Source organism: Pseudomonas serbiensis, from assembly GCF_030580745.1.
GTDB classification, from domain to species: Bacteria; Pseudomonadota; Gammaproteobacteria; order Pseudomonadales; family Pseudomonadaceae; genus Aquipseudomonas; species Aquipseudomonas serbiensis.
The window spans coordinates 56540-287225 of the sequence record NZ_JAUQOO010000001.1 but is presented as its reverse complement, the minus strand read 5'-3'; the positions used below and the strand labels follow the sequence as shown (position 1 = coordinate 287225).

The window sequence follows — 230686 nt, the reverse complement described above, 5'->3', positions numbered from 1 at the left end:
GAAACCCGCTCCGGGCTGCTGCTGATCGACACTGCCCTGTCCGGCGACTGGGAGGCCTTTCGCAGCGCGCTGCGCCACATCCTGCTGCCAGCGGTGATCCTGAGTTTCAACTCGGTGGCTTACATCAGCCGCATGACCCGCAGCTTCATGCTCGAGCAACTGTCGCAGGAGTACATCATCACGGCGCGGGTCAAGGGCCTGTCGCAGCGGCGAATCGTCTGGGGCCATGCCTTCCGCAACATTCGCGTGCAGTTGCTGACCATCGTCGCCCTGGCCTACGGCGGCCTGCTTGAAGGTGCAGTACTGATCGAAACGGTCTTTGCCTGGCCGGGTTTCGGCCAGTACCTGACCAGCAGCCTGTTGCTGGGCGACATGAATGCGGTGATGGCCTGCGTGCTGCTGATCGGTCTGATCTTCGTGATCCTGAACCAGATCAGCGATGCCCTCTATAAAGTCTTCGATCCGAGAACCCGCTGATGAATACGTCCATTGCAAGCAGCGCCAAACCCATGATCCAGGCACCCGCCTCAAGCTTCGCGGCCTTCACCGGCAGTTGCTCACGCCTGTTGCGCTTTCTGCTGCGCAACCCGATGACGCTGGCGGGCCTGATCGTGATCAGCACGTTGATGGTGGTCGCCCTCTTCGCGCCATGGATTGCCACTCACGACCCACTCGCCCAGGACCTGTCAGCCGCCCTGCGCACGCCAGGCGCACAGAACTGGTTCGGTACCGATGAATATGGCCGGGACGTGTTCAGCCGCCTGGTGTATGGCTCACGCATCACCCTGTACATCGTGATGCTGGTGACCGTGATCGTCGGCCCGATCGGGCTGCTGATCGGCACCGTATCCGGCTACTTTGGCGGCTGGGTCGACAGCCTGTTCATGCGTATCACCGATATCTTCATCTCGTTTCCCAGCCTGGTTCTGGCACTGGCGTTCATCGCCGCTCTCGGCCCAGGCCTGGAACATGCGGTGATTGCCATTGCACTGACCGCATGGCCGCCCATTGCACGCCTGGCGCGGGCTGAAACCCTGTCGCTGCGCAACGCCGACTTCGTGGTGGCGGTCAAGCTGCAGGGCGCATCGGCACTGCGCATCATTGGTCGTCACATCATCCCCATGTGCCTGTCCTCGGTGATCATCCGCCTGACCATGAACATGGCCAGCATCATCCTCACCGCCGCGGCACTGGGCTTCCTCGGTCTGGGCGCACAGGCGCCACTGCCGGAATGGGGCGCGATGATCTCCAGCGGCCGACGCTACATGCTGGAAAGCTGGTGGCTGGTGGCAGCACCCGGCGCAACGATCATGCTGGTCAGCCTGGCGTTCAACCTGCTGGGTGATGGCCTGCGCGATGTTCTGGACCCACGCAGCGAATAACAAAAACAAGGTAAAAGCCATGTCACAGATAAAGCTTGCGGTAGAAGACTTGCGCGTCGAATTCACCAATGCTGGCAAGACAACGGCGGCGGTACGCGATGTTTCGTTCAATCTGGGTCGGGAAAAACTGGCCATCGTCGGCGAGTCCGGCTCCGGAAAATCCACGGTGGGGCGCAGCCTGTTGCGTCTGCACCCGTCGAGCGCCCGCATCACCGCCAAGACCCTGCGCTTCGGCGATATCGACCTGCTCAGTTGCAGCGAGAAACAGATCCAGGGCATTCGCGGTCGGCGCATGTCGATGATCATGCAAGACCCTAAATACTCGCTGAACCCGGTGATCAAGGTCGGCGAACAGATTGCCGAGGCCTATCTGGCTCATCACAAGGTTTCGGCACGGGAAGCCCGCGAACGCACCCTGGACATGCTGGCCAAGGTGCATATCCGCGACCCGGCACGGGTTTACGATCTCTACCCCCACGAGGTTTCCGGCGGTATGGGACAGCGAATCATGATTGCCATGATGGTGATCACCGACCCGCAAGTGATCATCGCCGACGAACCCACCTCGGCACTGGATGTCTCGGTGCGTCGTCAGGTGCTCAATGTGCTGGAAGAACTGGTCAGCGAACGTGATCTGGGGCTGATCTTCATCAGCCATGACCTGAATCTGGTGCGGCACTTCTGCGACCGGGTGCTGGTGATGTACGCCGGGCGAGTCGTTGAATCCCTGGCGGCCAGCGAACTGGACCACGCCCGACACCCGTACACCCAGGGCCTGCTCGCCGCCCTGCCCAGCCTGGATCGTCCGCGCGCCAGCCTGCCGGTCCTGCAACGCGATCCCCTTTGGCTCACCCACTGAGAATGATCCCATGGCAATGATCAGAGTCGATTCACTGAACCTGAGTTTTGGTACTGGTCCAGGACTGAATCAGGTGCTGCGTGACGTTAACCTGCAAGTCGCAGAGGGCCAGTCGTTCGGGCTGGTTGGCGAGTCGGGTTCGGGCAAGACTACGGTCCTGCGCTGCCTGGCCGGGCAATACCAGCACTGGACCGGCAGCCTGAGCGTGGCCGGCCGGGCGGTAAGCCGTCATCTGGACGCCAGTCATTACCGGACCGTGCAGATGGTCTTTCAGGACCCCTATGCTTCGCTGCACCCGCGCCACACCATCGATGCAGCGCTCAAGGAGCCCCTGAGCATCCATCGCATCGGCGAGCGCGACAGAAGAGTCTGCGAAGTGCTGTCACGGGTTGGTCTCAATGAAAGCTTCCGCTTTCGCTATCCGCATCAACTGTCCGGTGGTCAGCGCCAGCGTGTCGCCATCGCCCGGGCATTGATCCTGGAACCCCGCGTCCTGCTGCTGGATGAACCCACCTCGGCGCTGGACGTTTCCGTTCAGGCCGAAATCCTCAATCTGCTGGCCGACCTGCGACAGCAACAAGGCCTCACCTACCTGATGGTGACGCACGACCTGGGCGTCGTGGCGCACCTGTGCGACCGGGTTGCCGTGATGCAGCAAGGCCAGGTGCTGGAAACCCTCGACAGCAGCCAGTTGGTCAACAATCAGGCGCAGCACGAGTACTCCCGATTATTGATCCAGGCCAGCCGCGACATGGACGTGCGCCTCACCGGCTGAGCGGTCGTCGCCTGACGGCCTGAAAAACCGAACCCCGCTGACAGCGTGACCCCAGGCCATGACGGCTACGGGATTCGGCTGCCTGCGATTTGCTCCAACACACCCAGAACTTCAATCAAACAAGAATAAAAAAATGAAAAAATCAATCGCTCTGCTCTCCCTGTCCGCCCTGTTGCCATCTGCCTGGAGCTATGCCGACAGCGGCTATATCAACTATCGACATCAATACGCGGAAAGCACCCGCATGCACTCCGACCGGGTCAAGTTCGGCACACGCCTGGACAGTGGCTGGGGGTTTGAAGGTGAGCTGAAGTACAAGACCGCGGGTGACCGTCAGGATGTGGCCTTCGACAATACCGTCGGCAACGGCCATGAACTGACGATCAGCTATCAGCACAAACTCAACGACAGATGGACCGTGACGCCTTCCCTGGCACTGGAAAGCATCGAGAAGTCCACGTCTTACAAGACGGGCATCAAGGTCGGTTACAAGGTGAACGATGCGCTGAGCATTTCAGGCCGTTACCGCTATGACTCGATCAAGCTGGACCGGGACAGGATCAACGAATCCATGCCCGACAACTCGATGGACAACCAGTCGATCAACCGCTATGACATCTGGATCAACTACTCGACCAAGGGACCATGGACTTACGAGTACCAGCTCACCTATTTCGATGCCGACTATATCCGTTACGACAACGGCACCAGCGATTACGAACAGAATGCGGCGTTCAAGTATCGCTGGAGCAAACAATGGGTGCCGTTCTTCGAGATCGGCGATATCAAGGTCGATTCCGAGGATGACAAACGCCAGCTGAGGTTGCGAGTGGGGATTCAGTACAACTTTATGTGATCCTTTCGCGAATAAATTCGCTCCTACCGCGGTGTAGGAGCGAATTCATTCGCGAACAAACCCTACTCGCTATGAGTACGCCGCAACCTGATGCGGCTGCCGTTGAGGTGCAGGTACATGGCTGAACGGGCCGCATCCACATTGCCTTCGGCAATCGCGTTGTAGATCTGTCGATGCTCGGCGTTGATCCCGGCCAGGTAGGCACTGCGATCACTTTGCCCGGTGTAGGCGGAATTCATGCGGGTACGCGGGATCAGTTTGGTGCCCAGGTGTTTCATGATGTCGATCAGGTAGGCATTACCCGAAGCCTTGGCGATCTTGAGGTGAAACTGGAAGTCGGCATTGATCGTGGTCCCGGACTTTTCAGGGCCTTCAAGCAACGCATCGAAGGCACGCTTGAGCTCCAGCAAGGCTTCAGGACTGCGACGTTGCGCCGCCAGCCCGGCCGCTTCGACTTCAAGGCTGATACGAAACTCCAGCAGATTAAGCACATCGGACACAGTCGCAATGGTCGCCGGCCCGACCGAAAAACCTTCAGGTGGCGGCATGTCCAGCACAAAGGTGCCGACCCCGTGGCGCGTCTCGACAAGCCCTGCCGCCTGCATCCGCGACAACGCATCGCGCACCACCGTGCGGCTGACCCCTTCGGCCTCCATGATATTGATCTCGGAAGGCAGCTTCTCGCCACGCTGCAGCACGCCATCGCGCATGCGCTGGGCAAAGCGGTCGACCAGTGTTTCAGCCAGACGGCGATGGTTTTTCTGCGAGGAAACGACGTTGTCCGACATTGCAGCCTCAATTCGATCGAATGCCGCAGTATAGGCTGCGATACCGACACAAAACACACCATTACTGCGGTTATACTCAGCAACCCGACCCGGACCCGATCAGCCCGCCCATGGAACACCCGTCATCCCCTACAGGACGCCGCTCCAGCCTGACCCAGCAACTGGTCGCCGAGTTCTCGCGCAAGATCCGCGAAGGCGAGATCAAGAGCGGTGAAAAGCTGCCGACCGAGCAGGTCATCATCCGGGAAACCGGTGTCAGCCGCACAGTGGTTCGCGAGGCGATGTCGCGCTTGCAGGCCGAAGGGCTGGTGGAAACCCGCCATGGCATCGGAACCTTCGTGGTCGATGCTTCGCGCCCCCGGGACTTCCAGATTCCGGAAGCCATCTCCGGCAGCCCTCCCGATGCAGCAGCCATCATAGAGCTGCGCCTGAGCCTTGAGCCCGAGTCCGCCGCCCTCGCCGCCCAACGGCGTACACCGGAGCAGCTTGAAGCCATACGCAAGGCGCTGGACGAGCTGCATCGCTGCGACCAGAACGAAACCGATACGACCCAGGCCGATTTCGAGTTTCATCGCAGTATCGTGCAATGTACTGCCAACAGCTTCTTTACCGATGTCATGACCCAACTGGGCAACAGCATCCTGCCTCGCGCACGGGTCGGTTTCGGCAATGTGCCGTCATTTCAACTCATGGATGACCCGGATATCCAGCAGCGCGAACAGGAGCAGATCTACTCGGCCATCGCCCATCAGGATCGCGATGCGGCCAGGGCGGCGATGCGCCTGCACCTGATCAACTGCCTCCAGCGCTTTCGCGCAAAGGATTAGCCACTAAAAGGCTTATCGTTTACCATCGCGCCCCGTCGGTTTCCGAGAGGAACTAACAGGGAATTCGAGAGCCTCGCACCTGCGCGGCTCAAACGAAACTGCCCCCGCAACTGTAGGCATCGAGCCAACTCCATGACAGCCACTGGTGATTTCCGGGAAGGCTGGAGCAAAGCAATGACGTGCCAGTCAGGAGACCTACCGACCTGCAACTTTACTGACCGGCGGGGTGTCCGGGAAGGACATCCGCGCGCCGGTTCATGGCTGCCTTGCCCTGCCTTCCGTGCAGTGCCGGGGATGTGTTTCCTGTCTGTACATTGCGCCCTGCACGTACGAAACGGAGATCGCATTACATGTCACTGCCTCGCCTTGCCACACTCATCGCCGGTCTGAGCCTGTCCACCCTGAGCCTTGCCGCTCCCACTCAATACCCGCTCACTGTCGAAAACTGTGGCATGAAGCTGACGTTCGAGCATGCGCCGCGCAAGGCAGTGACCATCGGCCAGTCCGGGACCGAAATGCTCTACGAACTGGGGCTGGGCGACAAGCTGGTGGGTACTTCGCTGTGGTTCAACGATGTGCTGCCGCGCTTCAAGGCGCAGAACGACAAGGTCGAGCGCCTGGCGGACAACGACCCGAGTTTCGAGGCCGTCATCGGCAAGCGCCCGGAGCTGGTGGCCGTCCAGCTTGAATGGATGGTGGGCGCTCAGGGCGTGGTCGGCACCCGCCAGCAGTTTCATGACTTGAAGATCCCGACCTACATCATGCCGTCCGACTGCGAAGGCAAGGACAATCTGGTAGGTGCCGACGGCACGCGCCTGGAGCCCTTCCGCATCGACACCATCTACAAGAGCATCGAACAACTGGCCCGGATATTCGACGTACAGGATCGCGGTCAGCAACTGGTTGCAGAACTGCGCAGTCGTCTGGCCCATGCGGTCGCCAACGTCAAACAGAACAAGGAGCGGGATGTGTCCGCAGTGTTCTGGTTCTCCAGCGCAGATATCAACATCGACCCTTATGTGGCAGGCCGCAAAGGCATTCCGGACTTCATGCTCAATAACCTGGGCATGCGCAATATCGTCGAATCCGACGAAGAATGGCCGACCGTGGGCTGGGAAACCATCGCCAAGGCCAACCCGGACATTCTGGTGATCGCGCGCATGGATCGCCGTCGCTTTCCGGCCGACGATTACCGCAAGAAACTCGAATTCCTTAAATCCGACCCGGTGACCCGCAACATGGAGGCGGTCAAGCATGACCGTATCGTGATCATCGATGCCGATGCCATGCAGGCCAGCATCCGGCTGTTCACTGGCATAGAAGAACTGGCCGAAGCCGCCAATCGCTACAACGCCGGCCAATGAAACTGGTCACCGCGCTCGGCCACACGCTCTGGGTTACAGCGGTTCTACTGCTGGCCATTGTTGCGGGCGCTGCCATCGGTGAAACCAGCATCAGCCTGCCTGTGGTCTTCCAGGTGCTGGCGAACAAACTGTGGGCTGCCGGCTATGTGCTCGACCCCATCGATGAAGGGATTGTCTGGAACTACCGGCTGACCCGCTCCATCGTGGCGGCGGCCTGTGGCGCGGGGCTGGCGATTTCCGGTGTGGTGCTGCAATCGTTGCTGCGTAATCCGCTGGCCGATCCCTATCTGCTGGGCATCTCCGCCGGCGCCTCGACGGGCGCTGTGCTGGTGGCGATTCTGGGCCTGGGCGCCGGAGCCATTTCCATGTCGGCGGGAGCCTTCGCCGGAGCGGTGGCGGCCTTCTCGCTGGTCGCCCTGCTCGCCCGTTCTTCCCATGGCCCGACCGCAGCCGGGCATATCATTCTGGCCGGGATCGCCGGGTCGCAGCTTTTCAATGCCCTGACCTCGTTTCTCATCACCAAATCCGCCAGCGCCGAGCAGGCACGAGGCATCATGTTCTGGCTGTTGGGTAACCTCAGTGGCGTGCGCTGGCATTCGGTATGGCTGGCGGTGCCGGTGGTGCTGATCGGCTTGCTGGTCTGCCTTTGGCATCGGCGCGCACTGGATGCATTCACCTTCGGCAGCGATTCGGCAGCGTCCCTCGGCATCCCGGTACGGCGCGTGCAAATCGTGCTGATCGCTTCGGCAGCGCTGGTTACGGCCGTGATGGTATCCATTGTCGGCTCCATCGGTTTTGTCGGGCTGGTGATTCCCCATGCCGTGCGCATGGTCGCCGGCGTCCGCCATGCCCGGCTGGTGCCGCTCAGCGCCTTGTGCGGCGCACTGTTTCTGATTGCCGCCGACATCCTGTCCCGCACCCTGATCAAGGGCCAGGTCTTGCCGATTGGTGTCATCACCGCACTGATCGGCGCACCCGTTTTCGCGATGATTCTTATCCGGGGGAAAACCACACGATGAATGCCTTTTCGCCCATCCTCGGCACGCCGGTACTGCATTGCTCAGGGCTTGGCTACTCGCTCAAGGACAAGGCCTTGCTCAAGGACGTGAATCTGAGCATTGCGCCGGGTGAAACCCTTGGCATTGTCGGTCCCAACGGTTCGGGGAAGTCGACACTGCTCAAGCTGCTGTCAGGCCTTCAATCGCCGTCCAGCGGTCAGGTGCAGCTCAATGGGCAGGCACTGGCCAGTATGAAGCGCCGCGATATCGCCCAACTGTTGGCGGTAGTCGAACAACAGGCCGAAACCAGCGACGCAATCACCGTACTGGACGCCGTCGAACTGGGCCGCACGCCCTGGCTGTCGGCGCTGGAACCCTGGAGCGACAGCGACGACGCCATCGTCCGTCAGGCCTTGCAGGATGTCGGGATGCTGCACCTGATCAAGCGCGCCTGGCATACCCTGTCCGGCGGCGAACGCCAGCGCACCCATATCGCCCGGGCACTGGCGCAACGGCCGCAGATCCTGTTACTGGACGAGCCGACCAACCATCTGGATATCCAGCATCAACTGTCGATTCTGGGGCTGATCAGGTCTTTGCCTGTCACCACCGTCATTGCCTTGCACGACCTCAATCAGGCGCTGGATTGCGACCGTGTGGCAGTGATGGAAAACGGTCAGATGGTTGCACTGGGCAAGCCTGTGGATGTGCTGACACCCGAGCGTTTGCATAGCACTTTCGGCGTCAGGGCCCACTGGCTGACCGATCCTTTCGATGGTGCACGGATACTGCGTCTGCGGCCTTGCTGACCACGAACACCGCTTCGCGAATGAATTCGCTCCTACGCGGGTAAACCGCGCCTTGGCTGAATCCTTACTGAGGCCATTGCTCCAGCAGCATCGCCACGAACTTTTCGGCAGCAGGTGACAGTGACGCGCCACGCCGGGAAACCAGGCCCAGAGTCCGGTCAACCACCGGATCTACCAGCGGAACGCTGACCAGGGTCGGATGCCCTTCAGCCGGCATCGCCAGGCTGGGCATGGCGGATATTCCAAGCCCCGCTTCGACCATGCCCAGCGATGTCGACAGGTGCTGCACTTCATAGAACCACTTTGGCCGCCAGCTCAACCCGGCCAGCGCATGGTCGAGAATCATCCGGTTGCCGCTCAGGCGGCCAACACCGATCAGGCGATATTCACTGAGTTCGATCCAGGCAACCGACTCCCGCTTTGCCAGTTCATGATCGCGCCGACAGGCGAGCACGAAAGGCTCTTTGACCAGCGGCACGAACTCGATATCCGGGTGTTGCCCGCTCATCATGTTGATGCCGAAATCAGCCTCCCCTCGCAACACGGCTTCCAGACCTTCATTGGCACTGAGGTCCAGCAGGCGGATGCGAATCTTGGGGTAACGCTCGTTGTACAGGCGGATCACGGAAGGCAGAAAGTAGAAAGCAGCCGTGGGAATACAGGCAAGAGTCACCTGGCCAATCTGGCGCTCTGCCAGCTCCCTGATATTGAGAATCGAGTCCTCGAAATCATCCAGAAGCCGTCGCGCCTTGGGGAAAAAATCGCGGCCGACACTGGTCAGGCTGACCCGGCGAGTGGTGCGATCCAGCAATGAGGTGCCCAGACCCTGCTCCAGCTTCTTGATTCGCCGGGTGAGCGCTGGCTGGGAAATATGCAGCACTTCAGCGGCTTCATGGAAGCTGCCAAGTTCAGCGATTTTCACGAACGATCGAATATCTTGCAGCTCATATTCCACATTATTTTCCTTTTGGTGGATTGCGATGGGCCTTCAAGACCAGCGAGTTATTATTTACCAAAGTGGAATAATAGCTACGATCTTTGCATTGGATACGCTTAAAAATCCATGGGACTCTTGCTTTCAACACATCAATTACCCCAATTGATCAACAAGAGTCCGAAATCATGCAACCGATTCCCTGCGTCCTGATGCGCGGCGGCACCTCCAAAGGGCCGGTTTTTCTCGCCAGTGATTTACCTTCATCGACCGCTGAGCGTGATGAGTTGCTGCTGGCCCTCATGGGCTCGGGCCATGAGCTGGAAATCGACGGCATCGGTGGCGGCAGCCCGCAGACCAGCAAAGTGGCAATCGTCAGCCCGTCGACCCATGAAGATGCCGATGTGGATTACCTGTTCGTACAGGTCATGGTTTCCCAGCGCCGCGTCGATACTGCGCCCAATTGCGGCAACATGCTCTGCGCCGTAGGGCCGTTTGCGGTGGAGCAGGGTCTGGTCGAGGCGAGCGGCGACGTCACTCAGGTGCGGATTCGCAACCTCAACACCGGCACCTTCGTCTGCGCCGATGTTTACACACCCGGCGGTCAGGTCAGCTACGAAGGCCAGACCCGCATCGACGGTGTACCCGGTACGGCAGCGCCTGTGCAACTGACTTTTCTGGACGCGGCCGGCAGCAAGACCGGCAAGCTGTTCCCCACCGGCCAACAGACTGACATCTTCGACGGCGTGCCGGTGACCTGTATCGACATGGCCATGCCCATGGTCATCATCGAAGCGTCCCTGCTGGGCAAGCGTGGCGATGAAACGCCCGCCGAACTGGATGCCGACAAGGATTTCCTGCGCAGGCTCGAAGCTTTACGCTTGCGCGCGGGAATGGCCATGGGGCTGGGAGATGTGAGCGACAAAGTGATCCCCAAACCCGTACTGGTTTCGCTGCCCGACGCCGGTGGCACCCTCAAGGTTCGCTACTTCATGCCGCATAACTGTCATAAGGCCCTGGCGATTACCGGCTCTATCGGCCTGGCCACCGCCTGCGTCAGCGAAGACACCGTTGTTGCCCGCTTGCTGGGTAATACCGGGGCCACGCGCCTGCAAGAAGTACGAATCGAGCACCCAAGCGGTTCGATCCAGGTCGCACTGGCCTATGTCGGAGAAAACGGGCAAACCATCCGCGCTTCGGTGGTTCGCACGGCACGTCGCCTGTTCTCCGGCGAGGTCTATGCCCCGGCCGCGCAACTGCTGGCGGGCTGACGTTTTACAGCTGCATCGTGCTCTGCCTGACATCGAGTACCGCATCAGAACAACTCCAATAATGGGTGATGCAACATGAAAATCGCTAAATCGCTCTACTTTCAGATTATCTGCGCCGTGATCCTCGGGGTTCTGGTCGGTCACTTCTGGGCTCAACAAGCCATCGCCCTGAAACCTCTGGGCGATGCGTTCATCAAGCTGATCAAAATGATGATCGCGCCGGTGGTGTTCTGCACCATCGTCACCGGCATTGCCGGCATGAGCGACAAGCGCTCTCTCGGGCGCCTGATGAGCAAGACCATGCTGCTGTTCCTCGCCCTGACGGTGGTCAGCCTGCTCATCGGCCTGATCGCGGTCTATGTGATCAAGCCAGGCGTCGGCATGAACATTGACCCGGCAAAACTCAGCACTGCCGGACTGAGCCAGTACACCGACTCCGCCGCGAAACTGGGTGTCGTGGACTTTTTCATGCACATCATCCCGGACACCTTCATCGGCGCGTTCAACAAGGGTGAAGTATTGCCGGTGCTGTTTATCGCCGTGTTGTCCGGGTTCGCCCTGTCGTCGCTGGGCGAGCGTGGCAAGCCGGTGCTCAATGTGCTGGAATCGGCATCGCACATGGTCTTCAAGATCTTCTCGTACCTGATGCGCTTCGCTCCGATCGGTGCCTTTGGTGCCCTGGCATTTACCGTGGGCCAGTACGGCATTACGTCTCTGGGCTCGCTGGCCAAGCTCATCATGACCTTGTACATCGCCTGCGGCTTCTTCGTGTTCGTAGTACTGGGCGGAATCTGCCGCGCTCACGGCTTCAGCCTCTGGAAACTGCTGCGTTACTTTCGCGAAGAGTTTCTGGTGGTGCTTGGCACATCCTCAACCGAGCCTGTCATGCCGCGCATGCTGGAGAAACTTCAAGCCCTGGGCTGCAAGAAAGGCGTCGTCGGCCTGGTACTGCCAACGGGTTACTCCTTCAACCTGGACGGCACAGCGATCTATCTTTCCCTGGCCGCCATTTTCATTGCCCAGGCGTGCAATATCGAACTGAGCATGACGCAGACCCTGACCATGCTGGCAATCATGCTGCTGTCATCCAAGGGCGCGGCGGGTGTGACCGGCAGCGGCTTTGTCGCCCTGGCATCGACCCTTACCGTCATCCACGATATTCCGCTGGCAGGCCTGGCATTGCTGATCGGTATCGACCGCTTCATGTCCGAAGCCCGGGCGCTGACCAGTCTGGCCAGTAACGCCGTCGCGACGGTGGTGATCTCCCTGTCGGAAAACGCATGTGACCGCCAGGCACTCATGCAACGCCTCGACGGGAAAGCCATCGCCGCCACGCCTGACACCCCGCAATGGGACAGCACTGCGCAGGCTGCCGAGCGCACCTGACACACACATACACAAATCAATCGATATCCATTCGAGCAGGCAAGGCATCGTTCACGCGATGCCCTGCAGGCCCGGCGGCATTCGCTTGCCCATGAATAACAACAAGAGAATATCCATATGCTTGCCTTTCTTGGCCTGGCCATGGTCGTGGTGTTCACCTACCTGATCATGTCCAAACGCTTGTCTCCGATTGTCGCGCTGACTCTGGTACCCATCGTTTTCGCAATCATTGGCGGCTTTGGCGGCACCACCGGCAAAATGATGCTCGACGGCCTGAAAATGGTCGCACCCTCCGCGGCCCTCCTGTTGTTCGCCATCCTGTTCTTTGGCCTGATGATCGATTCGGGCCTGTTCGACCCGCTGATTCGCAAGATCCTCAAGCGGGTCAATGGCGACCCGATGAAGATCGCGGTGGGCACCGCGCTCTTGTCACTGACTGTCGCCCTCGACGGTGATGGCACGACCACTTACATGATTACCTGCGCAGCCATGCTGCCGCTGTACAAGCGCATTGGCATGAACCCGATGATCCTCGGCATCATATCGATGCTTTCCCTGAGCATCATGAGCGGCATGACGCCATGGGGCGGCCCTGCAACCCGAGCCATTGCCGCGCTGGGCCTGGATGCCGGCGAGTATTTCATTCCGTTGCTGCCCACCATGATCGGCGGTGCTGCCTGGGTGGTGTTCACGGCCTTTCTGCTGGGCCGCGCCGAGCGCAAACGCATAGGCAACGTGCAGTTGCAGAGCGGCGGCGGTGATTGCTACATCGACGAAATACTGGGCAATACGCCGCACAAACGCCCCAAACTGGCCTACGTCAATCTGGCGCTGGTCATTGCCGTGATGATTGCGCTGGTAACGGGCCTGATGCACTCGGCCGTGCTGTTCCTGATCGGTTTCGTCGTCGCGCTGATGATCAACTACCCGCAACTGGATATTCAGAAAGAACGCATCCTGGCCCACTCCGGCAATGCCATGACCGTGGTGCTGCTGGTCTTCGCCGCCGGGGTTTTCGCCGGGATCTTCTCCGGCACCAAGATGGTCGACGCCCTGGCGCAGACCCTGGTGGACTGGATTCCACCGCAATGGGGGCATCTGTTCCCGCTGGTCGTCGCCCTGACCAGCATGCCGCTGACCTTTGTGCTGTCCAACGACGCTTATTACTTCGGCGTGGTACCGATCCTTGCCAATGCCGCAGCCGCCTATGGCATCAGCCCGCTGGAAATTGCCAGGGCTTCGATTCTGGGCCAGCCGGTACATCTGATGAGCCCGCTGGTGGCCTCGACCCTCTTGCTGGTCGGCATGATCGACCGCGACATCGGTGAGTTCCAGAAAGCCACCTTGAAATGGGCGGTGCTGACCTCCCTTGTGGTCACGGCCCTGGCTCTGCTGACCGGAGCCCTGACGCTGTTCGTCTGACCTCACCCACCCCGTAACACGACTACTCACGGGTCCTGAAAAGGACCTGCGGATCACTGCACCTCCAATAACAACAACGAGTATTGAGCATGAGTATGTTTTTCAAGCGTGGAGCCATTTTTTCCGTGTTGGGAGCCCTGCCCTGCGCCAGTGTCGGCGCTGCGGGTTTCATTGAAGACAGCAAGCTGAAGCTGCAACTGCGCAACGTCTACTTCAATGAAAACTTCCGGGACGAGAACGGCATGAGCGTCCGTGCGGCGAGTACAGCCAAAAGCGAGCGTACCGAGTGGGCACAAGGCTTCCTGCTCGACTATCAGTCCGGCTTTACTCAGGGGACTCTGGGTTTTGGCCTCGATGCACTCGGGCTGATGGGCGTAAAGCTCGACTCGGGCAAGGGCCGTAGCGGCACCGGATTGCTGCCGGTGCATGGCGACGGACGTGCGGCGGATGAGTTTGCCAGCCTGGGCGCAGCCGCAAAAATGCGTCTGGCCAAGACCACCGTCAAATACGGCTCGTTGCTGCCCAAAAACCCGGTGCTGATTTACAACGACGCTCGCCTGCTGCCACAGACTTATCAGGGCACCCAGTTCACCAGCAACGACATCGACAACCTGACCCTCACCGGCGGCCATCTGGATCAATTCAAGTTGCGCGACTCTTCGGACAGCCGCTCGATCGTTCCCGACGGTTTTACTGGCAAAGGCTCGGACTTCTCTTATATCGGCGGGGACTACAAGCTCGGCAAGAACATTCGCCTCAGCTATTTCCATGGCGAGCTTGAGGATTTCTACCGCCAGAACTTCGCCTCGATCCAGCACGACCTGCCGATTGGCAAAGGCGTGCTGACCAGCGATCTGCGTTATTTCCATAGCGTGGATGCCGGCGCGGCGCGAGATGGCAAGATCGATAACGACATGCTCAGCGGGCAACTGACCTACGCTCTGGCCGGGCACAGCTTCAGCGGCGGTTACCAGACACTGAGCGGGGATGCAGGCCTGCCTTATATAAGCGGCGCAACCGTGTACTCATTCACCAATGTCGGGATCGGCAAATTCATCGAAGAGGATGAAAAGACCTGGATGCTCGGTTATGGCTATGACTTTTCACGGGTTGGCATACCGGGCCTGTCGTTTACGACCAAATATCTGAGTGGCGACAATGGCAAGTCCGGCTCGGCAAGGCTGCACGAGTGGGAGCGCGATGCCGAACTGGCCTATGTGCTGCAAGGCGGGACCTTCAAAGGGCTGGGCATGAAGCTGCGCAACTATGTTTACCGCTCGGATTACGCACGGGGGCGTGACAGCAACCGGATTTACATTACCTATGAGATTGCACTCTGGTGACCGGATACCGGTCGGCGAGTGAGGTTTTGTAGCTGACCATCACTCGCCTGCTCTTTATATAAAGTCTCGTAAAGGGCTCATGCCAACTCTTCAAGCTCGGCCAGCAGATCCGGCTCGATCACCAGCTCACTGGCAGAGAGGTTTTCGCGCAGGTGCGCAACCGAAGAGGTCCCCGGAATCAGCAGGATATTGGGCGAGCGTTGCAGCAGCCAGGCCAGCGCCACGTTCAGAGGCGAGGCACCCAGGCGAGTCGCGACGCAAGACAGGGTTGTCGATTGCAACGGGCTGAAGCCACCGAGGGGAAAGAACGGCACGTAGGCAATGCCTTGCTGGCTCAGCTCTTGGATAAGCTGTTCATCTGCCCGGTGAGACAGGTTGTAATGGTTCTGCACACAGACAACCCTGGCGATTCCTTGAGCCTGTTTGATCTGCGACGCCGTGACATTGCTTAGGCCCAGATGACGAATCAACCCTTGTTGCTGCAATTCGGCCAGAGTCGTGAACGCCTCCTCGATCGGCCCCTCTTCGGGAGCCTGCTGGCTGCCCCAGGCCCGCAGGTTCACAACATCCAGCACATCGCGCCCCAGGTTGCGCAAGTTGTCATGCACCGCGCGGGTCAGTTCGGCAGGGCTCGGTGCCGGGTTCCATGAACCATCTGCACCGCGCAGGGCGCCGACCTTGGTCACGATCACCAGATTGTCCGGGTATGGCTGCAAGGCTTCGCGGATCAACTGGTTGGTCACATGCGGGCCGTAGAAGTCCGCGGTATCGATATGGTTGACACCCGATGCCAGTGCTTCCTGCAAAACAGCCACTGCCGCTTTCGGGTCTTTGGGTGGGCCGAAGACATTGGGACCGGCCAATTGCATCGCGCCATAGCCCATGCGATTGACCGTACGGTCGCCCAACAAGAAAGAACCTGCCTTGCGTGCATTGCTCATGTCGTCCACCTCGGGAAATGTGTTCAGGCCACTATAGGCATTGACGACTCCACTGATAATACAGTGCAATCCGCACAGGTTGTACGCCGGAGAGAACAGTGCCCGCAGATATCCAGGACTTGCTGTCCTATGTGATTGTCGTAAAAGCCGGAGGCTTTCGTGAGGGAGCCAGGGCCAGCGGCAAATCCGCCTCCAGCCTCAGCGATGCCGTGCGGCGCATCGAAGCAAGGCTCGGCGTGCGTCTGCTCAATCGCACTACGCGCAGCGTAATGCCCACCGAGGCGGGTGCGCGCTTGATGGAGCGGATCGTTCCAGCCCTTGCCGAGGTCGAGACATCCCTGGATGTGGTGAATGACTTCCGCGACGGCCCTTCCGGCACCCTGAAGCTGAACGTACCTGCCAGCGCGGCCAGACTGGTACTGCCCGCAATCATCACGCCCTTTCTGCAAGCCTGCCCCGACATCCGCCTGGAAGTGGTCATCGAAGAAAGCTTTGTCGACATGCTCAAGGAAGGTTGTGACGCCGGGATTCGTTACGATGAACGTCTTGAAAAAGACATGATTGCCATCCCCATCGGCCCGAGACTCCAGCGCATGGCGACAGCAGCGTCACCCGCCTATCTCAAGGCCCATGGTCGCCCAGAGCATCCGCAAGACCTTCTGCAACACTCATGCATACGGGGTAAATTCGCCAGTGGCGCCATGCCGCTCTGGGAGTACGAACGTGATGGCGAAACCGTTTGCGTAGACCCCACTGGCCCTTTGCTGGTCAGGGCTGGAGGGGCTTACGACCTGGCGGTCCAGGCGGCAATCGATGGCCTGGGCATCATTTATCTTTTCGAGGAGTGGATTCAACCGCATCTGCAAAGTGGAGCACTGGAACCGGTGATGGAAACCTGGTGGCAGGAGTTTTCCGGGCCTTATCTCTACTATCCCGGTCGCCGCTACCTGCCTTCCCCGCTCAGGGCATTTGTGGACTTTGTCAAAGAGCAGAACCTCACCCGGCCTGACAGCAGAAAATCTGGCCTATTTTCTCCTTGACCAACTCCATGAACGCCGACACCGCAACGGGAAGATGTTTGCGACTCGGGTAAAGTGCATTCAGGCTGAGGCCTGCGCGCTGGTATTGCGGGAGTACCGATACAAGCCGGCCAGCCTGCAGATCCGCGTGGGTAAGCGTGGCGGGAAGCAAGGTTATGCCAAGCCCGGCCATTGAGGCCTTGCGCAGTGATTGCGCAGTATTGCCGATGAACCGGCAGGTCACCTGAACCTCTTCTTCAACACCGTCAGGCCCGTCGAGGCGCCATGTGGCAAAACCGCTGGGATGGGAAAAGCCTACGCAGTCAAACCCAGCCACATCCTGCAAGGTTTCGGGTTGCCCATGCTCGGCGATATAAGCAGGGCTGGCCACGAGTCCACTGCTGCTGGTGCCTAGAATCTGCCGACTGACATAACCCAGATCGTTAAGCGGCCCACCCCGAAACGCAACATCGATCTGATCGGCAATCAGGTCAGCCTTGTCATCACTGAGTACGAATTCGAGCCGCATCTTGGGGTACAACGCCATGAATTCGGCGACCCACTCCATCTGAAAGACATCGAAGAAGTCGGCAGGCACTGCCACACGCATCAGCCCGCTGGACTCCTGACTGCCCATCATCAATGCCTGACCGGCATCGGCCAGATCATCCACGGCACCGGCACAGCGCTCGTGAAAGGTCTTCCCGGCATCGGTCAGGGTGAGCTTGCGCGTCGAGCGCTGCAACAGCCTGGAACCCAATTGCGCCTCAAGCTGCTGTACGCGACGGCTCACCGTATTGGACGGAATCCCCATGCGCCTCGCGGCCTCGGCAAAGCTGCCGTAACGCACGACCTGAACGAAGAGCGCGACATCATTGAGATCAAGCATCTGGCCAATTCCATTGAAATATGGACGAGTTAAATACAATTAGTCCATCTAGTAAACAGACAGGCGGCCTTTTATCTTCTTCGCACCTGCAATCACTTTCAGGCCGACCCTAGGCCCTACCTGTCAGAGAAATATCCATGAGCAATCACGAAACCTTGCTATCGCCTTTCCAACTCGGATCCCTGCCCTTGAAGAACCGTCTGGTGGTGGCACCCATGACCCGCAGCCGTGCAGGTGAAGGAGATGCTGCTACGCCTCTCGTCGCTGAATATTACCGTCAGCGGGCAAATGCCGGCCTGATCATCACTGAAGGTTCACAGGTGTCGGCTCAGGCCAAAGGCTATCCGCGAACGGCTGGCATTTTCACGCAGGCACAAATTGCGGGCTGGAAGCAGGTTACCGACGCAGTACACACGGCAGGAGGACGTATATTCCTGCAACTGTGGCATGTCGGGCGACTCTCTCACCCGCTGGTTCAAGCCAACGGCGAGCTACCCGTAGCGCCCTCAGCCATCAAGGCCGAAGGTGAGCTGTATACCCCGCAAGGGCTCAAGCCCTATGAAACACCCAGGGCTCTTGCGCTGGATGAAATCCCGGGAGTTGTCGCGCAGTTTCGCCAGGGTGCCGAGAATGCAAAGCTTGCCGGCTTTGACGGTGTGGAAATCCATGGCGCCAATGGCTACCTGATCGACCAGTTCCTGCGCGATGGCGCCAATCTGCGCACCGATGAATATGGCGGTTCTGCCGAAAATCGCGTTCGCTTCCTCAAGGAAGTGGTCGAAGCGGTGATCCCGGTTTTTGGTGCAGATCGCACCGGTGTACGTCTCTCCCCCAACCTCAATATTTTCTCGGTCAGCGACAGCACTCCACAGTCGACCTTCGAGCACGCCGTAAAAACCCTGAGCGGTTACGGTCTGGCTTACCTGCATGTTGTGCAGTTTGGCGAAGGCCACTTCGACTTCGTGAAGCTGAAACAGCAATTTGGCGGAACCTATATAGCCAATGGCGGCTTTGATGCGGATCGGGCAGAGGCGACCATTCAGGCAGGCGACGCTGAACTGGTCTCGTTCGGCACACCTTTTCTGGCCAACCCGGATCTGGTTGAACGCATCCGGCAGGGAGCCGCGCTCAATACTCCAGATCAGGCGACGTTCTACCAGGGTGAAGAACGTGGCTATACCGATTACCCCGTCCTGAACGCCTGACTGTCCCTCAGCGCAGACAATGCATATGCGTTGTCTGCCAGACCGGATCGTCCTCTACATCGACCGTCACAAAGCCCTGCTTTTCCCAGAAGCGGATCGCGCCCGGCAGAAACGGGTGGGTGTGCAGATACAACACCTCGACGCCACTGGCATCGGCCTGCGCCTTGAGCGCTTCGTACAACCGCCCTGCCAGCCCGGCACCTCTGAATTCGTGGCTGACGAACAGACGTACAATCTCCACCGTTCTGTGGCCTGCGTAGTCCAGTTGAGCAAAGCGATGGTCGTAAGGCAGATACCCGATGGCTGCGATGATCCGGCCTTCGCAGCAGGCGATCAGGAACTTGCCGTCCTTCGCGTCCAGATAGACCTGTTCAAAGTCGGCCAGATCAGCCGGAACGGTGCTGGCATCGAGCATGGGAAATATTTCGGCGCGGGCCGCCATGACAAAGTCGATGGCGCGGGGAATGTCGGCAGGCTGGACTTCAGTGATGGTGATGTTCATTACAACTGACCTGGCTGGGGTAACGCAGGGTAATACAACACAAAACCGGGTAGGAGCGAATTCATTCGCGAGAGGCCGGTACATCCAATTCATCTCTATATGTCTGGAATAATCTTCGCGAATAAATTCGCTCCTACCGGGTATTCATGCACAGATTTACAGCATTGCCGCCCCATGACGCACCAATGCAAAGCGGGCCTGCGCCGCTCTATCCAGTCATAACCCCTTGAAAACAGGCCTTCGGGCAAGCTGGCACACCCCCTGCATAGTCTCCGATAACCCCACCATGAATGTGGTCGGGCGGTGCATCCGGCAACGTCGCCCGATGACACCCAAAACACTTGATGAATAACAGGCAAAGGCGCCTGGAACCGAAAGGTTCCGGGCGCCTTTTTTTTGGCTTTGAAAAACCTGATTGGCCTCGGCCGGGACTTGCTATGAACACCACAGTCTTACCCTTCAGCGATGTACAGACCCTTATCGTCGTCGGCAATGGCATGGTCGGTCATCATTGCGTCGAGCAGTTGATCGCAGGCGGCGCCCTTGATCGCTATCGCATTCATGTCTTCGGCGAAGAACGCCAGCGTGCCTACGACCGCGTGCATCTTTCCGAATACTTCACCGGCCGCGATGCCGAATCCCTGGCCATGAGCGATGCGGCCCTCTATCAGCAAGCCGGGCTGACCCTGCATCTGGGTGTTCCAGTGCTGGAGATCGACCGGGATCGTCGCGAGATCATCACCGCTGAAGGCTGCTTCACTTATGACAAGCTGATCATGGCCACGGGCTCGTTCCCGTTCGTGCCGCCAATCGAAGGTGCGCAAGGCGACTCACGTCTGGTCTACCGCACCCTCGAAGACCTGGACACCATTCGTTACGCCGCCAGCAAGGCGCGTCGCGGTGTAGTCGTGGGTGGCGGCCTGTTGGGGCTGGAAGCGGCAAACGCCCTGAAATCCCTGGGGCTTGAAGCCCATGTGGTGGAGTTCGCGCCACGCCTGATGCCGGTGCAACTGGACGATCTTGGCGGCGCGGCCCTCAAGGCCCGGATCGAGGCTCTGGGCGTTGGCGTGCATCTGTCCCGCGCCACGCAGTCGATCAGCGACGGCAAGCAGTATCGCTATCGCATGAACTTCGCCAACGACGAATTCCTGGAAACCGATCTGATCGTGTTCTCTGCCGGTATCCGCCCGCAGGATGCGCTGGCTCGCCAGTGTGAACTGGAACTCGGCCCTCGTGGCGGTATTGCCATCGATGAACACTGCCGCACCAGCGATGCGGATATTTATGCAATTGGCGAGTGCGCCGCCTGGAATGGCAGCGTCTTCGGTCTGGTTGCACCGGGCTATCAGATGGCCCGTAGCGTTGCAGCACAGCTTTGCGACAAGGAAGCCGATCCTTTCTTCGGTGCCGACATGTCCACCAAACTCAAACTGCTGGGCGTGGACGTCGGTTCGATTGGCGATGCCCATGGCGCACTGGCGGGTGCAGTCAGCTACCGCTTTATCGATGAAGCCACTTCCAGCTATCGCCGCCTGGTGGTTTCAGCCGATGGCAAGCAAGTGCTAGGCGCGGTGCTGGTGGGCGACAACAGTTATTACGACACCCTGCTGCAATACGCGCAGAACGGCATTCCCCTGCCCGCCGACCCGTCCAGCCTGATCCTGCCCCGTGGCGAAGGCGCGCCGACCCTGGGGGCCGATGCCCTGCCCGCCACGGCAACCATCTGCTCCTGCCATAACGTCAGCAAGGGCTCGATCTGCTCGGCCATCGATGCAGGCTGTACCGATCTGGCCGGCATCAAGACTCAGACCAAGGCCTGCACCGGTTGTGGTGGCTGCGCAGCCTTGCTCAAGCAGGTTTTCGAGCATGAACTGATCGCCCGTGGCGTCAGCGTCGACAAGAGCCTGTGCGAACACTTCGCCTACACCCGTCAGGAGCTGTATTCGATGGTCCGCGTCGAAGGCATCGAAACCTTCGAGGAACTGCTGACCCGCCACGGCAAGGGCGCCCATGGCTGCGACATCTGCAAACCTGCCGTCGGCTCGATTCTCGCGTCCTGCTGGAACCGGCAGATTACCGAGCCTTCGCTGGTGCCACTGCAAGACACCAACGACACCTTCATGGCCAACATGCAGAAAAACGGCACTTACTCGGTGGTGCCGCGCATTCCCGGTGGCGAGATCACACCGGACGGCCTGATTGCCATCGGTGCCGTGGCCAAGAAATACGACCTGTACACCAAGATCACCGGCGGTCAGCGTATCGACCTGTTCGGCGCACAACTCCACGAACTGCCGGATATCTGGAGCGAATTGATCGAAGCCGGTTTCGAGACTGGCCATGCCTACGGCAAATCGACGCGGACCGTGAAATCCTGCGTGGGCAGTACCTGGTGCCGCTATGGCGTACAGGACAGCGTGGCCATGGCCTTGCGTATCGAAGACCGCTACAAGGGCCTGCGCTCGCCACACAAACTCAAGTTCGCCGTTTCTGGCTGTACCCGCGAATGCGCGGAAGCACAAAGCAAGGATGTGGGTGTCATCGCCACCGAAAACGGCTGGAACCTCTATGTAAGCGGCAACGGCGGCATGCGCCCACGCCATGCGGAACTGTTCGCCACTGACCTGGATGACGAAACCCTGATCCGTTACATCGACCGCTTCCTGATGCTCTACATCCGCACCGCCGACAAGCTGCAACGCACCTCGGTCTGGCGCGAGTCGCTGGAAGGCGGCCTGGATTACCTCAAGGCCGTGATCATCGACGACAGCCTGGGGCTGGCCGAAGAGCTGGAAGCGCAGATGCAACTGGTGGTCGACCGCTATGAATGCGAATGGGCCAACGCCCTCAAGGACCCGGAAAAGCTCAAGCGCTTCCGCACCTTCGTCAACGACAAGCGCAGCGACCCGGATGTCCACTTCGTCAAGGAACGTGAGCAACGCCGCCCTGCAAAACCTGAAGAAATCGCCCTTATCCCGTTCAAGGAGGTGGTCTGATGAGCCAGTCCAATGTGGCCTATGCCGAAAAAACATCCGCCACGCACACTCAATGGCAGACCCTGTGCTCGCGCCGGGATCTGGTGGCCAACTCCGGCGTAGTCGCCTGGCTCGATGGCGCACAGGTCGCGCTGTTCTACCTGCCTGAAACCAGCGAAGGCGAAAAGCTTTACGCCATAGAGAATCGCGACCCCAAATCCGGTGCCAACGTCATCGGCCGCGGCCTCATAGGGCAGATTGGCGGGGAACTGGTCATCGCATCGCCGCTGTACAAGCAGCACTTTCGTCTGCACAACGGCACGTGCGTGGAATACCCGGAGCAACAACTTGAAGTCTGGCAGGTACGGCTGAATGGCGAACAGGTGGAAATCGCGGTTTAGGCCATCTCAGGGCAAGTCTTGGCGTGTTATTTCACAAGAAGGGTATGGCTGATTCTTCTGTGGTCGCTGTGAAATACCACACCAGGCTTCAAACGAAAACTCATGCAGTATTACGGGCGTTCAGCGTAGGCCACCACTGGCCGTAATTTCTTCGCCCGTTACAAAGCGCGCATCATCGGACGCTAGAAATGCCACAACACGAGCAATATCTTCTGGTGTACCAGAACGACCGAGTGGAGTCTGAGATATGATGCCCGCAGCCATCTCAGAGCCAACGATGCCAGCGGCTGTAGTACCTTCGGTCACCACGAAGCCTGGGCTGACGACGTTAACCCGCACGTTTCGTGGCGCAAGCTCCTTGGCAAGCACGCCAGATATTGCATTGACAGCGGCCTTGCTCGCTGTATAGATCGAGGTACCAGGCGTACGCAGGCTGGTAATTGATGACGAAATGTTGATAACGCTTGCACCCTCCCCAAGATGCTTGATGGCAGCTTGAGTGGTAAGTACTACCCCAAGCACGTTGATGTCAAAGAGGCGACGATACTGCTCCTCGGTTACGTGTTCGACCGGAGCAACATCAAAGACGCCCGAGTTGTTGACCAGAATATCCAGCCGGCCGAAATTCGTTATAGCGGCCTCGATCAATGCTTGAGCCTCTGCCGCTATGGAAACATCAGCCTTCAACGCGATAGCGTGGCCGCCAGATGATTTGATGGCGTCGACAACCGCATCTGCGCCTTCGCGACTCGATGCGTAATTGACCACTACTGCTGCGCCGTCCTGCGCTAAAGCCTTGGCTATACCGGCACCAATCCCCTTTGAGGCCCCCGTCACAACGGCTACTTTACCTGCCAGTTTCTTCATGATTCATACCTTTTCATGCTAAATTTCGACATTAAATTAATTGAGACTGAGACCGGAACCGATGCTTTTCCTGAGTCAGAGAGCAATTGGTTCCTTAGTTCCGATATTAGGAACTATAGGATTACAGGTCAAGCAAGAAGTGAAGCGACCATGAGACCCATATTTCATCCTGCGATTGAGGACGTTCAACCCCAAGCCATCCTCCATGCGCTGTCTGATCCGAACCGGGCAGCGATTCTGGCCAGGATCCTGACTTCGGGTAGTGTCAAAGCCTGCTCGGTTGTAGCCAGACTGGGTGATCGGGTCATCCCGAAATCATCTCTGTCCACCCATTTCAGAGTGTTACGTGAAGCAGGATTGATCCGTAGTGAGCGCCATGGGGTGGAGATGAGAAACCACTCGCGTTTTGCCGAAGTTGATGCGCGATTCCCGGGCCTGGTTGCAGCGATTATCAACGCTTACGCCTCGGTTATCGTTAACGACCCTTCCGGGGCGGACGAATAGCACCGACCTGTTTTTCAACGCAGCATCACCGATGCGTAGATACATTTCGTCTAGAGCCTACAAGGTTTATCTGTATATCCATACAGATAAACCTTGCTCACAACGCTTTCAGTGTTCATCCTTACCGCATTCAAAACCCGTCAATGCAAGCGGTGGTTATGCGGCTGTTTCTCTGCGAAAAACCCTCACAGGCCAAAGATATCGCCGCCGTCCTCGGCGCGACCCGGCGTGGAGACGGTTGCTGGACAGGCCCCAACGCCACCGTGACCTGGTGCATCGGTCACCTGCTGGAAACCGCGCCACCGGATGCCTACGATGCCCGTTACAAACGCTGGGTGCTGGAAGACCTGCCGATTGTCCCGGACAAATGGAAAATGCTGGTCAAACCCCGTACCGCCAGCCAGTTCAAGGCCGTAAAACGCCTGCTGGGTGAAGCCCGAGAACTGATCATCGCCACCGACGCCGACCGGGAAGGCGAGATGATTGCCCGCGAACTGGTAGAACATTGCCGCTATCGTGGCCCGATCCAGCGCTTGTGGCTGTCGGCACTGGACGACGCTTCGATCCGCAAGGCGCTGGCGTCCCTCAAGCCCGGTGCCGATACCTTCAGCCTTTATCATTCGGCACTTGGCCGCTCCCGCGCCGACTGGCTGATCGGCATGAACATGAGCCGTCTGTTCACCCTGCTCGGTCGCCAGTCCGGGTATCAGGGCGTGCTGCCGGTGGGTCGCGTGCAGACGCCAACCCTGCGGCTGGTCGTGGATCGCGACCGCAGTATCGCCGACTTCGTGCCCGTGCCTTACTGGGCCATCGACGTCAGACTGCTGCATGACGGCCAGGCATTCATTGCCCAGTGGCGAGCGCCTTCGGATGCCTGTGACGATCAGGACCGCTGCCTGAACCAGCCACTGGCGCAACAGGCCTCAGAGGCGATTCGCAATGCCGCCAGCGCCAGGGTCGTAAAACTGCGTACCGAACGGATTCGCGAGGCTGCGCCCTTGCCTTTCGACCTGGGCACCTTGCAGGAAATCTGCTCGAAAAAACTCGGCCTTGGCGCTCAGGAAACCCTGGATATCGCCCAGGCCCTGTATGAAACCCACAAGGTCATCACCTACCCGCGCAGCGATTGCGGTTATCTGCCCATGAGCCAGCATGGCGAAGCGGCGGGCATCATCGCCGCGCTGGGCAAATCCGATCCTGCGCTGAGCGAACTGCTCAGGCATCTGGACCCGCAACGCCGCTCACGGGCCTGGAACGACGCCAAGGTCAGCGCCCACCACGGCATCATCCCCACCGCTGCCGCCCGAGGCATCGAGCGCCTGACAGGCAAGCCGCGAGCGGTCTACACCCTGATCCGCGCGCGCTATCTGGCGCAGTTCCTGCCCAACCACGAATACGACCGGACCCAGGCCGACTTCGACTGCGCCGGGCAGGCCTTGCGCGCCATCGGCAAGCAGATCATCGAACCGGGCTGGAAACGCGCCATGCCCGAAGCGCTGGCCCCGGCCAAAGGTCGCGAAGCCCCTGCCCCGCAAAACCTTCCCGCGCTGTTTCAGGGCTGCGACTGCCCGGTGAGCGATGTCATCCTCAAGGACCTGTGGACCCAGCCGCCCAAGCCCTTCACCGAAGGCGACCTGATCAAGGCCATGAAGAATGTCGCCAGGCTGGTGGAAGATCCGCTGCTCAAGCAGAAGCTCAAGGACACCACCGGGATCGGTACCGAAGCCACCCGCGCCGGTATCATCCAGGGGCTGCTCGACCGGGGTTATCTGATCAAGCAAGGCAAGGCCTTGTCTGCCACTGCCGCAGCGTTCAGCCTGATCGATGCCGTCCCTCGCGCCATCGCCGACCCCGGCACCACCGCCATCTGGGAGCAGGCGCTGGATATGGTGCAAAGCGGTGAAATGAGTCTTGAAGAGTTCGTTGCCAAACAGGCCGCCTGGATGAGCAAGCAGGTCACCCGTTGCGTCGGCCTGCGCCTGACCATCAGCGGCCCCGCCAGCCCGGCCGGTGGCGCAGCGCCCTGGAAGAAAAAACGCAAGACCGGCACGCGCAAAGCGGCCGGAACCACTGCAAGCAAAGGCAAACGCCCGCCAAGAGCAACAAAGAAAGCCTGACCCCATTTGTATCTCGCCGCTTACAACTTGCAGCTTATCGCTTGCAGCTTGCCCCTGCTTTTCACTTTCCCCCCCTATACATCAATGCCGTATTGATAGCACAATAATGATAATGATTAGCATTTACTAACATTAATGAATCTTAATTGTTACAATCTGGCTTTCCGTTTGAAGATGACTGCCACCAGAAGAAGGGAGCGGCACCACCATGCGTGTATTAGTGGTAGAAGACGACATATCGGTCAGCCACTGGCTTGGCAGCAAACTCCATGCGTTCGGCCATAACTGCAAGTTGACCCATGACGGTGAGGGCGCGCTGGAAATCCTCACCCAGGAAGCGTTCGACGTTGTGGTACTGGACCGCATGCTGCCCAGGATGGATGGCATCGAACTGCTCAACAGGCTCCATGGTCGCTCCCGCCCTCCCGTGCTGATCCTGTCGGCAAACGACCAGACCAGTGACCGTGTCGAAGGTTTGCGTGCCGGTGCGGACGACTATCTGGGCAAGCCTTTCGACTTCACCGAACTGCTTTTGCGCCTGGAGGTGCTGGCTCGCCGGCACAATCAAACCGCTATGGAAGAAGTGATCTACATCGAAGACTTGCGCATCGACCTGGGCCAGCGCAGTGCATGTCGGGCCGGGCGCAATATCGACCTGACCGACAAGGAGTTCCGCCTGCTGCAAGTGCTGGCCGAGCACCCGGGCCAGACGGTCACCCGCACCATGCTGCTGGAAAAGGTCTGGGGCTATCACTTCGACCCGCAGACCAACCTGATCGATGTCCATATCTCAAAGCTGCGTACCAAGATCGACAAGGGTTTTGAACGCAGTCTGCTGAGGACCATTCGTGCAATCGGCTATGAACTCGGCTAGTCGTTTCGAGCTGCGCCACATCCTTGAAACCAGCAATTTTCAACAAGCCGCCACCATGGCATTTGCCTGTCTGCTGGTGGCCTTGCTGTCGGTCATCGGCAGTGGTTGCGTGCTTGAAAGCGTCATGCGCAGCCACGTGCGGGAAATGATCCTCGCCGACGTGCGCACCATGCATGAACTGACCCAGAGCCGCAGCAGCCATCAGGTTGCCGAACTGCTCAGGCAGCGGGACCTCTATGACCGGCGCAGCGAGCGTCATTCGCTGCTGCTGGACCCACAGGGCAAGGTCCTGACCGGCGATGCGACGATGCACGAAGTCATGGACTGCATCGCGGCACGCTGCCCGGATAACTGGCGAAACATTCGTAACAAAGAGCGGCAGATCATGGGGCTGGTGATCGAGCTTCGCGACGGCGGCCGCTATTTCAGCGCCTACGACCTGCAACCGATGCTGGAGCGCACCCAGATCATTCCGCTGATGGCCGGTGCCGGCCTGTTTCTGGTGCTATTGGGCAGCCTGATCTTCAGCCTGCGTTACAGCCTGCGCAAGCTGTACCGCATAGAACGTATTCATGACGCGCTGAAACGCTTTGCCAGTGGCGATCATCAGGCCTTTCCGCCCCATGACCGCAGCGGCGACGAGCTGGACCGGCTGGCCACCGAGATCTATCGCAATCTGGAGCGGATCAACAAGCTGATGGCCGAGGTCAAGGGCGTGACCAGCCATATCGCCCACGAACTGCGCACGCCGCTGACGCGATTGCAGAATCGTCTGGTCAGCGCAGCCGAAATCGCCACTGGCGATGTGCGCGAAGCCCTGTGGTTGGCCGCTGATGAAAGCGAACGTATCCAGAGCCTGTTTCGCGCAGTGATGCGGGTCGGGGAAGTGGAAACCGGGCGTTGCGCCCATCTTTTCGAGGAGTTTCCGGCTCAGGATCTGCTCAACGATCTGCGCGAGTACTACTTGCCCCTGGCCGATGAGCGCAACTCGCCACTGGTGCTGAACATAGACCCCGGCTGCCGGATCTGGGGCGACCGCGCCCTGCTGTTCCAGGCCATGGCCAATCTGGTGGACAACGCACTGAAATATGCGCCGCGCAACTCCACGATCACGCTCTTTGCCCGGCATCGCCCTCTCTTCGCCACCCTTGGCGTGGCGGATCACGGCGAAGGCATTCCGGCTTCTGCAACGGAACAGGTGGTGGAACGCTTCCATCGCCTGCATACCTCCGGCGACATTCCCGGCAACGGGCTCGGCCTGACACTCGTCAAGGCCATCAGTGAACTGCATGGCGGCTCCCTGCGGCTGAGCGACAACCAGCCCGGCCTGCGTGTCGAATTGCAGTTGAGCCGGGCGATTCCTTAAGGCTTCTTAATGATCCCCGCCTTGCCGCTTAATGAGAATAAATCTTAGTATCGTTTCACCTTATTGAACCGTCCTCGACCGCTGTTCACTGCGGTCGGGATTCCCTTTTCCGACATCTCACACAGGCTTGCGCCATGCTCAACTCCTTCAAGAAATTCCTTCGCGACGAAAGCGGCGTGACCGCCATTGAATACGGCATTCTGGCGGCTTCCATGGCCGCAGCCATCGGCTACATCTTCGGCTCCGACGGCCAGTTCATCGGCGCGCTCAAGGAACGTTTCGGTGGCATCGCCGACCAGATCAGGTCCACCAACAACAGCACCGGCAGCAACTGACGTTACCCCGCAGGATTCCCGTCCATGACCAGCCTTGTCGTCGTTCTGCTGTTACCCGCCTTGTGCTGGGTCGTGGTCACGGACCTGCTGTATCGCAAGATCCATAACCGACTGGTGCTGGCATTGCTGGCGGGATGGCTGGCATTGCCGCTGCTGGCGCCCCTGAATGTCGGCCCTTTTGCAGGTCTGGGCGTCTGGCAGGTCATTTCTGCCATGGGCTGGTCTACGGCAGGCGCGGCGCTGGTCCTGCTGGTCGGTTACGGCCTCTACATGATCGAACGGGTCGGCGGCGGCGACGTCAAGCTGATGACCGTGCTGAGCCTGTGGATCGGCAGCGAAGACCTGATCACCTTCCTGATCATCACCTCGCTGGCTGGCGGCATCCTGGCGCTGGTACTGCCCACGCTGGAAATGCTCGAAGCCGCTCTTGCAAGGGGCGTGATGTGGCTGATCCGGCGCATGCCGCAAGACGCTATCGCGGTACCGATCATCTATGACGCTCAACGCCCCGCAGGTATTCCCTACGGCCTGGCCATCGCAGCAGGTGCGCTGTTCACCTTGCTGTTTCCCATCCACACCTGAACCCACAGTAGCCGTACTCGATGAAAAAGAATTCGCTCATTCTGCTGACTGGGGCCATTGTCCTCGCCAGTGGCTCCGCTCTGCTCGCACGGGCTTTGCTGGCACCGCCAAAGCCACCTGAAGTCAAGGCACAGGTTCAACCTGCCGCCCCCAAGGAAGCCACTCGCCAGGTGCTGGTCGCTTCACGCAACCTGCAACCGGGCGACTTCATCGATGCAGGCAGCCTGGACTGGCAACCGGCAACCGCACAAATGACGCGCTCCCTGTATTTCATCGAAGGCCAGGACAAGCAGGACTCCTTGCTGGGCGCCACTGTGCGTCAACCGGTCGAAGCCGGCCAGCCACTGACCAGCAGCGTGGTCGTGCGCCCCGGCGAACCAGGCTTTCTGGCCTCGGTCATCAAGCCCGGCATGCGCGCCGTATCCGTGCCGACCAGCGCAGTGGAGAGCAACTTCGGCCTGGTGGCCGCCGGTGATCGCGTGGATGTGATCCTGAGCCTCAAGCGCGAACAGGAAACCCAGGCGCCAGACGCCACCGCCAATGCCGCGCCGTTTCTGGCCGCCCAGACCATCCTTCACGATATCCGCGTGCTGGCAATGAATAACAGCACCCGCAGCGACCTGAATGTACGCCGGGATCTGGAAACCACGCCCAACGCCAAGAACACCAGCAGCCGCCAGAGCTTTGAAACCGTGACTCTGGAAGTCGCGCCGTCGGCGGCCGAGCAACTGGCAGTCGCCAAGGAGATCGGCAACCTGCAACTGGCCATCCGCTCATCGGTCGAGCAGACCGAAGACGAGCTGCTGACCAGCGGTGAAGTCACCACCCTGAACAAGACCACCAGCATTTATCCCTCGCAGAAAAGCGCGGGTAAATCCGGGCCGGCCACCACTGTGCAGCTCTTCAGGGGCAAGGCCACCGAAGTTCTGGACCTGGCGAAACACTGATCAGTTGCGTCTGCCGGCCGGTGTAGCGCCGACAGACGCCCTTACGGAAAAAACAGCATGAAACGCACAGCGCAACCTCTGGCTTCGGGCCGGAACGGACTCTCCTTGCTGCTCGCCGGCCTCGGCTTGAGCGCCACACTGGTCAGCCCGTCAGTTGTCATAGCCGAACAGGCGACCGTGGACAACTACGACATGCCTGCCAAAACCCCGGTCACGCCGGTTATCACAGCCCAGCAACGTGCCCAGTTGCAACAGATCAGTGAAACCCAGACAGTCAACCTGACCGTGCGCCAGGGACGCCTGCTGCAACTGCCTCGCGCCGCGGCAAAAGTGCTGTTGGCCGACCCGGAAGTGGCCAGTTTCCAGATGCCGTCGCCGAGCAGTGTCTTCGTATTCGCCCAGCGGTCAGGCGCCACGACCCTGTATGCACTGGACGCCAACGACAATGTGATCGCAGCCATGCGGCTGGTCGCAGGCTTCGATCTGGAAGGCCTGCGCCAACAGATCGAAAACGAAGTGGTGGGCTCGCAGGTCAGTTTCGTACCGGCGGCAGGCGATGGCCTGATCGTTCGTGGACATGTTCGTACGCCCCTCGAAGCCCGTCAGGTCATGGCCAGCGTCAAGGCAGCCGTCGGCGCCAGTGACAGCGCCGCAGGTGGACCGGGTGGCGGCGCTCCAGCCGGTGCGCCCGGAGGCGGCGGCCCTGCTGCACCGCGAGTGATCAACCAACTCAAGGTCGAGTTGTCGGCACAGGTCAATATCCGGGTCCGGGTCGTCGAAGTGTCCCGCAACCTCAGCCACACTCTGGGCCTGAACTGGGACTCGGTCATGAACAGCGGCAAGTTCCGTCTGGCGACCGGTTCTTCGACCAGCCTGTTCAACGCCGCCGACGCGGCCTCATCGGCAGGCACCATCGCTGGCGCGACCCAGGCCGGTCAGTTGATCCGCACGGCCAACACCATCGGCTTCACCGACGGCAACCTGACCGGGCTGATCAACGCCCTGTCGGTGGAAGGCATGGCTTCGGTCCTGGCCGAGCCCAACCTGACGGCCATGTCCGGCGAAACCGCAGGCTTTGCGGCGGGCGGTGAAGTGCCAATCGTGGTCATCACCAACAACAACGTCAGCATCACCTACAAATCCTACGGCGTGATCCTGCGCATGACACCCACCCTGCTCTCGCCCAACCGCATCAGCCTGCATATCGCACCGGAAGTCAGCGACCTGTCCGATGACGGCGCAGTGACCCTGCCCGATGGCGGCTCGACCATTCCGGCCTTCAAGGTTCGGCGCGCCGACACCACGGTGGAACTGGCCAGCGGCCAGAGCTTCGCCCTCGCGGGCATGCTGCGCAGCAACGTTGCCCAGCAAGTCAGCGGCCTGCCGGGCCTCAAGGGCGTGCCGTTGCTCGGTCGCCTGTTCGAGGGTGAAACCAGCACACAAGAGGACACCGAACTGGTGATTCTGGCGACCGCTTATGTCGTAGACCCCGTCACCGAAGGTGAACTGCAAACCCCGGGCCGCGGCCTGCCAGGCATGGATGCGCAGATGCCGCGCCAAGCCAGCGCAGGGTACCTGTACTGATGGAGACCTTGAAAATGAAGCCTGTCACTTTCCGCCTCGCGCTGCTGGCCTGCCTGCCTTTGCTCATGGTGGGCTGTACCGCGCAGTACAACGAACTGCGCGCCAAGCGCTTTGCCAACACACCGATGCCGGTCACTCAGGTGAACCCCAGCGCCCTGAGCGTTTCCCTCAACACGGTCAATCAGGGCAAGGGGCTGACCGCCGAATCCCTGGAAAACCTCAACACGATGCTGAGTAATCAGGGCCGTCTGAAAAACCAGAGCCTGACCCTGCAGCCCTTCACCCCTGCGGGTGAGCAGATGGCCAAACGTCTGGTACGGGTGCTGAGCGAACGCGGTGCGGATGCCAGCCGCATCATTCTGGCGCCGGTCCAGCTCAAGGCTGCCGAGCAATCCGGCGGCTGGGATCTGCAGGTCATTTCCGAGGCCATGGTTGCGCAGATCCCCGATTGCCGGATCGCCAACCCCGATGCCTGGACCATGACCCCTTATCAGGCAGTCGGCACTCTTGGCTGTGCCAACCGGGCCAACATTGCGCGGATGGTCAGCGACCCTCGCGACCTGGTCCGCCCGCGCACTCTGGACAGCGCCGATGGCAATCAGGCCAACAATGCCGTGCAGCGTTATCAGGAAAGCAAGACCACCGAACTGATGAACATCGACTTCTCCCAGGACGACTGAGGACGCCGCCATGAACGACAAGACCAACACTGTACTGCCCAGCGGCGACAAAACCTTTCTGGCACCGGTCCTGTTCGCCGCCAGTACGGCTGACCAGCGCAGCTTCGCCGAACAGTTGCAGCGCCTGGGCCAGCCCGAGGCGCTGGTCCTGAGCGGCGGAATCGAAGCGGCCAAGGCCTGGTGTGCCGAACAGCGGGCCAGCCTGCTGCTGGTGGACCTGGATGGCGAGCAATTTCCCTTGCAGGCCATTTCTGAACTGTCGAGCCTGTGCGATCCGGGTTGTGCGATTCTGGCCCTCGGCAGCCAGCAGAATGTCGACCTGTACCGCGCCCTGACCCACAGCGGCGTGGTGGATTACCTGTGCAAACCCGTGCCACTGGACTTGCTGGCCAGCAGCCTGGAGCGTGCGCGCAATATCCATCAGCAACCCCAGACCAGCCAGGTGCGCACCGGTCGCAGCATTGCCGTGACGGCTTGCTCCGGCGGGCTGGGTACCAGCACGGTCAGCGCCGGGCTGAGCCTGTTGCTGTCACACGAACGGCATATTCCTGTAGCCGCCGTGGATTACGACCGGCACAACGCAGACCTGTCCCTGCTGCTGGGGGCTCAGGGCGATTGTGGGCTGGCCGCTGCCTTGAGCAGCAGCGAGATCGACGCCCGTTTTCTGCAACGGGCCATGACTCGTCTGGATGACCGCCTGCATCTGCTGGCCCAGGAACCTTCGGCCGACCATTTCGCCCCTATCGATACCGATCACCTGCTTGAGCTGGGCGCCAACCTGTGTCGCTTGTTCAATCAGGTGGTGTGGGACCTGCCATCCGGCCACCCGCAAGGTGCGCTGGAGGTGTTGCGCCACGTCGAAACCCGCATCCTGCTCAGCAAATTCACCATTCAAGGCGCCCGCAATACCCAGCGCCTGCTTGAAGAGATCGGTGACGAAAGCGAGGGCCAGCAACTGCTGCTGGTGGTCAACCAGAACCATGGCACTCATCAGACAGTCGCCCGCGAACAGTTCGAGGCCTTCGTCGGCAGACGTGTGGACCTGATCCTGCCTTACGCCGGACATGCGCTGAACGACAGCCTGTTGAGCGGCCCCCTGCGTCTGGAAGCTGCACCGGCCTTTCGTCAGGCCCTGCTGAATCTGGCGGACCTGGCTTGTGGCCGCAAACCGGGAAATGCCCTCGCAGCACCGTCGGTGCTGGCCCGCCTCAAAGGCGCCCTGACCCGTCGTAACGCGGCCTGACACAAGGAGCCGGATCATGCTGATACGCAAGCCCAGAACCCCTGCCCCCGCGCCGACACCATTGCCCGTGCAGGAAAGCAGCGAGTCGGTCATCGAGATGCAGAAGGTCAACACGACCAAGGCAAACCCTGCCAGCAAGAATGCCGACAGCGGCGCCAACCTTAACCGGCGCCTGATCCGCGGTTTCCTCTATGACCAGATCGATCCTCTCAAGGCTGCGGCCATGGGACGCGACAAGCTGCGTCAGCAGATTGAAAGCCAGATACGGCGCATCTGCGATGAAAACCGTCTGCAACTGTCTCGCCCCGAAGAAGAGCAGATCGCCAGTGAAATGCTGGACGAGATGCTGGGTATCGGGCCGATCCAGCCATTGCTGGCCGACGACACGGTCAACGATATTCTGGTCAATGGCGCGGGTCAGGTGTTCGTCGAGCGCTTCGGCAAGCTGGAACTGTCGAACATCACGTTTCTTGACGAAGAGCATGTGTTCAACACGGCCCAGCGTATCGCGGCCGGTGTAGGACGACGCATCGATGAAGCCAACCCCATGGTCGATGCACGGCTGGCAGACGGCAGCCGGGTCAACGTCATTACTTACCCGCTGGCCATCGACGGCACCACCATCTCCATCCGTAAATTCATGCGCCGCAACCTGACGCTGGAATCCCTGGCTGCACGCAACGCCATGTCAATGGAAATGGTCCAGGTACTCAACCGCGCCATGATTGCCAAGCTCAATATCGTGGTGTCCGGCGGTACGGGTGCGGGCAAGACCACACTGCTCAATGCCCTGTCGCAAAAGATCAGTGAAGACGACCGCATCCTGACCATCGAAGACGCCGCCGAGCTGCAACTGCAACAGATCCATGTGGTGCGCCTGGAAACCCGTCCGGTCAGTGCCGAAGGCACCGGCAAGGTCGATCAACGCGACCTGGTGCGCAACGCCCTGCGGATGCGGCCGGACCGAATCATCCTCGGTGAAGTGCGCGGCGGTGAAGCCTTCGACATGTTGCAGGCCATGAATACCGGGCATGACGGCTCGCTCTGTACCGTCCACGCCAACACCCCTCGCGACGCCATCATGCGCCTGGAAAACATGGTGATGATGGCAAGCATGCAACTGCCGATGGAAGCCATTCGACGCCAGATCGCCAGTGCCGTGAACCTGGTGGTTCAGGTCGAACGCCAGCGTGACGGCGGACGACGTGTTGTCTCGATCACTGAAGTCTGCGGCATGGAAAACGACGTGATCCAGACCCAGGAACTGTTCGGCTTCAAGGTCCGCTCCACCGACAGCCAAGGCAAGATCCTGGGCGATTACGTGAGCAGCGGTCAGCGACCCGAGTTCTACAACCAGCATGCCCACCTGTTTGGCGAACTCTGAGAGGACACCTCATGCAAGCTGTCCTCGATTTGCTCACCCTGCTGGTTTTCGCCTGCGTCATGTTCGCGTTCTATGGGCTGCTGAGCCTGAGCAAGCGACGCCAGCGAGCCGCTGAAAGTGCTGCTCGACTGGAGCAACTGCTGCGCGAAAAGGTGAAGGTGAATGCACCGAACACCCAGGTCGAGAGCATCATGCGTGACATGCAGAGCGCACCACTGGGCAGCATGCCCGTGCTTGGCACTCACATTACCCATCTGTGGATCAACCTGAACCTGCTGGGCTGGCGCAAGACGCTCAAGGCGCGGGCCATTGCATTCAGCCTGGGCGGCTTTTTCGCCGGTGTACTGATTGGTCGCGACACGCCCATGCCGTTGCTGTTCGGCAGCCTGATTGCGGTATTCACCGCCATTGCCCTGTTCACGCTGTTCTATCGCCAGGCACTGGCCAAGTACCACAAGCAACTGCGCCAGTCCCTGCCTGAAGCCATCGACTCCATCACCCGCACCTGCCGTGCAGGCGTACCGATCAGCAATGCTTTCGCACTGGTTGCCGATCATCTGAGCGGGCCATTGAGCGTGGAGTTCGCGATCATCGACCACTGGCTGCGTCTGGGGGTGCCGCTGCGGCGGGTCATGCAGGACTCCACCCTGCGCGTGCCACTGGCCGAGTACCGATTCTTCGCGGTGATCCTGATCATCAATCAGGAAGCCGGTGGCCGTCTGGGCGAGACCCTGGACCGGCTCTCGACCACCCTGCGCGACCGTCACGAGCTGCAACTGAAGATTCTGTCCAAGACCTCCGAAGCACGGGCCTCCTCCAAGATCGTGTCATCGCTGGTGCCCGCCATGCTGGGCTACATGTACATCAATGCCCCACAGGATTTCCGCTTTCTGCTCAACGACCCCACCGGCAACATGGTGCTGTTCTACGCCCTTGCCAGCGTCACGCTGGGGCTGGTCATCAACCACCTGATGGTGAGCCGAGTCGGATGAACGCTCGCTTTTGCGGAGAACAACAGTCATGACCAACGAAACGCTCATTCTGCTCGCCCTGGGGGTGATGTTGACCGGCACCGGCCTGGGCCTGCTCGGCTGGTACCTGGGTCTTTCGGAGAAAAGCCTGGACCTGCGCCTGGGCCGCAGCGAGGACAATCGCCAGCAACAGGTCCAGGCCAACATCCTGCGCACCGATCAACTGGCCCTGTCCGCCAATGCCCGGCGCCTGCTGTTGCCACTGGCTTCGGCCGGCGAACATCTGGCCGGCACGGCACAGGATCGCCAGCACCTCAACCGTCTGCTGAGCATGGCGGGCTTTCGTGCTCAGGCCAGCCTGGGTCTGTTGATGGTCGCCAAATATGCCAACGGCCTGCTGTTTCTGGGCATCGTTCTGTTTGGTGTTCTGGATGCCCAGAGCCGCTTCGGCCTCAAGGGTCTGGCCATGGGCCTGATCGCCCTGTTCGTCGGCACCACCCTGCCCGAAGCCTGGCTGAAATGGCGGGCGGCGCGGCGCGGCGGGCGCATGGCCCGTTCGGTGCCCGATGGCCTGGACCTGATGGTGATCTGCGCCGAAGCCGGCTTGCCGCTGGGCCGCATCATGCAAGTGGTGGCCAGGGAACTGGCGCTGTCGGCTCCCGAACTGGCAGATGAATTGCGCTACACCTTCGCCGAACTGCAAATCGTCAGTGACCGCTCACGGGCATTGCTCAACCTCGCCGAGCGCACGGGCGTCCGGGAAATCGAAAGCATGGTGGGAACCCTGATCCAGGCCGAGCGCTACGGCACTCCCCTGTCACAGGCACTGCGCACCATCGCCGATGAAAGTCGCAAGACCCTGGTGCTGGGCCTTGAAGAAAAAGCCGGAAAGCTGCCCGCGCAAATGAGCGTGCCACTGATGGTCCTGATCCTGCCACCGATCATCGCGGTCATGGGCGCCCCGGCGATGATCCGTCTGGTCCGCGCTCTGGCGCAAAACTGATGCCTGCCTTTTCTCTGGAGAATACCGTGTCCTCACCTCTGTCCCTTTCACGCCTCGCCCTGCTTTCGCTGCTGATCATCGGCGCAAGCGGCTGCTCCAGCCTGCCCGGCCTCGACCGTGACAATGCCCAGCCACAGACCAACGCGCCCCTGAGCAAAAAGGAAAGCGCCGAAGCGCTGAGGCTGGCCCGCGTGCTGCGCGATAACGGGCGTATCGAAGCAGCCACCGAGGTCTACGCCAAGATGGACCAGCGCCAGCAACTCAGCCCCCGGGAACTGCTGGAATACGCCAGTGTTGCGGCGTTGGTGCGCAAGCCGCAGCAATCGCTGGAACTCTACGGCCGTGCCCGACACGCCCTTGGCGGTGCCGACAATCTCAGCCCGTCCGAAAGCCTGATTACCTGCCTGGGCATGGGCCGTGCGCGTCTGGCACTGAATCAGCTTCAGGCTTCGGTGAAGGATTTCAATTGCGCGCTCAAGGCCCAGCCGGACAGCACCGAAGGCCTCAATGGTCTGGGCGTGGCCAGCAACAGCCTTGGCCAGACCGAGCAGGCTCAGAAGCTGTTTCAACAAGTACTGGAGATCGACCCGTCCAACCAGCCAGCGCTGAACAATCTGGCCATGACCTACCTGAGCAGCAACCAGCCTCAGCAGGCCATCACGCTTCTGCAAGGCGCCAGCCTCAATGCCACACCCAGCCTGGTGCTGAACCTGGCCTTGGCGCATCTGCTCAAGGGCGATAACGATCAGGCGCGTCAGACCCTGAGTCGCAACCTGCCCGATGCCAATACCGAAGACTTGCTGCAAGCCTTGCAGGCCAGCATCGCCCGCATCCATGCAGGCTCCCCTGCCGCGACCGAACTGCTCGCCGCCAGTCAGCGTCCGCTGGCCCTCGGCACACCACAGTGAAGCCGGTCATGCATCTATTGCGAGGCCCACGACAACAGCGCGGCGTGACGGCGGTGGAAACCGCGCTGATCATGCCGGTGATCCTGATCGGCCTGATGATGTTCTTCGAGCTGGCACGCATTGCGCTGGTGGTGATCATCGGCAATCTGGCGCTGGACTCGGCACTGGGCGGCCTGCGTCACGAGAAAGTCGACCTGATGGCAACCGAGCAGCTTCAGCCTCTGATCACCGAGCGGATTCTGCTGGCGTCCTACGGCTACCTCAAGGCCAATGAAATCCAGATCGATGCGACTTCCTACAGCGCCCTGCAAGTCATGGGCGGGGAAGACGCCAGCGACGATGAGTCCAGCACGGAACTGCCCGACGGCAGCCAGCCGGTGATTGTCGTCAAGGTGACCCTGCAACAGACCTACATCACCGCACTGCCCAAACTGCTCGCCCTGCCCGACCGCTTTACCTATGAGTACCGTCAGGTGCTGGGCAACCTCTATAACACTGCCCTCATTGGTAACGATCAATGATCAAGCGTACGCGGCAACGCGGCAGCGCCCTGCTGGAAACTGCACTGGCCCTGCCGATCATCCTTGGCACAGGTTTTGTCTGCGCCGACCTTTACAACCTCAGCCGCGCCAAGACCGACATGGAGCGCAGCACCTCGACGCTGTCCTCGATCCTGGCGATTCAGGATCGGCTGACCAGTGGCGGCCTCGAACAGTTGATCGAGAACATACGTGGCCCGCGCAAGGACAACTATCAGATTTTCATCGCTCAGGTCCGGCGCAGCGGTGAGGTGGTCTGGCATCTGCAACGGGGCAATGCCACCGGGCTGTGCGATGACCCTTTCGCCAGCAGCCAGTACAGCGGCGAGCTGCCCGAAAGCAGCCCAACGCCATCTTCCTCCGAAGAGCCACAGCAAGACACGGTCTCGATGCTGATCGTGCAGACCTGCCAGGCCAGTACCGAACTGGCCATGAGCAGCGAGCTGTTTGGCGGCAGAATCCTGCAAAGCGTCGCTCTGGACCGCATGCAGAACAGCGACCTGCAACTGGCTGAAGATCTGGCGCAGGAGGCCGGTCTGGACACGGACCAGAGTTGATTAAGCCTTCTTAATGGAGCCAGCCTTGCTGCTAGTTGGGAAAGATTCTTATTCTTGTATAAACCTCAAGGCTGCTGTCATAGCGGCCTGTTGATCCCCTCAGGAATGACCGCTTCATGCTCAATCGCAAGCTTCAGCGCGGTAACGTCGCGCCCTTCATGATTCTTGCCACTGGCGGCCTGTTACTGGCCAGTGCCTACGCGATAGACCTGACGCGCATGACCGGCAACGCCTCGCAACTCAAGCGCGCGACCGACGCCGCCGCCCTGGCCGTCGGCCGGGCCAATGCCGACGGCGATGAAAACGTCAGCAAGGACCCCACCGGTTTTGCCACCGCGTATGTGCGCCAGAACCTGGGCATGGATGCGCAGCTTCTGGACAACCTGGGCGAAGTCACCGTCGAAGAAGGACGCAGCGCCGACAGCAATCCCACCTACCGGGTAACCGCAACGTCCCGTCACGACCCGCAAGTCAGCGGTAATGCCAGTCAGGACCTGACCGTGCATTCCACGGCGGAGTTGATCAGCAAGCCGCTGGAGGTGGCGTTGGCGATTGATTCGTCTGTGAATTTTGCCTCGATATTCTCCGGCATCAGCCCGGACGCGCAGTTGCATATCGAAGCCACGGAGCATTTTCTGGGCGAACTGTTCGACAAGGACAGCAGTGGCAACACCCGTGAAGAGAAAGAGAACCTGCGGGTAGCCATTATTCCATTCAGCAACGAGGTCAATCTGTACGACCCCGACTACGGTCGCAATAACCAGCCGCGACTCAAGGAGTGGACAACTCCAGATGCACTGACCACTGAAGATCCGATCCCGTCCTTGCGCACACGTGGTTTCTACCGGCAATACGGCGACTTGAGCAATGTCATGTTTCCGGATCGCAGAGCCAGGCGACAGAGCTTCTACAGGGGAGACAACTACCGGGACAAGACCTATGACTGGATTGCCTCTCCTGCCCAGTCGAAGATGCGTCTTACCGCGAACATGCTTTACCTGAACCCGGAGGACAATCGCCCTGTCGTTTCCGAGCGCCGCATGTTTTCACTCAGCACAGTGGATGCCAACGGTGCGGACCAAACGATCATGACCGATCAAGGCACCCCCAACGCTCCATTGCTGCCTCTGGAAGCCAGCAGAAGCAAGATCGAAGAGCGAGTGCGCGAGATCAGAGGCGATTGGCAGATTCATCCGTTACCGGGACTCGTTTGGGCGGGTAGTGCCTTGTCACCCAACTGGCGTGGGGGCAACGGCTGGGGCGACAGTCAATACCCGCTGGATTTCAATGCCGATGGCAGCGGCCCCAACCGCAAGGCCATTGTGCTACTGATGAACTGGAATTCAGGCTCTGCCTGGAGTTCAGAAAAAGAAACCCTGCGCCATTATCTCGATACCTGCCAATCCTTCAGCGACAACGGGATCGTTTTCTACGCCGTGGTCCGCAACACCACAAATATTAATACCCCCGGCGGCCACTACGTGACGCCTGCCGACTGGCTGAACCCCTGCACCGATGGCGGCAAACGCCTGCATGTCATCGAAGGCAATTCATCGGATACCTCCGGCGATCTGAAGGCCGCGTTCGACAGCATTGCCAATGAACTCAAGAGCCAGGCCAATCGCGTGCTGCTGGTTGAATGATGCGCCTCCCTATTTCCGTCTACGCCCCAAAGGACTGTCCCAATGACTGAGCGTTCTCCTGCCCGTCCCCGCCTCCAGCGACTGTATCTGGCGCTCGAACCCCGGATGATGTTCGATGCGGCGGCGGTCGCCACTGCGACAGAAGTCGCTGCTGCCAGCGAAACCCAGAGCGCCAGTCCGGCAGCAGATAAAACGGCGGACAACTCCGCAACCAGCGTTGCTCATGAGAACAGCAGCACTTCGGACAACGATCAGGCAAGCGCCACCACAAGCCAGCGCACCACAGCGCTGGCGACCGATAACGGTGCCCACCTGAGTCTGGACGCTCTGACAAGCCTGGAAACCCTGAGCACAATCAGCGGCCTGAGCAACATTGCACATACCGAACTGTCCAGTGATGGCACGACCCTGTATGCAGCCAGCAGAACAGGTGAGCTGGCCATCTTCACACGTGATACCGAGACTGGCGCGTTGACGCTAAGCAACACCCTGACGGCCAGCGACACTCAGCTGACTTTAATCATTGATCTGAAGATCAGCCCGGATGGCGAAACGCTCCTTATGAGCGGTGCAAACGGCAGGTCCTATTCGGACACGCTTGCCGTATTCAACCGCGATCCGGCCACGGGAAGCCTTGTCTTCCTGGAAAGCCATTACATCCTCACGATAGAAACACTGGAAATCTCGGACGACGGCAAATCGGTATATGCCGTCGATAGCGGCAACGAAGGGATCTATGTCTTCAGCCGTGATACCACCAGCGGCAGTCTGACGCGACTGAATCTGGTCGAGAACACGTCATGGAACCCACCTTACATGTTTGCCATATCGGCCATGGAGAGCCGAGGAGATTACGTATTCGTAACAACCCAGACCTTCTCCCCCCCACATACCCTGATCGCTTATCAGCGTGACGCCGACGGCAACCTGGGTTCGCCGTTTTATATCCGCGATGGCCAGCGAGACAGCGCTGGCAATACGGTTTCGCTCAAGTCTCCCAGCCAGATCAATGCATCGCCCGATGGCCAGACGCTTTATGTCACCACCTCCGAAGGCATCGTCACGTTCCGGGTCGAAAACCAGTCCTTTGTGGTCCAGAACTCCATAAGCCAGGCCAATATCACCTCGACAGCCCTGAGCAGTAACGGCAGTACGCTTTATGCCACCCTCAGCGACGGCACCATCAATCGCTACAGCGCCACGACCTCAGGCCTGATGCTGCTCAATAGCACAGCCGGTGGCCAGAGCGACGCCAGCGCGATTCAGGTAAGTGCCGATGGCGGCGTGATTGTCACGGGCTCTGGCATCAGCGTTCTGCAGGAAGCCAGCACCCGCTACCTGGAAGGCACGGCCCCACAAAAGCTGAGCGATGCGCTGGTCAGCGACTCGACCCTGGACGCGCTCGACAACGGTAATGGTGACTATAACGGCGCAAGCTTCAGCGTCACGCCGCAACGCGGTGACAACGCCGAAGACACCTTGAGCTTTATCCCCACCAGCAGCCTGACCTTGAGCAGTGACGGTTCGCAAATCCTGAACAACGGCACGGCCATCGCCAACCTGACAGTCAATGGCTCCAGCCTGAGCATCACCTTTACCGGTCAGGTCAGCACCGCGCTGGCCAATCAGGTGCTCCAGCAGATCGGCTACAGCAACATCAGTTCGGACGCTGGAAGCCTGGCGGTCATGGTGCTGGCGTTCGACAACGGCCAGGGCGCGAGCACCTCGCTGAATGTGGAAGTGCGTCTGGTGGACGTCAACAACGCCCCCACTCTGACCACCACCGCCACCGATCCCAGATACTCCGCCCAAGGCAACCCGGTTGCCGTGTTTCAGGACACTGTCATCAATACCGGCGAAAGAGCCCAGTCGGTCAGCGGCCTGGCCCTGAGCGTGACCGGCATCCAGGACGGTGCCAACGAAGTGCTGGTCGTTGACGGCACGCGCATCGCCCTCACCCAAGGCAATACCGGCATCACACGCAGCGGCCTGAGTTATGAAGTCAGCGTCAGCGGCACAACCGCCAGTGTCAGCCTGAGTGGCGGCAACCTCAACGTGGCCAATGCGCAGACGCTGGTAAACGGCATCGGCTATTACAACGACAGCACCACCATCACCGGCGTTGATCGGGTGGTCGGCCTGACGCTGATTCGCGACAACGGCACAACAGCCAATGGCGGCATCGACAGCACAGCGCTGAACCTGACCTCCACCGTGACCATGCGCGATAACAGCGCACCGCTGCTCAGTGACGTACCGACAAACCAGGCCTACACCGAAAAAGCGGCAGCGATTTCACTGCTCGCAGACACAGGCTTCAACGATGTCGAACTGGACAGCGATGGCGATTACCGCGACGCCAGCATCCGTATCGTGCGCAGCGAAGGTGCCAATGCGGCCGATATCTTCGGTTTTCAGGACGGCAACGGCTTCACGCTTTCCGCCGATGGCAAGCAGGTGCTCAAGGACGGCGACGTCATTGCCAGTTTCAGCCTGGTAGACGGCGCACTGGTGCTGACCTTCACCTCCAGCCAGCCAGTCAGCGCCGCCGATGCCAATCTGGTTATCAAGCAGATTACCTATGCAAATGAAAACAGCGATCCGGGCAGCCAGATCAGCCTGAACCTGTCGATCAACGATGGTGATGGCCTGACGTCCAGCGTGCATACCATCCTGATTGCCGTCACCGAAATCAACGATGCGCCTGAGCTGTCAGCCACCGCGCTGGATCCGACCCTGAGCTTTGGCAACAACACGGCGCTGTTCAGCGACACGCAGATTTCAACGGTGGAACAGGGTCAATCCATCATTGATTTGCGTCTGGAAATCAGCGGCCTGAGCGATGGCAGCCAGGAGCGCCTGAACATCAACGGCACCCTTGTGGAACTGGTGAACGGTACGCAAACCGTCGGCGATTACACCTACACCGTCAGCCTGTCGGCAGGCACCGCCACATTGATCATCACCCCGGCCAACGGCATCGATACCGAGGCGGCACAAACGCTGATCGACGGTATCCGTTACAGCAATGCCAGCCTGGCACCGACCCTCGGCAGCCGCACCGTAACGCTGGTCAGCATTCAGGACAGCGGCGGCACACTGGATGGCGGAACCGACGTCAGCGACCTGAACATTGCCTCCACAGTCGATGTGACCGCCAATACCGCTCCCGGCATCAGCAACCCGAACCCGGGAACGGTGCTGACGTCTCCCAATATCACCGACCCGACTCAGCCCACTCACCTGACACCGGGAAGCGTGGACTCGTCCCCTTCGGCCATGGCCACCTCCAGCGACGGCAAGTTCGTCTATATCGTGACCGGCAAGACCCTGACGATCCATGCCAGAACCTCAGACGGCCTGGTCGAGCAAGGCAGTTTCAGCGACGACCAGTATTTCAGCGACCGGGACGTCTTCCTTGAAGGTATGGACCGGGTATTCTCGGTCACGCTGTCGGCGGATGGAAGGTTTCTGTATGTGGCCGGTTTCGAGGCTACTTCCGAGACAGGCGAGCTTTCGACCATCACCTTGTACCAGCGCGATATCACTACCGGGGCACTCAGCTATGTGGGCATTGCTGCCAGCAACGACACAAGCAGTAGCTACTTCGGGCAAATGGTGGTGTCCGCAGATGGCAGATCCCTGTATGCGGTCAGCAACGACAGTGCAAACAGCGGAATCACCACGTTCACGATCAATGCCCAGGGCGGTCTGAGCCAGTCGGGGCACCTGTCGGACGGCATTGGCCAAAGCTCGGACGTGGTGATTTCCAGCGATGGCCGCTCGGTGTATGTCAGCAATAGCTGGGACAACGCCATCGCCATCTTCAACCGCGACACAACCACCGGCGCACTCAGCTATGCGGGTTCGCTGACGGCACTGGGCAATGGTCAAAACCTCAGTTCGATCGGCGGGCTTGCCCTGTCCAGCGCAGGCGACTTCCTGTATGTCTCGGACAAGAACAGCAACTCGATCCGGATTTTCAGCCGCAGCGTCGATGGCAGCCTGACGCTGAGCGGCACCGTCAGGGACGGGTTGAGAAGTGTCTATTCGCTGGCGGACATAACTCTCAGTGCCGATGGCAGCGCTCTGTACCTTGCCCATGAAGGCAATGACCCCAGCTTGTTGGTGTACAGCAGAGATGCCACCACCGGTGCCTTGACCTTTACTCGTGCGTACACTTCAAGCATGGGTTTCAACAGCCTCGTCAGCGCTACAGACGGCAGCCTGTATGCCCTGGGCAGCGAATGGTCCGGCGCGGATGTGGTGATTCTGAGCAGCCCGACCATCGCCCCGCACTTCACCCAGGGCGGCGATGCCGTACTGCTGGCACCTAATGGGCTTGTCAGCGATGCCGAGCTGGATGCGCTGAACGATGGCGCAGGCAATTACAACGGTGCCACCCTCACCCTGGCGCGCCAGGAAGGTGCCAGCACCGAAGACCGGTTTGGCCTGCAACCTTCCGCAACGCTTGGTCTGTCGAGCGATGGCAGCCAGATACTGCTCAACGGAACAGCCATCGCCACGTTCAGCCAGACCGAAGGTCGCCTGACCATCGCTTTCATTGAAGATGTCAGCCAGGCGCAGGCCCAGTCGGTGCTGCAACACCTGACCTACCTCAACAGCGCCGCTACACCACCTGCGCAGGTGGAACTGGTGGCCAGTATCAACGATGGCTTGCTGACCTCGAACAGCGCGAGCTTTACCGTCGCAATCACGGCAACCAGCACGCCCGTCATCACGCCGCCAGTGGTGACGCCTCCTGTCGTGGAACCGCCTGTAGTGACACCGCCAGTCGTGGTTCCTCCTGTAGTAACGCCGCCAGATGCAGGCGGCGGTACCGTCATTACACCGCCACCAACAGACGTGGATACCGGCAGCAGCACCCCGACAACCAACGTCACCGAGCCGGTTATCGTTGCAGCTCAGTCCGCGCCGCTGATGGGGCTGCGCCCAAGCGGGTTCAATGAAGTCCGGCAAACAGAAACGTCCTTGCCACCAGGCATCAGCCCGCTCGGCTTGCCAGCAGAGATAAACAGCACGCTGAACACTATCCTGCCCGACGCCACGGGCCTGGAATCGAGTCAGCGCAGCGTCACCGAGCAACTGCTCGGCAGTAGCAACATCCTCAGCGACACCCTGGCCTCCAGCCAGTCGGCACGTCCGGGCGAAACCTGGCAGATGCAGGTCGCAGCCAACGGCAATGCAAACAGCGAAATGCAACTGCCGCCATCGTTGCTCGCCAGCACCCAGAGTAGCCCGCAACTGCGCATGAGCAATGGCCTGCCTTTGCCAAGCTGGGCCCGTTTCGACCCGCGCAGCGGCAAGCTAATTGTCGATAACCGCCAGTTGGCTGCCGCACAACGCCTGAATCTGGTGCTGATCACCCGCGACCGTTCAGGTCAGGAACAACGCACGCCAGTCCAGATCGAGACCGGTGAACGCCCCCAAGGCGCAGCCACACAACAGGCACCGGCAAACACACCACCTGCGCCCGCAGCGGAACAGGCCTTGCGCGCCCAGCTGCAAGACAGCGCGCCGAGCCTGAACCTGGCTCATCAGGCCCAAAGCCTGTTGGAAAACCTGCTGTCGATAGTGGGCAACGAATCGAACGAAACCGTCGCCAACGCAGCGACCCAAGACGACCAGCGCGTCGCATGATCTTTTTCAGGGGAAACGCAACAATGTCCAGACTCACCCAAGAACAGCGACTGCCCGGCCTTGCGCTGCGCAAGACCGTCCTGTGCCTGACCATCGGCTGCATCGTTGCCGGCCTGAGCGCCTGCGCGGTCAAACCCGAACCTGTCAGCCTGGATCAGCAACTGGCCCAGGCCAGTGCCGACCGCAGCAAGATGTTCGATCAGCAAGAGCACCTGAACCGACCGGTCAGCCTCAACGAAGCCATGGCGCGAGCGGTGAAGTACAACCTGCAACAACGTGTGGGCCTGATGGAACAAGCCATGGAAGAAGGTCTGCTCGATACCCAGAATCTGTCGATGCTGCCGCAACTGGCCGCTCGCGCAGGCTGGCGTGGCCGGGACAATGTCGCGGGCTCGTCCAGCGAATCGGTTCGTACCCGCACCCAGTCGCTGGAACCTTCCACCAGTTCTGATCGTTCAGGCCATACGGCTGACTTGCAGTTGTCGTGGAACGTGCTGGATTTCGGCATCAGCTACTTCGGCGCCAAGGTCCAGGCCAACAAGACCCTGGCGGCTGAAGAACGTCGTCGCAGGGTGATTGCCGACATCATCCAGCAAGTACGCACCGCTTACTGGGACGCCGCCACCGCACAACGCCTCAAGCCGCAGGTTCAATCGACACTGGTGCAGGCCCGCGCCGCACTGGATCAGGCCCGCGTTACCGAGCGCGAGCGCTTGCTGACGCCTATCGACTCGTTGCGCTACCAGAAAAGCCTGGTGGAAATGATTCGCCAACTGGAAGTGCTGGACGGTGAACTGGCGCTGGCCAAGGCACGCCTTGCAGGCTTGATGAACATTCCGCCTGCCAGCCAGTACACCCTGGCCGTCCCGGACGATGCCAGCATGACTGCGCCCGCCGTGGCCTACAGCCTGGACGATCTGGAAACCCTGGCCATGACCCAGCGCCCGGAAATCCGTGAAGAAACCTATCAGGCCCGCAATGCGGTACTGGAAACCCGTATGGCGATGCTCAAGCTGTTGCCCGGCGTCAATCTGTTCGCAGGCCTGAACCGTGACAGCAACAGCTATCTGGTCAATGAGCAATGGGCCGATGCAGGCATGCAGATCAGTTGGAACCTGATGAGCGTGCTGTCCTATTCGTCGATCAAGAAGACTGGTGAAACCCGCGAAGCCGTGGCTGAACTGCGTCGCCAGGCCGTGCGTATGGCAGTGCTGACCCAGGTCAACGTGGCCTGGCAGCAATACCAGCGCGCCAACAAGCTATTCGAGCGCTCCAACGAGCTGCAACGTTTGCAGGACGGCATCCTGGCGCAAAGTGAAAGTGCCTACAGCAGCCAGGCCCAGAGCCTGCTGGAAAAGGTACGGATCGAAACCGAAACCGTACTGGCGAAACGCACTCGCGACCGCAGCTTCGCAGAGTTGCAAGCCACCTACGGCGCCATTCAGCAGGCTGCCGGGCTCGATCCCCTGCCCCAGCGTCTGGCAGGCGAAAGCATTGCCGAACTGACCCAGGCCATTGCCCGCAATGCGGTCGACCTGGCAAGCGGTCAGGTGCAGATCCCACGCTTTGAAACGCCTCTGAATACCGCAGCCCAAAGCCGGCCGGCCTCCACCAGACCCGTCGCCATTGCCCCGATTGCCAGAGTCGATATGTTCGACAGCCTGGGGTCGTTGCAAGGCGTGGAACTCAAAGAGCAAGGAAGCACGGCAAATGCACGCTGAACCTGCCTCCATCAGACAGCATTCACGAGTCTGGCTGGCGATTCTGATCAGCGTTGCCGCCAACATGGCGCATGCTGCTGATACCCAGCCAGTGTTGCGCGTGCAACTGAGCGCCATTGCCCAGACCACGCTGTCCAGCGAGGTCGCCGGGAAGATCACCGAACTGTCCATCAAGGAAGGTGAGCGATTCAAGAAAGGCGACCGGCTGGTAGCGTTCGATTGCAGTGTCTATCAGGCGCAGTTGAATCGCACCGCCGCCGTGCAGGAAGGCGCACGCAAGAAGCTTGAAGTCGCCAATCGCCTCGACAAGCTCAACTCCATCAGCGTCGCCGATGTCACCCAGGCCCAGGCAGCCATGGCGGTTGCCAGGGCCGAAAGCGGTATCAACCAGGCGATTCTGGGACGCTGCGCAATCACTGCGCCCTTCTCGGGGCGAGTCGCGGCACGCAAGGCGCAACGCTGGGAGTACGTCGCGGAAGGCAAGGAGTTGCTGAGCATCTACGATGACAGCGCCTATGAGCTGGAACTGATCGTGCCGTCCAACTGGTTGCGCTGGCTCAAACCGGGCCAGAACTTCAGCGTGCATCTGGACGAAAGCGGCAAGGACTATCCGGCGCAGATCAGCCGGATCGGCGCGATCATCGACCCGGTCAGCCAGTCGGTGAAAGTATTCGGGCGCATCACCCAGAGCGATGAAAGCCTGCTGCCCGGCATGAGCGGCGTGGCGAAACTGACGGCTCCGGGTGAGTCATGATTCAGGCGCAAAGCCGTTCCATGGAACACCTGACCTTGCTGGTCCAGTTGGAGCAGCAAGTCCGCGCCGCCGAGAGCCTGCAAACGTTGAGTTTCATTCTGCTCAACGACAGCCACTCGCTGCTCGAATACCGGCAAGCCATCCTCTGGCGCTGCGACACCCAGACCATACAAGGTTTCTCGGGGCTGGCCGTCGTGGAGCAGCAGGCCCCCATGGTGACCTGGCTTAACCGCCAGTGCCGCCGCTGGGAACAGACCGACAATGCCAGGCATATTCATGAACTGACCGCTTCGACAGTACCTGCCGAAGACCAGCCGCAATGGAGCGAGTATTGCGCACATCGCCTGATCTGGCTGCCGTTGCAAAAGGCAGGCGGCCCGCTTCTGGGAGCGTTGCTCTTGAGTCGCGATGCCCCGCTGCGCGACACAGAACGGCTGTTGGCTCCACTGCTGCTGGATTGCTACGGCCACGCCTGGAGCAGCCTGCTGGGGCATCGTCCACAACGACAACCACTGCGCAGACGCAAGCGCCTGTGGTGGGCTGCCGGATTGGCAATGGCGGCAGTGTTGATGCTACCGGTACGCCAGTCGGTATTGGCTCCGGCGGAAATCGTTGCACGGGACCCGGCTGTGCTGCGGGCGCCGCTGGCTGCGGTGGTGGACCGCATTCTGGTTCAGCCGAACCAGCGAGTCACCGCTGGCCAACCGCTGGTACAACTCGATACCCGCGAGCAAAGCAATCATCTGGAGTCGGCTCGTCAGGCCTACGCCGTGGCCGATGCCGAACTGCGTCAGGCTCAGCAACAGGCGCTGTTCGACGAACGCAGCAAAGCCACGCTGGCCACCCTGCAAGGACGGCGCGAGCAGGCCAGAAACGATGTCGAGTTCTATACCGCCAATCTCAAGCGCCTGAGTATTGAAGCGCCCCGTGACGGCATCGCGATTTTCGATGACCCCAGTGACTGGATCGGTCGTCCCGTCAATCTGGGTGAACGCATCATGCTGATCGCCGAGCCCCAGGATGCCGATCTGGAAATCCAGTTGCCCGTCGCCGATGCCATTGCCCTGCAAGCGCAGACACCGGTGAAACTGTTCCTGAACACCGACCCGACGTCACCCCTGGATGCAACCCTGCAACGCATCGGCTACCGCGCCAGCGTCAACCCCGATGGCGTCATGGCCTATCGACTGAAAAGCACTTTCGACACCCAGGACCCACGCATTCGCATCGGCCTCAAAGGCAGCGCCAAACTGTATGCCGAACCCACGGTGTTGTTCTACTACCTGTTGCGCCGACCTCTGGCAGCATTGCGTATCCATGTGGGGCTGTAAGTGATGCACAGCCCTTCAAGCATGGACCTGCCACAACTGCGCCAGGAACTGAAACTGCATCGCGGTCCAAGGCTGCGCGACGGCTCGCCAAGCTGGACACTGGAAGATCCTGCTCGCGGGCAGTTCTTCCGGCTTGGCTGGGCCGAAGTGGAAATGCTGGCCCGCTGGGAAACCGGCAACAGCCAAAGGGTGCTGGATGCGGTCAACACCCAGACATCCCTGACGCTGGACATTCAGGACGTCAAAGGTTTTGCGGCGTTTCTCGGCAACCTGCAACTGGTCCAGACCCAAGGGCAGGAAGGTAACGAAAGACTGCTCAAAATCAGCCAGCAGAACAAACATGGCTGGGCCGGCTGGCTGATGCACAACTACCTGTTCGTGCGTATTCCGCTGGTCAATCCCGATGCGTTTCTGGAGCGTTCATTGCCGTGGGTGCGACCGTTGATGAGTCGCGGCTTTGCCCTTCTGACATTGATAGCAGCCTTGACCGGCCTGATTCTGGTCGCCCGTCAGTGGGACGTCTTCGTGCATACCTTACTGCACTTCTTCAGCCTTGAAGGCGCGCTGCTGGCGGCCATGACCCTGGGTTGTACCAAGGTGCTTCACGAACTGGGGCATGCCTACACCTGTAAACGCTTCGGTTGCCGGGTAGCCAGTATGGGCGTGGCCTTGCTGGTGATGTGGCCGGTGCTGTACACCGACACCACCGGAGCCTGGCGCCTGACCGCACGTCGCCAGCGTCTGGCGATTGGCGCGGCAGGCATGCTGGTGGAGCTGTCACTGGCGGCCTGGGCGACCCTGCTCTGGAGTTTCTTGCCTGACGGCCCCTTGCGCAGTGCGGCCTTCATGCTGGCGACCACCACCTGGATTCTGACCCTGGCGATCAACCTCAGCCCCCTGATGCGTTTCGATGGCTACTTTCTGCTCTCCGATGCGCTGGACGTTCCCAATCTGCAAAGCCGTGGTTTTGCGCTGGCCCGCTGGCGTCTGCGCGAATGGCTGTTCGGCCTGGGCGATCCACGGCCTGAAGTGTTCGAGCCGTGGCTGGAGCGTACGCTGCTGATCTACGCCTTCGGCACCTGGATCTACCGCTTTTTCCTGTTTCTGGGCATTGCCCTGCTGGTCTATCACTTCGCGTTCAAGTTGCTGGGGCTGCTGCTGTTCGCCGTCGAGATCGGCGTTTTTATCCTGATGCCGATCTTTCGCGAGTTGCAACACTGGGCCGGACGCCGCAAGGACTACCGCATGAACCGCAATACCCTGATCACCACCGCTGTGCTCGCCGCTCTGCTACTTGGCGCCTGCCTGCCATGGCGCAGCAGCGTTCAGGCTCCGGCGTTATTGCGCGCCAGCCAGCAGGCAACCTTGCTGGTGCCCAACGGTGCCCGGCTGCAAAGCATCGATGTGCGGCCCGGCCAGATTATCCAGCGCGATCAACCGATGTTCCGCCTTGAGGCCCCCACACTGACTCATGAGCTGAGCAACCTTGAGCTCCAGATCAAGACCCTGAGCTGGCAACTGAGCTTCCAGCGCATGGACAGAGACGCCTCCGCCCGCTTACCGGTGGTGCAACGCGAACTCGATACCGCTCAGGAACGCTACAACGCACTGCGCAGCCAGATCGATCAGTTGCAGATTCGTGCGCCCTTCGACGGTATCCTCGTCGATATCGCCGAGCCCCTGGCCGTCGGCCAATGGCTACCGCCGGGAGAGTGGCTGGCGACCCTCGCCGCACCGGGCAGCGCATTGATCGAAGCCTTCGTCGGTGAGCAGGACATGCATCGCATCACGGCAGACAATCGTGCCTGGTTCTACCCCGAGGACCTGTCTCGCCCGCGCATCGAACTGCTCGTCAGCAGCGTCGAGCAAACCGCAGTCCGCAAACTGGCCTCGGCTCCCGAACTGGCCTCGGACTATCAGGGCGCTATCGCAACCCGTCTGAACAAGGAACATGAGCCAATCCCGGAACAAGCGATGTATCGGGTTCTGCTGCGCCCGAGTGGACCTGCGCAGAACATTCAACAGGCCCTCAGAGGCAGCGTCAGCATCGACGCCGAGACGCGCAGCCCGCTGCTGTACGCCTGGCAGAATGTGGTCGCCGTATTGATTCGCGAAGCCGCATTCTGACCTTAACAACTCTTAATGGACCCGCGATTGTTGGCACCTGACGCGGACTCTATCGTGCAGTTCTACTTTCACGCTGGAGTCCGACATGTCCACCGCCACCCTTGCAGAACCACTATCACGCGCCAAACGACTGAAAGCCGGGACTCATACCGAACACGACAACATCAACGATCTGGTCATGCGCAACGAGCCCTTCCAGAGCATTGCAAACTACGGCAACTTCCTGCGCCTGCAACATGGTTTTCATGGTGCGCTGCAACCGGTCTACCTCAATGAAAACCTGAACGAATTGCTGCCAGGCCTGAGCCAGCTCGACCGCTTCCCGGCCGTCGAAGCGGACCTGAACGATCTGCAGATTCCCACACCGCACACCCCGGCACCGGCTGCCATCGGCTCGGTCTATCAGGCACTGGGCTGGCTGTATTGCAGCGAAGGCTCGAACCTGGGTGCTGCAATCCTGTTCAAACACACCCGCCAGCTCGACCTGAACGAAACCCACGGCGCACGCCACCTTGCCGCCCACGAAGACGGTCGCGCCCTGCACTGGCGCGCCTTCGTCCAGCAACTGGATGCACTGGAACTGACTGAAGAACAGGACAAGGAAGTGATTGCCGGGGCACGGGCGGCGTTTGATTTCTATCGTGACCGGTTGCAGCAGGTGTATGGCGTGGTTTGATGGATTGGCTTCGCGAATGAATTCGCTCCTACAGCGTGTAGGAGCGAATTCATTCGCGAAGGAGCACTCATGAAAGACTAAATTTCACTATCGGCTTTTGATCGACTCGATAACCGCCTCGGTAATATCCAGCACGACCTTTTTCTCGTTGAACACGATGCTGGAGTCGCTACCCACTACCAGTTCGTACTTTTGCGAGCGGGCATAGTTTTCTATCGCATCGTCAGCCGCCTGCTCGATTTTCTTCCGGATATTGATATCGAATTGCCGTCTTTTTTCTTCTACTGCTTCCATGCCCGCAAGCCGAACACGCAAGTCCGAAACCAGTTGATCGCCTTCCGCAACCCGTGAGCAACGTTGGGCAGCAGTTGGGGAGCTTCCATTAGCAATCATGATTTGCTCATAAGACGACAACCCTTGAATCGCTCCCGTAGAGGGCTTGGACGTGCCTGCTGGCGTCTGGCTTGCAATACAACGTGAAAGAGCAGACTGCCTCAAATCGCTGATCTGCCTGCGTAGTTGCTCCTGATCAGTGCGCTGCTGCAAGGGATCACCCAACTCGGACGGGTAAGGATTAGCCTGACGAATACGCTCGGACAATGCAGAAACGATAACGGATTTCTTCACCTGCGCCCAAGGCAGTGGAGGTTGAGAACCAAACTCGAATCTACAGGCCGATAACGGCAGACAGAGGAGCAATACGGCAAGAGTCTTGTAGTGCATGAGTATTCCCTTAGGTGAAAAAATTGCAGCTCTTATGCCCGTGCAGCACAGCAAAGTACAGCGTTTACTGACTTAGCCGCGAAGCCCCTTCCAGCGTTTTCCAGAGTTTGCGCATGGTGGGGTTTTGATTGGCTATCGCGCAGTAAGAGCGGATTTCCAGTCGGGTGCTCCACTCTTCGCCACCGGCTCTTACCAGTAACCCTCGTTCAAGCTCGTCGACAACCGCGCTTTGTGGCAACCAGGCCACGCCGTAGCCTTCTATGGCCATGCGCATCAGGAGCATGGCCATATCGGCTTCGTAGCAGCGTTCCAGCTTGACGGGCGTCGGGCCGTTCTTGATGACGATATCGGCGACGCGCCCCAGAAAAGTCGTTGCGGTGTAGGCAAGGTGCGGGACGGGTTTTGCGGCGCTGCCCGGCAAGCGGTACAGGGGCTGGCCTTTCTTGTCCGGGGCGCACAAGGGGATGAAAGCGTCATGCCCCAAGGCCAGGCTGCCGAAGCGTTCGGCGTTCAGCAGGATGGGCGCAAGGGGATGGTGGTAGACGATCATCAGGTCGCAACTGCCCTCCTCCAGGGCAATCACGGCGTCATGGATGTTGGCAGCCACGACCCGTGCGTTGAATTGCTCGTTGTGTTGCTGAAACTGCGAAAGCCATTTGGGCAGAAACGTCATCGACAGGCTGTGCCCGGCCGTGACCTGAATGGAACGCCCAGGCATGCGTTCAACTTCACGCAAGGTTGAGCGCAGTCTCAGCAAGCCTGCCAGCACTTCGCGGCTTTCTTCACAGAACGCGCTTCCGGCAGCCGTAAGCCGCACGGGATAGGTGCCACGGTCTACCAGTTCAACGCCCACCCATTCTTCAAGTGACCGAATCCGTCGCGACAGGGCCGATTGGGTCACGCAGCGAACTTCTGCCGCACGGGAGAAGTTCTTCCACTCGGCGATAGCCAGAAGGTCGTCCAGCCATTTGATTTGCATACAGGCATCTCCCGCTGTGAGAAGTGCATTTTACGTCGGCTTCGCGGCCCTATCGCTGCCATTTCAACAACTATTCCAAAAGCGCATGGGTTTAGCATGATTACTCATCATCGCCGCCAAGCGCTTCCCTAGAATCGCCGCTAGCACCAGGGCCACGAGAGCCATTGGGCGAATCTGATTTGTCTCCTGCCGGATAAAAAAATCAAAAACCACTTGAGGACAGCTTCGTGAAGAAAAACAGACTTCCACGGCAAATCGCGATGGGCATTGCACTGGGCGTGCTGGTGGGTTGGGCGTGTCACCATTTCGCAGGGAACGAGCAGAATGCCAGGCAGATTGCTTCGTACTTTTCGATGATCACCGATATTTTCCTGCGCATGATCAAGATGATCATCGCACCGCTTGTATTCGCCACACTGGTTGGCGGCATTGCCAGCCTGGGGAACTCACGATCGGTCGGGCGCATCGGCATGCGTGCCATGGCCTGGTTCGTGACGGCCTCGGTGATCTCGCTGACAATCGGCATGGGGCTGGTCAACCTGTTTCAGCCGGGAGCCGGGCTGAATATGGAAGTCGTTCAGCATGCGACAGCGGCTGTGCCAGTCAATACTGGCGACTTCAGCCTCAAGGTATTCATCAGCCATGTGTTCCCCCGCAGCATTGCCGAGGCCATGGCCAATAACGAGATCCTGCAGATCGTGGTGTTCTCGCTGTTCTTCGGCTTTGCGCTGGCTGGCGTCAAGCGCGCCGGTTACACACGGATCACCGACACCATCGATGAGCTGGCCAAGGTGATGTTCAAGATCACCGATTACGTCATGGCCCTGGCACCGATTGGTGTGTTTGCAGCCATCGCTTCGGCGATCACCACTCAGGGGCTTGGTCTGCTGGTCGATTACGGCAAGCTGATCGCCGAGTTCTATCTGGGGATTGCCGTCCTTTGGGCTGTGCTCTTTGGTGCTGGCTATCTGTTCCTTGGCCGCTCCGTTTTCACACTGGGCAAGCTGATTCGCGAGCCCATCCTGTTGGCGTTCTCGACGGCCAGCAGCGAATCCGCTTATCCAAAAACCATGGAAGCCCTGGAGAAGTTCGGTGCGCCCAAGCGGGTTTCCAGTTTCGTATTGCCGCTGGGTTATTCGTTCAACCTCGATGGTTCGATGATGTACCAGGCCTTCGCCATCATGTTCATCGCCCAGGCCTACAACATTGACCTGAGCTTTACCCAGCAACTGTTGATCCTGTTGACGCTGATGGTCACCAGCAAAGGCATGGCAGGCGTGGCTCGTGCTTCGGTGGTCGTGGTCGCCGCGACCCTGCCGATGTTCAACCTGCCGGAAGCCGGGCTGCTGCTGATCATCGGTATCGATCAGTTCCTGGACATGGCGCGCACCGCCACCAACGTCGTGGGCAACAGCATCGCCACTGCCGTGGTCGCGAAATCCGAGCCACACGAAGATCCCGATGAAACAGCAGATAACACAGATGTACGCGCCCAATCCGGACACCCGGTTTCGGTCGCCTGAGGAGCAGGGTCATGAAGAGAAAATCCAGGTCGGCCAGCAAGGGAGCCTTTGTCCGCAAGCTGGGTATCGTCGGTGGGCTGGGCTCGCTGGCTGGTGGTGACCTCTTCTACAAGCTGGTCAAATCCAGAGCGGTGCTTGAGGATCAGGGCCGCTACCACTTCCTGTTCGAGCAGCACCCGTTCAAGGACGTGCTGCTGCCTCTGGACAAGGAGGCCAACATGACGTCACGCAAGTTCTATGTGTTCCAGGTGTGCAAGTCGTTCGAGGAAAGCGGCGTCGATGCGGTGATGCTGCCCTGCTTTGCCAGCCATACGTTCCGCGCCGAAATCCAGGAGGAGTTGGGCATTCCGGTGCTGGACATGATGCAGGCGCTGGTGCGACACATTCGACTCATGATCAAACCCGGAACGACCCTGGGTGTAATTGCTTCGGACTTCGTCGCTCATTCAGGACTGTTCGAGCGGTATCTGGGCCAGGATTTCAGGATCGTTTATCCCGATCCCGAAGCGCAGTCTGCACTGATGGAAGCGATGTACGGCCTCAACGGCATCAAGGACGGCCACCTTGAAGGCGCGCCTCTGGAAACGGTCTATCAGGCGTGTCTCTCCTTGCAGGCGCAAGGGGCTGCGGTGGTGATCCCCGGCATGACGGAGCTATCGCTGGTTTGCCCAGAGCTTCAGCGCCGCGGGGTATCGGTTCTGGATATCAACGAGATCTACGCAAGCTTTGCGACCCTGGAAAAAGGCCAGCCTGCACGCCTGGCGTTCAAACTGGGTATTGTGGGCGGTGTAGGCCCCGCCGCCACGGTGGACTTCATGGGCAAAGTGGTTGCCAATACGCCAGCGGGAAAGGATCAGGAACACATCAAGATGGTGGTCGAGCAGAATCCGCAGATCCCTGATCGCACCGCCAGTTTGCTGCACGACGAAACCGACCCGACCATGGCGATGTACGCAACCTGCAAACGCCTGGAAAGCGCTGGCGCAAACGCCATCGCAATCCCCTGTAACACCGCTCACGCTTTTGTCGAACGCATCCAGCCTCATTTGCGGGTGCCCATCGTCAACATGCTGACCGAGACGGTGGAGTGGATCGTGCAGCAATACGGTTCGGGCAAGACCGTCGGCCTGCTGGCCACATCCGGTACGGTGCAAAGTCAGGTCTACCACGAAGCGGCAAGCCGCGCAGGGCTACAGATCATCACGCCGGGGCTCGATTATCAGCACATGGTCATGGAAGCCATCTACGGCGAGCGCGGCATCAAGGCCGGATTCACGGAAGGTCTTTGCAAGGAGCAATTGCTGCTGGCGGCGGAGCACCTTTGTGAACTGGGCGCTGACGTGTTGATTCTCGGCTGCACGGAATTGCCATTGGTGCTGGCCCACAGCGAGGCGTTTCAGATAATGGACCACAATGTCGCACTGGTCGACCCGACCACGATTCTTGCGCTGAAATGCATTGAGTTGGCGGGTGAAAAGCCAGTCAGGGTAAAGATCGATGCGGCTTGAAAAGTGAAACGTAAAGGGCGCCTCACAAGCGCCCTCTGGATGAATTGACACGATGTTTGTCACCATGGCATTGACAGCTTTCTTCCCCCCGCTCCCCACGCCCGGAGATATTTTTTCCATCAGTGGCTCGACGGTGTTTTTTATCGTATCGCCTTCGATCCTTGTCACTGCAAATACCCTGGAGTCTGTTTCCAGAATGCTTTCAATGGGGACTTGAGCATTGTCCGTGGTTCCCGACACACGCAAGTCAGAAGCCGTTTTGATCTTGAAATAATCGGCCTTTGCTTCACTGAGTTGCACCAGAAGCTCCAAGTGCTCTCTGACAACGGGCTCGGCGTCAGAACCCTCTGTTTTCACGAACGAGCGCAGCGAATACAACGTACTCATAAAATCACCCCAATAAAGTTTCTGCAGGTACACACGGCCAGGAGTCAGCCCTCTTCTGCTCTCAAAACAGCTTGGCCAATATAAGTACAAGTGGATCAACTGAACATCCTTACCACTGCACGATGCACTCCCGACCACCAGCGCAGATCAGGATTTCCTCATTGCAGACATCGGTGGGACCTGCGTGATCGGTCATCGCTGCCGGCAAGCCATGGCGACGGGCATCGGCAGAGCAAAAAATTTACATCCAGTTACATTCACACTCAGTAATAATTCTCAAAAGAGATGTTATATTGTATCTATAACTATCAGGAAATCCTCCATGTCGTCTCGTAAAATCGCGTCTCTGACCAGCCTGGCAATCGGAGTGCTGGGCAATGTCAGTTTCGCTGAAGAATTGCCGCAAACCCTCGAACTGGACAACGTCAACATCTCCTCCGATTACCACTATGAGACGGCCACCAGCCCGGTTCAGGGTTATCGGGCCACGCGCTCGGCAACGGCGACCAAGACCGACACCGCCATCAAGGATATTCCGCAATCCATCAGCGTGGTTCCGGCCTCGGTACTCAAGGATCTGGGCAGCAACAATGTCGAACGCGCCCTGGACTATGCTGGCGGCGTGTCGAAGCAGAATAACTTCGGCGGCCTGACCCTTTACGAGTACAGCATTCGCGGCTTTACCACTTCGGAGTTCTACAAGGATGGCTTCAGCGCCAACCGTGGTTACCCGACGACTCCGGACACCGCCAATATCGAGCGTATCGAAGTCTTGAAAGGCCCTGCCGCCAGCCTGTATGGCCGTGGCGATCCGGGCGGTACGGTCAATATCGTGACCAAAAAGCCGCAGCGCGAAGCCTTCACCACGCTGCAAACCAGTGCCGGCAGTTGGGATCGTTATCGCACGGCGCTGGACGTCAACACACCTCTGGATGAAGAAGGCAATGTCCTGTCGCGGGTCAATCTGGCGGTCGAGGACAACAACAGTTTCCGCGATCACGTCGAGAGCAATCGCGTGTTCGTGGCCCCGTCTTTCAGTTGGCAGCTGAATCCCGACACCAGCCTGTTGGTGGAAACCGAGTTCGTACGCCACAAGTCGACCTTCGACCGTGGCATCGTCGCGCCGAACAACAAGTGGAGCGGCATGTCCCGTTCGACCTTTCTGGGCGAGCCGGACGACGATATCGATAACGACAACAACATGATTCAGGTCGCGCTGGATCATCATCTCAATGATGCCTGGTCGCTGCGTCTGGCCAGCCATTACAAGGAAGGCGAACTGTCGGGCTACGCCAGTGAATCCCGGCCGTTGAGCGCCAACTCGCAAACCGTCAACCGCCGCTATCGCGAACGCGACATGAACTGGCATGACAGCATCACCCAACTGGAACTGCGCGGCCGTTTCGACGCCGTGGGGCTGGAGCATGAGGTGCTGATCGGCACCGAATACGAGAACTACCGCAAGAACGAGCGGGTTACCAATATTGGCGGCAGCAACTATGCCATCAATATCTACAACCCGGTTTATGGCCAGGCCAAACCCAATGGTGCCCGCACCGGTACGGACTTCTTCGAGCACGTCGAAAGCCGCGCCCTGAACCTGCAGGATCAGATCGTTTTCACCGACAAGTTGCGCGGCATGATCGGTGCTCGCTACGAGCATTTCGATCAGCAGATCGATGACTACACCCCTACCGCAACCAACCCGACCTCAAGACAGCGCCATGACGCCTTCACCCAGCGCGCCGGCCTGCTGTATCAACTGACGCCACAAGTCGGCCTGTTCGCCAACGCCTCGACCTCGTTCAAACCCAATAACGGTCTGGATGCCTCAGGTAAAACCTTCGATCCGGAAGAAGGTGTCGGTTACGAGATCGGGATCAAGAGCGAGCTGTTCGACGATCGCTTGAGCACCACCCTCGCCGCCTTCCATATCGAGAAGGAAAACGTGCTGGCCCTCGATCCTTCCACCGACAGTAACCGTGCCATCGGTGAGGCTCGCAGCCAGGGCCTGGATCTGCAACTGACTGGTCAGGTGACCGACGCCATTCGTGTGATCGGGGCCTTTGCCTACATCGATGCCGAAGTGACCAAGGGTGACCGGACCATTCCGACCGGCAGCCGGATCCTCGGTGTCGCCAAGCGCAGTGGCAGCCTGCTGGGCGTTTATGAATTCCAGGAGGGCATGCTGCGAGGTTCGGATGTAGGCGCTGCGTTCACGTATGTCGGGGATCGCTCCGGTGAAGCCGGGACCAGTTTCGAGCTGCCGGCCTACCATACCGTGGATCTGCTCGCCCATTACAAGGCCACTGAGAACGTGACCGTTGGCCTGAACCTCAACAACCTGTTTGACGAGAAATACTTCGAGCGCTCCTACAGCAATTACTGGGTCGCACCCGGCGAGCCACGCAACTTCACTGTCAGCCTGACCCTCAACCTCTGACCGGAAAACAAGGACGCATCATGATTTGCAAACCATCAGTTCTGGCCTTGAGCCTGCTGGGCGCCCTTTTCGCGGGCCATGCGAGCGCTCACGGTCTGTGGACCGAACAGCGTCGCGGCAATATTGAAGTGGTCTATGGCCATGGCGCAGAAGACAACGCCTTCAAGGCGCAAAAGGTCAGCGGAGCCTGGGCCTATGATCTTGCTGGCCGGATGGTTCCGGTTACCGTGCAGCGTCTGGACGACCATGCACGCCTGCAACCCCTGAAGCCGGTGGCTGTCATGTCCGTGGCGCTGGACAACGGCATGTGGACCAAAAGCAAAGACAAGAAATGGATCAACGAAGGCCGCAGCAAGGTACCGGGCGGCACCGAGTCGATCCATACCTTCAAGTACAGCCTGGCGATTTATGAGGAAGGCGCTCGCTTGCCGTCATTCGACAAACTGAAGTTCGTGATCGTGCCTCAGGTCGACCCGCTGACGGTCGGGCCGGGCAAACCGTTGCCGGTTCGCGTGCTGGTGGATGGCAAACCTGCGGCGGGTATCAAGCTGTTCGGGGATTATCGCAGCGCCCCGGACGTGGTGAGTGCCGAAACCGATGCTGAAGGTCGCGCCAATGTGGTCGTGCGTAACGAGGGGTTGAATGTGATCGCGGCCGAAGTGACGCTGCCGGTCAAGGACAATGCCGATATCGAAGAGCGAGGCCTGTTTACCTCGCTGACCTTCGTGGGTGAAGCACATCACGATTGATGCAAATCCGTAGGAGATCACCCGCCGCCTCGGCTCCGCGCTGTCAGCAGGTGTTTCCAAATTAATGGTTCGGCTTGAGGCCGCCTTGCGCCTTTACGGCGCGTCACTTTGGTTTCGGCCAAAGTAACCAAAGCCACTGCTCCGGGTTCGGCCCCGCCTTGAGGCGGGGTTCCTTCGCTCCGGCAGTGATCCGGCGGTCGCCGCAATGGGCCATCCATGGCCCTGTGCGGCTAACTCTGCATCCCTGCAGAGTTCCCACCGGATCACTACCTCCTCTCAGCCTTCACCCACGTCGCGTTCTGCGGTGCTCTCACCATCGTGCGTAGGAGCGAATTTATTCGCGAAACAGCAGACGATGTGTTTTGGGGATGTGATCAGAAATATTCCAGACACCGCCGATTGCGACGTGGGTGAAGGCCGAGTGGAGGTATTGTGCAGTGGGGTGCGAGGCAGGACGCCGAGCAAGCGCCGCAGGGCCATGGAAGGCCCGTCGGCGCGTACCCACGGAGCAATGCCAGAGCGAGGGAACCCCGCCCCAAGGCGGGGCCGAACCGGAGCGAATGGTTTCCCCCCTTTGCCGAAACAAAGGGGGCCGCCGTAAAGGCGGAACCGGTAGGAGCAGCACATACCAATAATGGATATGTACGCCGGGTAAAGTTTTACCCTACGTAAAATACTTTCTAATTCATGCTCTTGCGTCTTGTTTGATGGGAGCAAATTTATTCGCGAAGGCATTTCAAACGACGTATCTCTCTCGGATGTAATACCGCCTTCGCGGACAAGTCCGCTCCTACAAGTATTTCAGCCAGGTAATATCACGCCGCCGCGCTTTCAGCCCGGCAAACCAGCGCACCGCCGGAAACAGCGCCACCGCCAGCAGCACTGAACTCAGCCATACGCCCCACATCGCATCGAAGCCGAAGTAATCGCCCTGATTCTTGCCCCAGATCGCCACGGCAATCAGGTACAGGAACTTCAGCACATACAGGTGCAGCAAGTAGAAGAACATCGGTGCTGCGCCCAGGGTCACCAGCGGTTTCAGCCAGCCCTTCTCCTGAATACGCTCGAACCAGATCAACACCAGCAGACCAATGCCCAGTGTCAGGCTGATGAACAGCAATGACGGCGGGTATTTGGTGATATTGAAAAAGCTCATCAGCGTCTGTACGCCGGTTTCGCCAACGCTCCAGGGCTTTTCGCCATAGCCGTTGATCACGCGCAGGACCATGAAGCCAATCAGCGCGCCCAATCCCCAGACCCACAACCGGCTGCGACGTGCAGCAGCATCCATACTCGATGTGAACCATGGTCCGGCGGCATAACCCAGTGCGATAACGCCGATCCAGGGCAGCAGCGGATAAGAGGTGCGTAAACGCAGGGTGTCACTGACTTCGATCCAGCCACGATCATGCAGAATCGCCCATGGTATATGCATGGCCGACTCGACACCGAAATGCAGCGAGTCCAGCAGGTTGTGCCCGGCGACGATCACCAGACCGATCACCACCAGCGCCCAGCGCGGCAGAAACACCATCGCAGACAAGGCCACCATGCTCAGGCCGATGGCCCAGATGACTTGCAGGTAAATGATGGTCGGCGGGAATTTGAAGGTCCAGGCGAAGCTGACCAGGGTGAATTCCAGGGCAATCAGGAACAGGCCGCGCTTGAGCAGAAAGGCGGAAACGTCAGTCCGGCCACTGTACTTTTCGCCGTACAGGTAGGCCGAAAGCCCGGTCAGCAGCACGAACAATGGCGCACATACATGGGCCAGCAAGCGGCTGAAGAACACTTCCGGAGCTGTGGTGGCGACATCCATGGGATCGCTGACCTGACGATGCAGGAAGAAGGTTTCCCGCACATGGTCCAGCAACATGAAAAGAATGATCAGCCCGCGCAGGGCGTCGATCGATCGCAATCGCGAAGACGGCGCAGGTGTCGAGGGAACAACTGTTGTCATGGGAAGCTCTTGTCCGTGGGAAGCTGTAACAGGTGCATGATGTTTCAAGAGTGCGGGCAAGCCTCGCGCACACAAAACGCCGCGCGCATTGTGCCGCAGACGGGCTTGCCCATGACAGCGCTATGTTATTCAGAACTCGTTCTGCAAGGCCTTATAGCCGCGAACCAGATCGATATTGGTATGTGCCACGTCCTCCGAGAATTCAGAAGCCGAAATACTTACCGGCGGGAATTGCGAAAGATCGGTGTTCGGGCCGATACGTGTGGTGGATGGCACATAGAAGCTTTCTGGCAGATCGCGGCCATCGACCACCGAGTTATGGCGCACGACGCTGCCATTACCCACCTGACAGTTGAACAACACGCTGTTGAAGCCGACGAAAACCCGGTCGCCCACCGTGCAGGGGCCGTGGACGATGGAACGGTGGGCAATGGAGGTGTATTCGCCGATGGTCACCGCCGCGCCGGACTTGGAGTGGATGACCACGCCGTCCTGGATATTGGAATTGGCACCGATGATGATCGGGTCCATATCGCCATTGGCGTTGACCTCGTCGGCGCGGATCACGGCATAGGGACCTACAAAGACGTTGTCCTTGATGATCACCTTGCCGCAAATGATCGCGGTTTTATCGATATAAGCCGACTCGGCAATGACCGGCAGATGGCCGGAAGGATTCTTGCGGATCACGGTGGTAGTCCTCAGGACATATAGTTGGAAGTGTATGCCACAGCATCGTGGGGGTGCAGGCTTTCAAGGTGACGCACGCTGACACTGGACGCGGCGAACAGCCCTTCCAGTGCCTGCTGGATCTTGCGTGCAGCGTCTTCGACGTACATCAGGTTCTTGCCGTTGAGGCGGGCAAAGGCCTGTTCGTCAGCACGTTTGACGGCGGTCTGAACCGGGGTGCCCAAGGCGCTTTCGGTGGCATCGATCAACGCCATCAGGCCAAGCACGGTTGCCTGCTCCGGGATGCGCACCTGGACCGTTGCGACGCTGCGCTGACTATGGGGTGTCGCGAAGGAGGCATTCTCTCGCAGCCAGGCCGCCGCATGAGCGGGGCTCAATGCTTCCTGACCGGCAAAGCGCGCCAGAAACGCCTCTTCCACAAGCTGGCGCGACAAGGCTGCCGAACACGGGCAGGTCGAGGAATACGTGACATCCACCGCAGCATCGAGCAACAGACTGCCTCCAGTCCAGACCGCGTTCAACGTTACCGGATAGGATTTCCAGCCACTCAAGCCTTGAGTCTTCAATGCCGGTCGGCGGCACAGCAGATTGAAACTCACCTTGAGCCGGGAGCGACTGGAGTGGCAGTCGGCATGGCTGGTAACCATGGCTTCGAGCAGCGCCGCCATGGCGCCAGGGGTGAATGGCTGATGTACGGCGAAGCTGTCGAGCAAGGTATAGAGGCGCGACATATGGATGCCCTTGACGCTGGGATCGGCCAGGTCGACCTGCAGATCAACATAGGCATGTATCGGATGCACCACACCGGGTTCGCTCAGCAGAATCGGGACTTCGACACCTTGCATGCCGACCCAGTCAAGGGCGATCAGGGCTGCGGAAACTTCCGTCAGGGCAACGTCAGGGAGGGGGTTATTCATGTCAGTCGGTCATCTCGTTGGCCTGCTTCGCCACAACGGACGAAGCATGATGTAAGCGATATGAGCGGCGTGCTATGCCAGCTCATATTGATACACTATAACATTAACAACGATAGAACCAGACATGCCCGCTCAGGTATTGCGACTCATGTTTTGGCCAGTTCTTCGATCAGGAAGTCCCGAAACGCACTGACCGCCGCAGGCAGGTTGCGGCCCGCCATGCTTTGCAACTCGATACGCCGGGCTTTCATGCCTTCGTCACTGATCGGCAGGGATCGAAGCTCCTTGCCGAGCAGACGCCTGTCCAGGGTCATCTCACTGGACAGGCTGATACCCCCCTCCTCCCGGACAAAACGCAACAAGGAGCCAATGTAATTGCTGGTCAGCACCGGATCGAACAACAGGCCCTGCACACCACAACAGATATCGAACAACTGGCGCAGTGTCGTATCGGTATTGGTCAGGGCGATGGCATAAGGCTGAAGCTCTGCCAGCGAAACCTCCGAGCGGTCTGCCAGAGGATGGTTGTTGCTGACCACCGCGCAGATGGCTCCGGTATGGATGTATTCGACCTTGATCTCCTTTTGCGGCGTCAGGCTGAACGTCAGGCCAAGGTCGGCATCGCCGGAGCGTACCTTTTCCGTGGCCTGGGCCGGTGCGCAGACTTCCAGTGAAAAATGGATGCCTTGATAGGTCCGGCGAAACAGCGCGATGGCCTTGGGCAGAAACTCCAGGGCGAAGCCTTCGGAACAGGCAATGCGCACATGACCGCGTTGCAGGCCGTGCAACTCGGTGATTTCCAGTACCACCTGCTCGGCTTCGAGCTGGGATTTGCGTGCATAGGCCGCCAGGCGTATCCCCGCCTCGCTCAGCACCATGCCTCGGGCGCGCCGCTCGAACAGCACCGCATCCAGATCCCGCTCCAGTTTGGCGATCTGCCGGCTGACTGCCGAAGCCGCGACATTCAGTCGCAAGGACGCTTCACTGATAGACCCGCAACGCGCCACTTCCAGAAAGTAGCGCAAAGCCGTGGATTGCACACCGTAGAGCTGCATGACCACCTCCAGCATTGCCTTTTCGGCAAAGCAAGTATCGAAAGATTGTGCTTGTGGCATTGATACGCTTTGCCTAGAGTCGTGTCGAGGCCTAATAAAACCATTGCCTGCTTGTACCCCTTTCTCCTTTCGCATTTGCGATCCACTGCCCTTTGATACAACCACTTCGCCTTTTGGAGATGACGGCATGGGCATCAAGGGTTTCGCTCGCAGCATTGCGCTGCTGGGCTTGTTCAGCAGCTTTTCCGCCTTCGCAGGCAAAGCCGATGACACGCTGGTTTACGCATCCGACAGTGAACCTGAAAACATCAGTCCTTATCACAACGACTTGCGCGAAGGCGTCATTCTGGGTCGACTCATCTGGGATAACCTGGTCTATCGCAATCCCGACAGCGGTCAGTTGGAACCCATGCTGGCCACCAGCTGGAAACAGGTCGACGACAGCACCATCGATTTCAAATTGCGCCAGGGCGTGAAATTCCACAACGGCGATGCCTTCACGGCCGACGATGTGGTGTTCACCCTCAACTATGTGGTTTCGCCGGACTCCAAGGTCGTCACCATACAGAACGTCGACTGGATCAAGAGCGCAGAAAAACTGGGGGATTACAGCGTTCGCCTGCACCTGAAAAAGCCCTTCCCGGCCGCCCTCGAATACCTGTCCAACGCAGTGCCGATGTTCCCGAAAAACTACTTCGAGAAAGTCGGCCTGGCTGAATTCAGCCGCAAACCGGTGGGCACCGGTCCTTACAAGGTTGCGTCCATCACCAGCGGCGTAGGCGTGAACATGGACAAGAACCCGGACTACTTTCAGGGCAGCCCTCAAGGCCAGCCGAAAATCGGTCATATCCAGTTCAAGGTGATTGCCGACTCCGAAACACGTCTTGCCGAGCTGATGACCGGTGGCGTTGACTGGGTCTGGCGCGTGGCACCGGATCAGGCGCAAAGCCTCAAGGGCATGCAAAGCCTGGTGGTAACCAGCGGCGGGACCATGCGTATCGGCTTTTTGATCCTCGATGCACGGGGCACCTCCAGCGCCGATTCGCCCATGAAACACCTCAAGGTGCGTCAGGCGATCAACCACGCCATCAACCGTGAGGGTCTGGCTTCACAACTGGTGGGCGGCGAAAGCAAGCCGCTGCAAGTGGCCTGCTACCCTGGCCAGTTCGGTTGCGACACCACGGCTGCCACGGTCTATAACTACGACCCGGCCAAGGCCAAGGCGCTGCTCGCGGAAGCGGGCTACCCCAATGGTTTCGAGACTGAAATCTTCGCCTACCGTGACCGCGACTATGTAGAAGCGATTATCGGCAACCTGCGCGCCGTAGGCATCAACGCCAAGCTTCGTTACTTGAAATACGCAGCACTGCGTGACCAGCAACGCGGCGGCAAGGTGCCGATGTCGTTCCAGGCCTGGGGCTCGTTCTCGATCCTCGACACCTCGGCCTCGGCCGGTACCTGGTTCAAAGGCAACCCGGACGACAACATCAAGGACCCGCAAGTCCAGAGCTGGCTGCAAACAGCAGACAACGCGCTGGACCCTCAGGTGCGCAAGGACAATTACCGCCTGGCCTTGCAGCGCATCAGCGAACAGGCCTACTGGGCACCGCTGTTCAACTACTCGATGAACTATGCGTATGTCTCGGACCTGAACTTCAAGCCGTACCCGGACGAACTGCCGCGTTTCGTTCTGTCGAGCTGGAAGTAAGCGCCACCTGAAGTAAATCGGTGAGTGCGGCACCACTGCGCACTCATCAATGTCATCCCATGGATACAAGGTCACTTGCCATGTTTGGATTCCTTCTGCGCCGTCTGGGTATCGCCTTGTGCGTGGCGATTACCGTGTCGGTCATCAGTTTCTCCCTCTTGCACCTTTCAGGTGACCTGGCTACCGCCATTGGCGGACCGGAAGCCACCAGCGAACAGATCGAGCAGATCCGTGTGCAGTACGGCCTCGACAAGCCGCTGGTCACTCAATACTTCAACTGGCTGAGCGACCTGCTGCGTCTGGATCTGGGTGATTCGTTCTTCTTTCAGGAGTCGGTCTACAACCTGATCGCCTCGCGTCTGTCGATCACCCTCGGGCTGGGAGCCATGGCTTTAGGCATCGCTCTGCTGATTGCCATTCCGCTGGGCGTACTGGCGGCGGTCAAGCGCGACACCTGGATCGATCGTCTGGCCTTGAGCATCGCGGTGCTGGGTCAAGCAATGCCCAGCTTCTGGTTTGCCCTGATGCTGATCGTGGTGTTCTCGGTCACGCTGAAATGGCTGCCGGTTTCCGGCAATGCCACCTGGGCACATTTTGTAATGCCCGCCATTGCCCTGGGCTACTACGCCACGCCGGCCATCATGCGCCTGACCCGCGCCGGGATGCTCGATGTGCTCAACTCCGACTACATCCGCACCGCTCGCGCCAAAGGGCTGCGTCCTTCTACCGTGCTGTTCAAGCACGCGCTGCGCAATGCCTTGATCCCCGTGGTCGCACTGGCGGCCGTGGAATTCGGCTTCATGCTCGGCGGCTCGGTGGTCATCGAGACGGTGTTCTCCCTGCAAGGCATCGGTCAACTGGCCTGGGATGCCATCGCCCGTGACGACTTCCCGGTGGTTCAGGCCGTGGTGCTGCTGATTGCCGTGATCTACATCGTTCTCACCCTGCTGGCCGACGTGCTCAACGCACTGCTCGACCCGCGCATTCGCGTGAAATAGGAGGCCCCATGAGCACGACGACTTCATCCGCTCTGGTCATCAATGACTACCAGCCACCGGCGAAAAGCATCCTGCGAAGCCTGCGTAACAGCCTGCGTCATCGCGGCTTTGCGATTGGCATGTTGCTGCTGGCAATCATTCTGTTCGGCGCGTTGTTCGCGCCGTGGCTTGCGCCTTACGACCCTTACGCTCAGGACGTCATGCTGCGCATGAAACCGCCGGTATGGATGGCCAATGGAACCTGGGATTACATTCTGGGCACCGACAAGCTGGGCCGCGATTACCTGTCGCGCCTGCTCTATGGCGCACGCATCTCGCTGTTCATCGGTTTCTCGGCCGCGCTGATTTCCGGCCTGATCGGCACGATCATGGGCCTGTTGGCAGGCTATTTCGGTGGCAAGGTCGATGCCGTGATCAGCTACCTGATCACCACCCGCCTGGCCATGCCCGTGGTCATGGTCGCGCTGGCCTCTGCCTCGCTGATGGGAGGTTCGCTGAAAGTGGTGATCATTCTGCTTGGTTGCCTGCTATGGGACCGTTTCGCAGTGGTGGTCCGCGCGGCGGTGCAACAGATTCGCGATGCCGAATATGTCGCCTCGGCCCAAGCGTTGGGTTGCTCGACCTTTCGCATCCTGGCCAGTGAAATCCTGCCCAATCTGGTGGGCGCGCTGATCGTGGTTGCCACCCTGGAAATGGCCCACGCCATCCTGCTGGAGTCGGCGCTGTCGTTTCTGGGCGTGGGCGTACAACCGCCGATTCCGTCCTGGGGCCTGATGATCGCCGAGGGCAAGCCCTACATGTTCTTTTCCCCCTGGGTCATCGCCATCCCCGGTGTCGCACTGATGGTGCTGGTGCTGGGTATCAATCTGGTCGGTGACGGCCTGCGTGACTTGATCCTGCCCGATGGGCGCAACTGACAGAGGATATCCGGACATGGCTCTCTTGCATGTTGAAAACCTGCGCGTCGATATCCCTCTTGGCCAGGAAACCCTGCACGCCGTTCGCGGCCTGGATTTCCATGTCGAGCGCGGCGAAATGCTGTGCATCGTCGGCGAGTCGGGATGCGGCAAATCCCTGACGTCCCTGGCGCTGATGGACCTGCTGCCGCGCAAGGCAAAACGTACCGCAACGCAACTCAGCCTGGACGGCATCGATATGCTGACCCAGAGCGAACGCCAGATGTGCGACCTGCGCGGCAACCGCCTGGCAATGATCTTCCAGGAACCCATGACCTCGCTGAACCCGGCCTACAGCATTGGCGATCAGCTTTGCGAGGTCCTGCTGCGTCACCGCAAGGTGTCGCGCAAGGATGCCATGTTGCGTGCAGGGCAGATGCTGGAAAAGGTCGGCATCAGCAATGCGGGCGAACGCCTGCGTCAATACCCGCATCAATTGTCTGGCGGCCTGCGCCAGCGGGTCATCATCGCCATGGCGTTGATGTGCGAACCCGATGTGATCATCGCTGATGAACCGACTACAGCGCTGGACGTCACCATTCAGGCGCAGATTCTGCGGCTGATTCGCGACCTTCAGAAAGAATTCGGCATGGCCGTGATCTTCATTACTCACGATCTGGGGCTGGTGGCACGTATCGCGGACCGGGTTGCGGTGATGTACGCCGGGCAAATCGTCGAGACAGCACCCGCCGTGCAGTTGTTCGAGAACCCGCAGCATCCTTATACCCGTGGCCTGCTGGCCAGTATCCCGATTCCGGGACGCACGCAACCGGGTCAGCCGCTGGGGTCGATTCCCGGTCTGGTGCCAAGCCTGGTGGGCGAACAGCAAGGCTGCGCGTTCCGCAACCGTTGCTCACAAGCGATTGAAGCCTGCGCCAGTCACGTACCGCCCGTGGAAAGCGACGACCACATGGCCCGCTGCCTGTTTGCCACTCCCGCAGCAACACCCGTCTTCCACCGGGAAGGAGCACTGTCATGAAAAAAGATATCGCTCTGGAACTCTGTGATATCCGTCGGGAATTCAAGATCAATCGAGGCTTCTTCAAGCCATCGGCCACCCTGAAAGCCGTGGATGGTGTGTCCTTGCGCCTGATGCGCGGTGAAACCCTGGGGCTGGTGGGTGAGTCCGGCTGTGGCAAGAGCACTCTGGCAAAGATGCTGCTGGGCTTGCTGCCACCGAGCAGCGGTGACGTGCTGGTCAACGGCAAACACTTGGCCGCCACCGACCGCAAGGAAATGGCGCGACGCATCCAGCCGATTTTCCAGGACCCCTACTCTTCCCTGAACCCGCGCAAGACCCTGCGTGAAATCGTCACCCTGCCAATGATCGTGCACGACATCGGCACCACGGCCGAACGCCGCAAGCGCACCGAGGAAATGCTCGATGTGGTCGGCCTGCCCAAGCGCGTGATCGACAACTATCCCAGCCAGCTTTCCGGCGGCCAGCGCCAGCGTGTGGCCATCGCCCGTGCGCTGATCATGCGCCCGGATGTGTTGATCTGCGACGAACCCACTTCGGCGTTGGACGTTTCGGTACAGGCGCAGATTCTCAACCTGTTGCAGGACCTCAAGCGTGAGTTCGGCCTGACCTATCTGCTGATCAGCCACAACCTGGCAGTGATCGAACACCTGGCAGACCGAGTCGCCGTGATGTATCTGGGCCGCATCGTCGAAGAGCGCAGCCGCGAATCGCTGTTCTCCGAGCCTGGCCATCCTTATACCCAGGCGCTGCTGGACTCGGTGCTGACACCCGACCCGCATCTGGGCATTCCCGACCTTGGCCTGCATGGCAACTTCCCCAACCCGATGTCGCCCCCGACCGGCTGCGCGTTCCATCCGCGCTGCCCAAGCAGCGGCGACACCTGCAAGCAGCACTATCCGGCCAATGCTTCCGTCAAGGGCGGAACCGTGCGCTGCCATCTTCGCGCCACCCCTCAAACCCTGGAGCTCGTTGCCTCATGAGTAGTCGCTCGAACGCTATCGAAAACGTCTGCGAACAATTCGACAACGGCGCTTTCTTCACCCTGCTGCAAAGCAGTGTCGCCTACCCGACCCAGAGCCAGGAAGCCGCCAGCCTGCCGGAACTTTATCGCTATCTGAAGGAGTTCATCACGCCGCATGTGGAGCGCCTGGGTTTCAGCGTGCAGATCCATGAAAACCCGGTGACCGGACGCGGTCCGCTGATGATCGCCACCCGTATCGAAGACCCGCAACTACCAACCCTGCTCAGCTATGGGCACGGCGATGTAGTGCGCGGTTACGACGCGCAATGGTACGAAGGGCTATCGCCCTGGCAGGTGGTCGAACGTGGTGAGCGCTGGTACGGTCGCGGCACGGCGGATAACAAGGGCCAGCACCTGATCAATCTGACCGCACTGGAGCAAACCCTCAAGGCCCGCAACGGCAAGCTGGGTTTCAATGTGAAGCTGCTGCTGGAAATGGGCGAAGAAGACGGCTCACCCGGCCTGCGTGCATTTTGCGAAAAGCACAGCGAAGCACTGGCGGCCGATATTTTCATTGCTTCCGATGGTCCGCGTCTGGCGGCGTCACGACCGACGCTGTTTCTCGGCTCGCGGGGCGTCTTCAATTTCGAGCTGAACGTGGACTTGCGTGAAGGCGCGCATCACTCCGGCAACTGGGGCGGTCTGCTGGCCAATCCGGGCATCATCCTGGCCAACGCCATCGCCAGCATGGTGGATGAAAAAGGCCGGGTGAAAGTCGCCGGACTGATGCCCAAGGCCATTCCTGAAAAAGTGCGTGAGGCCCTGGCGGATATCGAAGTGGGTGGCGGCCCTGGCGACCCGGATATCGATCCGAACTGGGGCGAGCCAGGCCTGTCCCTGAGCGAAAAGGTGTTCGGCTGGAATACCCTGGACGTGCTGGCCTTCAAGACCGGCAACCCGGAAGCGCCGGTTCACGCTATTCCCGGCAAGGCCATTGCTCACTGCCATATGCGCTTTGTCGTGGACAGCGACTACAACACGTTCATACCGGCAGTACGCGCCCACCTGGACGCTCACGGTTTCAGCAAGGTCGAGGTGAAGCAAAGCCGGATCGATGTCATGCACGCCACCCGCCTGTCACCCGACAGCCCGTGGGTTGAATGGGCGCTCGATTCGCTGGCCACCACCACCGGCAAGAAACCCGCGTTGCTGCCCAACCTCGGTGGCTCGCTGCCCAATGACGTTTTTGCAGAAGTACTTGGCCTGCCCACGGTCTGGGTGCCACATTCATACCCGGCGTGTTCGCAGCATGCTCCCAACGAACACCTGCTGGCGCCGGTGGTCAAGGAAAGCCTGCAAATCATGACAGGTCTGTTCTGGGACCTGGGCAATGATGCTGCACGCCTGACCCGCGAACATCAGGCACTGGAGAACGCCTTATGAATGAAGCTCAAAAGCAGGCCACCCAATGGCTCGCCGGACAGCACGATGCCATGGAGTCACTGCTGCAACGGCTGGTGGATACCGACTCCAACAGCTACGACAAGGCCGGCGTCGACGCGGTGGGTGAACTGCTCGCCGCCGAACTGCAGGCCGACGGCATCGGCGTCGAACGTATCGCCATCGAGAACTTTGGCGATGTCCTGCTGGCCGAACTGCCCGGTGGTCCGGGCAAGCCGGTCCTGCTGCTGGGGCATCGCGACACGGTTTTCCCCAAAGGCACCACCGCCACTCGCGGCTATTCCAAGGATGACAAACTGGCCTACGGCCCGGGCGTGGCGGACATGAAAGGCGGGCTGGTGCTCAACTGCTTCGCCCTCAAGGCCCTGAAACGCCTGCCACCGTTGCCGTTTCCGGTACAGATTCTCTATACCGGCGATGAAGAGATCGGTTCGGGCAGTGCCCGTGTTCATATCGAACGTCATGCCCGTGCAGCCCAGGCCGTGCTCAACCCGGAACCGGGACGCGCCAGCGGCAACGTGGTCAGCGCACGCAAAGGGGGCGCCACGCTGATCATCGAAGTCAGCGGCCGCGCCGCACATTCGGGGGTCAATCATGCCGACGGCGCCAGCGCAATCCAGGCACTGGCGCACAAGATCATCAAACTGCATGCCTTGACCGACTATGCGGCAGGCATCACCACCAATGTCGGTTTGATTGCTGGCGGCACTTCCAGCAATACCGTCGCCCCCAGCGCCACGGCAAAGCTCGATGTGCGCTTTGTGGAACTCAGGCAATGGGATGAAATTCTCGCGGCCATCCAGGCCATTGTCGACGAAGAGGAACTGCCGGGCACCTCGGCGCGTCTGCTGGAAGCCACCACCTTTTTGCCCATGGAGGCCCGGCACAGCACCGACCTGCTGCGTCTTTATCAGCAACAGGCGACCGAACTGGGCTTCATCGTGGAAGGCGAATTCACCGGCGGCTGCGCCGACTCAGGGTTTACCGCCAGCCTGGGTATCCCGACCCTGTGTGGATTGGGGCCGGTCGGCGGCAAGGTGCATACCGATCGCGAATACCTGGAACTGGCGACCCTGGTTCCAAGAGGCCAGGCACTGGTCGCGACCATTCTGGCGCTGAATGAATCATCCGCCCCTACACCAACCCCGTAGGAGCGAATTCATTCGCGAAAAGCCCACCGCTTATTCCAAGGACTGCCCCTATGCCTCACTCCGACCTGCTCATCAAACCCGCCACCGAACTGCGCGCCCTGATCGGCAATAAACAGCTTTCCCCCGTCGAGCTGCTGGACGCCTGCATCCAGCGAATCGAAACCCTGAACCCGAAGATCAACGCCTTTTCCGCCACCTGTTTCGAGCGGGCCCGCAAGGAAGCGGTAGAGGCAGAACAGGCGGTGATGCAAGGCAAGCCGCTGGGGTTGCTGCATGGCCTGCCCATCGGCATCAAGGACCTGGAGGAAACCGCCGACGTCCTGACCACTTACGGCTCGTCACTGTTTCGCGACAACGTGCCCAGCCGTGACAACCTCTTCGTGACCCGTCTGCGCAGCGCCGGGGCAATCATGGTCGGCAAGACCAACGTCCCGGAAATGGGCGCAGGAGCCAACACCCGCAATGTGGTCTGGGGCGCCACCGGCAACCCCTTCGACCCGAACCTGAACGCGGGCGGTTCATCGGGCGGTTCGGCTGCTGCGCTGGCGGTGGATATGGTGCCGCTGTGCAGCGGCTCCGACACCGGCGGCTCATTGCGTATTCCCGCTGCACTGTGCGGCATCGTTGGCCTGCGGCCCTCACCGGGTCTGGTACCCAGCGAGCGCAAGAAGCTGGGCTGGACCCCGATTTCAGTGGTCGGCCCCATGGGCCGAACTGTGGCCGATACCTTGCTGCAACTGCGGGCATCGGCAGGTCTGGGCCAGTCCGACCCGTTGAGCTATACCGTCGACAACGACGAGTTTGCGCCCCGCTCCATCGACCTGAGCCAGTTGCGCGTCGGTTACAGCGAAGACTTTGGCAGTTGCGCCGTGGATAACGAAATCCGCGCTGTGTTCCGGGCAAAAATCAATGCCATCAAGCACCTGTTCAAGTCCTGCGAGGCCATCGACCTGAATCTGGAAAGCGCCCATCGCACCTTCGACGTGTTGCGCGCCGAAGCCTTCGTCGCTGGTCTTCAGGATGCCCATGACCGCGATCCGGACGCACTTGGCCCCAACACCCGCGCCAACTATGAAATGGGCGCGGCCATGTCGTTGCAGGATTGCGTCAAGGCCCATGGAGAACAGAGCCGCATCTTCCGCAGCTTCCAGCAACAGTTCGAGCGCTATGACCTGATCCTCGCCCCCACCACACCGGTTTCGCCCTTCCCGTGGACCGAGCTGTACCTGCGAGAAGTCAATGGCGTGCCGCTGGACAACTACTATCGCTGGCTGGCGCTGTGCTACACCATCACCCTGACCACCAACCCTGCTGTCTCGATCCCCTGTGGCCTGGACCACAAGGGCATGCCGTTCGGTCTGCAAGTGATTGGCGGTTTCCGGGGCGATGCCGTCTTGATGGCCTGCGCCCAGGCGCTCGAACAGGCCACCGCAGGCGACCCTCGCCTGTCACGTCCGCGCCCGGACCTGCAAAAGCTGATGGATTCGGCGGTGGATCTGACCCATATCGTCACTCATCCACCGATCTATGGTGGATCGAGCACGCTCAAGCCGGATATCGGGGCAATGTGATAGGCATGGCCGGGTCCAGAGCGCCATAATGCCCGGCCATCCCCCAAGGAGCTTGAATCTGTGGCCGTTTCCCAAGCCATCCTGCCGATATTTCTGTTGATCGTCCTGGGTTACGTGCTGGGACGCCGCAAAGCACTCACTCCCGATAGCACCAAGGCCTTGAGCAATCTGGCCTTCAAGCTGTTCATGCCCATGGTGCTGTTTACCGGCATGGCCAAGGCGCCACTGCACGATGGTCTGGATATCCGGATACTGGCAGCCTACTTCGTACCCGCATTGATGGTGTTTGCGCTGGTCAATCTGGTGAACCACCGCTTTGCCGGCAAACCGACGCCCTTCGGCCTGACGGCGAGCTTTTCCAATAACGTGCTGATCGGCATTCCGATGATCGCCGGTCTGTTCGGCAATCCCGGGCTGGTCCTGCTGTTTACCGTGATTGCCGTTCACAGCCTGTTGCTGTTCAGCTTCCAGAGCCTGTACGACAGTTTTGCGGGCAACGAACCGTTCAATTCGCGCTCTTTGATTGCGAGCCTGGCGAACCCGATGATCATTGGCCTGTTGCTGGGCGTGGCGCTGAACCTGTCGGGCCTTGTATTACCGGACTGGGCGGACCACCTCACCACATGGCTGGCCCAGGCTGCCCTGCCCTGCGCATTGATCGTGCTGGGTGCCAACCTTTCCAGCTACCGGCTGACACCCAGCGCCGAGGCCTTGGGTATCACTTTCGCCAAACTGGCGCTGATGCCGCTGCTGGTGTTGCTGGCCTGTATCGTGCTGGGCATAGAAGGCATGCCACGGGCGGTGCTGGTGCTGATGGCTGCCGGACCGTCCGGGGTCAATGTGCTGGGTTTTGCCCGGACCGTGTCGGACGTCCAGAAAACCAGCTCGGCGATTTGCCTGACCACCATTCTGTCGGCGGGGACATTGCCGTTGTGGATGTGGATCGGGACACTGTTTTAAACATCTGTGTAGGAGCGAATTCATTCGCGAATTGTCATTTTCGCGAATGAATTCGCTCCTACCGGGGATCAGACAGCCACCGCCTCCACCTTGCGATGCTTCTCGTACAGGAAGCTCAGCACTGCATGGCGATACTGGTTGTACAGCGGGTCATCGGCCATGGCGATGCGGTTGCGCGGGCGCGGCAGGTCGATCTTGAGGATTTCGCCAATGGTCGCCGACGGGCCATTGGTCATCATCACGATACGATCGGAAAGCAGCACCGCTTCGTCCACGTCATGGGTAATCATCAGCACCGTGTTCTGCAACTCGCTCTGGATTCGCATCACCTCATCCTGCAAGTGCGCACGAGTCAGTGCATCCAGTGCGCCGAAGGGTTCGTCCAGCAGCAGGACCTTGGGTTGCATGGCCAGTGCGCGAGCAATACCGACCCGTTGCTTCATACCGCCGGATACTTCACTCGGGCGCTTGTGCAGAGCATGACTCATGCTGACCATGTCCAGGTTATACAACACCCACTCATGACGCTCGGCCTTGCTTTTGCTGTGCTTGAACACCTTGTCGACCGCCAGCGCCACGTTCTCGTAGACCGTCAGCCAGGGCAGCAGCGAATGGTTCTGGAACACCAGACTGCGATCCGGGCCCGGTGCGCGAACCTCCTTGCCATCCAGGATCACCGCACCGCTGGTGGATTCGGTCAACCCGGCCACAATGTTCAACACCGTCGACTTGCCGCAGCCCGAGTGGCCGATGATCGAGATGTACTCGCCCCGTGCCACATCCAGATTGACGCCGGTCAGGACCTGGCTGGCAACCCCGTCGCGCTCGAAGGTCTTGCTGACTTTTTCGATGCTCAGATACTTGTCTTGCGCATTCATGTGCATGCTCCTTAACCGGCCGATGTGCCGCGAGTGACGAGATGACCGACAAAGGCCACCAACCGGTCGAGTAGAAACCCGACGACACCGACGTAGATCAGCGCCAGGATGATGTCGCTGATGCGCGAGGCGTTCCACGCATCCCAGATGAAGAAGCCGATACCCACGCCACCGATCAACATCTCGGCGGCAATGATCGCCAGCCATGACAGACCGACACCAATGCGCAGGCCGGAGAAGATATAAGGCGCCGCGGCAGGCAGCATGATCTTGCAGAAGTACTCCACGCCATTGAGACGCAGGACCTTGGCCACGTTGCGGTAGTCCTCGGGAATGTTGCGCACGCCCACCGAGGTATTGATGATGATCGGCCAGATCGCGGTGATGAAAATCACGAAGATCGCGGACGGATGGCTGTCCTTGAAACCGGCCAGCGACAGCGGCAGCCAGGCCAGTGGCGGAACCGTACGCAGGATCTGGAACAGTGGGTCCAGAGCACGCATGGCCCAGGCCGACTGACCGATCAATACCCCGAAACTGATCCCGGCGATGACTGCCAGCGTATAGCCGTAGGCAACACGTTGCAGGCTGGCGAGCAGTTGCCAGGCCATGCCCTTGTCATTGCCACCGTTGTCATAGAACGGATGAATGATCAGTTCCCAGGTTTCATGGATGACCTGAGTCGGCGGCGGCAAGGCCGCGCCCTTCCCGCTGCAGAGCATTTGCCACAGCAACAGAAACAGGGCACCCACCACCAGCGGCGGCAATACACTCTGCATCAGAAACTGACGCAGGTTCTTGAATCTGGCAGGCCAGCGACTGGCAGGCTTGCCGGTGACAGACACGGGCGTTCCCGCGGCCTTGAAGCTTTTACTTTCAGCGTTCATCGATTTCTCCCAAGCGAGTGGCCACGATCAAGACAGTGCCTTGATGGTCTGGCTGTCCAGATAGGCCTGCGGGTTTTGCGGATCAAAGGTCTTGCCATCGAAGAACGTCTCGATGCCACGCGAGGTGGAGGCCGGAATCTGTGCCGCTGGTACGTTCAACTCAGCCGCTGCCTTGCGCCAGATGTCTTCGCGGTTGACCTTGTCGACCAGCGCCTGGCTGTCGAAACCTTGCGGCAGGTAACCCCAGCGTTTGTTCTCGGTCAGGAACCACAGGTCATGGCTCTTGAACGGATAGGACGCGAACTCGTTCCAGTAGCGCATCAGGAACGGGCTGTTTTCCACAACCTTGCCGGTGCCGTAGTCGAAGTTGCCTTTCATGCGCTGCACGATGTCTTCGTAAGGCGCATTGATCCAGCGGCGCTTGGCGCAGATCTGAGCGACCTCTTCCTTGTTTTCCGGCTGGTCGCAGAACATCTGCGCTTCCATCACAGCCTTGAGCAAGGCCTTGGCCGAGTTGGGGTTGGCGTCTACATAATCGGCACGCAACGCCAGGGCCTTTTCCGGGTGGTTGTTCCAGATCTCGCCGGTGGTGTTGGCCGTGTAACCGATTTTCTGGTTGACCAGTTGTCCGTTCCACGGCTCGCCCACACAGAAACTGTCCATGCTGCCGACTTTCATGTTGGCGACCATTTGCGGTGGCGGCACGACGATGGTCGACAGGTCCTTGTTCGGGTCGATGCCACCTGCCGCCAGCCAGTAGCGCATCCACAGGTCATGGGTGCCGCCGGGGAAGGTCATCGCGGCGTTGAGGCTCTTGCCTGCCGCTTTCTTGGCAGCCAGGGCGGCCTTGAAAGGTGACGAGTCGAGGCCCAGCTTCAGGTCAGCGTATTCGCTACCCACGGAAATGCACTGACCGCCGACGTTCAGACGGGCCAGGATGTACATCGGAACCGGCCGGTTGTTGGGCGTGATCTTGCCTGCGGCGATCAGATAAGGCATCGGCGTCAGGATGTGCGCGCCGTCGATGCCGTTGCTGGCCGATCCCAGGACCAGGTTGTCGCGTGTCGTTCCCCAGGAGGACTGTTTCAGCACTTCGACGCCGGTCATGCCGTACTTGGCAAACAGCCCTTTCTCGTCGGCAACGAACAGTGGCGCGGCATCGGTCAGGGCGATGAAACCCAGCTTGGCGGTGGTGGTTTCCAGACCATCGGTGCCAGCGGCCCAGACCACGGACTGCAAGCCCGGCGGCAGAATACTCAGTGCCGCGCCGCCACCCAGCAAGCCCAGTGACTGTTTGAGGAAAGACCGCCGAGGCGCATTTTGCGGGCTGTCTTGCTCAAGGCTATCTGGCTTCTCGTCCATATCGTTCCCCCAAAAACACGCATAAAAAAACGGCGTACACACGCTCCAGGCCTTTGCCGATGAACGTGTGGACGCCGTTGTCCGGAATTCGCTTATGTGCCGCGGTCTTCGTCTGGAAGCACCCGGCTTGCATAACCTGCAAAGCAGTTTGCATGCCAGCTTTGCGGCAGCCATGAACCGCGTGGGTTGTAGCGAAGATGAAGCGTCTGGATCGCTGTCCACCGCCGGAGCGTTTCGCACAGTAGTGGGGCGCTGCCTGCGCCGATTGCCCGGCGCAAGTGCATAAGGCTCAATGTCGCTTGCGTGGTGCCGGACGAGCTGCGGCGAAGGCAAGCAGGGTCTGGGAGACATCAACCATACGCTGGCCGCGCTCCATTGCCGACTGGCGCAGACGCTCGTAGGCTTGGCCTTCGCTCAACTGATGTTCGTCCATCAACAAGCGCTTGGCACGCTCGATCAACTTGCGCTCATTAAGGGCTTGTCGTGCCTCTTCAAGCTCATCGTTGGCGCTCAGCAGGCGCTGGGTCTGGGACTGCAACAGATCCAGAACCGAACGCCCCAGATGCGGCCCAAGGCCATCAGCTGGCGGACTGTCCATATCGATAGCCTGGACACTGAACAGCCGCGCCTGATCGACACTGCCCTCAGCTTCCAGACTCACCAGACGGGTCAACAATTGTCGATGGTTGTCCAGATCGGCGCGAGCCTGCTTGATGCTCTCCTGACAACGGACCAGAAGTCCGTCAGCCAGATAGATCTCGATATCGCGCATGGCATCGATGCGCAGGGTATTGAGGTCGAACCACACCTCCGAAAGCATCGAATCGACTTTCTCGGCCTCGGAGGTCTTCAACGCTACCCCCCGCAGACGCCCGAGTTGCGCCACGCAATCGCTGCTTTCCTGATTGCGCCACAAACGCCGGGCATCGTCGTCGGCGAACTGGATGAAGGTCTGGAAACAGCGCTCCTGGCTCTGGACCAGATGTTCCAGGCGATCATGGGCAGCCGCATCGAAATAACCTGCCAGAAAGCCACCTACGCCACAGGCACGCTCCTGCCCTGCCAGTTCCTTGCCCTGCATGAAATTGAACATCGCCACCAGAACGCGGGTAACCACCGGGTCGATGGCAGTGTCAGCGGCCTCGAATACAACCGCCAGCAAGCCACCGATCAGACGGCTCAACACCATGGTGGCGTCCTGAGGCGTCAGCCGCTGCTCGCGAATGCGTCGCCGCAAACCCGGCAGTTCATCCAGCCCATGCATGACATAGGCAATGCGGTTAAACAGGCGGGCACGGTCGGATGCACTGGCCGCGTCCAGATCGATGCGCTCGAAACAGACCAGGACCCGAGCTTCTATAGTCTTGGCTTCGGCGGTCAGCACATCGAGTTGGGTCAGATGATGGGCCTTGCCGCTGCCCAGATACATATTGGAATAACCACGCTCACGTTGCAGGGCATGCACCAGTTGGCCGACCTGGGTCACCATCTGGCAGGTAGACGCCAATCCTTCCAGGCCTTCCAGTTCGCTGCGGCGCGCAGCCAACATGAAACGCAACGCTGCGGGCATGTTTTTATCAGTCATGGAATAGCTTCACGGGTGGAGTTAGGGGTCTCCATGCAAAAGCGGGTCCATGCCCGGGAACGGATCGCGGCCAAGGCCCCTCCCACAATCTGTGGGAGGGGCCTTGGCCGCGACAGCAATCATGACTGCTTGATGAAATCCAGCAGATAGCCGTTGATCTCATCGATCAATGTCGTACACATGCCATGGGAAGCACCGGGGATGATTTTCAGCACCGAACCTCGGACCAGCTCTGCGCTTTTGATGGCAGAAGCGGAAATGGGTACGATCTGGTCGTCATCGCCATGCAGGATCAAGGTAGGAACATCGAATTTCTTCAGGTCTTCGGTGAAATCGGTTTCAGAAAACGCCTTGATGCAATCCAGTTGGCCCTTGATCGAACCCAGCATGCCAATTGCCCAGAACGTATCGATGGTGCCCTGGGAAACGTCGGCACCTTCACGATTGAAACCATAGAACGGTGTCGCCAGATCCTTGAAGAATTGCGAGCGATTGGCCGTCACGCCCTCGCGGATACCATCGAACACATCAATGGGCAGGCCCTCGGGATTCTCCGGTGTCTTGAGCATGATCGGCGGCACAGCACCAATCAGCACAGCCTTGGCAACCCGCTCCGTACCGTGGCGGCCAATATAGCGGGCGACTTCGCCGCCGCCTGTGGAGTGGCCGACAAGAATAGCGTCCGTCAGGTCCAGCGCCTCGAACAGTTCGGCCAGATCGTCGGCGTAGGTGTCCATTTCATTACCGTCCCAAGGCTGGCTTGAACGGCCATGGCCACGCCGATCGTGGGCAATGACGCGATAGCCGAGGCGGCCCAGGAAGTTCATCTGGGCATCCCAGGCGTCGGCATCCAGCGGCCAGCCATGGGAAAACACTATCGGTTGCCCGGTGCCCCAATCCTTGTAATAGATCTCGGTGCCATCTTTGACTTTCAACAGGCTCATAAACATCAATCCTCATGTTATGCAGCAGTGACAGGAACAAGGACGACATTCGAGCGACGTAATACGCAATCGACGCATCGAAGGTGTGGGAATTGAGACTAGACCTGAATAAGGGCACAGCCTTGTATAGGTGTGCCCTACTGGACCGGTGGTTCGGTCAGGCGGGTTCGCGCTGGCTGTCGATGTAGCGGATGAGGTTGCTGACGGTCTGTTGCAGGTCGCCGGAGTTATCCAGCAGGAACACGGAAGGGTTACTGGCCAGTACATTCACGGCAAAGGCAGCATTGCGCTCCAGCCTTGCCTCGATTTCCGGGACTGACTCACGTCCTCGTAGCAGCAGACGCTGACGCAAGACCTGCTGATCAACGGTCAACAGCACCGCCAGCAGATTCGGGTAACGCACCAGCGCCTGTTGCAGATGAGCCCTTGAACCGTTGATAAGCACGTTATGCCCTTCAAGCAGCCACTGCTCTATCTCTTTGGGAATGCCGTAATGCAGACCATTGGCCTGCCAGCTCAAGGCGAAGGCGCCCTGCTCGCGCATGCTCTCGAACTGCTCGACGCTGACGGCCTGAGCCGCCTCGCCAACAGCTTCGGCAGAACGGGTGATGACCCGCCGCACGATCCGGCAACCGTTGCGGGTCAATGTTTCCCGTGCGGCATCCAGCAGGCTGTCCTTGCCTGAGCCGGACGGCCCGATGAGATAGATCAACCTGCCCACCATCAAAACACCCTCGCCAGACTTTGCGGGTAACGGCAGGCCGTGGTGAGCGATTCACACCACGGCCAGTAAAAGACTGGCCGGATGATAATCGTTCAAGGGGACTTTCAGTAGCTTCTTTTACCCGATCAGATGCGGAAGCTGCCGACCAGTTGCTGTAGGCGAGCCGCCTGCTCTTCCAGCAGGTTGCAGGCATCCAGGGTCAACCGGAGGTTATCGACGCCCTGCTGGTTGAGGGTGTTGATATGCGTGATATCGACGTTGATCGATTCCACAACGGCGGTCTGCTCTTCGGTTGCGGTCGCGACCGACTGGTTCATGCCGTTGATTTCATCGATACGTCGAGTAACGCTGCCCAGACGCTCGCCAGCACGGTTGGCAATGCTCACGCTGTCCTCGCTCTGACGCTGGCTTTCGGTCATGTTCGCCACCGCCTCGCGGGCACCGACCTGCAGCTCTTCGATCATGGTCTGCACTTGCTGGGCAGAATCCTGAGTCCTGTGCGCCAGGTTGCGGACTTCATCGGCTACCACCGCAAAGCCACGGCCCGCTTCACCTGCGCGAGCCGCTTCGATGGCAGCGTTGAGCGCCAGCAGGTTGGTCTGCTGGGAAATGCTGGTGATCACTTCGAGAATCTGCCCGATATTGGCGGTCTTGCCATTGAGGCTCTCGATGTTGACGCACGACTCGCTGATCTTGCCGGACAGTTCGTTCATCGCCGCAATGGTTTGCTGCACGACGCTCTGGCCTTCACCGGCCAGATCGCTGGCATCGCTGGACTGCTGCGAAGTACGGGCAGCGTTCTGGGCGATTTCATGGGCGGCTGCGCCCAGTTGGTTGATCGCGGCAGCAACACTTTCGGTACGGTTGGATTGCTGATCGGAGTTGGTCATGGATGAGTTGGAAGCCTTGACCACTCGCGTTGCCACTTCACCCAGTTGCCCGGCAGTGGAAGCCACTTCGCGAATCGATGTGTGGATACGCTCGACGAAGTGGTTGAAGGATTGCGCCAGCTCACCGAACTCATCCTGAGAGGTAATGGCCAGTCGCTTGGTCAGATCGCCTTCACCGTCCGCAATGTCACGCATGGCGCGGCCCATCTGATGCAGCGGCTGCATCAGCACACGAATCAGCAGGCCCAGCAGCAGGATGATCACCAGCACGACCACGCCCATGGCGGTGATCGCCGAAGTGCGGAACTCGCTCAGCATCGCGTAGGCCGCATCCTGGTCCAGCACCAGGGCAACATACCAGTTCGCTGTTGCGATGCCTTGAACCGGCGTGAAGGAAATGATCTCGGACTTGCCGCCGGACTCGATCTCGCTGGCCCCGGCCACGACCTTTGGCGTATTGGTCGGATAGGCTTCGCTGATGTTCTTGAGGACCAGCTTGCTGTCCGGATGAATCAGGATCTTGCCATCGGCGCTGACAATGAACGCATAGCCATGCCCGCCGAAATTGAGGGAGTTGATGGTCTTGCTGATGCTGTCCAGGGAAATGTCCGCCCCCGCAACACCTGCAAACTGGTTCTGGATCTTGACCGGAGTCGCCAGGGTGACTACCAGCTTGCCCGAGGAAGCGGCAATGTAGGGTTCGGTGACGATGACGCCAGGAGCATTCTGTGCGGCCTTGTACCAGCCACGGGCGCGCGGATCGTAATCGGCGGCGCGGTTGCCGGCAGGAATGGAAAACATGACGCCTTCGGTGCTGCCGAAATAGCTGAGCTGAAAGTTCTCGCTGTACGCCTGCAAACCGATTGCCCGCTGCAATTGAGGCAGCGTCTTGCCATCGGCGGAAATCTGCTGACCCATCGATTGCAGCAGATGCGAACGGCTCTCCAGCCAAGTCTGAATGTTTTGTGTCGTCAGGCTGCCTAACTGCTGCAATTCGGACAAGACATTGGATTTCAAAGTTTGGCGCTGTCGATAGTCGTTTATGACAATAAACGCACTAAACGCGACAACCACAATCAACGCGGCAGCCAGCAGAATTTTCTTGCTGAAACCTAAACTTTTCATCATGAGGGATACTTCCATGCAAAAACCAAAACGGAGATATAGCGATCACCAGAAAAGCCTGACAACTGTGTCGTTTTTTACGAACCAGGGGGATTGACAAAAACCGCTGTTAGTCAGTAGGCACGTACAATCTGGAAAGCTTTCAGCAACGGCTCGCCCCGAAAACAGAGCAATTTAATATCATACACACAAGCATTTTTCATGACAATTTGGGCGCTTTATTTAAATAAACCTGGCTGACAATATTTCGTATTTAAAAGCGTGTTGTATGACGTCAATAAAGTGTCGAACAATCCTGACTTCATGATCAGGCTTTCAGGTACACATATTTTTTAAACGGATATCCATTACTTGAGGCATAAACGCCCCATAAACTTTGCAATACTTTTTGCAAGGCCTGCCATCGCGTCGACAATACATCGGATGATTTGCTTCGGATGCCAGAGCTGAGATGCACCTCTCACAATGCGCCGGGAAACGTGCAGAGGGGAAAAAACTGACTATCGTTGAATCATCCGACGTACGAGGATGCCATCGATGACTCTTGAAAAACTGTTTGACGATTTGCACAGCCTGCCCAGCATTCCCAAAGTGGCCCAGGACCTGATGCTGCAGTTCGATAACCCCTCCTCCAACCTGGAAAGCATCGCCCGCAATATCGAAAAGGACCCGGTGATTGCCGCAAAGGTACTTCGTCTGGCCAACTCTGCACGGTTTCGCGGCTCCCGGGAGTCATCCAGTATCGAAGACGCGGCCATGCGTCTGGGCTTCAATACCCTGCGCACGCTGGTGATGGCCTCGGCAGTGACGGGAGCTTTCAAGGCCGGTCCGAGTTTTGACCTCAAGGCTTTCTGGCTCAAGAGCTTTCAGGTGGCGGGGATCTGCCGGATGCTGGCCAAGCAGACCGGTGCAGATCCTGAAATCGCCTTCACCTGCGGGGTCATGCATAACATTGGCGAACTGCTGATCCAGACTGGAGCGCCACAAGTGGCCGAGCGCATCAATAATGCCGCTCGCACAGGAGCACCGGGGCGTGCAGCCATCGAAACGCTGCAACTGGGTTTCGGTTATCCGGAAGTGGGCGCAGAGCTTGCCAACCGCTGGCATTTGCCCCACGTCATCAAACAGGCGATTGCCTATCAGGCCAACCCGGTCCAGGCACCGGACAACGCCCCGTTACCACGCATCGTGGCTCAGGCCATCGTGATTTCCGACGCACTGGAAACCGGTGGCGGCGCCACGCCTGAAGCCCAGAAGGCAGCAAGCGGCCCGCTGATGGAAGGCATCGACCTGGACGCCCTCTTCAACGGCCTGCCTCCTGTGCTGGAAGCAGACAAGGCGTTTTCACAATTGCTGTCTTGATTCCCATTATTCGCGAATAAATTCGCTCCTGCCTGGTTTGCGTAGGAGCGAATTCATTCGCGAAGACTATTTCAGGAGCAAACCTGAAACCAGTGCCTTGTTGAACATGACCGGATCTTCCATCTGCGGTGCATGCCCCAGGCCTTTGAACTCCACAAGTGTGGCGCCCGGAATCATCTCGGTAACCTGCTTGCCCAATACCTTGTAATTGCCGATCCGGGCCTTGACCTCCGGTGGCGCGATATCGCTGCCAATGGCGGTGGTGTCTGCATCGCCGATCATCAGCACGGTCGGCACCTTGAGTTTAGGGAATTCGTAGAACACTGGCTGAGTGAAAATCATGTCGTAGATCAGCGCCGAGTTCCAGGCAACCGCTTTCTGGCCCGGCCCCTTGTTCAGACCGGCCAGCATATCGACCCACTTGTCGTACTCAGGCTTCCAGCGCCCGTCGTAATACGTCTTCTGTTCGTAATTGCGAATCCCTTCGGCAGTCACCTTCAACTCACGCTCATACCATTGATCGATACTGCGATAGGGCACGCCCAGAGCTTTCCAGTCTTCCAGGCCAATCGGGTTGACCATCACCAGTTTTTCGGTCTGTTGCGGATACATCAGCGCAAAACGTGTAGCCAGCATGCCGCCAGTGGAATGGCCTATCACCGAAACCTTGTCGATCTTCAGGCTGGTCAGCAAGGCCTGGGTATTGGTTGCCAATTGCTGAAAACTGTATTGGTAGTAGCCAGGCTTGGTGGACGTGCAGAAGCCGATCTGATCAGGCACCACGACGCGATAACCTGCGGCGCTCAATGCCTTGATGCTGTCTTCCCAGGTGGCGGCGCAGAAGTTCTTGCCATGCATCAACACCGCCGTGCGGCCGTTGGCCTTGCCAGTGGGCGCGACATCCATATAGCCCATTTCCAGTGCTTGCCCTTGGGACTGGAAGTTGAATTTATGCAGGGTATGGGGATAGGTGAACCCTTCGAGTTGCTGGCCATAGCTGGGTGTTTCGGCAAACACGGCACCCGGCAACGCAAGTGTCATGAGAAAACCTGCGATCTTTACAGCGCGCATAAAGAACCTCCTGTAGGAAATGGAGCGTGAACATGCGGGAAGGCAGCATGCTGGCCTACAGATTTGCTCCTGTCACGCGGACAGACATTTCATAGTGTTAATGCCGAGTCATATAGACTGTCGCCATCCTTTATAAGTACAACCTGGCCTGGTGCAAAGGAATAACCATGAATCGCAATGAGCTGCGCAAGGCAGACATCAACCTGATGGTGGTTTTCGAGACATTGATGCAAGAGCGCAATGTGACCCGCGCTGCCGAAAAACTGTTTCTTGGTCAGCCGACCATCAGTGCAGCCCTCAACCGGTTGCGCAACCTGCTCAACGACCCGCTGTTCATCCGGGTCGGCCATCGCATGGAACCCACCGCTCGCGCCCATGAAATTCTCAGACACCTGACCCCGGCACTGGATGCCATGTCTGCGGCGCTGAGCCTGGCCAGTGAATTCAACCCAGCGGCCAGCACCATGACCTTCCGCATCGGCATGTCGGATGATGTGGAGTTTGGTCTGTTGCCAGCCTTGCTACAGGCAATCCGCAAGGAAGCACCTGGCGTGGTGCTGGTCGTCAAGCACGTCGACTACCTGAATATCTCGGAAGTGCTGATGTCCGGCGAGATTACCGTGGGCATCTGCCTGACCCGCGACCTGCCAGCCAATGCCAAGCGCAAGCCGTTGCGCAATGTGCAGCCTCGCGTGGTAAGGGCCGACAAGTCATCAACGCCCATGACGCTGGATGAATACTGCTCACGCCCGCATGTAGTGGTGTCGCATGCGGCGAACGTCAGCAGCTTTGCCGATGAATGGCTGACGGCTCTGGGTCGCAAACGCAAGGTGGTGCTGTCCGTGCCGCGCTTCACTACCCTGCCCGCGCTGATGGCCGGAACCGACCTGATTGCCGGTCTCTCCGACTTCACGGCCAGTGCCATGAGTGCGCTGGGGTTATTGTACGATGAACCCTTGCCGTTCAGTACACCGGGGCTGGATCTGTCGATGACATGGCTGAGCGTGATGGACAACGATCCGGCAGAACGCTGGTTGCGCAGCCGGATCGAGGAATTCATGGGCGAGCACCGGACGGCGCCCACCCTGGCGGGAATCAGCCAAAGCGACCCGTGATGTAGTCTTCGGTCTGGGTCTTGGAAGGCTTGGTGAAGATGGTGTCGGTATCGCCGTGTTCGATCAGCTCCCCCATGAACATGAACGCGGTGTAGTCCGAGCAACGGGCCGCTTGCTGCATGTTGTGAGTCACGATGATCACGGTGAACTGCTCTTTCAGCTCGGTGATCAACTGCTCGATACGCCCGGTGGAGATCGGGTCCAGTGCCGAGGTCGGCTCATCGAGCAGCAGGACCTGAGGACGCAGTGCGATGGTACGCGCGATACACAGACGCTGTTGCTGACCGCCGGACAGGCTGGTCGCGCTGTTCTTGAGCTTGTCCTTCACTTCATCCCACAACGCGGCGCCACGCAGGGCCTGCTCGACGCGATCTTCCATTTCACGACGCGACAGCTTTTCGTGGTGGCGAATAGCGTAGGCAATGTTCTCGAAGATCGACATCGGGAACGGCACCGGCTTCTGGAACACCATCCCCACCTGACTGCGCAGACGGTTCATCGAATAGCCCGGCGCCAGGATATTTTCGCCATTGAGCAGCACTTCGCCGCGCGCTTCCTGTTTCGGGTACATCGAGTAGATACGGTTGAACACGCGCAGCAGGGTGGACTTACCGCAGCCGGACGGGCCGATGATCGACGTGATGCGCTTTTCAGGAATCATCATGTCGATGGATTTCAGTGACTTCTGGTCGTTGTAGAAAAACTCCAGACCGCGCACTTGAATCTTGGTTTTTTCGTTGGCAAGGGAAAGGTTGTTCATCAGGACGCCCTATTGCGCAGAAGAATTAAGCGAGAAAGCAGACTCAGTATCAGAACGAAGAGCGTCATGACCAATGCACCGGCCCATGCCAGGGAGTGCCAGTCTTCAAACGGGCTCATGGCGTACTGGAAGACCACCACCGGAACGCTGGCAATTGGCTTGAGCAGATCGCTGCTCCAGAACTGGTTGCCGAAAGCAGTGAACAGCAGCGGCGCGGTTTCGCCCGTGATACGAGCCAGCGCCAGCAGAACGCCCGTTACCACGCCCGCCTTGGCGGCACGCAGGACGATTTGCAGGGTCAGCTTCCATTGCGGCACACCCAGGGCCAGCGCAGCTTCACGCATGGTCGAAGGTTGCAGTTGCATCATTTCATCGGTGGTACGCACCACAACCGGAATGACCAGCAGGGCCAGGGCCAGGGCACCGGCAATCGCCGAGAAACCTACCTGCTGACCCGTGAGCTGATTGAGCGGCAGCACGACCACGGTGTACACGAACAGGCCCAGCACAATCGACGGAGCCGACAGCAGAATGTCGTTGATGAAGCGTACGGCGTTACCCAGCTTCGAGTAGCGGGCGAACTCGGCCAGCCAGATACCGGCCATCAGGCCGATAGGCGTACCGATCAACAGACCGATGCCGGACATCAGCAAGCTGCCGTAGAAGGCGTTGGCCAGACCGCCTTCGACACCCGGCGGCGGGGTCATGCCGGAGAACAGTTGCAGGTTCAGGGCATCGATGCCCTTGATGATGGTGGTCAGCAGAATCCACACCAGCCACAGCAGACCAAATGCAGTGGCGCCACAACTGAGCACCATTGCGATCTTGTTCTTGATATCGCGAACCCTGTACAGGCTCTCGTTACCGGTTACGGCCTTACTCATAACCCCTCCTTACGCGAAAGACGCGACAACATCAGACGTGCAAGGGCAAGCACGATGAAAGTAACCACAAACAGCAGGAAGCCCAGAGCAATGAGCGCCGAACGGTGAAGGTCGGTGTAGGCTTCGTTGAACTCGTTGGCGATTACCGAAGCGATGGAGCTGCTTGGCATCATCAGGGACGCGGAGAACTGGTGGGCGTTACCCAGAACGAAGGTCACCGCCATGGTTTCACCCAATGCACGGCCAAGCCCCAGGAATACACCGCCAACCACCGCCGAACGGGTGTAAGGCAGAACGATGTCCCAGACCACTTCCCAGGTCGTGCCGCCCAGCGCATAGGCAGACTCTTTGAGGGTCGTCGGAACGGTGCGGAAAACTTCCTGCATCACCGAGGTAATGAACGGCGTGATCATGATCGCCAGCACGATACCGGCAGTCAGCATGCCGATACCCAGTGGCGGCCCCTGGAACAGGGTGCCGATAAATGGCAGGCCGCCCAGGTTTTCGTTGATCCACGGCGACAGGTGTTCAGCCATGAACGGGCCGAACACGAACAGCCCCCACATGCCATAAATGATCGAAGGGATGCCGGCCAACAACTCGATGGCCGAAGCAATCGGCATCCGCAACCAGGGCGGCGCGACTTCCGTCAGGAAGATAGCGATGCCGAAACTCACCGGAACGGCGATCAGCAAAGCCAGGAAAGAAGTAACCAACGTACCGTAGATCGGAACCAGGGCACCAAACTTGCCGTTGTTCACGTCCCACTCGGCACTGGTCAGAAAACCAAAACCAAAGGTCTCGAATGCCAGAGCACCGCCCCACAAGGTCGACAGGGCAATACAGCCCAGCAGCGCAAGCACCAGCATGCCCGCGCCTTGCAGCGAACGTCTGAACCATGCGTCATGTCGATGATCCCGCTTGGCGCGTCTCTCTCCTTCGGAGTCGATATCAGAGACGTTAGCGGACAGGTATTGGGTGTTTTCAGTCATGTTGAGTCCACTCGCAAGAAAAAGCCCCTGTCATCGAACCGATATCGCGGCCAATGACAGGGGTGAGCTACAGGCTTGAATCACTTACTTGGTGAATTCGGTTTTCCAGTAGCCTTCTACACGCTCAACCAACGATTTCGGCAGAGCGACGTAATCCAGTGCTTCTGCTTGTTTCTGGCCATTTTCCAGAGACCACTTGAAGAAGTCGAAAGTGGCTGCACTTTTCTCTTCGTTCTTGGCCTTCTTGTACATGATGATCCAGGTGGTTGCGGTGATCGGCCATGCTTCGTCGCCCGGAGCGTTGGTCATGATCAGACCGAAGTCCTTGGCGCTTGACCAGTCTGCGGTGTCAGCAGCAGCGGCGAAGGTCTTGGAAGTCGGAGTTACAAACTTGCCAGCAGCGTTTTTCAGCTGGGTGTAGGCCAGTTTGTTGGTAGCCGCGTAGGAATACTCTACGTAGCCGATAGAACCCTTGATCTGCTTGACGTAGGCAGAAACACCTTCGTTACCCTTGCCACCCACACCCACCGGCCACTTGACGGTGGAACCGAACTGCAGCTTCTCGTTCCACTCCGGGCTGACTTTGCTCAGGTAGTTGGTGAAGTTGTAGGAAGTGCCCGAGCCGTCGGAACGGTGAACAACAGTGATGTTGGTTTTAGGCAGGGTCACGCCTGGGTTCAGAGCCTTGATAGCCTCGTCGTCCCAGGTCTTTACAGCACCCATGAAGATCTTGGCCAGCGTCTCGCCGTCCAGTTTCAGCTCGCCGCTTTCAACACCTTCAACGTTGACGATTGGCACGATGCCACCGATCACGCTAGGGAACTGACCCAGGCCAGCGGCCTCCAGGTCTGCTGCCGACATAGGGGCATCGGATGCGCCGAAGTCAACGGTTGCTGCCTTGATCTGGGCGATACCGCCACCCGAACCGATCGACTGATAGTTGATGCGGTTTGGAGAATCCTTGCTGTAGTCCTGGGACCACTTTGAAATAACCGGGAAGACGAAACTCGAACCAGCGCCAGTGACATCAGTCGCATGTGCAGCACCACTCAGGCACAACGAAGCGATCAGAAGCGACAAGCGTTTTTTAGTCAGCAGTATCACGGTAATACCTCAGTCCAGGAGAAAATGTGGTGGTCCACTTAAGGAGGCCCGAGGCGGATTTAAAACCTGAAATGTTGCTGTTTAATGACAATCAGTCGACTCGTGTCAGAAATGAGCGTTTTTTGTAGTCGATCTCCTACGCCCACCCACAATAAAAAACCGGCAAAGCCCCGTATTTACAGGGGTATCCTCCTGAATCCCGAAAAGTATCAATCTGCCATCTCATCAGGATGGCGCAGAGCCATCTCTGTTTTTTAATTGTAAGAAAGCACGTCTTTTTAGAACCAATGTCAGGCAGGAGATGGTTTTTTATAGCGACAAGGTCTTGATCCGCCCATCGGTCGGAAGCGTCGCACCTATCTTTTCCCAGGCCAGACCAATGACAGGTAACGACCCAACATTGGAGACTCACATCATGATCGGCAACCGAATAGCGGCTTTGGGCCTTGCGGCCTTACTGGCAGGGATGAGCGCAGGTGCATGGGCAGGATCGACCGGCCCTACCCATCCAGAAGGCAATGACCCGGACAGCCCGGCCATGGAGCTGAAAAGCGATCAGGAAGACAACACCGACGGCAGCAGCCCCGAAGCAGACGGCAGGGTCCCTGACCCGGAGCAAACCAACGGGATGGGCAGCGACAGCACTCAGGGCTCGAACGGCGATAACGACAGCAGTACCGCCAATGATAAAAAACCCTCGGATCACTGAGATCAGTCCAGTTGATCGGGTGCCCACTGCACGTAACAGACTTCTACAGGCATGCCATGCTCGGCACAGAAATCCAGCCAGCGCAGTTGGTTGTCCTGTAGCCGGTCGCCAGGCCCCTTGACCTCGATCATGCGATAACGACGCTGTTCGGGGAAAAACTGAATCAGGTCCGGCATACCGGTGCGATTGGCCTTGATGTCTTGCAGCAGTCGACGAAACCAGTGGCCAAGATGCTCGGCAGGCAGACAATGCAGCGCCTGTTCCAGCAGTTCAGGGGTCAGAACGTTCCAGAACACGAAAGGCGATTGCAGGCCGGATTTGCTCTGGAAGTGCTCACGAATCGTCGCCTGATAGGCACCTGTTTCCAGTTGGGCCAGACACTCGTCAAACAGTGCGGCACGACGCTGGTAGAAATCCGGGCTGAGCAGATCACTGGGAGCACTGTGAAACGGATGGAAAAACGCCCCAGGCAACGGCTCGAATATCGCAGGCCAGCACAACAGGCCGAACAATGAGTTGATCAGCGCATTCTCGACGTAATGCACCTCGCTGCCCTCTTCTGCCAGATGCTCGCGGATCAGGAACTCGACACTCAGACCCGGCACCGGCACCACGCTCAGATCCAGACGTGACACGCTGCGAGCGGCTGCACGCTTCTCGACCGCCAGCCCCAGCTTGCGCTGCAAACGCGGCAGAATGCGTTGCAGATGCTGAAGCTCGGCATCGTTCTGCGGAACGGCCCTTGCCTGTTCAAGCAATTCCATGGCCCGGGCGTATTCGGCACTCAGTTCCAGGACCCGAATCTGTCGCGAACGCGCACCGGGGTAATCGCACTGGCGATAGACTTCCAGTGCCAGCGGCCACTCCTGTAAACGCTCGGCCTGCTGCCCGATATGGAACAACAGCCTGGCGCAGCGTCTTTGCAGCCACGGGTTGCGTGTCTCGATGGCTATCGCCTGTTCAGCCAGCAACGCCAGCTCCACGCCCTGCCCCAGCGCTTCCCGACAGGCATGCAACTGGAGGCAGACGTCTATGTCCACCCGTTCGCTGATGGCTCGTGAGTCCGGCGAAAACTCGACCTTTTCGTAGCGATAGATTCCCAGATCCGCCAGCACGAACTCCGACCATTCCTGATACAGGTTGCCGAAGTACAGCAGGCGCAAGCGATCACACAGCGGCATCACCGTCAGCCCGAATACCTGATCGTCCAGATCCGGGTGCCATTGATCCAGAGGCTGGGCGACGTCATACACAGCCTGCAGGCGCGCAAACCACTCTGCCTTGCGCTCCGGGCCTTTGACCGCATGGGCCTTGAAACACTGGCTCAGCTCGTCCTTGCGCAGCAGTTGAAACAACGCTTCCAGGTCCAGGGCCGGACGTGAGTCGACCCAACCCAGCGCCAGCAGTGGCAACGCGGCTTCGCGGGTGTCGCCAATCTCGTCATAGTTCAGTTTGCTGGCCCGGAACAGCGTCCCCTTGCGCATGACCATGCGCACCAGCAAACCCTGAGCGGGAGTCGGCAGCCCGGAAAAATCGCTGATGAACCGGCGCTCCTGCTCATCGAGCAAATCGTCGTAACGCTGAACGATCCAGCCAAGTACCTGACGAAAGTTTTCCAGGTAATAAAACGGATTGTCGAGAGGTGAAGTGCTCAAGGATACGGTCACATACGGCAGGGACAGGCGGCCAAGGATACTGGTTATCCGTACAGATTCCAGCCATGAATCCACCGGTTTTCCCCTTGGCCGATAAATGGTGCATTTCGGGAAAAGGCCTGCGGGCCGTAAGATCGACTTTTTTGACAAAGGAGCAGATATGCAAGCGCCGCTGGTTTACCTCGCAGGTTTCGATGTGTTCCGCCAGGACGCCATCGAACATGGCCGCTATCTGAAAGCCTTGTGTGCCAGCCACGGCCTTGAGGGCCTGTACCCGTTCGACAATGAAGTGCCGTCCGGCCTCTCCCCTCACGACACCGCGCAACTGATCTGCACAATGAACATCGCAATGATCCAGCGCTGCACGGCGGTACTCGCCAACCTCAATGTCTTTCGCGGCCTGGAACCCGACTCCGGCACCGCTTTCGAGGTCGGCATGGCGGTGGCGCTGAACAAGCCGGTCTGGGGATATTTCGAGCCTGTGGCATCCTTGCTCGAACTGGTGCCTCACGATGAAAACGGCTTCGACAGCCAGGGTTTTATCGTGGAAGACTTCAACCTGCCCCGCAACCTGATGCTCGCCTGCACCTGGGCGGGAAACAGCCCGAGTGCGGAGTCAGGCGTCGAAGCATTGGCCCGGTATCTGGCACAGTAGGCGTAATGCCGATCAGTCAAGGTAGGCATGTCACTTGTGGGAGGGGCCTTGGCCGCGACGGCCTGCTGACAGGCAACACATTTTCAGTATCTTCACACATGCTGTCGCGGCCACGGCCCCTCTCACGGATTGCGAATCAGAGTAGGTAAAATCAGGCTCACCCCAATGTCGCTGATCCGATATCGCCCGTGATCGTCGGGTCAAGCTTGTCGGCATCGACAAAATCATCAAGGCCCAGGATATCCAGGTCCAGATACCCTTCCGGGTCATTGTCTTCATCGGCATCGGCATCGTTCAAAGGCGACTGGTCACCGCCAAAATGCTGTGCCGGACGGGGAAACAGAGAGAGGTCCGGTGAATGTGAAAATGTCTGCATCGCTGTCGGGCTCCTGTTTTATCTCATGAAATCAGACACGTCCTACGCATCTGCATAACCACAGGCTAACGCAGCCGCGGATAAAAGCGCAAAACCTCAGGCCCAGCTCACAAAATCGCCTCCGTTATCACGCAACATCTGCAACATGCTCTGGGCCGCCGGAGACAGATACCCCCCTCTGCGCATCGTCACGCCGATGGTGCGTTTCATCGTGGTCTGTTCCAGGCGCACTTCGCGAAGATGCTGCATGTTCTTGCCAAACTCCAGCGATTCCCGGGCAATAAAACTCAGCAGGTTACTTTGAGCAATCAACCCCGGCAGCAGGGAAATCGAATTCGCCTCGATCTGCACTACAGGCAGCGGCAAACCCTGGGCAGCAAAGATTGCATCCAGCCATTTGCGCGAGGACACGCCTATGGGCGGCAACACCCAGCGATAGGCCGTCAAGTCGCTCATCTGCATGGGCGCCTTGAAAATCGGGTGATGCTCGCTGGCAATGACCACCGCCTCGTCCTTGAGAATCGGGAAACTGGTGACCTGTTCGTCATCAGGAATCAACGAGCAGATAATCATGTCCAGTTGCCCCGAACGCAGGGATTCACTGAGCAGGTCATCCTGTCCGACCACCAGCTTGAAGGTCACGTCCGGTGCCCGTTGCAGCAGGGCCGATGTCAGTTTGGGCATCAGGTATTCGGCCATGGTAGCGGCACACCCCACGCGGATGTTACCGACCATGCCACTGGCGAAATCCCGGACCTCGCGCTGGGTCTGGGCAATGCTCTGCTGCAACTCCTTGCCACGGGCCTGCAACAGTTCGCCGACTGGCGTCAGCTTGATGCGTCGCCCGTCACGCTGGAACAGCCGCGTACCAAAAGACTCCTCAAGGCGCTGGATGCTTTTGGTCAGTGCAGGCTGGCTGCGATTGAGCTTTTCGGCTGCACGACCCAGATGGCCCAGCTCGGCGATGGTGTCGAAATAAGTGAGGTCCCGCAGGTCCATATCTATCAACCAAAGTTATCAATTCATGATTATTAGAAAATAGACTTGATTGATTAGAGTGTCGATACTCTCCCTGTCCGATCAGTTCCTGACCGGCCAGCCAAAGTCTGGGAGAACCTCCTTGCCACGTGCTTCAAGCCTGTCGTTATCCACGCTGTCTCCTCTGGCCCAATGGGCAAGCCTGCTGCTGATTGCAGGCACCTTCGGGCAACTCCTCAAATTCCTGAATGTTCCCGCAGCACTGTTTCTGGGGCCGATGCTGGTAGCCATTGGCTTCGGCGTCTCGGGCGCAACCATTCGCATGAATAAAAAGCTCTTTCAACTGGGCCAGGGCGCGGTGGGTGTGTTGATCGCCCATGCCATGACCATGGGCGTGCTGATCACCGCCATGCAGTCCTGGCATGTGATGTTATTCGCCACGCTCCTGACCGTCATACTCAGCGCAGTAGTCGGGCTGGTGCTGGTGCGCTTTGCCGGCATCCCCAGCAACACGGCCGCCTGGGGAACCTCGCCGGGCGCGGCATCGGCGATGGTGGCCATGTCCGAGGACTATGGCGCCGACTCACGGGTGGTCGCCACCATGCAATATGTGCGCGTCGTGTGTGTCGTGGTGGTCGGGTCACTGGTCAGCCGCTTCATGGGCGCGCCTGACAGCGGCGCCGATCTGCACAGTAGCGAAGTGGTGCTGCAAGGCATGAACATGCTGGACCTTGGGCTGAGCCTCGGGGTCATCGTGATCGGTGTGCTGCTGGGTTCTAGAATGCCGGCCGGCGCCTTGCTGGTGCCGCTGGTGCTCGGCGGTGCCCTGCAATTGAGCGGCCTGCTGCAGATCACCATACCCACCTGGCTGCTGGCCATGGGGTATGGCGCCATTGGTTGCTACATCGGCTTGCGCTTTGACCGAGACACCATCAGCTACGTCTGGCGACGCCTGCCAATGATGATCTTCGCCTCGATGCTGCTGATCGTGCTGTGCGCCCTTTCAGCCTGGTTGATTGCAGCAATGCTGGGCAAGGACTACCTCTCGGTCTACCTGGCCACCAGCCCCGGCGGCCTGGATGCGATGGCGATCATTGCCATCGACACCCACGCCGACGTTGGCTTTGTACTGGCGATGCAGACCCTGCGCCTGTTCGGGGTGATCCTGACCGGCAGTTTCCTGGCCCGCCAGATCATCCGCCTGACCGACAAGCGTCTGCCGGCGCACTGACGCCGGTCAGCCTATGCCCGACAGCGCACTGGCCAGGCTTGGCGCCAGGGGCAATACCGGCAGCAGAGTGGCCTGATAGGCGTGATACAGGTCCGGCTTGCCCGGCCAGATGTCCGCGCTGGGCACATTCTGTTCGTTGAGTTCATGACGCCAGCTACCGTGTTCATGGTCGATGAACAGGGTTTCGTTGAACTCCCAGAAGCGGCGGTACCAATCCTCGTAGTGTTTTTCGCCGGTGCGTTGCAGCAACGCGGCAGCTGCGGCCGCCGCTTCGCAATGAGTCCAGTGCAGACGATGACGCACGACCGGGCGGTTTTCCCAGTCCAGGGTGTAGACAATGCCCGGCGCGCCATCGACATCCCAGCCATGTTGACAGGCATTGGCAAACAACTGGCGGGCATCGCTCAGCAGCCAGTCCGGTGTCGCACGGCCTGCGCGCTTGAGTGCGGCCTCCAGATGCAGGACCAGACGCGCCCACTCGAAGGCATGCCCCGGCGTGGTGCCGAAAGGCCGGAAACCGTCTGCGGGATTGTCGCGGTTGTAGTCGGGCAAAGGCTGCCAGGACTGGCTGAAATGCTCGACGACCGTGAAGCCATTGGTCGCTGCATGCTGGTGGATGATGCGCTCGACGATACTCAGCGCCCGATCGAGCCATTGCACGTCACCGGTGACGTCCGCCAGGGCCAGGAAAGCTTCGGTGCTGTGCATATTGCTGTTGGCGCCACGATAGGCTTCTTCGCTCTGCCAGTCCCGGGCAAAGGACTCGCGCATGGCACCTTCTTCGTCGCTCCAGAAACGGGTCTTGATAACCTGGATCGCATCGGACAGCAGCGCTTGTGCGCCTTCGCGCCCCGCCACCACTGCCGAGCTGGCAGCCAGGGCGACAAAGGCATGCAGGTACGCCTGTTTGTCCGTCTTGCCGCCCTCTTCCAGCGCAGCGCTGAACCAGCCACCGTGCTCGGCATCACGCAAGGGGCCGCTGAGGGCTGCGATGCCATGATCCACCAGCGCAGCGCAGCCGGGAATACCCTGAACGTGGGCCATGGCGAAACTGTGGGTCATGCGGGCGGTGTTCATGGTCTGGGCCGTGGCGCCGACCATGAGCCGACCATAGCCATCAAGGCTGCCGAAGCCGTTTTCCAGCTTCGAGGCCTTGGCGAAGGTCAGCAGGCGAGTACCTTCCTGCGCCAGCCATTGATGATGACGTTGCGAAAGCAGCCAACTGCTGAAGTTGTAGTTGTTATTGTCCATGACGCGATGCCGCCTCCAACGATAAGAAATTTACCGGTGGTCTTTCCGACCGTGGGCAATCATGCGCGCCACGGTCGGTCAGCGGCAAGCGGACCTGTAAAGGTTCTGCTTCAGACCTTGAAGTTGGACACGACCTGATTCAGGTCGGCAGCCAGGCGCGACAGCTCATGGCTGGAGGCGCTGATCTGGTTCGCGCCCTGAGTCGACTGCATGGACAGGTCGCGGATATTGACAATATTGCGGTCCACTTCACGGGCCACCTGGGCCTGTTCTTCAGCAGCGCTGGCGATCACCAGGTTGCGTTCGGAGATCTGATTGATCGACGAAGTGATTTCGCTCAGGGACTCACCCGCACCTTGAGCCAGCGACAGCGTGGAATCTGCACGGTCGCGGCTGGTCATCATCGACTCCAGGGCCTGTGCCGAACCATTACGCATGGCGCTGACCATGGTGTCAATTTCCAGGGTCGACTGCTGGGTACGATGAGCCAGTGCCCGCACCTCATCAGCCACCACCGCGAAACCACGACCGGACTCACCGGCCCGCGCAGCTTCGATGGCCGCGTTGAGCGCCAGCAGGTTGGTCTGCTCGGCGATGGAGCGGATCACATCCAGCACCTTGCCGATGTCTTGAGACTGATCGGCCAGGTTCTGGACCAGTGCCGAAGTGGCCTGCACGTTGGTGGTCAGGGTCTGGATCGACTGAACGGTCTCGATCACCCTCGCCTGGCCGGCCTTGGCCGAGGTACTGGAATGGTTGGAAGCATCGGAGGTGGACACCGCGTTGCGTGCCACTTCTTCGACAGCAGAGGTCATTTCGTTGATGGCCGTAGCCGCCTGATCGATCTCGGCGTTCTGTTGATTCAGGCCGCGATAGCTGTCTTCAGTGACCGAGTTGAGTTCGGTAGCAGCGGATGCCAACTGAGTGGCGGAGCTGCTGATATTGCGCATGGCCAGACGCAGGTTGGCTTGCATCTGCTCCAGCGCACGCAGCAGGCGAGTGACTTCATCGCTGCCATCAACCACGATGTCATGGGTCAGATCACCCTTGGCCACATGTTCGGCGGCAGACACTGCACTCTCCAGCGGCCTGACGATACTGCGGGTCAGCAACAGAGCCAGACCAATAGTGCCCAGAGCGGCAAGGATCACGAACGCAATCACGATATTGCGTGACTGGTCATATTGAATCTCGGCGGCCTTGCCTTCGGCATCGACCTTCTGGTTGTAGAACTCCCCCATGTCGCTCAGTTGTTTGCCCGAGCCATCGACAATGGTTTTCATATCGACCAGCAGCAGCTTGTTCAAGCCGGCGCTGTCATTCTGGCCAGCGAGCACAAATGAGCGCTCCAGAGCTTTCTGATATTCAGCCAGGCTGACGCGGAACTGGTCGGCGAGGGTCTTTTCTTCCGGGGTATCGACAAACTTGTCGAGGATATCGAGCTTCTTGGCCAGATCCTGATTACGCACGTCCATCTGACTGCGATAGGTAGGAATATTCTTCGGGTCCGGGTCCAGAGCCATACGCAGGGAAATCGTACGAATACGCAGCATGGTTTCACGAATGTCGTTGACTACGCGCATGCTAGGCAGCCAATTGGTCTCAACCGCGATCTCGCTTTGGCGAATCGCAGACATCTGCACCAGCGCGAACCAACCCAACAACGCAACCAGCAGGGAAATCAGGGTAAAACCCAGGCCCGCACGGCGAGCGATAGTCAATTTGCGTAAGTTCATGGCGAGGACTCTTATATTTTGAAAGGCAGTTTTGCAGCAGCGTTGTCAGACAACCACCTAACATATCGACGTGCCATGACGCTTCTTGAGAGCCGGGCGACATCATTTTTCAAACAGCCACAACACTCTTTACGTCAATGACATTGTTGCGACGGAGCCTGTCGCCCACAGACTCCGCCCCGGTTTTATACCTTCACTTGCTGGAAGCCCGCTCAGCAGCCAACTCGGCAAGCAGGTTTTGTCTTGCGGTCGTGATGATCGCTGCCGGGTCCTTTGGCAGATCATGTTCGACGATATAGAGAGGTCTATCGGTGCGCTCATAAGCGGGAATGATTTCTTTCCAGCTCAATAACCCTTCTCCCAAGGGTGCGAAATTCATTTCGTCGTCACGCACCCCGATGCCGGAGTTGTCCTTGGCATGGATGGCAAACAGTCGGCCGGCATATTGTCTGATAAAACGCGCCGGATCGTGGCCGCCGCGATAAATCCAGGCCACATCGACTTCAAGCAAAAGGTTCTCGGGCCTTGTAGAACTGACCAGCCACTCAAAGGCGGTTTTGCCCTGGTACTTTTTCATTTCAAAGTCGTGGTTATGGTATGCCAGCTTCATGCCGTACTCGCGCAGCCTGGCACCCAGACGATCCAGCTCCCCACCCAGCTTGCGCCAGCCAGCAGCATCGGTTGGCCGGTCGGCCGGATCAAGCCAGGGCAGTACCAGAACCTTATTGCCAATGGTCTGGTTGAAGGCAATGGTAGCGGGAAGATTGTTGCGCAAGGTCGCCAGCTGTTCGTGGGAAGAAACGACATTCAACTGATACTTGTCCAGCAGGAACTTGAGCTCATTGGCAGTAACGCCCTGATTGCCCACGACCTCGACCGAGCGAAACCCTGCACTTTTTGCCATCGCCAATTGCTGCTCAAGCGTACCGGCATTGCGCAGCGTATACATTTGCAGGGCAATCGGGCTGGTTGCACTTGAAGGCGGCGCAGCCATCGCTGCGTTTCCTCCAGATACGACCCCGATAAATAGTGCAGACAGTGCGGCAGACTTCATGAAACCCATGGCAACTTCCTTTATTGGTTATTGGTATATTCACGACTTGGAAAGCGCAATACCGGCAGGTCGCGAATCGCGGAACGCCAGCAGAAAGACCAGCACGACACCGAGTGAAAAGGTCGCAGGGAATAACCAGATGCTGCGCCATAGATGCCCCTCGGGGCCTGCGTAATAATCGGAGACATGCCCGGCAACCCAGAAGCCGATCAGCATTCCCACGCCGTAGGTGGCCAGGGTAATAAGCCCTTGGGCAGAACTTCTGAAGCGTTCCGAGGCTTTGGCGTCGGTATAGATCTGGCCCGAGACAAAGAAGAAGTCATAACAGATGCCATGCAAGGCGATGCCCGCGAAGAGCATGAAAGCCAGGTCGCCATTATTGCCGTAAGCGAAGAGCAGATAACGCAACGCCCAGGCCAGCATCCCCACCAACAAGGCAATCTTGATACCGAAGCGGTGAATGAAGAGCGGCAATAGCAGCATGAACACCACTTCGGAAACCTGACCCACAGCCATTTTCGCCGTGGGGTTGGCCACACCGATTTCCGCCAGAAACGTATTGGCGTTCTGGTAATAAAAAGCCAGCGGAATGCAGATCAGGATCGAAGCGATAAAGAACACCAGATAACTGCGGTCCTTCAACAGACCCAAGGCATCAAGCCCGAGCAACTGCCTGAAACCGTCACGGCGCGAGTCGGACTTCTGCGAGGGCGTACCTGGCAAGGTAAAGCTGTAGAGCCCCAGTACAAGAGACGCAATGGATGACATCAGGAAGGTGCTACGCAGAGCACCGGACGAAATGGCGGCCTGGGAGTCCCAGGCAAATACAAAGCTGATCACAACGCCAGCCACGATCCAGCCGATGGTTCCCCAGACGCGGATACGGGCAAATTCCAGTGCCGGGTCTTTCATCTGCCGGAACGCCACCGAGTTCACCAGGGCCAGGGTCGGCATGTAAATGATCATGTAGCCCAGCAGGTACGGATAGAACTGGCTGAAGTCAGGCGCACGATACAGTTGATACAACAACACCGCGCCCAGCAGGTGCAGCACGGCAAGGATACGTTCTGCGTTGAAATAGCGGTCGGCGATCAGGCCGATGACAAAGGGCGCGATAATCGCGCCCCATGATTGTGTAGAAAATGCCATCCCGACCTGGCTGCCGCTGGCATCCAGGCTGGTGGAGAGAAAAGTACCCAGAGTGACGAACCATCCTCCCCAGATAAAGAACTGCAGGAACATCATTGTGCTAAGACGCACAGTCATATTGGTCATAACAGTCACCGTTTTATTTTTATAGCGGTAAACAGCATTGAGTTCAGGTGTAGGTTCAGGCGTCGGGGGGCAACCCCAATAACCGCCGATTGGATCGCTCATCGGCGGCCACGCTGGCGAAATCGTCGAATGCCTTCTGTGTCTTGGTGATCATGTGCTGGCGAATGAATTCGGCACCTTCAGCGGCACCCTGTACGGAGTCCTTGAGGCAGCACTCCCACTCCAGCACGGCCCAGCCTGAAAAATCGTATTGCGTCAGTTTGCTGAAGATGGATTTGAAATCGATCTGTCCATCACCCAGAGAGCGAAAGCGGCCCGCACGCTCGACCCAGCCCTGATAGCCCCCGTAAACACCGGAGCGGGCGTCGGGACGAAACTCTGCATCCTTGACGTGGAACATGCGAATCCGGTCGTGATAGCGGTCGATGAAGCCCAGGTAGTCCATTTGCTGAAGCAGCAGATGGCTGGGGTCATACAGAATCGTCGCCCGTGGATGGTGATCGACGGCCTGGAGAAAACGCTCGAACGAAGCGCCATCGTGCAGGTCTTCGCCGGGATGAATCTCGTAGCAAAGGTCGACGCCCGCCTCCTCGAAACAATCGAGGATCGGCAACCAGCGTTTCGCCAGCTCGGCAAAGCCCTGCTCCACCAGACCGCTGGGGCGTTGCGGCCAGGGATAGACATAAGGCCACAACAACGCACCGGAAAAAGTCGCGTGCGCCGTCAGCCCAAGACGCTGACTGGCTCGTGCGGCCAGCTTCAATTGGTCGATTGCCCATTCGGTACGGGCTTGTGGCTTCCCGCGCAGGTGAGCCGGTGCAAAGTCATCGAACAGCGTGTCGAAGGCCGGATGCACGGCCACCAACTGGCCTTGCAAGTGCGTCGACAGTTCACTGATCTCGACCCCGGCCTCGGCGCAGACGGCTTTCAACTCATCGCAATAACTCTGGCTTTCGGCGGCGCGTGCCAGATCGATGTACTGCGTGCCGAGCGTCGGCAACTGAATCGCTTTGTAACCCTGGGACGCAGCCCAGCGGGCAATATTGGCCAGCGTGTCGAACGGTGCGTCCGAGGAGATGAACTGAGCGAGAAAAATGCCCGGCCCACGCAAGCGTGTGGATGCCTGACTCATGACTGTGCTCCTTGGGTGCAGACCAGTCCGGTCCACTTGGCGTCGCCGCGATGGCTGGCGATCACGGTTTCGATAAAGGCCATGCCGCGCAACCCGACGTCGATGCCAGGCACACCGGCGGCATCGTTGCCGGTGATATCGGCACGAATGGCAGTGGCGAAATCACCATAGAGGTTGGCCATGGCTTCTAGATAGCCTTCGGGATGTCCTGCGGGTAAACGCATGCGCTGACTGGCGGCGTCGCACAACCAGGGCTGGCCGAGGCCCGAACGCAAGATGCTTAAAGGCTGATCGAGAGAACGATGAATGAGGCTGGCGGGATCTTCCTGGCGCCATTCCAGACCACCCTTGCTGCCGTAGAGGCGGATCTTGAGCGGGTTCTCTTCACCGGCGCAGACCTGACTGGCAATCAGCACGCCGCTGGCGCCTTCGGCCATCTTGAACAGCATCGAGGCATCATCGTCCAGTTGTCGGCCTTCGATGTGTACACCCAGCATCGCGCACAACTGCACAATCGACTGACCCGCCACGAATTCCGCCAGGGAAAAGGCATGGGTGCCTATATCGCCAATGCAACCGCCTGCTCCGGACTGCTCGGGCCGGTCTCGCCAGTCGGCCTGCTTGTTGCCCTGCCCCGCGACATCCTGGCTGAGCCAGCCCTGGGGGTACTCGACAATGACCTTGCGCAGTTCGCCGATCACGCCGCTGCGCACCATCTCGCGGGCCTGCCAGACCATCGGATAACCCAGATAAGTGTGGGCCAGGCCATAAAGACGATTGCTGCGACCGACAACGTCTTTCAAGGCCAGCAACTCGGCCAGATTCAACGCTGCGGGCTTTTCGCTGAACACATGAAACCCCGCGCTCAGCGCCTGGCTGGCAATGGGTGCATGCAGATGATTGGGGGTGACGATCACCAGCAACTCCATGCGCTGGTCTACCGGTAGCGCACGCTCGGCTTCGAGCATGTGCTGCCAGTCGTCGTAGCAGCGTGACCCTGGCAAACCCAGCGCCGCGCCTGTGTTGCGATTGTTTTGTGCATCCCGGCTGAACGCGCCGCACACCAGCTCATAGCGCCCATCGAGCCCCGCGGCCTGACGGTGAGCCTTGGCAATGAACGCGCCCTCACCTCCGCCGACAAACCCCATTCTTATTTTTGGAATTGCTGCATTCATCGCGAACCTTCTCTGTTTGAAGCAAGGCCAAGCCCAGATTTTACAGAAATGTAACCGGTTACATCGTGGCGAGAAGTTATCCCCTCCCATGTCGGGTGTCAAACCCCGAATCGGGGTCCGGGAAGTTTTCTGAACACGACCAACCTGCGGTAAGCTCGCAGGCCACACAGCTTGAAACGAGGTGGTTTTGTCCAATATCCGTGAAGTGGCCCGCCTGGCAGGCGTCTCGGTAGCCACCGTGTCCCGAACGCTCAAGTCCCCCGAGCGCGTGCTCCCCGAGACTCGCGACAAGGTCAATGCTGCCGTGGAACAGGCCGGTTATCGCCCCAACCTCATGGCGGTACAGTTTCGCTCTCGCAAGACTGCCAATCTGGTCATTCTGGTGCCGACCATCGCCAACACCTTCTTTGCCCGAGTGATCAGCGGCGCTCAGCAGGCCGCCCAGGCTGCCGGTTATCGACTGCTCCTGTGCGACACCCAGGGACGCGAAGAAATCGAACGGACATTCGCCGAGCTGGTTTATGCCCATCAGGCAGATGGCGTGATTCAACTGCGCGCTTACGATCCTTATGACACGCCCTGCTCCAGCGCCGACTTGCCGCCTATCGTCAACGCCTGCGAAGTGATCAGGGATGGCCGCCATCCCACCATCAGCCTGGATAATCATGCGGCGGCCAAAGCCATGACCGAGCACCTGATAGCCTTGGGACATCGCCGAATCGGCCTGATCAAAGGCCCCAGAAGCAGCCCGCTGACCCGCGACCGCGTGGCCGGCTACCTCGATGCACTGGAACAGGCCGGCATCGACTTCGACCCCACGCTGATCTGCCACGGCAACTTCAGCCTCAAAGCCGGCTATGACGGTGCGAGCGCCATACTGGAGTTACCCGAACGGCCCACCGCGCTCTTCTGCGAAAACGATGAAATGGCCATCGGCGCACTGAAACGCATCAAGGAACAAGGCTTGCGCGTGCCTGAAGACCTTTCACTGGTAGGCTTCGACGACATTCCGCTGGCGGCCTATTGCGACCCGCCCCTGACCACCATCGCCCAGCCTGCCGAAGCGTTCGGTCAGACTGCCGTCGAGATGCTGATCGCACTGATTGAAAAGAAGCCCATTGAACAGCGCCATATCGTACTGCCGTTTGAATTGACGTTACGTAACAGCACGGCTGCGCCTGGTTTCAGAGGACGGTGATAAGAGGCCATGTCGCCAGCAAGCTGCCTCCCACAACTGACACAACGGCTGGGTTAATGCCCAACTGCCTGGGTGCAATCCACCACTGTGGGAGGGGCCTTGGCCGCGACAGCGATCTGAGTGTTACTTGTGCGGTCACAGGCCGACCATGCAGTTCAAGACCCCGCCAGACGCCAGACCCGCGCCAGATCACGCGCCCGGTCATGCAGCAGGCTTGCGGCATTGCGGCAGGCTTCGTCCAGGGTCATCGGGCCGCTGGCCAGGGCGAACGCGGCGCTGATACCGTGTTCGTACAAGCGCTCATAGCCCTCGCCCAGAGTACCGGCCAGCACGATTACCGGCACATGATGACGGGCGGCAACCCTGGCAACACCAAAGGGCGTCTTGCCGCGCAGGGTCTGGGCATCGAAGCGCCCTTCCCCGGTAATCACCAGATCAGCCCCCACCAGCGACTGTTCGAGGCCGGTGAGATCGGCGACCACTTCCACACCCGCCCGGAATGAAGCCTTGAGATAGGCCTTGGCAGCAAAGCCCATGCCCCCAGCGGCACCGCTGCCGGGGCTGTCACGCAGATCCTGGCCAACCGCCTGCACGGAAAGATCAGCGAAATGCCCCAGCGCAGCATCCAGCGCCAGCACTTGTTCGGGAGATGCGCCTTTCTGTGGGCCGAAGATGTGCGACGCACCGTTCGGGCCGCACAACGGGTTGTCCACATCGGCGGCGATTTCAAAGCGTACATCGGACAGACGCGGATCAAACCCGCTCAGATCGACGCGAGCCAGTTGCGCCAATGCCAGGCCACCCGCTGCCAGCGGCTGATCGTTGCCATCAAGAAAGCGAGCACCGAGCGCCGATAGCATGCCAGTGCCTGCATCGTTGGTCGCACTGCCGCCAATGGCCAGGATCACACGCTGCGCTCCGGCATCCAGCGCGGCGGCAATCAATTGGCCAGTGCCGTAAGTCGTGGTGATGCAGGCGTTGCGTTGTTCGAGGGTCAGTAATTGCAGGCCGCTGGCCATGGCCATTTCGATAATCGCGGTGCGGCTGTGCGGCAGCCAGCCCCAATGGGCCTGAACCGGGCTTTCCAGAGGCCCGCGGACTTCAGCACTCATCAATTGTCCGTTGCAGGCGGCCAATACGGCTTCGATGGTGCCTTCGCCACCGTCGGCCATCGGGCATTCGATCAGTTCGGCAGTCGGCCAGACTTCGGCGAGGCCGCTGGCAATGGCAGTAGCGACAGCCTGGGCACTGAGGCTGTCCTTGAAAGAGTCGGGTGCGATGACGATTTTCATTGTTGTTCTCCATATCCGATGCAGGGATGTTCTCACTCCGCCATGGATTTTCCGCCTGCCCTTCGCACAATGATTCTCAAAGGTTATCGGTCATTTGAACAAAACTTCGCGCTCAACCAGACCTTGGCGTCATTTGTACACCCAGGTACAAACGCAACAAATCATCCGTCTTGTATGGGTCGCACCCGGTAAGCTCGGCAATCTTCTCCAGCCTGTAGCGCAGGCTGTTGCGATGGATGCCCAAGGCTTCGGCGCACGCCTGACTCTCACCGCTGTACTCGAACCAGCTGCACAGGGTTTCCAGCAATTGGCCATGATTGTGCAAACGGCCAATCGGCTCGGCGACTTCCTGAGCCAGCCAGTCGTGCCGATGACGCCAGAACAGCACCGGCAGGCGATAAGCCCCCAGGCGTAGCAGACGTTGATCGGGGCGCGACTGACTGGCGTAATCCAGCAGATCCTGCGCAGCGACGCAGGCATGGCGCAAGGCAGGCAGATCGGCCGATGGCTCGGCAGTGGCCATGCGTAGCACCGGCCAGCCATGTTCGTCGAACTGCTTGAGCAACAAGGCATCATCCCGATCCTTGCCCTGCGCCCGACACCAGTACAAGAGCGTCGGCTCGCGCATCACACACCAACTGTCGGCGTAGCGACCATTGAGCCAGGCAACCAGTTGGCTCGCTGTGGAAGTCTGCTCGGCCAGACGGATCAACACCGCCTGGCGCGGCAAGTGAGGTTGCAGGCCCAGTTGTCGGGCTTCATCCACCAGGCTTTCCGGGCAATCCTGCAACAGTAACCGGGCCAGCAGGTCTTCACTGCGCTGCAAACGCCACTGACGATCAGCCTGCTGACGACGATGCTCCATCAGCATCTCGGCAGTCATGCGCACCAGCTCGCCGTAGACCCGAACCTCGTCCGGCTCCCCCGTAATGCCGAGCACGCCGACCAGTTTGTGGTCGAGCATCAGTGGCAGGTTCACGCCAGGTTTGACGCCACCCAGATGCAGTGCCGCCTGGGAATCGATCTCCACCAACCGACTGTTGGCCAGTACCAGTTGCGCCCCTTCATGCCGGGTACACAAACGCTCGGGATCGCCACTGCCGATGATGATGCCCAGATAGTCCATGACATTGACGTTGTACGGAAGAATCGCCATGGCCCGGTCGACAATGTCCTGAGCCAGCACTCGATCAAGGGCGAACATGGAGGGAAACCTGCTGTGGGAAAGGCTTTGACTGGATAGACATGGGATACATTTTTGGATTTATTGAGGTCTGGAGTGTGCCTGCAAGTTTGGTGCTTGTCTGTAGCTCAAGGCAGACGGCGCAGGAGCGAATTCATTCGCGAAATGCCCGTCTTCGCGAATGAGCGGAGCGCCGCCCGATTGCTCCTACAGCGGGACCAGGCGTTCGCGACTGTTGCTCAGGTGAGTCCACATTGCAGCCCTTGCTGCATCGGGGTCTTTGCGGCGAATGGCACTGAGCAGGGCTTCATGTTCGAGGTTGGCCAGATAGCCGTGAGGAGCCATGCTGGCACCGGCGCGTTCGCTTGAGGCGATGCGTGTGCGGGGAATGATCGCGCTGCCCAGGTGCTGCATGATTTCAATGAAGTACGGGTTGCCTGTCGCTTCGGCGATCAGCATGTGGAAACGCTTGTCGGCTTCTACACAACTGTCTTCGTTGGCCAGCAGATCCTGATAGTCATCCAGCGCCTGACGCATCGCCGCCAGTTGCTCATCGGTGCGCCGTAGCGCGGCCAGTGCCACTGCCTGGGTTTCCAGACCGATGCGCAACTCGATGATGTCCCGCACCCTGGAAACCGTTTCAACCTTGAGCCGCAGCCCGGTCTGGTCGCTGCGCTCCAGCACGAAAGTGCCGACGCCATGATGGGTCACGACCAGCCCGGACGCCTGCAACTTGGAAATCGCTTCACGCACCACGGTGCGACTGACGCCATGCTCACGAACGATCTCGTTCTCGGACGGCAGTTTTTGGCCGGGAGCAATCTTGCCCAGCAGAATCCGCTGGCTGAGTTCCGTGACCAGATCGGTGGCCAGGCTGTGTTGACGACGCTTTGAGGAAGCGATGCTGGGTTCTTGCATGGCGATCATGTCCTGAAACACCGGGTTTCTGACCTTCTCACTTGTCTGAAACAACAGATGCAAGGTCGGCGATAGGCCAGATCATAACACCGGATAGAACCCGAAGTGCCCATTCGCCAAGGGATCGGCACTTGTCTAACTTGTCAGACAAGTAATCATATCCTTGAAAATACCGTCTTTCGCGCCACCTGATTCTTTTGTGCGACCCACTCAACAAAACCGCTTCACCAACACCCGCCACGACACAATCAAAAATCCCGTAAAAACCATAAAACCCAACAAATAAAGGGTATAAATCGATAAAAACCCTGACACATTCCACTCTTCCCCCAGAACATCACTCATTCCATGAACGAAAAAAATGACTCAGACCAAGCGACGAGGGGGCTTGCGCAACACACTTTTACTTGTATGATGACCGACAATGCAAGGGACACATCTTGCAAAGACCCGCATAAAAACAACGAGTGGGAGATTCAACCTTGAGCACATCCAATCCCGGGATAGCTGACCACAAGGATCCGGTCCTGAGTTCGGCCATATCCAAAGTCAAGCGCCACGTCCTGCCGCTTTTCGTCATCATGTTTATCGTCAACTACATCGACCGAGTGAACATCGGCTTCGTGCGTTCGCACATGGAGCATGATCTGGGCATTGGTGCTGCGGCCTATGGCCTGGGTGCCGGCCTGTTCTTCATCGGTTATGCGTTGTTCGAGGTACCGTCCAACCTGCTGCTGCAAAAAGTCGGCGCCCGAATCTGGCTGACACGCATCATGTTCACCTGGGGCATCGTCGCCTCCTGCATGGCTTTCATTCAGAACGAAACCCACTTCTATATCCTGCGTTTCCTGCTGGGCGTGGCCGAAGCCGGCTTCTTCCCGGGCGTGATCTACTACTTCACGCGCTGGTTGCCGGGAGCCGAACGCGGCAAGGCCATTGCCATCTTCCTCAGCGGCTCGGCCATTGCTTCGCTGATTGCCGGTCCGCTCTCAGGCCTGCTGTTGCAGATCAGTGGCCTGGGCATGAAAGGCTGGCAGTGGATGTACTTCATCGAAGGCATGTTCTCGGTAGGGCTGTGCTTCTTTGTCTGGTTCTGGCTGGATTCCAAGCCTCACGACGCCAAGTGGCTGACCCGTGAAGAACAGGACGCCCTGGTCAAGGCCATCGACGACGAGCAACTGGCTCGCGAGGCGGCAACCCCCATCAAGCCGTCGCTGGGCAAGCTGCTCAAGGACAGCCAGATCATTCTGTTCTGCCTGATCTACTTCTTCATTCAGCTGACGATCTATGCAGCAACGTTCTGGCTGCCCAGCATCATCAAGAAAATGGGCGATCTGAGCGATATCCAGGTCGGCTTCTTCAACTCGATCCCATGGCTGCTGTCGATCATCGGCATGTACGCCTTCGCTTCGCTGTCGGCCAAATGGAAAAACCAGCAGGCCTGGGTTGCCGCCGCCCTGCTGATCGCAGCCGCCGGGATGTTCCTGTCCACCACCGGCAGCCCGATCTTTGCCTTTGTCGCCATCTGCTTCGCTGCACTGGGCTTCAAGTCGGCATCGTCACTGTTCTGGCCAATCCCGCAAGCCTATCTGGATGCACGGATCGCCGCGGCAGTCATCGCCCTGATCAACTCGGTGGGCAACCTGGGCGGCTTCGTGGCACCGACGACTTTCGGGCTCCTTGAGCAGAACACCGGCTCGATTCAGGGCGGGCTCTATGGCCTGACCGCAACTTCGATCATTGCCGCGATCATCGTCTTTGCCGCCCGCAACAAGCCCAAGCCTGGCGCCACACCGGTTGCCGCCGTCCAGACATCGACCAGCCATTGATCACTCGCCCGGACGAGCATTTTTACAGGATCAGACCATGAACACTCAGAACGTACATACCGCCAGCAAAACCCCGGTCATCACCAGCCTGCAGGTCGTGCCGGTGGCCGGTCACGACGACATGCTGCTCAACCTCAGCGGCGCGCATGGCCCGTACTTCACCCGCAATATCGTGATTCTCAAGGACAACGCCGGTAACACAGGCGTTGGCGAAGTACCCGGCGGCGAGCGCATTCGCCAGACACTGGAGGACGCCCGCTCTCTGGTGGTCGGCAGCAGCATCGGCACTTATCAGAAGATTCTCAACAATGTGCGCCAGGCATTTGCCGAACGCGATTCGGGAGGCCGCGGCCAGCAGACCTTCGACCTGCGCATTACCATTCACGCCGTCACGGCACTGGAAGCCGCCTTGCTGGACTTGCTCGGCCAGCATCTGGAAGTACCCGTGGCCGCCCTGCTGGGCGAAGGCCAGCAACGCGATGCCGTGGAAATGCTCGGTTACCTGTTTTATGTCGGCGACCAACACCAGACCAACCTGCCCTACCGCAGCGAAGCGGATGCCGATAACGACTGGTTCCGGGTCCGTCACGAGAAAGCACTGACTCCCGAAGCCGTGGTGCGCCTTGCAGAAGCCGCTCACAGCCGTTATGGCTTCCAGGATTTCAAGCTCAAGGGCGGCGTATTGCGCGGTGACGAGGAAATCGAAGCTGTGACCGCGCTGGCCGAACGTTTCCCCGATGCGCGCATCACCCTGGACCCGAACGGGGCCTGGTCATTGAAAGAAGCGATTCGTCTGTGCCGCGACCAGCATCATGTGCTGGCCTATGCCGAAGACCCGTGCGGTGCTGAAAACGGCTTCTCCGGTCGTGAAGTCATGGCCGAGTTCCGCCGCGCCACGGGCCTGAAGACCGCCACCAACATGATCGCCACCGACTGGCGTGAAATGGGCCATGCGATCCAGTTGCAGTCCGTCGACATTCCGCTGGCCGACCCGCACTTCTGGACCATGCAAGGTTCGGTGCGCGTGGCCCAGATGTGCAACGAGTGGGGCCTGACCTGGGGCTCGCACTCCAACAACCACTTTGATATTTCACTGGCGATGTTCACCCATGTGGCTGCCGCTGCACCGGGCGATATCACCGCCATCGACACCCACTGGATCTGGCAGGACGGCCAGCGCTTGACCAAAGAGCCATTGCAGATCATCGGTGGCCATGTGCAGGTTCCGAAAAAACCGGGGCTGGGTATCGAGCTGGATGTGGACCAGCTCAACAAGGCTCACGAACTCTACAAAGGCATGGGCCTGGGCGCACGCAACGACGCAGTTGCCATGCAGTTCCTGATTCCGAACTGGGAGTTCAACAACAAGCAGCCTTGCCTGGTGCGCTGACCCCGTTATACCTGATCAACAGTCTTGCCCTCTCTACTCATGGCAACCGGCGCGTAACCCCCTTACGCGCCGTTTTTTTGCCCGGATCATGACGTGCTATGGTGTGTGCAACATTTTGTCGCGACTGACCGTCATGTTGCATATCGCTCGTACTCACCCACGCCTGAGCCTGGCTACGCTACTGGGCCTGACTGGCGGCATCGCTTCAGTCTTCCTCTATCCTCACGCCACCTTTACCAGCAATTGCCTGACCGGCTGGAACCTCGGCGTGTGGCTTTACCTGATCCTGATCTTCACTCACACCCTGCGCAGCAACGCCGAAGACGTCCAAAGAATCGCCATGATCGAGGACGAGAATGCCGGCGTGATCCTGATGACCGTGAGCATTGCAGCCCTGGCCAGTCTGGCGGCCATTTTCCTCGAACTGGCTGGCAGCAAGGACATGACCAGCAACCAGCGCCTGCTGCATTACGCCTTTACCGGCATGACCATCGTGAGTTCCTGGCTGATGATCGGGGTGGTCTTCAGCCTGCATTACGCCCGCCTGTTCTATACATGGAAAGGCAAGGAGCCAGCCCTGCGCTTTGCCGATGGCGAAACCAGGCCCGATTACTGGGACTTCCTGTATTTTTCCTTCACCCTGAGCGTCGCCGTGCAAACCTCGGATGTAGGCGTAGCCAGCCGGAACATGCGCAGGATCGTCCTGGCCCAGAGCCTGATCGGCTTTGTGTTCAATACCGCGATCCTTGGGTTTTCCATCAACATCGCTGCCAGCCTGTTTGGCTGACAAACTGAAAAACCAGGCCACTGGAGCCCCCGAATGACAAAAACAACCATTGCAGTGCTCGATGACTGGCAAGACGTTGCTCGCGACGTTGTGGACTGGTCAGTGCTGGCGCCCATCGGCGAAGTGAGTTTTCTTCATGACTTCCCGGCCGACACCGCAACCATGGTGCAGCGCCTGCAGGGTTTCGAGATCATTTGCGTAATGCGCGAACGCACCTTGTTCGATGAAGCCCTGCTCAGCCAGTTGCCACGCCTCAAGCTGCTGGTGACCGGCGGCATGCGCAACGCCGCCATTGATATCAAGGCTGCGAAACGGCTGGGGATCGAAGTCTGCGGCACCGAAAGCTACAAGCATGCCGCACCGGAGCTGACCTGGGCGCTGATCATGGGCATCACCCGCAATCTGGTCGCGGAAGCCAATTCATTGCGCGAAGGCAAATGGCAAGTCGGCCTGGGCAGCGATCTGCATGGCAAGACATTGGGGATTCTGGGGCTGGGCAGCATCGGCAAGTGGATTGCCCGTTACGGGCAGGCGTTCGGCATGAACGTCATAGCCTGGAGCCAGAACCTGACAGCCGAGGCAGCCGCCGAGTCGGGTGTCACTTATGTGAGCAAGCGGGAATTGTTCAAGCAGGCCGACGTGCTGTCGGTGCATCTGGTGCTCAGCGACCGCAGTCGCGGGCTGGTGGATGCTGAAGCCTTGGCCTGTATGAAGCCGAGTGCCTATATCGTCAACTCGTCGCGTGGCCCCATCATCGATGAGGCGGCGCTGATTGCGACCCTGCAACAACGCAGGATTGCCGGTGCGGCGCTGGACGTCTTCGATATCGAACCATTGCCAGCCGAGCATCCGTTCCGCACGCTGGACAACGTATTGGCGACCCCGCATATCGGTTATGTCACCGAAAACAACTACCGGACCTTCTTCAGTCAGATGATTGAAGATATCCAGGCCTGGCATGCGGGCGCGCCAATTCGAGTGTTTGCCTGACGTAAAGGGAAGCCTTCGCGAGCAGGCTCGCGAAGACTTCATGCCTTACAAGCTGTAGGAAATACCGGCCTGCACAGTGCGCGGTGCGCCTGGGTAAGCGAAGGCATTGCCCCAAGCCCCTTCTTCAAACTCTTTGTTGAAGAGGTTTTTCACATCAAGATTCAGCTTCACACGATCGTTGACCTTGTAGTAGCTGAGCAGGTCGAAAACCGTGTAGCTGTCCATATCAAACGACTCGTTGACCGTCCGCCCTTCACGCTGAGCCACATAACGACCACCGGCACCAACACCCAGACCTTTGAAGAAGCCGTCCTGGAACTCATAGACGTTCAACAGGCTGAAGCTCTGCTCCGGGATATTCGCCAGGCGAGTGCCTTTTCTGAGCGAGTTGTCCTTGGTGACTTCGGCATCCACATAGGCATAGTTACCCATCAGACGCCACTCGGGAGTCAGGTTGCCGACCACGTTCAGGTCAAAACCTCGGCTACGCACCTCACCCGCTGCAACACTGAAGTTCGGATCAACCGGATCGCTGGTCAGGACGTTTTTCTTGTCAATCTGATAGACAGCGGCATCGACGTTCAACTGACGATCAAGCGCCTGCCACTTCACACCGACTTCATAGGACTTGCCTTCTTCGGCCTTGAAACCACCGCCCAGGCGACTCGCACCGGTGTTTGGCTTGAAGGAGCGCGCCGTGTTGGCATAGACCGCGACCGTGTCGGTCAGGTCATAGACCAGACCCAGACGAGGAGTGACCGCGTTGTCGGCCTTGGTGAAGTCTTCGGCATCGGAGACATAAGAATCATAGTCGTGCTCGAAACGCTCGAAGCGGGCACCGGCCAGCAATTTCAAACGCTCGGTCAGCGCAACCTGATCCTGCAGGAACGCGGCGTAGGTCTTGAGGTTTTCCTTGTCATGGGTCGTGGTGCGGGTCAACGCCGGACGTGCCTGACCGTAGACCGGGTCGTAGATATCGATGGTGTAGACGTTCGCACCTGCCGCGGAGCGCTGGATGATGGACTTGTAGTCATAATCCTCATATTCCACGCCAGCCAACAGTGTGTGGTCGAAGCCACCGGCAGTGAAGTTGCCCGTCACGTTGAACTGCAGGTCGCGGTCGGTCCACTCCAGCTTGCGATAGTTGTAGTTACGCCCCAGGGTACGCCCATCGGCCCCCATGCCATTGGCCTCGACTGCATCGCCCTGCATGGTGCCATCAAGCAGTTGGAAACCACCGCCCAGCTTCCAGTTGTCGTTGAGGTCATGCTCGAAACGCACCTGCGCCATGCTGGTGTCGGTGTGCAGCTTGCCCGCGTCCTTTTCGCCGAAGAACGAGTCACGCGAAGCCGTGCGCGTCTGGTTGGTATAGCGTGTCAGACCACGGTCGAGGGGCGCATTGTTGCGCATGAAATCACCCTCGAAGATGATGCGGGTCGCATCGTTGACCTGCCAGCTCAAGACCGGCGCAATACCGTAACGCTCGGTTTCAACGTGATCGCGAAAGGTATCGCCACCCTCGCCCACCACGTTCAGACGATAGGCAAAACGGCCTTCGTCATCCAGCGGGCCGGTAGCATCGAGAGTGCCGCGCTTCATGCCCTGATCGTTGATCTGGGTGCCCAGGGTAACGGCTCTTTCCGCCAGCGGCTGCTTGGACACCACGTTGAAAGTACCGCCGGGATCGCCACGGCCATACAGTGTGGTCGCCGGGCCGCGCAGAACTTCAAGACGCTCGATGGTGTTGGCATCGGGCATGCTCGGATAGCCGCGGTTGATCGGGAAGCCATTGCGGTAGAACTCACCGGTGGTAAAACCACGCACGGTGAAGGTCGTCAGTCCCTGCGCGCCGAAGTTGTTGGCACGGCCCACGCCACCGGCGTAGTCGAGCGCATCCTGCAGGCGTATCGCGCCGATGTCTTCCACCGCTTCGCGGGTGACAACGCTGACCGACTGCGGCGTTTCGTGCAAAGAGGTGTCAGTACGAGTGGCACTGGCAGAACGGGTCGCACGATAGCCCTGGACCGGGCCTGTCGCTTGCTCGGTGTCGGCAGCGCCCTGGATGTCGATATTCTGCAACTCGATCGACGCTTTATCGGCAGTAACCGGATCAGCCCAGGCAGCCTGGCTGATGGCTTGAATGACGCAGAGAGAAACTAAAGTACGACGCATGAACGTGTATATCCCCGATGAAAACCAGGCCTTCATAGGACCCGGCAGGTTTTTTTGCGCGAATAGTACAGATTCTCATTAGTACTTGATACAAATTGCTAATAAATAAAAATGGACAGCAGCACCCCTTTCGCAAAGGCAGCGAGAAAGAGGCAAACTGGCGGCCTGCACACGCCCGATCAGGAGCCACCCCAAATGCCACTTTCCCACCTGTCCACTGCTCCCAACTGCGCCCTGTTGGTCATCGACATGCAATATGACTTCATGCCCGGCGGCCGACTGGCAGTACCCGACGGCGAGGCAGTTCTGCCCTTGATCAACCGCCTGGGCGAACGCTTCACACGGGTGATCCTCACTCAGGACTGGCACCCGGCCGGTCATATTTCCTTTGCTTCCAGCCATCCGGGCTGCACGCCCTTTGAAATCATCACCCTGCCCTACGGCCCTCAGACGTTATGGCCGGATCATTGCGTGCAAGGCAGCCAGGGATCGCAATTGCATACCGACCTGAACCTGCCCCATGCGCAGTTGATCGTGCGCAAGGGCTTCAATGCGCACATCGACAGTTACTCCGCATTCATGGAGGCGGATCGCAGCACCACGACCGGGCTGGCCGGTTACCTGAAGGAGCGCGGTATCGACACGCTGTTCGTGGTCGGCCTGGCGCTGGATTTCTGCGTTTCGTGGTCGGCGCAGGACGCTCGCAAGGCAGGCTTCACCACCTATGTGATCGAGGACGCCTGCCGCGCCATCGATATGAACGGGTCGCTGGAAAATGCCTGGCAGGCGATGCTGGCGAGCGGGGTAAATCGGGTGCAGAGCAATGTGTTTCTGGAGCGTGCAAGCGGCCTTCGCGAATGAATTCGCCCCTACCTGGAAACAGGCGAACGAACGACCGCTGGTCCGTGTCTGAACCAACAGCCCCTCATGCGCAGGAAGTTGAGTTCCATGGACCAGTCCCCAGACGGCAAGACCCCAGGCTTGTCAGCCGAAGAACAACGCGAAATCGATGAAAACCAGCCGCCTCGTGCGGCGGTCCTGCATGAAACCATTCGCATCCAGGGCGACCATGAACTTGAGCGCAGTGCTGCGGCCCTGTGGTGGTCGGCGTTTGCGGCAGGCCTGACCATGGGGCTGTCGCTGATGGCCATGGGGCTTTTCAAGTCGCGGCTGGCGGATGTGGAAGCCAGCCATGTCATCGCCAGCCTCGGTTATTCGGCAGGCTTTCTGGCGGTGATCCTCGCTCGCCAGCAACTGTTCACGGAAAACACCCTTACCGCCGTACTGCCGGTCATGAGCAAGCTGACCCTTGGCAATGTCGCCAGACTGCTGCGGCTATGGACCATCGTCCTGGCGGGTAATCTGGCCGGTACCTTGCTGGTGGCCTACGTGATGCTGCATTTGCCGATTTTCGATGGCAAAACCGATCAGGCGTTTCTGGAGATCGGGCGCAAGATCATGGAAAACGACGTCAATCAGATGTTCTCCAAAGGCATCGTCTCCGGCTGGATGATTGCGACCATGGTCTGGATGATCGCCTCCATGGAGAACGCTAAGATAGCCATCATTGTGATGATCACTTACCTGATGGCCCTGGGTGATTTCACCCATATCGTCGTCGGCTCCGCAGAAGTCTCCTATCTGGTATTTGCAGGCGAAATTGCCTGGAAAGATTTCTGGCTGGTCTTCGCCGGCCCTACCCTGGCCGGCAATATCATCGGCGGCAGTTTCATTTTCGGACTGCTCAGCCATGCGCAGATCCGCAGTGAAAAGGACACGACTGCCAAATGGGAACGTGATCGCAAGAAACGCCAGGCCGAAGCCCTGGCCCGAAAAGAACAAAAGCGTACTGAAAGTACGTAGCCCGGCAACAGCAGATAACGACAATTGAAAGCTTCTTAAACTTTTATTCAGCAAACACCCGGGCATTAATAGGCAAACTACGGTTTTCCCGTATTTATTCAGGCAAAGATCATGACCAGAATCCTGGCAATCGAAGACGATGCTGTCACCGCAAGGGAAATCGTTGCGGAACTCAGCAGCCATGGCCTTGAAGTGGACTGGGTGGATAACGGTCGTGACGGATTCGCGCGGGCCGCGAGCGGCGACTATGACCTCATCACGCTGGATCGCATGCTGCCGGAAATGGACGGTCTGAGTATCGTCACCAACCTGCGCGCCCAGGGGATTGCCACCCCGATCCTGATGATCAGCGCGCTGTCGGATGTGGACGAGCGCGTCCGCGGCCTGCGGGCCGGGGGCGATGACTACCTGCCAAAACCTTTCGCCTCCGATGAAATGGCAGCGCGGGTTGAAGTATTACTGCGCCGCAGCAATCCTGTGGCGGCGGCCAAGACCGTGTTGCAGGTCGCAGACCTTGAATTGAACCTGATCAGCCGTGAAGCCTGCCGGGGCGGCAAGCCGCTCACCCTGCTGCCTACCGAATACAAACTGCTGGAATTTCTCATGCGCAACAGCGGGCAGATCATCACCCGCATGATGATTTTCCAGGAAGTCTGGGGTTATCACTTCGATCCGGGCACCAACCTGATCGATGTGCATATCGGCCGCCTGCGCAAGAAGATCGACCCGCCCGGCAACATACCGCTGATCCAGACTGTTCGGGGCTCCGGCTATGTCATTGCCGAACCCGTCTAAGGGCTGGCGTTCTTCAAGCAGCCGCCTGCTGGCGCTGTACAGTTTTCTGTTCGTGACCTGGAGCGGCATTCTGCTGGGCGTGCTGTATTGGGAGGTTACGTCCTATCTGGGCAACCTCGCCCGCCATTCGCTGATGCAGCGCCAGCAGTTGTTTGCCCGCTTTGAAGGCCATGAACTGGTGGATGCGCTGGCCACCAGCATGACCTTCGACATGCGCTCCGTGGATGCCTACGGCCTGTTCGATGCCAATCTGCAACCGCTGGCCGGGCCGATCCGGCAAATCCCCCCGAGCCTGCCGCTCGATGGCAGCATCCATCAACTGAGCAATTGCGTCGAATCCAATGACCCGGAACTGCCTAGCGACAGTTGCGATGCCATCGCGACGGAAACTCCCGATGGCCGCTGGCTGGTACTGGTACGTGACAACGGTTCCTTGTTCGCTGTCTCGACCCTGATCCTCAAGGCCCTGCTGTGGGGCATTTCCCTGACCATCATCCCCGGCGTGGCCGGCTGGCATTTACTGCGCCGCCGCCCTTTGCGCCGCATCCGCGCCATACAGGCCAGCGCGGAGTCGATCATTGCCGGCGACATGTCGGGACGCCTGCCGGTGTCCAACAAACGTGACGAACTGGACATGCTGGCAGTAATCGTCAACGCCATGCTCGACCGCATCGAAAAACTGATGAACGAGGTCAAGGGCGTCTGCGACAACATCGCCCATGACTTGCGCACCCCGCTGACCCGCATGCGCGCCCAGCTTTACCGCATCCAGCAGCAATCGGCGGACGATTCACCGCAAGCGGCTCAGATGGCGCAGGTAATTGCCGAAGCCGATACGCTGATGGCGCGTTTTCGCGGACTTTTACGTATTTCGGAAATAGAGGATCACCAAAGACGTTCGGCATTCGTTGAGCTGGATCTGCGTCCGCTCTTGCAGGAACTTCACGACTTTTACCTGCCACTTGCCGAAGAAGACGAGGTGTTACTGATTCTGCAACTCAATGAGCCATTACCGACGCTGGTCGGTGATCGGGCCTTGCTGTTTGAAGCTCTGGCCAACTTGCTGAGCAATGCAATCAAGTTCACACCGCCCGGCGGCACTGTCCTGATCAGCGCCTACAGCAAAGGCGTCGGCAACAGCCCTTGTATCGAGGTTCAGGACTCCGGCCCGGGTATCCCGCCCTCTGAACGTGAAGCGGTCTTCCAGCGCTTCTATCGTTGCGAAGACAACAACCAGCAAGGCGGCTTCGGCCTTGGCCTGTCGGTGGTTGCTGCCATCGTCAACCTGCACGGCTTCAACTTGCAGATCGGCACAAGCCAGTACGGAGGAGCCAGCATCATACTGGAGTGCCAACACGTTAATACCCTGGTATAAAGCAGGGCCTTCCCTCTATAAAAGCCGTACCGTGCCTGCATTTTGACGAAGATAAAGGCTCTAACCCGCGGCTAAAGACACTTCGCTGTAAATCTGGCGCACGCTGGCAAGTGCTAATTTGTAACAAATAATTTCAAAAAGTGACTTTGTTGGACCGATTCAGCAAGCACAAGTTCCACCCCATAGATGAGTTTTTCACGCTCGATAAGCTGCTTTTCACCGAATAATATCCCTTTGACATCACTCCCCGTCCTTCGTCCCTGAAAAGGGGGACCACAGCGCATTGACATTTTTATGGCGTCATCCACTTGTCGTTCTGGTGTGCTGTGCGTTATCAATAGCCACCGTGATTCACGTTCTTACCACACCGCACTACATAACAATAAAAACTCAATGGATTTCGCCACTAACCAGGCGAGGCTTTGGCATGGCCGCTAGAGCAGAGAAAACCGTATCAATTAGTAGGATCGACTTAGCCTGGGAGGCTTCTATTTATGGGCGCGCAATCAAAGATCGTAAGCGTTGGAGAGTTCAAGCTCTACACCGAAACCTATTGGAAAAGCAGTGCTGCAAAAACCATTCTGCTGATTAATGGTGCACTGTCCACTACCGGATCTTTTGGCCAGACGGTCAAGTATTTACAACCGCACTACAACCTCGTGTTATTCGACCTGCCGTTTGCAGGGCAGTCCCGTGAGCACAACCGCGACGACCTGATCGTGACCAAGGAAGATGAGGTCAAGATCCTTCTTCAGCTCATCGATCGTTTCCAGGTCAATTACCTGCTTTCGGTTTCCTGGGGCGGTGTATCGGCACTGCTGGCACTGGCCGAATCGCCACCGACTGTAGAAAAGGCGCTCATTTCCTCCTTCTCCCCGGTGCTGAACGAGCCAATGCTCGACTACATCGACAAGGCACAGATCTATCTGGCTGCCCGCGAAAAACGGAAAATCGGCTCCCTGCTCAACGATACCGTTGGCAAGTACCTGCCGCGCCTGTTCAAGCTTTATAACTACAAGCACCTGATCAGCCTTGCCGAGCACGAATACAAGCAGATCGACTTCCATATCAGCCAGATCCGCAAACTGAGCGCCAGCAACTATGTCGAGCGCTTTTCCTCGATCAAGATCCCGGTGCTGTTCATCAACGGCGACAAAGATGAATACACCACGGTCGAAGATGCCCGTAGTTTTTCAAACTACATCGCCCAGAGCAGCTTCAAGGTAGTCCCCGATACCGGGCACTTCCTGGACCTGGAGAGCAAGGCAGCCTGGCTGGCATCGCAAAAGAACGTGCTGGAGTTTTTCGGCACCGAGGAAACCAGCAGCCAGCACGTATGGCCTGACGCAACCGCTATTGCCTGAAACACCCGTGAAACGGTGATTCACCGGTGTTGGCTTATTCCACAAGGCAGTGGCTGTGTTGTTGATGACTATTAACCCTGAAACTCTTTTACGTTCGTTTTGCCGTGTTACCGGAAAAATCCGATCTTCGCACCACAGACCGTTTCTGAGCCGGCCCTGGCTGACCCTGGGGCTTCACTGTGTTCTGGCGCTCTCGATCAGTGCTTGTTCTGCCGGGAAACCTGCGGAAAAAGCACGGGTCCGGGTGGCGGTCCAGCAAGTGGCATCCAGTGATGTCGTGACCAGTGTCGTGCTCACAGGCGACATCCAGGCACGCAAAGTGACCGATCAGTCCTTTCGCGTGTCGGGCAAGCTTGTACAGCGGTTTGCGGATGTGGGGGATCGGGTGCGGGCCAATCAGGTATTAGCCAGACTGGACCCGCGTGAACAAAAGACCGACCTTGAGTCGGCAAATGCCGAAGTGGCAGCCCGGGAATCACGGTTGCGCCTTGCACAAAACAACTATCAGCGTCAGCAGACATTACTGCCCAAAGGTTATACCAATCTCAGTGAATACCAGCAGGCACTCTCCGCTCTGGAGAGTGCCCGCGGGGACCTGGCTTCGTTGAAAGCCCGTCAGGCCAATGCCCGTGATCAGGTCGGTTATACCGAACTGGTTGCGGTGGCCGATGGGGTCATCACCGCTCGCCATGCAGAAGAAGGCCAGGTGGTACAGGCCGCTACGCCCATTTTCAGCCTTGCCCATGATGGCGAACGTGAAGCGGTATTTGCCGCTTATGAGTCTTTACTGAGTTCCGACCAGCCTGGCGGTGCCGTGCTGGTCAGGACTCTAGGCCTGCCCGATATCGAAGTGCCTGGCAAGATCCGTGAAATCACCCCCATCGTATCCGCGTCCAGCGGTACGTTGAGGGTGCGGGTTTCCCTGCCGGACACCTCTCCAACGCTGGCGCTGGGAACCGTCGTCAGTGCCCGACTTCTTACCCATTCGCAACGGGCCTTCGCCCTTCCATGGTCCGCCTTGAGTCGTATCCACGGGCAGCCTGCCGTCTGGCTGCTGGACGACAAGTCACAGGTCAGGCTGGCCAGGGTGCAGGTGATGCGTTACGAACAAGGGCAGGTTGTCATCGCCTCCGGTTTATCGGATGGCGACAGGGTGGTTTCCAGAGGCGCTCAGTTCCTCTATCCCGGGCAAAAAGTCGATGTCGTTGAACACACAACCGACAGCGCATCGACCGCCGCCGTGTCATCGGAAAACACGCTATGAGTCTGACCGTAAAGACCTGCATACAGCTGTGGCTGTTTTGCGTGCTGATCATGTTTCTGGCGGGCTGTCGTGACAAGCCGGTTCGCGAGTTCATCGAGCGGCCTGTGCTGTTCACCGAGATCGTCGATCAGCGTAACGACTTGCATGGACGTTTCGCAGGCAGCATCCAGCCGCAATACGAAGTGGCTCTGGGGTTTCGTGTCGCCGGGCGCATCGCCAGCAGACACGCCGAAACCGGCCAGTTGGTGCGCAAGGGTGACCTGCTGGCCACGCTTGAGCCCAGCGATCAGCAGAACCGTTTACGTGCGCAACAGGCAGAGCTGAGCAAGGCCCAGGCCTCGTGGCAACAGATCCGCGATGAGCAGTTGCGCTACCAGCAACTGTTCGAGCGGGGTGTGGGCTCGCAAGCGCGTCTGGACCGGCTGAGCAGCGATTTGCGCAGCCAGGAAGCCATCCTGCATCAGGCACGGATTGCCTCAGAGCAGGCCAGCGACCAACTTTCCTACACGCGCCTGCTGGCCGAGTTCGACGGCGTCGTCACCGGCTGGCATGCCGAAGTCGGCCAGGTGATGGTCACCGGTCATTCCGTCGTCAGCCTGGCGCGTCCGGAAAGCCGCGAAGCCGTGGTGGACCTGCCAGTGGATCTGGCAACGAATCTGGATCAGGACATGCAGATCAAGGTGGTTTCCCAGCTGAACGAACAGGTGTTCGTCAGCGCTCAGGTTCGCCAGTTATCCCCGCAGATCGATACCGCCACCCGCACCCAGCGTGTGCGCCTGACCTTGCAGCAGATTCCGGACAGTTTCCGTCTGGGTTCGACAGTCAGCGTAGAAATCAGCAGCAACGTGCCCGCCTTCCGCGAACTGCCCGATACCGCACTGCAAGAACACAACGGTCAGGCGCAGGTATGGGTCATTGACCCGCAGACTGCAACCCTGAACCCGCGCACCGTGCAGGTACTGACACGTCATGGCTCTTCTGTGCGTGTCAGCGGCGAATTGCATGACGGCGACAAAGTGGTGATCGCTGGTGTGAACAGCCTGAGGCCTGGGCAGAAAATCCGTGTCGAACGAGAGGTCAGTTTGTGAGAGAGCGCTTCAATCTGTCTGCCTGGGGCCTCAAGCATCGCACACTGGTCTGGTACATGATGTTCGTTTCCCTCTTGATGGGAAGCATGTCGTTCTTCAATCTGGGCCGCGAGGAAGATCCGTCTTTCGCCATCAAGACCATGGTAATCCAGGCCCGCTGGCCAGGCGCGACCCTGCCCGACACTTTGCAGCAGGTGACCGACCGCCTGGAAAAGAAACTCGAAGAAATCGATGCACTGGACTACGTGCGCAGCTACACGCTGGCAGGCGAATCGACGATCTTCGTATTCCTCAAGAGTGAAACCCGCAGCGCCGACATTCCTGCCGCCTGGTATCAGGTGCGCAAGAAAATCATGGACGTGCGCGGCGAGCTGCCCAGCGGTATCCAAGGGCCGGCCTTCAACGACGAATTCGGCGACGTGTTCGGCAGCATTTATGCCTTTACTGCCGATGGCCTGTCGTTCCGTCAGTTGCGCGACTATGTCGAGCAGGTTCGAGCGGATATCCGCAGCGTGCCGAACCTGGGCAAGATCGAACTGCTCGGCGCCCAGCGCGAAGTCATCTATCTGAACTTCTCGATACGCAAGCTGGCCGCGCTGGGCATCGACCAGCGTCAGGTACTACAGAGCCTGCAAGCGCAGAACTCGGTCACACCTGCCGGCGTCATGGAAGCCGGCCCCGAACGTATCGCCGTGCGTACCAGCGGCCAGTTCACCAACGAGCAGGACCTGCTGGCGGTGAACCTGCGCTTTGGCGACCGCTTCTTTCGCCTGAGCGATCTGGCGACGGTGGAGCGTCGCTATGCAGACCCGCCCTCCTCGCTTTTCCGCTTCAACGGCCAGCCTGCCATCGGGCTGGCAGTGGCGATGAAGCAAGGCGGCAATATTCAGGAGTTCGGCAACCGCCTGCAGCAGCGTATCGATGAACTGACCGGCGAACTGCCGCTGGGTATCGATGTGCATCTGGTGTCCAGCCAGGCCGATGTGGTCGACAAGGCCATCGGCGGTTTCACCCGCGCATTGTTCGAGGCGATCCTGATCGTGCTGGTGGTGAGTTTCATCAGCCTGGGTATCCGCGCCGGGCTGGTGGTGGCCTGTTCGATTCCGCTGGTACTGGCGCTGGTGTTTGTCTTCATGGAATACAGCGGCATCACCATGCAGCGTATTTCACTCGGGGCCTTGATCATTGCCCTGGGGCTGCTGGTGGATGACGCGATGATCACCGTGGAGATGATGGTCACCCGGCTTGAAGGCGGAGACTCCTTGCAGCAGGCTGCAACCTTTGCCTACACCTCGACCGCCTTTCCGATGTTGACCGGCACATTGGTGACCGTCGCCGGTTTCGTACCCATTGGCCTGAACTCCAGTTCGGCGGGTGAATACGTCTTCACCATGTTTGCCGTGATTGCCGTTGCCCTGCTGCTGTCATGGCTGGTAGCGGTGTTGTTCGCGCCGCTGATCGGCATCTATATCCTGAAGAAACCCGAAGGCCATCAGGCACATGACAGTGCCTGGATGCGAGCCTTCCAGCGTGTGCTGCTGCAGGCTCTCAAGCATCGTTGGTGGGTGATCGGCATCACGGCCGTGGCCTTTGTCGGGGCGCTGTTTGCGGGCAAGCTGCTGCAAAACCAGTTTTTCCCCGACTCCGATCGCCCGGAAATTCTGGTGGATATCTACATGCCGCAGAACGGCTCGATCGAAGGCACACGCCAGACCATGGACCGCTTCGAGGCCACGCTCAAGGACGATCCGGACATCCTGCGCTGGAGTTCCTATGTGGGCAAAGGTGCCGTGCGTTTCTATCTGCCGCTGGACCAGCAGTTGAACAACCCTTTCTATGGGCAACTGGTGATTGTCAGCCGTGGCGGCGAAGGCCGTGACCGCCTGATCGAACGTCTGCGCCAACGCTTTCGCGATGATTTTGTCGGCGTGGGCGGCTACGTCCAGCTCCTGAACATGGGGCCGCCCGTGGGCTGGCCGGTGCAATACCGGGTCAGCGGCCCGGACATCGAGCAGGTTCGCAGCAACGCCATGGCCCTGGCTGCCATTCTGGATGCCAACCCCAATATCGGGCAGGTCATCTATGACTGGAACGAACCGGGCAAGGTACTCAAGATCCATATCGCCCAGGACAAGGTGCGTCAGTTCGGCCTGTCATCCGAAGACGTCGCGCAGATCCTCAATAGCCTGGTCACGGGCACCAGCATCACTCAGGTGCGGGATGACACTTACCTGATCGACCTGATCGGCCGTGCCGAAGATCAGGAGCGCAGTTCGCTGCAAACCCTGAGCAGCCTGCAGATCCCGACACCCAACGGCGCCACAGTGCCACTGATGGCATTTGCCACCCTGAGTTACGAACAGGAGCAGCCACTGGTCTGGCGTCGTGACCGCCTGCCGACCATCACGCTGAAGGCCAACGTCATCGGGCATCTGCAACCGGCGGCGCTGGTCAAGCAGTTGCAGCCGCAGGTCAAGGCATTCACCGATGCGCTGCCGGTACGCTACTCCGTAGCCACCGGTGGCGCGGTAGAAGCCAGCGCCCGTTCGCAAGGGCCGATCCTCAAAGTGGTGCCGCTGATGCTGTTACTGGTCGCAACCTTTCTGATGATCCAGCTGCATAGCGTGAAAAAACTGCTGCTGGTGGTCAGTGTCGTGCCGCTGGGCCTGATCGGCGTGGTCGCCGCGCTACTGTTGACGGGGTATCCGCTGGGCTTTGTGGCCATTCTCGGGATATTGGCGCTGATCGGCATCATCATCCGCAACTCGGTGATTCTGGTGACGCAAATCGATGAGTTCATGGCAGCGGGTGAAGATGCCTGGAATGCGGTGGTCAAGGCCACCGAGCACCGCTGCCGACCGATTCTGTTGACTGCCGCTGCGGCCAGCCTGGGGATGATCCCCATTGCCCGTGAGGTTTTCTGGGGACCGATGGCCTACGCCATGATCGGCGGTATTGCGATAGCCACCGTGTTGACGCTGTTCTTCCTGCCAGCCTTGTACATGGTCTGCTACCGGATCCAGGCACCCAAAAGCTGATAGGAAAACTCTCGGCTCAGAGCTCGACCGTGGAGAAATCGAACAACGCCTGCGCGGCCTCGACCAGCATGCTCTGCTTGATCGGGGCCGGGCAGTCGAGGCTGCGGAACTGCTCGACCACTGTTGCGTAACTGACGTGATGCTCATGCTGGGTATGCGGCCAGTCGCTGCCCCACACCAGACGACGCGCACCGAAAGCCTGAATCAGCAAAGGCAACGCGGCATTGGCGAAGTCCATGTTCTGCTCATCATTGCCGCCCAGACGATAGATGGCAGAAACCTTCATCCAGATCTGCCCGCTCAGGCCCAGCTCCAGCAAGGCCTGAAAGGCCGGATCATCGACACCCAGACGCGCATCGGGCCGGCCGAAATGATCGACCACGATCTTGCAGCCAAACGGCAGCAGATCGCGGATCAGCCCCGGAAGATCGGCTACATGGCGATGCAACTCAATATGCCATCCCAGTGCCCAGACATTCTTGAACAGATCTCGCCAGCCAGGCTCGCTGAAATCCGGCAGAGGCTTGCCCATCAGGTTCAGACGAATACCGACAACACCCTGATCGCTCATGCGCTGTAACGCTGAACGGCTGATTGTGTTGTCCACCACCGCAACACCGCGCAGTTGTCCCGGCGCATGGGCAATGGCATCAAGCAGGTATTGATTGTCAGTGCCCAGAAAGCTGGGCTGCACCAGCACACCATGGCTCAGGCCATGCTCACGCAAGTGCGTCAGATAAGACTGCAGAGTGGCTTCGTAATCGGGGGTATAACGTCGACCCGAAGTCAGGCTCAAGCCGCTGCCGAAGACATGGGCATGGCCATCGATACCGAGAATCGGCGAAGTACAGGGGTCAGTCATGGAACTCATCTACGAAGTGAGCGCGGTGCCGTGACACCGCGCAGATAATGGCCAGATCAAGCCTGCTGTGGCGCGCCCTTGTCGGTGGCATCCGCCGTCACAGGCGCGCCCTCCAGAGTGCGTCCACGGGTTTCCGGCAAGCACAGCGCGGCAAGCATTGCCACGCCGTAGGCAATACCGGCATCGATACCGATAGCGGTGCCCAGCGACATCGACTCACTCATGTGCCCGACCAGGAACGGGAAGACTGCCGACAGCACGCGGCCGAAGTTGTAGCAGAAACCGACCCCTGCCCCGCGCACATCCGCCGGGTACAGTTCATTGAAGAACGAGCCGAGACTGGCCGGAATGCCTGCCGCGAAGAAACCCAGCGGGAAGCCCAGGAACAGCATTTGCGTATTGGTCAGCGGCAACATCAGGTAGCACTGCACAGTAATCACGCAGCACAGAGCGAACAGCACGATATTCTTGCGGCGGCCGATACGATCGATCAGCATGCCGCTGGTGATGCAGCCACACCAGAAAGCGAAAATGATCACTGCCAGATAGCCACCGGAACTCAGCACCGAGAGGTTGCGTTCAGTCTTGAGGAAAGTCGGCAGCCAGGTCATCACCGCATGGTAGCCGCCATGGGCCCCCAGCCCCAACAGACCGCCCAGCAACGTCACACGCACCAGCTCAGGACGGAAAATGCCCGCCATGGATTTGAAGAAATTGCCCGGCGGGGTCTTTTCCTTCTGCATGCGCTGATAGCTGTCCGGCTCTTCAACGTTGCGGCGCACCCAGATGATCAGCAAGGCAGGCAGCAGACCGATGCCGAACATCACCCGCCAGGCAATATCCTGCGGCACGAACGAATAGATCAGGGTAAACAGCAGCACCGCCATGCCCCAACCCACGGCCCAGGCACTTTGTACAGTGCCCATCACCTTGCCGCGGTACTTGGACTGAATGGTTTCGGCCATCAGCACAGCACCCGCCGCCCACTCACCACCGATGCCGAAACCTTGCATGGCCTTGACGATCAGCAACTGGTTGAAGCCGGTCACGAACGCCGACAGGAAGGTAAAAAACGAGAACCACAGAATCATCAACTGCAAGGTACGAACCCGACCATAACGGTCAGACAAAGTACCGCCTACCCAGCCGCCCAATGCCGAAGTCACCAGGGTCACGGCACTGATCATGCCCGCATCGCCCTTGCTCAAGGCAAAAGCGGCGATCAGCGCCGGAATCGCCAGACCGAACATCTGAACTTCCAATGCATCCAGCGACCATCCGCCGAAACAGGCCCAAAACGTCTTGCGTTCCCGTGGTGTGACTTCGCGATACCAACTGAACATGCGCAATATCCTTATGAAGCGTGCAGTGAATGACGAGATTGAAGACTCAGCGAATTTCTACGCTGTAACGGAAATGGCTGGCATGCCCACGCGAGCGGCGCCACTCCAGCGGCTCACCGGCGTAATTGCGTGCCAGGCGCTCGATCACCACGACCGGGCTGCCGGTCTGAACCTGAAGCATGCGGGCATACACATCGCTGACCGACTCGGCAGTCAGGGTTTCCTCGGCATACGCCACGACCTGGCCGCACAGCTCTTCATAGATCGGATAGAGCAAAGGCCCCTGAGCATTCAGATCGACCTCCAGCAGTGCCTGAAACTGAACCCGAGGCAGCCAGATTTCTTCGGTGAGGACCGGCTGAGCATCCAGCAGCCTCAGACGAATCATGCGAATCACCGGCGCATCCGGGATCAACCCCAGCGCATGACTGACCGCCGAAGGCGCAGTAACCGGCTCGACAGACAGAATCCGGCTTTGCGGAACCTGACGCACACCGGACTCGGTCTGGAAACGGAAGAAGCGAAACAGCGAAGACTGAAACTGAGCACGTCGAATGAAGGTGCCACGACCTTGCTGACGCTCAAGGATGTTGTCATTGACCAGCATGTCGATGGCTTTGCGCACCGTGCCGGTCGACAGGCAATACTCGGCGGAAAGCGCCGCCTCGGTAGGAATCGCCTCACCTGGACGCCAGCGGTTATTGGCGATCTGCTCAGCCAGACAATCGCGCAGACGTTGGTAAAGCGGAAGGCGTTCATCACTTGAAAGCTTATTCATTCCCTGATTCATCCAGTCATATATATGAATATGGACAGTATTCATCTGTTACAAATGAACGTCAAGGATTTGATGGACAGATTGCCATCATTGGCGTTCCGCCGCGTGACGACCTACCTTGGCTTTGTACGAAATGCTCTTGTGTGGAGGTGAGGCAAGGCAGAGCAGGCGACGATCAGGATGAGCAGGCTACAAAAATCACTCACAGCGCTTCATCTCAAGCAAAGCAAGCATCATGTTATAGGGCACTTGCATATCCACCCTATCAGGAGCCATAGACATCAAGCGCCAAATCAATATTCAGCTCACCCAACTTCCTCAGCAAGGCGCTCTCAAAAACGCCCCCCGTATTACCTGGCGAGTCCCAACCGATGAAAAGCTCGGATCTACCTCCGCTATCAGCAACCCAGTCAAACGTAGACTTATACTTGAAAAGATCAGCTATCGTCTCCTCCAGAAACTCATGAAATTCAACACTCTGCCTGCCCGCCAACTTGAAAGAGCAATAGCTTCTATCGTAAACACCACCAAGCACACGTCCGTCCGGTGTTTTTCTTAAATCGCCCATTTTATATTTCCACTTGGGAACACACTGGAGCTGCTGGCAAATGATATCCGGGTCAATATTCAAGCTGAAAAAACGCAGAGAAACTGAAAAGACAAAGGAGTGCATATATTTATACCCTATAGACCAATTAGCCACTCTTACAAATGCATTTCATACACGACCGCAGACAATATTAACTTTTGAAAAACCACATCAACCCACACCAAAAACTCGCTGATATTCATAGCTGCCATGCGATCAAGCACAGCAGCCATGAAGCACCTAAAACTCCAAAATCAAAAAAACACGCTCAAGCATTAGGGTACCAATGAATAAACCCCTCTCCATCATAAGCACCGACCACAACCTCTACGACAACTAGTGGATCTATGATCTTACGAGAGCCAAGAAATTCATGGACAGCATCAATACTGCTCCCCTCTATAATCACAGCTAAAAAATGCCAAGAAACCCCAGCCATTTTTACATACTTATCGATAATATTTTCGTCGAGACCTTCAGCACTTAAAACATGACAAACCTTATCCCCAACGAGCAGCCCAAAAGCAGATCCAGCCATCTCTTCGGGGCCAGCCATAACGTCATCAATTATCAAAAATCTGCCAGATTTTTCTTGCAAACTTCCTAGTAGTCGACCACCTACAGAGGTATCTCTCCCTTTTCCAAACCCCCAAGAGAAATCAACTATTTTATCTACACTCACTTCACCTGGAGGCACAGTAAAAAACCTGCCTCCCTCTCTATTAAACACTGGCTTTACCAAAGCACTCAAACAACTATCCACCTCAAGAACTTTGTTTATGTGCGAAATCGCCAAGCTTTTCAGCGGTTCCAAAATATCCATAAATACCTCCGTATTATTTTGGCGTAATAGTACCATCAGGACCGATTCTGTAACCGCCTGAAGCCCTATCATTAAAGTCCCAGTGAGCGCCTATATCACCACCATGATCAAGATCTGGATGCAAGCTTTCAGGACCATTCGGATTTTTATAACCCCCCTTGCTTCCACCCTGTGGTAATTGTCCCTTCCAAGGCCATGCGACTCCATCAGAATCAACAGGACATTGCTCTGGCTTTTCAAAGTCAAAGTCAGGAATTTTATCTGGAAGATCTATTGGGAGGGCTGGACCATCAGTGCTTTCGCTTTTGGTCCACTGAGCGATCTGGTCTGCAAGCACAAAAGTTGCGATAAGACCTATTCCGCCCCCCACAACGGTCCCTAATCCTGGAAGCACCAACGTGCCTAACTCAGCACCTACAACTCCACCAGCGATGGGCGTTGTACCAGTTGAGTCAAAAAACCTTATTGGGTTTCCGCCGGTATAACCATAAGTGTTAATTCCGCCTTCTAACCCAATCGGATCACTCTGCACATACCGCCCGGTTTCCGGATTGTAATCCCGGTAATAGTTGTAATTCAGCTGCGTCTGAGCGTCATAAATCTGCCCCGGAAAACGCAGTGCTACGCTGGTCGCCACGCCATCGCCGTCAACATCTTCATCAGGCTTGCCGACCCCGTAGGCATCACTGTTCCAGCGCCATTGCAAAGCCTGTGTGCTGTCGGTTGCCAGTCGTGGAGTATTCAGGTGATCTGAATGCAGGTAAACCAGTTTGCTGCTGCTCACTTCTCCCAACGATGAGAAATTGGCCGTCAACTGGGCAAGAGGCATGTCATCCAGCCAGAACCAGTATTGGCCGCTGGTTTTCAAGCCGTTTGCATCGTAAAAAGTCTGGCCAATGAGCTTGCCATTCGGATCATACAAATATGTCGTTGTACCAATGAGCGCTTGGCTACCCATCTCGTAGACACGCTTGCTGACACGCTGACCCAAAGCGTTGTATTTGTATTCAGCAATCTGATAGATGCTGGCCTGGTGGACCTGACTCAGACGCCCTTGACTGTCATAGGTAAGTCGCAATCCGTTGACCTGTGTATGGTTGCCGGATACATCCACAGGGGCCGTAGCGCCATTGATGCTGGTCAGTCGATTGCTGTCGCTGGCATAGACTAGCGTCTGGGTTTCAGTGGTGCTGCTACTGGCCAGATTACTGGTAGTGCGCCGTGTGCGGTTGCCGGTCGCATCGAGGGTATAGGCTTTTTTGATCGTACTGTTCTGCTCCTGAGTCAGACGACTCAGGGCATCGTACTCGTACTGCACCGCCCCCCAGAGGCTATTGGTCGTCGAACTGATGTTGCTGTCAGCGTCATAGCCATAAGTCGTTTGCCAGTTACCAACTTGTTGCTGTGTCAGTTGATAGTCCTGATCGTAGGTTTTCGACAGCAGGATGCCGTTACCCCAGGTCAAGGTTCTGACAGGGCCAAAGGGTTGGTAAGCGATATTGCTGGCCAGGGTGACGGTTTTACCTGCCACTGTCAGTTGTATACCTGCTACCTGCCCGGCGGTATTTCGGGTGTACGTCACACCAATACTGGACGGATAACCCATCTTTACAAGATTACCGGCCGCGTCGTAGCCATACGTCAGAGTTTCGTTATAGCTACCGCTGTTGACAGCTACCGAACGCTGCTGCCCGGCCAGTTTGCCTTGAACATCGTAGGAGTAACTCAACAGCCCGGCGCTGTCCTGGATGCCCGTACGGCGACCAATGCCGTAATTGCCGCCAGTGGCCTGGTCGTAGAGAAACTTGACGTTCAATGCTGGTGTGGACGGGTAGCTTTTGGTGATCAGCCGATTTAGCGCATCGTAGGTGTACTCGGTCACAACACCTCGTGCATCCGTGCTGCGAATCAGGTTATTGGCCTCATCGTAGACAAAGGCGCTGGTCCCGGTGTCCGGGCTGACCGTCTTGAGCAAGTTGCCTTGGCCGTCATAGGCATACTGGGTCGTTACACCGCGAGGGTCTACAACCTGAGTGACCCGATCATCAGCGTTGTAAGCCAATGAAGTAGAACCTTGAAGCGGGTCGACAATCTTGATGACACGGTTCAAGGCATCAAAAGACTGTTGGGTCTTGTTGCTTCGCGCCGAGGTATCAGTAGACAGGTTGTCGTTCAGGTCATAGCTATAACGTCGAGTCTGGTTGGCAGCACCCACAACCTGAACCAGGCGACCCAATTCATCGAATGCACGCCGTTGCTGGCGAACTACAGTTCCGCTGCTGTTTTTGGTAACTTCGGCAGTGCGGTTGCCCATTTTATCCAGTGTATAAGTAAGACTCTCACCGAGAATATTACGGACGCCCGTCAAACGTCGGGCACTATCGTAACTGTACTCAACCCAATTACCGTTACCACCGGTCACTTTAATGACATCGCCTACGGCATTGTAATCAAATCGAGTGGTACTGCTGCCGAGCGTCGTGCTCGCCAATAGACCATTCGTTGTATATGACAGCGTTGTCACCGCCCCATTGGGGTCAGTAATTTTTTGTGGGTTACCTTGGAGATCATAACTGGTCAGCCTCGTCACATGCCCAAGCGCATTGGTCACCGAGGCCAGATTACCCTGAGCATCATAGGTAAAACGGGTTATATCATTTAAATCGGTACGAGGTCCGTTGACCGTTTCCAGTTGGCCCAGTGATGTATAACTGTAATCCGTCGCGACGGCCAACGCCCTATCAGACAGAGTGACGACAGCCAAAGCCACCCACAACGACGACAGATTGAAATAGTTGATAACGCTCACAAATCAGACTCCATAACAGACACGTTCAGTTCCATGAATTCATACCCGACTGACAACTGAAGTATTGACCAGCCGCCCCTGAGCGTCATAACTGTAAGTCGTTATACGGGTAGGCGTAGTGACCTTGATAGGCTTTTGAAAAGTGGCATGCCACTCTGTCAATGTTTCTTTGGACACGCTCGTACCCACTGCAACAACGGTGCGCACCAACAGGTCCCGATCATTGTAGTAATATTCAGAACGGACACCCATATTATCGATCTTTGCCGACATCCGCCCTTTTTTGTCATACTCAAACTTTGAGTTTGAGTAAGGGCAGGACGGTGTAGGCTCACCGATAATTTCCACTATTCGCCGACTGTAGTAAACCTCCTTGAACTTATAAGTCGTCTGCTTACCCAGTTCATTCGTCACTACCGTTATCAAGTGATCTTTATAGTCCAGCCTGCTGGACTCTACACCCTCGGCATGTTCGCTGGAAATGGCACGGTATGAGTCGTCATATTTCCAGGTTGCAAAACGAATCCCCCGTTCATCCGTTATACCGGTCAAAAGCCAGCGCGCATTGGGAACTTCATAATGGTATTGGCGCGTTAACGTTTTACCATCCACGATCTTGCTCAAGGACATCAATCGTGTGGCGTCGGCAGCGTAGTTATACGTAATGCTGAGCCCCCCTACCTTGGCGCTCGTCAACTGCGAAAGCATGCCCAGCGTCATGACAAGGGTCTGTCCAAAAATATTTTTCACAGTGACCGTATTATTAGCCGAATAGGTCAACGTCTGCGTAAGCCCCTCAGTGTCCTTGGTTGAAATCAGCTTTCCATCCGAGTCAAATGCCAACTGACTGCCATCCATGGCAGTGTACAAATATCCAGTCCCACTTGACGACAGCTTGCCAGCAGCGCCGTACAAGGGTGTAAGCCCCTTTTTCATAAACACACGGCGGGTTCCATCAGCCCGTACATAAGTGATCACAAACTGGCCGATAGACAGATTATCCGAATAGTTATGACGCCATACACCGTCATAGCTGTTATAAACCCGCGTCAAGCTTATTGGTGATACACCTTTACCAATATAATCAACTTCCTCCTGAAACTTGTTTCCCGAAACAAGATTTATAGGATTCCCCACCATACCGCAAGGTTGAGGTTCATCATCATTCAAGACGTCATCGTCGCCGCCCCCCACCTCATCATCCAAGGGAAGAACGATGTCGCACCCCATTCCCCAAACGCTCATCGGAGAACTGGCCAATAGAAAAGCAGATAGCGCGTAAACCCAGAATTGCCTTAAAGCACGAATAGGTTTTTTTATAGTATCGTCCATGTTCAACCTTGCAATACGACTGTAAAAGCTGCGTTAGCAGATCCATTGACCCATTCCAGATTCACAGGCCTTATCGCCAGATTGCCGTGCTGAAAGTCGGAGAAATATTTATCAATCACTGTAACTGCCTGCAATCGGGGAACGGCACTATTCATTGCAGTGTGTGCAATACCACAGCATGCGTTACTGGCCAGCAACCGAGTGCCAAACACATGGCCATCACGCAGTACGAACACATCAAAGCCAGAAGAAAACCGAGAGGCTGTAGAAGCTATAATGCGATCCGAGAGAATAGGAAAGGATACATTTATATCCGCAGAACCATCAGGACGTGTCTTGACCCGGGTAGACACCAGTGGTCGAGACTTCTCTCTTAAATAAGAGTCAGCCTGAAGCACGATAAGGTCGCCACCTTCCACGGGAGAAAATGCCGAGTCAACAACATTAATCTTGAGGTTAACTGTGGGTAATCCATACTCTCCTGTGACCACACCCTGTGGAACCCAGCGTCCAAAGAAATGCTTGATCCGTCCGGACAGAACATCGCCACCTTTATTCAACCTGTATATATCAGGCATACGTTTTTCATCATCTGCCAGTATATTCAAAGGCGCGCACGTACCGGCCAACACAACGCCTTTCAATACATGACGCCTGGAATATACCGCACACGTATCTTCCATCATGATGTCAGCTCCTCTTCGGCATGGGCCTGGATATAGACATCACTGGTCGGGTAGGCACAACACAGCAATACAAATCCTTCGGCTAACTGATCATCATCCAGAAATGAACCATCTGACTGATTGACTGTTCCACTCATGATTTTTCCAACACACGACGAACAAGAACCCGCACGACAAGAATACGGCAGGTCAAGCCGATACTCTTCGGCCTGGTCCAGAATATAAGCATCATCAGAGCAGCGGAAAGTACAACCGTCGATCGTGACATTGTATACCTGTCCTGTTCCCCCGCCGCTGCCTCCTCGAGTACCGGGTGCGGGAGCTGTTACTGGAATACTGGGTAAATTTATAGTGCCGCCTGCCATCGTTCTATCCTTAAGTTAAAACACTAAATAAGCGCTTACATGCATCGCCTTGCTTGAGCAACGGCAAACAAAGCGGTCGCACCCCGTACCGGAGTCGATACAAAATCGACACACCCGAAGGAAGACGTGCGAACAGACCCTTTTTTCAAAAAAATAAGTAAAAACAATTAAATAGATTTAAACAGACGTTTAAAGGCGCCGATTTCAAGAGGCTCGTCACAAGCAGAAGGTTTTTCCTTGGCCGACCCGAGCGAACCGATGACTTTCGACCGACTATTGTTTTCAGAAATATCTTGTATCAATCAGCCGCACCTACTTAATTTCCCCCAAAGCCGTTAGCCTGCTCAGCATCCAGTCCCGACCGCTCTGGCAGGCTTGCTTTACGCGGCTTTCCGGTCTTTTGCACAAGCGAGAATATTCATGAGTACTTCGATCCACGCCCGGCACGGCGCTGTCACCATGACCAGGGGTCTGGTGATGCTGTTTGCGTTCTGCTGCGGCGCTATCGTTGCCAACATCTATTACGCCCAGCCGATCATTGAGCTGATTGCGCCGGACATTGGTCTGTCGAGCACTATGGCCAGCCTGATCGTTTCGTTGACTCAAGTGGGTTATGCGCTGGGGCTGTTCTTTCTGGTGCCGTTGGGGGATCTGCTGGAGAACCGGCGTTTGATGCTCTTGACCACCGGGGTTGCGATTCTCAGCCTGTTGGGCGCGGCGTTTGCCGAGCAGCCCAATCTGTTTCTGGTGGTGTCACTGCTGGTGGGGTTCAGTTCGGTTTCGGTGCAGATGCTGATTCCGCTGGCTGCGCATCTGGCGCCAGAGGAAACGCGCGGGAGGGTCGTCGGTTCGATCATGGGCGGGCTGCTATTGGGAATTCTGCTGGCCCGGCCGGTATCGAGTGTGGTGGCCGATCATTTTGGCTGGCGTGCGGTGTTTGGTTCGGCGGCGGTGTTGATGGCAGGCATCAGTTTGGTACTGGCCACCACCATGCCGAGGCGTGTGCCGGATCATCGGGCGTCGTATGGCCAGCTGTTGTTTTCCCTTTGGGTTCTGCTGCGCCAGCAGCCGGTACTGAGGCAACGGGCGTTTTATCAGGCCTGCATGTTTGCCACTTTCAGCCTGTTCTGGACGGCCGTACCGCTGGATTTGGCGCGTAACCATGGTTTATCCCAAAGCCAGATTGCCTTGTTCGCGCTGATCGGTGCCATTGGTGCGATTGCTGCGCCCATCAGCGGACGCCTTGCGGATGCGGGCCACAGCCGCATCGCCACGCTGGGTGCCTTGTTGTTTGGGGCCTTGAGTTTCCTGCCGGGCCTGATTCCTGCACCCTACAACCTGATCGGCCTTGCCGTGACTGGTGTCGTGCTGGATTTCTGCGTGCAGATGAATATGGTGGTGGGACAACGCGCTGTCTATGCACTGGATGCCGCAAGCCGCAGCCGGCTCAATGCGCTGTACATGGCCAGTATCTTTATCGGCGGAGCGATTGGATCGTCGGTTGCCAGCGTGCTGTTCGATCATGGAGGCTGGGTGTGGATCAGTGTCGTGGGCACTGCCCTGCCCTTGATTGCACTGCTGGTTTTTTTGAGGGATTCGCGGCGGTAGGTTTTTTCGAGAAGGCATTCGCTTCTACAAAAAAACGCAACATCATGAATTAAATGGAATTTCCGTAGGAGCGAATTCATTCGCGAGGCGCCAGAAAATCTATCGCCTTCAATGACGTCTCGCGAATGAATTCACTCCTACCTGTTTGCTAAGCGACAGCGCTAGAACGAATGCTCCAGCCACCGCTTCAAATCTGCGACTTCTTCCTGATTGATGGTATGCCCCATCCCTTTATAGGCATGAAACTCCGGTTTGATGCCTAACCCCTTCAAGGTTTCTTCGGTGCGGGTTGCTCCGCTGAAAGGCAATACCGGGTCTTCGGTGCCATGGGCGGCAAACACGTTGAATGTCTTGAAACGCTCTTCGGGCTTGAGACTGGATTTCAACACTGACAATACCGGGCCGCTCAATGCCGCAATGCCGCCGACCATATCCGGGTCGCGTAGCGCCACTTCGTAGCTCATGACAGAGCCCTGGCTGAAGCCTATCAGTACCACCTTGGCCGGCTGGGTCCGGTATTTCTGGGTGGCCTGTTTGATGAATGCCTTGAGCAAGTCACCGCTGTTTTTCAGGTCTTCGGTCTCGCCATCGTAGTTGCCTGCCTCGATCCGGCGATTGAACCATTTGTAGCCACCGGGCCTTACCTCGATGGGTGCCCGCACGGACAGATAGTTGTAGTCCGGGGACAAAAGATCCCTGAGGCCGAACAGATCCGCTTCATTACTGCCTGAACCGTGAATGAAGATCACCAGTGGTTTGTTCGGCACATCGGTACTGGCCTGAGCCAGGTATTTGAGGGGCAGATCGGTGTGCAACGTATTTTCTGCCTGAACCAGACCCGAGAACGCAAAAAGCAAGACAGCAAAAAACTTAAGCATGTATTCATGACCTCTATGGGGCACTGCCTGAAAGCGGGCAGTGCCGTGAGTGGGCGTCGAGCCTCATGATAGCTGCTTAGTTCTGCATGCTGGTTCGTGAGACTTGTGGTTTGAGCAATTGCATCTGCTGGCGATAGTCATCGGTGACCTGACGCGCCTGACTGCTGCTGGTAATGACACGTGGCGTAATCAGCACGATCAGCTCGGTACGATCCCTGGATTTGCTGGTCGCGCCAAACAGCCAGCGCAAGCCCGGAATACGCCCCAGATACGGTACCGAACTCACGGTTTCGGCATTGTCCTGCTTGATCAGCCCCCCCAACAACACGGTCTGGCCGCTTTGCGCCGCCACTTGAGTCGCCACCGAGCGAGTGGAAATACGCGGGTTACCATTGTCATCGGTGACATTGCCAGCATCGCTGACCTGCTGCTGAATATCCATGTACACCAGACCACCCGGATTGATGCGTGGCACCACATCCAGAATCACACCGGTCTGCACGTATTCGACGCTGCTCAGGGTTGTGTCGGATGTGTTGGTATTGACTGTGGTCTGGCTGATGGGGATGTTGTCGCCCACTTGAATCTGCGCTTGCTGGTTGTTCATGACCACCAGCGACGGAGCCGACAGCACCTGGGTGCGGCCATTGGTTTCCAGTGCGCGCAACGCGACCTGCAGGTTGCTGCTGACAAAGGAGTAAAACAACGAATCCGTCGCGCCCAGCCCTGCACCGCCGGAACCCAGTGCGCCCTGGCTGCCTGCGGTGTCGGCTACCGTGGTGCTTGAGGAATTGCCCGCCAGACGGCCCAGATACCACTGCACGCCCATGTCCAGTTCGCCGGTGAGTTGGACTTCCAGAATCCGGGTTTCGATCTGAACTTGCAGCGGCGGATTGTCGAGGCGTTTGATGGCCGATTCGATTTCCTTCCACTGCGCCGGGCGCGTACGGACCAGCAACTGGTTGCTGCTGCGTTGCGCAGTGATGCGGGTGCCGGAATCCAGGCTCTTGCTGGCGTTAGAGCCCTGAGCCCCCGTGGAGTCACTACCCTGATCTTCCTCTTGAGACTCGCTGTCGTCGGTATTCTGGTTATTCATGCCACCGTTGTTGTTCATGCCACGGTTATTGCCGAACCCGCCGCTGTTGCCCAAGCCGCCGGAGTTGCTGTTGAAACCGGAGCCAGAGCCGAAACCACCACTGGAGTTGGGCGACGACAGCGTGGCCGTGCGCAGCCCGGGCGCAACCTTGGCCGGGGAGTCATCCTTGATGGCGGCAGTGCCGTAGATCTGGCGCAGGTATTTGGCCAGGTCCGTGGCCTTCATGTTGCGCACGTCATAGACGTACATCTGCGGTTCGTTGCCGCCACCTTCGTCGATGGTGTGAATCCACTGGCCGACTTCGTTCAGGTATTCGGGCTGGGATGAAATCGCCACCACCGAATTGGTCCGCTCGATGGGCAAAAAGCGCACCATGCCTGCCAGTGGCATGCCGCTTTTGGGGCCGAATATCTTTTGCAACTCGGGCATCAGTTCGCTGACCGAAGCACGCTGCAAGCCGAAAACACCGACCGACATGCCTTTGAGCCAGTCGACGTCGAAGGTGTCGATGGTGTCCTGATAGTTGGCCAGCTCATCGGGCGTGCCCGCCATGCTCAGGACGTTGCGCGCAGGATCGACCAGCAGGAAGGCGTTTTCACGGGCAAAGGGCTTGAGCAGCTTCTGCATTTCCGTGGCCGAGATGTAGCGCAGCGGGAACAGCCGTGCCGACATGCCCGCTGCGGGTTGCGCCACCGGCATTTCCGGCACCAGCTTGCCCGCCACGGCCTGACTGGACGGCAGGATCACGTAACGGTCGCCCTGGCGAATCATCGCGTTGTCCGTCCAGGACAGCAGCGTTTCCAGAATCGACAACGCTTGCTGCTTGTTCACCGGTTTGGAGGTGGAGAAGCTCACATCGCCCTTCACGCCCTGGGCAATGCTGTAGTTCTCATGCAGCAGGTCACCCATGATGCTGTTGATCACCGCCTGGATAGGCTGATTGGTGAAGTTGAACACGATATCGCCGGTCTCGGCCTGAGCGGCAGGCGAAGCCGCAGGGGTGCGGACAAAGCGCTGATTGCCTTTGATGATCTGCCGTTGCGGTGAAATGGCCGAGGTTTGTGGCTGGGTGTCGACAGGCGCCTGTTCGGTACGAGGATCTACCGGTGGACGTTGTGAACCCGTGCCTTGCAGCGCTTCCTGCAGCATGCCGTTGTCGGGGTCAAGAGTGTCGGGCGCAGTCGCGCAGCCGCCAAGAGCGACGGCAGTGGCCAGACAAAGCAAGGGTGTGCGCAAGGTAGCGATGGCAGGAACTCCTGAAAAGGTACCCATCACGGGGCTGAATCGTTGGTTAAGGTAATTGGTGGCGTGTTCGAGGGCGGCGGCAGACGCGGTGCGGGCAAGCGCAAGGCTTGCGTGCGGCCATCGAGACTGAATGTGGCTTGCATCGGCTCGACACTGTCCAACATCCAGCCATTGGCCAGACGCTGGCCTTGTTTGATTTTCAAGGGCGGACCATCGTTTTGCTTGAGCAGTGCAACCTTCAGGGAACCGTCGATAATGACGCCACTCAGGGTCATGCCCGACAGGCTGGTGGCCTGCATATTGGCCTGCTCCACCTGGCGATCCGGGCTGCGGTCGGGGCTGAACAGTGGGGTTTTCCAGGTATTGGACAAACTTTCCAGAGTCGCTTCGGGAGCGCGCTGAGCCTGTGCCGCATGATTGGCCGGGTTGCGCGGAGCCTCTTCGGGCAGCCAGTCCGGCGAGTGGGCCGCGCCACTGAGCACCAGAGCAACAAGCGCCGCCAGCAGCGTTGCCAGCCCCAGCAACGCCCACTCCAGAGGACGTAATAGAGTCTTCATTGCTCGCCCTCCCCGGCCGATGCCGGTTGCAGGTAGCCACGCACCAGCAGATGCACCACCAGCTTGCCCGCACCACCGTTTGCCGGTGCATTGGCATCACGGCGCATGCTCATTTCATCGACGAACAGAAACGGTCGCTGATATTCCAGCGCATGCAGGATGGCCGTGAGCGGCTCGATGGCGCAGTTCAACGTCAGACTGACCTTGACCTGCCGATAAGGCTCGGCGCTGTCCTGCTCGGGGGTGATCGGCATGCGCTGGGTCAAGGTGCAGCCACCGCCGGTCGTGGCGTGGCTGTTGATCAGGTCGGCAATACGCTGCATCAGATCTGCGGCCACGGCACTGGGATCTTCGCCCGGCAACAGGCTGGTGCTGCTGGCCGGATCATTGCGCGCGTGAGCCAGTTGCTGGCGCAGTGAATCGCCTTGTTGCAGCAAACCGGCATAGCGCTGTTGCTGTTCACGCAGTTGTTCGGTCTGTTCGTTGATCTCGCGCAGCGGGCCGGCGAACCAGCTGTCTATCAACAGCCAGTAGGCCAGATAAAGCACCAGCGCCAGGACGATCAGGGCCGCGCCCCGACGTTCACGGCTTGTCAGTGGACGGCGCATCGGCGTTCTCCTGATGCAGATGGGCACGCAGGGAATACCGATCCTTGCCCGTCCGGGTATCGGGCTGGATCACGCCCTGAAACTGCGCGTTATCCAGGCTGTGACAGTTCTTGGCCCGCGCAATCAGGGCGCTGGCCTTGGCGCTCTGGCCGGAGAATGCGACTTCGGCGTTGTCGCTGATTTCCAGATGTTCGATCCAGGTGTCCGAAGGCAGGCAAGTGGTCAACTCGCTGAGCAGTGCTGACAAAGGCGTTTGAGCCGCCTTGCGACGTATCAGGTAATTGGCCGCACCACGGGTGTTGGTCAGTTGCTGGCGCAACTTCTGGATTTCAGCGACCTGCGTCCTTTGCTCTTGTACGCTGGCCTGCATCTCTTCCAGTAAACGCTGACGATCGTTGAGCCAGAGCAGCATGAGGCCAAGCAACAAGGCACCGCAGGTCCACAACAGCCAGCGTTGTGTTCGATGACCGGAGCGAACCTGATTCGAGCGCAACGGTGTCGGCAGCAGGTCGATGCCCATCCGCTGTTCGGCAGGCCCCACATCCACGGCATCGGGCTGCAAACCCTGCGCAGCGCACTCGGCCAGAATGCTATCCAGACGCTCGCGAAGAATGGCCACCAGCGTGACCTGAATGAAACTGGCGCTGCGGCTTTCCTGCCGAGCGACAAAGTACAGTTGCCCCGCATCGAACGGGGTAAAACGATCCAGTTCGTAACCCACGACAGTCGACAGATTACGGGCCGCCGCCGACGGCAATTGCAGGCTCTGTACCAGCACATCGGCCGGCGACAACAGCAGGATTCGGCGCGCCTCGACAGAAGATTTCGGCAAGGACGATTGCAGCGGCCACGGGTAAAGTTGCTCGACGGTTTCATGCACCAGCCACTGGCGCACACGAACCGGCAGGCAGGCCTTCAACTCCGCCAGCCATAATTGCCAGCCACGCTGGGCCAGACTGCCACGCCACTGCTGGGCAACCCGGTCGCGCAAGGCGAAGACCGGTGCCAGACGTGCTGATAATGAATTCATTCTTGCCAACGCAACACCTTGTAAGGCTGTGCGTTTTCCCCCGCTGGACTCAATAGAATCGTGGTTTGTAAATGGGCGGACGTACCACCCGGTTGTTGTGCCTGACTGTCAATGAACAGAACTTCGCCAGGATCGACCCCGACGGAGCTCTGGTTCGGCAGGTTCAGACTGCGGCGTATCAAAGCCGTTGCAAATGCGGGATCAGGCCGCTCCAGCCCGCTCCATAGCGTGACTTCCGGCACCAGACAGACATACAACGCCTGGTTCATGCCCGGCAGTTGACGAACCTCTTCGATCACCCGCAACGGCGGCTGCCCCGCGTTGCGTTGCGCTTCAAGAAACTGCGCGATACCGCTTGCCTGGTCTTTCGCCGCTCCACAGGCCTGCAGGACCCTGGAAATATCTGCAACGGGCGCACTGTTGAGGTCCAGCTTCCCTTGTTCACTGCGCACGCTGACGAGCAATTGAGTGTCATCGAACTTCAAGGCAACCGGACGTCCATCTGCTATCCATGACTTGCGTTGCGCCGGATCGAGCAAGCCTTGTATCGCCATGTTCATGCCCGCTTCGGCCGCCAGAATCGCCTGGGTGTTCTGCCGCAACCAGAGCGCCTGACGACTTTCAAGCTGCACCCAGCCGGCCAGCCCGCCAAGCAACAGGCTGAGCAAGGCCAGCACCCAGAGCACCACCAATAGCGCAACGCCTTGCTGATGCCGGTAAAAACGCTTCATTGGCCACCCGCCCCGCCGGACAGGTCCAGGCGCAAGGCAACCACTTCACTGACCCAGGCCACCGGCCCGTTCAATTTCACATCGATGCGCACGGCACTGGGCAAACGACTTGGCCACGGCCATTCGGCCAGCCAGCCGGTCGGCTTGCCCTTGGGAGAGAAGCCGCGATAACTGAACGTCAGCCCCTCCACGTTATTTAGCAAGACCTGTGGCTCGCCCCATGGCTGTACGACCGTACCACCCACACCGGTCTTGATCTGCTCAAAAGTCACTTGCAGATCGCGCTGCCCTTCAGACCCGCTCAATTGCAGGGTATGACGCTGAATACCGCCCCCCAGTTCACCAGGCAAGGTCGCAACGAATTGCAACTGGTGAGCCGAGCCCTCGAAAAAACCATTGCTGACGCTGTCGTCATCGGAAGTATCCAGGGGCAATGCCTGACCGATGGAGGTGCGTAAAAACGCCTGTGTCGCCCTCACTTCATCCAGGCTGGCCGTGTAGCGCTCAGCCTTGAGTACCGCACGATTCGCGCCCAGCAATGCACCTGCGATCAGTACCAGCAATATGCCCAACAGACTGAGCACCAGCATGATTTCCAGCAGCGTGAAGCCACGCTGAGCGGATCTCAAAATCCGACTCCAGGTGACGAGCCGCGCAGTTTCAAGGTGCTGAACTGGGCACGACGCTGGTCTTCCTGAAGTGTCAGATCAAGACGAAACAGACGCGCCCGGGTACTTTGTCCCGGCATCTGGCGAATGTTCAAGGTCCAGTCGATGCCCGCCAATACTCCCTGGCGCGTGCTGTTTTCCAGCGGGCCAGCGCTTTCCTGATCCAGAATCGTGCGGGCAGCATGGCTCAGCCGGTCACTGTGCGATACCTGCAACAGTGAACGGGCACTCTGCCCAAAAGCCACCAGCAAAACACTGCTGCACAGCGCCATGACCGTCAGGGCCGCAAGCATTTCCAGCAGCGTGAAACCCGACTGCACGTTTTTCATCAAAGCGCCCGAGCCTGGACACTGCCGGTCAGCCAGCCGATATCGATCCGCCAGCGACGATCACCATTGACCAGCGTAAGGTTACCGCCACTGGAACCGCCATCGGGGTAGAACTCAACCGAAGCCCCCAGATCGGCCGACGTTTGCATGGTCACTTGCAAGTGCTCGGGCCAGTGCTGTACGCGCTTGCCCGGTGCCTTGAATGTCATGCGACGCAAATCGAACACTGTCCGGGCAGGCTGCCCCGTGACAATCGCCCGGACCCGCGTGGCACGTAGCGCTTCAACCATGTCGCCCACTGCACGGCGCTCGCTGGCAGCGTTCAGACCCTGTTGCAAACCAAAACCCACCAGGCCCACGGCGATGCTCATCAACACCAGCACCACCAGCATTTCCATCAGGGTAAAACCTCGGTTCGCGACAGGGGAATTCATGACGCCTCCTTACTCCCAGTTGCCGAGATCGGCGCTATAGCCTTCACCACCGGGCTCGCCATCCTGACCGTAGAAAATCAGATCGAAACTGCCGTGCTGCCCCGGAAAGCGGTAGCCGAAAGCATGGCCGAACGGATCCTTGAGGTCCGACGGCTTGGCGTAAGGGCCGTTCCAGCCCGAGGAGTTGCCGGGTTTTTCCACCAGTTGCTGCAAGGTCTTGGGCGGCGAGCCAACGTCCAGTGCATAGCTTTCGATCTTCATGCCCAGACTGGCCAGTTGCGCCTTGCCCGCGCCGTATTTGCCCTTGTCGACGTTGCCGCCGACCTGACGCACAACGATGGTTGCCACGATGCCCAGCAGAACAATCACGGCAAGCATTTCCAGCAGGGTAAAACCGTCCTGTCGGCGTCCGGGTTTGAAGCGCGTACGGTTAACACTCATCGGGGTGATTCCTCGTTCATGAATTCAGATATTGCTGGTCAGGCTCATCAGCGGCAGCATGATTGCCAGCATGATCACAGCGACCATGCCCGCCATGACCACCGTCAGCGCCGGCACCAGCGCCGCGAGCATGCGATCGATACCGCGCTTGGCTTCGACATCGAAGATATCGGCGACCTTGAGCAGCATGCTGTCCAGCTCGCCCGCCTGCTCGCCGACCTCGATCATCTGCAATGCCAGATCGGGTAACAGCGGTTGTGCGCCAAAGGCACTGGCCAGTGTGCCGCCGCCCTTGACCGACTCTGCGGCCTGCTCCACTTGCGTCTGCAAAGCCCGGTTGGTGCAGACCTGACGGGCGATGACCAGAGCCTGCAACAACGCCACGCCATTGCTGAGCAACGTACCGAGGGTGCGCGTCAGACGTGCAGCTTCGACCCGTTGCAGCAAGGGGCCGATAACCCGGATGCCCAGCAAGCGCCGGTCACGGCGTTCGCGGCGCTGCGGGTCGCGCAGACGCACAGCCATGACCCAGGCCAGGACAATCAGCCCGGCGAACAGCGCCAGACCGTAGTCCCCCAGAAACTGACCAAGGTCGAGAATGACCTCGGTAATCAGCGGGATCGGCACGCCAAGATCCTTGAAGATAGGCACAAACTGCGGCACCACATAGGCCAGCAGCAAGGCCAGGGAACCCAGTACACCGACCACCAGAAACGCCGGATAGATCAGCGCATTGATGACTTCGCCACGCAGCAACTGGCTACGCTCCAGGTAATCGCTCAACTGGCGCAGGGTGCTTTCCAGCGCACCACCGGCCTCTCCGGCACGCACCATGCTGATATACAGCGGCGAGAACTGACTGCCCTCTTCTTCCAGCGCAACAGACAACGGTTTACCGGCCTTGACCTGCTCGCGAATCCGCTCGATCAAGGCTCTGGTCTGCGGTTGGCCAGGCTGTTTGAGCAGAATTCCCAAGGATCGTTCCAGAGGCTGGCCAGCGCCCAGCAGCGTCGCCAGTTGCTGGGTAAAGCTGACCAGTGCCGCGCCACTCAGTTGCCCACGCCCCAATGCACGGCGCAAACCGCCCAGACCGGCACTTTCTATGTGCATCACCATCAAGCCGCGCTTTTGCAAGGCGGCTACGGCTGCCTCCTGATCCTTGGCCTCCAGCGCACCGTTCTGCACGGCACCCGAGGCATCCAGAGCGCGGAACTTGAACAGGCTCATGAGCTTTCACCACGAGTAACGCGCAGCACCTCTTCCAGAGAAGTCACACCTGCAACGGCCTGACGCAAGCCCTCTTCATGCAGGGTTCGCAAACCACCGCGCCGGGCAGCCTCTTCCAGGGTCGCAGCATCGGCATGGCGCATCAGCAGGCTGCGCAACTCTTCATTCATCACCAGCAGTTCGGTGATTGCGCTACGCCCGCGATAACCACCGCCCGGCGCATCGGCACGAGGCCGGTAAAGACGAATCGGGCGTTCATCGGTAAAGCGCTCAAGCCCGTGTTCGGCAATAAGCTCCGGCGGCGCATCGAAGGCCTCCCGGGTGGCCGGGTCCAGGCGTCGGACCAGCCGCTGAGCGAGAATACCGTTGACCGTGGACGCGATCAGATAGCTTTCCACGCCCATGTCCAACAAGCGGGTGATACTCGCCGCCGCACTGTTGGTGTGCAGGGTCGAGAGTACCAGGTGACCGGTCAACGAGGACTGAATGGCAATACGACAGGTTTCCAGGTCGCGCATTTCCCCGATCATGATGACGTCCGGGTCCTGACGCACAATCGAGCGCAGTGCTCCGGCAAAGTCCAGGCCGATGGCGGGCTTGACCTGAATCTGGTTGATGCCTTCGAGCTGATACTCCACCGGGTCTTCAACGGTGATGATCTTGCGCTCGGCGGTGTTGAGCCGTGACAGCGCAGTATAAAGAGTCGTGGTCTTGCCGGAACCGGTCGGGCCAGTCACCAGCAGAATGCCGTGGGGACGCTCCAGCACATCAAGGAAATGCTCAAGACGTTCGCCATCGAAACCCAGGCTGGGGAAATCGAAATCGATGGTCTGGCGATCCAGCAGGCGCATGACCACCGACTCGCCAAAGCTGGTGGGCACGGTGGAAACCCGCAAGTCCAGTTCCTTGCCCTGAATACGCAACATGATCCGCCCGTCCTGGGGCAAACGGCGTTCGGCAATGTCCAGCCGCGCCATGATCTTGACCCGGGAAATCACTGCCGCCGATGAACTGGACGGCGGCGCTTCGGCTTCGTGCAATACGCCATCGATGCGATAACGCACCTTGAGCTGGCTCTCGAAGGGTTCGATATGAATGTCCGAGGCGCGCTGCTCGACTGCACGTTGCAGGATCAGGTTGACCAGACGAATCACCGGCGCTTCGGAGGCCAGGTCCTTGAGGTGTTCGATGTCTTCCAGCGAGCCGCCGTCTTCATCGAGGTTTTCAATCAGCGTGCCCATGGCGGAACGTCCCTGGCCGTAATAGCGCTCGATCAGGGTTTCGACTTCATTGCGCGGCCCGATGGACAACCCGACCGGCACTTTACAGGCATAGGCAATGGCCTGGAACGGATACAAGACTGCGGGGTTGGCTGCCAGCACTTGCAAGCGGTTGTCGCTCCAGCCCACCGGCACCACCTGATAGTGGCGCATGAAGCGTTCGGTCAGCGGTGGCAATGGGTCCAGCAAGGGCGGCGCGGCATCGGCCATCAGCAGTGGAGCCTGCAATAAAGCAGACCAGGCACGCGCCAGCTCGAATTCGGAAACCAGCCCCAGGCGCGTCAACAAAGCCAGCAGCTCGGTGCCTTCGGACTCCTGCTGCAAGCGCTGAGCGCGTTCAAGATCCTGGGTTTTCAGACCGGCATTGCCCATCAGCCAGGCACATACCTGAGCGGCATCGGGAATCAGGAGCTGGGTAGCATCGACGGGATCTGACTGCATTTGGGAGGAAATCTGTACACATCGGAGGGGCATAGACTACAGCACTCCCTCATGACGAGGGAGGCCATGCTCAGAATCGTCTTACGATCAATCAGACTGTTTCTGAGTAGTCGAGCTCTGCGGGCGCCCACCCTTGGCTGTTTCGACTGTCTGTTTCTTCGCCGCCTTGGTGTCCTGAGTCTGGGTCATCACAGTGGAATCGCTCGCTCCGGAAGTCGCATCTGCATCCGTGGCTTCAGCCGCAACTACCGCGCCACTAAGCGCCATACCCAGAACAACACCCGCACCAAAAATCGACAACTTCATAGCAAATACTCCAGACAACTAAATTCAAGGATTAAATAAAACAGGGCCAAGGAATCGAATCAGACCTGGCAACTAAGCAGCTGACCATCAGGTGGCTACCACCCAACAGACACGGCACTGAAAATTCTTAAACCCATCGACCAGTAGGTTTAACAAGAGTTCAAAATTTGTAAAGAAAAAAGTCAAAAACCAACAAAAACACATTTTTGTTTGACTTTTTATTGTCTCTTTCGTCTTAATTGTTGCGATTTGTTAGTTCAAAGCGCCATCAAGTAGTGGCTCTTTGGAATCAAACAAGCAGAAGAACTTAAATAATATTTAATCGATAAAAACATCATAAAACAGCAACACCCGCTTGAAGTTAAAACACTTTGAATCGCGGTGACGGGAAACTGTTGCCCAAAGAAAAGTCATGAAGTAAGCGACCCTGTCGTCGCTTCTCCCTGCATGAATCCTTATTGACCCAGTTGTTGGAGAGACGCATGAACAAACGGAAAATGATCGGCGCCCAGTCGGCCCTGGCCTTGCTGGCATTGGCTGTATCGCAGGTACATGCTACCGACGCCGCTCAGCAGGAAGCTCGTGAAGCCCGCGCCGAAAAGGCCGCGCAAAAGACCCTGGACAAGATGACCCAGGAAGAAAAACTGGCCTATATCGGCGGTACGGGTGGTTGGGATGTCAAACCCCTGACCCAATACGGCATCCCGCAGATTCACGGTGCCGATGGTGGCGTCGGTGTGCGCTACACCAGCGAGGGCAACGATCAGGGCGTGGTCTATCCGTCCGGCCCCAACCTGGCGGCCACCTGGAACCCGCGCCGCGCCATCGATCTGGGCCGCGCCCTGGGTTATGACACGGCCACTGGCGGCTACCAGTTCATTACCGGCCCTGGCGTGACCCTGTACCGCATGCCTTACGGCGGCCGTGCGTTCGAGTACATCTCGGGTGAAGATCCGTTCCTGGGTGCAAGCCTGGCGCCAGGCGTCATCAACGGTATCCAGTCGCGCGGTGTCTGGGCCAACGCCAAGCACTTCGCCGCCAACGATCAGGAAAGCAGCCGCTTCACGCTGAACCAGATCATGAGCGAACGTGTGCTTCGTGAAATGTCGCTGCCAGCCTTCGAGTCCGCCTCCAAGAACGGCAATGTCTCGATGGTGATGTGTGCCTTCCAGAAGATAAACGGTGAATTCGCCTGTGAAAACAAGCACTTGATCACCGATATTCTTAAAAAGGAATGGGGCTACAAAGGCTTCGTGCAGAGCGACTACAACGCTGTCGTCCATGGTCTGAATGCTGCCCAGGCAGGCACCGACCTGGACATGATGGGCTATCAGATGAACAGCACCATCCTCAAGCCTTACCTCAACAGCGGTGAGTTGAGCGCAGCGACCATCGACGAAAAAGTTCGTCGTATCCTCAAGCAGATCTACCTGTACAAGTTCGATAGCAAAGCGCCTTTGACCACCCACAACATGAACAGCGCCACCAGCAACAAGGTCGCCCTGAACGCTGCCCGCGAAGGCATCGTGCTGCTCAAGAACCAGGACAATCTGCTGCCGCTGGACAAGCAGAAGGTCAAGAAAATCGCCGTTGTCGGCAACCTGGCCAAATACGCACCGCCTACCGGTTTCGGCAGCGCCAACGTTCAGGCGACCCGCTACGTCAGCGAGTTGAGCGGCCTGCAACAGATTGCGCCGAATGCCAAGGTCGAGTTCATCGATGGTCTGTCACTGGACCCGGCCGCCGCTCAATGGACCAACACCAATACCGCTGGCGATGACGTGAAAGGCATGAAGGTCGAGTACTTCAGCAATGCCAACTGGTCCGGCGATGCAGCGGTGACCCGCACCGAAACCCATGTCGACCTGGACTGGGCCAACGACACCGACCTGCCGTTCGAGAGCAATACCTCGACCTCCGATCCGTATACCAGCAAGGGCTCGACTGCCGGTTCGCTCAATGGCGACACTTCCTCCACCTCGATTCGCTACAGCGGCAAGATCACCCCGACCCAGAGTGGCGAACAGGTATTCAAGGTGCGCGCCGACGGGGCCATCCGCCTGTACGTCAATGGCAAGAAAATCATCGACAACGGCGATGGCAACCCACTGCCGGACAACAGCATCCCGCCGACCATTCCGGAATACGCCAAGATCAACCTGGAAGCAGGCAAGAGCTATGACGTGAAACTCGAATACTCGCGTCGTGCCGGTTACCTCTCGACCATGGGCGGCCTGGTGGGCGTGCAGATGAGCTGGGCGGCATTGAACGCACCTCAGGATCTGTCCGGTTACGATGCGGTAGTGGTTGCTGTCGGTAACAGCGCCGAATACGAAGGTGAAGGTTTCGACCACAGCTTCGATCTGCCTGAATACCAGAACGAACTGATCCAGAGCATCGCCAGGGTCAACCCCAATACCGTGGTGACCATGTTTGGCGGTACCGGCCTGAAAATGAGCGACTGGATCGATCAGGTTCCGGTGGCGCTGCATGCGTTCTATCCAGGTCAGAACGGTGGTCAGGCACTGGCCGAGATTCTGTTCGGCAAGGTCAACCCGTCAGGCAAGCTGCCGATCAGTATCGAACGCAATATCGAAGACAACCCGGTCTATGCGTCCTTCCCGAAATTCGACAACGAAGGCGCGCTCAAGGAAATGGACTACAAGGATGACCTGCTGCTGGGTTATCGCGGTTACGAGAAGAAAGGCATCAAGCCGCTCTACCCGTTCGGATATGGCCTGTCCTACACCACGTTCGGCTACAGCAACATCAGCGTTACGCCAGGCGTAGCGGTGGGCAATACGCCGATCAAGGTCTCGTTCGACCTGACCAACACCGGCAAGGTCGGTGGTTCGGAAGTGGCTCAGTTGTATGTAGGCCAGCAGAACCCGAAAGTCGAACGCGCCCTCAAAGAGCTTAAAGGCTACAAGAAGGTGTTCCTCCAGCCGGGTGAAAGCAAGCGTGTGACCATCGAGCTCAATGATCGCTCGCTGGCTTACTACGACGTCAAATCCAAGCAGTGGGTGGTCGATGCCGACACCTTCAACCTGTCGCTGGGTGGCTCGTCTCAGGACATCCGCCTGAACGCCAAAGTGGTCAACCCGTTCCGCCAGGAACTGTCGACCACCACCAGCAACCCGCTGCCACGTTCGGCACTGAACTCGGTGAATGTCAGCAAACCAGCGGTGAAGACCGGTGGGGTGTTTGAGCAGGAAACCGAATAACCGTCGCAGGAGCGGATTTATTCGCGAGATGGCATTGAAGACGATGCATTTGCTTTGCATGTATCGGCCTCTCGCGAATGAATTCGCTCCTACCGGGTAAGCCTTATCGCCTGATCGACCTGCGCAATGTAGGCATCGAAACTTTTCACCAGATCGATCTGATCCGGGAAACGCAGCCACTGGATCTGCAACCCGTCCATCATCGCCAGAATCTGCTGGATCAGCGCTGGCAAGTCCACATCGGCGCGAACTTCCCCGCTTTCCACCAACTCCGAGAACTGCGCCAGCAGCCGCTCGTAGATCCGCTGATAACGTGTCTGAAACCAGGCCCAGGCGGGATGGCTTTCCAGCAGACTTTCCGCATTGAGAATCGAGAAGGCCCGGATCACGCCCGGTGCCGTGGCATTGGAACGGTTGATCGCCCGCAGGCTGCCCAGCAGGCCGGTGAGGTTGTTTTCTGCGCGGATTTCGTCGGCGATCTTGCGGCTGACCTCATCGCGCCGGTCCAGCACGCCCATCAACAGGGAAACCTTGTTGGGGAAGTGATGCAGCAGGCCGGCGACGGATATGCCGACAATCCCCGCCACCTGAGCCATGGACGCTCCGGTGTAGCCTTCCAGGGAAAACACCTGCAAGGCCGCATCGAGCAGTTCTTCGCGGCGTTTTTCGCCTTTGGGCGCACGTCGTTGCCGGATGGCTGGCGACCCCGTGTCCTGTGGGTTGTGCCGGGTCATGGCAGGCTCCTTCTTGTTCAGGCGCGTACCCTACTCACTCAGGTCACAGGCCGCAATCCCGTGGCGCCACCGACTATCGTCTACCACCGTTCTCCCAGCCCGAGCAGGCCGAGGATCTGACGACGCAAGTCAACGAGGTAAGGATCGTCACGATGACGTGGATAAGGACGTTCGATGGTCAATTGCGCCTTGATACTGGCTGGCCGGTCACTGAAAACGATCACGCGATTGGCCAGCAGCAACGCCTCTTCGACATCGTGGGTCACCAACAGCGCGGTATAGCCCTGGCGTTGCCAGAGATCGATCAGTTCCTGCTGCATGGCAATTCGGGTTAGAGAATCAAGCTTGCCCAGCGGCTCGTCGAGAATCAGCAACCGTGGCTCATTGACCAGGGCCCGCGCGAGCGCCACCCGTTGCGCCATACCCCCGGACAATTGCCTTGGATAAGCCCGCCCGAACTGACTGAGCCCAACCTTCGCCAACGCCGCATCGACCTTGGACGAATGGGTTTTCAGCAAGCCCTGAGCTTGCAGCCCCAGCGCCACGTTGTCCCATACCCGACGCCAGGGATAAAGGGTCGGGTCCTGAAATACCACGACCCGGGAAGGATCCGGGCCGCCGATGGGGACGCCATCGGCCAGCAAGGCACCGGAATCGGCAGGTTCAAGCCCGGCCACCAATCGCAACAGGGTGGACTTGCCGCACCCGGAAGGCCCGAGCAATGCAACGAATTCGCCAGGGGCGACATCCAGCGAAACCTTGTCCAGCACCGGCAAACGCTGGCCATCCAGCGCAAACCCATGGCTGAGGTTATCGATACGCAACGCAAGCCCGGCTTGCGATGAAGGGTTTGAAGCCTGAGCTGTAGCTACCATTTCATGGTTCCTTGTTGCCAGGCCAGCAGACGGTCACGGATCAGAAACAACGCCGTGATCAGGCCAGAACACGCCAGCGCCATGATCAGCAGCGCAGCATACATATTCGCGTAAGCCGCCCAGCCCTGCGCCCATTGCAGGTACCAGCCGATCCCGGATTTGACGCCCATCATTTCGGCCACCACCAAAGTCGAGAAAGACGCGCCCAGGCCCATGAACAGCCCGACGAACACATGGGGCAAGGCAGCCGGGATCGCCACGTTGAAGATCAGGAAACCCGGTTTGGCACCCAGCGTGCGCGCCACGTCGTAGTAGGCCTTGTCGACACTGGCAACACCCGACCAGGTCAACACAGTCACCGGAAACCAGGTGGCCAGTGCAATCAGGAACACACTGGCGCTCCAACTGGTGGGGAACAGAAAGAAGCACAGTGGCAACAGGGCTGTGGAAGGCACCGGACCCAGAATGCGCAGGACCGGATGCAGCCAGTAGCCAATGCTGCTCGACCAGCCGATGGCGACCCCGGCGATAAAACCTGTCACGGCTCCCAGCGCCACGCCGGTGCCCAGCAACAGAGCCGAATGCAGCAGACTTTCCAGCAGACGCGGCCAGTCTTCGACGTACACATCCAGCAAGGCCTGCGGTGGTGCAAAAAATGGCACAGGCAGCAGACCCAGCTTGGCAGTGAGCACTTCCCAGATACCCAGCAGGACCGGCAATGCAATCAGCCATGGTCCGGCCGCCTGAGCCCGGCGAGCCAATCCTTCAGACCAGCGCCCGGCAATACCGACCAGCAGGACCAACAGTGCAATCACCAGACACAGATTCGCCAAGCCTTCGGTCATCGGCCACTTGCGGGTGGCATTGGGCAGATACAGGGTCAATGCGGCGACAACGATCCAGGCAAAAACAGCCACTGCGCCCAGCTTCCAGAACCCGAAAGCCTGACGGGATTCGTCAGTCGCCAGCGTGGTAGCCTCAACTGAAGACATCGGCGGTAATCTCCTTGGAGAACTCAACGGCATCGGTGCTCTGACGGATCACTTCGACGGTTTTCAGGTCCGTGACGTAGGTCTGGATTTCCTTGGTCAATGCCGCACCGACAGCGTGATGCCCGTGAGTGTGGTCGTGAAGGATCGCCTGAACTTCTTCGACCGAAGTGTTCAAGGCGTGGGCCTGGAACCCCTTGGCGACCACTTCGGGATTTTTCACGGCGTAATCATGAGCTTCAAGAATCGCCTGGGTCAGGGCCGCCACTACGCGCTTGTCCTCACGTACCAGCTTGCCGGTCACACCCACCACGCAGCAGCTCAGGTTGGCATACTCCTCAACCAGGTTGGTGGACAGCTCCCGGGCCTTGCCTGCATTGATCAGGCGATACATGAAAGGGTCGCTGCCGCTGACCGCCTGAACCTCTCCCCGCTCCAGCGCCGTGCCCAGCAGGTCTGCCGGATACAGCCGCCAGTCCACATCCCGCACCGGGTCGACGCCATGTTTCTTGAGCAGCACCGAGAAGAAATTGCGGTCAGGGCTGGCCATGTCGGTCACACCGATGGCCTTGCCCTTGAGGTCCTCCAGCTTGTTGATCGGGCTGTTGGCGGCACTGAGCAGACGCAGACAACCTCCATGAGTGCCAGCCGTCAGCTTGACGTCGAAGCCCTGCTCCAGCGCCTTGAGCCAGCGCAGCGCCATGCCGACACCGGCATCAGCCTTGCCGGTTGCAATGGCTTCGAGCAGCACTTCGGTGGAGTTACCGAAGTTGACCAGTTCCACATCCAGATTGTGCTTCTTGAAGAAACCCTGGCCATGGGCGATGACCACTGGCGCCAGGCAGACCGCGTTGAGGTTGACCGCCAGCTTGAGTGCTCGCGGCTCGGCCAGACGAATGAAGTCTCCAGTGCCGGCAGGCTCGATATCCGGATGACTCAGATGCCCGGCATGCTCGTCCACTGCCCAGCCGGAACGCGGCAACGACAGCAACAAAGGACTGGCCAGAACGGCGCTGGCCCATCCCAGCAAGCGGCGACGGGTTAAAGAATCAAAAGCGGACATGCGGGTCGTTCCTTGAGAATGAAAACGGTGATGGCCTTCACCGAGAGGTTTTAATAACCTTTCTCATGGATCCAGCAATTGGTTAAAACCATATCACCGGACAAAACATTCTATAAATTCATTTAACTTCTATATAAATATGCAAATAGTCTATCAACCGACAAGCACTTGAGCGTGGCGCCGCAGAACCATCGCCAAGCCCCACACCAGCAGACTGATGGCCAACGAAAGCAATACCAGCCCGCGATCCCCCGAAGTTTCACGCACCAGAGCGTAGAACCAGGGTGCGCCCGCCGCACACAGAAAAGCCGGTGCCAGCAGCCTGCCCTGCAGCTGGGTGTAGCGGGCATGGGCAAAAAGCTCGAACGGCAGGCTGGCACGCAGCAAGGTACACAGGCCGTTCATGGCCCCATAGCCAAAGATGAACAGACAGGCCAGCCAGACTCGTCCCTGGCTCATGAGCGCCATGGCAAAGCACAGCGCAAGACCGGCACCCACCCAGACATTCAAACGCAACGCCGACATGGATTGCCCCAGCAGCACCTGCAACAAGCGGGCGCTGGTCTGCCCGATTCCCCACAAGGCCACCAGCCCCAGCGGCACACCGAACCCCGCCAGCATCGCTGGCAAGTGCGCCGACAGACCGGCAGACATGAAGCCGATCAACATCATGCTCAAGGCATAACCAATCTGCGGCAGACAAGGCGTGGCAATGGGCGGCTCGCCGGATTCGACACGCTCTTGTACAAAACCTGTACGGGCGTCCGGCAGCCCGCTCGCCAACAGCCCGCTGAACAGCGCCAGAGCGGCATACACCCCAAACGCACTGCGCCAGCCAAAAACGTCCTGCAAGTAATGCCCCAAGGGCCAGAACACCGCTGAAGCCAGGCCGCCCAGTAAAGTGATCTGCATCATCAGCGGACGGGCCCTGGCAGCCAGCAATCCGGCCAGAACCGCAAACAGCGCATCGTAAAGGGACAAACGCATCCCGACGCCAAGGATGCACCAGGCCATGAAATACAACGTCGGGCTCTGGCACAACGCCAGGCCACAGCACCCCATCGCGTTGAGCAGCGCCCCCGCCTGCATCACCTGCCGAGCGCCCAGACGCTGGATCAGGCGGGCAACCAGCGGAGAAACCAGCCCCATGACCAGCATCGCGACTGATAGTCCGGCAAAGACCCGCTGCCCGCTCCAGCCCAGATCATGGGCAATGGCGTTGCCAAAAGCCCCTGGCAGGTAAAAGGTCACACCCCAATTGATCAACTGTGCAACGCCCAGTCGTAACACCGCATGCCGGGGCAAGCCCGTGCCGTTCACCCGGTTTCACACAACAGGTTCAGGCGTACTGAGCGAACCGTCGCCCAAGGCCCGCTGCATCAACACGGTATCGACCCAGCGTCCGTGCTTGAAGCCCACCGACTCGAAGACGCCTACCCGATGAAACCCCAACCGCTCATGCAGGCGGATCGACGCGGTATTCTCGCTGTTACCGATAACGGCGATCATCTGCCGCCAGCCACCTTGTACGCAGTGCTCGACCAGTTCTGCGAGCAGCGCCTGGCCGATGCCCAGGCCACCCATGCCACTGCGCACATAAACCGAGTCTTCCACAGTAAACCGGTAGCCCGGACGTGGCCGATAAGGCGTGACATAGCCATACCCCACTACTTCACCCAGGCGCTCGGCAACCCGATAAGGCAACCCCTTGGCGAGCACTTCGGCGCGCCGACGCAGCATTTCCTCCAGGCTCGGCGGCTCCAGCTCAAAGCTGGAAATCCCCTCCAGCACATGCTCGGCATAGATCGCCTGGACCATGGGCATATCATCGTCGCGGGCGTCACGCAGGATCAGGGCATCGTTCATCTTGAAGACTCTTTGGCGGGTGCTATTGAATGAGAGCAATGATGCAGCGCGGCAACCCATAAACAAAGCTATGATCATTCATCCTCAGCATAAGTAAAACTTTGCCATGCGCCGACTGAACCTCAACCATCTGCATACCTTCTCGCTGGTTATTGCTCACGGCAGCTTCTCGGCGGCAGCCGAACGCCTGAACCTGACCCAACCGGCGGTCAGCCTGCAAGTGCGGCAACTGGAAGAACATCTGAACCTGCGCCTGATCGAGCGGGTGGGCAAGCGCATCAAACCTACCTCGGCAGGCAGCACCTTGCTGGAACATGCCTCGCGAATCGATGCGGTGGTCGAAGAAGCCATGCTGGAGCTTTCCAGCCATGCCCATGGCATAGCCGGACAAATCGCCATCGGCACCGGGGCAACCGCCTGCATTCACCTGCTGCCGCCCATGCTGCAAAACCTGCGACAACGCTTTCCGGATCTGGACGTGCGAGTCAGCACCGGTAATACCGACGGTATCCTCAAGGCCGTGGAAGAGAACCGCCTTGACCTGGCTCTGGTCACCCTGCCCGCTTCAGGCCGTAGTCTGGAAGTCACACCGCTGCTGGAAGATGAATTCGTGGCGATTTTCGCCAGCCAGCAAGAGCCATTGTCCGAAGCCTTCACACCCCAGGCACTCAGCGATTACCCGCTGGTGGTGTTTGAAGCCGGCAGCAGCACCCGCCTGCTTATTAATGAGTGGTACCTGCAAGCGGGCATCCGCATCAAACCGGTCATGGAGCTGGGCAGCATCGAGGCCATCAAGGAAATGGTCGCGGCGGGTCTGGGTTACAGCATCGTGCCCCGTATGTCGGTGGCGGCAACCCATCATCGGCGCGGGTTGCAGGTTCATTCCCTGACACCGGGGCTGAGCCGTACACTGGGCATCGTGTTGCGTCAGGACAAACCGGTAAGCAAGGCATTGCGCAAGGTGCTGGATACGCTTCGCGGGTAAGCGATTCGTTCCTGCCGCTATCCTGCTTTGGCAGTTGCATATGCTGCCGACCAAGTTGTACGATGACTGCTGACCTCATAGATTCGGCAACCCATAAGGAGCACCGGTCCACATTTATCCGGACCGGCCTCCAACGTCAAAACAACAGGAGATACCGATGCCTAACATTCTCGGCCACAACTTTATCGCTGGCGGCCGCAGCGCCCTTGGTCAGACCCAGCAGAAAAGCCTCGACGCCACGACAGGTGAAGAACTGCCGTACAGCTTCTTCCAGGCCACCGACGGCGAAATCGATGCCGCTGCCCTGGCTGCCAAAGAGGCCTTCCCCGAATTCCGTCAACTGAGCCCGGCCCGTCGCGCCGAGTTTCTTGAAGCCATCGCTGACGAGATCGATCAACTGGGCGATGATTTCGTCGCTATCGTCTGCCAGGAAACCGCTCTGCCTCAAGCGCGTATCCAGGGTGAGCGCGGTCGTACCAGCGGTCAGATGCGTCTGTTCGCCAAGGTCCTGCGTCGTGGCGATTACCTCGGTGCCCGTATCGACCTGCCGCTGCCGGACCGCAAGCCTCTGCCACGTGTGGACCTGCGCCAGTACCGCATCGGTGTAGGCCCGGTCGCAGTGTTCGGCGCCAGCAACTTCCCGCTGGCCTTCTCCACCGCCGGTGGTGATACCGCTGCTGCGCTGGCAGCCGGTTGCCCGGTGGTCTTCAAGGCTCACAGCGGCCACATGGCCACCGCCGATCTGGTGGGCAGTGCAATTATTCGCGCAGCAGAACGCACCCATATGCCAAAAGGTGTGTTCAACATGATCTTCGGCAATGGCGTCGGTGAAGGACTGGTCAAGCACCCGGCCATTCAGGCTGTCGGTTTCACCGGTTCTCTGGGCGGCGGTAATGCGCTGAGCAAGATGGCCGCCGAGCGTCCACAACCGATTCCGGTCTTCGCTGAAATGTCGAGCATCAATCCGGTGGTCCTGCTACCGGAAGCCCTGGCAGCACGCGGCGAAACCGTGGCCAAGGACCTGGCCGCTTCCGTGGTAATGGGTGCCGGCCAGTTCTGCACCAACCCAGGCGTGGTGATCGGTCTGCGCTCTGCGACCTTCTCGGCCTTCCTTGAGCAACTGACCGAGCACATGGGCGGTCAGGCCCCGCAAACCATGCTCAACGCTGGCGGTCTGCGCAGCTACAGCAAAGGTGTCCAGCACTTGCTGGAGCACCCGGGCGTCACTCACCTGGCAGGCAAGCCGCAAGAAGGCAAGCAGGCTCAGGCACAACTGTTCAAGGCTGATGTCAGCCTGCTGCTCAACGGTGACGAACTGTTGCAGGAAGAAGTTTTCGGCCCGACCACGCTGGTGATCGAAGTCGCTGACGATGCCGAACTGAAGAAAGCCCTGCTGGCCTTGCGTGGACAGCTCACTGCGACCCTGATCGGCGAACAGTCAGACCTGAGCAAATACAACTGGCTGCTGCCTTTGCTGGAAGAGAAAGTCGGCCGCATTCTGATCAATGGCTACCCGACTGGCGTCGAAGTCTGCGATGCCATGGTCCACGGCGGTCCTTACCCGGCGACTTCCGATGCACGCGGCACCTCGGTGGGCAGCCTGGCCATCGATCGCTTCCTGCGCCCGATCTGCTATCAGAACCAGGCTGACAGCCTGTTGCCTCCTGCCCTGCAGAACGCTAACCCGCTGGGCCTGAAGCGTCTGGTCAATGGCGAGTGGAGCGACCAGCCTATCGTCTGACCGGCGTCCACAAAAAAGAGCGGCGCGGCCTGAAAGGGCCGCGCCGTTTTTTTTGAAAACCACAACGATAACCTTGTGTCAGCTTGCCGGGACCGGAAACCGGTCCTGGCCAGAATCAGCACCGCATCGACCGTTATAACGGTCGTGCGGTAGAGAACACGGTATGCACCTTTAACCAGTGCATACCCTTTTTTCAACGCTGGCGAATCAGACAGCCTCCGAGACATTGATCCGCACCGGCACGTTCAGCGATTGCCCCAATGGCAGGCCAAACAGCAGAACGTCGGAGCGCTGCTCACCGAAGCGGGCGATGTTGGGCAGGCGAGCCCACAGATGCGCGCCAACCGCTGTAACGATCTTCTGGCTGGGCGTGTTGGCCGCCATGATCCAGGCCACCAGGTTCTCAAGCCCGGCCTGCTGGCCCAGGATGACCGTCGCTTTACAGAGCAACACGCCAATGCCACTGCCGAAATGGTCGCCGCGCACGTAGATGGCCGTTTCCCCGGTTCTGTAGCAGGCCTGGGTTCCCCAACTGAAGCGGTTGATCGACAACCAGCCCAGCACTTCACCACGACGCTCGTAAACGTAGACAGGCAAGCCGTCGCGCTTGTAGAGGTTGACGTAGAACTTCACTTCTTCGTAGGTCATCGGCCGGGTAACCGGCGAGTTGGCACCGCTGCCAGCCGTTTCGTTGAAGATGTTCATCATCGCTTCGAGATCGTCTTCAGTGAACTCGCGAATACCGCGTGGCAGACGTGGCAGCTCGGGTTTAGGGACAAAACTGTTCATTAGTGAATCTCCTTGGAATAAACGCTGGTTTTGAGCTGTCCACGAGCACGGGCCAATCGTGAGCGGATGGTGCCAATCGGGATGTCCAGATGACGCGCGGCATCCTGATAACTGATGTCCGAATCGACCACCAGTTGAATGACGGTGCGCATGTCCACCGAGAGTTCTTCGATAGCTTCAAGGGTACGGCCCAGGGTGCGCTGGAAATCGCTGATCAGGCTTGGGTCATGGCCCTGCTCCAGGTTTTCCAGTTCGGAGTCGGTCAGCTCCATGCACTGAGGCTGGTTGTAAAACGTTTTGAAATGGTTCCTCACCAGATTGGCTGCAATCCCGAACAACCAGGTTTCAGGGCGTGAGGTGCCCAGATACTTGTGTTGATTGCGCCAGGCTTCCAGATACGTCATCTGCATCAGGTCATCGACATCCGCCTGATTGAATACGCGCTTACCGATGAAACCTCTCAGCTTTTTCTCGCTGCTTTTAGCAAGGCCACCCAAGTCCAGTGCGATAACACCGATGACTTTCCCTTCGCGCTGCATGCCTTTGACTTCCACGGTTGTATCTCCATATCCATAAGTAACTTTTGCCGGTAGTGGCCAGATAGGGAGAGCAGCGAATGTACCAACTATTTATTATTTTCAAGTCATTGATTTATAAGGACTTGCACTCTAAAAAGTAGTGGCTTTGTGCCATTTGTTGCATTCTCGACACAAAGCCCGTGCAAGAACTGGCACAGCTTTCAAAGCATCAGATGGCAGGAACCGGTTGCGCTTAAACGCCACTCAGGAAACACATGTTCCGAGGCGATAGCGCAGCCCATGAAAATCAACTCCTTCCAAGATATGCGGCCCGCTGAACTGGAGCCGTTCCCTCGCCCCCCCGTCCAGGAGATGTCGAAGTCCTTCGCTCCCAAGAATCCGTTGCTCGATTCCATGGAAGAAGTGGCGATGAAGTTCAGCGAAAGCGTGGAACGCCACAGCAAGGGGCTGGACGAACGGCATGTTCGTGAATCAGGCAGTTCGCAACGTATAGAACGCATCGAGAAACTGGCCGAGATGTACCGCCTGCTCGATAACAGCGAGCAACCCAGCCTTGAGCAACAGGCCAGGCGAATGCAGATCCAGATGATGCAGCAAGGCAGCTCGATGCCTGACCTGCTGAAAATGGCCGACAACGACCCGGCGCGGGCCGACATTCTGTTGCAACAGGTGGTGCGCATATCCGTTGCCGAAAGCAACGAAGCCGGTCACGACCAGGCTCAGACAATGCTTGAAGAGCTGCGTCTGACACACGGCGACAAGATTCGCGCCGGCTTGAACACCGCCAGCGCCATTGCCCTGTTCAGCAGCGACCCTCAACAGCGCAGCCTGATGCGTCAGCTTTATTACAAGGCAATCGTCGGTCAGCAGCCTCTGGCAACCCTGCTGGAAGCCTTGCTCGAACGCTTCAACGAAGATCAGTTCGCCCGCGGCCTGCGCACCTTGCAACGGGCATTGGCCGATGACATCGCCGCACTGGCCCCTTCACTGCCGGGCGGTGTGCTGCGCTCGATGCTGCGCGGCCTGGGTGCCAGCGGTCAGTTGAACAACCTGCTGAAAACCTGCCTGGCGCTGCTTGAGCGTCTGGCCAAGAAGTCTCCGGGCAGCAGCATGACCGCACTGGGCATGAGCAAGCGGGTATTGCGTTTCTGCGGCAACGGCTTCTTCGCCCGCGACCTGACGCTGCTGGCCGAAGAAACCATTGGTCGCACGCCCAACCTGCAACCACTGTTCTTCAACGGCCTGTACCCGCTGCTGCAAAACCTGCCTCTGCCGTTGTGGAAGGACCTGAAAACCCGTCAGAACGGCCTGCGCCTGTTGCAGGGCCTCATGGATGAATTGTCTCGCCAGGAACGCAAGGCCATGGGCATTGAAGACGCCGGGAGAACCATCCAATGATTCGCATCATCCATGCACTCAACAACCTCGCGCTGGCGGTGATGAGGCGCACGGAAATCGTCGGTGCGATCATGGTCATGGCCATTGTGTTCATGATGATCCTGCCCTTGCCCACCGCGCTGGTGGACGTGCTGATCGCCCTGAACATCTGTATTTCTTCATTGCTTATCGTGTTGGCGATGTACCTGCCGCGCCCGCTGGCGTTCTCGACCTTCCCGGCAGTATTGCTGCTGACCACCATGTTTCGCCTGGCCCTGTCGATTGCCACCACCCGCCTGATTCTGCTGCAACAGGATGCCGGCCATATCGTCGAAGCATTCGGCAGCTTCGTGGTCGGCGGCAACCTGGCCGTGGGTCTGGTGATCTTCCTGATCCTGACCATCGTCAACTTTCTGGTGATCACCAAGGGCTCGGAACGGGTTGCGGAAGTCGCCGCGCGCTTCACCCTGGACGCGATGCCCGGCAAACAGATGTCCATCGACAGCGACCTGCGGGCCAACCTGATCAACGTACGTGAAGCCCGGCACCGCCGCGAGCAACTGTCCAAGGAAAGCCAGTTGTTCGGCGCAATGGATGGCGCGATGAAGTTCGTGAAGGGTGATGCCATCGCCGGTCTGGTGATCGTGTTCATCAACCTGATCGGTGGGTTTTCCATCGGTGTGATGCAACACGGCATGGAAGCCGGTGACGCCATGCACCTGTATTCGGTACTGACCATCGGTGACGGCCTGATCGCACAGATTCCTGCACTGCTGATCTCGCTGACTGCGGGCATGATCATCACCCGCGTTGCCCCGGACAGCCAGACCGCCGACGCCAACATCGGTCACGAAATTGCCGAGCAGCTCACCAGCCAGCCAAAAGCCTGGGTGTTCGCCTCCATCGGCATGATGGGGTTCGGTCTGATTCCGGGCATGCCGACCATGGTGTTTGCGTGCATCAGCCTGCTGTGCCTGTTCAGCGGGCTGATTCAGTTATGGCGGATTCGTCAGAAGGAGCTTTATCAGGATCAGGCCGGTGCCGCCCGCAATGGCGCGCCCGAACTCAATGGCCGCGAGGATATCCGCCGCTTCAACCCGTCGCGGGCTTACCTGTTGCAGTTTCACCCAAGCCATCAGGGTTTGATGGAGCTCGACATGCTGATTCAAGGCATTCGCCAGCGCCGCAACACACTGGTTCATAACTTTGGCCTGACTCTGCCCTCCTTCGATATAGAGTTCACGGAGAATTGCGAAATCGATGAATTCCGCTTCTGCGTTTATGAAGTGCCTTTCATCCGTGCCACCATTTCCCTGACCCAGGTGGCCGTCGATATTCGTGATGTCGAGGAAGACCAGCCCGGCACCCCCGGACGGATTGATCGCGACGAAGCCCAGTGGATCTGGGTCGATGCCAACGATCCGCTGTTCGAGGACGAGGACATCGTCGGCATACGGCCTCATGAACTTGTCCTTGAACGCATGAGCCGCGCCTTCCAGGCCACCGGCCCGCAGTTCATCGGCCTTCAGGAAAGCAAGGCGATCCTCAGTTGGCTGGAATCCGAACAACCGGAGCTGGCTCAGGAGCTGCAACGCACCTTGCCGCTGGCGCGCTTTGCCGCCGTGCTGCAACGCCTCTCCGCCGAACTGGTTTCCCTGCGTTCGGTCAGGCCGATTGCCGAAACCCTGATCGAACAAGGCCAGCATGAACGCGACCTAAATGCCCTGACCGACTATGTGCGCATCGCCCTCAAGGCGCAGATCTGTCATCAACACAGTGAAGAAAACACCCTCCACACCTGGCTGGTGACGCCGGAAACGGAAGTATTGCTGCGCGATGCCCTGCGCCAGACCCAGAACGAATCCTACTTTGCCCTTGAGCCCGAGCTGGGCAGTGCGCTGCTCGAACAGTTGCGCGAAGCCTTCGCCCTGCAATCGAACCCGCCATCGAGCCCCAAGGCCGTCCTGCTGGTTGCACAGGATTTGCGCAGCCCCTTGCACAGCCTGCTGGCAGATGAGTTCAACCACGTACCCGTGCTGTCTTTCGCCGAGTTGTTGTCCACGGTGCAAGTCAAGGTCCTGGGTCGCATCGACCTGGATGAAGCACAAGCCCTGCTAGCCTGACGGAGTCCCTATGGAAACCAAGAAACACTACGAACTACGGGTACTGACCGGCCTGCATCGGGGCGCGGCACTGCCCTTGAACGGCGATCAATGGAGCATCGGCTCATCCAGCGGCGCAGACCTTTCACTGTACGATCCCGGCATCAAGGACAGCCACTGCATGCTGCGGCTGGTGGACAGCACCTGGTCGCTGGCCAGCAGCGAAGGCCCAGTCACCGACAGCGAAGGCCACAAGATAGAAGGCATTACCCAGCTTGAGCCGGGGACGCCGTTTGCCCTCAATGGCGTATGGCTGTCAGTGCTCAGCGCCAACACCGAATGGCCACCTGAAGAAGACGAAGAAAACGAAGAACAGCCTCAAGCGTCTGCCGAAGCCTTTGCAGACGCTCTTGCCGACCCAGAGCCCGAACAGAAGTACGAACCGGAACCTGTGCAGTTGGTCGCCGAGCGCGAAGCTCCGGCACCTAAGGCAGCACCACGCTCACTGCTCGGGCCTTTATTGCTGGCCGGTTCACTGGTGGTGTTTCTGGGCGCGCTGTTCTGGCTGGTCAACCAGCAGGAACCTGCACCGCCAGCGCCGCTGAAACCGTCCAAAGTCGAGCTCAAGGATGCGACCGAGGTAAAGAAAGTCCTCACCAGAATGCTCGAAGAGCGCGAGCTGCAAAAGCGCATCACCATTGCTGAAGAAGAAGGAAAGATTTTCCTGCACGGGCCTTTCGACGAGGACGACCTGTTGCAGTCCACCTCGCGCATGCTGTTGCACTTCGATCGTCAGTACAAAAGCCCGCTGCAAGTGCTCAACGCCCTGCCCGCCGCCACGGCTGAACTGCCTTTCACCATCATTCAGATCAGCAATACACGCCTGGCCAGTGTCCTGACCAGCGATGGCCGGCGCCTGTTCCTGGGCGATGAAGTCGATGGCGTGCGCTTCGTCGATATCAACGAGCATAAAGTGGTATTCGAGGGTGAACGGCGTGTGGAGGTGAGCTGGTGAGCGAATCAGCCCTGAATCCTCTGAACACATGGCGCCAGGAACACAGCGAACGACTGCAACGTTGTGCGCCAGTGGAAGTCATGGGTCGTATCGCCGGTGTCAGCGGCATCCTCTTGCACAGCCATATGCCTCAGGCACGCATCGGCGACTTGTGCGAAATCCGTCGGGCAGATGGCACTGAGGTGATGGCCGAAATCGTGGGCTTCGACCGCAAGCACACCTTGCTCGCGGCACTCGGAGCGCTGGACGGCATCGCCATCGGTGCGCCGGTCCGGCCACTGTTCCAGCCCCACAGTCTGGTGGTGGGTGAATATCTGCTGGGCTCGGTCCTGGATGGTTTCGGACGTTCGTTGAGCGGTGACGGGCCATCGGCCTTTGCGCTTTCCGGCGCGGCGGGAGCCCAGCCCGTCATCCGCGATGCACCACCTGCCACCGAGCGTCCCAGGATCGAAGCGCCGTTGTCCACCGGCCTGCGCGCCATCGACGGGCTCCTGACCCTTGGCGAGGGCCAGCGGGTCGGCCTGTTCGCCGGTGCCGGTTGCGGCAAGACGACATTGCTCGCGGAAATGGCGCGCAACACGCCCTGCGAGGCAATCGTGTTTGGCCTGATCGGTGAGCGCGGACGTGAATTGCGTGAGTTTCTCGACCACGAACTGGACGAAGAACTGCGCTCGCGAACCGTGCTGGTCTGCTCCACTTCGGACCGCAGCAGCATGGAGCGTGCCCGTGCAGCGTTCACTGCCACGACCATCGCCGAAGGTTTTCGACAGCAGGGCAAATCGACCTTGCTGATCATCGACTCCCTCACCCGTTTTGCACGGGCCCAGCGGGAAATCGGCCTGGCCAGTGGCGAGCCGGCCGGTCGCGGCGGGCTTCCGCCCTCGGTCTACAGCCTGCTGCCGCGTCTGGTGGAACGCGCCGGAAGAACCCGGACCGGAGCAATCACAGCCCTGTACTCGGTACTGATCGAACAGGACTCGATGAACGACCCGGTGGCCGACGAAGTTCGCTCCCTGCTGGACGGCCATATCGTGCTCTCTCGGCGCCTGGCAGAGCGCGGCCATTACCCGGCCGTGGACATTCTGACGAGCCTGAGTCGAACGATGAGCAATGTGGTGGGAACCGAACAGGTCAAGGGTGCCACACAGATACGCAGACTGTTGGCTGCTTATCAGCAAGTTGAAATGTTGATCAAGCTGGGTGAGTACCAACAGGGGAACGATCCACTGACCGACTTCGCTGTGCAATCGCGCGATCAGATCATGGATTTTCTGCAGCAATCGCTACGAGACCCGGTGTCGCTGGAAGACACCCTGGACCACCTCATACAGGTAACTGCTGATGTCCCACGATGACCTTGACCTGCTGGATTCGGCCAATGATCCGCAAATGAACAGCCTTGGCCAGACCCTCGATATCCTGGCGCCGATCCGTCGGCACCGTCTGACCCTGGCCGAACAGGCATGGCGACGTCAAAACCAGGTGCTCAACGACTTGCAGACCCGCCTGCATCAAATGACCAGGGACATCGAGTCATTGCATCAGGCCTATCGCCAGTCACGCATCGAGCAACGCGATCGGCATGCGAACCGCCCGTTGCCCTTGAGCGAAATGAATGACTGGCTGGCCCAGGAACGTCAGGCCATCCGGCATATCGAGCGCAGCGAAAAGCATCTGAGCAACCTTCAGCACGAGCACCGCCAGCAGCAAATGTGGACTGATGACAGCCACAAGGAACTGCGCAAACGCCAGCGTGATGTTGAAAAACTCGACTACCTGATGGATCTCGCCCGGGAGGCCTCATGAACACCAAGCCTGTGGCGCACAAGCCCACGCCTCCACGCCCGCAGGAGCCGCCCAAGCCACGCAACAGCACCAGCAACACCGAGAACACCGCCACGCCGGTCAAGCACGAGCGCGGCGAACATGTGCCTCACGAAACTCTGGAAGAAGGCGAACTCTTCGAGCAGATGATGACTGCGTCGAACGACAACGTCTTCTGGCTGGGCAACGATCAGCCACAAGGCCTGAGCGATGGCTGGCGCGATGGCGAAAAGCATGGCAGCAATGCCTCGCTGCCACCGGCACCGGTTGAAGCCTTGTGGGACTCGCTGCTCAACCCGATAGAAGAACACCTGGCCAGCAACGAAATGGAACCGATGGAAGCCATCTTCGAGCTGCCGGAACTGGGCAAGGTGACGGTACAGGTCATCCCGCGCAGCGACGGGCTGGATATTGCCCTGCGCTTTGCCCGTGATGCTGCCTTGCAGCGTTGTCAGGAAAACCGCGAAGCCAGCCGTGAATGGCTCAGCCAACGGCTGGGACGTCGCGTCAGGCTCACTCTCGATCAGGCAGGTCATTGAAATGAATGCACAGGCACTTGCCCTCAGACCCGTCAGCACCACCGAAGCTTCGATCCGACAACGGATAGGCACCGGTCTGAGCCTGCCTTTCCAGCTCAATCGGCAAAAAGGCCAACTGGCCTTGCGCCTGGCGCCCACACCCGGCCAGACCGTCGACGAAGGTCATCTGGAATGTGCGTCCGGGCCTTTGCGGCTGACCAATACCGAAGCCCTGCTGGGCCTGTTATCCAGTTGCCCGGCCCTGTTGCAGCAATCGGACAACAACGAAGACCATCAGTGGTACTGGCAGCTTTACAACCATTACCTGAGCCCCGAGCTGCAACACCTGTTCGGCACATTGCAGCCGCTGGATCAGCCCAATGAACAAGGGCTGGACTGCCTGCTGGAAGCGCGCATCAACGGTTTGCGGGTCTGCTCCAGGCTGAGCGCGCCACCCGCCACCCTGCTCGATCTGCTGGATCGCGGCCAATGGCAGCACACTCATATCGGCCAGACCTGGCCGTGGCCCATCAACACCCCGCTGCTGTTGGGCCATCTGGCCCTGACCTACAAGCAGTTGAAGGGGTTGCGCCCCGGCGATGTGCTGCTGCCCGACCATCCACTGTTTACCCCCGATGGCCACGGAATACTGCAACTGGGCTCCTGCCGCCTGAGCCTGGTCCAGGAGTCCGCCAACGCATTGTGCTTCACCCTTACCGAACTGGAGCAAGACACCATGAATGCCACTATCGACCACTTTGCGGCTTCCGACAGCGATAACCCGATTCTGCTCGACGATATCCATATGCAGGAACACGAAGATTTCGCCGAAAACACGGCTGACGGAAGCGACGATATGGAGCGCTTCAACGATCTGGCGCTGGCCCTGACGCTGCGTGCGGGCAATCTCTCACTGAGCCTGGGTCAGTTGCGTTCGCTGTCGGTCGGCTCCGTGCTGACCTTCAACGGTTGCGCGCCGGGCCATGCCATGCTGTTCCATGGCGAGCGTGCGCTGGCGCATGGCGAGCTGGTGGATGTCGAAGGACGCCTGGGCCTGCAGATCACCCGCATGGAAGCCTTGCGGTGAATCTCCAGGATGCCAACCCACTGACGCTTGCCCTGTTTCTGGGGGCTCTGTCACTGGTGCCATTGCTGATGATCATCTGCACGGCCTTCCTGAAGATCGCCATGGTGCTCTTGATTACCCGTAACGCCATCGGTGTCCAGCAGGCCCCGCCAAACATGGCGTTGTATGGCATTGCCCTGGCGGCCACGCTGTTCATCATGGCGCCGGTGTTCAATGAAATGGGGCAACGGGTCAAGAAACTCCCCGAACGCCTGGATAACTTTGCCGCCATGGAAAGCGCCGGCAAACATGTGATCGAGCCGTTGCGCCTGTTCATGACCCGCAACATCGATCCGGATATTCAGACCCACCTGCTGGAAAACACCCAGCGCATGTGGCCAAAGGAAATGTCGTCCCAGGCCAGCCGCGATGACCTGCTGCTTGTCGTGCCGGCCTTCGTATTGTCCGAGTTGCAGGCCGGTTTTCAGATCGGCTTCCTGATCTACATCCCGTTCATCGTCATCGACCTGATTGTCTCGAACATTCTGCTGGCTCTGGGCATGCAGATGGTTGCGCCGATGACCATTTCGCTGCCGCTGAAAATCCTCCTGTTCGTGCTGGTCGATGGCTGGACCCGCCTGCTCGATGGGCTCTTCTACAGCTACATGTGATCCGCCGAGGCTTTATGGAAACCCTGACGCTTTTCAAGCAGGCCATGTTGCTGGTGGTAGTGCTTTCCGCTCCGGCACTGATCGTGGCGGTGATTGTCGGTGTCATCACCTCGCTGCTGCAGGCCGTGATGCAGTTGCAGGATCAGACCCTGCCGTTCGCCATCAAGCTGGTTGCCGTAGGCGTGGCACTGGCGCTGACCGGACGCTGGATCGGTATCGAACTCATGCAACTGGCTTACCTGTCTTTCAACATGATCGGTCAGACGAGGCCTTGAGATGTTCGAGCTCCCGTTCAAGGAAGTCAGCGAATCGATCATTGCCCTCACAGTGGGCATGGCGCGGCTGTATCCGTGCCTGTTCCTGATTCCGGCGTTCGCATTCACCGAACTCAAAGGCATGCTGCGCCACACCATCGTCCTGGCCCTGGCGCTGTTCCCCATGCCCGCCATTCGCGAATCCCTCGCGGGCCAGAGCCTCGATTGGCTGGACCTGACGTCGCTGCTGCTCAAGGAAAGCATTATCGGCCTGCTGCTGGGCCTGTTGCTGGCCATGCCCTTCTGGCTGTTCGAGTCCATCGGCTGCCTGTTCGACAACCAGCGTGGTGCGCTGGTGGGCGGCCAGATCAACCCGGCACTGGGCGACAACACTTCGGAACTGGGCCATATGCTCAAGCAGGTCATGATCCTGCTGATGATCCTGGGTGGCGGTTACGCCAGCCTGACCCAGATCATGTGGGACAGTTATCTGGTATGGCCTGCCACCCAATGGGTACCTGTCACCGGCCCCGAAGGATTCGAGGTCTATCTCAAGCTGGTCGCCAGCACGTTCCGCTTCATGGTGCTGTACGCCGCACCGCTGGTAGGCCTGTTGCTGCTGATCGAATTCGGCATGGCGATTCTCAGCCTTTACAGCCCGCAACTACAGGTTTCAACCCTGGCGATGCCCGCCAAGAGCCTCGTAGGCCTGGGCTTCCTGGTGCTGTACATGCCCATGCTCACCTGGCTGGGCGAAGGCCGTCTGGATGAGCTGAAAGATTTGACGCACTTGCTACCGCTGATGTTGCAGATCCCCTGACCGCCCTCTGCCGGAAGCCGGACCATGAGCGAAAAAACAGAAGAACCCACGCAGAAAAAGCTCGACGACGCACGCAAGAAAGGTCAGGTCGGGCAAAGCCAGGATATTCCCAAACTGTTCATTTTCGCGGCCCTGATCGAGATGATCCTGGCCATGGTGGATTCCGGCATGGAACGCCTGAAAGAGCTGATCATGCTGCCCATGATGGAGCTGGATCGGCCCTTCGGCGCCGCCCTTGGAGAGGTGATGACCAAGGCAGGCCTGGAGTTGCTGCTGTTCATGCTCCCGGTCCTGGGTGTTGCCGCAGTCATGCGCCTGGCCGGCGGCTGGGTCCAGTTCGGCCCGCTGTTCGCCACCGAAGCCCTGAAGCTGGACTTCGAGCGCCTGAACCCCATCAACCAGTTCCAGCAGATGTTCTCTTCACGGCAGTTGTTCAACCTGTTCAACAGCCTGTGCAAGGCCGTGATGATCACCCTCGTGCTGTATTGGCTCCTGCCGCCGTCACTGGGCGACCTGATCGGCCTTGCCCAGACGGATCTGGACAGCTACTGGAAAGCACTGGTCGATCTGTTCAGACGCCTGTCACGCATCTGCCTGGGTCTGCTGCTGGTGCTGGCCATCGTGGACTTCGCCCTGCAGAAGTACTTCTTCATCAAGGGCCAGCGCATGAGCCATGAAGATATCCGCAAGGAGTACAAGGAGTCCGAAGGCGACCCGCACATGAAGTCGCACCGCAAGTCACTGGCACACGAAATCTCTCAACAGCCTGCCTCCGCCGCGCCTGCCAGGGCACCGGTCGAAGACGCCGACATGCTGCTGGTCAACCCGACCCACTTTGCCGTGGCCCTCTTCTATCGCCCGGAGCAAACCCCGTTGCCGCGCATTATCTGCAAGGGCCGCGACGCCGATGCCCGCGAACTCATCGAGCGCGCCCGCAAGGCCGGTGTGCCGGTGGTGCGCTTCGTCTGGCTGGCACGAACCCTGTATCGTGAAAACGTAGGCCAGTTCATTCCACGCGCCACTTTGCAGGCTGTGGCGCAGGTTTATCGACTGTTGCGTGAAATTGATGAACAGGCAAAGGGGGACGTGATCGAAATGCCGCATTATTAAGTTTTGGCAAACACACTCAAACGCGCCCGGAAATTTCCTTATAAATCAGCGTCATTACCAAACCACCAAAAAGGCTTAATACGAAAGGCATAACTCACGTAATCTTTTTTATGATTTTTCGATCTATATGCCGTGTTGCCATGCTCAAAGCGCTGATATAGATTCAGCCCCGTACTCAGTCAGCAGGACACACTGACGCAGTTGCTTCAACACGGATTATGTTGAGGCTTGAATAAGGCAATCACGGAAGATTCGTATCATGAATACTTATCATAAAAACAACTGCCGTTCTTCGTTCAAAGCAACACATGAACAATTCGCAAGAATGTTCACCCTCCCCGATATCAGCCGGAACAACGTGATTTCGTTGCGTCCCCGGCTCTTGAACATCCTCAAGATCCGCTCTCAAGGCCTGAAAAACCAAGCGTCCAGCGAGCCTGCGCAACAGCGGCCGCACATAAGCGATGGTCACTTTCACTCTTAGAGTACTTCAATGTTCCAGGGCATTCGCCCTGCACTAACGACTTGAATGAACACTGAACTCATTCGGTTTGTCCGCAAGACAATCCGTTACGGAATTCGTGTACGCGCTTGTCCGCAATTCCAATGAACACATTAATTTTTCCAAGACGGAGATGATTATGACTGGACTCAAAGTTGGTATCGTTGGTCTCGGCGCACAGATGAAAGAGAATCTGTTGCCCACACTTTTACAAATGCCGGACATTCGTATCGTGGCGGTCTGCGACAGCGACCGAACCCGTGCAGAAGAAATCAATCGTTTCGTATCCAACGTGATGATCACTGATAACTTCGACGAGATGCTTGCCTGCCCCGGGCTCGATGCAGTCGTCATGGCCTGCCCACCTCAGGCGCATCGTGATCTTGCCTTCAAGGCCATGGCCAGGGGCGTGCATGTCTTTGTCGAGAAGCCACCTTGCTTCACCCTCGACGAACTGGAAGCACTGATCGCTGCCAGCCACGATGCCAAAGTGGTTACCGGCGTCGGCATGAACTTCAAGTTCGCCAAGCCCATGCAGCAGTTGCGTCAGATGACCAGCACTGAACAGTTCGGCAAGATCGTGCATGTTCAGCTCAACCACTATGCAAGCAAACCCACGTCGCCGCTTTGGGGCCTGGATTCGACACTGCGTTCCTTCCTGCTGGCCCAGGCCATTCACACCATCGACCTGGGCGTGACCTTCGGTGGCGGCGAACTGCGTGATATCGAGTCCCGGGTGCAGCGTCACGGCGACTCATTGCTGGTCAGCCTTGAGCTGCAATTCAGCACAGGTGCCAGCGTCAGCCTGCTCAGCGGCACCCTGTTCCCCTACTTTGAATTCGACATGAAGATTGTCAGCTCGAACTCGATGATGGTGGAACTCAACAACCTGTGGAACATCACCATGCACGAACCGGAGCACGGCACCAGTGCCACCGGTACGGCCAAACGCTGGCGTGGGGCGTGGCAGCCAGGGCCACTGGATTCCGGCTATGAGCGCAGCGGTTATTTCGGCGAGCTGGAAAAGTTCTTCCACGCCGTACGTACCAACACAGCCTATGAGGCGAGCTTCGAGAGCCTGCTCCCGACTTACAGGGTAATCGAGAGCATCTGCTACGCAGCCGAACCAAACCTTGCCCTTAGCGCTTGAGCCCACCCATAGCCTGTTACGGAATCCATGAACATGTCAGCCAATCTTTCCAGTACCGCCACTGCACACAAGCCTGTTTCAGATAAATATCGCCCGGTGTATGCCGACGACCTGCTGACCATGAAGTTGACCCTGGAGCGCCCGCTGTCGGGCACCAGCGATGTGGTCGGCGAATACGAAAGCAAGCTCGCCGAGTGGTTCGAGGCGCAGCACGCCATTGCCGTTTCGTCAGGCGGCGCGGCGCTCAGCGTGGCCATTTACGCATCAGGCGTAGGCCCGGGCGATGACGTCCTGCTGACACCGAGCTGCCCGCTGTGCACCATCTACCCGATCATTGCCGCCGGGGCCAACCCCATCTTCGTCGATACCCGCGCCCACGGCTTCGGCGCAGATCCAGCCTCGATCAAGGCCCGCATCACACCGAACACCAAGGCCATCATCGACATTCCGATGTGGGGTTATCCGACGGAAGTCGACGAACTGCGCCTGCTGACCCATGAACTGGGCATCAAGCTGATTCTGGACCTGGCTCACTCCCACGGCACGACCCTGCAAGGGCGCCCGTTGTCGCAGTTCGGTGACCTGTCCTGTTTCAGCACCCATGAGCGCAAACCACTGGCCACCGGAGAAGGCGGTTTCATCCTCACCGATGACGATGCACTGGCCCAGCGCTGCCGTGACTACAGCCGCTTCGGCAACCTCAATGGCAAGGACTTCGGCCTCAACTACAAGCTTGCTGCACTGCCGGCCGCCCTGGGCGGTAGCCGTCTGGCGTCATTGGCCGGTCAAATCGAGAAACGCCGTGCGAACACGGCCTACTTCCTCAGCAAGCTGGATCACAGCAAGGTCCGCGAGAAGAAGATCATCGATGGCGGTCTGCCGAACTATTACTTCCTCAATCTTGAACTGCACTTTGCCGACAACCGTGCTTTTATCGATTATCTCGATGACGCGGGTATCCCTTCCGACATCAAGCGCTATGGTTGCAAGGCGCTCTATGAATTCCCGGCACTCGCCCAATACCGTAACGAATGTCCAAACGCTGAGGCCTTGCTGGCGGGCATGACGACAATTCCGGTTCATCCGGACATTACCCAGACGGAACTGGACTACATGGCAGATCGCATCAATCAGTACGGTGCCGCGTAAATGACGGCCCCACTCGATCGCTCACAACTGGATCGGCATTTCACCGCGTCCGGGTTCGTCTTGAACCCGGACCGGAAGATGCTGCTGTTGCATCACCGCAAGCTCGGTGTCTGGCTGTATCCCGGTGGCCATATCGAACAGGGAGAAACCCCCGACGTCGCAGTACTGAGGGAAATTTTCGAGGAGACGGGGATACACGCCCAACTGCTCGGCGAGCGCGACGAAGAACTCGCCGATGTCGAAACCGATGTTACCGTGCTGCATCAACCGTATCGGGTACTGTGCGAATACATCGACGACAAGAGCGGGCCGCACTATCACCTTGACCTGATCTATGTCACGGCAACTCCTCTGCTCGCCTGCCCGGACGACAGAGAGGTCGAACACGCGCGCTTCTTCAGCCATAAGGAAACGGCTGAGTTGAAGATGTTTCCCAACTTCCGGCGAATGGTAGACCGAGTCTTCGCAGACGATGCGCTGTGGGATCTGGTGGGGATAAAGGTGTCGTCATGAGCCTGCGAACCATTACCCAGAAAGGCACTCTGCACTCGGCTGACGACCTGCACGAACTGGAGCGGGCCCTGCACTCGGGCCTGACCGGCACCTCGCCGATTGTCGAAGAGTACGAAGCAGCGCTTTCTGCGCTGTACGGCATCAAGCATGTGATTGCCGTGTCGTCAGGTGCCGCTTCGGTGACGGCGGCGCTGTCTGGCGTCGACTTCAAGCCAGGCGATGAAGTCATCGTCGCCCCGACCGGACCGATCTGTACGGTACTGCCGATTCTATCCATGGGGCTTGTGCCGGTGTTCTGCGATGTCGCGCCGGACAGTTTCGGTCTTGACCCGCAGGACCTGCGGCGCTGTGTCAGCCCTCGGACCTGTGCAGTCATCGAAGTGCCGATGTGGGGTTATCCGATCAACTCTGACGCGACCTGGGCATTTGCGCAGGAAGCCGGGATCGCGCTGATTCAGGACCTGGCCCACGCCCACATGACCCGTCTGGACGGAACATGGCTGGCGCGCCATGGCGACATCAGTTGCTTCAGCACCCATGACTGCAAGTTCATCTCGACCGGCGAAGGTGGCTTCGTGATGACCGATGACGATGAGCGGGCACGGCGGATTCGCGCCTACACCCGCTTCGGCAATCTGACCGGCGAGTCTCTGGGCATCAACCTGAAACTGGGCGGTCTGCAAGCTGCCGTTGGCCTGGCCAGGTCACGTCAGCTCGGTGTGCATCTGGAACAACGTCTGGACAACCGCGAGCGGCTTCTGGGCCTGCTCGACAACCCGGCGTTTCGCGAACTGCCTGTGGTCCCCGGTGGCGTCGTGAACGGTTATTCGCTGTTACTGCAATCGGTGGGGCATGACGGTCGCCAGTTGGTGCATTACCAGCAACGGCACGGCATCGAGTCGGATATCGGCAAGTACGACAACCAGCCGCTGTATCAACTGCCGTTACTGACCCGCTATCACCGCGATTGCCCCAACGCCGCCAGGTTGCTGCGCTCACTGACGACGGTGCCCTTGCATCCGGGTCTGCTGGACGACGACCTGCACTACATCGCCAAGGTGCTCAATGACTACTCTCCCAACTGAATCGGGCCTGCGCTCGGGCCATGCGGTGGTGATCGGCGGCAGCGTGACCGGCTGCCTGACCGCTGCGGTGCTGGCGAAACGCTTCGAGCGTGTCACCGTGATCGAGAAAAGTGATTTCTACGACGAAACCGGTCCGCGCCAGAGCCTTCCCCAGGAACATCACGTGCATCTGTTGCTGTTGCGCGGCAAGCAGATCATCGAGCGAATTTTCCCGGGCCTGCTGAGTGCCCTTGAGCAAGACGGTGCCCAGGTGGCGGACCTTGGGCACGATGTAAAGTGGTATCAGGGCGGCCGCTGGAAAAACCGTTACCGCAGCGGCATTCATGCTCACTATTGCAGCCGCAGGCTCATCGATAACCAGCTTCGCCGTTGCCTGACGACTGTGCCGCAGGTGGATATTCTTTCCGGCACGCGAGTGACGGGCATCGAGTTTGCCGGTATCGAAGACCGACGTCATGTAAGCGGCGTGACCATCGACAACGGTTCGGGTGCGCAACATTTGCCCTGCGATCTGCTGGTGGACGCCAGCGGCCGGGGCACGCATATGCCCTCCTGGCTGAAAGAGGCCGGTTTCGGCACGGTGCAAAACAGCGTGGTCAAGACCGAGCTGGGTTATGCATCGCGCATCTACAAGCGGCTCCCCGCGTTCGCCGAACAATGGCAAGTGTTGCTGGTGCTGCCAACGGCCCCGGCACAACGCTCGATGGGCGTGATCAGCCCCATCGAGGGTGATCGCTGGATGGTGACCACCGGTGGCTGGTTCGGCCATTTTCCCGGCAAGGACCCGGATGATTTTCTGCAAGCCCTGGCCGACCTGCCGGTGCCGGATATCCATGAAGTCATTCGCGAAGCCGAACCGCTGTCGGAAGTCTTCACGTTCAAGATGCCCGGCAGCCGTCGCACTCACTACGACCGCCTTGAACACTGGCCGGAAGGTTTGCTGGTCGTGGGTGATGCCCTGAGCAGCATGAACCCGCTGTACAGTCAGGGCATGACCATTGGCGCACTGGAAGCCGACTGCATCGACAACCGCCTTGACGCGCTGCTGGATCGCTCGCTCAGTTGCCATCAGTTGCAGGGTTTGCTGTGTGGCGTGGTCGATGGTGCATGGAACATGGCCACGACCGAGGATTTCCGCTTCCCGGAAACCTCCGGTGAACGCACCTGGCGCACCCGCTTTGACCATTGGTACGGCGCCGGGCTTGGCAAGCTCTCGGCGAGCAATCGCCGGGCGCTGGAGACACAAATCGGTGTGACCAATCTGGTGGTAGATCCCAGCCGACTCTACTCGCCGGCGATTGTGTCGCGCATCGCACTCAATGCCCTATTTCCCAGGAACACCCGACAATGATCGACGATCCCCTGCATTTTTCCGGCATCGAACATGTGGTGTTCGACTGGAACGGTACCCTGATCGACGATATCGATCTGGCTGTCTTCGCCGTGAATCGCTGCGGCGAGCATTTCGATGTCCCGCCCATTACCGCTGACCTGTATCGGGCCAGGTTCGACTTCCCGATTGCCGGCTTCTACGCGGCGCTCGGCTTCGATCTGGACCGCGTGCCCTTCTCCACCATCGTCCAGCGTTACCTGGAGCACTTCGACGCAAATGTCGCGCACTGCCCGTTGCACTCGGGTGTGATCGAGTTTCTCGACGCCGCAAAACGTGCCGGTATCGGCGTCTCGATTCTCTCGGCGTCGCATTGCGATGTGCTGGTTCAGACCCTTGAAGCCAAGGGTCTGCATGACTATTTCGAGCATGTCGTGGGGCTGAGCCATAACCAGGCTACCAGCAAGACAGCCGAGGCCGTGGTGTTGCAGAAAACCCTGGGCACACCTGCCTCACGAACCCTGTTCGTCGGCGATACGCTGCACGACTTCGAGGTGGCGGGTGCTGTGGGCTGGTCGCCGGTACTGGTTTCGACCGGCCATCAGAACAGCGAACGCCTGCGCGCCAGCGGTGCGCCACTGTTCAGCAGCCTGGACGAACTGCTGCAACGCTTTGCACCCGCTCGCGCACGGTGCGCCGAAACCGGGAGTGCCTGACCATGACCACCTCGCACACGGTTCTGATCGGCCTGATTGCCATGACATTGGCATTACGCGCGATGGTCACCTTTTATTACCGCGACCATCAGCGCATTCTGAGGCTGTTAAGGCTGGAGCCACGGATTCCCGGCCGCAAGGAGCACTACTACCGGCCACTGGATGAATGGTTCGCGCCGCTGCCCTTCATCTGGACATGGCTGGATATCGTAGCCGCCGTTGTACTGGCATCGATCTACTCGACACCGTTGATGTGGTTGCTGGTGGTGCTCTGGAGTGGCGGACGCCTGCGCGCCCTGCAGGAGTTCGGACACAACGCCGTGCATTTCGCGTTATGCCCCAACCATGAATGGCAGTGGTGGCTGAGTAACGTTTTCTATCAGTTTCCGGCGTTCAAACGCGACATGCGCAGCCGCCACCAGACCCACACGCTGGAACACCATCGCAACCCCAATCACCCCAGCAGGGACCCGAACCGTGCGAGGGTGCATGCCGGTGGCTATGTGGCAGGTATTTCCTCCACCAGCTTCTACGCGCTGCTGCTCTACCCGCTGACGCCGCGTGGCGCCTGGGTCAACCTGACGACCATGGCACGCAGCAGCCTGCTGAACCACTCGCGCCTGACGACGGTGGTCCGGGTGCTGTGCCTGATAGCCGTCGCTGCCCTGCTCTATTGGGCTGGCGGCTGGAAAGGCGTGCTGTTTGGCTGGCTGGTCCCGCTGCTGACGTCGTACCCGGTCTTTGCCTGGGTATCGCTGCTCACCGAGCACCGCTGGTTTGTCGAAGGGACGTCCAGAGATCGACGCGACCTCGAATACCTGGCAGGCCGCCCCACCGATTACTTCGGTATCAGCGGATGGCTGATTCGCGTGTTCATCGCCCCGACATCCGACGCCTACCATCTGGCGCACTCGCTGTACCCCGGCGTTCGCTGGAACTACCTGCCAGCCATCGACCGGCATCTGAAGATTCATGAACCACGCTACAGCAACAACGCCAGTGAAGGCCTGTTGCTCAAGCGCGGCAGCGCACCCACTGCGCTTTCCGAACTGTATGAGCGTCTGGTGACCACCGGACAACCAGAAACCACCCTGAAGACGAGAGGCAGCGTGTGAATAATTCATCGGCACACCAACAGGTTCAACGTATCGGCATCATTGGCGGCAGTGGTCTTCAGCAACTGCCCGGCTTGAAGGATATCCAGTTGGTCGAATGCGAGACTGCGTTCGGCAAACCTTCATCGCCCGTCACACTGGGCACGCTCAACAATGTGCCGGTGGCCTTCGTGCAGCGCCATGGCATCGGACACACCATCCCGCCTTCCTTCATCAATGTGCGGGCCAATATCGCTGCGCTGCGCAGTGTCGGCTGTACCCAACTGTTATCGGTCAGTGCCGTGGGCAGCCTGACCCACGATGCACCGCCGGGCAGCTTCGTGCTGATCGATCAATTCATCGATCGTACGATCCAGCGTGAAAAGACCTTCTTCGGGCCGGGCCTGGTCGGTCATGTACCCTTTGGCGACCCCGTGTGCGGGCGCATGCGCTCGGTGCTGGCAAGCGCCGCAGAAACCGCTGACGTGCAGGCCCGCAATGGCGGCACCTATGTGGTCATGGAAGGGCCACAGTTTTCGACCCGCGCCGAATCCCACCTCTATCGTGAGTGGGGCGGCACCGTGATCGGCATGACCGCCATGCCTGAAGCCAAGCTCGCACGTGAAGCGGAGCTTTGCTACGCGATGATTGCCATCCCCACCGACTTCGATTGCTGGCACGAGTCCCACGAGGACGTGAACGCCACCCTGGTTGCCCAGCGCATGGCCGACACCTTTACCCTGACCCGCCGTCTGGTCACTGAAGCCGTCACCCGGCTGGGTGAGCATCAGGGCGCCTGTTCATCCGGGTGCGACCATGCGCTGGATACTGCCGTGATGACTGCACCTGAGCATCGTGATCCGGAAATGGTCGCACGGCTGCTGACGGTGGCGCCCAACGCTACTCATCTGGGAGCCGAACAGTGAAAAAAGCCATCGCCACCAAGGACCGGGTGCGTATCAAGCAGGTCGAAGTGCTGTCGGACAACTGGTACGTCCTGCGCAAGACCACGTACGACTTTCAGAGCAATAACGGCACCTGGAGCACCCTGACCCGTGAAACCTATGACCGGGGCAACGGCGCTACCATCCTGCTCTACAGCAAGCTGAAACAGACCGTGGTCCTGACCCGGCAATTCCGTTTTCCTGCCTTCGTCAACGAACACGATGGCATGCTCATCGAGACCTGTGCCGGGCTGCTGGACCGGGACGACCCACAGACCTGCATCCGCAAGGAAACCGAGGAAGAAACCGGTTATCGCATTCAGGAAGTGCGCAAGGTGTTTGAGGCCTTCATGAGTCCCGGATCAGTGACCGAGCGTTTGTACTTTTTTGTCGGGGAATATTTCGACGAAGACAAACTGAGCGCAGGGGGTGGTCTTGAGGACGAAGGCGAAGACATCGAAGTCCTCGAAGTGCCTCTGGATGAAGCGCTGTCGATGATCGATACCGGCGCGATCTGCGACGGCAAGACCATCATGCTCCTGCAATACGCCAAACTGCATCGACTGCTGGATTGAGGCCGGGCATGAATGAACTTATCGCTATCAGCTCGATGGAAAACGCCGAGCTTGCCGAGTTCGTGGCAGGTATCAGCGAGCATATCGGCGTGCCCGTGAGCCTTTCACGCTGGTCCACGTCAGAGTTGATCGAGCGGGTGATCGACGGCACGGCGGGTGACTGGGATCTGCTTCTGGGAACCGCTGCCACCGCCCTTCTCGATCCCGCCCTGGCTTCACAGTTGCGGGTTCTTGACGGCCTGGATGGCTCGACATTGCCTCCCGAGGCGATTGCAGCCGACCGGCGCTGGTTCAGCCCGTCAGGCTTCGTGCCCGCCTTTTGCTACGACCCGCAAGTGCTTGCTGCAAAGGGTTTGACGCCTCCACGCTCCTGGGAAGAGCTTTGCGCACCGGCGTGGTCGCAACGCATTGCCCTGCCAGACCCGGGGCGTTCGGGCGCAGGCTATCTGCACCTGAGCGCACTGCTGGAACATTACAGCGGCGGGGCCTGGGACATGCTGGCTGAAGTTGCACAGCTACGACCTTCGATCAGCGGGTCTTCGACTGCGCCGATAGAAGCCGTGCTTGAAGGCCGGGCATTCGTCGGGGTGACAGTGTCCACGGCGGCCACTCGCGCAGTGGCGCAGCATCCTTCATTGCACTGGTGCGTCCCCGCTGATGCACGGCGTTACGAGTTTGAAGTGTTCGGCTGCCGTGCCGGCTCGCAACGGGCAACGCAGGCGCTGCAAGCACTTGGCTGGATGCTCTCGCCGCAGGCCGCTGCAATCAGCAGAGGCTATGGCAAGGTCGTGGTCGGCGGCGTGTCGAGCGATACGCTGGCAGCAGTCGAGCTGAAAGCGCTGGATGCCATCGAGGCCAGCAACGCCAAGGTCGCTCGTTGCGCACGCTGGCATTCACTGTTCGACACAAAGGCTGGCCTATGACCGACATGGCTCACACGCAAAGACGGCCATGGTCGATTTACCTGATGTTCGGCCTGTTCGGCGCTCAGCAAGGCATGCTCGGCCCTTTGATGCCGTTTCTGCGTGCCGAATTCGATCTGGACCTGCGCTGGACCGGTCTGCATTTTGCGGCCTATGCATTGGGGCTGGTGCTGATCGGCATTCCGTATCGCTGGCTGGAACGCCGGGCATTGCCAATCGGCACGGGGCGTATCGCAATAGGTTCGATTGTGCTGGCGAGCGGACTGTTTGCCATCGCGGGCGGCTTGCCCATGACCCTGCCGGGCAGCGTCCTCATGGGGTTGTCCGGGGGGCTGGTCATGGCCGTCGGGCAGGCCATGCTCGGCAAACGCTATCGTCAGCAGGCTGCCGCAAAACTGGTGGAAGCGCACATTGTCGCTGGGCTCTGCGTGCTGGGCGGTGCATTGCTGGTGGGCGCCGCGACGGCCATCGGGCTTTCCTGGCGCACGGCTCCGCTGATCGTCAGCGCGTGGGCCTTGATGATGTTCTGCGCGCCACTGACGATCCATCGGCCGGACTCTGAGCAGATCGCGTCATCGGCACCGGCCTCGGACACCTTGCGTGCGCAATCTCTGACGCGGTTCAGCCTGTGGGCGCTGGTAATTCTGGGGATCTCGGCAGAATGGGGTGTAGGGTTCTGGGGCGCGGAATATATCAAGACCCATGTCCAGACCAGCGCATCAGTCGCCGCGACCTTGATGAGCCTGTACTTTGCCGGCACCGTCTGCGGACGTCTGGCCAGCAGCTATGCGCTGCGCCGGGTAGCACCGCTGACCTTGCTGACGGCGGTGATTCTCAGCGCCATTGCTACACTGCTGGTGCTGTCGTTGATAGAGGGGCTGGTCGGTACAGCAATATTTACCTTTGTGCTCGGAGCCTGCCTGGGCAACTTCTTCCCGCTGATTCTGGGCTCTGCCATGCGCATCGCGCCCCACGCAAGTTCGGCACTCAGCACCCAGGCATCACAAGCCGTAGGCGTCGCGTTGTTGCTGGCGCCGTTTCTGCTCGGGTTGCTGTCTGAGCGAATAGGGGTCGAGGCCGCCTTCAGCCTGTTGATCGTCTATCCCCTTCTCATGTTGCCGCTGGTGCCGGCCCTGCGGGGTGTCTGGTCCATCGGCAACACTACTGCACATTTAAAGGAGTAAGAACCAATGGCCCTTTCTGCGCTGTTGTTCGATCTGGACGGAACCCTCATCGATACCGATGAACTGCACCTGAACGCCTACAACCAGTTGCTGGCACGCTGGGATCGCTCGATGGACCTCGGCTACTACAAGGCCCATGTCATGGGCTTCCCGGATGACATGATTTTCGGCGGCCTGTTTCCCGATATTCCTGCGTCGCAATACGCTGATCTGGCCGCTCAGAAAGAGGCCATGTTTCGCGCTCAACTGGGAGAAACCATCCCCGTGCCTGGCGTGCTGCGCATTCTCGATCATGCACAGGACACCGGCCTGCGCACTGCCGTGGTGACCAACGCGCCACGAGAGAACGCCATGGCCATGTTGACCGGCCTGGGAATCGTAGACCGCTTCGAGACCATCGTCATCGGCGGAGAACTGGAACGCGGCAAGCCCCATCCCATGCCGTACCTGACGGCCCTGGAACTTCTCGGTGTGAGCGCCGACAACGCGCTTGCCTTCGAGGACTCGCTGGCGGGCGTACAGTCAGCAAATACCGCTGGCATCCATACCTTCGGCGTCTTGTCGGGGCTTGATGAAAACCAGCTGCGAGAAGCAGGCGCCAAAAGCGTGATCCGTGACTTCAATGATGAGGTTCTGTGGAATCTGTTGAAATCGTCGTCCTGATGCGATGTAAATCACCCGCGATCCGGCATGAAATCAATAATCGCTGAAGTTCCAACAGACAAGGACGACTCAAGGGTCAGTTGCCAGCCAAACCGCTCGCAGATGCGCTGGGTCAGAAACAGACCCAGCCCTGCACCGCCTGCCCGTTTCCCAGATTGCTTGAGTGATTCAGTGAAACGATAGGCCGCCTGGGTTGCATCGAAGCCCGAGCCGGAGTCACGGATACACAATACTCCATCCACAAGTGACACATGGATTTCGCCTTCATGGGTATGCTCCGCAGCGTTCCTGAGCAAATTGCCTGCCGCGATTCGCACCATGGATTCAGGGGCCTGCAAGGTTAAAGGTTCGATATCTCCCAACACATAACGCACTGGTTTTCCAGAAAGCAGATAGGTGTGGTCATTCACCAGTTCAGGAAGCAGCCCGTGCAACACGGTAACTTGCTTTCGCTCTTGAGGGCTTGGCTCGCGTGACAGGTACAACAGAGCTTCCATGATCTGCGTGAGTGTATCCACTGCTTCGTCAATCCGGCGTAGCGGCCGCTGTGCCCGTTCGGGTAATTGTTGTTTATGAAGCACATCCGCAGCGCCGGAAATAATGGCCAGAGGTGTACGAAATTCGTGGCTGGCCTGATCCAGCAGGCTGCGCTCACGCTCAACCGCAAGTTCGACCCGCTCAAGGTGCGCGTTGGCTTCCTGAGCGATGGTATTAAGTTCGCTTTTACGATAGGTCGCCGGAAGCCGTTGCGACGGTTTCAACGGATCGAGCTTGCGCATCCGCCATGCCAGGTCCGCAATGGGTCTGGTCAGGCTCAGATGGAACCATCGGATCACCAGGCAGATCAGGATGAAATTGAACAGCAGAAACACCAGGCTGAGTTGTACGCTTGCGTTCTGCTCGTCTTCCAGCCCGGTCATGTCGATTGCCATGATCAATCGCCCCTGCGGCACAGAGGTCACCAGGGCGGTGTAAGCGCGGGCACGAGTGGTGTCACCGGGTGCGTCAGCAAAAGGCCCCCACCTCGGTGTCACAATAGACAGCACACCGGAAAGCGGCGAAGAGTCCGCGATGCTATCAAGTTCGCCTTCCCTGTAATATCCGGGTGCCAGAGTCGCCAGGAACGCTGGCATGTCAGCGGGTAGCGTTCCATCACGGGTTAACAGCCAACCCCTCACCGCGCCCTCGGTGGGCAACGTATCACTAAAGTCTGCTCGGGAAGAGTGCAGAACATTCTGCGTGCTCGACTCCAGCACTTGCTGCCAGACTGGGTGCTCGACCAGCCCTTGACTCAGCCTGCCCTGAACGACAAGCGCTAGCGTGAGCATCACACCAAACATTGCAAAGCTCACATTGACCAGCCATTGCACACTCTGCAAACGCCATGGAAACTTCATTCGCCGCTCTCACCCAGACGATAGCCAGTGCCAGTAACCGTATGAAGAAGCTTGTGTTCGCCATTCTGGTCGATGGCGCGACGCAACAGGTGCATATGTGAGCGCAGCAGATCTCCATCAGGAACACTTTCGCCCCAGATCAAACCCTCAAGACGATCACGGCGTACCGTTCTTGGCGACTCGCGCATCAGCAACTCCAAGACATTACGCAACGTCCCGGAGAGCGTTATCGTGCGCGAGCCTCTTGCAACCACCTGGCTGTCCAGGTTGTATGTCAAATCGCGTATTCGCAATATGCGCCCTGCTGCCGCACTGGCCTTGGCGCGACCAACCATGACGCGCAAGCGGATTTCAAGCTCTGGCAAGGCCACAGGTTTGACAAGATAGTCGTCTGCGCCCTGTTCAAAGCTCAACAATTTGCCTTCGAGCTGGTCCTTGGCAGTGAGCATGATAATGGGCGTGACACACCCATGTTCCTCTCGTAGTTTGCGCAGGACGCTCATGCCGTCCATTCGTGGCAACATCCAGTCCAGAATAATCGCGTCGTAGCGGTTCTGGGTCGCAAGGCTCAACCCTGACTGGCCATCGGGTGCTGCATCCGGGATATGTCCGCAGGCTTCCAGATAGTCAAACATGTTGGCTGCCAGCAAGCGGTTGTCCTCGATGATAAGGACTTGCAGCGATATCGGATGAGCCAGGTCGGGGTTCATTTGACAGACCTTTTCACAACGGAAATGTAATAGGGGTTGCGAATCGCAGTTTCTTCCCACGAACGAGAGGTGGGGTAAAACAGACAACGGTGCCTTGCCTCAGAAGCGCCGCGAGATGCCAAACATAACCGATCCTTCGCCATCGGTGTCAGCCTCAAGCAGCGGGCTGTCGCTAATGTCATTGGGCAGGAACTTGTACTGCACGGAGCTCATGAACTGCCAGTTCTGGCCGATCGGGTGGACGTAAGCCAGGCCTAGCTCGGGGATAGTGGCTGCGCCAGGCTTGTAGTCAACGACGCCTCGCGCCACTTCGTCTTTCAGGGTGCCGTAATAGTAGTTCGCCATATCCTTGGAGAGGTGGCTGACACTGATGGTCGGTTCGAGACTACCGCGACCGACTTCAAACTCATAACCGTACTTGGCCGACAACTCAAACCCTTCGCTCGCACCACTTACGTCGGTCTTGGCGAGCAATTCAAACTTGCCTGCTGCCCCCCGCCACGAGGCAGAGAGGCCCATGTCCAGACCATTGTCACGATCTTCGAGCAGGTTCCTGTCGATACCGTTACGGGCCAGCTCCTTACGACCAAAATCCTTGGTATCTATCCCGTCCATGCGTAGCGAGGCGATGGCATTCAGCTCGAAGCCTTCATTGCGAATCAGATGCGCGCCACCAGTAAGGCCGCGTACAAAGAACCGCTCCCCTTCATAATGAATCAGTGGCAACGGGGTGATTTTTGTCCCTTCACCCGCGTAAGGACTTTCCGATATCCCAACGCCCAACCCCAAGCCCCAGCGTGGGGAGTCGGCCTGTGAGGCCGTCTGCGCGGTAGCGAGGGTTGGCAAGGCGAGCAAGCAGGCCAGGACTGAGCAGGATTTATTCATAAGTGCCAGGAGTTCCGATTGGTTTCAGGATCGGGGCGCGCGCAACCTGACAAGACAACGTGCCAGGCCGGGTTTACACCCCAAGGTTTTCAAGCAATCGAATCGTACGTCTGGCGTGTCGTAACAATGTCGTAAAGGGAGTTGGCACCTGGCTGATCGGGTATAGCGCAGGTGCGGGAATCGGAGGTTTGATCTGCCCGTCACGCAGTACGCAGGAGCCCTGTCGTAGAGCGTGGAGAAAGCCAATGGCGAATCCGGCGCTGCGCACTATCCATACAGGAAAAGACCACCGGGACGACGAGCAGGCTGAGAGCAGTGGATGTGATCAGTCCACCGATCACTGCCACCGCCATCGGCTGGCGAAAACTCGCATCGGCACCAAATCCCAACCCGATCGGCAACATGCCGGCGATCATTGCAATAGTTGTCATCACGATGGGGCGCGCACGTTTGTGGCAAGCGTCAAGCAGCGCCGTATTCAACGCAACGCCCTGCTCACTCATCGTTACAATCGTGTACTCGACCAGCAGAATCGAGTTCTTGGTCACAATACCCATCAACATGATCAACCCGATCATTGACGGGATACTCAACTCGCTGCCCGCAACGAGCAGACCGACAAAAGCACCGCCCAGTGACAGAGGGATAGCCGAAAGAATGGTGACCGGGTGCAGGAAGTCCTTGAACAGCAGCACCAGAACACAGTAAACGCACACCACACCAATAAGGCTGGCCAAACCGAAGCCCAGCCCCAGCTCTTCCATGAGTTCGGCATCATCTGCCTGAACAATCTGCACACTCGACGGCATGGCTTGCACCACAGGTAAAGCCAGGGTGTCAGCAAGCGCCTGGCCAAGGGGCGTCCCACCCAGTTCGGCACTGATGGTCACGTAGCGGCGCCGATCATAGCGCTCAATCTGTGCCGGACCACTGCCGATGCTGATGTGTGCCACATTCCCAAGCGGCACAAGCCCCTCGCGGCCCCGCACTCGAAGATTGCTCAAGGACTCGACATCCTGCTGAACAGCCTCAGGCAGTTGTGTGCGTATATACACCTGTCGATTGTCGAGATTGAGCCGCGCAAGTCGTGAGTCCGTATCTCCGGCCGTTGCGATACGTACCGTCTCGCCAATTGCGGCTGTACTGACGCCTGACTCGGAAGCCCGCACCAGATCGGGCCGGACGGTAATTTCCGGGCGCTCCAGGCTTGCCGTAGAACTGACGTTGTACAAGCCGCGTACTCCTCGAAGCTCAGACTCGATAGCCTGAGCGCTGGCTTTCAGTGCGACAGCGTCATCACTGGTCAGAATGATCGACATTTGTTCGCCGATATTGCCGCTGCCTACGGTAAAACGTGCCCCCGGCACACTCTGCAGTGCTGCGCGTATGGAGTTTTCAATCGACGTTTGATCGCCGCGCTCGGCGCGAGGCATCAACGTCACATCCAAAGCTCCGCGACGCACGTCTCCACCCTGTAAATTATCACTGTCCGCCTGCGCCGCCCCCACAGTAGATAACACCCGCTGGACGCCAGGCAACGTGGCCAGTCGGGCACGAGCAGCTTCGGCAGTTGTCAGGGTATCCTGTAGTGCGCTGCCGGGAGGTAATTCGATGCTGATTGTGGTGTATCCACGGTCAGAGGCCGGCATTAAGCCCGTTGGCAAGTAAGGTACGAGAGCCACCGAACCGACCATGAATGCAAATGTCAGGGCCAGCGTGGATTTGCGATGCATAAGGCACCAATGTGCCAAGCGCAGATAGGTGCGCATCACGCGGCCATCCAACACTTCGGACTCATCCGCACGAGGGGGATACGGTTTCAGAAACCGGACTGCCATCATCGGAGTAATCAGCCGGGCTACCAATAACGAAGCCAGCACCGCAACTACTGCGGTCCAACCAAACTCTCGAAAGAACAGGCCGGGCACCCCGCCCATCATCGCGGTGGGAAGAAACACGACGACAAGCGCCATTGTGGTAGCAATCACCGCCAGCGCTATCTCCGTAACAGCATCAGCCGTTGCTTGCTCCATAGGCTTGCCCATGCGTGCATGGCGCTCAATGTTCTCGACTTCCACAATTGCATCGTCCACCAGAATGCCGACTATGACTGCCAGCGCCAGCAGGCTTACCGTGTTAAGCGAAAAACCAAACCACGCCATGGCAGCGAATGTCGGAAGAATCGACAGAGGCAGCGCCGAAGCGGCTATCAACATGGCTCGCCAGTCCCGCAGGAAGAACCAGACCACCAGCACAGCCAATAACGCCCCTTCGTAGAGCATGAACAGCGAACCATCGAATTGCTCTTGCGTGTAATCAACGCTGTTAGTGACCAGAGTGGCCTGCAAGCCCGGACGCTTTTGCTGCAACCCGGCCAGCGCCGCCTTTACACCGGCTGCGATTCGAGTAACGTCCTGCCCCATGGACGGGTAGATCCGGAAACCGACAACGGGCTTCCCGTCCAACAGTGCTATCTGACTGCGTTCGGCAACCGTATCAGTGACCGTTGCCAACTGATCCAGTCGCAGTGATCGTCCATCCGACAACGCTATCGGCAATGCCGACAACTCGGAAGCCTGGCCAGCCAGTGAAATAGTCCGCACCGCCTGTTCGCCACCACCAAGTCTGGCGCGCCCTCCTGAGCTTTGCTGCTGAGCGTTGCTCAATGCAAGCGAGACTTCGCCGACAGTCGCAGCGTGGGCGATGAGTAAAGCGGGGTCCAGAGTCACCCGTACTTCCCGCATCACGCCACCGATACGCTCGAAACGGCCAACACCTTTTACCCCCAATATCGTCTTGGCTACCGTGTCATCCACAAACCATGACAAAGCCTCTTCGTTCATGGCAGGCATGGCGATGGCATAAGTCTGAATAGCTTCACTACTCGCACGCACAGCGCTTACCTGCGGCTCCAGTAGATCGTCAGGCAAGTCGGAGCGAACGCGATCAACGGCATCCCTGGACTCCATCAATGCATCGGAAAGAGGCTTGCCCAGCTCGAACTCCACCGAAATATTCACGGAACTCTCGGTGATCAAGGTTCTTATGTGCTTGATTCTATCCAGTGTGGCCAGAGAGTCTTCGATTTTACGCGCCACTTCGGTTTCAAGCTGAGCAGGTGCAGCACCGGGTTGCGAAAGCGCTATGCGAACAACCGGCATATCGACATCGGGCATATCCTGAATCGGCAACTTCCACAGCCCCCATATGCCCGCCAGGGTAAGCAGTGCAAACAGCAGGATAGAGGGGATCGGATTGCGTATGGACCAGGTAGCCAGGTTCATTTCTCTGCTCCGTTTGCAACTGTCGTAGCAGAAATCGCAACCGCAGGTGCCTGAACAATCCTTACGCTGTCGCCATCATTCACAAAACCGGCGCCCTGTACCACAACACGGTCTCCCTCACTCAAACCCTGCACGATCTCTACATCCTGAGCCTGGCGGCGGCCAGTCTTCACGACCTGAAGAGATACCTTCGCAGCACCTTGTTGCGTATCGAGTTTGAATACATGGCTATGCCCATCGCGGATAAAGACACTACCAGCGGGCACCACCAACGCACTCTGCTGCGTCACTGAAATACGCCCTTGTACATACATGCCCGCTCGCGCTGTGCTGCCCGAAATGATGTCTGCATACACCATTGCGAGGCGCGTTTGAGCGTTCAACGCGGGTGCCATTTGCCTGACAGTTGCTTGCGCGACCTGGCCATCTGGCAGCGCCAACGTCACAATCTGGCCAGCAGCCACCTGCCCTGCCTGCGCAGCGGTAAGCTCACCTCGCCATTCGAGTCGACTCTGGCGTATGAGCCGAAACAGCTCGTCGCCGACCGCGCCTACTGTGCCAATCGTTGCAGTGCGGGTACTGATCACACCATCGTCGGGCGATACAACCGTTGCATACCTGAGCTGTAACTCCCGATACGTCAATTGAGCCTGGCTGGACTCAACCTGCGCCAACGCTGTTTCAGCCTCGGTCACCGAGTTCGATATGTCCTGCTCGCTCATAGCACCCACTTCCTTGAGTTTGAGTGCGCGCTCACGATTGGCAACCGCTTGTACTGCCAGAGCTTTCGACTGCCTGAGTGCTGCATGCAATTGCGCAACATCGGCGCGCAAGGCCTCGGTTTCAAATCGAGCCAACACCTGGCCTCGACGCACCACATCCCCCGGGCCAACAAGCAACTCAGTGAGTCGAACCCCACTGACCTGTCCTCCGATAACCGCCTCCTGCCACGGCTCAATCGCACCGGAGGCATTCAAATGGACCGGCCATTCAACCAGCCGCACGGATGCATCGGTCACCGTCATTGCGACCAAGGCATCAGTGGTCGGCTCTGAAGGTGGAGGTTCGCGCAGATACAGCACCTGCCAGGAAATAGCCCCGACAACCAGTAAGGCAAACAGGCTGAGCGCCGCAATTGCCCAGTTACGCTGGCGTTCGTCTATTGATTTACCGGTATTGGGCGCACAGTTTCTTACTGTCATAGAGGGTGTGTTCTAAGTTGGGGGAGTATCGGGAAGAAGAAGTACCGCCAGTGGTGCTCAAGGCTGAAATCATCCCTGGGCTACCTGCGGTTTTTTGAGGAGTCAGATCGTATCGCTGGCGTGTCGTAGCAATGTCGTCAAGCTGGACGGATGCGCCGTGTCCAGGCGGCTATTGCAGCCAGCCTGGATTGTCCCTGGAAGGGAAGTAAAGCGAGAGGAAACTGGTCTGGGCGGCCCTCCAACGACCGCGACAGGGCGGTATTACGGAATCAGACCGAAAGCTCGGCAATCCGCTGCTCGGCGGCGCTAATCGCAGCAGCGCGTTGATCGGGACCGAAGGCAACACCCTCGGCCAGGATGACCTCGGGGTTGGTGATGCCGATGAAGTTGAGCGCGGTGCGCAGGTAGGTTTCGCCATGTTCCATGCTGGCAATCGGCGAGTCTGGCCCATAGATGCCGCCACGTGCGACCGCCAGGATGACACGTTTTCCACCCGCCAATCCTTCAGGCCCTTGCTCCGTGTAGCGGAAGGTCTGGCCTGCCACAAGAACCCGGTCGATCCAGGCCTTGAGTTGTGTAGGCACAGTGAAGTTGTAGAGCGCGACACCGATCACAAGGGTGTCGGCAGCCAGAAACTCCTGCAAGGTGGCCGCACCAATCTCAAGGTCGCGTTGTATCTCCGGCGAGTGATCAACGCCTGTGGTCTGTAGAGCCGTGAGATAAGCAGCGGACAGATGTGGTACCGGTGTTGCTGCCAGGTCGCGATAGGTCACGACGGCATTCGGCGTTTCACCCTGCAGTTTCGCGACAATCTGTGCAGACAAGGTGCGGCTGACCGAGTGGGCGCCCAGGATGCTCGAATCGAGGTGAAGAATGTTCATGGGTAACTTCCTTACTTTGGCTGAAATATTCGTTCTGAAATGATGTTGAAGGGGGTTAGCCCAGTCGCCCGTCGCGCCGCAGAGCAGCACCGATGCGCTGTATCTCGGCTTCGCCTTGTGCAAGGGCTTCCCTGCTGGTGTGAACCGAGTAGTAACCCATCACTAGCTCGTGGGGATGTTTCACGGCCGAGCCCAGTACAAAAGAGGTTGTGCCCTGCGCGACCAGATCGATGGCCTGGTTTGACTCCTCAAACACCGCCAGCTCGCCGGTATCCACAGCGCTACCGGCCTCAAGCCGTCCTTCACTGACCGCCAGCCATGTCACGGTATGACCCGATGGCGGAGTGAAGCGCCACCGCTCACCGTCTTTAAGCGTCACGGCGAGATAAGTCATGTCCGAAGGAGCCGGGATGGCACTTTCTGCATTGCCATAGCGACCGAGCAGAACCCTCGCCGGGCCTTCCCGGGGAATCTGCGCGGGGGCAAGGTAATGACTTTCAGGGGGCGCATTTTCTTCTGCGGCGGGCAACGCGACCCACAATTGGAAGCCACGCATCGCCTTTTCACTGACCGGCGTACCCGAATGCCAGATGCCATTGCCAGCACTCATCCACTCAATACCGCCAGCGGGCAGAACACCCTTCTTGCCAGTGGTGTCTTCGTAGATCACTTCACCGGCCTCCATGAAGGTCAGCGTTGCAATGCCGGAATGAGGATGCATGCCGAAGCCCTGCGGCCTGGCGTTTGGCTGGGTGCTGAAGATGTCGAGAAACACGAACGGCTTCAGGATCTGGCCAAGGTCGCTCGGGCTCACGAGGCGAGTGACAGGCCCATGCACTCGGCCATAGGTGCGATGGACGATGGCACGCGCCTGCTCGTTAGTGCCCACCCTTGCATGACTTTGCTGGTGATCGTGAAGGGTGTGGCGAGTGCCGTTAAGCAAGGATGAAGTGGTCATGAGTCAGCGATGCCTTGTGTGTAAAGCAGAGGGCATGTGCCCTGTTGTCACTAGGATAGGGCTGACTCATTTACTTGATAAGATGGGGTTGTCGGATTGAATTAATCCATTTATTGACGTAATTAATGTTAAAGCCTGTGAAAGATATAATCGGCAGCGTCACTGCTGGCCAGAGGGACATTGTGTGCGATCAAGTGTCCACGCAGTTGCGGATCATCGACCCGAACTGTCCATCCTTCAGCCCAGTCATCCACGACAACCTCCTTGCTGCGGCGTATCGCCTCGATCAACGTCAAGCGCTCCGGGAAATAGACAGCGAAGGCATTCTCCTTCCAGCTCGCGACCTTGATGCCCAGTTGCGCGCACACGGCTATCTTGGTTGCCGCGTCAACGATATCGGCTTGTCTGGACTGATTGACCAGCGCCTGAAGCTCGGGGTTGGCGACACCGTCTGTACACAGGATGTCACCACTGCCCCATGATTCAGGCGGACAGATCTTGTTGTCACTGCTCATCTCAATGAACGGATTGATTTCCATAGGGTAGATCCGACAGACCAGCGGGCGCTCTTCATAGATGCCGCACAGGTTATCCGCACGCAGATTCGGGCACTGGTCGAGTGCATTGGCAACGAACACCGCGATAACGCGGATGCTGCTGTCATCACTATTGACCGCGACCGACCGGCCTGCGCCGTGGGCATATTGTCTTGAGTCGGCTGGCCAGGTCAGCTCGTTGAAGGCTTCCAGCACCACCGCTACATCATGTCCGCGGGCCAGCCATTGCTCGGCCTCGGCCAGCGTCAGGGGTATGAGTCGGCCTTTGCAGCAGATCCCGCAGCCCACGCAGTTATAGCGAATTACAGTGTTTTGCATGTTTCATCCTGAAGCTACAGCTGCCTTTTCAAAGGCGAACGGGGTCGGCGCCCATAATTGGGACGAATAAATTGAAAACAGGGTGCCGGTCACATTCACCTGCTGCCGGTCAGCCGGGGTGATGGGCAAGTACAAATGGCGTGTTTTAAAACGTGAGCCTCAGCCTGAAGGCTGTTGCAGATGAAGCGAGAGCTGCGTGGCAGCGAACTAGCACTGGTGCGCTCGTGACAGAAAAATAACAGTTTCCCAACGTATCAATATCGACACAGTTGTAGCGAGGTGTTTCAAGGAAAGGCATTCACGTACGCAGGCCAGACGAATCGACAGCACTGATCGCAAGCAGTGTCTGCAACTGGAACCAAGTCACAGGGCGTTTCCACTCAGGGCAAAGGAAAACTTCCTTTACGGCCAGGACATCCATCGCGAGGTTGTTCCTGATCAGTCCATGACACGGAGAATGCCAATGATTCCACTGAACAATACGCCTGGCGCAAACCAGATCCATAGCGCGAGTTCCTCAGGCCATAACCCGCAAGGGCTCAATCAGCAAAACCAGCCACCCACACAGCGTACAACCACATCGCTGGAAAAAATGAGTCAGCACTCAACTGCAAAAGCCGGTCCAGTGACTCAGGATCTGCAGGCCACGCCAAAGATCGGCGTGCAGAGCAGCGTACAGTCCGAGATACAGACTCAGGATCCTGAGGATCTGGTAGCCAAGGCAGCCGCACAACAAATCCGGGGCGCGCGTTTACGTCCCGGAGAAAAGCTGGGCCGCTCTCTGATGGGAGACTCCAAGGCTGAGTCCACGAGTTCAAAAAAATCCGAGGACTCAAAGAGCAGTGCCAAGTCCGAAGCAATCCCCCAGGCTCAGAATGACCCGGTAGCCCCGAAGGCAGAGGGCATGGGTTGGCCACTGCAACTGCGCTCAAGCAGCATAGAAAAAACCTTGATGGGTGGGGATCAGGCCGAATCCTCGAAATCGAAGAAAGCCGAAGGCAAGCGCATCGCTGGCGAGTCCACCAAAGAGACGCCAATCCAGAAAGAAGCCGGCACGTCATCGAAGCAGGAGATCACTCAGGCCGGATCACCGAAACTTTCCCGTACTGAGCAGACGGTGCAGAACGGGGTTCATGCCAGTCGCACATCGAACTCCAGAATGAGTGCCGGCGATGGCCTGGGGCCCAGCCTTAACGATGGCCGGGAGCCTCTTGCCAAACCCGGCAGCAACGCCGTTACTCTGGACAAGAAAGGCAAGGCAAGCTTCGAGAACTTCAGCCCGCCAGCCTTGAACACCCTGCTCCAGAACACGGTGGGGAAAAAGGATAAGACTTACCTGGCCCATCAAACGACGGGCAAAGGTAACGACCAGGTCTTGCTCGAACCCAAGGGGCATCTGCTCAAGATGCAGCAGAGCGACACAGGCTTCACCTTGTTGCGCAGCAGTAAATCGCTGGATGTGCCGTCAGGCAGCAAGCCAGGCAGCGTAGCATTGCAACGCCAAGGCAACTCGATGAACCTCGAAGGCCTGAAATCGACTGTCACACAAGCGCTGCCGGACAAAGCGCATATCGCGCACTTGAGCGGTGCCCATCAGGACAGCAGTGGTCAGACTCTGCGCGTGCATGACGAAAAGCTTTATCAATTCAAGTCTGACACGCTCAAGTGGGCTCCCCTTCCCGATACGGGCGACAAGAAATTCAGCAGCCTTTCGACAGAAGGTGACGGCAAACTCTATGCCCGTAGCGGCGACTCGCTGATCAGCCTGTCAGGCGAGAAAAAAACCGAAATGACACTCAAGGATCTGCAGTCTCATTCGGTAGCCTCCGACGGGACTGTGGCCATGCTTGCGGGCAAGGACACCCATACCCTTCAATTGGGCAAGATGGGGGAAGTGCCTGAACTGCACATCACACTCGACCTCAACGATGGCAAATCCGAAGCCAGTAGCATCGGCCTGACCAAGGATCGCCTGTTCGTCGCCGATACCGAAGGAAAGCTGTACAGCGCCGCGCGCGACGAGCTCAAGACCGATACCGGGGTTCTGAAACTCTCACCGGAGAAAAACTACCAGCCCGAAGAGGGCAAGCTGGGTGGACGTCAGCAAGTCACTGGTTTCATGAGTGGCGATGACGGGCAACTGCATGCCCTGATCAAGGACGGTGCCGGCCAGGTTCACTCTCATACACTGGACGAAAAGACCTCAAGCCTCCAGAGCGGCTGGAACCTCTCGGATGTGAAGGTTCTGGAAAATACCCAGGGCCTGCCTGTAAAAAGCGAGCCTACCCCGGAAAACACCTACGACCTTCACAGGAACGGTCGTATCGGGATAGTCGATGGCAGTATCCAGACCTGGGACTCAACCACTGAAGCCTGGAAAGACAGCGGCGTCAAAGACATTGACGCATTGAAACGCGGCATCGACGGCAATGCCTATGTGCTCAAGGACGGCAAGGTTCACGAGCTGAAAGTGACCCCTGATTACGGCAAGAGTACGTTCAATGACACCCACAATCTGAAAGATACGCCACGCTCTACCAAGGTCGAACTGGGCGATGCCATCGCGGGTCTGGAGGACCGCGTGATCAAAGACTTCGCCATGTACAACGACAAACAGTTTGTCGCTGTTGATGATAAAGGCCGTATGACCGCCCACCACAAGGACGGTGATCCGAGCGAAATGAGCCGCCATGGCCTGGAAGGTACTGTTGCCCACCTGACTATGGACGCCAATGGCGTGCATGCTGCGACCAGTAATGGCGAGCTGTTTTTCATGCTCAAAGAGGACTGGCAGAAAAAGCCTGATGAGTCTAAACCGTCAACGTCTGCAACTGCTGAGACCAAGCCTTCAACATCCGCTGCAGCAGCGGACAAACCTTCAAGCTCCAAAACATCGGAGTCCAAAACCGACGGCGAATCCAAATGGCAAAAAATACCCCTCCATTTTGGGAGTGAGATAGCCAGTATTCGCACAGAAGTGGATAACACGCTCAGCATTACGCTGAAAAACGACCCCAATAATAACGGCTCCTACCAGCTCAAAGACAAGAAATGGCAAACCATTGACCATCGCCCTGCCGATCAGAACGAATTGAGCAACATGTTCAAGCGACTCGACGACGGCATGATAACCAAGAGCATTCCCGGAGTCGGTACCTTACGTGTTACCTCCAACCTGCTGGGACGCAGTGGTATAGAACAAGGCCATAAATCCAGCACGTCAGAGTTCATAAAAGCACACGTGATCAAGCTCGACACGGAAGTGCGGCCAGCCAAGAACGTGGTGAACTATTTCGATCACAAGATCAATGGCCGGGACGGTCTGGCCGACGTCTACAACGCCCAGGCCCCCTTGTTCCATGAATTGAAGGACATCCGTCAGGCGCCAGGCAAGGCACCCGAAGCAGGCCAAGACCTGAAGACCCGTATCGCCAAACTGGATATCGGGGAAGAAGGCAAGGCACTGACCGAAAGTCTGGAGTCCTTCCGCGAAGAGCTGGAGAACCATAGCCGCAAGGCCGTCATGACCCTGGGCGAGAAAGAAGGCTTGCTCAACCTTCATGGCGAGCCTACGGAGAAGGGGAAAAAAGCCGCCAGTAAAGCAGAGGGCACGCCTCCAAAACGTAATGAAGCCAAGAATGACCTGATGGCACTGACTCAGGGTGCCCTGGACAAGATTTCTCCTTCCTCTGATAACCCGACCGGTGCCCTACTCAAGTCCCTGCAAGGCATGGGCCTGAAAATGAAACATCTGGATGCCGATACGCCAGCGGATACACGCCGCCATGGCTCAGATGCGCATGCCCTGACCAAGGCTCGCCTGGCTCTGGATATCGGAACCCTCAATGAAGTCGGAAAGCTGCTGGATAAAGCCGAAAAAATCCCCGATGGCCCCGATAAGAATGCCCAGATAAAGGCAATCAAGAACGAATTGACCCAGTTGCGCGACAAGACCTATGGGGAAAATCCGATCAAGCAAGTCTCGGACATGGGCTTTACCGAGCACTACCAGATAGAAAAATCCTACGACGGGATCAAGGCCTTCCTCAATGGTTTCCACAAACCGGATCACGCCACCAGCGTCAATATGCGCGCCGCCACCGGCAGCAAGGATCAGGCGGAACTGGCTGACAAATTCAAGAATGCCCTGAAACAACTGGAATTTCCGGACGACGAAATCAGCCTTTCACGCAGTTACGGCATGACCCTCAGTACGCCCTTCATCGGTATTGCCAAACACGTGACTGGTCCATTCCCCAGTGGGCAGTACAGCAACACTCGCAATTACGCTTTCGCAGCCGAACGCGGCGACAAGGGTGTGGAAGTCTATCTGCTCCGAGAACGTGCCAATCTGTTAAGCGGCACCGTGGGAGCCGGCAAGGATGTCCTGCCGGATATCACGACCGCAGGAGAGTACGCAAAACTCACGACCCTGGATCTGGGCAATGAAAAACGTGGCGCACTGGCCTTTCGCATAGGAGGCGATGTAACAGCTGCTGGTACCCACACCCAACGTACTGGTGTGGCATTTACAGTACCGGATGAAAAGATCGATCAGTTCGTCGACAACCTGTTCACAGGCAAGCTGACTGCACTGGACGTTCTCAAGGAAGGCGCGAACCACAAGGCCCACGAAATGAAGCGGGTCAACGTCGACTTGACGGCTGGTTTCAACACCGAGTTCCGTGTGCAACTGGGCATGTCGGATCATGACAGCAAGCCATTGACAGCTTCTGCACGCTTCGGCGCCGGTTTCACCGCCAACGTCAATCTTGCCAACTTTACATGGCAAAAACTGAGTCAGGAGAACGATACCAGTCGTATGGATGAAGAGTCCCAGAACCGGGTTCGTGGGCTCAACAGTGCCAATATCGGTGCTTTCGCCCGCGCTCAGGTCGTCGGCGGTCATACCAATGCGACCCCAAGCTCGGCACCGGGCTCCCAGGCGATCACCAGCACCAACGGGGTTACGATAAGCGCATCTATTGACGACAAGACAACCAAGCGGATCAAGTTCCAGTTCAAGGAAGCGGCACCGCTGACCACGGCCAACGTGACCAAACTTGCCACCTCCCTGGGCGATGCATTCAAGGACAAGGCCACAAAAGCTGAACTGACCCGACTGGCTGACCACACACAACCCGAATACAAGGACGCCAGCCCCAAGGAGAAGATCCAGATTCACCTCAAGGGGCTCAATGATTTCTTTGCCGGCAAGACGTCTGAAAACGATGATCAATATGCAGCATTACGAGCGTTGAAACGCTCCACGGCCCAGCAGGAAGCCTCGGTCAACAAGCACAGCGTATTGGACAATGGTCGCTTTGAAAGTAACTACACCAACCTGGCGCGCCTGGACTCGCAGAACCTCACTTCCAAGATCATGAGTGTGATCTACGGCGATCATCAGACCAGTAACGCGGAGAACATCGCCAAGCTGATCGATCAGGACCCGGCACTCAAGTCGATACTCAAGGAGTTTCAAAGCCAGCCAGGCACCCTGGCACGGGTTCGCCTGGAGCCCAAGGACCATGTCTTCGACAGAGTCGATGCTGGCAGCCGTGACGGCACCCTCACGCAAAAAGAGATGTTCGATCTGCTCAGTGACCGGGACAACATGCGGATTCTGGCCATTTCGGTCTTCAAGAGCGCAGCACAGACCGACGGTTTTACCACTCCCACGCCATTGATCAGTGGTAGCAGCTCTGCCTCCATGGCCGTGAACCAGACCCTGGCCAAGGTGAACTTCAGCTATGGCGAAGATCAGGACAAACCCAAGGCCTACTACGTGAATGGTGAGATTTCCAGAGCATCACAAGACCAGAAAACCGTAGCGCAAGAGCTGAAAAAAAGCGGACTGGAACTCAAGAGCTAAACAGGCTCCTGTCCCCTGCTCACTGACGTAAAAACAGGCTCGCAGCGTAGGAAAAATGACGATGCGAGCCTTCACTTGTTCTGTCTCTTACCTGTTTGAAGGAACCTTGAAAATGACTACTGCTTTTTATGCTCTCGAAGACTTTCCAGAACTGGCCAACCTGGTCGCCAACTGCTCGGTGATCCAGGAAGAACTCGCGACTCTGGATGCCCCTCTGCTCGATATCGACCGTACCAACAAGCAGCATCAGCAAGTACACGAAGAACTGACCGAGTACCTGCAACAGGGTGGCGATTACGGCTGGCTCAAGGGATGGGGTGCCGAAGGGGGCAACCGCAACTGGACGCAATATGCACTGTTGTTCAGGGACACGCCTATCGGCCCTGCCCAGGCCACCATGCCCCGCACGCTGGAGCTGTTCCAGCCGCTCAAGGGCATCAAAGTCGTGGCCCTGGCCCGCATGGCCCCTCACAGTTTGCTGAGCCTGCATCGCCACCCGGAACTGACCGGTGAAGGGCTGCTGCAGATGCATATCACCCTCAGCGCCGCCAACGAGGCCAACTACTCCTACCTGAACGTGGCGGGCGAGTTCTATCACCAGAAACCGGGCACAGGCGCGATTTTCGATGGCTCGCTGGATCATTTCGCCGTCAACGCCACTCCGGTTCCACGGACCATCATCTACATGGAGTTCGAGAAAGAGAAGTTCATGAAGCATTGATTGAAGTAAACGCTGTACCCGTCCCACAGAGCGTGAGTAACGCCTGTGGGATTTTTTGTGTCTGTGTTTTGAGCAGAATGAATTCGCAAGGTGGGGTTTCAAACGACGTATATTTATTGGATTTGATGGCCCTTCGCGAATGAATTCCCCCCTCCCGTAGGAGCGAATTCATTCGCGAGACGTCATTGAGGACGATAGATTTCTTCAGCTTCACGGGCCTCTCGCGAATAAATTCGCTCCTACCAGGGTAGTGCCAGTCAGCAAATGCAAACAGCGCCCATAAAAAAACGGGCTCTTCAAGAGCCCGTTTTGTTTCCCGCCTTACGTACTGTCAGTGCACGACCGGCTTGGCACCCGCAGCTTCCAGCAAGCGATCAGCCAACAACCGCACGATCCAGAAGGCTGTCAGCGAGGCATCGCCACGCAGTTCGTCAGCACCGGCATCACGCTTGAAGTCCGACTCCAGGCTGTCAATGTAATTGTTCAGACTGAACTGACCATTGACCCGGTTACCCGGCTTGTCGAGAGTCGCCTGCAAACGCTCGTTGACCAGAGCGATTGCATTTTCAAACGCCTGACGCTGATCTGGAGTCAGGTAACCGCCCTTGCGTACCAATGACGACCAGGAGACTTCTTCAGGCTTTTGTTGCGTGGCTGTCATATCAGACCTCCTTGTGGTTGGTAGAGCCCGGCAGCTTGTCGTAAGGGTGCTCTACGTTCTTCAGGTTGATGCCGCTGGTGGTCAGGTTCAGGCCTTCACTGTCGCTCTTCACGAAGGAGAACTTGCCGTTTTCAGCTTCGATGTTCTTCAGGTCCAGGTTCCAGTTGCCTTGCTGCCCACCGTTGGTGCGCATGAAAGTACCGAAGTCCTTGGCCTTGAAGTTGTCCACACTCACGTTAGCGTCGGCATTGAGCTGGAAGATCTTGTCGCTGGCGCCCTGAGCACTGCTGTTGGTGATGTTCAGGTTGGTGACTTTGGCACCGCCTTCACCCTTCACGGTCAGCGCGTCTTCACCGACGTTGGTCCAGTGAACGTTATCGACGTTTACAGCCTTCTCGTTGCCGGCACGAACATGCACGCCATCAGCGGCGTTGTCACCGAAGGTCACGTTTTTCAAGGTGGCGCCTTCAGCCAGTTCAAACATTGGCTTCTGTCCTTCGCCCTGTCCGCCATCACCCAGGCTAGGGCCGGCAGTGAAGGTCTTGCCCTGGCCATCGAACACTTCGCCCGGACCTACCTTGATCGTTTCATTGACTACGGTCGGGCTGCCCGAAGCAGTCGGGAAGGACACTGGAGTCGATGAGCCAGCAGCGCCAGTGCCTGCAGGGCTACCTGTGCCAGGAGTCGGGGTCGGAGTCGTGCCACCGATGGATGGAGTGCTACCACCACCGCCGCCACCAACAGACGGAGTACCGCCGCCACCACCGCCACCAACAGATGGAGCTGGAGCACCACCGCCACCGCCACCGCCACCAACAGACGGAGCTGGAGAACCACCGCCACCGCCGCCAGCAACAGCCGGAGCCGGAGCACCACCGCCACCGCCACCGCCAACAGACGGAGCAGGAGAACCACCGCCGCCACCGCCGCCACCACCGGTCCCCTTGCTGGAGGAGTCAGACGGCTGGTTGAAGGTTTCCGGGTGGCTGTCCATGAACTGGGCGATCATTTCCAGCAGTTCCTTGAGCTTGCCATCCTGAGAAACCTGGCCACCGCCATCGGATGTCGGCTGGATGGAGTTATCCAGAGAACCGCCACCCAGGCTTTTCATCAAGGTGTTGACCAGGTCTTCAACGCTGCCGGAGCCACCACCTGCGCCCTGAGCACCACCCAGGCCCTGGTTTGAGCCCAGACCTTCAAGGCCTTTGGTGCCGCCACCGCCAGTGCCGCCTGCACCGCTTACCGGCGAACCGGAGCCGGAACCCGACCCATTACCGCCGCCTTCACCAGTGCCCGACGAAGAGTCGGAGCCGCCAAGAATTTTTTCGAACAGGGCCATCAGAACCTGAGTCAGCAGCTCTTTGGACGATTCGTCACCAGTGCCGTTAGCACCCTTGGAACTGCCATCCTTCTGCTCGCCGCCCTGCAGGGACTGCAGCAAGGAGTCGATGTCGCTCTGGCCCGACTTGCCAGCCTGGCCCGCACCGGAACCCGAACCTGCGCCGGCACCAGCACCACCGGAGCCAGAACCGGAACCGAGCAACATTTCAGCCAGCATGCCGGCCAGTTGCTCCAGAGGGGATTGTCCGCCCTGCCCCGTGGCAGCGCCCGCTGCTGCGCCCCCCAGACCACCGGATAAGCCCGAAAGACCGGAAAGACCGTTTTGGGAAAAACCCGAAATACCCGCGATATCAGACATTTTCTACCTCGCTCCATCGTTGAGAGTGTCCGGAGTACGGCAATCAATGCCGCCTTGACCGGGAGTGGTGCCATCGAGAAGTCCGGCTTCGTAGTGGCACTCACCGTTGTGTGGCAACAGCCGACAGGCGGTTCCCTGGCAAATGCTTAATTCAGCAATGGCTGCACGGTGGTTCGGGTGTGCTGGACTTGCGTGATGAACCCATTGACCAGGTCGCAGAACTGAACTTCGTCAAGGCGAGCCAATTCACGCTGGGTACACAGACGCAGCTCTTGCTGATCAAGGGCCAGCCAGCAGCCACGCAGACTTGCAACATCAAAATTGATGTTGAGCAGACGCTGCATGTTTTCCTGGCTTTTGCGCACTTGGCCCAGACTGCAATGAATAACCACATTGTCACTGAGCCTGGGCACTTCGATAACGGCGGCTTGACGGTTCTGGCTGTCATACAACGCACAGACACCATTTTGGAGGGTTAAAGATGTACCGAGTGTTTCACTAAGACGAGCAATAAAACGTTGCGCGTCGCGTTGAGAGTTCGCCATTGAATTTTCCTCAAGTTTGTCGTTGCTCAAAATGGATCCATAGCGACAACTGAGTGGAAAATTAATGGCGAGCGGTTCCGGCTGGAATAAATATTCTGAATCTAGTGTTTAAAACCGGTCAATGTGAGGAACTCACTGAGCAGGCTTTGCAAGCTCTCTGAGCGACGATAATCAAGATCCAGTTCGTGCCAGACGACGAACCGCTGCTGATTGTCCAGACAGATATAGTAACCGTCATAGGACTCAACGTTCTCGAAGCGGCGCTTCAGCGTATCGGAGAACAGATTGGGCCGCTGGGCCTGGCGCTCTATCATCAGCGCCAGCCCCCAGCCCACGCTGTCTCTGCGATACACGAAATCGATGCCGGGCGCCCACTCCCACGTACTCGGCTGCTGCTCGCCGATGCTGACGAAGAAATCTCGCTGGTCGGTACTACGCAGAATCGTTTCAGTCATTCAAATGTACCGTAGTGTATTCAGTCGCGTCGTTACGCAGTTCAGGTGACCACCAAACTTTAAGGCTAGAACTATTGGCGCCAACTTGCTGGCATTCACTGGCAAAACAAGATGTTTCCATTGTCGCACAAGCACTCAACAATAGAGTGACAATAAACAAGGCACCGGCATGTACCAACTTCATTTCGGATTCTCCCTACAAACGGACTGTACTGAATTCGGCCCTGAAAAAGTACTGTGTTAATGAGCGATGGCGCTATTAAAACAATAGATGTCACTGTGCCTGAAAACCTTTCTCCATCACATCTGTTTCAAGGCGGCAGTATTGATACTCTGGCTGGGCTGGTCGGTGTCGCAATCGTCGCAACCGGCCTTGTTGCCACAAAGACTTCAGTTGATTGACCTGGCTGAAGACGTGCAACAGGCAACATTGTTACAGCAAGTGTACGAGTTCCCGAGCAGGACGCCAGTGAGAAATCCTGAGCCTTTGCACTGGTATTACGCACGACCCCGACAGCAATATCGAAACCATCCCCGCCAAACCATTGGCCTCGCGCAGGATCGATCGAAAACTCACTCCCCACTCTACACAGATCCCCTAGACGCACACCAGACGATGTCTCTTTGAGATCAGCCGGAATGCGCCCCTTGACCAGGTCGGCAAACGCCTTGGAGATGGCTATTTTCTTGCGCTCGCGGCTATTGGGAGAACCACTGAGAGCCAGTGCCTTGTCCAGTTGCGGGCGGTTTTCGTTGGCGATGTAACGCGCAGGATCGATCTGGTCACCAATCAGCCTTGGCGTGAGGATGAACAGACGCTCGCGTCGTGAAACCTCCTGGCGCTTGGAAGTGAACAGGGGCCCCAGAACAGGCAGGTCACCCAGCAGCGGGACCTTGTCATGATGCTGGCCTGTCTCATCTACATGAAACCCGCCAATGACCAGTGAACGGTTTTCGCTGATGACCGCCTGTGTGCTGACCGTTCCTCGCTTCACATCCGGAGTTTCGCCGTCGCGAGAGCGGTCGAGCTGGCCATCTTCAATGTCGATGATCAACTGAAAACGATTGGCCTGCGCACCGGCAATGGTGCGAGGGATCACTTGCAGGCTGGTCCCGGCCGTAACCGATTGCACATTGGCGACCCGCTCACCGGTGGCAGTGATATAAGCGGTGCGGCTGAAATCGATCACGGCGGGCTGGTTTTCCAGGGTCAATACCGAAGGCCTGGCGATCACCGATGCCACCCCCTGCCCTTCAAGCGCCTGGATGTCGGCAAAGAAGCGATCGAAATCACTGATGGAAAGCGTGGCCGAACCACCGGTCAGTAGCGAGCTGCCAAAGTTTACCGAACCGGCACGCGCCGACCAGCGGGACTCCAGGGCGCTCAACTGGGTACGATCGATATCCAGGATGATGGCGTCGATCTCCACCAGATTGCTCGGTTGGTCCAGTTGCTGGATCAACTGCTGATACATATCGCGCTTGTCCGGGTTGTCATAGATCAGCACCGCATTGTTGCGTACATCGGCGACCACCTTATGGTTGCTCGAAGTTTTACCGGGCTTTGACTTGTCACGCGAAGCGGTGCGATCCGTGGCCAGATTGATGATCTTGTTGCGGCCGATATCTCCCATGCCCTGCATGGCCTGGATATTGGCCATCGGGTCCTGGGGAGAAGGCGGTACGACCTGCTTGCTCTGGAGCAAGCCATCGAGCAGTGTCGCAACACCGGGAATAGTGATGCTCTGCTCCCGATAGTGGATATCGCGATCCGCTACAGCAGCGTAACGCAACGAGAACATCATGACCTGCTGCTTCTCTTCAGGCTTGACCTTTTCCTTGCTGAAACCGCGAATCAACTCAACATAGCGCGACGGGCCACTGACCAGCACCACGCCTTCGTCCGGCAGTTCACCCCAACCGAAACGCTTGTCCAGCAGACCGATATCGGTCAGCGCCTGCTTAAGGTCGGGGGCGGCATCGGATGACACTTCCAGCCGTTGCGAGACTTGCCCCGACTGTGGGCTCACGTACAACTTGCCGTTGTACAGGAACCACTGAAATTGATGTTCCAGAGCCATACGGTCCAGAAACTCCTGGGCATTGCCCGCGCGAATCTTTGCATCGACAACACCGCTGACGCCATTCATCTCCAGGCCCACGCCATAGGAGCTGGCAAAATCCTTCAGCACGGTGCTCAAGGGAGTCTGGGCTGCCTCGTAGGCATAAGCAGACTGGCGCCACTCTTCAGGTACAGCAGCCATGGCAACCTCTGCCTGCATGCCAAGCAGCGCAAGACAGAGCAATCGTTTCAAGCATTGCTTAAACATAAGAGCCTCTCAGTGCCAAAGGACGCATGAATTGCCTTGGCGGGGTCACCTTCCTGGGTTCAAGCATCGATTCCCAGACATCGCGCTGGTTAACCAGAGCTTCAATGTCATGGATGATCGATGCCGTGCTCTGAAACTGCTGGTATTGCACAAGGCACAGGTGGCTGGTTTCGGGATCCAGTGCCAACGCCCCGCGAAAACGCCTGATGCTGGGGCCGGACAGGCGCAATGCGGCCTCAAGCCCAGCATCGCCACCGCGCCATGCCGCGCTCAACGGCGCGAGATAAATCAGCCCTGCATTGCTGCGTTTAATGCTTAACGGCTGCTGATCGACTTGCAACAGCAACACAGGGGTGCTGCTGTCGAGCCAACGCTCGACAGCAACGGTCAGATCAGCGGATTTCATTGATGATTGCCTTGGCCAGGTTGTGCTTGACCACAATTTCCTGGTTCACAGCCCAGCTGGCAGTCGAAGACTGCCGGATAGCCGAGTTGAAGGCATGCCAATCATCCGGGGAGAAGGCGTCCAGACTCAGTGCAGCCGAGTCCAGATCCTTTTGGGTGTTTTCGAAGTTGCTGTCGAGACGGCGTCTGAGTGCATCGGAAGAAAGCATGGTGATACTCCAGGTTCGGGGACTCATGACTGAGTGGCACGCGCAGGAGTTTGGTTCCAGAATATTCCGGTCAAGGCCAAAGATGACGTTGCAGGGCACTCCAGCTCAGGCTGAAATCCCCATGTTCGGTGCGCAGGCTGATGGCATCGAGGTCAAGATTCGGATCACCTCGCAACGTCCAGCCCAGTTGACCCTGCTCTTCCAGGCTCTGGGCAAGCAGCGGTATCTGGTCGGGGTGACAATAGATCAGGGCCGACTCCTCGTTGGGACTGGCCGAGGTCAGTTGCCGCAGGACTGCACTGACTTTCTGGCCGTCCGGCAACTCACCCAGCACAAGCTGCAATGCCTGCTGCACCAGGTCTTCTGCCGCCTCGACAATCGTTGCCAGTGTCTGCTCCCGTTGCTCGCGCAGATCATCGAGCAGTGACTGGGCCTGCTGCCAGACCTCGGCACGGGTTTCTTCTTCGCAACGCCGACGCAACGCCTCGGCTTCAGCCTCGGCAGTTTCAAGAATTTCCCGGGCACGGGCACGGGCATCTTCCAGCAGTTCCTCTGCCAGCAGGCTCTGCTCAAGAACTTCCCGGCGCAGAAGCGGCTCGTTAACCGTGGAGCGGTTACTGGTAAGCGTCAGACTGCGACTGGTCAACATGCGGACTTCCCTCAATGCTGTTGCTCAAAACGTACCCACCCACGGCCTGCCACAAGGCACACAATCTGGCTTTGGGTATGTCATCAAAGGACAGGCATTCGGCCTGCCCCACGGCATCGCGAGCGAACTTGACCCGCAGTCGCTGCCAGAGCCGGTCACCGACCCACGCTTTCAAGAGGCCAAGGCCCGCAATCCGGGGCTGTCGAGCGTCCCAGTGTTCAGGCAGCCAGTGCCCGGGTTGCAGGGCCCTGCCCAACCGTCGACACCAGAGCCAGGCCGGTTCGTCCAGACTATCGGGGCGCGGCATGCGACTGCCGGCACAGATCCCCACACACAGTTCGAGAGCCAGCGCCCATTGCTCATCGGTCAGATCCAGCAAGGGCAACAACAGGACATCGGGTTCAGGCGGCAGGGTCGAAGTCATGCCCAGGTAGCGGTCGACCATTGCGTCATCGACCTGCCCCAGAAGCCTCAAGGTTGAGGCGCTCATGCCTGCCGAATCGTGCAATTGCCAACTTTCATGGGCCTGGCGCCAGCCCCGGGTCCACCAACATACCCAGACCAGCGCCTGTGGCTCACTCACTTTCATTTCGGCGGTTCCGCTGCTACAGCAGGCGTCGGCCGTGGCCTGAAGCGTTGCCGCCATTGTGGATTGAGTGCCCACAGGCCAGCCAGCATCAGAGCGATCCCGAATGTGCAGAGCACTGCCATCCACTGCCAGAACTCCATGCGCTCACGGGTCATGGTGAAGGGCCCGACACTGACCATCGGCACAGACTCCTGATAACCCTGTGAAGGCACGAAGACCACGGCCAGCTTTTTCTCGTCCGCATTGGCCATGCCGGGAATACTGCTGGCAACCATGCGCCTTATGCGTGGCAATACGCTGTCGGGTTCAAGGTCAGGGCGGTATTTGATAAACACCGCGGCCGAGGCCGGCTGAACCGGCTCCCCCGGCGCGATTCGCTCAGGCAACACAACATGCACCCTGGCAACCACTACACCATCGATCTGCGACAGGGTCTGCTCCAGCTCCTGAGACAAGGCATAGATGTATCGCGCCCGTTCTTCCATGGGAGAGGAAATGACGCCTTCCTTGCGGAAGACTTCCCCAAGCGTCGAGCGTGACCGGCGAGGCAGGCCTACAGCCTCCAGCACCTTCACCGCACGGGAAATATCCTGCGTGGAAACCAGGACGGCGACTCCACCCTTGTCCAGGCGCTTTTGCGCGTCAATGTTTTTACCCGCAAGCTCTGCCAACACTTCGTTGGCATCCTGCTCGGTCAGATCGCGATGCAGCTCCATACGGTCGCCGCAACCAGCCATCAATAACGCCAAAAGCATAAGGATGGCCAGCCTGATTGCCTTGGGGTGCATAAGTTGGGCCTTATTGCAGACTGGTCAGTTTTTCCACGCTCTGGGCGGCCTTGCTCACCAGCTTGGCGCTGAGCAGGCTTTCCAGATAAAAAGAAGACAGAGAACGGTTGGCATCAATAGCCATTTTCGGGTCGCTCGATCTGGCTGCTCGTTGCAGGTCTCGATCAACCCTCTCGGACTCTTTCTGGTAAGCAGTCGATGCCTTGGAGATAGGCGACACCAGCATTTGTGAATCGCTGGCAGTCTTTGGTTCTCCAGAACGCATGGCGGCATTGAACCAGGCAATGTCCGCCTCGGCAGGAGTAGGACCTGGCGGTGGCGATGTCACCTCTGTCTCGAATAGCCCAGTGTGATGTGTTGATACGCGAGTAACGGCCATGTTTGCTTTCTCCTGCCAAGACGAAGGTTTACAGATCAACCGCGATAGTCGGTGACGCTTTGCTGAACCAGAACGGACAGAACGTTGCCTGCCGCGATGCTGGCATCGGTCTTCAAGGTGTTGCCGGCGCCACCGTTCTGGAAGTTCTGTTCCGCGTTGGGAAACAGACCGCCCAGCGAGTTGCCTTGAGCGCTGTCCTTGATTTCGCCCTTGATCATGTTGATGGCTTTCTGGAATTGCTCGCCTTCAGCCTTGGACATGACGTTGTCGCCCTCGGAGAGCTCGCCCATCCAGTCCTTCGACTTGCCGTCCGGTTTTCCGAACTCTTCCGGGTGCATATCCATGAAGCGCGAGATTTCCTTGAGAACGTCTTTGTCCTCAAAGTTGAAGCTCATCTGACCGCTCTTGGCGTTCGGTGCAGTATTGGGCGTCAGCAGGTTGTCGAGCTTTTCCTCGCCCAGGCTGCCCAGCAATGCAGCCAGCAGTTCCTGAAGACCACCACCGGAAGCCGCGCCGCCACTGGCAGCAGGCGAACCGCCAAAGTTTGACGCAGGGGGGGTGCCTGTATTGCCGGTATTGAAACCCGAGTTACCCGTACCGAAACCCGAACCGCCCGAGACGTTCTGGCCTGTGGAGCCACCGCTGAGGAATTCGTTGATCAGACCTTCAAGCCCTTTAGTGAAGGAGTCCTTCTCCTTGCTGTTCAGGTACTTGTCTTCCGACAACTCGTCGCGCCAGCCATTGACCTTGCCATTGGCGTCGTGCGGTTTTCCGAACTCTTCAGGATTGCGGTCCATGTAATCGGCAACCATGCCGAGCAATGGATTATCAGTGTCGCGAATGTTGGCACCGCTGCCAGACTTTTCAAACAACGAATCGCTAAGCAATGAAGCGACCTTGCCAGCAGTGCCGTTAGGATCAGACTGCACGGCAGACATTTGCGTACTCGCGAAAGTACTCTGGAAGCCGCCGCTTTGTGGAACGCCTATCGAAGAAGAAGGAATCATATATTTACTCCTTGAAAACCGAGCAGATTGAAGCCCTCCTGGCGTGAACCAAGAGGGCGCGATAACCACTTAGTAGTTGATCGCCTTACCGGTTTGCTGAGCAGCGTTCTGCGCTTTGGTGGCAGAATCCTGGTAGGCGCTGGCGATACCGTTGATGGTATCTGTTTGCATCTTGGTCGATTGGGCCTGGGCGTTCATCATTGTGGTTGCAGCAGCGGTTTGGTCCATCATGGTCATTGCGGACATCGAAGCGCCGAGGGAAGCAGTACCAGCCATAGTTATTACTCCTGATCATCGAGATGGTTTGGACACCGAATTGGTGTTCGAATATTGAGTGGTCGATTTTCAGAAGCGGTTCCATGCGAACGCACGAATGAGGAAGTAAATAAAAAACTACGGCTCCGGCGAGTTGATGCTGAGGCTTTTCATGCGGTGATAAAGGGTACGCCGGGGAATACCCAGTTCACTGATCACGGACTCGATGCTCTTGGGGTGACGTGACAGACAGTCCTGGATGAGCGCCTTCTCAAACTGGCGAAGATAACCCTTGAGATGAACATTGCGTTCCAGATGTGGATCTTCGTCTGTACCCAAAGGCGACATGCCCAGCACGAAACGCTCCGCAGCACACTTGAGCTCGCGAATATTGCCGGGCCAGCGGTGGCTGAGCAGGCGGTTGAGCACTGTCGGATCTCGCGGGGGAAGCGGTTGATGGTGCTTGTGAGCCGTCTCCATGACGAAACGCTCGAACAGTGAAGGGAGATGATCCAGACGTGAGCGCAGGGTTGGCAACTGGATCTTGATGACATTCAGGCGAAAAAACAGGTCGCGTCGAAACTTGCCCTCCTCTACCAGTTTTTCCAGCGGCGTTTGTGTCGCGACGATGACACGCAGGTTCAGCGCCACAAAGCGCGTCGACCCCAAGCGCTCTATTCCGCGCATTTCCAGCACGCGCAGCAGCTTGGCCTGCAGCAGGAGCGGCATGCTGTCGATTTCATCCAGATACAGCGTCCCGTTATGGGAAGCCTCGATATAGCCAGCCCGCGATTTGGATGCGCCGGTGTACGCCCCCGCCATCACCCCGAAAAGCTCACTTTCGGCCAACTGCTCCGGTACGGCCGCGCAGTTGAGTGCAACCAGCGGTCCTTCGCGCCCCGACAATTGATGAATCCGCCGTGCCAGGGTGTCCTTTCCGGTGCCCGTCTCCCCCTCCAGTACCATGTCGACGTTGAGTGGAGCCGCCTTGCGGATAAAAGACTGCAGCGTGCCAAAGATATCGAGGACCTCATGCTCCATCTGCGAAGAGTCATTATTCATAGAGCCCTCATCCGTCCATCTCCTTGCGATGATAAACACTTGCGCTGAATCTCAGGAATACCCTTGCCGACGGGTCTCAGCACTCTGCCGACGACCGACACCGCGAAACGGGTACTTTAAATTAACGTTCAGCAATTATCTCGTTTTGATTTTCTATTAAAACCATTGATTTTTCGGTAAGGCACCGAGATGACAAGCAACATGTAAAGAAAACCAGGACGAAAGCATCATTGCCTCAATGCAGGTTTGCAACTTTTCAAGTCGTTTAAGAGCCCGGCCTTTTATGGTGTGCAAAGTGCATTCTTATTCGGTTTTCCGAACGCGCAATACAACCGTCGTATACTTCTGGTACATATCTCGCCTTGATTCATATACATGTCTTGTCCTCTTTAACAACTGCACGCAGAAGCGCCCTGTGACGCTCCCATCATGAAAAGGAGCACACGGCACATCATATTCCAAAAAAGAATTACAAGATTACTTTATATTCTTTTTAAGATCACCAACGAGCTGCAACACTCATCATCAGAATCATCCATAAAGTGTTGAGAACTCATGAAAAAATTGACTGCCATTACTGCCCTGTCCCTCGCCGTTCTCTCAGGTCTGGCTCACGCCGACCGACTGGAAGACATCAAAAAATCGGGTGTCCTGAGGGTCGCTGCTTTCGACAGCAATCCACCGTTCGGTTTCGTAGATGCAAAAAGCAAGCAAATAGAAGGCCTGGATGTCGATTATGCCAAGGCCATCGCTGACAAGCTGGGCGTGAAGCTGCAGTTGCAACCGACCAACCCGGCAAACCGTGTGCCGCTGCTGGTGGCCAACAAGGTCGATCTGGTCCTGGCTAACTTCACCATCACCCCTGAGCGGGCAGAGCAAGTGAACTTCAGCATCCCCTATTTCTCCTCGGGTCAGCAGTTCATCGTCAAGAAAGGCACGCTCAAGAATCAGGATGACCTGAACAAATGGCGCGTGGGTGTCGACAAGGGCACTGTCAACGAAGGCGTGCTGCGCGAGAAATTCCCCGGCGCCAAAGTGATTGCCTACGATGATACGCCTTTTGCCTTTACCGCATTGCGCAACGGTAACGTGCAAGCCATCACTCAGGACGGCCCGAAACTGATCGGTCTGCTGGCCAACGTACCGGACAAGGACAAATACGAAGTACCGCCTTTCACCATTTCCAATGACCTGATCGGAGTCGGAATTCCGAAAGGCGAAACCGCACTGACCGAGTTCGTCAACCAGACGCTGGTGGAGCTGGAATCCAAAGGCCAGGCCCAGAAGATCTATGACACCTGGTTCGGTCCAGACACCCCGACGCCACTGGCTCGCTTGTTCAAGATCGGCGACAAGAGCTGATCCGGGCTGAACCTCTTCACTATCCAGCCCGCGCGGACAACCCGGCGGGCTCTTTCAATTCTGGATGGATGTTGCGTCTGATGTTCGGTGAACTGCTGGGCCCGCAGTACCTGCATTTGTTGTTCGATGGATTTCTGCTCACGCTGCGCCTTTCGATTCTGGTCTGCCTGATCGCAACGGCACTCGGCTTTCTGATATGTCTGGCGCGTATTTCCTCTTCGCGCTTCTGGTCCTGGCCTGCGCGCGGCTACCTGTCGCTGTTTCGCAATACGCCCCTGCTGGTGCAATTGTTCTTCTGGTATTTCGGGGTCAGCGCCCTGCTGCCCGAAGACCTGGTCAGTTGGCTGAACATGCCCCATGAGGTGAACCTGGCCGGGTTGCTCATCGAATGGCCATCATTCGAGTTCATCGCCGGCTTCTGGGGGCTGACGCTCTATAGCAGTGCGTTCATCGCCGAGGAGTTTCGTGCAGGCGTCGCTTCGGTGCGCCCCCAACAACGCATTGCAGGGCAAGCTCTGGGGCTGCGTCCCGTGCAGGTCTGGCGTTATGTCGTACTGCCTCAGGCCGTACGAACTGCACTGGGTCCACTGCTGGGCCAATGCATGAATGTGCTGAAAAACTCATCGCTGACCATGGCCATCGGGCTGGCCGAGTTGTCCTATGCCTCGCGCCAGGTTGAAACCGAAACCTTCAAAGCCTTCCAGGCCTTCGGCATCGCGACCTTGCTGTACATCGCCAGTATCGCGCTGATCGAAGCAATCGGTCAGGTGATCCAGCACAGCAAGCGTTATCGCCAGGGAGCGGCCTGACCATGGATTTTTCAGTCATAAGCGACAACTTCGCCTACCTGATGGTGGGCGCGTATCCGGATGGACCGCTGGGTGGTGCAGCACTGACGCTGATTCTCAGCCTGCTGTCGGGCGTTCTGGCCGCTGCATTGGGCCTGATTCTGGGCGTCGCTCTGGTGCTGGTGCGCGGCCGGGCACGCTGGGTATTGCTCGGCGTGCTGGGTTTCTTTCGCGCCATCCCCGTGGTGATGCTGATCTTCTGGACCTACTTCCTGCTGCCAATCCTGTTCAAGATCGATGTTCCGGCCTTGTTCACCGTGGTCTGCGCACTCTCGCTGATTGGCGGCGCCTATCTGGCGCACTCCGTCCATTCGGGCATCATCAGCCTGTCCTCAGGACAATGGGCGGCAGCCAAGGCTTTGGGCATGAGCTCCTGGCAGGTGCTGCGCCTGATCATTCTGCCCCAGGCACTGCCGATCATGCTGCCCTCCTTCCTGAATCAATGGATTTCCCTGATAAAGGATACCTCGCTGGCCTACGTGATCGGTGTCGGGGAACTGTCGTTCGTGGCAACCCAGGTCAGCAACCGGGTCATGGTGTACCCCACCGAAATATTCCTGTTCATTGCATTGGTGTACTTCATTATCTGCTCGGCACTGGACCTGATCGCCAGCCGGCTCGCGGGTACCGGAAGCGTGAAAAAAAGCTGAAAAAATAATCGGATTCTGTGCGCTTATTCGCTGTTTCAGGATCCATTTTCAGCCCTCTGAAGGGCACCGGACAGGCGTACATCAGGAGCTGTTCATAAAATAACCACACAGCCACAAGCCACGTAGAACGTGGCTTACAAAAAGTTACCCACAGACATACCCACGATTTCCGTGGACAACTTTTCCACCATTTCGGAACTGAAAAACACCAGCGAGTGCAAGTCAAAAATTCATCGACAGGACGAAGTTTTTGCACGCCCTCCTTTTACCAGCCTGTTCGGCAAGCCTATACGATCCAGGCATATGCTTATGCCTTTTTGACTGTTGCCTCACCTGCACCCGTTCTCTGAAATAAGCGCTTTTTCGGGACGGCCTGCAGATGGAACAACGTTGTGAAGTGGCTGTTCTCGGCCTGGGAGCCATGGGCGCGGCAACCCTTTATCAACTGGCCAAAGCCGGTGTCGACGTCATTGGCGTAGATCGCCATAGCCCGCCACATACTCAGGGCTCCAGCCATGGCGATACGCGCATCACTCGCGTTTCAGTCGGTGAAGGCCCGCAATATCTGCCATTGGTACGCAACTCCCACGTCCTGTGGCGTGAACTTGAAGCGTTGTCCGGCGAGTCGTTGTTCGAGCAATGCGGCGTACTGGTGATGACCTCCAACCCAGCTTACGACCCTCAGGACCCGGAAGACTTCACCCACAAGACCATCGAACTGGCCCAAGCCTATGGCGTAGAACATGAAGTCTTGTCGGCTCACTCCATTCGCCAGCGATTCCCGCAGTTCTCTCCGGTACTGGATAGCGCCATCGGCTACTTTGAGCCCGGCGGCGGTTATGTACGGCCCGAGCGCTGCATCGCCGTGCAACTCAAGCTGGCCAGAGAGCATGGAGCGAAGGTTTTGACGGACGAAACCGTCACCCGCTTGCAGAATCATGGCGAAGGCGTGCGCATCACGACCGATAAAGGCTCGATCCTGGCCGATAAAGTCATCGTCAGTGCCGGCATGTGGTCAGCCGAACTGCTCGGAGCCCCTTTTGATCGATTGCTGAAAGTCTGTCGACAAAAACTGTTCTGGTTTGAACTGGAAGAGCACGCCGACTTCGCGCCCGTGTCGCCCAGTTTTATCCTGACTCACGGACCGGGCGAAGTGGATATCAACTACGGCTTCCCGCCGCTTGCAGGCGAAGGCAGCATGAAGATCGCCACCGAACAATACATAGACGTTTCACAGCCCGACACACTGGACCGAACCATTACTGCGCAGGAAGAACAGGAAATGTTCCAGACCCAGGTCAACGGCAAGATAGCCGGGTTGACCTCCAGGGTCGTCAGGTCCTCGGTATGTGCCTATACAGTGACACCGGATTACCACTTCATAATTGATGAACACCCACGCCTGAAAAACGTCACCGTGGTCTCTGCCTGCTCGGGACACGGCTTCAAACATTCCGCCGGGCTTGGGCAGGCACTGGCCCAGCGTTGTATTCACGGGAAGAGTGACGTGGATTTATCGGCGTTTTCGTTAAAGCGATTTAATTCGGACATTTGAAAAGCCCTACAGACATCACGGTTATAAAAACCATGGCGGTAGGCAAAAAATCCTTATCGCCATCCTGAACAGATAGACAGTCTTGATTTTAAATAACCAGAAACTTCTCACCTGCCGTCTTTCATAAAATAATCTGGAAAATTTCTCATTCATTATTAATTAACAAGTACGCCGGTCCGCTCTCACGAAGTAATGAGCAAGTTGTTTACCGGCCATTCTGCTACTGCAAGCACAGTGTTGATAGCCGTCCGGCCGAATCACCGGACGGCTTTACCTGCACTAAACCTGAAACTGCTTGGTAATACGGCTCAAGTTTGTCGCCAGCGTAGACAGTTCAGCAGTGGCGATGGTCGTCTGGTTCGCGCCTTCGGAAGTCTGAGCCGACAGGTCACGGATGCTGACCAGGCTTCTGTCGACCTCTCGCGCAACCTGAGCCTGTTCTTCGGCTGCGGTGGCGATCATCAGGTTACGCTCGTTGATCTGGCTGATGGAGTCGGTAATGGCCAGCAATGCCTGCCCGGCGCCGTTAGCCAGCTCCAGTGTGTTATGGGCCTGCACACTGGTCTGCTCCATGGCCGTAACCGCTTGATGGGTACCGGTCTGGATCGAGCTGACCATCTGCTCGATTTCCCGTGTCGACTGCTGGGTACGATGTGCCAGCGCCCGCACCTCGTCGGCCACCACGGCAAAACCACGACCGGCTTCACCTGCTCGCGCCGCTTCGATGGCAGCATTGAGTGCCAACAGGTTGGTCTGCTCGGCAATGGCACGAATGACATCCAGCACCTTGCTGATATCCGTGGCCATGGTCGCCAGGCCACGCACCTCGGCCGACGTGCTTCCCACCTTGGCCACCATCAGGTTGATCGCCGCCACGGTTTCATCCACCTGGGCGCGCCCATCCAGCGCGGCCTTACTGGACTGAGCCGCCGACGTCGAAGCCGCCGCAGCGTTACTGGCCACCTCATCGACTGCAGCGCTCATTTCGTTGACGGCAGTTGCCGCCATTTCAATCTCGTTACTCTGGCGCTGGGTCGTGCGGGAAGCATCTTCGGTCACCACATGCATCTCTTCCGAAGTCGATGCCAGTTGAGACGCCGAGTCCAGGATAGTAGCCAGTGCTCCGCGCAGGTTCGACTGCATGGCGGCCAGCGAACCCACCAACCGGGCGGCCTCGTCAGTGCCTTCCTGCTTGATGGTCTGGGTCAGGTCATTGGCCGCGATACGCCGGGCGATCTCCAGTGCTTCACCGATCGGCGAGGTAAGGCTGCGGGTGTACAACCAGGCGAGCAATATCGTACTGGCAGCCCCCAATACACCAAACACAATCACCAGCAAGACCGTACTCTTGTAGGCAGACTCAGCTTTGTCGCCTGCCCGCTGGGCTTTCATATCGTTTACACCAATCAGCTTCTTCAGACCGGCATCCGTGAGATCGGCAGCAACTTTCATGTCCGTGTTGGACGTCGTGACCGCCGCGTCCAGATTGCTCGCCGCCACTTCCGACAGATAGCGGTCCTGAACACTGTGGTAGTTCGTCATGGCCTGCTTGAGTTCATTAAAAGCCTGACGGCCTTCGGGCGTGACAAGCAGCTTGGCCAGAGCATCGGAATACTCACTGATCAACAGACGGGACTGCTGAATATCACTCGACGCCTTGGTCCTGCGATCCTGCGGCTCCATAGGGTTGCGCAAGCGTGCATTGTTGCCACGGATACTGACGAACTCACGGTCCATCGAACCGAGCAGCTTTACACTGGGCAACACATTGGTTTCGACGTGCTTTTCTGCTTCGTTGAGCTTGTCGGCCTGGCGCATGAACAACACGCCCTGAAGCAACAGCATCAGGCAGAAGAAGCCAAAGCACAGGGCAGATCGGGGAGCAAGACTCAGACGTCGCATCATTGCGTGGATACTCCACAGAGGGGTTGTTTTTACCGGATCGGCGTGGGGTATTTTTTCTTGATGCCGTTGGGCGGTTTGATGATGGGGTCACAATCCGTGGGAGGCGGCTTGCCGGCGACAGGGTCCACCAGCAGAGGGTTCAATTGAGCGGGAAACTCTCCCGCTTGAGCGAAGACAGGTAAAACCAATGAGCGCATGTCGTTGTAGTGTATTGAAAGCCATGACAGGCAGCGCAAGGCTGCCTGAACATCAATGACCGGCAACCATTTGGCTGGACTGCCTTTCACCGCTTGCAAAACCATGCACTCGTGCGCTCGATGCAATGGCCAGACTGAGCAGTAACAAAATCAGCAAGACCCAGGGAAAAGCACTCACTCCCCATTGGCCGAGCAAAACGCCGCCCAGCAACCCACCGCCTGCGATGGCGCTGTTCCAGACAACAACGTTCATGGAAAGGGCAACGTCAGCGCCCTCACCTGCCGAGTCGGCGAGCGCGGTTTGCAGAAGCGTGGCAGCACCACCAAAGGTCAGACCCCAGATAAAGACTCCGGCGTAAATGGCCAGGGCAGAATCTGAAAACAAGCCCAGGAACACCGAAACCGCTGCGAAGGTGGCGAGGCTGACCAACACGGTCTTGCGCAGGTGACGATCAACCAGCCGTCCCGTGACCCAGATGCCCGCCAGCGCGGCGACACCAAATGCCAGCAATACCAGATCAACGTCACTCGCCAATCCTGCCGTGGAAACAAAAGGAGCGACGTAGGTATATAGAATGTTGTGAGCCAGCATCCAGGTGAAGACGACGCCCAGCACCGAGCGCACGCCAGGTGTGAAAAAGACCCGACGCAACGCCATGCGCTGTGAGGAGGATTGGCCAGGGTAGTCCGGCACCTTGATCAGCACCCAGACGATCAGCATCAGAGTCATGGCGGACATCAATCCAAACGCCATGCGCCAACCCATGAACCCACCCAGCCAGGTTCCCAAAGGCACCCCCAGCGACAATGCGATGGGCGTCCCCACCATCGCGACTGCCAATGCGCGCCCCTGCAATTGCGGGACAACCATGCGCCGCGCATAACCCGCGATAAGGCTCCATGCCAAGCCCGCAGAGACGCCAGCGAAAAACCTCGCGATCAAGGTCAGCCAGTAATTGGAAGACAACGCCGTGACGGAGTTGAAAATCAGAAAGCCGACAATCGTCAGCAGCAGGACGGTTCTGCGACGCCAGCTTTGCGTGGCGATGGTCAGCGGAATGGCTGCCAGCAGCGACCCCAGCGCGTAAACAGTCACCATCTGCCCGGCAAATGATGCCGAAACGCCCAGACCAGTGCCGATTTCAGGCAGCAAACCCGCAGGTAGCGTCTCGGTCACAATGCAAATGAAGCCCGTCATCGCCAGTGCCAGTAATGCCCCGAACGGAAGCTTGTCGCGCTGTTTCTCATCTGTAGTCATTCGATTTTTCTCACTAATATACTGATCGGTATAAATATAGGGCGCGAGCAGCCGACTGGTCAATGACTTATGTATCGATTAGTATTTAAGTGATTCTGGAGGAGAACCGACATGGCACAGATGGGACGTCCGCGCACGTTTGACCGCGACGTGGCAATCACTCAGGCACTGCATCTGTTTTGGGAGCATGGATACGATGCGACCTCCCTCAGCCAGCTTAAGGCCATCATTGGTGGAGGCATCACCGCGCCCAGCTTTTACGCCGCTTTTGGCTCGAAACAAGCCCTGTTCAATGAGGTGATGGAGCGTTACCTCACCACCCACGGTCGGGTCACCGACAGCCTTTTTGATACGACCCTGCCGCCCAGAGAAGCGATTGCACTCGCCCTTCGCCGCTCAGCAAAAATGCAATGTGAGCCCGATCATCCCAAGGGGTGCCTGGTGTCGTTAGGCCTGATGAGTGCTTGCTCGGACGAGAGTAAGGCCATCTCCGAGCCTCTTGCTCGGGCGAGGAGCCTGAACCGTGCGGGGATGGCTGCTTGCATCGAACGCGCCATTGCCGCAGGCGAACTGCCTGAGACCGTGGTGCCGGAGACACTTGCTGCTGTGTTTGATAGCTTTCTTCTGGGCTTGTCGACACTGGCTCGGGATGGTGTGCCGCATGAGACGCTGGATGCTGCGGTGACTCAGGTGATGGGGGTGTGGGATAGCCTGCGTCCTGGTGCCGATGACCAATGAGCCTGAAGTCCAAACTGCAAGATTTTTCACAAGGTAATGATGACGGACAGCGTCGCATTCAACTGAACATTCAGCGTCTGGTGGCCAGCTTCAATTCATGACCACTGACACAACAGGTGTGAATGTGCCCACTACCAGTTACGTGCGGTCCCGCCACCAGTAGAGCCTCGAGCACGAACCGCTCCCGTAACCGCACCCTTGTGTCTAATACCAAGAAGCATCAAGACAATGCTCATAAGACAAGAAATACTCATTGAAGAATTGTCTTGATGCGGGCGTCCCTGAAAACTTAAGTGGATTCGCTGCTCCATTGATCTCCGAGCCCAGCCTTGCGAGTCGCGAACCAATCCAGGACGATCAGCCATGCGCCTATACTCAAGCCTACTCCCAAGACCCACATCGTCGCAGCCGGGCCATTGACCTCTAGTAACCGCGCAGCCAAGGGAACACTCGCAAGAATGGCAATGTTGTTAAACGTTTCAGCGAAGGACAGAACCACCCCCTTGTCCGGTCCAGAGCGCGAAGCAAGCACCACTGTACCCGCAGGCGCTCCCAGCCCTAAAGCGGCGCCCCAGGCACCTAAACAAAACAAGGCCACAGGCAACGGTAAGGGTAGGAGCATGAAGGTAGACATGGATAGAACCAGAATCACTAAAACCAGCAGAAGCATGTCTTCGTCGCGTCTCATATAGCTACGCAGAAGCCCTGCCGCAATATTACCAACGGCCAGCCCCACCCCAAATGCCGCAATACTGATGCCGATCTGGGCAGAACTGAAGCCATAGCGCTGGCGCAGTACTTCACCCGAGAGAAGCAACCCGGCGACACCGGTCCCGTTCCAGGCACCTTTGGCGATCAGTGGTCGGAGAATGTACCATCGCTTGCACCAGCCCAGAGCGTGCCCTTCGACACGGGGTATTACTGGCTGCATAGGTAAGCGCTGTCGTGCTATCAGGAAAACCAAGATACAACCGCATGACACCATGACGAACGGCGCAGCCCAACCGAGAAAGTCCGCGAGAACACCCGCGAGCGCTGGTCCTACGGCTATACCCAGGGTCATGCCGAGCATGACCTTGCCCATGGCACCGGACTGTTTCTCTGGAGAGATCGCGTCAGCAACTATGGCAAAGGTCGTAGGAATGATGATCGCCGACGCAATGCCACCGATCACCCGCAATACAATCGCAATCTCCAGAGTGGGGGCAACAACGATTGCCATGGTGTCGACAGCGAATAGGATAAGGGCGAACAACAGCAGTTTCCTGCGTTGCATTCGGTCAGAGAAATACCCCAACAAAGGCGCTGCAATTGCAAAGGACAGCGCATAGCTGGAAATCAGCCACGCGGCACCACTGGTCGAGGTATGAAAGGCTTGAGCAAGCGGCCCTAGCATGGAAGACAGCATGAACTCTGTCACACCGACAAAGAAGACGGCCATCGACAGAGCCAGCAGGAACAGCCTATCGATTTTGATGGACTGCGGCGGTGAGGGCGTTTTTTGGCGCATGAATTGCCCCATGTGAGGGAAAATAGTGAACGAACTCCAGGCCGATACACGTTCGTCGGACCGACATCGAAGCAGATGACTTTACCAGTGTGGAAAGCCGCCAGTCCGACGGCTGATCCAAAGCGTACAAGCGGTTAATAAAGCCCCTGAGTTTTCTCTTGATAAGTGTTTTGCAGAATTTCGTTGAGAAACACCTCGAAGTTCGCCTCCAATACCAGGCCATGTCCGGGAACATACCGAAACAATCCGGGGCAGAGCCGGGGATCCAGACTACTATCCACAAACAGTGCGTAAGAGAAACGATCAGGTTGGTTTGGCAGTTGCTCCTTGACCCGATGAGCTACAGCTGCAACCGGAGTCGCCGAATGACGAGTCAGTATTTCCATCGCACATCCGAAATTGACAATGAACTCGCCAGGGCGAGGGGAAACGGGCAACCATTCTCCATCTCGAAATACCTCGAGACCAGGCTCCAGAGATCGCAGAATGGTTACCCAACCCGAGTCCTTATGAATATTCAGCCCCCTGGCCCGCACATGGTTGCGAAAATGATTGAACGTCAGGTGATAAGTGCCTTGCATAGAAAGACAGCGTCCTGTGGACTCATCCCACAGTTCGATAGGCAGGTCCAGCTCCGCGAGAACGGCTTTCAGCAACGCCAAAGCGAAATCCTGCATCTCTCCGGCTTGCTGTAGCAGAGGTTTGGGAAAAACCGTTTTCCAGAACCGGCTCTCCAGGAAAAACTGTTCAACTTGGTCAACATCGCGGGAGAAGTAACCTTCCCTGCATGCCAGGCGATCTTCTGTCCAATGCGAAAACCCCTGGTAAGGTGCAGAAGTCCCGGCGCCTACGGGCAGGTAAAAATTGCGGGCGAACAAATCGCCAGCCATTAATTCAATCCCCGGCGACTTGACGAAGAAGAAACCATCGGAAATCGCCCGTGAAAAACCATCGGCGGTATCGAAGATCAGTTTTTTGTTGATTAATTCGGCCGATGCTAAAGTGTAGATATCGTTTTCGTTCATTTTTCTTGGCTTCCCCAGGAGTTAAGTGCTGATTACTCTGCGGGCTCGAACTAGAGCAGGATTTCATCGTTATAGGTCCGACTGACTTCCTGCTCTGCGAACTCAAGTACTGTCTGCACCTTCTGGGCACCGGCGGGCCCATAACGATAAATATCCCCTGCAAGATCACTGTCGAGGAACACAACATAGGAATAGCGTTCATTCTGGTTTTTGCGTTCTGTGCGAGCTACGCCATGGACATTGGCATGAACCTTCTGTGGCAGGTGCTCCGCGAGCACCTCCATAGAACTACCGAAATTGATGATAAAGTGGCCGGGCTCTGGATTAATCGAGCAAAGACGACCATCGATATAAGCGATCAGGCCTGGTTCGGTCGAGCGCAGCACGGTGATCCAGCCAGAGTCGCGATGGAACTTGGAACCTCTGACAGGTTTGTTTGTACGAAAATGATTGAACCCCAGCATTTGGTGCCCCCCACCCTCTGAAAGGCCACTGGTGACACGCGCCCATTCGTCACGTGGAATGTCCAGTTCAGCAAGAATAGAGTGCAAGACTTCAATTCCCAGTTTCGCCATCTGCGCGCCGAGCGCGATTACACTTTCAGGCAACAGGTTCCAGTTGCCCCTCTCGATGTAAAAGTTCTCCCATTGATCGTGCTCTCTATCAAAATAGCCTTGATAAGCTCCCGGTACCTCGCGGTTCTTGAAGCCTGAATAGTCGGAAAGGTCACCTTCTTTTTGCGGCATAAAGCAATGACGGACGAATAAATCACCTGGAGCAAGGTCCATTTCTGTTGGAGTCTTCACCAGAAAAAAGCCTTGCCTAAGTGCTTGTTCAAGTCCAGCGGGATTGTCGAAGACAAGCCGACCATTCACTAGCTGCGAACGAGCCATTGTTATCGCAGAGTAGTTCTGTACCTGACTTTCCAGTGGCATGTTAGGCAAATCGACAGGTGTGCGTAATGTCGGTGATAAACAGCGTTGAGATTTAATATTCACTGGTGCCTCCTGACTGTAGTTCCCGAATTCAGCGATGGACCGAGTCCACTTTAGGGTGGAACTCATAACCCATCTCCGCAGCTTTCTGCTTCTGAAACTCGATGAAAGACTGTACGGGCCTCACTCTCCCTTCACTGAACTGATATAGATCTTGATCCCAGCGCGGCCCAATATAAGAGCCGAACGTGAACCTGTCTGCTTTCAGTGCATGCGTTTCTATCTTACGAACACGGTGATAACTGGCCTGGACAGGTGTAGAAGATTTCTCCATCAGCAATTCAAAGGAATGCCCCAGTACCATGGTGAAATGGCCTGCTAATGGATCAAAAGGAATCCAGGAGCCGTTCTCCAGCGACTCCAATCCAGGCTCCGTGGTGTAGAGCAAAGTCGTGAAGCCACTGTCTTTATGGGCGGTGAGACCGAGAGGGTGAACGGCATTGGAGCGAAAATGGTTAAAGATGCAGTACTGGAGTGCGTCGTTGGACGACATGCCACCCGTTATTTGATCGAAGTATTTCTCCTCAATGCCCACCTGTTTAAAAAGCTGTGCCAAAACCATTCGATTCAGGTCGTTCATTGCCCACAACAAATCAGCGACCGCGTCTGGAAAGTACTCCCGCCATAAACCGCACTCTATTTGCAACAATTCGTCCTGATCATTTCCAGTATGAGAATAACCCAATAAAGACTTTCCAAGATCTCTTTGGCGAAAACCTCTATATTCGTTGTCACCTCTACTATCACTATCAAGGTCGAAGTAATAGTTTTGGGCCAAAGCGATGCCGGCGGAAAAATCCAGGCCTCTGGGATGTTCCAAATGGAAAGCGCCCAGTTTTCGCGCGAGGTCGAAACCATTTTTTTCATTGAAATGCAGCGTGCCGTCGAGCATCCGGGCAGAGGGAAGAATATTGCTCACAAGCTTTCTCCATGAGATACGGATTTATGGGCGGTGTCCCTGGCTGTGATGATGATGGTGCCCGAGCGGCTGGGACGCGGCATGGCTCTGTGAGGTGCTAGCGTAGCGTCGGACTCGGTTACGCTGACCTGATACAGGCAATACAGCTCAGTCAAGATCAGTGCCTGTTGCCTGACAGAAAACAGCCGTCCTGGGCATTTACGAGGACTTCGATGGGTGTTGACCATGTTGAACGAATTTATTTCGTATCGGTTGCGGGCCAGCAAAGACACAGCGTGGCCTTTTTCGCCGCGCATGGCTTGGCAGATGTTGTTGGAGTCGAATCGCTCAGGAGAGGGAAATAACCTGGCATCGCGATTGGCACGCCGACGATCAAGCCATAGCATCGTATTGCCGGGAATCGTAACCTCGACTTCGCGATGCAGAATGCTTACCGGACGGTTTGTCCTACGCCAAAGCGCCGTAGGGTTGCTGCCTCCGAGCCGTATCGCCTCCAACACCTGCAGGTAAGCTACATCCAGAGCGTTTTCGCCACTGTCAATGGCATGTAGCAGGCGTTCTTTCTCGGTTGGAGTGTCCTCCAGGTAAGTGAGCGTCCAAAGCAAGCTCAAGGCGGTCGTATCATAGGTAGCCACAATCACCGTGCCCAACTCCTTTAACGAATCGGCATCTAGAGAACGTATTGATTCAAGAGTGAAAGGTCGGGAGAACACGGCAAATTGAGCAAGCACCATGTTTGTTGGTGGCGCGTTAACGATCGATTCGTAGTTTGACTCAAGCATGTCGCGCGTCATGTCGACGATCATGTCTGCGTTTTTAATCGACTCGGGGTTCATCTTGCTTATGACGTCCGACGCGATCTCGAAAAAGTCTTTGGCAATGGAGCCGTATTTAGAACTTTGCAGATAGTCGGTCAGAGGCTTCTGATGGAAGTCCAGCACACCCGGCAAACCACTATCGATATGAGCGACGATATGTAAACAAAAATCCTGTAGAGAGAGGCGCTCGCTACTCACCTTGGCCAAATACTCCCGAGCCATTTCGCGCACATGCTGATCAAGCCCGGTAACGAACCTGTTGCTGCCGAGTACGCGCTCAACTACTGCGCGTTTAGCTTGGCGTCGTTCATCACTCAAAGGCAGTGCGCCGAGGAAAGAGCCGAATAGGCCAGCATTTGAATTGATCGAAGGAGTGAGATCCGAGTCTTCAACCAATGGCACGTTAGTCGTCTGGTAAAGCGCCAGATCATCGCCGAGCCAGAAAGAGCAGAGTCCTCCGTTCTTCTCGGCCAGGTCGGCGATGCCGGATTGGGCAAAATAGGCTGAAGCATCCAGCCCCTTGCAAATCGTAGCATGGTGAAATGCTTCAAAATGGTCGGCAGCGGAGTGTGTACCCGGATGGTGAGCAATGACTCCAGGGAAAGGAGTCTTGCTCACTGGAGTTGACGACAGGCTTTTACCGTCGACCTGTAAGATGGCGCACTTCCCGTGATTATTTTTTTCCTCAGGAATACCGAAGTCATTGTAATCATCCTTCCATGTCTGTTCATTGAACTCGCGCAGGAAGGTTTCCACCGGGATGACCGGCTCCGCACGCTGACCATCTGCGCTTATGCTGTAGAGTGATCCTGATGCAGGCGGATTCAGAAAGGCAGCGAAGGAGTAACGATCACCTTTGTCGGCATTGGCCGAACACTCCCGCACTTGATGGAGAACAGCAGCGGTAGGACTGGGCAGCCTTGAAGTAAGAAGCTCAAGAGAGCCACCGAAATTGATGAGAAAACACCCTTTGACAGGCTCGACCTCGACCCAGCCGTCTTGCAATTTCGCCTGTAAGCCTGGTTGGTCGCAGTAGAGAACTGTCACGAAACCAGTGTCTTTGTGCGCAGGCGCCCCCAGCATCCTGCGCTCAGATCGATAGTGGCTTAATGCGAACCACTGGATGCCACCTCCTTCACTTGTATTCCCGGTGACTTCAGGCCACAACTGCGGAGAAACACCGATACTCCCGAGTATGCTGCGCAGAATGCTTCCTGCGATCTCATGCATTTGCTCACACATGTGTACAACGTCGGCTGGAAATGCTGCCTGCCGCTGACGGGCATCGGCCAGAATATGTTCTGTCTGGAAGCTTTCCCGATCAAAGTAAATATCCGGATGTTTCCTGAAACCACGGTATCTCGAGTCCACCTGCGCCTGGTCTTCAATAGGCTCCCGGTAGAACTCTTGAGCAAGCTTTATTCCGGGAGCAAGGTCGAAATCAGGGGGAATCTGCAAGGCGAAGAAGCCATCGCGCAATGCGCGTTCCAATCCATCTTGCTGGAGAAACACAAGACCATTCGTGCCATCGAGATAAGCCCTACAAGGGTGAAACAGAGGAAGCACGCTCATGCTCTCGGCTCCTTTACTGTAGTGCCCTGGTAGATCTCCTCGTCGTTCGCATCGATGATGTCTCGCGAACTGCAGACTCTCCTGAGGCCCCCTTCCGATGAATAGCTGTAAATCCCGGACTCGGCGCCAGGCGCGCAATGACTGGAAGTGAAATGAGCAAAACTGCAGCGATTATGAGTCTGATGCCTGACCCGATGCATGATCGCCCTGACAGGAGTCGACGATTCGCGAGTCAACACTTCCATAGAAAGCCCAAAGTTAACCACGAAGTGTTCAGGGGCAGGCTCAAGAGCTTCCCAGCGGTCGTTTCGGTTTACTTCCAGGCCTGGCTCCGTAGTTCGCAAAAGCGTAAGGAATCCATCATCCTTGTGCGAGGCCAATCCGATACCTTCAAGCAGGGGCCTGTAATGATTGAAGGTCAAGTGGTAAGAGCCCTGTGCATCAGAAGCACCGCCACTAGCTAAACTCCAGAGTTGCGGGTCTATGTCGGTCAGTGCCAAAACACTACGAAGGATCTGTCGACTGTAACGGGTAAGTACCTCGCCCGCCTGGAAGATTTCAACTGGATAGTGGCTATGCCAGAAGCGTCTCTCCAAGAGGAACTGCTCGATCTGATTGATTCGTTCGTGAAACCCTAACAATGGATCATTGAATGTTTCGGCTTTAAGATCACGAAAGGCCCCGTAAGGCTCAGTCTCAGCTCCCTTGAAGAAATTGCTGGCGAAAAGGTCGCACGTCTCAACAGCGAAGTCATCCGGTATACGGAGCAGGAAAACCCCATCTCGCAAAGCTGATACACGTGCTTGCACGGAGGTAAAGACGAGTTGATCGCCCACCAAAACCGCTTTCTGCAATTGAGCCTCAGTATCAACGGGCCGTGCGTCGATCCTTTTATCATAGACGTCCTGGTATATCGAACCGCGGTCCAACTGCCAGGGAGACGGAAGGGAAGAGGAAGAGGAAGACATTCCGTTATCTCCTTTTCAATTGAAGAGAAACCACCGTTAACTCTTTTAGCTCATCAAGCACTCCTGGAAAGTCACCGGCAGCTATTTCCGCCAGCGTACTAAATGCTCCAGGATAAGCCATGACTCTAAAGCCCTTCCTGACCAAGCACGCAAATACCGAAAACTCTTCCAGAAAATACTGCGAGGAAAACTCCAGACACTCTCGTTGTTGTTCCTCGCTTAACTGACTCCACT

Annotated in this window: 204 protein-coding genes, 2 pseudogenes and 1 riboswitch (2 of these 207 cut by a window edge); of the genes and pseudogenes, 106 read left to right on the top strand and 100 right to left on the bottom strand. The window is 58.2% G+C overall.

Going from position 1 to position 230686, the window contains the following annotated elements:
• The 5 genes from Q6A51_RS01300 to Q6A51_RS01280 form a co-directional block, all read left to right on the top strand.
• On the top strand, nt 1–477 hold the final stretch of the coding sequence (locus Q6A51_RS01300) for an ABC transporter permease (RefSeq protein WP_025259706.1). The gene continues 561 nt to the left of window position 1, outside the view; only the last 477 of its 1038 coding nucleotides appear in the window; the start codon falls outside the window, past its left edge; its stop codon occupies nt 475–477.
• The gene (locus Q6A51_RS01295; RefSeq protein WP_200985972.1) at nt 477–1382 is read left to right on the top strand and encodes an ABC transporter permease; all 906 of its coding nucleotides are present in this window, start codon (nt 477–479) and stop codon (nt 1380–1382) included. The genes Q6A51_RS01300 and Q6A51_RS01295 overlap by 1 nt, the downstream gene beginning before the upstream one ends.
• A 19-nt stretch (nt 1383–1401) precedes the next feature.
• Nucleotides 1402–2241, top strand: a complete 840-nt coding sequence (locus Q6A51_RS01290; RefSeq protein ID WP_201017638.1) for an ABC transporter ATP-binding protein — start codon at nt 1402–1404, stop codon at nt 2239–2241.
• Nucleotides 2242–2251: 10 nt separating this feature from the next.
• Nucleotides 2252–3016 carry an ABC transporter ATP-binding protein gene (locus Q6A51_RS01285; protein WP_201017639.1) on the top strand — a complete coding sequence of 255 codons (765 nt, stop codon included), beginning with the start codon at nt 2252–2254 and terminating at the stop codon, nt 3014–3016.
• A gap of 133 nt (nt 3017–3149) precedes the next feature.
• Nucleotides 3150–3872 carry an oligogalacturonate-specific porin KdgM family protein gene (locus Q6A51_RS01280; RefSeq protein WP_122321208.1) on the top strand — a complete coding sequence of 241 codons (723 nt, stop codon included), beginning with the start codon at nt 3150–3152 and terminating at the stop codon, nt 3870–3872.
• A gap of 62 nt (nt 3873–3934) precedes the next feature.
• Here the strand turns inward: Q6A51_RS01280 and Q6A51_RS01275 are convergent, their stop codons facing one another.
• Nucleotides 3935–4660 (bottom strand): FadR/GntR family transcriptional regulator, encoded by a 726-nt coding sequence (locus Q6A51_RS01275; protein ID WP_201017641.1) that lies wholly within the window; start codon nt 4658–4660, stop codon nt 3935–3937.
• A gap of 110 nt (nt 4661–4770) precedes the next feature.
• On the opposite strand from Q6A51_RS01275, the gene Q6A51_RS01270 reads away from it, so the two are divergent.
• The 4 genes from Q6A51_RS01270 to Q6A51_RS01255 all read left to right on the top strand — a co-directional run bounded on the left by Q6A51_RS01270 (nt 4771) and on the right by Q6A51_RS01255 (nt 8658).
• Nucleotides 4771–5487, top strand: coding sequence for a FadR/GntR family transcriptional regulator (locus Q6A51_RS01270; RefSeq protein WP_304573935.1), 717 nt, complete (start codon nt 4771–4773; stop codon nt 5485–5487).
• Nucleotides 5488–5506: 19 nt separating this feature from the next.
• Nucleotides 5507–5704: riboswitch (cobalamin riboswitch) on the top strand.
• 133 nt (nt 5705–5837) lie between these two features.
• Entirely contained in the window at nt 5838–6851 is a 1014-nt protein-coding gene (locus tag Q6A51_RS01265; protein ID WP_201017643.1) for an ABC transporter substrate-binding protein, read from the top strand.
• Nucleotides 6848–7870 carry a FecCD family ABC transporter permease gene (locus tag Q6A51_RS01260; RefSeq protein ID WP_201017644.1) on the top strand — a complete coding sequence of 341 codons (1023 nt, stop codon included), beginning with the start codon at nt 6848–6850 and terminating at the stop codon, nt 7868–7870. Before Q6A51_RS01265 ends, Q6A51_RS01260 begins: the two co-directional genes overlap by 4 nt.
• Nucleotides 7867–8658, top strand: coding sequence for an ABC transporter ATP-binding protein (locus tag Q6A51_RS01255; RefSeq protein ID WP_304573934.1), 792 nt, complete (start codon nt 7867–7869; stop codon nt 8656–8658). Before Q6A51_RS01260 ends, Q6A51_RS01255 begins: the two co-directional genes overlap by 4 nt.
• Before the next feature lie 64 nt (nt 8659–8722).
• On the opposite strand, the gene Q6A51_RS01250 is transcribed toward Q6A51_RS01255, so the two are convergent.
• A complete protein-coding gene (locus tag Q6A51_RS01250) occupies nt 8723–9613 on the bottom strand; it encodes a LysR family transcriptional regulator (RefSeq protein ID WP_025259696.1) in 891 nt (296 codons plus the stop codon).
• Nucleotides 9614–9780: 167 nt separating this feature from the next.
• On the opposite strand from Q6A51_RS01250, the gene Q6A51_RS01245 reads away from it, so the two are divergent.
• The 4 genes from Q6A51_RS01245 to Q6A51_RS01230 all read left to right on the top strand — a co-directional run bounded on the left by Q6A51_RS01245 (nt 9781) and on the right by Q6A51_RS01230 (nt 15014).
• Nucleotides 9781–10863 carry a 4-oxalomesaconate tautomerase gene (locus Q6A51_RS01245; RefSeq protein ID WP_201017646.1) on the top strand — a complete coding sequence of 361 codons (1083 nt, stop codon included), beginning with the start codon at nt 9781–9783 and terminating at the stop codon, nt 10861–10863.
• 75 nt (nt 10864–10938) lie between these two features.
• A complete protein-coding gene (locus Q6A51_RS01240; RefSeq protein ID WP_201017647.1) occupies nt 10939–12249 on the top strand; it encodes a dicarboxylate/amino acid:cation symporter in 1311 nt (436 codons plus the stop codon).
• 117 nt (nt 12250–12366) lie between these two features.
• Entirely contained in the window at nt 12367–13671 is a 1305-nt protein-coding gene (locus Q6A51_RS01235; RefSeq protein ID WP_201017648.1) for a CitMHS family transporter, read from the top strand.
• 89 nt (nt 13672–13760) lie between these two features.
• A complete protein-coding gene (locus tag Q6A51_RS01230; RefSeq protein ID WP_304573933.1) occupies nt 13761–15014 on the top strand; it encodes an OprD family porin in 1254 nt (417 codons plus the stop codon).
• 77 nt (nt 15015–15091) lie between these two features.
• Here the strand turns inward: Q6A51_RS01230 and Q6A51_RS01225 are convergent, their stop codons facing one another.
• Nucleotides 15092–15955 carry an aldo/keto reductase family oxidoreductase gene (locus Q6A51_RS01225; RefSeq protein ID WP_201017650.1) on the bottom strand — a complete coding sequence of 288 codons (864 nt, stop codon included), beginning with the start codon at nt 15953–15955 and terminating at the stop codon, nt 15092–15094.
• A gap of 98 nt (nt 15956–16053) precedes the next feature.
• On the opposite strand from Q6A51_RS01225, the gene Q6A51_RS01220 reads away from it, so the two are divergent.
• Nucleotides 16054–16995: a LysR family transcriptional regulator gene (locus Q6A51_RS01220; protein ID WP_201017651.1), complete on the top strand. Its 942-nt coding sequence runs from the start codon at nt 16054–16056 to the stop codon at nt 16993–16995.
• Here the strand turns inward: Q6A51_RS01220 and Q6A51_RS01215 are convergent.
• The gene (locus tag Q6A51_RS01215; protein WP_304573932.1) at nt 16952–17863 is read right to left on the bottom strand and encodes a LysR family transcriptional regulator; all 912 of its coding nucleotides are present in this window, start codon (nt 17861–17863) and stop codon (nt 16952–16954) included. The genes Q6A51_RS01220 and Q6A51_RS01215 overlap by 44 nt on opposite strands.
• Before the next feature lie 137 nt (nt 17864–18000).
• Here Q6A51_RS01215 and Q6A51_RS01210 point away from each other — a divergent pair, with 137 nt between their 5' ends.
• Complete coding sequence (locus Q6A51_RS01210) at nt 18001–19068, top strand: alkene reductase (RefSeq protein WP_304573931.1); 1068 nt, start codon at nt 18001–18003, stop codon at nt 19066–19068.
• A gap of 7 nt (nt 19069–19075) precedes the next feature.
• Here the strand turns inward: Q6A51_RS01210 and Q6A51_RS01205 are convergent, their stop codons facing one another.
• On the bottom strand, nt 19076–19570 hold the full coding sequence (locus Q6A51_RS01205) for a GNAT family N-acetyltransferase (protein WP_304573930.1): 495 nt from the start codon (nt 19568–19570) through the stop codon (nt 19076–19078).
• 437 nt (nt 19571–20007) lie between these two features.
• Between Q6A51_RS01205 and nirB the strand changes: the two genes are divergently transcribed.
• On the top strand, nt 20008–22566 hold the full coding sequence (nirB, locus tag Q6A51_RS01200) for a nitrite reductase large subunit NirB (protein ID WP_304573929.1): 2559 nt from the start codon (nt 20008–20010) through the stop codon (nt 22564–22566).
• On the top strand, nt 22566–22946 hold the full coding sequence (gene nirD, locus Q6A51_RS01195; protein WP_201017655.1) for a nitrite reductase small subunit NirD: 381 nt from the start codon (nt 22566–22568) through the stop codon (nt 22944–22946). The genes nirB and nirD overlap by 1 nt, the downstream gene beginning before the upstream one ends.
• 120 nt (nt 22947–23066) lie before the next feature.
• On the opposite strand, the gene Q6A51_RS01190 is transcribed toward nirD, so the two are convergent.
• A complete protein-coding gene (locus Q6A51_RS01190) occupies nt 23067–23813 on the bottom strand; it encodes a glucose 1-dehydrogenase (protein ID WP_304573928.1) in 747 nt (248 codons plus the stop codon).
• 150 nt (nt 23814–23963) lie between these two features.
• Here Q6A51_RS01190 and Q6A51_RS01185 point away from each other — a divergent pair, with 150 nt between their 5' ends.
• From Q6A51_RS01185 to Q6A51_RS01075, 23 genes are all read left to right on the top strand, one after another.
• Nucleotides 23964–24317 carry an ArsR/SmtB family transcription factor gene (locus Q6A51_RS01185; RefSeq protein WP_304573927.1) on the top strand — a complete coding sequence of 118 codons (354 nt, stop codon included), beginning with the start codon at nt 23964–23966 and terminating at the stop codon, nt 24315–24317.
• A gap of 158 nt (nt 24318–24475) precedes the next feature.
• Nucleotides 24476–26434, top strand: a complete 1959-nt coding sequence (locus Q6A51_RS01180; protein WP_304573926.1) for a DNA topoisomerase III — start codon at nt 24476–24478, stop codon at nt 26432–26434.
• A gap of 208 nt (nt 26435–26642) precedes the next feature.
• The gene (locus tag Q6A51_RS01175; protein ID WP_025259684.1) at nt 26643–27308 is read left to right on the top strand and encodes a response regulator transcription factor; all 666 of its coding nucleotides are present in this window, start codon (nt 26643–26645) and stop codon (nt 27306–27308) included.
• Nucleotides 27295–28674, top strand: a complete 1380-nt coding sequence (locus Q6A51_RS01170) for a sensor histidine kinase (RefSeq protein WP_201017659.1) — start codon at nt 27295–27297, stop codon at nt 28672–28674. The genes Q6A51_RS01175 and Q6A51_RS01170 overlap by 14 nt, the downstream gene beginning before the upstream one ends.
• Nucleotides 28675–28808: 134 nt before the next feature.
• A complete protein-coding gene (locus Q6A51_RS01165) occupies nt 28809–29009 on the top strand; it encodes a Flp family type IVb pilin (RefSeq protein WP_201002965.1) in 201 nt (66 codons plus the stop codon).
• A 24-nt stretch (nt 29010–29033) separates the two neighbouring features.
• Nucleotides 29034–29591, top strand: coding sequence for an A24 family peptidase (locus Q6A51_RS01160; RefSeq protein WP_201017660.1), 558 nt, complete (start codon nt 29034–29036; stop codon nt 29589–29591).
• Nucleotides 29592–29611: 20 nt separating this feature from the next.
• Nucleotides 29612–30538 carry a Flp pilus assembly protein CpaB gene (cpaB, locus tag Q6A51_RS01155; RefSeq protein ID WP_122320856.1) on the top strand — a complete coding sequence of 309 codons (927 nt, stop codon included), beginning with the start codon at nt 29612–29614 and terminating at the stop codon, nt 30536–30538.
• Between the two features lie 57 nt (nt 30539–30595).
• A complete protein-coding gene (locus Q6A51_RS01150) occupies nt 30596–32122 on the top strand; it encodes a type II and III secretion system protein family protein (protein WP_304573925.1) in 1527 nt (508 codons plus the stop codon).
• A gap of 14 nt (nt 32123–32136) precedes the next feature.
• Nucleotides 32137–32802 (top strand): CpaD family pilus assembly lipoprotein, encoded by a 666-nt coding sequence (locus Q6A51_RS01145; RefSeq protein WP_304573924.1) that lies wholly within the window; start codon nt 32137–32139, stop codon nt 32800–32802.
• A 10-nt stretch (nt 32803–32812) separates the two neighbouring features.
• The gene (locus tag Q6A51_RS01140) at nt 32813–34045 is read left to right on the top strand and encodes a hypothetical protein (RefSeq protein WP_304573923.1); all 1233 of its coding nucleotides are present in this window, start codon (nt 32813–32815) and stop codon (nt 34043–34045) included.
• Nucleotides 34046–34061: 16 nt separating this feature from the next.
• Entirely contained in the window at nt 34062–35429 is a 1368-nt protein-coding gene (locus Q6A51_RS01135) for a CpaF family protein (RefSeq protein WP_201002976.1), read from the top strand.
• Between the two features lie 11 nt (nt 35430–35440).
• Nucleotides 35441–36421 carry a type II secretion system F family protein gene (locus Q6A51_RS01130; protein ID WP_201002978.1) on the top strand — a complete coding sequence of 327 codons (981 nt, stop codon included), beginning with the start codon at nt 35441–35443 and terminating at the stop codon, nt 36419–36421.
• 28 nt (nt 36422–36449) lie between these two features.
• Nucleotides 36450–37403 carry a type II secretion system F family protein gene (locus tag Q6A51_RS01125; RefSeq protein ID WP_122320849.1) on the top strand — a complete coding sequence of 318 codons (954 nt, stop codon included), beginning with the start codon at nt 36450–36452 and terminating at the stop codon, nt 37401–37403.
• 26 nt (nt 37404–37429) lie between these two features.
• A complete protein-coding gene (locus tag Q6A51_RS01120; RefSeq protein WP_304573922.1) occupies nt 37430–38311 on the top strand; it encodes a tetratricopeptide repeat protein in 882 nt (293 codons plus the stop codon).
• Nucleotides 38312–38319: 8 nt separating this feature from the next.
• Nucleotides 38320–38832 (top strand): TadE/TadG family type IV pilus assembly protein, encoded by a 513-nt coding sequence (locus Q6A51_RS01115; RefSeq protein ID WP_304573921.1) that lies wholly within the window; start codon nt 38320–38322, stop codon nt 38830–38832.
• The gene (locus tag Q6A51_RS01110) at nt 38829–39407 is read left to right on the top strand and encodes a TadE/TadG family type IV pilus assembly protein (RefSeq protein ID WP_201017668.1); all 579 of its coding nucleotides are present in this window, start codon (nt 38829–38831) and stop codon (nt 39405–39407) included. The genes Q6A51_RS01115 and Q6A51_RS01110 overlap by 4 nt, the downstream gene beginning before the upstream one ends.
• Before the next feature lie 116 nt (nt 39408–39523).
• Complete coding sequence (locus Q6A51_RS01105; protein ID WP_304573920.1) at nt 39524–41050, top strand: TadE/TadG family type IV pilus assembly protein; 1527 nt, start codon at nt 39524–39526, stop codon at nt 41048–41050.
• Between the two features lie 42 nt (nt 41051–41092).
• Nucleotides 41093–46711 (top strand): beta-propeller fold lactonase family protein, encoded by a 5619-nt coding sequence (locus tag Q6A51_RS01100; RefSeq protein ID WP_304573919.1) that lies wholly within the window; start codon nt 41093–41095, stop codon nt 46709–46711.
• Nucleotides 46712–46734: 23 nt separating this feature from the next.
• Nucleotides 46735–48432 carry a TolC family protein gene (locus Q6A51_RS01095; protein WP_304573918.1) on the top strand — a complete coding sequence of 566 codons (1698 nt, stop codon included), beginning with the start codon at nt 46735–46737 and terminating at the stop codon, nt 48430–48432.
• Complete coding sequence (locus Q6A51_RS01090; protein ID WP_051427722.1) at nt 48422–49186, top strand: efflux RND transporter periplasmic adaptor subunit; 765 nt, start codon at nt 48422–48424, stop codon at nt 49184–49186. The genes Q6A51_RS01095 and Q6A51_RS01090 overlap by 11 nt, the downstream gene beginning before the upstream one ends.
• Entirely contained in the window at nt 49183–50517 is a 1335-nt protein-coding gene (locus tag Q6A51_RS01085) for an efflux RND transporter periplasmic adaptor subunit (RefSeq protein WP_304573917.1), read from the top strand. Before Q6A51_RS01090 ends, Q6A51_RS01085 begins: the two co-directional genes overlap by 4 nt.
• 3 nt (nt 50518–50520) lie before the next feature.
• A complete protein-coding gene (locus tag Q6A51_RS01080; protein WP_304573916.1) occupies nt 50521–52644 on the top strand; it encodes an HlyD family efflux transporter periplasmic adaptor subunit in 2124 nt (707 codons plus the stop codon).
• Between the two features lie 85 nt (nt 52645–52729).
• On the top strand, nt 52730–53320 hold the full coding sequence (locus tag Q6A51_RS01075) for a biliverdin-producing heme oxygenase (protein ID WP_304573915.1): 591 nt from the start codon (nt 52730–52732) through the stop codon (nt 53318–53320).
• Nucleotides 53321–53407: 87 nt separating this feature from the next.
• On the opposite strand, the gene Q6A51_RS01070 is transcribed toward Q6A51_RS01075, so the two are convergent.
• Entirely contained in the window at nt 53408–54043 is a 636-nt protein-coding gene (locus Q6A51_RS01070) for an OmpH/Skp family outer membrane protein (protein WP_201017675.1), read from the bottom strand.
• Between the two features lie 64 nt (nt 54044–54107).
• Nucleotides 54108–55022 carry a LysR substrate-binding domain-containing protein gene (locus Q6A51_RS01065; protein ID WP_201017676.1) on the bottom strand — a complete coding sequence of 305 codons (915 nt, stop codon included), beginning with the start codon at nt 55020–55022 and terminating at the stop codon, nt 54108–54110.
• 227 nt (nt 55023–55249) lie between these two features.
• Between Q6A51_RS01065 and Q6A51_RS01060 the strand changes: the two genes are divergently transcribed.
• The 4 genes from Q6A51_RS01060 (at nt 55250) to Q6A51_RS01045 (ending at nt 61632) form a co-directional block, all read left to right on the top strand.
• Complete coding sequence (locus Q6A51_RS01060) at nt 55250–56545, top strand: dicarboxylate/amino acid:cation symporter (RefSeq protein ID WP_304573914.1); 1296 nt, start codon at nt 55250–55252, stop codon at nt 56543–56545.
• A gap of 11 nt (nt 56546–56556) precedes the next feature.
• The gene (gene cuyB, locus Q6A51_RS01055) at nt 56557–58053 is read left to right on the top strand and encodes a cysteate racemase (RefSeq protein WP_304573913.1); all 1497 of its coding nucleotides are present in this window, start codon (nt 56557–56559) and stop codon (nt 58051–58053) included.
• A gap of 709 nt (nt 58054–58762) precedes the next feature.
• The gene (locus Q6A51_RS01050; RefSeq protein ID WP_304573912.1) at nt 58763–60883 is read left to right on the top strand and encodes a TonB-dependent siderophore receptor; all 2121 of its coding nucleotides are present in this window, start codon (nt 58763–58765) and stop codon (nt 60881–60883) included.
• Between the two features lie 20 nt (nt 60884–60903).
• Nucleotides 60904–61632 (top strand): DUF4198 domain-containing protein, encoded by a 729-nt coding sequence (locus Q6A51_RS01045; RefSeq protein ID WP_304573911.1) that lies wholly within the window; start codon nt 60904–60906, stop codon nt 61630–61632.
• 790 nt (nt 61633–62422) lie between these two features.
• Here Q6A51_RS01045 and Q6A51_RS01040 read toward each other — a convergent pair.
• From Q6A51_RS01040 to Q6A51_RS01025, 4 genes are all read right to left on the bottom strand, one after another.
• Nucleotides 62423–63589, bottom strand: a complete 1167-nt coding sequence (locus Q6A51_RS01040) for a DUF1624 domain-containing protein (RefSeq protein WP_201017682.1) — start codon at nt 63587–63589, stop codon at nt 62423–62425.
• Nucleotides 63590–63718: 129 nt separating this feature from the next.
• Nucleotides 63719–64279: a gamma carbonic anhydrase family protein gene (locus Q6A51_RS01035; protein WP_025259656.1), complete on the bottom strand. Its 561-nt coding sequence runs from the start codon at nt 64277–64279 to the stop codon at nt 63719–63721.
• 11 nt (nt 64280–64290) lie between these two features.
• Entirely contained in the window at nt 64291–65196 is a 906-nt protein-coding gene (gene folE2 / locus Q6A51_RS01030) for a GTP cyclohydrolase FolE2 (protein ID WP_304573910.1), read from the bottom strand.
• Nucleotides 65197–65342: 146 nt separating this feature from the next.
• A complete protein-coding gene (locus Q6A51_RS01025) occupies nt 65343–66251 on the bottom strand; it encodes a LysR substrate-binding domain-containing protein (protein ID WP_304573909.1) in 909 nt (302 codons plus the stop codon).
• Nucleotides 66252–66438: 187 nt separating this feature from the next.
• Here Q6A51_RS01025 and Q6A51_RS01020 point away from each other — a divergent pair, with 187 nt between their 5' ends.
• The 9 genes from Q6A51_RS01020 to Q6A51_RS00980 all read left to right on the top strand — a co-directional run bounded on the left by Q6A51_RS01020 (nt 66439) and on the right by Q6A51_RS00980 (nt 76999).
• The gene (locus tag Q6A51_RS01020) at nt 66439–67959 is read left to right on the top strand and encodes an ABC transporter substrate-binding protein (protein WP_304573908.1); all 1521 of its coding nucleotides are present in this window, start codon (nt 66439–66441) and stop codon (nt 67957–67959) included.
• Nucleotides 67960–68039: 80 nt separating this feature from the next.
• Nucleotides 68040–68957 (top strand): ABC transporter permease, encoded by a 918-nt coding sequence (locus tag Q6A51_RS01015; RefSeq protein WP_201003030.1) that lies wholly within the window; start codon nt 68040–68042, stop codon nt 68955–68957.
• Between the two features lie 8 nt (nt 68958–68965).
• Entirely contained in the window at nt 68966–69874 is a 909-nt protein-coding gene (locus Q6A51_RS01010) for an ABC transporter permease (RefSeq protein WP_201003032.1), read from the top strand.
• Nucleotides 69875–69890: 16 nt separating this feature from the next.
• Nucleotides 69891–70892, top strand: coding sequence for an ABC transporter ATP-binding protein (locus Q6A51_RS01005; RefSeq protein ID WP_201003034.1), 1002 nt, complete (start codon nt 69891–69893; stop codon nt 70890–70892).
• A complete protein-coding gene (locus Q6A51_RS01000; protein ID WP_304573907.1) occupies nt 70889–71875 on the top strand; it encodes an ABC transporter ATP-binding protein in 987 nt (328 codons plus the stop codon). Before Q6A51_RS01005 ends, Q6A51_RS01000 begins: the two co-directional genes overlap by 4 nt.
• Nucleotides 71872–73299, top strand: a complete 1428-nt coding sequence (locus Q6A51_RS00995) for a M20 family metallopeptidase (RefSeq protein ID WP_304573906.1) — start codon at nt 71872–71874, stop codon at nt 73297–73299. The genes Q6A51_RS01000 and Q6A51_RS00995 overlap by 4 nt, the downstream gene beginning before the upstream one ends.
• Nucleotides 73296–74468, top strand: coding sequence for a M20 family metallopeptidase (locus Q6A51_RS00990; protein ID WP_304573905.1), 1173 nt, complete (start codon nt 73296–73298; stop codon nt 74466–74468). The genes Q6A51_RS00995 and Q6A51_RS00990 overlap by 4 nt, the downstream gene beginning before the upstream one ends.
• Before the next feature lie 50 nt (nt 74469–74518).
• Nucleotides 74519–76039: an amidase gene (locus Q6A51_RS00985; protein WP_304573904.1), complete on the top strand. Its 1521-nt coding sequence runs from the start codon at nt 74519–74521 to the stop codon at nt 76037–76039.
• A gap of 60 nt (nt 76040–76099) precedes the next feature.
• Nucleotides 76100–76999 carry an AEC family transporter gene (locus tag Q6A51_RS00980; protein ID WP_304573903.1) on the top strand — a complete coding sequence of 300 codons (900 nt, stop codon included), beginning with the start codon at nt 76100–76102 and terminating at the stop codon, nt 76997–76999.
• Nucleotides 77000–77067: 68 nt separating this feature from the next.
• Here Q6A51_RS00980 and Q6A51_RS00975 read toward each other — a convergent pair whose 3' ends face one another.
• Genes Q6A51_RS00975 through Q6A51_RS00965 form a run of 3 tightly spaced genes read right to left on the bottom strand, consistent with a single transcriptional unit; the run spans nt 77068 to nt 80126 of the window.
• Nucleotides 77068–77877 (bottom strand): ABC transporter ATP-binding protein, encoded by an 810-nt coding sequence (locus Q6A51_RS00975; protein WP_201003046.1) that lies wholly within the window; start codon nt 77875–77877, stop codon nt 77068–77070.
• Between the two features lie 11 nt (nt 77878–77888).
• On the bottom strand, nt 77889–78764 hold the full coding sequence (ntrB, locus tag Q6A51_RS00970; RefSeq protein WP_201003048.1) for a nitrate ABC transporter permease: 876 nt from the start codon (nt 78762–78764) through the stop codon (nt 77889–77891).
• Between the two features lie 27 nt (nt 78765–78791).
• Nucleotides 78792–80126, bottom strand: a complete 1335-nt coding sequence (locus Q6A51_RS00965; RefSeq protein WP_201017690.1) for a CmpA/NrtA family ABC transporter substrate-binding protein — start codon at nt 80124–80126, stop codon at nt 78792–78794.
• 94 nt (nt 80127–80220) lie between these two features.
• On the opposite strand from Q6A51_RS00965, the gene Q6A51_RS00960 reads away from it, so the two are divergent.
• On the top strand, nt 80221–80412 hold the full coding sequence (locus Q6A51_RS00960) for a hypothetical protein (RefSeq protein WP_201017691.1): 192 nt from the start codon (nt 80221–80223) through the stop codon (nt 80410–80412).
• Nucleotides 80413–80415: 3 nt separating this feature from the next.
• Here the strand turns inward: Q6A51_RS00960 and Q6A51_RS00955 are convergent, their stop codons facing one another.
• From Q6A51_RS00955 to Q6A51_RS27380, 5 genes and pseudogenes are all read right to left on the bottom strand, one after another.
• Entirely contained in the window at nt 80416–81711 is a 1296-nt protein-coding gene (locus Q6A51_RS00955) for a nitrate regulatory protein (RefSeq protein ID WP_201017692.1), read from the bottom strand.
• A gap of 119 nt (nt 81712–81830) precedes the next feature.
• Complete coding sequence (locus tag Q6A51_RS00950) at nt 81831–82655, bottom strand: alpha/beta fold hydrolase (protein WP_304573902.1); 825 nt, start codon at nt 82653–82655, stop codon at nt 81831–81833.
• A gap of 157 nt (nt 82656–82812) precedes the next feature.
• Complete coding sequence (gene phnN, locus Q6A51_RS00945; protein ID WP_304573901.1) at nt 82813–83379, bottom strand: phosphonate metabolism protein/1,5-bisphosphokinase (PRPP-forming) PhnN; 567 nt, start codon at nt 83377–83379, stop codon at nt 82813–82815.
• 125 nt (nt 83380–83504) lie between these two features.
• Entirely contained in the window at nt 83505–84269 is a 765-nt protein-coding gene (locus Q6A51_RS27385; protein ID WP_374063376.1) for a methyl-accepting chemotaxis protein, read from the bottom strand.
• Between the two features lie 93 nt (nt 84270–84362).
• Nucleotides 84363–85394: pseudogene (locus Q6A51_RS27380) on the bottom strand (HAMP domain-containing protein); the annotation flags it as partial.
• 528 nt (nt 85395–85922) lie between these two features.
• Between Q6A51_RS27380 and Q6A51_RS00935 the strand changes: the two are divergent.
• Nucleotides 85923–86756, top strand: coding sequence for an HDOD domain-containing protein (locus tag Q6A51_RS00935; RefSeq protein WP_201003060.1), 834 nt, complete (start codon nt 85923–85925; stop codon nt 86754–86756).
• Nucleotides 86757–86822: 66 nt separating this feature from the next.
• Here the strand turns inward: Q6A51_RS00935 and Q6A51_RS00930 are convergent, their stop codons facing one another.
• On the bottom strand, nt 86823–87827 hold the full coding sequence (locus tag Q6A51_RS00930; protein WP_201017695.1) for an alpha/beta fold hydrolase: 1005 nt from the start codon (nt 87825–87827) through the stop codon (nt 86823–86825).
• A 167-nt stretch (nt 87828–87994) separates the two neighbouring features.
• Here Q6A51_RS00930 and Q6A51_RS00925 point away from each other — a divergent pair, with 167 nt between their 5' ends.
• Entirely contained in the window at nt 87995–88942 is a 948-nt protein-coding gene (locus tag Q6A51_RS00925) for a LysR family transcriptional regulator (RefSeq protein WP_304573900.1), read from the top strand.
• Here the strand turns inward: Q6A51_RS00925 and pstB are convergent.
• The 4 genes from pstB to pstS form a co-directional block, all read right to left on the bottom strand.
• On the bottom strand, nt 88923–89702 hold the full coding sequence (pstB, locus tag Q6A51_RS00920) for a phosphate ABC transporter ATP-binding protein PstB (protein ID WP_025259634.1): 780 nt from the start codon (nt 89700–89702) through the stop codon (nt 88923–88925). The genes Q6A51_RS00925 and pstB overlap by 20 nt on opposite strands.
• Nucleotides 89702–90586 (bottom strand): phosphate ABC transporter permease PstA, encoded by an 885-nt coding sequence (gene pstA / locus Q6A51_RS00915; RefSeq protein WP_201017696.1) that lies wholly within the window; start codon nt 90584–90586, stop codon nt 89702–89704. Before pstA ends, pstB begins: the two co-directional genes overlap by 1 nt.
• Nucleotides 90583–91578, bottom strand: coding sequence for a phosphate ABC transporter permease subunit PstC (gene pstC, locus Q6A51_RS00910; RefSeq protein WP_304573899.1), 996 nt, complete (start codon nt 91576–91578; stop codon nt 90583–90585). Before pstC ends, pstA begins: the two co-directional genes overlap by 4 nt.
• A gap of 84 nt (nt 91579–91662) precedes the next feature.
• Nucleotides 91663–92682, bottom strand: a complete 1020-nt coding sequence (pstS, locus tag Q6A51_RS00905; protein WP_304573898.1) for a phosphate ABC transporter substrate-binding protein PstS — start codon at nt 92680–92682, stop codon at nt 91663–91665.
• A gap of 415 nt (nt 92683–93097) precedes the next feature.
• Between pstS and Q6A51_RS00900 the strand changes: the two genes are divergently transcribed.
• Nucleotides 93098–93391 (top strand): hypothetical protein, encoded by a 294-nt coding sequence (locus Q6A51_RS00900; protein WP_304573897.1) that lies wholly within the window; start codon nt 93098–93100, stop codon nt 93389–93391.
• Nucleotides 93392–93393: 2 nt separating this feature from the next.
• On the opposite strand, the gene Q6A51_RS00895 is transcribed toward Q6A51_RS00900, so the two are convergent.
• Nucleotides 93394–95046, bottom strand: coding sequence for a VRR-NUC domain-containing protein (locus tag Q6A51_RS00895; RefSeq protein WP_304574096.1), 1653 nt, complete (start codon nt 95044–95046; stop codon nt 93394–93396).
• 160 nt (nt 95047–95206) lie between these two features.
• On the opposite strand from Q6A51_RS00895, the gene Q6A51_RS00890 reads away from it, so the two are divergent.
• Nucleotides 95207–95701 carry a nucleoside 2-deoxyribosyltransferase gene (locus Q6A51_RS00890; protein WP_201017700.1) on the top strand — a complete coding sequence of 165 codons (495 nt, stop codon included), beginning with the start codon at nt 95207–95209 and terminating at the stop codon, nt 95699–95701.
• Between the two features lie 157 nt (nt 95702–95858).
• Here the strand turns inward: Q6A51_RS00890 and Q6A51_RS00885 are convergent, their stop codons facing one another.
• Both Q6A51_RS00885 and Q6A51_RS00880 read right to left on the bottom strand, forming a co-directional pair.
• The gene (locus tag Q6A51_RS00885; RefSeq protein WP_201017701.1) at nt 95859–96077 is read right to left on the bottom strand and encodes a hypothetical protein; all 219 of its coding nucleotides are present in this window, start codon (nt 96075–96077) and stop codon (nt 95859–95861) included.
• Between the two features lie 96 nt (nt 96078–96173).
• A complete protein-coding gene (locus Q6A51_RS00880; RefSeq protein ID WP_304573896.1) occupies nt 96174–97076 on the bottom strand; it encodes a LysR family transcriptional regulator in 903 nt (300 codons plus the stop codon).
• 121 nt (nt 97077–97197) lie between these two features.
• Between Q6A51_RS00880 and Q6A51_RS00875 the strand changes: the two genes are divergently transcribed.
• Nucleotides 97198–98286: an AbrB family transcriptional regulator gene (locus tag Q6A51_RS00875; protein ID WP_304574095.1), complete on the top strand. Its 1089-nt coding sequence runs from the start codon at nt 97198–97200 to the stop codon at nt 98284–98286.
• 6 nt (nt 98287–98292) lie between these two features.
• Here Q6A51_RS00875 and Q6A51_RS00870 read toward each other — a convergent pair whose 3' ends face one another.
• The 7 genes and pseudogenes from Q6A51_RS00870 to Q6A51_RS00845 all read right to left on the bottom strand — a co-directional run bounded on the left by Q6A51_RS00870 (nt 98293) and on the right by Q6A51_RS00845 (nt 105909).
• A complete protein-coding gene (locus tag Q6A51_RS00870; RefSeq protein ID WP_304573895.1) occupies nt 98293–99537 on the bottom strand; it encodes a D-mannose isomerase in 1245 nt (414 codons plus the stop codon).
• Between the two features lie 110 nt (nt 99538–99647).
• Complete coding sequence (locus tag Q6A51_RS27375) at nt 99648–100487, bottom strand: methyl-accepting chemotaxis protein (protein ID WP_405046113.1); 840 nt, start codon at nt 100485–100487, stop codon at nt 99648–99650.
• 18 nt (nt 100488–100505) lie between these two features.
• Nucleotides 100506–101273, bottom strand: a pseudogene (locus Q6A51_RS27370) (MCP four helix bundle domain-containing protein); the annotation flags it as partial.
• A 193-nt stretch (nt 101274–101466) separates the two neighbouring features.
• Nucleotides 101467–102336 (bottom strand): sugar phosphate isomerase/epimerase family protein, encoded by an 870-nt coding sequence (locus tag Q6A51_RS00860; protein WP_304573893.1) that lies wholly within the window; start codon nt 102334–102336, stop codon nt 101467–101469.
• A gap of 30 nt (nt 102337–102366) precedes the next feature.
• A complete protein-coding gene (locus Q6A51_RS00855) occupies nt 102367–103602 on the bottom strand; it encodes an MFS transporter (RefSeq protein WP_201017706.1) in 1236 nt (411 codons plus the stop codon).
• 55 nt (nt 103603–103657) lie between these two features.
• Nucleotides 103658–104734: a sugar phosphate isomerase/epimerase family protein gene (locus Q6A51_RS00850; RefSeq protein ID WP_304573892.1), complete on the bottom strand. Its 1077-nt coding sequence runs from the start codon at nt 104732–104734 to the stop codon at nt 103658–103660.
• On the bottom strand, nt 104731–105909 hold the full coding sequence (locus Q6A51_RS00845; RefSeq protein WP_304573891.1) for a Gfo/Idh/MocA family protein: 1179 nt from the start codon (nt 105907–105909) through the stop codon (nt 104731–104733). The genes Q6A51_RS00850 and Q6A51_RS00845 overlap by 4 nt, the downstream gene beginning before the upstream one ends.
• A gap of 187 nt (nt 105910–106096) precedes the next feature.
• On the opposite strand from Q6A51_RS00845, the gene Q6A51_RS00840 reads away from it, so the two are divergent.
• Nucleotides 106097–107107 (top strand): LacI family DNA-binding transcriptional regulator, encoded by a 1011-nt coding sequence (locus Q6A51_RS00840; protein WP_201003090.1) that lies wholly within the window; start codon nt 106097–106099, stop codon nt 107105–107107.
• A gap of 155 nt (nt 107108–107262) precedes the next feature.
• Here Q6A51_RS00840 and Q6A51_RS00835 read toward each other — a convergent pair whose 3' ends face one another.
• The 3 genes from Q6A51_RS00835 to Q6A51_RS00825 all read right to left on the bottom strand — a co-directional run bounded on the left by Q6A51_RS00835 (nt 107263) and on the right by Q6A51_RS00825 (nt 110500).
• Nucleotides 107263–108399, bottom strand: a complete 1137-nt coding sequence (locus tag Q6A51_RS00835; protein WP_304573890.1) for a glycerate kinase — start codon at nt 108397–108399, stop codon at nt 107263–107265.
• A 112-nt stretch (nt 108400–108511) separates the two neighbouring features.
• Nucleotides 108512–109603, bottom strand: a complete 1092-nt coding sequence (locus tag Q6A51_RS00830; protein WP_304573889.1) for a sugar diacid recognition domain-containing protein — start codon at nt 109601–109603, stop codon at nt 108512–108514.
• A gap of 186 nt (nt 109604–109789) precedes the next feature.
• On the bottom strand, nt 109790–110500 hold the full coding sequence (locus Q6A51_RS00825) for a FadR/GntR family transcriptional regulator (protein WP_025259616.1): 711 nt from the start codon (nt 110498–110500) through the stop codon (nt 109790–109792).
• A 503-nt stretch (nt 110501–111003) separates the two neighbouring features.
• Here Q6A51_RS00825 and Q6A51_RS00820 point away from each other — a divergent pair.
• From Q6A51_RS00820 to Q6A51_RS00805, 4 genes are all read left to right on the top strand, one after another.
• Nucleotides 111004–112329, top strand: a complete 1326-nt coding sequence (locus Q6A51_RS00820) for an MFS transporter (protein WP_304574094.1) — start codon at nt 111004–111006, stop codon at nt 112327–112329.
• Nucleotides 112330–112366: 37 nt separating this feature from the next.
• Complete coding sequence (gudD, locus tag Q6A51_RS00815; RefSeq protein WP_201017713.1) at nt 112367–113719, top strand: glucarate dehydratase; 1353 nt, start codon at nt 112367–112369, stop codon at nt 113717–113719.
• A 133-nt stretch (nt 113720–113852) separates the two neighbouring features.
• Nucleotides 113853–114506 (top strand): DUF1345 domain-containing protein, encoded by a 654-nt coding sequence (locus Q6A51_RS00810; protein WP_304573888.1) that lies wholly within the window; start codon nt 113853–113855, stop codon nt 114504–114506.
• A gap of 33 nt (nt 114507–114539) precedes the next feature.
• On the top strand, nt 114540–115496 hold the full coding sequence (locus Q6A51_RS00805; RefSeq protein WP_304573887.1) for a D-2-hydroxyacid dehydrogenase family protein: 957 nt from the start codon (nt 114540–114542) through the stop codon (nt 115494–115496).
• Between the two features lie 45 nt (nt 115497–115541).
• On the opposite strand, the gene Q6A51_RS00800 is transcribed toward Q6A51_RS00805, so the two are convergent.
• On the bottom strand, nt 115542–117668 hold the full coding sequence (locus tag Q6A51_RS00800; protein WP_304573886.1) for a TonB-dependent siderophore receptor: 2127 nt from the start codon (nt 117666–117668) through the stop codon (nt 115542–115544).
• Between the two features lie 195 nt (nt 117669–117863).
• On the opposite strand from Q6A51_RS00800, the gene pncA reads away from it, so the two are divergent.
• From pncA to Q6A51_RS00760, 8 genes are all read left to right on the top strand, one after another.
• Complete coding sequence (gene pncA / locus Q6A51_RS00795) at nt 117864–118529, top strand: bifunctional nicotinamidase/pyrazinamidase (protein WP_304573885.1); 666 nt, start codon at nt 117864–117866, stop codon at nt 118527–118529.
• Between the two features lie 87 nt (nt 118530–118616).
• Nucleotides 118617–119531 (top strand): formate/nitrite transporter family protein, encoded by a 915-nt coding sequence (locus tag Q6A51_RS00790; protein ID WP_201017717.1) that lies wholly within the window; start codon nt 118617–118619, stop codon nt 119529–119531.
• Nucleotides 119532–119642: 111 nt separating this feature from the next.
• The gene (locus Q6A51_RS00785) at nt 119643–120326 is read left to right on the top strand and encodes a response regulator transcription factor (RefSeq protein ID WP_201017718.1); all 684 of its coding nucleotides are present in this window, start codon (nt 119643–119645) and stop codon (nt 120324–120326) included.
• Nucleotides 120304–121701 (top strand): sensor histidine kinase, encoded by a 1398-nt coding sequence (locus Q6A51_RS00780; protein WP_304573884.1) that lies wholly within the window; start codon nt 120304–120306, stop codon nt 121699–121701. Before Q6A51_RS00785 ends, Q6A51_RS00780 begins: the two co-directional genes overlap by 23 nt.
• Nucleotides 121702–122195: 494 nt before the next feature.
• Nucleotides 122196–123065 carry an alpha/beta fold hydrolase gene (locus Q6A51_RS00775; protein WP_201003112.1) on the top strand — a complete coding sequence of 290 codons (870 nt, stop codon included), beginning with the start codon at nt 122196–122198 and terminating at the stop codon, nt 123063–123065.
• A 64-nt stretch (nt 123066–123129) separates the two neighbouring features.
• A complete protein-coding gene (locus tag Q6A51_RS00770; RefSeq protein ID WP_304573883.1) occupies nt 123130–124329 on the top strand; it encodes an efflux RND transporter periplasmic adaptor subunit in 1200 nt (399 codons plus the stop codon).
• Nucleotides 124326–125417 carry an efflux RND transporter periplasmic adaptor subunit gene (locus Q6A51_RS00765; RefSeq protein ID WP_304573882.1) on the top strand — a complete coding sequence of 364 codons (1092 nt, stop codon included), beginning with the start codon at nt 124326–124328 and terminating at the stop codon, nt 125415–125417. Before Q6A51_RS00770 ends, Q6A51_RS00765 begins: the two co-directional genes overlap by 4 nt.
• Nucleotides 125414–128455 (top strand): efflux RND transporter permease subunit, encoded by a 3042-nt coding sequence (locus Q6A51_RS00760; RefSeq protein ID WP_304573881.1) that lies wholly within the window; start codon nt 125414–125416, stop codon nt 128453–128455. Before Q6A51_RS00765 ends, Q6A51_RS00760 begins: the two co-directional genes overlap by 4 nt.
• 16 nt (nt 128456–128471) lie before the next feature.
• Here Q6A51_RS00760 and Q6A51_RS00755 read toward each other — a convergent pair whose 3' ends face one another.
• From Q6A51_RS00755 to Q6A51_RS00715, 9 genes are all read right to left on the bottom strand, one after another.
• Nucleotides 128472–129317: an amidohydrolase family protein gene (locus Q6A51_RS00755; RefSeq protein WP_201017723.1), complete on the bottom strand. Its 846-nt coding sequence runs from the start codon at nt 129315–129317 to the stop codon at nt 128472–128474.
• Nucleotides 129318–129373: 56 nt separating this feature from the next.
• Nucleotides 129374–130699, bottom strand: coding sequence for an MFS transporter (locus tag Q6A51_RS00750; protein ID WP_304574093.1), 1326 nt, complete (start codon nt 130697–130699; stop codon nt 129374–129376).
• A 7-nt stretch (nt 130700–130706) separates the two neighbouring features.
• The gene (locus Q6A51_RS00745) at nt 130707–131438 is read right to left on the bottom strand and encodes a GntR family transcriptional regulator (RefSeq protein WP_201003123.1); all 732 of its coding nucleotides are present in this window, start codon (nt 131436–131438) and stop codon (nt 130707–130709) included.
• Nucleotides 131439–131703: 265 nt separating this feature from the next.
• Nucleotides 131704–132111: a hypothetical protein gene (locus tag Q6A51_RS00740; protein ID WP_304573880.1), complete on the bottom strand. Its 408-nt coding sequence runs from the start codon at nt 132109–132111 to the stop codon at nt 131704–131706.
• 184 nt (nt 132112–132295) lie between these two features.
• Nucleotides 132296–132850 (bottom strand): hypothetical protein, encoded by a 555-nt coding sequence (locus Q6A51_RS00735; RefSeq protein ID WP_304573879.1) that lies wholly within the window; start codon nt 132848–132850, stop codon nt 132296–132298.
• A gap of 13 nt (nt 132851–132863) precedes the next feature.
• Complete coding sequence (locus tag Q6A51_RS00730) at nt 132864–135620, bottom strand: RHS repeat-associated core domain-containing protein (RefSeq protein ID WP_304574092.1); 2757 nt, start codon at nt 135618–135620, stop codon at nt 132864–132866.
• A gap of 78 nt (nt 135621–135698) precedes the next feature.
• Nucleotides 135699–136991, bottom strand: a complete 1293-nt coding sequence (locus Q6A51_RS00725) for a DUF6531 domain-containing protein (protein ID WP_201017727.1) — start codon at nt 136989–136991, stop codon at nt 135699–135701.
• Nucleotides 136992–136993: 2 nt separating this feature from the next.
• A complete protein-coding gene (locus tag Q6A51_RS00720; RefSeq protein ID WP_304573878.1) occupies nt 136994–137677 on the bottom strand; it encodes a hypothetical protein in 684 nt (227 codons plus the stop codon).
• The gene (locus tag Q6A51_RS00715; protein WP_201017729.1) at nt 137674–138042 is read right to left on the bottom strand and encodes a 2Fe-2S iron-sulfur cluster-binding protein; all 369 of its coding nucleotides are present in this window, start codon (nt 138040–138042) and stop codon (nt 137674–137676) included. The genes Q6A51_RS00720 and Q6A51_RS00715 overlap by 4 nt, the downstream gene beginning before the upstream one ends.
• A 459-nt stretch (nt 138043–138501) precedes the next feature.
• Here Q6A51_RS00715 and Q6A51_RS00710 point away from each other — a divergent pair, with 459 nt between their 5' ends.
• On the top strand, nt 138502–139650 hold the full coding sequence (locus tag Q6A51_RS00710; RefSeq protein WP_304574091.1) for an MFS transporter: 1149 nt from the start codon (nt 138502–138504) through the stop codon (nt 139648–139650).
• Nucleotides 139651–139811: 161 nt separating this feature from the next.
• Here Q6A51_RS00710 and Q6A51_RS00705 read toward each other — a convergent pair whose 3' ends face one another.
• From Q6A51_RS00705 to Q6A51_RS00645, 13 genes are all read right to left on the bottom strand, one after another.
• Nucleotides 139812–140528: an alpha/beta hydrolase gene (locus Q6A51_RS00705; RefSeq protein ID WP_304573877.1), complete on the bottom strand. Its 717-nt coding sequence runs from the start codon at nt 140526–140528 to the stop codon at nt 139812–139814.
• Between the two features lie 76 nt (nt 140529–140604).
• Nucleotides 140605–142896, bottom strand: a complete 2292-nt coding sequence (gspD, locus tag Q6A51_RS00700; RefSeq protein WP_304573876.1) for a type II secretion system secretin GspD — start codon at nt 142894–142896, stop codon at nt 140605–140607.
• A complete protein-coding gene (locus Q6A51_RS00695) occupies nt 142896–143426 on the bottom strand; it encodes a hypothetical protein (RefSeq protein ID WP_304573875.1) in 531 nt (176 codons plus the stop codon). Before Q6A51_RS00695 ends, gspD begins: the two co-directional genes overlap by 1 nt.
• Nucleotides 143423–144034, bottom strand: coding sequence for a type II secretion system protein GspM (gspM, locus tag Q6A51_RS00690; RefSeq protein WP_304573874.1), 612 nt, complete (start codon nt 144032–144034; stop codon nt 143423–143425). Before gspM ends, Q6A51_RS00695 begins: the two co-directional genes overlap by 4 nt.
• Entirely contained in the window at nt 144009–145064 is a 1056-nt protein-coding gene (locus tag Q6A51_RS00685) for a type II secretion system protein GspL (RefSeq protein WP_304573873.1), read from the bottom strand. Before Q6A51_RS00685 ends, gspM begins: the two co-directional genes overlap by 26 nt.
• A complete protein-coding gene (locus Q6A51_RS00680) occupies nt 145061–145795 on the bottom strand; it encodes a general secretion pathway protein GspK (protein ID WP_201017734.1) in 735 nt (244 codons plus the stop codon). The genes Q6A51_RS00685 and Q6A51_RS00680 overlap by 4 nt, the downstream gene beginning before the upstream one ends.
• Nucleotides 145792–146424: a prepilin-type N-terminal cleavage/methylation domain-containing protein gene (locus Q6A51_RS00675; protein WP_201003135.1), complete on the bottom strand. Its 633-nt coding sequence runs from the start codon at nt 146422–146424 to the stop codon at nt 145792–145794. The genes Q6A51_RS00680 and Q6A51_RS00675 overlap by 4 nt, the downstream gene beginning before the upstream one ends.
• Nucleotides 146421–146792: a type II secretion system protein gene (locus Q6A51_RS00670; RefSeq protein WP_201003137.1), complete on the bottom strand. Its 372-nt coding sequence runs from the start codon at nt 146790–146792 to the stop codon at nt 146421–146423. The genes Q6A51_RS00675 and Q6A51_RS00670 overlap by 4 nt, the downstream gene beginning before the upstream one ends.
• Nucleotides 146792–147226 carry a GspH/FimT family pseudopilin gene (locus Q6A51_RS00665; RefSeq protein WP_201003139.1) on the bottom strand — a complete coding sequence of 145 codons (435 nt, stop codon included), beginning with the start codon at nt 147224–147226 and terminating at the stop codon, nt 146792–146794. The genes Q6A51_RS00670 and Q6A51_RS00665 overlap by 1 nt, the downstream gene beginning before the upstream one ends.
• Before the next feature lie 9 nt (nt 147227–147235).
• On the bottom strand, nt 147236–147667 hold the full coding sequence (gene gspG / locus Q6A51_RS00660; RefSeq protein WP_304573872.1) for a type II secretion system major pseudopilin GspG: 432 nt from the start codon (nt 147665–147667) through the stop codon (nt 147236–147238).
• 24 nt (nt 147668–147691) lie between these two features.
• Nucleotides 147692–148894 (bottom strand): type II secretion system inner membrane protein GspF, encoded by a 1203-nt coding sequence (gspF, locus tag Q6A51_RS00655; RefSeq protein ID WP_201003143.1) that lies wholly within the window; start codon nt 148892–148894, stop codon nt 147692–147694.
• Nucleotides 148891–150615: a type II secretion system ATPase GspE gene (gene gspE, locus Q6A51_RS00650; protein WP_304573871.1), complete on the bottom strand. Its 1725-nt coding sequence runs from the start codon at nt 150613–150615 to the stop codon at nt 148891–148893. The genes gspF and gspE overlap by 4 nt, the downstream gene beginning before the upstream one ends.
• Nucleotides 150616–150702: 87 nt before the next feature.
• Nucleotides 150703–150921: a hypothetical protein gene (locus Q6A51_RS00645; RefSeq protein WP_304573870.1), complete on the bottom strand. Its 219-nt coding sequence runs from the start codon at nt 150919–150921 to the stop codon at nt 150703–150705.
• Nucleotides 150922–151403: 482 nt separating this feature from the next.
• Here Q6A51_RS00645 and Q6A51_RS00640 point away from each other — a divergent pair, with 482 nt between their 5' ends.
• The gene (locus Q6A51_RS00640; RefSeq protein ID WP_304573869.1) at nt 151404–154145 is read left to right on the top strand and encodes a beta-glucosidase; all 2742 of its coding nucleotides are present in this window, start codon (nt 151404–151406) and stop codon (nt 154143–154145) included.
• Between the two features lie 89 nt (nt 154146–154234).
• On the opposite strand, the gene Q6A51_RS00635 is transcribed toward Q6A51_RS00640, so the two are convergent.
• From Q6A51_RS00635 to Q6A51_RS00610, 6 genes are all read right to left on the bottom strand, one after another.
• Entirely contained in the window at nt 154235–154879 is a 645-nt protein-coding gene (locus Q6A51_RS00635) for a TetR/AcrR family transcriptional regulator (RefSeq protein ID WP_304573868.1), read from the bottom strand.
• An 80-nt stretch (nt 154880–154959) separates the two neighbouring features.
• Nucleotides 154960–155754, bottom strand: a complete 795-nt coding sequence (locus Q6A51_RS00630; RefSeq protein ID WP_201017740.1) for an ABC transporter ATP-binding protein — start codon at nt 155752–155754, stop codon at nt 154960–154962.
• Nucleotides 155748–156746 carry an ABC transporter permease gene (locus Q6A51_RS00625; RefSeq protein WP_201017741.1) on the bottom strand — a complete coding sequence of 333 codons (999 nt, stop codon included), beginning with the start codon at nt 156744–156746 and terminating at the stop codon, nt 155748–155750. The genes Q6A51_RS00630 and Q6A51_RS00625 overlap by 7 nt, the downstream gene beginning before the upstream one ends.
• Complete coding sequence (locus Q6A51_RS00620; RefSeq protein WP_201003156.1) at nt 156733–157806, bottom strand: ABC transporter substrate-binding protein; 1074 nt, start codon at nt 157804–157806, stop codon at nt 156733–156735. Before Q6A51_RS00620 ends, Q6A51_RS00625 begins: the two co-directional genes overlap by 14 nt.
• A gap of 153 nt (nt 157807–157959) precedes the next feature.
• Nucleotides 157960–159126: an MFS transporter gene (locus Q6A51_RS00615; protein ID WP_304573867.1), complete on the bottom strand. Its 1167-nt coding sequence runs from the start codon at nt 159124–159126 to the stop codon at nt 157960–157962.
• Between the two features lie 6 nt (nt 159127–159132).
• Nucleotides 159133–159672 (bottom strand): GNAT family N-acetyltransferase, encoded by a 540-nt coding sequence (locus Q6A51_RS00610; protein WP_201017743.1) that lies wholly within the window; start codon nt 159670–159672, stop codon nt 159133–159135.
• A gap of 106 nt (nt 159673–159778) precedes the next feature.
• Here Q6A51_RS00610 and Q6A51_RS00605 point away from each other — a divergent pair, with 106 nt between their 5' ends.
• Together Q6A51_RS00605 and Q6A51_RS00600 are read left to right on the top strand one after the other, a co-directional pair.
• Complete coding sequence (locus Q6A51_RS00605) at nt 159779–160657, top strand: LysR family transcriptional regulator (RefSeq protein ID WP_304573866.1); 879 nt, start codon at nt 159779–159781, stop codon at nt 160655–160657.
• A gap of 157 nt (nt 160658–160814) precedes the next feature.
• The gene (locus tag Q6A51_RS00600) at nt 160815–162398 is read left to right on the top strand and encodes an aldehyde dehydrogenase (NADP(+)) (protein ID WP_201003165.1); all 1584 of its coding nucleotides are present in this window, start codon (nt 160815–160817) and stop codon (nt 162396–162398) included.
• A gap of 207 nt (nt 162399–162605) precedes the next feature.
• Here Q6A51_RS00600 and Q6A51_RS00595 read toward each other — a convergent pair whose 3' ends face one another.
• Nucleotides 162606–163187: a GNAT family N-acetyltransferase gene (locus Q6A51_RS00595; protein ID WP_201003167.1), complete on the bottom strand. Its 582-nt coding sequence runs from the start codon at nt 163185–163187 to the stop codon at nt 162606–162608.
• On the bottom strand, nt 163187–163741 hold the full coding sequence (locus Q6A51_RS00590; RefSeq protein ID WP_201017746.1) for an RNA polymerase sigma factor: 555 nt from the start codon (nt 163739–163741) through the stop codon (nt 163187–163189). Before Q6A51_RS00590 ends, Q6A51_RS00595 begins: the two co-directional genes overlap by 1 nt.
• A gap of 336 nt (nt 163742–164077) precedes the next feature.
• On the opposite strand from Q6A51_RS00590, the gene sctW reads away from it, so the two are divergent.
• From sctW to Q6A51_RS00475, 23 genes are all read left to right on the top strand, one after another.
• Nucleotides 164078–165124 (top strand): type III secretion system gatekeeper subunit SctW, encoded by a 1047-nt coding sequence (gene sctW / locus Q6A51_RS00585; RefSeq protein WP_304573865.1) that lies wholly within the window; start codon nt 164078–164080, stop codon nt 165122–165124.
• Nucleotides 165121–167226, top strand: a complete 2106-nt coding sequence (sctV, locus tag Q6A51_RS00580; protein ID WP_304573864.1) for a type III secretion system export apparatus subunit SctV — start codon at nt 165121–165123, stop codon at nt 167224–167226. Before sctW ends, sctV begins: the two co-directional genes overlap by 4 nt.
• A 10-nt stretch (nt 167227–167236) precedes the next feature.
• Nucleotides 167237–168220, top strand: coding sequence for an FHA domain-containing protein (locus Q6A51_RS00575; protein WP_201017749.1), 984 nt, complete (start codon nt 167237–167239; stop codon nt 168218–168220).
• The gene (locus Q6A51_RS00570) at nt 168217–169575 is read left to right on the top strand and encodes a FliI/YscN family ATPase (protein ID WP_304573863.1); all 1359 of its coding nucleotides are present in this window, start codon (nt 168217–168219) and stop codon (nt 169573–169575) included. Before Q6A51_RS00575 ends, Q6A51_RS00570 begins: the two co-directional genes overlap by 4 nt.
• Nucleotides 169562–170026: a type III secretion protein gene (locus Q6A51_RS00565; protein WP_201017750.1), complete on the top strand. Its 465-nt coding sequence runs from the start codon at nt 169562–169564 to the stop codon at nt 170024–170026. The genes Q6A51_RS00570 and Q6A51_RS00565 overlap by 14 nt, the downstream gene beginning before the upstream one ends.
• Nucleotides 170023–170583, top strand: a complete 561-nt coding sequence (locus Q6A51_RS00560; RefSeq protein WP_201017751.1) for a type III secretion system HrpP C-terminal domain-containing protein — start codon at nt 170023–170025, stop codon at nt 170581–170583. The genes Q6A51_RS00565 and Q6A51_RS00560 overlap by 4 nt, the downstream gene beginning before the upstream one ends.
• 1 nt (nt 170584) lies before the next feature.
• A complete protein-coding gene (gene sctQ / locus Q6A51_RS00555) occupies nt 170585–171649 on the top strand; it encodes a type III secretion system cytoplasmic ring protein SctQ (RefSeq protein ID WP_201017752.1) in 1065 nt (354 codons plus the stop codon).
• Nucleotides 171646–172299: a type III secretion system export apparatus subunit SctR gene (gene sctR / locus Q6A51_RS00550; protein ID WP_117165055.1), complete on the top strand. Its 654-nt coding sequence runs from the start codon at nt 171646–171648 to the stop codon at nt 172297–172299. The genes sctQ and sctR overlap by 4 nt, the downstream gene beginning before the upstream one ends.
• Before the next feature lie 14 nt (nt 172300–172313).
• Nucleotides 172314–172574 carry a type III secretion system export apparatus subunit SctS gene (gene sctS, locus Q6A51_RS00545; protein ID WP_025259563.1) on the top strand — a complete coding sequence of 87 codons (261 nt, stop codon included), beginning with the start codon at nt 172314–172316 and terminating at the stop codon, nt 172572–172574.
• A gap of 1 nt (nt 172575) precedes the next feature.
• Nucleotides 172576–173373, top strand: a complete 798-nt coding sequence (gene sctT / locus Q6A51_RS00540; protein ID WP_201003183.1) for a type III secretion system export apparatus subunit SctT — start codon at nt 172576–172578, stop codon at nt 173371–173373.
• A gap of 24 nt (nt 173374–173397) precedes the next feature.
• On the top strand, nt 173398–174483 hold the full coding sequence (gene sctU, locus Q6A51_RS00535) for a type III secretion system export apparatus subunit SctU (RefSeq protein ID WP_201017753.1): 1086 nt from the start codon (nt 173398–173400) through the stop codon (nt 174481–174483).
• A 641-nt stretch (nt 174484–175124) separates the two neighbouring features.
• A complete protein-coding gene (locus Q6A51_RS00530; protein ID WP_201017754.1) occupies nt 175125–176135 on the top strand; it encodes a Gfo/Idh/MocA family protein in 1011 nt (336 codons plus the stop codon).
• A 33-nt stretch (nt 176136–176168) separates the two neighbouring features.
• Entirely contained in the window at nt 176169–177284 is a 1116-nt protein-coding gene (locus Q6A51_RS00525; protein ID WP_201017755.1) for a DegT/DnrJ/EryC1/StrS family aminotransferase, read from the top strand.
• Complete coding sequence (locus Q6A51_RS00520; protein ID WP_304573862.1) at nt 177285–177797, top strand: NUDIX hydrolase; 513 nt, start codon at nt 177285–177287, stop codon at nt 177795–177797.
• The gene (locus Q6A51_RS00515) at nt 177794–178882 is read left to right on the top strand and encodes a DegT/DnrJ/EryC1/StrS family aminotransferase (RefSeq protein ID WP_201017756.1); all 1089 of its coding nucleotides are present in this window, start codon (nt 177794–177796) and stop codon (nt 178880–178882) included. The genes Q6A51_RS00520 and Q6A51_RS00515 overlap by 4 nt, the downstream gene beginning before the upstream one ends.
• The gene (locus Q6A51_RS00510) at nt 178863–180233 is read left to right on the top strand and encodes an FAD-dependent oxidoreductase (RefSeq protein ID WP_201003194.1); all 1371 of its coding nucleotides are present in this window, start codon (nt 178863–178865) and stop codon (nt 180231–180233) included. The genes Q6A51_RS00515 and Q6A51_RS00510 overlap by 20 nt, the downstream gene beginning before the upstream one ends.
• On the top strand, nt 180230–180928 hold the full coding sequence (locus Q6A51_RS00505; protein WP_304573861.1) for an HAD family hydrolase: 699 nt from the start codon (nt 180230–180232) through the stop codon (nt 180926–180928). Before Q6A51_RS00510 ends, Q6A51_RS00505 begins: the two co-directional genes overlap by 4 nt.
• A 2-nt stretch (nt 180929–180930) precedes the next feature.
• The gene (locus Q6A51_RS00500; RefSeq protein ID WP_304573860.1) at nt 180931–182043 is read left to right on the top strand and encodes a fatty acid desaturase family protein; all 1113 of its coding nucleotides are present in this window, start codon (nt 180931–180933) and stop codon (nt 182041–182043) included.
• Nucleotides 182040–182948 carry an S-methyl-5'-thioadenosine phosphorylase gene (mtnP, locus tag Q6A51_RS00495; RefSeq protein WP_304573859.1) on the top strand — a complete coding sequence of 303 codons (909 nt, stop codon included), beginning with the start codon at nt 182040–182042 and terminating at the stop codon, nt 182946–182948. The genes Q6A51_RS00500 and mtnP overlap by 4 nt, the downstream gene beginning before the upstream one ends.
• The gene (nudK, locus tag Q6A51_RS00490) at nt 182945–183541 is read left to right on the top strand and encodes a GDP-mannose pyrophosphatase NudK (RefSeq protein ID WP_304573858.1); all 597 of its coding nucleotides are present in this window, start codon (nt 182945–182947) and stop codon (nt 183539–183541) included. Before mtnP ends, nudK begins: the two co-directional genes overlap by 4 nt.
• 8 nt (nt 183542–183549) lie before the next feature.
• Nucleotides 183550–184464 carry an ABC transporter substrate-binding protein gene (locus Q6A51_RS00485; RefSeq protein ID WP_304573857.1) on the top strand — a complete coding sequence of 305 codons (915 nt, stop codon included), beginning with the start codon at nt 183550–183552 and terminating at the stop codon, nt 184462–184464.
• Nucleotides 184461–185648, top strand: coding sequence for an MFS transporter (locus Q6A51_RS00480; RefSeq protein ID WP_304573856.1), 1188 nt, complete (start codon nt 184461–184463; stop codon nt 185646–185648). The genes Q6A51_RS00485 and Q6A51_RS00480 overlap by 4 nt, the downstream gene beginning before the upstream one ends.
• Nucleotides 185649–185654: 6 nt before the next feature.
• Nucleotides 185655–186311, top strand: a complete 657-nt coding sequence (locus tag Q6A51_RS00475; RefSeq protein ID WP_201017763.1) for an HAD family hydrolase — start codon at nt 185655–185657, stop codon at nt 186309–186311.
• 11 nt (nt 186312–186322) lie between these two features.
• Here the strand turns inward: Q6A51_RS00475 and Q6A51_RS00470 are convergent, their stop codons facing one another.
• From Q6A51_RS00470 to Q6A51_RS00435, 8 genes are all read right to left on the bottom strand, one after another.
• Nucleotides 186323–187681 carry a sensor histidine kinase gene (locus tag Q6A51_RS00470; protein WP_236250164.1) on the bottom strand — a complete coding sequence of 453 codons (1359 nt, stop codon included), beginning with the start codon at nt 187679–187681 and terminating at the stop codon, nt 186323–186325.
• Nucleotides 187682–187704: 23 nt separating this feature from the next.
• Nucleotides 187705–188418: a response regulator transcription factor gene (locus Q6A51_RS00465; protein ID WP_304573855.1), complete on the bottom strand. Its 714-nt coding sequence runs from the start codon at nt 188416–188418 to the stop codon at nt 187705–187707.
• 99 nt (nt 188419–188517) lie between these two features.
• Complete coding sequence (locus Q6A51_RS00460; protein WP_304573854.1) at nt 188518–189303, bottom strand: MipA/OmpV family protein; 786 nt, start codon at nt 189301–189303, stop codon at nt 188518–188520.
• Nucleotides 189304–189503: 200 nt separating this feature from the next.
• Complete coding sequence (locus tag Q6A51_RS00455; protein WP_304573853.1) at nt 189504–192587, bottom strand: efflux RND transporter permease subunit; 3084 nt, start codon at nt 192585–192587, stop codon at nt 189504–189506.
• The gene (locus tag Q6A51_RS00450; protein ID WP_304573852.1) at nt 192584–193789 is read right to left on the bottom strand and encodes an efflux RND transporter periplasmic adaptor subunit; all 1206 of its coding nucleotides are present in this window, start codon (nt 193787–193789) and stop codon (nt 192584–192586) included. The genes Q6A51_RS00455 and Q6A51_RS00450 overlap by 4 nt, the downstream gene beginning before the upstream one ends.
• 269 nt (nt 193790–194058) lie before the next feature.
• On the bottom strand, nt 194059–194670 hold the full coding sequence (locus tag Q6A51_RS00445; protein WP_304573851.1) for an FMN-dependent NADH-azoreductase: 612 nt from the start codon (nt 194668–194670) through the stop codon (nt 194059–194061).
• A 55-nt stretch (nt 194671–194725) separates the two neighbouring features.
• Nucleotides 194726–195628 carry a pirin family protein gene (locus tag Q6A51_RS00440; protein ID WP_304573850.1) on the bottom strand — a complete coding sequence of 301 codons (903 nt, stop codon included), beginning with the start codon at nt 195626–195628 and terminating at the stop codon, nt 194726–194728.
• A 128-nt stretch (nt 195629–195756) separates the two neighbouring features.
• Nucleotides 195757–196503: a YkgJ family cysteine cluster protein gene (locus tag Q6A51_RS00435; protein WP_304573849.1), complete on the bottom strand. Its 747-nt coding sequence runs from the start codon at nt 196501–196503 to the stop codon at nt 195757–195759.
• A gap of 463 nt (nt 196504–196966) precedes the next feature.
• On the opposite strand from Q6A51_RS00435, the gene Q6A51_RS00430 reads away from it, so the two are divergent.
• Both Q6A51_RS00430 and Q6A51_RS00425 read left to right on the top strand, forming a co-directional pair.
• Nucleotides 196967–202378: an AvrE-family type 3 secretion system effector gene (locus Q6A51_RS00430; RefSeq protein WP_304573848.1), complete on the top strand. Its 5412-nt coding sequence runs from the start codon at nt 196967–196969 to the stop codon at nt 202376–202378.
• Between the two features lie 112 nt (nt 202379–202490).
• Complete coding sequence (locus tag Q6A51_RS00425) at nt 202491–203099, top strand: aspartyl/asparaginyl beta-hydroxylase domain-containing protein (RefSeq protein ID WP_201003226.1); 609 nt, start codon at nt 202491–202493, stop codon at nt 203097–203099.
• A gap of 331 nt (nt 203100–203430) precedes the next feature.
• Here Q6A51_RS00425 and Q6A51_RS00420 read toward each other — a convergent pair whose 3' ends face one another.
• From Q6A51_RS00420 to Q6A51_RS00355, 14 genes are all read right to left on the bottom strand, one after another.
• Nucleotides 203431–203760 carry an HrpW-specific chaperone gene (locus Q6A51_RS00420; RefSeq protein ID WP_200985992.1) on the bottom strand — a complete coding sequence of 110 codons (330 nt, stop codon included), beginning with the start codon at nt 203758–203760 and terminating at the stop codon, nt 203431–203433.
• A 1-nt stretch (nt 203761) separates the two neighbouring features.
• Nucleotides 203762–205459, bottom strand: a complete 1698-nt coding sequence (locus Q6A51_RS00415; RefSeq protein WP_304573847.1) for a pectate lyase — start codon at nt 205457–205459, stop codon at nt 203762–203764.
• Between the two features lie 146 nt (nt 205460–205605).
• Complete coding sequence (locus tag Q6A51_RS00410) at nt 205606–206004, bottom strand: type III secretion system chaperone (RefSeq protein WP_201017816.1); 399 nt, start codon at nt 206002–206004, stop codon at nt 205606–205608.
• Nucleotides 206005–206105: 101 nt separating this feature from the next.
• A complete protein-coding gene (locus Q6A51_RS00405) occupies nt 206106–206459 on the bottom strand; it encodes a negative regulator of hrp expression HrpV (protein ID WP_201003230.1) in 354 nt (117 codons plus the stop codon).
• A 311-nt stretch (nt 206460–206770) separates the two neighbouring features.
• Nucleotides 206771–208723, bottom strand: coding sequence for a type III secretion system outer membrane ring subunit SctC (gene sctC, locus Q6A51_RS00400; protein ID WP_304573846.1), 1953 nt, complete (start codon nt 208721–208723; stop codon nt 206771–206773).
• A 58-nt stretch (nt 208724–208781) separates the two neighbouring features.
• Nucleotides 208782–209195 (bottom strand): type III secretion system chaperone, encoded by a 414-nt coding sequence (locus Q6A51_RS00395; RefSeq protein ID WP_304573845.1) that lies wholly within the window; start codon nt 209193–209195, stop codon nt 208782–208784.
• Nucleotides 209182–209403 carry a serine kinase gene (locus Q6A51_RS00390; RefSeq protein WP_201003234.1) on the bottom strand — a complete coding sequence of 74 codons (222 nt, stop codon included), beginning with the start codon at nt 209401–209403 and terminating at the stop codon, nt 209182–209184. Before Q6A51_RS00390 ends, Q6A51_RS00395 begins: the two co-directional genes overlap by 14 nt.
• Nucleotides 209404–209473: 70 nt before the next feature.
• Entirely contained in the window at nt 209474–210052 is a 579-nt protein-coding gene (gene sctL, locus Q6A51_RS00385; protein ID WP_201003236.1) for a type III secretion system stator protein SctL, read from the bottom strand.
• Complete coding sequence (locus Q6A51_RS00380) at nt 210018–210641, bottom strand: hypothetical protein (RefSeq protein WP_201003238.1); 624 nt, start codon at nt 210639–210641, stop codon at nt 210018–210020. Before Q6A51_RS00380 ends, sctL begins: the two co-directional genes overlap by 35 nt.
• Nucleotides 210638–211429 (bottom strand): type III secretion system inner membrane ring lipoprotein SctJ, encoded by a 792-nt coding sequence (gene sctJ / locus Q6A51_RS00375; protein WP_201017774.1) that lies wholly within the window; start codon nt 211427–211429, stop codon nt 210638–210640. Before sctJ ends, Q6A51_RS00380 begins: the two co-directional genes overlap by 4 nt.
• 10 nt (nt 211430–211439) lie before the next feature.
• Nucleotides 211440–211808 (bottom strand): EscI/YscI/HrpB family type III secretion system inner rod protein, encoded by a 369-nt coding sequence (locus tag Q6A51_RS00370; RefSeq protein ID WP_201003242.1) that lies wholly within the window; start codon nt 211806–211808, stop codon nt 211440–211442.
• Between the two features lie 35 nt (nt 211809–211843).
• Nucleotides 211844–212815: a DNA-binding protein gene (locus Q6A51_RS00365; protein WP_304573844.1), complete on the bottom strand. Its 972-nt coding sequence runs from the start codon at nt 212813–212815 to the stop codon at nt 211844–211846.
• A gap of 69 nt (nt 212816–212884) precedes the next feature.
• On the bottom strand, nt 212885–213091 hold the full coding sequence (locus tag Q6A51_RS00360; RefSeq protein WP_201003246.1) for an ATP-dependent helicase HrpA: 207 nt from the start codon (nt 213089–213091) through the stop codon (nt 212885–212887).
• Nucleotides 213092–213208: 117 nt separating this feature from the next.
• Nucleotides 213209–214132 carry a sigma 54-interacting transcriptional regulator gene (locus Q6A51_RS00355; protein WP_201003248.1) on the bottom strand — a complete coding sequence of 308 codons (924 nt, stop codon included), beginning with the start codon at nt 214130–214132 and terminating at the stop codon, nt 213209–213211.
• A gap of 555 nt (nt 214133–214687) precedes the next feature.
• Here Q6A51_RS00355 and Q6A51_RS00350 point away from each other — a divergent pair.
• From Q6A51_RS00350 to solA, 4 genes are all read left to right on the top strand, one after another.
• The gene (locus Q6A51_RS00350) at nt 214688–215494 is read left to right on the top strand and encodes an ABC transporter substrate-binding protein (RefSeq protein ID WP_201017775.1); all 807 of its coding nucleotides are present in this window, start codon (nt 214688–214690) and stop codon (nt 215492–215494) included.
• Nucleotides 215495–215574: 80 nt separating this feature from the next.
• A complete protein-coding gene (locus Q6A51_RS00345; RefSeq protein WP_201017776.1) occupies nt 215575–216303 on the top strand; it encodes an amino acid ABC transporter permease in 729 nt (242 codons plus the stop codon).
• 2 nt (nt 216304–216305) lie between these two features.
• On the top strand, nt 216306–216992 hold the full coding sequence (locus Q6A51_RS00340) for an amino acid ABC transporter permease (RefSeq protein ID WP_304573843.1): 687 nt from the start codon (nt 216306–216308) through the stop codon (nt 216990–216992).
• Between the two features lie 379 nt (nt 216993–217371).
• Nucleotides 217372–218547, top strand: coding sequence for an N-methyl-L-tryptophan oxidase (gene solA, locus Q6A51_RS00335; RefSeq protein WP_304573842.1), 1176 nt, complete (start codon nt 217372–217374; stop codon nt 218545–218547).
• Between the two features lie 279 nt (nt 218548–218826).
• Here solA and Q6A51_RS00330 read toward each other — a convergent pair whose 3' ends face one another.
• Both Q6A51_RS00330 and Q6A51_RS00325 read right to left on the bottom strand, forming a co-directional pair.
• Nucleotides 218827–220449, bottom strand: a complete 1623-nt coding sequence (locus Q6A51_RS00330) for a methyl-accepting chemotaxis protein (protein ID WP_405046112.1) — start codon at nt 220447–220449, stop codon at nt 218827–218829.
• 252 nt (nt 220450–220701) lie between these two features.
• The gene (locus tag Q6A51_RS00325; RefSeq protein ID WP_201017780.1) at nt 220702–221907 is read right to left on the bottom strand and encodes an MFS transporter; all 1206 of its coding nucleotides are present in this window, start codon (nt 221905–221907) and stop codon (nt 220702–220704) included.
• Between the two features lie 111 nt (nt 221908–222018).
• Between Q6A51_RS00325 and Q6A51_RS00320 the strand changes: the two genes are divergently transcribed.
• Nucleotides 222019–222645, top strand: coding sequence for a TetR/AcrR family transcriptional regulator (locus Q6A51_RS00320; protein WP_304573840.1), 627 nt, complete (start codon nt 222019–222021; stop codon nt 222643–222645).
• A gap of 289 nt (nt 222646–222934) precedes the next feature.
• Here Q6A51_RS00320 and Q6A51_RS00315 read toward each other — a convergent pair whose 3' ends face one another.
• From Q6A51_RS00315 to Q6A51_RS00285, 7 genes are all read right to left on the bottom strand, one after another.
• Nucleotides 222935–224155 carry an MFS transporter gene (locus Q6A51_RS00315; protein ID WP_304573839.1) on the bottom strand — a complete coding sequence of 407 codons (1221 nt, stop codon included), beginning with the start codon at nt 224153–224155 and terminating at the stop codon, nt 222935–222937.
• A gap of 134 nt (nt 224156–224289) precedes the next feature.
• Nucleotides 224290–225180 carry a 2OG-Fe(II) oxygenase family protein gene (locus tag Q6A51_RS00310; RefSeq protein WP_304573838.1) on the bottom strand — a complete coding sequence of 297 codons (891 nt, stop codon included), beginning with the start codon at nt 225178–225180 and terminating at the stop codon, nt 224290–224292.
• A 50-nt stretch (nt 225181–225230) separates the two neighbouring features.
• Nucleotides 225231–226178 carry a 2OG-Fe(II) oxygenase family protein gene (locus Q6A51_RS00305; RefSeq protein ID WP_304573837.1) on the bottom strand — a complete coding sequence of 316 codons (948 nt, stop codon included), beginning with the start codon at nt 226176–226178 and terminating at the stop codon, nt 225231–225233.
• 28 nt (nt 226179–226206) lie between these two features.
• Nucleotides 226207–227094, bottom strand: a complete 888-nt coding sequence (locus Q6A51_RS00300; protein ID WP_304573836.1) for a 2OG-Fe(II) oxygenase family protein — start codon at nt 227092–227094, stop codon at nt 226207–226209.
• Nucleotides 227091–229484: a cytochrome P450 gene (locus Q6A51_RS00295; protein WP_304573835.1), complete on the bottom strand. Its 2394-nt coding sequence runs from the start codon at nt 229482–229484 to the stop codon at nt 227091–227093. The genes Q6A51_RS00300 and Q6A51_RS00295 overlap by 4 nt, the downstream gene beginning before the upstream one ends.
• Nucleotides 229481–230452 (bottom strand): 2OG-Fe(II) oxygenase family protein, encoded by a 972-nt coding sequence (locus Q6A51_RS00290; RefSeq protein WP_304573834.1) that lies wholly within the window; start codon nt 230450–230452, stop codon nt 229481–229483. Before Q6A51_RS00290 ends, Q6A51_RS00295 begins: the two co-directional genes overlap by 4 nt.
• A 4-nt stretch (nt 230453–230456) precedes the next feature.
• Nucleotides 230457–230686, bottom strand: the final stretch of a protein-coding gene (locus Q6A51_RS00285) for a tRNA-dependent cyclodipeptide synthase (protein WP_304573833.1). Its footprint extends 517 nt past the window's final position; the window shows 230 of its 747 coding nt (coding positions 518–747); the start codon falls outside the window, past its right edge — the gene reads right to left on this strand; its stop codon occupies nt 230457–230459.

Bases quoted from the DNA above. Each gene is read 5' to 3' on its own strand.
- Q6A51_RS01295 (WP_200985972.1), top strand. From the start codon at position 477: ATGAATACGTCCATTGCAAGCAGCGCCAAACCCATGATCCAGGCACCC.
- Q6A51_RS01290 (WP_201017638.1), top strand. From the start codon at position 1,402: ATGTCACAGATAAAGCTTGCGGTAGAAGACTTGCGCGTCGAATTCACC.
- Q6A51_RS01285 (WP_201017639.1), top strand. From the start codon at position 2,252: ATGGCAATGATCAGAGTCGATTCACTGAACCTGAGTTTTGGTACTGGT.
- Q6A51_RS01280 (WP_122321208.1), top strand. From the start codon at position 3,150: ATGAAAAAATCAATCGCTCTGCTCTCCCTGTCCGCCCTGTTGCCATCT.
- Q6A51_RS01275 (WP_201017641.1), bottom strand. From the start codon at position 4,660: ATGTCGGACAACGTCGTTTCCTCGCAGAAAAACCATCGCCGTCTGGCT.
- Q6A51_RS01270 (WP_304573935.1), top strand. From the start codon at position 4,771: ATGGAACACCCGTCATCCCCTACAGGACGCCGCTCCAGCCTGACCCAG.
- Q6A51_RS01265 (WP_201017643.1), top strand. From the start codon at position 5,838: ATGTCACTGCCTCGCCTTGCCACACTCATCGCCGGTCTGAGCCTGTCC.
- Q6A51_RS01260 (WP_201017644.1), top strand. From the start codon at position 6,848: ATGAAACTGGTCACCGCGCTCGGCCACACGCTCTGGGTTACAGCGGTT.
- Q6A51_RS01255 (WP_304573934.1), top strand. From the start codon at position 7,867: ATGAATGCCTTTTCGCCCATCCTCGGCACGCCGGTACTGCATTGCTCA.
- Q6A51_RS01245 (WP_201017646.1), top strand. From the start codon at position 9,781: ATGCAACCGATTCCCTGCGTCCTGATGCGCGGCGGCACCTCCAAAGGG.
- Q6A51_RS01240 (WP_201017647.1), top strand. From the start codon at position 10,939: ATGAAAATCGCTAAATCGCTCTACTTTCAGATTATCTGCGCCGTGATC.
- Q6A51_RS01235 (WP_201017648.1), top strand. From the start codon at position 12,367: ATGCTTGCCTTTCTTGGCCTGGCCATGGTCGTGGTGTTCACCTACCTG.
- Q6A51_RS01230 (WP_304573933.1), top strand. From the start codon at position 13,761: ATGAGTATGTTTTTCAAGCGTGGAGCCATTTTTTCCGTGTTGGGAGCC.
- Q6A51_RS01225 (WP_201017650.1), bottom strand. From the start codon at position 15,955: ATGAGCAATGCACGCAAGGCAGGTTCTTTCTTGTTGGGCGACCGTACG.
- Q6A51_RS01215 (WP_304573932.1), bottom strand. From the start codon at position 17,863: ATGCTTGATCTCAATGATGTCGCGCTCTTCGTTCAGGTCGTGCGTTAC.
- Q6A51_RS01210 (WP_304573931.1), top strand. From the start codon at position 18,001: ATGAGCAATCACGAAACCTTGCTATCGCCTTTCCAACTCGGATCCCTG.
- Q6A51_RS01205 (WP_304573930.1), bottom strand. From the start codon at position 19,570: ATGAACATCACCATCACTGAAGTCCAGCCTGCCGACATTCCCCGCGCC.
- nirB (WP_304573929.1), top strand. From the start codon at position 20,008: ATGAACACCACAGTCTTACCCTTCAGCGATGTACAGACCCTTATCGTC.
- nirD (WP_201017655.1), top strand. From the start codon at position 22,566: ATGAGCCAGTCCAATGTGGCCTATGCCGAAAAAACATCCGCCACGCAC.
- Q6A51_RS01190 (WP_304573928.1), bottom strand. From the start codon at position 23,813: ATGAAGAAACTGGCAGGTAAAGTAGCCGTTGTGACGGGGGCCTCAAAG.
- Q6A51_RS01185 (WP_304573927.1), top strand. From the start codon at position 23,964: ATGAGACCCATATTTCATCCTGCGATTGAGGACGTTCAACCCCAAGCC.
- Q6A51_RS01180 (WP_304573926.1), top strand. From the start codon at position 24,476: ATGCGGCTGTTTCTCTGCGAAAAACCCTCACAGGCCAAAGATATCGCC.
- Q6A51_RS01175 (WP_025259684.1), top strand. From the start codon at position 26,643: ATGCGTGTATTAGTGGTAGAAGACGACATATCGGTCAGCCACTGGCTT.
- Q6A51_RS01170 (WP_201017659.1), top strand. From the start codon at position 27,295: ATGAACTCGGCTAGTCGTTTCGAGCTGCGCCACATCCTTGAAACCAGC.
- Q6A51_RS01165 (WP_201002965.1), top strand. From the start codon at position 28,809: ATGCTCAACTCCTTCAAGAAATTCCTTCGCGACGAAAGCGGCGTGACC.
- Q6A51_RS01160 (WP_201017660.1), top strand. From the start codon at position 29,034: ATGACCAGCCTTGTCGTCGTTCTGCTGTTACCCGCCTTGTGCTGGGTC.
- cpaB (WP_122320856.1), top strand. From the start codon at position 29,612: ATGAAAAAGAATTCGCTCATTCTGCTGACTGGGGCCATTGTCCTCGCC.
- Q6A51_RS01150 (WP_304573925.1), top strand. From the start codon at position 30,596: ATGAAACGCACAGCGCAACCTCTGGCTTCGGGCCGGAACGGACTCTCC.
- Q6A51_RS01145 (WP_304573924.1), top strand. From the start codon at position 32,137: ATGAAGCCTGTCACTTTCCGCCTCGCGCTGCTGGCCTGCCTGCCTTTG.
- Q6A51_RS01140 (WP_304573923.1), top strand. From the start codon at position 32,813: ATGAACGACAAGACCAACACTGTACTGCCCAGCGGCGACAAAACCTTT.
- Q6A51_RS01135 (WP_201002976.1), top strand. From the start codon at position 34,062: ATGCTGATACGCAAGCCCAGAACCCCTGCCCCCGCGCCGACACCATTG.
- Q6A51_RS01130 (WP_201002978.1), top strand. From the start codon at position 35,441: ATGCAAGCTGTCCTCGATTTGCTCACCCTGCTGGTTTTCGCCTGCGTC.
- Q6A51_RS01125 (WP_122320849.1), top strand. From the start codon at position 36,450: ATGACCAACGAAACGCTCATTCTGCTCGCCCTGGGGGTGATGTTGACC.
- Q6A51_RS01115 (WP_304573921.1), top strand. From the start codon at position 38,320: ATGCATCTATTGCGAGGCCCACGACAACAGCGCGGCGTGACGGCGGTG.
- Q6A51_RS01110 (WP_201017668.1), top strand. From the start codon at position 38,829: ATGATCAAGCGTACGCGGCAACGCGGCAGCGCCCTGCTGGAAACTGCA.
- Q6A51_RS01105 (WP_304573920.1), top strand. From the start codon at position 39,524: ATGCTCAATCGCAAGCTTCAGCGCGGTAACGTCGCGCCCTTCATGATT.
- Q6A51_RS01100 (WP_304573919.1), top strand. From the start codon at position 41,093: ATGACTGAGCGTTCTCCTGCCCGTCCCCGCCTCCAGCGACTGTATCTG.
- Q6A51_RS01095 (WP_304573918.1), top strand. From the start codon at position 46,735: ATGTCCAGACTCACCCAAGAACAGCGACTGCCCGGCCTTGCGCTGCGC.
- Q6A51_RS01090 (WP_051427722.1), top strand. From the start codon at position 48,422: ATGCACGCTGAACCTGCCTCCATCAGACAGCATTCACGAGTCTGGCTG.
- Q6A51_RS01085 (WP_304573917.1), top strand. From the start codon at position 49,183: ATGATTCAGGCGCAAAGCCGTTCCATGGAACACCTGACCTTGCTGGTC.
- Q6A51_RS01080 (WP_304573916.1), top strand. From the start codon at position 50,521: ATGCACAGCCCTTCAAGCATGGACCTGCCACAACTGCGCCAGGAACTG.
- Q6A51_RS01075 (WP_304573915.1), top strand. From the start codon at position 52,730: ATGTCCACCGCCACCCTTGCAGAACCACTATCACGCGCCAAACGACTG.
- Q6A51_RS01070 (WP_201017675.1), bottom strand. From the start codon at position 54,043: ATGCACTACAAGACTCTTGCCGTATTGCTCCTCTGTCTGCCGTTATCG.
- Q6A51_RS01065 (WP_201017676.1), bottom strand. From the start codon at position 55,022: ATGCAAATCAAATGGCTGGACGACCTTCTGGCTATCGCCGAGTGGAAG.
- cuyB (WP_304573913.1), top strand. From the start codon at position 56,557: ATGAAGAGAAAATCCAGGTCGGCCAGCAAGGGAGCCTTTGTCCGCAAG.
- Q6A51_RS01050 (WP_304573912.1), top strand. From the start codon at position 58,763: ATGTCGTCTCGTAAAATCGCGTCTCTGACCAGCCTGGCAATCGGAGTG.
- Q6A51_RS01045 (WP_304573911.1), top strand. From the start codon at position 60,904: ATGATTTGCAAACCATCAGTTCTGGCCTTGAGCCTGCTGGGCGCCCTT.
- Q6A51_RS01040 (WP_201017682.1), bottom strand. From the start codon at position 63,589: ATGACAACAGTTGTTCCCTCGACACCTGCGCCGTCTTCGCGATTGCGA.
- folE2 (WP_304573910.1), bottom strand. From the start codon at position 65,196: ATGAATAACCCCCTCCCTGACGTTGCCCTGACGGAAGTTTCCGCAGCC.
- Q6A51_RS01025 (WP_304573909.1), bottom strand. From the start codon at position 66,251: ATGCAGCTCTACGGTGTGCAATCCACGGCTTTGCGCTACTTTCTGGAA.
- Q6A51_RS01020 (WP_304573908.1), top strand. From the start codon at position 66,439: ATGGGCATCAAGGGTTTCGCTCGCAGCATTGCGCTGCTGGGCTTGTTC.
- Q6A51_RS01015 (WP_201003030.1), top strand. From the start codon at position 68,040: ATGTTTGGATTCCTTCTGCGCCGTCTGGGTATCGCCTTGTGCGTGGCG.
- Q6A51_RS01010 (WP_201003032.1), top strand. From the start codon at position 68,966: ATGAGCACGACGACTTCATCCGCTCTGGTCATCAATGACTACCAGCCA.
- Q6A51_RS01005 (WP_201003034.1), top strand. From the start codon at position 69,891: ATGGCTCTCTTGCATGTTGAAAACCTGCGCGTCGATATCCCTCTTGGC.
- Q6A51_RS01000 (WP_304573907.1), top strand. From the start codon at position 70,889: ATGAAAAAAGATATCGCTCTGGAACTCTGTGATATCCGTCGGGAATTC.
- Q6A51_RS00995 (WP_304573906.1), top strand. From the start codon at position 71,872: ATGAGTAGTCGCTCGAACGCTATCGAAAACGTCTGCGAACAATTCGAC.
- Q6A51_RS00990 (WP_304573905.1), top strand. From the start codon at position 73,296: ATGAATGAAGCTCAAAAGCAGGCCACCCAATGGCTCGCCGGACAGCAC.
- Q6A51_RS00985 (WP_304573904.1), top strand. From the start codon at position 74,519: ATGCCTCACTCCGACCTGCTCATCAAACCCGCCACCGAACTGCGCGCC.
- Q6A51_RS00975 (WP_201003046.1), bottom strand. From the start codon at position 77,877: ATGAATGCGCAAGACAAGTATCTGAGCATCGAAAAAGTCAGCAAGACC.
- ntrB (WP_201003048.1), bottom strand. From the start codon at position 78,764: ATGAACGCTGAAAGTAAAAGCTTCAAGGCCGCGGGAACGCCCGTGTCT.
- Q6A51_RS00965 (WP_201017690.1), bottom strand. From the start codon at position 80,126: ATGGACGAGAAGCCAGATAGCCTTGAGCAAGACAGCCCGCAAAATGCG.
- Q6A51_RS00960 (WP_201017691.1), top strand. From the start codon at position 80,221: ATGTGCCGCGGTCTTCGTCTGGAAGCACCCGGCTTGCATAACCTGCAA.
- Q6A51_RS00955 (WP_201017692.1), bottom strand. From the start codon at position 81,711: ATGACTGATAAAAACATGCCCGCAGCGTTGCGTTTCATGTTGGCTGCG.
- Q6A51_RS00950 (WP_304573902.1), bottom strand. From the start codon at position 82,655: ATGAGCCTGTTGAAAGTCAAAGATGGCACCGAGATCTATTACAAGGAT.
- phnN (WP_304573901.1), bottom strand. From the start codon at position 83,379: ATGGTGGGCAGGTTGATCTATCTCATCGGGCCGTCCGGCTCAGGCAAG.
- Q6A51_RS27385 (WP_374063376.1), bottom strand. From the start codon at position 84,269: ATGACCAACTCCGATCAGCAATCCAACCGTACCGAAAGTGTTGCTGCC.
- Q6A51_RS00935 (WP_201003060.1), top strand. From the start codon at position 85,923: ATGCCATCGATGACTCTTGAAAAACTGTTTGACGATTTGCACAGCCTG.
- Q6A51_RS00930 (WP_201017695.1), bottom strand. From the start codon at position 87,827: ATGCGCGCTGTAAAGATCGCAGGTTTTCTCATGACACTTGCGTTGCCG.
- Q6A51_RS00925 (WP_304573900.1), top strand. From the start codon at position 87,995: ATGAATCGCAATGAGCTGCGCAAGGCAGACATCAACCTGATGGTGGTT.
- pstB (WP_025259634.1), bottom strand. From the start codon at position 89,702: ATGAACAACCTTTCCCTTGCCAACGAAAAAACCAAGATTCAAGTGCGC.
- pstA (WP_201017696.1), bottom strand. From the start codon at position 90,586: ATGAGTAAGGCCGTAACCGGTAACGAGAGCCTGTACAGGGTTCGCGAT.
- pstC (WP_304573899.1), bottom strand. From the start codon at position 91,578: ATGACTGAAAACACCCAATACCTGTCCGCTAACGTCTCTGATATCGAC.
- Q6A51_RS00900 (WP_304573897.1), top strand. From the start codon at position 93,098: ATGATCGGCAACCGAATAGCGGCTTTGGGCCTTGCGGCCTTACTGGCA.
- Q6A51_RS00890 (WP_201017700.1), top strand. From the start codon at position 95,207: ATGCAAGCGCCGCTGGTTTACCTCGCAGGTTTCGATGTGTTCCGCCAG.
- Q6A51_RS00885 (WP_201017701.1), bottom strand. From the start codon at position 96,077: ATGCAGACATTTTCACATTCACCGGACCTCTCTCTGTTTCCCCGTCCG.
- Q6A51_RS00880 (WP_304573896.1), bottom strand. From the start codon at position 97,076: ATGGACCTGCGGGACCTCACTTATTTCGACACCATCGCCGAGCTGGGC.
- Q6A51_RS00870 (WP_304573895.1), bottom strand. From the start codon at position 99,537: ATGGACAATAACAACTACAACTTCAGCAGTTGGCTGCTTTCGCAACGT.
- Q6A51_RS27375 (WP_405046113.1), bottom strand. From the start codon at position 100,487: ATGCGCAATATCAGCAGCTCCGCCACTCAGTTGGCATCCGCTGCTACC.
- Q6A51_RS00860 (WP_304573893.1), bottom strand. From the start codon at position 102,336: ATGGGTTTCATGAAGTCTGCCGCACTGTCTGCACTATTTATCGGGGTC.
- Q6A51_RS00855 (WP_201017706.1), bottom strand. From the start codon at position 103,602: ATGACCAATATGACTGTGCGTCTTAGCACAATGATGTTCCTGCAGTTC.
- Q6A51_RS00850 (WP_304573892.1), bottom strand. From the start codon at position 104,734: ATGAGTCAGGCATCCACACGCTTGCGTGGGCCGGGCATTTTTCTCGCT.
- Q6A51_RS00845 (WP_304573891.1), bottom strand. From the start codon at position 105,909: ATGAATGCAGCAATTCCAAAAATAAGAATGGGGTTTGTCGGCGGAGGT.
- Q6A51_RS00835 (WP_304573890.1), bottom strand. From the start codon at position 108,399: ATGAAAATCGTCATCGCACCCGACTCTTTCAAGGACAGCCTCAGTGCC.
- Q6A51_RS00830 (WP_304573889.1), bottom strand. From the start codon at position 109,603: ATGTTCGCCCTTGATCGAGTGCTGGCTCAGGACATTGTCGACCGGGCC.
- Q6A51_RS00825 (WP_025259616.1), bottom strand. From the start codon at position 110,500: ATGCAAGAACCCAGCATCGCTTCCTCAAAGCGTCGTCAACACAGCCTG.
- gudD (WP_201017713.1), top strand. From the start codon at position 112,367: ATGAACACTCAGAACGTACATACCGCCAGCAAAACCCCGGTCATCACC.
- Q6A51_RS00810 (WP_304573888.1), top strand. From the start codon at position 113,853: ATGTTGCATATCGCTCGTACTCACCCACGCCTGAGCCTGGCTACGCTA.
- Q6A51_RS00805 (WP_304573887.1), top strand. From the start codon at position 114,540: ATGACAAAAACAACCATTGCAGTGCTCGATGACTGGCAAGACGTTGCT.
- Q6A51_RS00800 (WP_304573886.1), bottom strand. From the start codon at position 117,668: ATGCGTCGTACTTTAGTTTCTCTCTGCGTCATTCAAGCCATCAGCCAG.
- pncA (WP_304573885.1), top strand. From the start codon at position 117,864: ATGCCACTTTCCCACCTGTCCACTGCTCCCAACTGCGCCCTGTTGGTC.
- Q6A51_RS00790 (WP_201017717.1), top strand. From the start codon at position 118,617: ATGGACCAGTCCCCAGACGGCAAGACCCCAGGCTTGTCAGCCGAAGAA.
- Q6A51_RS00785 (WP_201017718.1), top strand. From the start codon at position 119,643: ATGACCAGAATCCTGGCAATCGAAGACGATGCTGTCACCGCAAGGGAA.
- Q6A51_RS00780 (WP_304573884.1), top strand. From the start codon at position 120,304: ATGTCATTGCCGAACCCGTCTAAGGGCTGGCGTTCTTCAAGCAGCCGC.
- Q6A51_RS00775 (WP_201003112.1), top strand. From the start codon at position 122,196: ATGGGCGCGCAATCAAAGATCGTAAGCGTTGGAGAGTTCAAGCTCTAC.
- Q6A51_RS00770 (WP_304573883.1), top strand. From the start codon at position 123,130: ATGACTATTAACCCTGAAACTCTTTTACGTTCGTTTTGCCGTGTTACC.
- Q6A51_RS00765 (WP_304573882.1), top strand. From the start codon at position 124,326: ATGAGTCTGACCGTAAAGACCTGCATACAGCTGTGGCTGTTTTGCGTG.
- Q6A51_RS00755 (WP_201017723.1), bottom strand. From the start codon at position 129,317: ATGACTGACCCCTGTACTTCGCCGATTCTCGGTATCGATGGCCATGCC.
- Q6A51_RS00745 (WP_201003123.1), bottom strand. From the start codon at position 131,438: ATGAATAAGCTTTCAAGTGATGAACGCCTTCCGCTTTACCAACGTCTG.
- Q6A51_RS00740 (WP_304573880.1), bottom strand. From the start codon at position 132,111: ATGCACTCCTTTGTCTTTTCAGTTTCTCTGCGTTTTTTCAGCTTGAAT.
- Q6A51_RS00735 (WP_304573879.1), bottom strand. From the start codon at position 132,850: ATGGATATTTTGGAACCGCTGAAAAGCTTGGCGATTTCGCACATAAAC.
- Q6A51_RS00725 (WP_201017727.1), bottom strand. From the start codon at position 136,991: ATGGACGATACTATAAAAAAACCTATTCGTGCTTTAAGGCAATTCTGG.
- Q6A51_RS00720 (WP_304573878.1), bottom strand. From the start codon at position 137,677: ATGATGGAAGATACGTGTGCGGTATATTCCAGGCGTCATGTATTGAAA.
- Q6A51_RS00715 (WP_201017729.1), bottom strand. From the start codon at position 138,042: ATGGCAGGCGGCACTATAAATTTACCCAGTATTCCAGTAACAGCTCCC.
- Q6A51_RS00710 (WP_304574091.1), top strand. From the start codon at position 138,502: ATGACCAGGGGTCTGGTGATGCTGTTTGCGTTCTGCTGCGGCGCTATC.
- Q6A51_RS00705 (WP_304573877.1), bottom strand. From the start codon at position 140,528: ATGCTTAAGTTTTTTGCTGTCTTGCTTTTTGCGTTCTCGGGTCTGGTT.
- gspD (WP_304573876.1), bottom strand. From the start codon at position 142,896: ATGGGTACCTTTTCAGGAGTTCCTGCCATCGCTACCTTGCGCACACCC.
- Q6A51_RS00695 (WP_304573875.1), bottom strand. From the start codon at position 143,426: ATGAAGACTCTATTACGTCCTCTGGAGTGGGCGTTGCTGGGGCTGGCA.
- gspM (WP_304573874.1), bottom strand. From the start codon at position 144,034: ATGCGCCGTCCACTGACAAGCCGTGAACGTCGGGGCGCGGCCCTGATC.
- Q6A51_RS00685 (WP_304573873.1), bottom strand. From the start codon at position 145,064: ATGAATTCATTATCAGCACGTCTGGCACCGGTCTTCGCCTTGCGCGAC.
- Q6A51_RS00680 (WP_201017734.1), bottom strand. From the start codon at position 145,795: ATGAAGCGTTTTTACCGGCATCAGCAAGGCGTTGCGCTATTGGTGGTG.
- Q6A51_RS00670 (WP_201003137.1), bottom strand. From the start codon at position 146,792: ATGAAAAACGTGCAGTCGGGTTTCACGCTGCTGGAAATGCTTGCGGCC.
- Q6A51_RS00665 (WP_201003139.1), bottom strand. From the start codon at position 147,226: ATGAATTCCCCTGTCGCGAACCGAGGTTTTACCCTGATGGAAATGCTG.
- gspG (WP_304573872.1), bottom strand. From the start codon at position 147,667: ATGAGTGTTAACCGTACGCGCTTCAAACCCGGACGCCGACAGGACGGT.
- gspF (WP_201003143.1), bottom strand. From the start codon at position 148,894: ATGAGCCTGTTCAAGTTCCGCGCTCTGGATGCCTCGGGTGCCGTGCAG.
- gspE (WP_304573871.1), bottom strand. From the start codon at position 150,615: ATGCAGTCAGATCCCGTCGATGCTACCCAGCTCCTGATTCCCGATGCC.
- Q6A51_RS00645 (WP_304573870.1), bottom strand. From the start codon at position 150,921: ATGAAGTTGTCGATTTTTGGTGCGGGTGTTGTTCTGGGTATGGCGCTT.
- Q6A51_RS00640 (WP_304573869.1), top strand. From the start codon at position 151,404: ATGAACAAACGGAAAATGATCGGCGCCCAGTCGGCCCTGGCCTTGCTG.
- Q6A51_RS00635 (WP_304573868.1), bottom strand. From the start codon at position 154,879: ATGACCCGGCACAACCCACAGGACACGGGGTCGCCAGCCATCCGGCAA.
- Q6A51_RS00630 (WP_201017740.1), bottom strand. From the start codon at position 155,754: ATGGTAGCTACAGCTCAGGCTTCAAACCCTTCATCGCAAGCCGGGCTT.
- Q6A51_RS00625 (WP_201017741.1), bottom strand. From the start codon at position 156,746: ATGTCTTCAGTTGAGGCTACCACGCTGGCGACTGACGAATCCCGTCAG.
- Q6A51_RS00620 (WP_201003156.1), bottom strand. From the start codon at position 157,806: ATGTCCGCTTTTGATTCTTTAACCCGTCGCCGCTTGCTGGGATGGGCC.
- Q6A51_RS00610 (WP_201017743.1), bottom strand. From the start codon at position 159,672: ATGAACGATGCCCTGATCCTGCGTGACGCCCGCGACGATGATATGCCC.
- Q6A51_RS00605 (WP_304573866.1), top strand. From the start codon at position 159,779: ATGCGCCGACTGAACCTCAACCATCTGCATACCTTCTCGCTGGTTATT.
- Q6A51_RS00600 (WP_201003165.1), top strand. From the start codon at position 160,815: ATGCCTAACATTCTCGGCCACAACTTTATCGCTGGCGGCCGCAGCGCC.
- Q6A51_RS00595 (WP_201003167.1), bottom strand. From the start codon at position 163,187: ATGAACAGTTTTGTCCCTAAACCCGAGCTGCCACGTCTGCCACGCGGT.
- sctW (WP_304573865.1), top strand. From the start codon at position 164,078: ATGTCGAAGTCCTTCGCTCCCAAGAATCCGTTGCTCGATTCCATGGAA.
- sctV (WP_304573864.1), top strand. From the start codon at position 165,121: ATGATTCGCATCATCCATGCACTCAACAACCTCGCGCTGGCGGTGATG.
- Q6A51_RS00575 (WP_201017749.1), top strand. From the start codon at position 167,237: ATGGAAACCAAGAAACACTACGAACTACGGGTACTGACCGGCCTGCAT.
- Q6A51_RS00565 (WP_201017750.1), top strand. From the start codon at position 169,562: ATGTCCCACGATGACCTTGACCTGCTGGATTCGGCCAATGATCCGCAA.
- Q6A51_RS00560 (WP_201017751.1), top strand. From the start codon at position 170,023: ATGAACACCAAGCCTGTGGCGCACAAGCCCACGCCTCCACGCCCGCAG.
- sctQ (WP_201017752.1), top strand. From the start codon at position 170,585: ATGAATGCACAGGCACTTGCCCTCAGACCCGTCAGCACCACCGAAGCT.
- sctS (WP_025259563.1), top strand. From the start codon at position 172,314: ATGGAAACCCTGACGCTTTTCAAGCAGGCCATGTTGCTGGTGGTAGTG.
- sctT (WP_201003183.1), top strand. From the start codon at position 172,576: ATGTTCGAGCTCCCGTTCAAGGAAGTCAGCGAATCGATCATTGCCCTC.
- sctU (WP_201017753.1), top strand. From the start codon at position 173,398: ATGAGCGAAAAAACAGAAGAACCCACGCAGAAAAAGCTCGACGACGCA.
- Q6A51_RS00530 (WP_201017754.1), top strand. From the start codon at position 175,125: ATGACTGGACTCAAAGTTGGTATCGTTGGTCTCGGCGCACAGATGAAA.
- Q6A51_RS00525 (WP_201017755.1), top strand. From the start codon at position 176,169: ATGTCAGCCAATCTTTCCAGTACCGCCACTGCACACAAGCCTGTTTCA.
- Q6A51_RS00520 (WP_304573862.1), top strand. From the start codon at position 177,285: ATGACGGCCCCACTCGATCGCTCACAACTGGATCGGCATTTCACCGCG.
- Q6A51_RS00515 (WP_201017756.1), top strand. From the start codon at position 177,794: ATGAGCCTGCGAACCATTACCCAGAAAGGCACTCTGCACTCGGCTGAC.
- Q6A51_RS00510 (WP_201003194.1), top strand. From the start codon at position 178,863: ATGACTACTCTCCCAACTGAATCGGGCCTGCGCTCGGGCCATGCGGTG.
- Q6A51_RS00505 (WP_304573861.1), top strand. From the start codon at position 180,230: ATGATCGACGATCCCCTGCATTTTTCCGGCATCGAACATGTGGTGTTC.
- Q6A51_RS00500 (WP_304573860.1), top strand. From the start codon at position 180,931: ATGACCACCTCGCACACGGTTCTGATCGGCCTGATTGCCATGACATTG.
- Q6A51_RS00485 (WP_304573857.1), top strand. From the start codon at position 183,550: ATGAATGAACTTATCGCTATCAGCTCGATGGAAAACGCCGAGCTTGCC.
- Q6A51_RS00480 (WP_304573856.1), top strand. From the start codon at position 184,461: ATGACCGACATGGCTCACACGCAAAGACGGCCATGGTCGATTTACCTG.
- Q6A51_RS00475 (WP_201017763.1), top strand. From the start codon at position 185,655: ATGGCCCTTTCTGCGCTGTTGTTCGATCTGGACGGAACCCTCATCGAT.
- Q6A51_RS00465 (WP_304573855.1), bottom strand. From the start codon at position 188,418: ATGAACCCCGACCTGGCTCATCCGATATCGCTGCAAGTCCTTATCATC.
- Q6A51_RS00460 (WP_304573854.1), bottom strand. From the start codon at position 189,303: ATGAATAAATCCTGCTCAGTCCTGGCCTGCTTGCTCGCCTTGCCAACC.
- Q6A51_RS00455 (WP_304573853.1), bottom strand. From the start codon at position 192,587: ATGAACCTGGCTACCTGGTCCATACGCAATCCGATCCCCTCTATCCTG.
- Q6A51_RS00450 (WP_304573852.1), bottom strand. From the start codon at position 193,789: ATGACAGTAAGAAACTGTGCGCCCAATACCGGTAAATCAATAGACGAA.
- Q6A51_RS00445 (WP_304573851.1), bottom strand. From the start codon at position 194,670: ATGAACATTCTTCACCTCGATTCGAGCATCCTGGGCGCCCACTCGGTC.
- Q6A51_RS00440 (WP_304573850.1), bottom strand. From the start codon at position 195,628: ATGACCACTTCATCCTTGCTTAACGGCACTCGCCACACCCTTCACGAT.
- Q6A51_RS00435 (WP_304573849.1), bottom strand. From the start codon at position 196,503: ATGCAAAACACTGTAATTCGCTATAACTGCGTGGGCTGCGGGATCTGC.
- Q6A51_RS00430 (WP_304573848.1), top strand. From the start codon at position 196,967: ATGATTCCACTGAACAATACGCCTGGCGCAAACCAGATCCATAGCGCG.
- Q6A51_RS00425 (WP_201003226.1), top strand. From the start codon at position 202,491: ATGACTACTGCTTTTTATGCTCTCGAAGACTTTCCAGAACTGGCCAAC.
- Q6A51_RS00420 (WP_200985992.1), bottom strand. From the start codon at position 203,760: ATGACAGCCACGCAACAAAAGCCTGAAGAAGTCTCCTGGTCGTCATTG.
- Q6A51_RS00415 (WP_304573847.1), bottom strand. From the start codon at position 205,459: ATGTCTGATATCGCGGGTATTTCGGGTTTTTCCCAAAACGGTCTTTCC.
- Q6A51_RS00410 (WP_201017816.1), bottom strand. From the start codon at position 206,004: ATGGCGAACTCTCAACGCGACGCGCAACGTTTTATTGCTCGTCTTAGT.
- Q6A51_RS00405 (WP_201003230.1), bottom strand. From the start codon at position 206,459: ATGACTGAAACGATTCTGCGTAGTACCGACCAGCGAGATTTCTTCGTC.
- sctC (WP_304573846.1), bottom strand. From the start codon at position 208,723: ATGGCTGCTGTACCTGAAGAGTGGCGCCAGTCTGCTTATGCCTACGAG.
- Q6A51_RS00395 (WP_304573845.1), bottom strand. From the start codon at position 209,195: ATGAAATCCGCTGATCTGACCGTTGCTGTCGAGCGTTGGCTCGACAGC.
- Q6A51_RS00390 (WP_201003234.1), bottom strand. From the start codon at position 209,403: ATGCTTTCTTCCGATGCACTCAGACGCCGTCTCGACAGCAACTTCGAA.
- sctL (WP_201003236.1), bottom strand. From the start codon at position 210,052: ATGTTGACCAGTCGCAGTCTGACGCTTACCAGTAACCGCTCCACGGTT.
- Q6A51_RS00380 (WP_201003238.1), bottom strand. From the start codon at position 210,641: ATGAAAGTGAGTGAGCCACAGGCGCTGGTCTGGGTATGTTGGTGGACC.
- sctJ (WP_201017774.1), bottom strand. From the start codon at position 211,429: ATGCACCCCAAGGCAATCAGGCTGGCCATCCTTATGCTTTTGGCGTTA.
- Q6A51_RS00370 (WP_201003242.1), bottom strand. From the start codon at position 211,808: ATGGCCGTTACTCGCGTATCAACACATCACACTGGGCTATTCGAGACA.
- Q6A51_RS00365 (WP_304573844.1), bottom strand. From the start codon at position 212,815: ATGATTCCTTCTTCTTCGATAGGCGTTCCACAAAGCGGCGGCTTCCAG.
- Q6A51_RS00360 (WP_201003246.1), bottom strand. From the start codon at position 213,091: ATGGCTGGTACTGCTTCCCTCGGCGCTTCGATGTCCGCAATGACCATG.
- Q6A51_RS00355 (WP_201003248.1), bottom strand. From the start codon at position 214,132: ATGAATAATGACTCTTCGCAGATGGAGCATGAGGTCCTCGATATCTTT.
- Q6A51_RS00350 (WP_201017775.1), top strand. From the start codon at position 214,688: ATGAAAAAATTGACTGCCATTACTGCCCTGTCCCTCGCCGTTCTCTCA.
- Q6A51_RS00345 (WP_201017776.1), top strand. From the start codon at position 215,575: ATGTTCGGTGAACTGCTGGGCCCGCAGTACCTGCATTTGTTGTTCGAT.
- Q6A51_RS00340 (WP_304573843.1), top strand. From the start codon at position 216,306: ATGGATTTTTCAGTCATAAGCGACAACTTCGCCTACCTGATGGTGGGC.
- solA (WP_304573842.1), top strand. From the start codon at position 217,372: ATGGAACAACGTTGTGAAGTGGCTGTTCTCGGCCTGGGAGCCATGGGC.
- Q6A51_RS00330 (WP_405046112.1), bottom strand. From the start codon at position 220,449: ATGCGACGTCTGAGTCTTGCTCCCCGATCTGCCCTGTGCTTTGGCTTC.
- Q6A51_RS00325 (WP_201017780.1), bottom strand. From the start codon at position 221,907: ATGACTACAGATGAGAAACAGCGCGACAAGCTTCCGTTCGGGGCATTA.
- Q6A51_RS00320 (WP_304573840.1), top strand. From the start codon at position 222,019: ATGGCACAGATGGGACGTCCGCGCACGTTTGACCGCGACGTGGCAATC.
- Q6A51_RS00315 (WP_304573839.1), bottom strand. From the start codon at position 224,155: ATGCGCCAAAAAACGCCCTCACCGCCGCAGTCCATCAAAATCGATAGG.
- Q6A51_RS00310 (WP_304573838.1), bottom strand. From the start codon at position 225,180: ATGAACGAAAACGATATCTACACTTTAGCATCGGCCGAATTAATCAAC.
- Q6A51_RS00295 (WP_304573835.1), bottom strand. From the start codon at position 229,484: ATGAGCGTGCTTCCTCTGTTTCACCCTTGTAGGGCTTATCTCGATGGC.
- Q6A51_RS00290 (WP_304573834.1), bottom strand. From the start codon at position 230,452: ATGTCTTCCTCTTCCTCTTCCCTTCCGTCTCCCTGGCAGTTGGACCGC.